Origin of the sequence: Frateuria hangzhouensis, from assembly GCF_026410505.1 — a bacterium.
GTDB lineage: Bacteria > Pseudomonadota > Gammaproteobacteria > Xanthomonadales > Rhodanobacteraceae > Frateuria_A > Frateuria_A hangzhouensis.
Genome location: NZ_JAPMIU010000003.1, coordinates 115,344 through 340,856, shown reverse-complemented (window position 1 = coordinate 340,856; position 225,513 = coordinate 115,344). Strand labels below are relative to the sequence as shown.

Here is a 225,513-nt window from a genome sequence, read left to right as displayed (position 1 = left end):
GGTCGAACGGCTGCGCGCGCAGCATGGTGAGCGCGTTGTTGCCGTCATCCGCTTCCTGGATCAACGTGTTGGTGAAGCCCAGCTCCACCAACTGGTTCCTGACGATGCGCCGCATGGTGGAGAAATCGTCCACCACGAGGATTTTCATGTTCTTGTCCATGGGGCCTCTGGAGCTTGGGGATTCGGGATTCGGGATTCGGAAGGTCAGCGGGAAGCGGGGCGGCCGGGTGGCGAAGCGCGCCGGCCTTTGCCTTTGCGATGGCCCAGTCCGGGATCCGCATTTTCGCCGTCGCGCCAGTCGCCCAGCCGCGCGCGCAGGCGCACGACCGCCTGGCCGTGGATCTGGCAGACGCGCGATTCGGTCACGCCCAGCACGGCGCCGATTTCCTTCAGGTTCAATTCCTGCTCGTAGTACAGCGACATCACCAGTTGCTCGCGCTCGGGCAGGGTCGAGATGCCGTCGATCAGCGCCTGGCGCAGGCCGTCCTGTTCGATGCTCTCGGACGGGCCCAGGGTGGACTGGTCGGCCACGTCGAAGGCCGCCGCACCGTCGCCGTCGTCCGGCGCGGTCAGGCTGAGCAGGCGTGCGCTGGCGGCGTCGGCGAGGATCTGGTGATAATCCTCGGCGCTCACGCCCAGGCGCTTGATGACCTCGGCGTCCTCGGCGTCGGCGCCGGTCTCGATCTCGATCTGGCGTACCACCTCGGCCACCTCGCGCACCTTGCGGTGCACCGAGCGCGGGGTCCAGTCGGTCTTGCGCAGCTCGTCCAGCATGGCGCCGCGGATGCGGATGCCGGCGTAGGTCTCGAAGCTGGCGGCGCGGTCGGTGGCGTAGTGCCGCGCAGCCTCCAGCAGCCCGATCATGCCGGACTGGATCAGGTCGCCCACGTCCACGCTGGGCGGCAGCCGGCCCATCAGGTGATAGGCAATACGACGCACCAGTGGCGCGTGCTGGCGCACCAACTCGTCTGCACTTTGTCTTTGCAGTTGCAGATATTCCGATGCCACGCTCATCTCACCACCCCGCTGCCGTAACGGTCTGGCCGCCGAAGAAGGCGATCCGGTCCAGGCCCGTGCGTGCGGGTTCTTCCCATGTATCGACCGCACTGGCCAATTGCTTGAATGCCTGCGACGACCGCGCCGCCGGCCACAGGTCCACCACCGCGTTCTGGCGGCGGATCGCCTGCCGCAGGCGCTCGTCCTGCGGCACCATTCCGAAGAAATCGAGCACCACGTCGAGGAAGCGGTCGCAGACCTTGGCCAGCTTCAGGTGCAGCGCGCGGGCCTCGCCGGCGTTGCGCACCTGATTGGCGACCATGCGGAAGCGGCGCACGCCGAAATCGCGCGAGAGCACCTTGACCAGCGCGTAGGCGTCAGTGAGGGAGGCCGGCTCATCGCAGACCACCAGCACCACGTCGTCGGCCGCCGCGGCGAACATGGCCACGTTGTCCGAGAGCCCGGCGGCGGTGTCGACCAGCAGGTAGTCCGGTGGCCGGGGGAGTTCATCGAACGCGCGGATCACCGCCGCGTGCTCGCCGTTGCCCAGCTGCGCCAGGCGGCGCGCGCCGGAACCGCCGGGAATCACCTTCAGCCCGTGCGGAGCGTCCAGCAGCAGTTCCTCCAGCGTGGCCGAGCCGTCGAGCAGGTGGCCCAGGTGGCGCGAAGGCGCCAGGCCGAGCAGCACGTCGACGTTGGCCAGGCCCATGTCGGCATCCAGCAGCATCACCTCGCGGCCGGCCATCGCCAGACTCATCCCCAGGTTGACCGCCACGGTGGTCTTGCCGACGCCACCCTTGCCGCCGGCCACCGCGATCGCGCGGCAGCGGCGGCGCGGCGCGCCGAGGTGGGCCGCCTGGTGCGGCCGGTGCGGTGCGGGCGGAGCGTCGCTGCGCTCGCCCGTGATCGCGTTGAACATATCTTTCAAGCCCCACGCCTGGTTCATTGCAAGGATTCCGCTCATGCCTGGGCCACCATCGCGCCGAAGCGCTCGGCCAGCAGCACCTCGTCCGCCACCGGCGCGCTGCCCTTGAGGGCCTGCGCGGCACGGCACACCAGCAGCCGCGCATCGGCGGCGGCGATGTCCTCGGGCACGCGCTGGCCGTCGGTGGTGTAGTCCAGCGCCAGCCGGTGGCGGATCAGCACCGACAGCGCGCCGCCGAGGCTGGGCGCCTCATCGAGTTTGGTGAGGATGGCCGCGTGCGGCTTCAGCGGCAGGTAGGCGCGCACGGCGTCTTCCAGCGATTGCGCCTGCGCGTTGGCGGCCAGCACCAGGCAGGCGCGCAGGTCGCCGGCATCGCCCAGCACATCCAGTTGTTCCTTCAGCCGCGGGTCGTTGCCCGCCAGGCCGGCGGTGTCGACCAGCACGGTGTGGCAGCCCTTCAACAGCTCCAGCACCTGGCGCAGGCTCTGCGCGTCGTAGGCCGGGTACACGCGCACGCCGAGCAGCCGCGCGTAGTGCTCCAACTGCGCGGCGGCGCCAATGCGGTAATGGTCTGTGCTGACCAGCGCGACCTGCGAGGCGCCATGGCGCACCACCGCGCGGGCGGCGAGTTTTGCCAGCGTGGTGGTCTTGCCGACGCCGGTCGGGCCGACCAGCGCGGTGACGCCGCCTTCGTCCGAACGACCGCGGCCACTGACCGCCAGGCCGCGGCTCAACATGCCCAGCGGCAGGTAGCGCGCCTGCTCGGCGGTCATCTGCGCGGGCAGTTGGTCGGCCAGCGCGCGGGCGACGTCGGCGTCGATGCCCAGCCGGGTCAGCTCGCGCAGCACGCGGGCGTGCAGCGGCTGGCGGCGTTCCATGTCGTTCCAGGCCAGGCTGGAGAGCTGCATTTCCAGCATCTCGCGCAGGCTGGACAGTTCGGCGCGCATGCGCACGGTGTCCTGCGCGGCGCGTTCGATCAGCGGGTGGACGGGCGTCGGTTCGTCGACTTGAGGTGCGGGTGCGGCGGCGTCGGCGGTGACGTCCAGAGCATCGCCCACAAGTGGGCTCCTACGAAGAGCGGGCTGCCGGGGGCTCCTCTCTTCCGGCGCAGCCGGGGGGGAGGCCTTTGGCGTGTGCTCTATCGGCGTCGAACGATTGGCAGGCGTCAGCGTTTCGACGCGCACCTCGCGCAGCGGCGGGGGCGGCGGTGGCGGTGCGCTCGATCCGGCGGCTTGCACCGGCAACGGCGGCATCGCCGCCGGCGCGGGCGCCGCGCCGTGGCGCGCGGCCTCGCGCACCAGCGCCTCGTCGTAATCCACCGCGGCAATAATCTCGATGCCTTCGTCCACGCGGCGCGTCGACAGGATCACCGCATCGGGCCCCTGTTCCTCGCGCACCTCGCGCATCGCCTGGCGCATGTCCGGCGCCACGAAACGTTTGATTTTCACTTGTGGCTCCACACAGTCATCGATAGTCCCCGAACTTCAGGGGCGTCATTCCCGCGAAAGCGGGAAGCCACTTTGATCTTGCTCAACTGCAAGGTGGATTCCCGCTTTTGCGGAAATGACGCCAGCGTGGGGGTTGCTCGACCCTGTTTCATTGCTCGTCCTCGACCTACCGACCCAGCGCCTGCACCAGCCGCACCCGGCGGTTGTCAGGAACCTCGTTGTAGGCCAGTACGTGCAGGTTCTGTGCCACGTGGCGGGTGAAGCGCGCGAGCCACGGACGAAGCTGCGGCGGCACCAGCAGCACGGCCGGCTCCCCGCCCATTTCCTGGCGGCGCGCGGCGTCGGCGACGCTTTGCTGCAGGCGGTCGGCCAGGCCCGGCTCCACTGCCGCGCCGGCGACGCCGCCACCGGAGAGCGAATTCATCAGGATCTGCTCCAGCTCCGGTGCCAGCGTGATGACCGGCACCTCGGTGCCCAGTCCGGTGATCTCCTGCACGATCTGCCGGCCCAGCGCCACGCGCACGGCGGCGGTGAGCATGCCGGGATCCTGACTCTGCCCTGCGTTCTCCGCCAAGGATTCGACGATGCTCCGCATGTTGCGGATCGGCACCCGCTCGGCCAGCAGGTTCTGCAGCACCTTGACTACCACGCCCAGCGACAGCCGCTTGGGCACCAGGTCCTCGACCAGCTTGGGCGCCGTCTGCGCCAGGCGGTCGAGCAACTGCTGCACGTCCTGGTGGCTGATCAGCTCGTGCGCGTGGCTCTGCAGGATGTGCGACAGGTGCGTGGCCACCACGGTGGCCGGGTCGACCACGGTGTAGCCCAGGCTCTGCGCCATCTCGCGCTGGCCCTGTTCGATCCACACCGCTTCCAGGCCGAACGCCGGATCCTGCGTCTGGATGCCCTGCAGCGGCCCGTGCACACGGCCGGGGTTGATCGCCATCAGGCGCTCGTTGTGCACCTCGGCCTCGCCCATCGGCACGCCCATCAGCGTGATGCGGTAGGTGTTGGGGCCCAGGTCCAGGTTGTCGCGGATGTGCACCGCCGGCACCAGGAAGCCGAACTCCTGCGACAGCTTGCGGCGTACCGACTTGATCCGGCCCATCAGCTCGCCGCCCTGGTGGGTGTCCACCAGCGGGATCAGCCGGTAGCCCACTTCCAGGCCCAGCGGATCGACGCTGGCGACGTCGTCCCAACCGAGCTCCATGCGTTCGGGCGGTACCGCGGGCGCCGCGGAGGGCTCGGCCACCGCTTCGGCGAGCTTCTCGCGGGTTTCGCGCTCGCGCTTGATCATCAGGTAGGCCGCGCCGCCACAGCAGCCGCCCAGCAGCAGGAACGCCATGTTCGGCATGCCCGGGATGATGCCCATCACCCCCAGCACCGCGCCGGCCACCGCCAGCGCGCGCGGCTGGCCGAACACCTGGCCGATCACCTGCTTGCCCATGTCCTGCGACTTGGACACGCGGGTGACGATCACCGCCGTGGCGATCGACAGCATCAGCGCCGGCACCTGCGCAACCAGGCCGTCGCCGATGGTCAGCAGGGTGTAGGTGCGGGCCGATTCGCCGGCCGGCAGGCCGTGCTGGAACATGCCGACGAAGAAGCCGCCGATGACGTTGATGAACAGGATCAGGATGCCGGCGGTGGCATCGCCACGGACGAACTTGGAGGCACCGTCCATCGAGCCGTAGAAGTCCGCCTCCTCGCGCACTTCCTGGCGGCGCTCGCGCGCCTGCTCCTGGGTCAGCAGGCCGGCGTTGAGATCGGCGTCGATCGCCATCTGCTTGCCGGGCATCGCGTCCAGGGTGAAGCGGGCGGTCACTTCCGAGACGCGGGTGGCGCCCTTGGTAACCACCACGAAGTTGATGATGGTGAGGATGGCGAACACCACGAAGCCGACCGCGAAGTTGCCACCGATGACGAACTCGCCGAACGCCTCGATCACCTTGCCGGCGGCGCCGGGGCCGTCGTGGCCGTGCAGCAGCACCACGCGGGTCGAGGCGATGTTCAGGGCGAGACGTAAAAGCGTCGCCATCAGCACGACCGTCGGAAAAGCGGCGAATTCCAGTGGCCGCATGACGTAGATCACCGCCAACAAAATGACGAGCGACAGCGCGATGTTGAAGCTGAACAACATGTCCAGCAGGAACGGCGGCATCGGCAGCATGACCATCGCCAGCATGGCCAGCATGACCACCGGCGCGCCGACGCCGCGGCGCCCGAGCTGCTTGAGACTTTCCAGTGCGCCTGCGGCGGCCATGCATCGTTCCTTTTTAAAGCTTGTAAGGGCCCATCAGGTCCGCATCGACCTCGGGCTGCGGCGCCGGCGGCGGCTCGTCGCCGCGTGCCGTCGCCTGCTTCAACTGGTAGACGTAGGCCAGCACCTGCGCGACCGCCACGTACAGCGAGACCGGGATTTCCCGGCCCAGCGAGGTGGTTGCATACAAGGCGCGTGCCAGCGGCGGCGCTTCGACCGTGGGGATGCGGTGGCCGCTCGCCACCAGGCGGATCTGCTGGGCCAGCATGTCCACGCCCTTGGCGATCACGCGCGGTGCGCCGGCGCCGCTTTCGTCGTACTTGAGCGCCACGGCGAAGTGGGTCGGGTTGGTGACGATCACGTCCGCCTTGGGCAGCTCTTCCATCATCCGGCGACGCGACATCTCGAACTGCACCTGGCGGATGCGGCCCTTGAGTTCGGGGTTGCCCTCGGTCTCCTTGGCCTCGTCCTTCAGTTCCTGGCGGGTCATGCGCAGGCGCTTGGCGTGGTCGAACTTCTGGTAGAGGGCATCGGCGCCGCCGATGATCGCCAGCAACGCCCCGAACAGCAGCGCCGCACGTCCCAGTATCGACATCGCGCGCGCCACGCCGAGGGCCACGTCGGCGCGACCGAGCGCCTGCAGCTCGTCCGCCGACGCCCTCAGCAGCAGCGCCAGCGCGGAGCCGATGAACAACAGCTTGAGGAACGCCTTGCCCAGTTCGACCAGCCCGCGCATGGCGAAGATGCGGCCCAGGCCCTTGATCGGATCGAGCTTCTCGAATTTCGGTTGCAGCGCCTGCCCACTGAAGCTGATACCGCCCAGCAACATCGGGCCGGCGAAGGTCGCCAGCAGGGTCGCCAGCGCCACCGGCATGAACAGCATCAACGCTTCGTGCACCGCCATGCTCAGCACGCGCCCGGGCAAGGCGTCGGAGAACAACGCCTCGCGGCTGTAATCCAGCCCCAGGTGATAAATGGTGCGGGCGTGGCTCATCGCCCGCTCGCTGCCGGAAAGCAGTGCGGCCACGCCGGCCAGCACGACCAGCGCACCGGACAGATCGCGCGATCGCGGTATCTCGCCTTTCTCGCGCGCCTCTTTAAGGCGTTTTTCCGATGGTTGTTCGGTGCGTTCCTGGTCGTCGCCCTCCGCCATGGGACTAGCCTCCCACCAGCTCGTGCATCAGCGACCAGGCGCTGTCCTGCAGCGTCTCGAACGCGCCCGGCAGCGCGCGCAGGCCCAACCACACCGCGACCGAACCCAGGCACAGGGTGATCGGGAAGCCCACCGCGAACAGGTTCATCGACGGCGCCGCGCGGCTGATGGCGGCAAAGCCGATGTTCACCACCAGGAGCGCGGTGACCGCCGGCAGCGCCACGCGCACCGCGCCGGCGAACAGGTGCGCGCCGAACAGCACCACCGCGTGCAGGCCCTCGGCATCGATCGCCAGCGGACCGGGCGGCAATGTCTGGAAACTGTCGGCGAGCAACTGGATCAGCCGCAGATGCCCATTCAGCGCCAGGAACAGCAGTGTCACCAGCACCATGTAGAACTGGCTGAGCACCGGTGTGCTGCCGCCACCGCCGGGATTGACCACCTCCGCGAAGCCCAGGCTCATGCCCTGCCCCACCAGCTCGCCGCCGAACGCCACGGCCTCGAACACCAGCTTCAGCACGAAGCCGACCGAGGCACCGACCAGGATCTGGCTGACCATCGTCGCCACACCCGCGGCACTCAGTGGATCGACCGCGGCCGGTGCGAGCGGTGCCAGTACCAGCGTCAGCACCACCACCAGGCCCACGCGGATGCGCGCCGGCACCACCGAAGCGCCCAGCACCGGCGCGATCAGGCATAGCCCACCGACCCGGCCCAGCGCCCACAGCAGGCTGCCAAACCAGGTTTCCAGTTGGGCCAGGTCGACCGTGGTCACGCCCATGGCTTCAGGGGCCCGTTACTTGACCGCACCGGGCAAGCCTTCGATCAGTTGCCGCGTGAACTGCACCAGCGTGCGCAGCATCCACGGCCCGGTGATCAGCGCCACCACCGCCATCGCGATCAGCTTGGGGATGAACGAGAGAGTCATCTCGTTGATCTGCGTGGCCGCCTGGATCACGCCGATCAGCAGGCCCACGGCCAGCGCGGTGAGCAGCAGCGGGGCGGCGACGAGCATCGCCACGTAGAGCGCGTGCTGGCCGAAGGCGATGACGGATTCAGGAGTCATGGGAAAGCTCGAACGAAGCGCGCACCCGGCTCCCTCTCCCCGGAGGAGAAAGGGAGCAAGAGCGGGCCCGCTCATGTGTAGAAGCTTCCGGCCAGCGTCCCGATCAACAACGTCCACCCGTCCACCAGCACGAACAGCATGATCTTGAACGGCAGCGAGATGATCATCGGCGAGACCATCATCATGCCCATCGACATCAGCACGCTGGCCACTACCAGGTCGATGATCAGGAACGGGATGAACAGCAGGAAGCCCATCTGGAACGCGGTCTTGAGCTCGGAGGTGAGGAACGCCGGCATCGCCACGCGGAACGGCACGGCGTCCTTGCTGGCGTAGGGCTTCTCCTTGGCCAGCTGGGTGAACAGCTGCAGGTCGGCGTCGCGCGTCTGGTCGAGCATGAAGCGCTTGAACGGCGCACTGGCCGCGGGCAGCGCCTGTTCGGCGGTCATCTGGCCGTCCATGTACGGCTTGACGCCATCGCTGTAGGCCTTGTTGAACACCGGCCCCATCACGAACAACGTGAGGAACAGCGCCAGCCCCAGCAACACCTGGTTGGGCGGCGTCGACTGCGTGCCCAGCGCCTGGCGCAGGAAACCCAGCACGATGATGATCCGCGTGAACGAGGTCATCATCAGCAAGATCGCCGGCAGCAGCGTAAGCACCGTCATCAGTGCCAGCAGCTGCAGCGACAGCGTCCAGTTCTTCGCCCCGCCGGGCGCGTCGTGCACGGTCAGCACGGGGATGCCGCCTGCGCCGGGGCTGGCCGGGCTGGCCGGCATCGACATGGCGGGCGCCGCCGGCGCGGGGGCCGTTTGCGGGGCGGCGAGGGCGAACAACGGCAGCAGCATCAACACCAGCGCGAGCAGCCAGCGCGCGCCGTGGAACGAAAACAATTTCACGACTTGCCTTTCCAGCGCGACAGCAGTTGCGCGAAGTTGGGAGCGGCCGGCAGCGGTGCCGGCGGGTTGGCGTCGACCGGAGCCTCGCCCTCGTACACGTGCAGGGTGCGCAACCCGCCCTGCCCCACGCCGACCAGCAGGCGCTTGCCGTCGGCGTCGATCAGCAACACGCGCTCACGCGCGCCGACCGACATCGACTCCACGCACCGGAGGCGCCGCCCGCCCGGCAGGCTGCGCGCCTGCAGGCGACGGCTCATCCAGCCGGCCACGAAGATCAACGCGATCACCGCGGCCAGGCTGAGCAGCACGCGCAGCAGTTCGCCGCCGACGTTGATGTCGGCCGCAGGCGCCGGCGTGGCAAGGATCAAGGCGAGCATCGGGATCAACGCAACTTGCGCACGCGCTCGGCCGGGCTGACCACGTCGGTCAGGCGGATGCCGAACTTCTCGTTGATCACCACCACTTCGCCGTGGGCGACCAGGGTGCCGTTGACGAACACGTCCAGCGGTTCACCGGCGGCGCGGTCCAGCTCCACCACCGAACCCTGGTTCAACTGCAGCAGGTTGCGGATGCTCAGGCGCGTGCGGCCGACCTCCATGGACAGGGTCACCGGCACGTCCAGGATCATGTCCAGGTTGACGTCGCCACCCTCGATGGCAAAGCCGTTCAGGGTGTCGGGTTCGATGCGGTCGGCGACCGCGGCGTCGTTGGCAGTCATGCGCTTTTCTTCTCTGTGAACTCGCCGGGCGCGCGCATCTCGCGGCGACCGACATGGGCCTGGAACTGGATTGCGGTATGGCCGTTGGCCTGGCCGTAGCGGCCACGGAACACCGGCACGTCTTCGGCGAAAACGGTGCAAAGCTCGGGCAGCGTCACCGGAATCACGTCGCCGGGCCGCAGGCCCAGGAAGTCGCCGATGGACAACTGGGTTTCGATCAACAGCGAGCTCAGCTCCACGTCGGCGTCCAGCACTTCCTCGTGCAGGAGCTCGGTGAAGCGGTCGTCGCGATCGGCCAGGTCGCTTTGCACGCCGGCGTCGAGCAGCGTGCGGATCGGCTCGACCATGGCGTACGGCAAGGTCAGGTGGATCTCGCCGCCGCCGCCGTCGAGCTCGACGTGGAAGCGCGACACCACCACCGTCTCGGTCGGGCTGACGATGTTCGCGAACTGCGGATTGATCTCGGAGTTGATGTATTCGAACTCCAGCGGCAACAGCGGATTCCACGCCTCGGTCATGGCGCCGAACAGTTCGGTCAGCATGATCTGGATGACGCGGTTCTCGGTCGCGGTGAAATCGCGGCCCTCGATGCGTGCGTGGAAGCGACCGTCGCCGCCGAAGAAGTTGTCGATCACGGTGAACACCAGCCGCGGCTCGAAAACCGCCAGCGCGGTGCCGCGCAGCGGCTTGATCTTCACCAGGTTGAGGTTGCTCGGCACGGCCAGGCCGTGCACGTACTCGGCGAACTTGACCATCTTCACGCCGAGTACCGACACCTCGCAGCTCTTGCGCAGCACGTTGAACACGCCGAGCCGGAAGAACCGCGCGAAGCGGTCGTTGACCATCTCCAGCGTGGGCAGACGGCCGCGCACGATGCGGTCCTGCTGGGTGAAGTCGTAGGACTGCACCGCACCGGTGGGCAGCGGCTCGTCCTCGCCGGTGGCGACGGCACCGCCTTCGACGCCGTCCAGCAGCGCGTCGATTTCATCCTGGGAAAGCAGATCGCTCATGGGCGTGCACGCCTTACTGCATCACGAAACTGGTGAAGTACACCGCGTCCACGCCGGGCTTGCCGGTGCGCGCCGCGACGATCTTGCGCACGGCCTCGAGTGCCTGCGCCTGCAGCTTCTGCTTGCCGTTGGGGTCGGTCAGCATGGCGTAATCCTGGCGGCTGAACAGCATCACCAGCGCGTTGCGCACGACCGGGTCGACGCTCTTGACCGTATCCAGCGCGGCCTGCTCGTGCGACATCAGGGTCACCCCGATCTGCAGGTAGCGCATCGAGGCGTCGTCGCGGAAATTGACCACGAAGGCCGGGTCCAGCGGCAGGAAGAATTCCGGCTCGGCCTTGGCCGGCGCGGCCTCGTCGCCATCCTTGCCGGCGGCCGTCGTGGCCGTGTCGTGCCCGCGCAGCGCGTACAGCGTATAGGCGCACACGCCCGACACCGCCAGCAGCGCCACCACCAGGCCGATCACCAACGGCGAGCGGCCTTTCTTCGCCGGCGCCACCGCTTCCTGTTCCGTACTTGCCATGCCTTGATCCCGATCCGGTTGTCGTGTCGTGGCGCGTGGGCCACGTTCGCAGGACCTTTCTGCAATCCGCGTGCCATGGTGGAGGGGCGCGTCATGGCGCGGTTTGCGGGGGGCGTGGCGCTTTCTTGACGCGTGGCGGGGAACGGGTGCGTCGCGATCACGACGGGTGTCTGAAAGCCGGCGCGGTGCTGGGGCTGTTCGCTCCGCCCGAACCCTCACCCGCCTGTCGGCACCCTCTCCGGAGGGAGAGGGATTCGCGCGGGAGCGCTGCGGCAGGCGTTTCGACTTCCGCGCGGTGCGCCTTCGCTCCGTTCGCCCTGAGCGTAGGCCACAGGCCGAAGTCGAAGGGTTGCCTCAGGCGAACGTATCGAGGATGCCCAGAGCCGCTACCGGGGTGCTTGCCAGCACGCCCTGATCCGGCTCGATCTCGCCGATGGCTCCGGACGCCTGGCCATCCCGTCCACCGTCACCATGCTGCTGACGCTGCCCCACGTCCGCCTGGCCCAGCGCCAGGCCGTGCTGCGCCAGCAACGCGTCGAGTTGCGGCAAGGTCTGCTGCACGACATGGACGGCCGCCGGATGCTGCACGGCGAAGTTCACGTCGACGCGGTCGTGGTGGACGCTGACTTTCACGTCGAGGGTGCCCAGGTCTTCCGGATGCAATCGGATGCGCGCCTGTTTCACGTCCTGCTGGCCGAGCCAGGCGACGTGTTCGCCCAGCTCCTGGGCGAAGGCCGGGGTGCCGGCGGGGCTGGCGACGTTGAGCTGGTGTGCCGGCAGCGTGGCGCCGCCGGTGTTCTGCGCGGGCGGAGGCGTGTTGGCGATGCCGGCCAACTGCGTGGGATCCAGCAGCGCGTCTTTCTGCTCCGCAGGTTTGCCCAGCATCGGCGCGAGCGCGTTGGCGTCCAGGCCGATCGGTGACTTGCCGATCGATGCGGCGGCGGCGGTGTTGGCCAGCAGCACCAGCGCGGCGGGCGCGTTGGCGTTGGCACCGGCGGCAGCACCGACAGTCTTGGCGCCCGCCGGGGCCGCCGTACCGCCCTGGGCCAGCGGCTTGGCCGGCGCGGCCTGGCCGATCAGCGCGAGCATGGCGGCGGCCAGCGCGGCCGCGTCCGGGCTGCCCTCGTTCTTCGCCGGAGTTTCGGCGGGTCGACCGTGGCTGGCGCTGGCGGTCGACGAATCTTTCGCCGCCGGGTCGCGTGCGTCGTCTTCGTGTGCGGGTTTGTCCTGCGCCTGCCCGTGTTGCTGGCGCGCGGCGTCCAGATGGCGGTCGAAGCGGCTGTCGTCGTTGGCCGAGGCCGGGCCGGCGGCGGGCCGCGCGGGCGGGGGAGCCGGCTGGACCGGGTTCACGGCGGCGGTGGGCGCGCTCATGGGCACTTCCTCAGGTTGCGTCAGGATCCGGAGCCAGCAAGCTTCGCGCCAAGCGGCCTCATGGCTGCCGCGCCGGCCGGCGATGCTGCATGCGCTCGTCGATGTCGTTCTGCTCGCGGCGCTCCTCGGTCTTGCGATCCTGCTCGCGGTACCTGTCGATCACGTTGTCCAGCGCGGCTTCGCGGGCATGCGCGTCGCGCCAGAGCCCGCGTGCCTGGTCGAGCAGGCGGTGCTGGCGCTCGATCTCCAGCCCCTGCTGTTCGATCGCCCGATCGATGCGCTCGACGAACTGCTGACGGTTCATCAGCGCGGTGGCCGTCAAACCGCCGACGCCGGACGGCGCAGCGTATTCCTGGCGGTAGCCGCGCAGTTCGGCGAGCTGGCGTTCGGCCCTGGCCAGCCGCTGCTGCTGCTCGGCAAGCTTGAGCACGGCGTCTTCGCTGCGCTGTTTGGCCTGGTCGGCAGCCGGCTGCAGGCGGTCGGCACGCTTGCTCACTGGGCGACCTCGGCGGCAAGGGCGTTCAAGGCGGCGATGCCGTCGGCGAGCGTCATCGGCTCGTCCACTTCCTGCTGCAGGAACGCGCGCAGCTTCGGCCACATCACGATGGCTTGGTCGACCTGCGGGTCGGAGCCCTTCTGGTAGGCGCCCACCGCGATCAGGTCGCGCTGCTGGCGGTAGGACGAATAGACCTGGCGGAAGCGCTGCGCGGCGCGCTGGTGCTCGCGAGCGGTCACCGCCGGCATCACGCGGCTGATCGACGCCTCGATGTCGATCGCCGGGTAGTGGCCGGCCTCGGCCAGGTCGCGGGAAAGCACGATGTGACCGTCCAGGATCGCGCGCGCGGCGTCGGCGATCGGGTCGTGGCGGTAGTCGTCGCCCTCGGTGAGGACGGTATAAAAGGCGGTGATCGAGCCGACGCCCTCGGCGTCGTTGCCGGCGCGTTCGACCAGCGCAGGCAGCATCGCGAACACGGACGGCGGATAGCCCTTGGTCGCCGGCGGCTCGCCGATCGCCAGCGCGATTTCGCGCTGGGCCTGGGCGTAGCGGGTAAGCGAGTCCATCAGCAGCAGCACGCGCTGGCCGCGGTCGCGGAACCATTCGGCGATGGCGGTGGCGTACTGAGCGCCGCGCAGGCGCTTGAGCGGCGGCGCGTCGGCCGGCGCGGCGACGATCACCGCGCGGCGGCGGCCTTCCTCGCCCAGCGTGTGCTCGACGAACTCCTTCACCTCGCGGCCGCGCTCGCCGATCAGGCCCACCACCACCACGTCGGCGTCGGTGTACTTGGTCATCATGCCCAACAGCGTGGATTTGCCCACGCCGGAGCCGGCGAACAGGCCCAGTCGCTGGCCGCGGCCGACGGTGAGCAGCGCGTTGATCGCGCGCACGCCGGTGTCCAGCGGGGTGTCGATGGGCTTGCGCGCCATCGGGTTGATCGGTTCGGCCTTGAGCGAGGCGTGCTCGTCGCTGTCCAGTGGGCCGAGGCTGTCCAGCGGCACGCCGTCGGCCCCGATCACGCGGCCGAGCAGGCGCTCGCCCACCGGCAGGCCGCCGGCGTGGGCCAGCGGGCGCACGCGGGCGTTGGGCAGCACGCCGTGCATGTCGCCGACCGGCATCAACAGCAGGCGTTCGTCGGCGAAGCCGACCACTTCGGTGTCGAGCTGGCTGCCGTCGGCGGTGTCGACCAGACAACGCGCGCCGAGCGCGGCTTCGCAACCTTCGGCCTCAAGCGTGAGGCCGACGACGCGGCGCAGGCGACCTTCGGCGGTGAGCGTGCGGGTGGCCTCGGCGCGTTGGCGGCGGCGGGCGAGCTGATCGGGCCAGGCGGCGCGGGTCATGCGAACACCAAACCGTGCGGCGTCGCGGCTTTGCAGGCAAGGCCAAAGGCCTCCCCCTCTCCCCAACCCTCTCCTCCGGCGTGGCCGGGGGAGAGGGAGCTGATCGCGCGCACCCGCTCCCTCCCCTGCTTGCAGGGGAGGGTTGGGGAGGGGTTACCCACGCTGCGGCGAGGGTGGGTTACCCCCTCCCAGCCTCCCCCTGCACGCAGGGGGAGGAGCAGAGCCGGGCGGGGCTGGCGGTTCACGGCAGCAACTCGTCGCCGAGGACGGCGTCGATCAGCGTGGCCAGGCGGGTTTCCACGCGGGCATCCAGCCGCGAGCGCTCGCTCTCGAGCAGGCAATCCCCGCGCCTGAGCTCGGGATCGGCCAGCAGTTGCCAGTGCGGTTCGGTGGCATCGAGCTCGCGCAACAGCGCAACGTCGTCCGGGTGCAGCCGCACACGCAGTTCACGGGTGGCGGCGGGCAGTGCGGCGGCGGCCTGGCGCACCGCGTCGACGATGAGTTCCGGGCGGGTGGCCAGTTCGCGGGCGATCACGCGGCGGGCGATTGCCAACGCCAGTTGCGCGAGCTCCTTCTCGACGGCCGCGTCGAGCGCGGCAAGCGGGCGGGCCGCCTGCGTGCAGATCGATTCCAGCCGCGCCACGCGCTCGCGCCCCTGCGCCTGCGCTTCGGCCAGGCCTTGGGCCTGGCCGGCGGCGTAGCCTTCTTCATGCGCCTGGCGTTCGAGCGCTTCCAGGTCGCTGACGGTGGGATGCACAGGCGCCTCGACTGGCGCGGGCGCGGCGACCTCGCCCATCTGCGGCGGCTCCCAGCGCTGGTAGCCGGCAACGGCGTCGCGGTTCAGCACGGCACTCATCAGACCAGGTCATCCGAACCGCCGAGGTTGATCTGGCCGGCGTCGGCCAGACGGCGGGCGATGCCGAGGATCTCCTTCTGCGCGGCATCCACCTCGGACACGCGCACGGGACCGGCTACTTCCAGGTCGTCGCGCAGCATGTCGGCCGCGCGCTTGGACATGTTGGCGAACATCTTCTCGCGGATGCTCGGTTCGGCGCCCTTGAGCGCCACGATCAGGCGCGGCGAAGGCACTTCGCGCAGCAGCGCCTGCATCGAGCGGTCGTCCAGCTCGACCAGGTCGTCGAAGACGAACATCAGGTCCTCGATCTTGCTGCCCAGGCCCGGGTCGTGGCTGCGGATGGCGGCCATCAGCTCGGCCTCGCGGGTGGACTCCATCGCGTTGAGGATGTCGGCCGCGGCCTTCAGGCCGCCGACGCTGGCGGACTTGAGCTTGTTGGTATTGCCGGAGAACTGGCGCTCCATGATCTCGTCCAGCTCGTTGAGCGCGTGCGGCTGCACGCCATCGAGCGTGGCGATGCGCATGATCGCGTCCGAGCGCGAGCGCGCCGGCAGGTAGCCGAGCACTTCGGCGGCCTGGTCGTGCTCCAGGTGCGCCAGCACCAGCGCGATGATCTGCGGGTGTTCCTGGCCGACCATTTCGGCGATGGCGCGCCCTTCCATCCACTTGAGCGATTCGAGGCCCTTGCTGGAGCGGCCCAGCAGGATGCGGTCGATCAGGCTGCCGGCCTTGGTTTCGCCCAGCGCATTGGTGAGGATCTTGCGGATGTAGTCCTCGGTGCCGACGCCGAGCGCGGTCTGCGAGCCCATGTCCTCGTGCAGCCGGGTAAGCACCTGGTCGACCTGCTCGCGCGAGACGGAGGTGAGCACGGCCATGGCCTGGCCGACCGCCTGCACGTCGCGCGCGGACAGGTGCTTGAGCACTTCGGCGGCATCCTGCTCGCCCAGCGTGAGCAGCAGGATGGCGGCGCGCTGGGCGCCGGTGATCTTGGGTTCCTGTTTCATCGACGCTTAGCCGCCATCCTCACCGACCCAGTTCCTGACCACCTGGGCAACCTGCCTGGGGTCGTCGCTGACCATGCGACGGGCCAGGCCGACCTTCTGCTCGTAACCGATCACCTGGGCCGGTCCGCCCAGTCGATCGCGCTCGTCCTCGTCGTCATCGGCCACGCGCACGGAAACCGTAGGCACGTGGCCAACAGCGGCCAGTGCCGGCTCCGGTGCCCCGCGCAGCAGGCCCTTGAGCAGCGGACGCAGCAGGCCGAAGGCGACGATCAGCGCGATCAGCACGCCAAGGGCCTGCTTGATCAGGTCCAGTGCACCCGGGCGCTGCCATAGCGGCACCTGCTCGGGCGCATCGCCGGCCGGGGCAAGATGGAACGCCTGGTTGATCACGCTCACGCTGTCGCCGCGGGCGGCATCGAAGCCGACCGCGTTTTTCGCCAGCTCGGTGAGGTGGGTCAGTTCCTCGGCGGTGAAGGGCACGCTGGTCGGTCCCTTGGGACCGGTCCCGCTCTTGTTGTCGACCACCACCGCCACGGTCAGCCGCGCCAGCCGTCCGGCCGGGTCGCTGGTGTGGCTGATGGTGCGGTCCAGTTCGTAGTTGCGGGTGGCGCTGGAGGAGCTGTCGCCACTGTCGGCCTGCGCGGTGGCGGCCGTCGGCGCGGCCTTGCCGCCTGCGTCCGGATTGGCCGCGGTCGGCTGCGCCGCCATCACCGGCGGTTGGTTGCTGAGCGCGCCCGGCACGCCGCCCTCGGCCGCGCTGCCACTGCCGCGGTGCTCGCTGTTGGTCTGCTCGCTGCGCAGCGCGGGGTGTTCGTGGTCGAAGGTTTCGGTGGCTTTTTCGGTCTGGCTGAAATCGAGGTCCGCGAACACCTGCGCATGCACCTTGCCCGGCCCGACCAGCGGCGTGAGCAGTTGTTCGATGCGCTGCGCGTAGGTGTTTTCCATCCGCGTGGCCAGGCGCAGACGGCTGTCGCCCACGGCGGTGGCGCTGTCGGGGTCGGTGCCGGTGAGCAACCGGCCCTGCTGGTCGATCACCGATACCTGCTTGGCATCCAGGTCCGGCACCGAAGCGGCGACCAGGTGCACGATCGCGGCCACCTGGCTGGCATCGAGCTGTCGCCCCGGATAGAGCGTGACCAGCACCGAGGCGCTGCCCTGGCGGCTGTCGCGGATGAATGCCGACGGCTTGGCCATCGCCAGGTGCACGCGCGCGGCACGCACGCCCTGCAGGCTGCCGATGGTGTTGCCCAGGTCGGTCTCGAGCAGTTGCTGGTAGCGCGTGCGCTCGGCCAGGTCGCTCATGCCGAAGGGCGAATCGGCCTGCGGCAGGGTGTTGGTGGCGGTGCCCTGCGGCAACCCTTGCCCGGCCAGGCGCAGGCGCACGGCGGCGAGGTCCGAGGCGGGCACCATGATCGAGCTGCCGTCGGCGCCGAGCTTGTAGGCCGTGTTGGTCGACTGCAGCGCCTGCGTGATCGCCGAGGCGTCCTGCTGGCCCAGGCCCGCGTAGAGCAGGCCCCAGTTGGGGCCGCGCGACCACAGCACGACCGCCACGCCGAGGGCGACGGCCGCGGCCATGCCGACCAGCAGCAGCAACTGGCGCGTGGCGGGGCTGCGCGCGAGCTGCTTGAGGTCGTAGCGGTTGGCGGGGCTGTCGTTGCTGGTGGCGATGGCGTTGTCAGCCATGGGGGACGATCATCCGGAAAGCTAAGGGAAGGAACAGAAGCGCCGGCGGTCAGACCGGCATGTTCATGATTTCCTTGTACGCATCGACCAGCTTGTTGCGCACCTCGGTCATCGTGCGCAGCGACAGGTCGGCCTTCTGGATCGCCACCATGGTGCGGCCCAAATCCGCGCCCGGATCGCCGCGCTCGAAGCTCGCCGCCATCGCACCGGCCTGCTGCTGGGTCTGCCCCACGCTGGCGATCGACTCCTTCAGCAGCGAGCCGAAATCCGCCTTCGCCGCCGGCGCCGCCTTGAACGCGGTTTCCGCCGGGCGCACCTGCGCGGAAAGCTGGCGCATCTGGGAAAGCAGATTGTTGACGTCGATGGTGCTCATGTCGGATTTCCGGCGCGTAGCGGGTTTCGGGGATAGGAGCTGCACGAGGTGTGCCAGCGCGCCCACGTGGCGCGAAACCTGTAGGAGCCCGCTTGCGGGCGGTGCCCTTCGATGCGTGTCGAAGAGCATCGCCCGCAAGCGGACTCCTACAGTCGCGGGCGGTAATCAGGCGGCCAGGCTGTTCTGCAGGCCGTACTTGCGCAGCTTTTCCACCAGCGTGGTGCGCTGCATGTGCAGCAGCTTGGCGGCATGGGCGACGACGCCGCCGGTGACATCGAGAGCCTGGCGGATCAGGCCCACTTCGATGTCGGCCAGATGATCCTTCAGGTCCAGCCCGCCCTCGGGCAGCAGGGTCGCGTCATTCACCGCCGCCTCGGCGGAGGCTGCGGCGGGAGCCGCTTCCATCAGTGCCAGCAGCGAGGCGCCCTGCACTTCCTCCACGGCCTGGCGGCCGCGGTACTTCTCGGGCAGGTCGGCCGCGCGGATCTCGCCGTGTGGATAGAGGATGGCCAGCCGCTCGACCAGGTTGCACAGCTCGCGCACGTTGCCCGGCCAGGCGTACTGGTGCAGCGCGTTGAGCGCGCCGTTGGAGAAACGCACTGCGGACAGGCCGCGACGGGCCAGGCGCTGGTTGAACTCGCCGATCAGCACCGGCAGGTCGTCCAGGTGCTCGCGCAGCGCGGGCATCTCCAGCGGGAACACCGAGAGACGGTAGAACAGGTCTTCGCGGAACTGGCCGTTGGCGATCGCCTGCTCCAGGTTGCGGTGGGTGGCGGCGATGATGCGCACGTCGCAGCGCTGGGTCTTGTTGCCGCCGACGCGCTCGAACATGCGCTCCTGCAGCACGCGCAGCAGCTTGACCTGCATCGGCAGGCTCATGTCGCCGATCTCGTCGAGGAACAGCGTGCCGCCCTCGGCCATCTCGAAACGGCCCTTGCGCGTGCTGATCGCGCCAGTGAAGGCGCCCTTCTCATGACCGAAGAGCTCGCTTTCCAGCAGCTCGGCAGGAATCGCGCCGCAGTTGATCGCCACGAACGGCTTGTCGCGGCGCGGCGAGCACTCGTGGATGGTGCGGGCGACCATTTCCTTGCCGGTGCCGGACTCGCCCAGCACCAGCACGGACGAATCGAACGGCGCGACCTGGCGGATCAGCGCGTTGACGCGGCGCATCGGCGCCGATTCGCCGACGAATCGCAGGTCGCCACGACGGCCACCGAGCAGGCGCGCGTACAGGCTGCGCATGACCTCGGCCAGCTGCTCGTAGCGCAGCGGGAATTCGAGCCGGCCCACGCGCGCGGCGAACGGCGAGCTGGCGGCGCACAGGCGGGCGGCCCACTCCGAGTCGCTGGCCAGCAGCACCGGCACGTGGCTGGCGGCGTCGCCGAGCAGCGCGAACTGGCGCTCGGCTTCGGCGGTGTCGCCGATGGTGCCGACGTAGACGGCGCGCCAGGCATGGGTCGATTCGTCCGTTGCGGCGCAGTCCCCGCCGCGCTGCGGGTGGTAACCGAGGAAATGCAGCGCGGACACGATGGACTCGGCCCGCGCCTCGTCCGACTCGATCACCAGGAAATCGACCTTGCTCATTTAAAGTGCCTCCGCTTGCCGCTTGAACGACGAACCGCCGACCGTCCTGCAGTGTTCGTACTTCTTCGTGCCGGCTTTCCGTCACCGGGTTCGCGGAAGGGGGAGCAAGAAGAAGGCCAGCGCAGGAGCCGGTCCGGGCTGTCCGCGGACGCGCGAGTGGCCGCAATGCGTCACATGTGAAGGCTTCGTCGAGAAAATGTTACGTGAAATGCTGCAACGGCGACGGTTTGCCGGCGCCAGGCGATCGACGGCGGGTGACCTTGCGTGACACGTGGCGTCTGCTTGCCGTCAAACGGACGACGCGCGGCCTCGCAGAAGTGTGAAGTACTTCACGCGACTTTGACGGACTACTTCACGGGGCGTCGACGAAGGCTCAGCCGCCGGCCTGCCGCGCACCTGCCACTTTGCGTCGGTGGTGACGAAAGACGAACCTTTCGAGTGACGCAGCGACGCCATCGCCCAGCGCCTCGAAAGCGACGAAGATGCGTCCGTCATCGAACCGGCGCTCGATGCGCGCGGGCAACTCCAGCGGCATGCCCGGGCAGGCGTCGAAACGCAGGCGCAGCAGTAGCGCCTCGCCCGCCGGCGCCAGCGCGGCCGGCAACACCGCGCCGATCGCGTTGAACCGCAGCGACTGGCGCGGCGGCAACGCATCAGCCGGCAGCGCCATGCGGTTGATCATGTCGATCAGCGCATTCAGCTTGGCGTCCAGCCGCTGCAGCTCCTGCATCACCGGGCTGTCGTCGTCGGCGTTGTCGGCGCGGCGCTCCTCCAGCGCGGCGACGGAAGCGAGCGCGGCGGCATTGTGTTCGGCAAGGCGCTGGGTGAGCGCCTCGGGAAACGGCCAGGCGAGCGCCTGGCTGTCGGCGGGCCAGCTGTCCTCGCAGGCCAGCCGCTGCTCGAACTCGTTCCAGGTGTTTGCGGACATGACGCTTCTCCGACGCATGGCTTCATCGGGGTGAGTGTATGCAAGCGCCGGGCCTCACGGTTTGTCCTTGGAAAAGGTCGGGGCTTCGCCTGGAACTCTTCGCCAGCCTTGACCCCTCACCCCAGCCCTCTCCCCGGAGGGGAGAGGGAGCAGTGCGAGGAACAGCGGTGGTATCGGACTTGCCGGACGCGCCTTGGTCCCTCTTTCCTCCGGGAGAGGATTGGGGCGAGGGGCCGGGGCTCGCGGGGAACGCTTTGGAAAGGGCCTTGCCTTTCGCCCCGACGACGAGAAGCTCGACTGGCTTCGCCTGGAACTTCCCGCAAGCCTTGGCCCCTCACCCCAACCCTCTCCCCGCAGCGGAGAGGGGGCGGTGCTTCGCCCGAAATTCGCGCGAGCCTTGGCCCTGAGCGACCAGACCGGCAGCGGCGCCCTCAGGCGCCGTAAGCTGCGATGGCGCGGGCGCGGTCGTGGCCGGCCTGCCACTGGTCGCCGGCCTGGTCGCGGGCCTGGCTGATCAATGCGTACAGTTCGCGGTCGAGCGCCAGCAGCTCGCCGAGCTGGCGCACGCTGGCTTCGTCGTGGGCTACCGGCCGGATCACCAGCGGGTGGCGTTCGGCTTCCAGCGCGATCAACTGGTCCCAATCGCCGGCGCGGGCGGCCTCGAGCATGGCGCGGGTCAGGGCCATGGCCAGGGCGAGCGGGAGTTCGGTGCTCATGCGGCGGCACCGGCGGGGCGGCGGGCCTCCAGCGGGATCTGCACCCAGCTGGCGCGGACCTTCTGCAGCAGCGTGCTGACTTCGTCCAGCGCGGACACGTCGTTGCGCAGGTTGGCGTGCAGCAGGCGCCGGGCCATGTAGTCGTAGAGCGCGTCCAGCTGGCCGACCAGCGGCGTCTCGACCTTGGGGTCGAGCGCGTCGCGCAGGCCGCCGATGATTTCGATGCAACGGCCGATCAATTCGCCCTTGGGCGCGATCTCGCCGCGCTGCATGTGGCCGCGCGCGGTGACCAGGCGCTCCAGCGCGCCGTCCATGAGCAGGGTGATCAGGCCGTGCGGGTCGGCCGACTCCACGCCGCCGTGCGAGCGGACCTGCTGGTAGGCGCTGGCGCCCTGTCCGAATGCCATGGTGGGATTCCTCTTCTTACTTGTTCTTGTTCGCCGCCATCAGGGCGTCGAACTGCTGGGTGAGGTAGCTGCTGGTGCTGTTGAGCTTGGCCATCAGCGTGTCCAGCGCGGTGAACTGGGCCTGGTAGCGCGCCGTGAGGTCGGCCATGCGGGTGTCGAGCACCTGCTGCTGGTCGGACAGGTCCTTGAGTTTTTCGCTGAGGCTCTCGGTACGGTTGGCAATGACGCCGCTGTCGCCCATCCACTGGTCCAGCTGATTGGTGAACCTGGCGCTGAAGCCGTTCTCGCCGCCGAACAGATTGGCCACCTTGGCGCCGCCGTCGGACATCGCCTTCTTCAGCTTGTCGCTGTCGAGCTCGAGGGTGCCGTCCACCTGCAGCGATATGCCGATGGACGCCAGCGTGGATCCGTTGGCGGCGCTGCTGACGATGTTGGCCAGCTTGCTGCTGATGCTGTTGAGGGTGGAGTCGCCGATCATCGCGCCGGCTGTGCCGGTGGTCTGGTCGTAGCGCGTGAGCCCTTTGTAGATGCCCACGAAGCTGTTGTACGTGTTGACCAGGTTGGTCAGTGCGGAGGTCGCCTTGGAATCGTCGTCGGCCACGGTCACCTTGCTGCTGCCCTCCTTGACGAGGTTCAGCGTCAGGCCGTCGATGGCGCCGCTTACGGTGTTGCTGGCGCTGTGGCCGGCCAGCCCGTCGATGGTGTATTGGGCGTCCTGCGCCTCGGTGATCACGCTCAGCGCGTTGCCGCTGCTGGCGGCCGGGTCATAGCTGAGTGCGGCCAGGCCACCGTCGCCGCCGCTGCTGCTGACCGTGAATCCGTTGGCCGCGCCGGTGCGCGTGCCGCTCAGGACCAGGTGCGCGCCGTCGGTGCCGGTGACGATGGTGGCGGCAATGCCGGGGTTGTCGGGCGATTTGTTGATCGCGTCGCGGATCGCCGCCAGCGAATTGTTGTCCTCGCCCAGCTCCAGGCTCATCGACTGGCCGTCGACCGACAGCGTGAGCGTGCCGGTGCCCACGGCAGTGTTGGCCGTCTCGAATGCACCGGAGGACGCCTTGAGCGAGCTGGCCAGCTGGGTGACCTCGATCGCGTAGTTGCCGCTGACCGGGCCGCCGGCGGTGCCGCTGGCGGAGAGCACGTCCGTCTCGCTGCTGCTGATCGTGCGCGCGCTGAAGGCGCTGCCGTCGCTCAGCGGCGCCATGGCCGACTGCAAGGCCGAAAGGGCCGCGCTGATCTGGCCCAGACCGGACAGTTCGGTATTGGTCGCGGTTGCCAGATTGGTGATCTGGTCTTGCTGGGGTTTCTTCTTGGCCTCGACCAGCGTGGTGACCAGCTTGTCGACGTCGATGCCGGAACCCACGCCCATGGAAGTCAGCAAGCCCGTCGTCGGTGCGGTGGAACCTACGGTGAGTGCCATGAGCCTTGGTTTCCTTGAATAGGGGGAGCGGCCGCGTTGCCGCGGCCGCTCCGGGTTTCAACTGTTACTGCAGGAGCTTGAGCACGCTCTGCGTGGTGGAGTTGGCCTGCGCCAGCACCGAGACACCGGCCTGCTGCAGGATGTTCGCGCTGGACATGTTGGCCGTCTCGGCCGCGAAGTCCGCATCCTGGATCTGGCTGCGCGAGGCAGACAGATTCTGCGAGATGGTCTGCAGGTTGGCGATGGTGGAGCTGAAGCGGTTCTGCACCGCACCCAGGTCGCTGCGCATGGCGCTGACCGAGGACAGCGCGGCGTCGATGCGGCTGATGGTGTCGTTCGCGCCGGCGACGTCCTTGATGTTGACCGTGCTGAGCGAACCGGACACCGCGATCGTGCCCGCCGTGAGCTTGGTCGCCGTCTCACCTGCGGCGGTGCCGCCGATGGTCAGGGTCTCCTGCGAGGAGATCTGCAGCTTGTTGTCCCCATCCACGGACGCGTGCAGGCCGCTGATGCCCTTGGAGTTGATCGCGTCGGCCAGCTCCTGCACGCCATGGTAGGTGCCCGCGTCGATCTCCACGGCCGAGCCGTCGCCCACCTGCAGCGAGAGGTCGCCGTCATCCAGCACGATGTCGCCCACCGCGTCGGCCGAGCCGGCCACGGTGCCGACCGCCAGGGCAGCGGTGCCGATCTTGCCGGCAGCGGCCTGTGCGCCGGTGAAGGTCGTGGCGCCGCCGGTGGTGGCGGTGGCGAGAACCAGGTTGCCGGTGGCGGCATCGACGCTCGCCACGTCACCGGAACCGCCCGCCTTCACGGCAGCTTCGTTGATCGCGTCGGCCAGGGACTCCACCGAGGTGTAGGTGCCCTTGGCCACGGTGGCCGTGGTGGCCACACCGGCGCCGCCGCCATCGGCCAGGTTGATGGTGAGGTCGCCGTCGATCTTCACGCCGGTGGAGAACGCCGCGCTGCTGCTGGCCGTGGCGATCTGGCCGATCTGGCTGGTCTTGACGCCCTGGCCCAGGTCCACCGAGATGGTCTCGCCGACGTTGGCGCCGATCTGGAATGCGGCGCTGCCGAAGCTGCCGTCCAGTACGTGGCGACCGTTGAACGTGGTCTGCGTGGCGATGCGGGTGATCTCGGCCAGGCGCTGCTGCACTTCGGCATCGAGCGCGGCGCGGTCGGAGTCGGAGTTGGTGGCGTTGGCGGACTGCACGGCCAGCGTACGGATACGCTGCATGTTGTTGGTCACCTCGTTCAGCGCCGACTCGGTGGTCTGCGCCAGCGAGATGCCGTCGTTGGCATTGCTGACGGCCTGGTTCAGGCCGTTGATCTGCGTGGTGAAGCGGGTCGAGATGGCGAGGCCAGCGGCATCGTCCTTGGCGCTGTTGATGCGCATGCCCGAGGACAGGCGCTCGATCGCGGTGGCGAGCTTGCTCTGCGTGGCAGCCAGGTTCTTCTGGGCGTTCAGCGAGCTGATGTTGGTGTTGACGCTCATGACCATGGGATTTATCTCCGGATAGGGTCTTCAGTGCCGGTGGCCGGCGGTGGTAGCCAGCGGGGATTCCGTTGGGAACACCGCCGCCTCAGGCACTTTTTCGACCCCTTCCATGGAAACTTGAGCACGTGTTGACATTTGTTTTCGCTTGCGCTGACCGGACCGGCGGATCAGCGCAGGTAATCGAACAGCGACATGTTCTGCAGCTTGCTGAAGGTCATCTGCGCGGCCTGCAGGGCGGAGCTCTGCAGGCTCAGGCGGCTGACCGCGTCGTAGTAATCCAGGTCCTGCACGTCCGACAGCGCGGTCTTGTGCTGCAGGGCCAGGTCGTCGTTGAGCGAGGCCTGCTGGTCGAGCGCATTCATGCGCGCGCCGACCGCCGCGCGCGCCTGGATCACCGAGCCGACCGACTGGTCGATATTGGCCAGCTCGCCGTTGAGCGTGTTCTGCATGGCGGCGCCGCCGCCGTTGGGCATCTGCAGCGTGGCGATGATGCTGTCGAGCGTGGCGAACATGTCCTGGCTGGACGAGGGCGCCACGGCAAAGCTGTCGCCTGCCGCGGGCGTGCCGCTGAAGGCCACCTGCACGCCCTTGAAGGCGATCGCGCCGCCCTTCTGCGGATCGTAGCTGCCGCTGTCCACCAGCGCGCCGCCGCCGTCGCGGATCTCGTAGGCATCGGCGGCGGTGAAGGTGATCTGGTAATTGCCGCCATCCCAGGCGCCGGCGTCGGTGACGCTGTTGGCGCCGGCCACCGCGGTGCCGGTGTTGGCGCCGCCGGCGGCGAGGCTGAAACTGCCGTTGCCGTCGGGAATGTCCATGAAGATGGCGCTGCCCGGGTCGCCGGTGGCCACCTGCAGACCCGGACCGGCAGCGACCATGCGCTGGCCGGCATCGCCTACGTAGTTCACGCCGCCTTGCGACAGGAACGGCGCGGTGCCGGTGCGGTTGCCGGCGAAAATGTAATCGCCCTGCGAATCCTTGTTGTTGGCCATGCCCAGCAACTGCCCGCGCAACTGCACCATCTCGGCGGCGATGTCGCTGCGCGATTCATCGGTCTGAGTGGCGTTCATGCTTTGCAGCAGCAGCGTGCGCACGCGACCGAGCACGTCGTTGACCGAGGACAGGGTCTGGTCCTCCAGCCCCAGCCGCGCATTGGCCGAAGTGATGTTGCGCTGGTACTGCGCAGTGTCGGCGCCCAGGTGGGTCAGCTCCACGGCGCGCGCGGCGCCGACCGGATCGTCGGAGGGCTGGTTGATGCGCTTGCCGGTGCCCATCTGGGTCTGGATGCCGGACAGGTCCGACTGCCGCTCCATCATGGTGTTGACCGACTGCTGCTGCATCCAGTTGGTGGAGACTCGCATCGTTGCTTCCTCAGCCCCTGAACGCGCCAAGCAGCGCGTTGAAGACGGTGTTGGCGGCGGTGATGATCTGCGCCGAGGCCTGGTAGGCCTGCTGGAAGCGCACCAGGTTGGCCGCCTCCTCGTCGATGTTCACGCCGCTGACGCTCTGCTGCGCGGCCATGGCCTGGTTGAACACGGCGTTCTGGGTCTTGGCCGCCTCGTCGGCCAGCGCGCCGGCGCTGCCGACCTGGCCGACCAGCTGGCCGTAGGCGCGGCCGACGCTGGTGGCGCCGCCGTCGAGCACGCCCAGGTTGGCCACCGCACCGAGCTTGAGCGCGTTGGCGTTGTCGCCGCGCGCGTTGGCGTTGGCCTGCACGCCGAAACTGTCGCCGGCCGCAGGATCGCCGTCGAGCGTGAGGCTCCAGCCGTTGTGCTCGATCGGCGTGCCCGGGGTGAAGGTTTGTGCCGGACCGCCGTCGATGCTGTAGCTGGTCGGCGAGGCGAACACGATGCTGGAGCCGGCGAACAAGTTCGGATCGCTGCCGTCGGCGACCGTGAGCGCGCCCACGCCGGCGCTGCCGGTATTGGCGCTGGCCGCGCTGCCAACCAGCGGTGCGGCGGCGGCGAGCTGGTTCGGATCGGTGATCGCCACCGCCATGCTGCCGGCGGCGTTGCGGGTCGGCTGGATGCGGAAGCTGTCGCCCGCGCTGGCCGCGCCACCGCCGACCACGAAACTCAGGCCGCCGGCCTTGAACGGATCGGCGGCGGTACCGCTGCCGCTCATCGCCACCGTCGCGCCGCTGCCGTCGCGCAGGCCCCAGGCGCTGCCGTCGTAGGAAAGCACGTAGTCCTGGTTGCCCAGTGCACCGATGTCATCGATATCCGCCGCGAGCGTGGCGCTGCCGGCATTGCTACTGGCCGCCTGCACGGCCGGGCCGGCGACGGTGAAGAGATCGCCGCCGAGCTGGCCGTTCAGATCCACGCCCTGCGCATGCTGGGCGTTCATCGCATCGGCCATCGCCAGCGCGGCGCGGCCGAGCTGGTTCTGCGCCGGGTCGAGCACGTTGCTGCGGAAATCCAGCAGCGCGCCCAGCGTGCCGCCGCCGATGCGGCCGCTCAGCACCGCGCCGGTGCCCTTGTCGACCACTTCCAGCCGGGTGGCATCGTAGCTGTTCTGCGCAGTGCCCAGCTCGTAGGACTGGGTGCCGCTGACCAGCGCCTGGCCGTTGCCGACGAACACGCTGAGCGTGCCATCGCTCTGCGACGCCACGCTGATGCCGACTTCGCCGGAAAGCTTCTTGATCAGGGCGTCGCGCTGGTCCAGCAGGTCTGCCGGTTGCTCGCCGGTGGAGGCGCGGATGCGCTCGTTGAGCTTGGCGATGGCGGCGCTGTCGCTGTTGATCGAGGCGACCGTGTCGGTGAGCTGGCGCTGCACCTGGCCGTCGAGGCTGCCGAACTGGCCGGACAACGCGCGGAAGGTGCTCGCCAGCGCGCCGGCGCGGGCCAGCAGCACGCCGCGCGCGGAGGCATCCGCCGGCGCGTTGGCCATGTCCTGCACGGCGCCGAAGAACGTGTCCAGCGAGCTTTGCAGATTGCTGCTGCCGGAGAGCTGGTTGTTGAGCTGGTCGGTCAGGCCCTGGAAGGCATCGGCGCGGCCCTTGGAGGACGCCGCCGACCACAGCGCCGCATTGAGGTGCTGGCTGTAGGCGCGCTGCACGGCCACCGTATCCACGCCGGTGCCCACGTAGTAGCGGCCCTCGGCCTGCGGCGCGCGCGCGCCGAAGCTCACCTGCTGCCGGCTGTAGCCATCGGTGTTGACGTTGGAGACGTTGTGGCCCGTGGTGCTCAAGCCCACCTGCGCGGCGAGCAGGCCGGAGACGCCGGTGGAAAGCAGGTCAGCCATGGAGATTCCTTGGAGAGATGCAGCTCTTCTGTTCCCTCTCCCCGGCATCGCCGAGGGAGAGGGAGCGGGAGTTGGCGGAGGCGTGCGTCATGCCTGCTGTGACGGCCGGTTGACGCGTCACTTGAACGTCCCCTCGTCCAGCGCCGCCAGCGCCTCGCGCATCTGCGGACTGTTGGCGATCGAGGTGAGCTTGGCCGCATAGGCCGGGTCGGTGGCGTAACCGCCGCGGCTCAGCGCATGCGCGAAGCCGGCGATGTTCTCGCCCTGACCCAGCGCGCGGGCGTAACGGGGGTTGTCGGCGAGCAGGCGCGCGTAGTCGGAAAAGGCGTCGGTGGGACTGTCGTAGGCGCGGAAGTTGTCGCGCTTGCGCACCGCCACGCCACCTTCGTATTCCAGCGTGGGCACGCTGACCTTGTCGCCGTCCCAGCGGCTGCCGGCCTTGATGCCGAACAGGTTGAAGCTGCTGGACCCGTCATGCCGATGTGGCAGGTGCTTGCCCCAGCCGGTTTCCAGCGCCGCCTGTGCCAGCAGCGCGCGTACCGAGACGCCCAGCTTGTCGGCGGCGGCCTGCGCATGCGGCGCCATGGCGCGCACGAAGCCGGCCGGATCGCCCGGGACGAACTTGCTGACCACGTCCGCGGCGGTATGTGCCAGTTCGCCCAGCGTGGCGCGCCAGCCCTGTGCCGGATGGGCGTCGGCGGTGAGCGGAAGCAGGCCGCCGCCCTGCCCGTCCGCGGGCTCGCCCAGGTGCAGCAGGGCGCGGGTGCCGGCTTGGGCGCCGGCCGCGAGCGGTCCGAACAGGCTGGCGGCCGCGCCGGCCGGCAACGCGCCGGCGGCGACGCTCGCCAGCAAGGCCTTGTTGTCGGTCACCGGCGCAGGCTTGGGTTCGGCGTCCTTGCCGCCGAGCTGGCGTACCAGCAGGCGGGCGATCCCCAGGCCGTTGTTGCCCTGCGAGAGCGACAGCGACAGCTGCTGGTCGAACAGGTCGCGGTAGGCCTTGCCCTGCTGGCTGTCGCCCATCGCGTTGTCGCCGAAGCTGGCGTTCGCGTCGCGCATGGACTTGAGCATCATCTGGGTGAAGATCGCCTCGAACTGTTTGGCGACCTTTGGCAGCGCGGCCTTGCCGTTGTCCTTGGCCTGCGCGCGCAACTGGGCGAACCCGGACAGGTCGGTCCAGGTGTCGAGCGCAGGCAGGGAAGCGTTGGCAGGCGTCATGTTTCCGTCGCGGTACTCAGATCACGACGAGCTCTGCATGAAGCGCGCCAGCCTGCTTGAGCGCCTGCAGGATCGAGATCAAGTCGCTCGGCGCGGCGCCGACCTGGTTCACCGCGCGCACGATGGTGTCCAGGCTCACGCCGGGGCCGAACTTGAACATGTGCGCGCCCTCCTCGCTGACCTGCACGTCGGAGCTGGGCACCACCGCGGTCTGCCCGCGCGAGAACGGCGCCGGCTGGCTGACCTGCGGCTGTTCGCTGATGGTCACCTGGATGGCGCCGTGCGCCACGGCGGCGGCGGTCACGCGCACGTCCGAACCGATCACCACGGTGCCGGTGCGCGAGTTGATCACCACGCGGGCCGGCGCCTCGCCCGGGGTCACGTCCAGGTTCTGGATCATGCCCAGCCAGGCGACCTTCTGGCCCGGGTCCTGCGGGCCGCGCACGGACACCGTGCCACCGTCGACCGGCTGCGCTGTGCCCTGGCCGTAGGCGGCGTTGATGGCCTGCGCGATGCGCGCGGCGGTGGTGAAGTCGGGGGTGTTGAGGTTGAGCATCAGCTCGCCGCTGCTGCCGAACGAAGACGGCACGCTGCGTTCGACCGAGGCGCCGTTGGGGATGCGTCCGCTGGCGGAGATGTTGACCTGCACGCTGGAGCCGCTCTTGCCTTGGGCGCTGACGCCGCCGACCACCACGCTGCCCTGGGCGATCGCATAGACGTTGCCGTCGGCGCCGCGCAACGGCGACATCAGCAGCTGGCCGCCGCGCAGGCTCTTGGCGTTGCCGATCGAGGCGACGGTGACGTCGATGGTCTGCCCGGGCTTGGCGAACGGCGGCAAGTCGGCGGTGATGGTCACCGCCGCGGCGTTCTTCAGCTGCGGGCGCGCGTTCGGCGGCACGGTGATGCCGAACTGCTGGAGCATGTTCTCCAGGCTCTGGGTGGTGAACGGGGCCTGGGTGGTCTGGTCGCCGGAGCCGTCGAGGCCGACCACCAGGCCGTAGCCGATCAGCTGATTGGAGCGCACGCCGCCGACGGAGGCGAGGTCGCGAATCTTGTCGGCGTGCACCGGATCGATGAACAGGCAGAGCATGAGCCCCAGAACAAGCCTCGGCACAGCTCCCTCTCCCCTCCGGGGCGAGGGCTGGGGTGAGGGGCCACTCTTGTGGAAAAGGTTGGACAGGCGGTGCGTGAAAGAGCCAAAAGCAGAGCGCGCCAGACGGGCGCCGCTCGCGACAATCGACCCCTCACCCCAACCCTCTCCCCCATCCTTGATCGGGAAAGGGGGAGAGGGAGCGGATCGCGCGAGGTTGTGATTCGCGTTCATCAGAACGGCATCCACTTGGAATTGAAGAACCGCGACAACCACCCGCGCGTGTTCGCATCGGCCAGCGTGCCGCGGCCGGTGTAGCTGATGCGCGCGTCGGCCACGCGGGTCGACGGCACGGTGTTGTCGGGGCTGATGTCCTGCGGACGCACGATGCCGGCGATGCGCACCAGTTCCTGGCCCTGGTTGATGGTCAGCCACTTTTCGCCACGCACGATCAGGTTGCCGTTGGACAGGCGCTGGGCAACGGTGACGGTGATCTGGCCGGTGAGCTGGTTGGACTGGCTGGACGCGCCATTGCCGTCGAAGCTGCGCTCGCTGTTTATGCCGACGCTGAGCGGGTTGCCGTTGACCGACAGGCCGTGGCCCATGACGGTCGGCGCGCCGATGTCGGCGTTGTCTTTCTTGCTGGTGCTGGTGCTGGCCTTCTTGCTCGCCTGGGTGCTCTCCACCAGCAGCACGGTGAGGATGTCGCCCACGCGGTGCGCACGCGCATCGACGAACAGCTCCATGTTCTGGTTGTCGTGGTAGATCGAGCCATCGGCGGGCGCGGCGGCGATGGCCGGCTGCATCGGCGGCGTAGGCGCCCACTCGGCGTCGTCGCGCGCCGGCATGGCCATGCAGCCGGCGAGCAGCGCCAGTGCCAGCGCGGCGGTGGAAAGGCGGAACAGGGACATCTTGAAGGCGCTCAGGTCTTGTTGGTGAGGAACTGCAGCATCTGGTCGGCCGCGGAGATGGCCTTGGAGTTCATCTCGTAGGTGCGCTGGGTCTCGATCATGTTGACCATCTGCTCGACCACGTTGACGTTGGAGCTCTCCAGCGCGCCCTGCGCCAGCGTGCCCAGGCCGTTCAGGCCTGGCTGGCCGATCTGCGGCGTGCCGGAGGAAGCGGTTTCCAGGTACAGGTTGTCGCCGTTGGGCTGCAGGCCGGCCGGGTTGATGAAGTCGGCCAACTGCACGGTGCCGATCTGCTGCGGCGCGGCCTGGCCGGGCAGCGTGATGCTGACGGTGCCGTCGCTGCCGATCGTGATCGACTGCGCGTTGGCCGGGATGGTGATCGCCGGGTCAACTGCATAACCGTTGGCGGTGACCACCTGGCCGTTCTGGTCCATGTGCAGCGAGCCGTCGCGTGTATAGGCGATGGTGCCGTCCGGCTGGGTCACCTGCAGGAAGCCGCGGCCCTGGATGGCCACGTCCAGCGAATTGCCGGTCTGCTCGATGTTGCCCTGCGTGAACAGCTTCTCGTTGCCGACCACGCGCACGCCGGTGCCCAGCATCAGGCCGGACGGGGCGATGGTCTGCTCGGTGGTCTGCCCGCCCGGCTGGCGCAGGTTCTGGTAGATCAGGTCCTGGAACGAGGCGCGCGAGGTCTTGAAGCCGGTGGTGTTGGCGTTGGCCAGGTTGTGCGAGACCACGTCCATGCGCGTCTGCTGCGCATCGAGGCCGGTCTTGGCGACCCACAGGGAAGAGAACATGGATGTCTCCTTGGAATGCTTAAGTGAGTGACAGCAGGCGGGTCGCCGACTGCGCGTTGTCGTCGGCGTTCTTGATCGCCTTGACCTGGAGTTCGTACTGGCGCGACAGCTCGATCATCTGCACCAGCGTCTGCGACGGGTTGACGTTGCTGGACTCCAGCACGCCGGATTTGAGGCCCACCGCCGGATCGCCCTGCGCCACGCCGCCGCCGGCCAGGTGCATCAGGCCGTCGCTGCCCAGCGCCAGGTCATTGGCGGGCGGGTTGACCAGCTTGATGCGCCCGACCGTGGCGATGGTCTGCGGCCCCTGGCCGGTGGGTACCACCGAAATGGTGCCGTCGTTGCCGATCGCGACCTGGGAGGCGGGCGGCAGGCTGATCGGGCCACCGTCGCCCAGCACCAGGTTGCCGCGCGCGTCGGTGAGCAGGCCATCGGCGGTCAGTTGCAGATTGCCGGCGCGGGTATAAGCCTCGCTGCCGTCGGCCGCCTGCACCGCGATCCAGCCGTCGCCCTGCACCGCGACGTCCAGCTCGCGGCCGGTCTGGATCTCGGCGCCGGCGCTCAGATCCACGCCCTGCCCCTGCGCCACGCCGTTGATCCGCGTGGGCAGGCCAGGGCCCTGCACCGGCAGCGCCTGGAACGCGGACATCTGCGCCTTGAAGCCGACCGTGTCGGCGTTGGCCAGGTTGTGCGCCACTTCCGTCTGCGCCCGCATCATCTGCGTGGCGCCGGTCATGGCGACGTAAAGCGAACGATCCATGCGATGCCCCGGGCGTCAGCGTCAGTTGCGGATGTTGATGATGGTCTGGGTCAGCTTGTCGTCGGTGGAGATCACCTGCGCGTTCGCCTGGTAGTTGCGCTGCGCCTTGATCATGTTCACCAGCTGCGCGGTGAGGTCGGCGGTGTTGGAGGACTCCAGCGCCCCGGACTGAACCGAACCGAAGGTGCCCTGCCCGGCCCCGCCCATGATCGCGGCGCCCGAGTCGAACGAGGACGCCCAACTGGTGTTGTCCAACTGCCGCAGGCCCTGCAGGTTGCTGAAATCGGCCAGCGCGATCTGGCCAAGCGACACCGCCTCGCCGTTGGAGTACTTGGCCTGTACGACGCCCTCGTCGGATACGTCGATACTCGACAGCGTGCCGCTGGGATAGCCGTCGGGATAGACCGCGTTGAGGCTGTAGCTGTTGCCGAACTGGGTGGATTTGGCCAGGTCGATCGACAACGCCATCGGGTCGGCGCCCGGGTTCACCGAGAGCGCGCCGAAATTCAGCTTGCCGCCCGCCGGCGTCGCCAGCGCACCGCTGCTGGTGAAGGTGACTGCCTGTGGCGCGCCCGCCGACACGCCGTCGACATACAGGTGCGCGTTCCAGGTATTGGCGGCCGCGTCCTTGACGAAGTAGACGGTGCCGTTGTGGGTGGCGCCGAGCGAGTCGTAGGCGGTGAACGGCGCGACCTGGTTGTAGCTGAGCGGATCGGTGGGATCGAACGGCGTCGTGGTCGGGGGTGTCGCATCCGACGCCAGGTTCATCGTCAGTGCCACGTTCGTGGTGGCCTTGGCGGCACTCTGCGCGTCGGTTACCCGCAGGTCGCTCAGCTTGCTGGTATCGAAGCCATTGCCCGCCGGTGCGAATACCTGCAGATGTTGGCCGCTGGAGTTGGTCACGTAACCGTCGGAGTCCGGATGGAAGGCGCCGGCGCGGGTGTAGGAGTAGCCCTTGCCGTCGCGCATGGTGAAAAAGCCGGTGCCGTTGATCGCGAAGTCGAAGCTGTTGCCGGTGGTCTCCGGGTTACCGGCACCGAACTGCTGCGACACGTCGGCCAGCCTGACACCGGAGCCGATGGCGTTCGCCGCGAGGTTGCCTCCGACGGAGCTGAACAGCTCGGCGAACTCGGTGCGCGAGCCCTTGAAGCCGGTGGTACCGGTGTTGGCGATGTTGTTGGCGGTGACTTCGAGGTCCTTGGACGCCGCGTTCAGGCCGCTCAGCGCGATATTGAAAGCCATCGGTGTTTCCCCTGATGAATTAGTTGACGCGCGCGACCTGGCTCAGCAGCACGCCGCCGAAACCGTCCACGTCGAGATAGGCGCCGTCGGCGCCGGTCATGCCCACGCCGGCGACCTTGCCGGTGACATAGGTGGCCACCGCGGTGGTACCCACCTGGGCGGCCAGGCCGTAGCTACCCGGCGGCAGCGGCTCGCCGTTGTCGCCCATGCCGTCCCAGTGGAAGTCGGCCAGGCCGGCGACCTGCGTGCCCAGGTCGATCGTGCGCACCACATTGCCGGCGGTATCGGCGATCTGCACGAAAGTGCGACCGCCGCCGTCGGGCACGTTGACCGCGCCATCGAGCGCGCCCCCCTGCAACTTGCCGACCGCTGATGGCACCGTCACGTCGCGGCCGACCATGCTGGAGGCCTGCAGCAACTGGTTGCCCTGCATCGACTGGGCCAGCGCATCGAAAGATGACTGCAGCTCCTGCGTGGCCGAGACCTGGTTGATCTGCGCCAACTGGCTGACCATCTGCGACGAATCCATCGGCTGGGTCGGGTCCTGGTTGCGCATCTGCTGGATCAGCAGGCTCAGGAAATCGGCCTGGCTCAGCGTCTTGGTCTGCCCCAGCGCGCTGGCGGCGCCGCTGGCGGCGGTGTTCGAGTTGACTGCGATATCGCTCATGGCCGTCCTTTACTTGCCCAGGTCCAGCGTCTTCTGCATCAGCTGGCGCGCGGTGTTCATCACTTCGACGTTGTTCTGGTAGGAGCGCGAGGCGGAGATCATGTTGACCAGCTCGTCCACCGGGTTGACGTTGCTCTGGTAGACGTAGCCCTCGGCGTCGGCTAGCGGGTTGCCCGGCTCGTAGCGGCTGGTGACCGCGGCCTGGCTTTCGGTGACGCCGAGTACCTTGACGCCCTCGCTGCCGGCGGCCGCCGGCTTGCCGTCGATACCGGCCCGGATCGCGGCGAACAGCGGCTCCTTGGCGCGATAGGCGGCCTCGGGCGTGCTCGCCACGCTGTCGGCGTTGGCCAGGTTGCTGGCCACGGTGTTGAGCCGGGTGGACTGCGCCGCCATGCCGGAGCCGGCGACGTTGAAGATGTTGAACAGCGACATCAGCCCTGGCCTCCGGTGATGGCCGTGCGCAGCATGCGGATCTGCGCGGTGATGAAGGCCAGGCTCGCCTGGTAATGCACGCCGTTGGCGGCAAAGGCGGCCTGCTCCTGCTGGGCGTCGACGGTATTGCCGTCCATGCTCGGCTGGGTCGGCACGCGGTAGGCCAGCGTGTCGCGCGCCTGCGCGACCGGGTCGATCTGGCCGGGCGTGGGCGCGGCCAGCGACAGGTGACCGTCGCCGCTGCCGCCGGCGGCGGCCAGTGCCTTGCGGAAGTCGACGTCGCGGGCGAGGTAGCCGGGCGTATCGGCGTTGGCCAGGTTGCTGGCCAGCACTTCGGTACGGCGCTGCCACAGCGCCATGGCGCCGGTGTGCATGCCGAACAGGTTGTCGATGGGTTGGTTCATCGCTTGCCTCCGCGCGGGTCGATGTATCCGCACGGGGCTTGAGGCAAGTTGTGTGCCACGGGGACGCGAAGCCTTGCTGTAGCTGGCTTTGCGCGGGAAGCAGGATTTCCCTCCGGCCGCGGAGTCGGTTTTCTGACGGCGCGTTCCAGCCCCCTCCCCTGCTTGCTGGGGTGGGTTGGGGTGGGGTGCTCTTCCGCTCCGGGCGGGCTACCCCCTCCCAGCCTCCCCCTGCACGCAGGGGGAGGAGCGGTTACGGCGTGCCCGGCTCTTCGTCCGGCAGCAGCTCGATCACGGCCTGTGCCAGCAGGTCCGGCTGGAACTTGGCGATGAAACGGTCGGCGTTGACCTCGCGCACCATCGCCTCGTTGAACAGTCCGGACAGCGAACTGTGCAGCACCACCTTGAGCCGCCGCAGCGACGGCGTCTCGCGGATCGCGCGGGTGAGCGCGTAGCCGTCCAGTTGCGGCATCTCGATGTCGGACACCACCAGGTTGATGCGCTCCTCCGGCGGCAGTGCGGCCAGCTCGTGCAGGCGATCGAGCGCTTCGCGGCCATCCTGCGCCACTACGCACTCGATGTTCATCTGCTGGAACAGGTTGACCAGCCGGCGCCGTGCGACCACCGAGTCGTCCGCCACCAGCACGCGGCGCGGGCGCATGGGATGAGCCCCGGCGGCGCGCTGCATCTGGACGGAAAGCTCGCCCGGCGCGACATCGATGCTGGCCAGCACCTGCTCCACGTCGACCACCGCCACCAGTGCGCCATTGATGCGCGTCACCGCGTTGATCCACGAGCCGAAACCCAGCGCTGCGCTGGGCGCCACCATCGATTCGCCCTCGCAATGCACCATGTGCGAAAGATCCGACACCAGGAAGCCCTGCACCGAGCGGCTGAACTCGGTGACCATCAGGTGTGCCAAGGGCTCGTCGATCAACGGCGGATAGCCCAGCGCCGCGGCCAGGTCGATCACCGGGATGGTCTGCCCGCGGTAATCGCAGCTGCCGGCGATCAGCGCGTGCGCGCCGGGCATGCGCTCCAGCGGCGGCCGGCGCAGCACCTCGCGCACCTTGAATACGTTGATGCCGAACAACTGCGCGTCGCCCAGACGGAACAACAGCATCGCCACGCGGTTGTGCCCGGCAAGGCGGGTCTGGCGTTCGACGTTTTCCAGCAGCGCGCCGGCCATGCGGGTCTCCAGCAGAAAGAGCGTCCGGTTCTATCGGCCGCCCGCAGCACCACTTGAGCGCCCGACGCCCTTGTAGGAGCCCACTTGTGGGCGATGCTCCTGCTCTAAGTGCATCGAAGCCGAAAGCATCGCCCACAAGTGGGCTCATACAGGATCGCGCGTGGCTGGCACATGCATTGCTTGTTCAAGTTTCGACGCATCCAGACGATGTCCTGAACATTCCATCCGCAGGAACCGCACTTTCATGAGCCTGATCCGTAGCCAGTCCCTGGCCGCGCTGGTCCAAGCGGCCGCCGCTGGCGACGAGGCCCGCCTCGAACAGCTGTCGCGCCAGCATCCCGCGGCCGCCCGCGCACTGGCGCCTTTGCTGGCGCGCCTCGACGGCGGCCAGCCCTCGGCGCTGGCCCTGCAGACCCTGGAGCAACAGGGGCTGGTGCTCTCGGCCGCGCAGATGCTGGGGCGGGAGCAGTCCGCGCTGGACAAGGCCACCGAGGAGAGCCGCGACGGCGTCGGCCGCTTGACGGACGCCAGCGCCGGAATCTCGACGGCGCTGCAACAGGTCGCCACTGCCTTGACGCAGGCCGAACAGGCCCGCCAGACCGGCGGCGCCGGCGCGAGCGAGCTGGACGGGCAGTTGCGCCTGTTGCGCAGTGCGCTGTCGGCGATGAACCGCAACCAGTCGCGGCTGGCCGAACAGGTCGGACAGATCCGCAAGCTTACCGGCGTGGTGCAGGAGATCGCCCACCAGACCAACCTGGTCGCATTGAACGCAGCGATCGAGGCGGCGCGCGCGGGCGAGGCCGGGCGTGGTTTCGCCGTAGTCGCCGACGAGGTCAAGCAACTGGCCGAGAAGACCACCCAGGCCACCACCGAGATCGAAACGGTGACCGGCTCCATCGGCGAGTTTTCGCAACAGCTGGACGGCGACGTGCAGCAGGGCATGCAGCGGCTGGAACAGGCCCAGTCCGGCGTCAGCCAGACCAACGACGCCCTGGCCCGCAGCGGCGAAGTGCTGGCCGATGCCAGCGCAAAGATCGCCCAGTTGCGGCAGGGTCAGGACGTGCAGCAGGCGCGCGCCGCCGCGGCGCAGGCTGCGCTCGGCGCCCTGCAGCGCCGCGGCACCGAGGCGCGCCGGCAGAGCGAGGCGCTCAGCCGCGCCGCGTTGCTGGCGCACCGGCTGGCGCTGGGCTGGCTGGAACACGAGGCCGGCAACGACCCTGCCAGCCTCAGCCTGACCGTGCGCGAAGCGGCCCAGGGCATCCGCCAGGCGACCGAACTGGCACTGCTCGAGCCCAGCGCGCTGGACCGGCGCTGGTTCGACACCGACGCGCTGGACCGCACCGTGCGCCGGCTGGCCGCGCAACATCCCGATCACCCGGCCACCGGCGCGCTCAGCCAGGCCGGCGCGCGCTTGTCCGAACATGGCAACGCTTTCGTCGGCCTGCTCTGCGACGGCCAGCTCGAACAGGCCAGGCAGCTCAGCCAGCAACTGGAATCGGAGCGCGAAGCGCTGGTCACCCAGCTCGCCGCGTTGCTGGCGGACGCCTGATGGGTTGGGTGCGCCGCTGCCTGCTGCTGGCGCTGCTGGGGACGGCCCTGCCGACCCTGGCCGCGCCGCTGTCGGAGGCGGACCTGCGCGCCCAGGCCGAACGCTACGTGCAACAGCAATATGCCGCGCCGGGCAGCCGCGTCGAGGTGAAGTCCGAACCGCTCGATCCGCGCCTGCGCATCGCTGACTGCCCGGTGCCGCTGAGCGCCAGCCTGCCCGGCCGCCTGCGCATGACGCCGCGGCTGAGCGTGCTGGTGCGCTGCCCCGCCGCCGACGGCTGGACGCTGCGCGTGCCGGTCACGCTGCACGTCTGGCGCCAGGTGCTGGTGGCCAGCCGGCCGCTGATCCGCGGCGACGGCATCGTGGCGGCCGACGTGCACGCCGAAGAACGCGACGTCACCCACCTGCCCTACGGCTACATCGGCCGCATGGACCAGGTCGCCGAGCGCAGCCTGGCACGCCCGGTCGCCACCGGCAGCGTGCTCACGCCTGGCGCGCTGGGCGGGCGGCAGATGATCCGCGCCGGCGACCACGTGCAACTGCTGGCCGAACTGGGCGGCATCGCCGTGCGCGCCGACGGCGTCGCCCTGGGCAGCGGCGACGCGGGTTCCCGCCTGCGCGTGCGCAACGGCAGCTCCGGCCGCGTGGTGGACGCCATCGTGCGCGCCCCTGGCGTGGTGGTGGCGCTTCCCTGAACGAACGGCAAAAACGAACCCCCACGACCGATTAAAGTTTTCTCCGACCGGGCCGATTCCCCAAGGGACAGGGCCCAACCGACTCGAGAAGGACCGATGAATACGACCATTTCCAACAACGGCATGCCGCTTCTGCCCCAGGCTCCCGGCAACCAGGCCAACGGCCACGCCGCCGGCACCGGCAACGCCGCCAGCGATGCCCCCGCCAGCGTGACCGGCAAGGACGACAGCGTCCGCCTGACCGATTCGGCCCGCGCGCTGCAGGATGCGGCCAAGGTCGACGGCCAGAGCGCGATCGACGCCAAGCGGGTGGAAAAGATCCGCCAGGCGATCGCCGATGGCAGCTATCAGGTCAACCCGGCCGCCATCGCCGACAAGATGATCGCGCTCGACGCGCAGATCGCCGGCACCTCCAAGCCGTAACGGCCCAGCCATGAGCAAGCTGCTGCATCACGAGCTCGAAACCGCGCTGGCCGCGGTGGTGGAGGACCTGCACCGGTCCGTTACCGAGCTTGCCGCGACCCTGGCCGCCGAACGCGAAGCGCTGGTCGGCGCCGACGCCGTCGCGCTGGATCGCGAAGGCGCGCGCAAGCAGGCGCTGATGCAGCAGATGGAACAACTGGACGCCGAACGCGTGCAGATGCTCAAGCTCGAGCCGGCCGCCGCCGCGCAGGTCGAACCGCGCTGGCGCGAAGTACTCGAGCTGCTCCGTGGCTGCCATGAAATGAACCAGCGCAACGGCCACCTGGTCGGCCAGCGGTTGACCCAGGTGCGCGAGGCGCTGGCCGTGCTGACCGGCCAGGGCGGCGACGCCCGCGGCGTCTACGGACCGGGCGGCGAAGTGCGCACCGCGCTGCGCTCGCACCACCTGGCGTCCGCTTGAGCGGCGCCCGGAACCTTACGGACGCCGTGCTGCAAGGCCGGTGGCGATCCATCCCCAGCGCGACAGACCGCGAGTAGATCAAGACCATGAGCGATACCGCCGTTTCGACCCAGTCCCGCCTCGCCGGCAACCGCGATACCCCGCTGCCGGTGGTGCGGATACCGATGCTGGACCAGAAGCGCGAGCTGTTCGCCTACGAGGTCATCTTCCACCGCCACGCCGGCGACGAGCAGACGCTGATGCAGCGCGTGCTCTCGACCCTGGCCGACGGCGCGCTGACCCGCCTGGTGCGCGGCAACCGCACCTTCCTCACCCTTCCGCGCGAACTGCTTCTGCAGCCGACCGACGTGCTGCAGCACCAGCCGCGCTTCGGCCTGCTGCTGCAGCCGGAGATGGCCGGGGACGCTGAGCTGATGGCGCGCCTGCAGACGATGGCCCAGCGCGGCTGCCTGCTGATGCTCGACGCCGGCGCGGCGGACCTCGCCGGTTCGGCGGCGGTCGAGGCACTGCTCCAGATCGTGCAGTTCGTGCGGCTGGACGCCAGCGCGCTGAGTCCCGAACAACTGCGCGAGCGTGCCGGACAACTGCATGAGCGCGGCATCTGGGTCGTGGCCGGCCACGTCGACGACCACAGCACCTACCAGCGCTGCCTGGAGCTGCCGCTGCAGGCGATCCAGGGCCGCTACCTGCTGATTCCCGACCAGGTGGACGTGCCGGTGCTCTCGGCCAACCGCCTGTCGATCCTGCGCCTGATGCGCGAACTGCAGGAAAACAGCCCGGGTCCCGTCGAGCTGGGCGACATCATCCGCAACGACGCGATCCTTTCGTACAAGCTGTTGAGCTGCGTGAACTCGGCCTACTTCGGCCTGCCCAAGCAGCTCAAGTCGGTGCAGCAGGCGGCGATCTTCTTCGGCGTCACCCGCATGCGCAACTGGATCTTCACCATGTCGCTGGGCGGCATGGACGACCGCCCGCCGGAGCTGCTGCGCACCGCGTTGATCCGCGCGCACATGTGCGAGCAGCTGGCCGGCAACATGGCACGCGCGCAGAAGGAAATGGCCTTCACCGTCGGCCTGTTCTCGCTGCTGGACACGCTGATGAGCGCGCCGATGGAGTTCGTGCTGGCGCAACTGCCGCTGGTGCCCGAGATCCGCGAGGCGCTGGTCGGCAACCGCGGCCCGTTCGGCCCTCTGCTGGAACAGATCCACGCGTGGGAAGCCGGCCAGCTGAGTGGCCAGGCCCAGCCGCAACACATCCAGCGCATGGCCGGCATCTATCTGGAAGCCACCCAGTGGGCCGACCAGGTGTACGCCTTCGCCGACCACAAGGCGCCCGCGGTCGCGGCGTAACACCAGGGAAAGGGCTGAGGCGTCCTCGGAGCCGGCGCAAGCTCTCGCCATCTCCGAGCCGCTCGCGCTGAGCGATCTGTGCCTCCCCTGCTTGCGGGGGGAAGCCCGCGAGCGCGCCGCTCACGCGTGCTCGTGGCGGGCACATCGCGCCAAAGCCGAAGCGCCCGCCCCGAACCACCCGACCGAACCCTCTCCCGCTGCCCCGGAAACCGTATTCCTCTCCCGGGGGAGAGAGGCTTCAGGCCGCGGTACCCGGAACCGTTCGCGCTGAGCCTAGGCGCATCGCGCCGAAGTCGAAGCGCCCGCCTCGAACCATCCAACCGAGCCCTCTCCCTCCGGGAGAGGGTGCCGACAGGCGGGTGAGGGTTCGGGCGGAGCGCAGCGCATCGGCGTCACCGACGCCCTCTCCCGGCGGAGATGCCTCAAGCTCTCGCCATCAACAACGCAAAGGCCCGATCAGGCCCGCGCCATCCGCCGGTGCAGCACCGCCACGGCCAGCACGCCCACGGCGGTTACCGCCATCCAGTTGCGCGCCGGCGCCCATTCGCCGCCCAGCCACGAGGCGCACGACACCGCGCCGATCGCGGTGACGCCCACCGCCAGCGCCAACGCCACATCGCCCACGCGGCGCCGACGCTCCCACAACAGCAGGAAGGCGCCCAGGGCCGACAGCAGGATCGCCCCCGCGCGCCGGACCGTGGTCGATTCCGGCGGCTCCGGCACGTCCGGCAGTACGTCGCTGAGCGAGCGCTCGCCCACCTGCACCTGGTAGCCCTGGCCGTCGACCTTGCTGGCCCGCACCAGGCGATCACCATCGAGCCGGGCGAAGATCGTCACCGGTTGCAGCGTCACCGCCTGCCAGCTCACCCGCACGTCGCCCAGCCGCGGCGAGCCCGGATCGACGCTGGTGGTCAGGTAGTCGTGATACAGGCTGAAGCTGGCCGCCAGGTTGGCCGGCAAGCGCGACGGATCGGGCGCCACCGGCTCGGCGCCGGGCAGCGCGTGGATCAGCACCGGCCCCAGCGAGAAACCGCCCACCCGAACGCTGCCCGCGACGAAGCGCTCGCTGTGCAGCGGAAACGCCTTCGGGTTGGCATGGCCGCGCGGCTGCTCGAAGCGGGTACTGTCCTGCAGCCCGTCCACCCAGTCCAGCTCGTAGTGCACGTCGTTGCCGACATGCACCTCGCGCCACTGGAACATCTCCACGCGGCGATCCAGCACCGGCGTGTCGACGCTCAGGTTGAAATCGCCGTCGCGCGGTGCCTGGATCACCTCGGGCGTGCCCGACACCAGCACCATGCTTCCGTGCTGGCCCGGCTGCGGCCCGCGCGACCCTGCCTGGACCACGTCGCCGCCATGGCGCACGGCGGCCAGGTGATGCAACAGCAGGCCGCGCTCGGTGATCGCCGACAGGCCGAGTCCGGCGAGCAGCAGCACCGCGCCGCCGCCGCGCAGCAGCAGGGCCCGCGTGCCAGTCCGCCAGCGCCGCGTCACCCAGCCGCCCCGGCCTGGACCGTCTCGCCGCGCAGGCCGGCCTGTTCGGCGCTGGTGCCGAAGCGGCCACGCTCGTCGCGCGTCACCCGGGCCAGCGCGCAGGCGTGATCGTGGGTGAAAAACAGCCGCACGTCGCGGGCGAGCTTGTCCTCGAGGAATTCGCGCTTCTCGTCGATCAGCGTCTCCGGCGCGCGGTCGTAGCCCATCGTGATCGGCAGGTGCACCCATGAGCGGCCGGGGATCAGGTCGGCGCAGAACACCACCCCGCCCACCTCGGCCAGCATCAGGCCGGGCGTATGGCCGCTGGAGAAATGGAAGCGCACCGACTGGCCCAGCGTTTTCGAATACGGCCCCTCGACCAGCTCCAGCCGGCCGCTGGCCTCCAGCAGCCCGGCCAGTTCCGGAATGAACGAGGCGCGGTCGCGCTGATGCGGCGACTGTGCGCGGTGCCAGTGCTCGGCGCCGACCAGGAAGGTGGCGTTGGGAAACAGCAGCCGTGGCGGCTCGCCTTCGGCCCACGACGCCAGCAGGCCGCCGGCGTGGTCGAAGTGCAGGTGCGAGAGCACCACCACATCGACGTCCTCGTGCGAGAGGCCGGCCTCGGCCAGCGATTCCAGCAGCACGTGGCGGTCCTCCACCACGCCGTAGCGTTCGCGCAGCTTGGGTTCGAAGAAGGCGCCGATGCCGGTTTCGAACAGCACGTTGCGGCCGTCCAGGTCCTTCACCAGCAGGCAGCGGCAGGCCAGCGGGATGCGGTTCTGCGCGTCCGGCTCGATCCAGCGGGACCACATGGCGCGCGGCGCGTTGCCGAACATCGCGCCACCGTCGAGTTTCTGGGTGTTGCCCTCAAGGGACCACAGCTGCATGACATGTCGCCCCTGTCCAAGGAACCTTGGCAGATTCTACGCAGCGGGGCCGCCCCTGTCTGCCGGCCCCGCGTCGCCCTTTTGAGACGCAGGGTCAGTTGCGCTGAAGGCTCGCCTATTGCACTTTGCCCAGTCCCGACGGCCGGCGCGGGTCGCTGGCCGCATCCAGCGCGTTGCTGCGGTGGTCCCAGGTGACCACGTTCATGAACCCCCACGGCGAGCGCGGGTGCAGCGAATAGCCCATGCGCTCGAGCTCGCGCGTGGTGGCAGCATCGAACACGCCCTCTTCCACGTCCACGCGGTCGGGCAGGAACTGATGATGGAAACGCTTCTGCGCCACGATGGCGCTGGCGTCCTTGCCGTCGATGAAGGCGAGGATGCCTTCGAGCACCTGGGTGATGATGGTCGAGCCGCCCGGCGAGCCGATCACCGCGGTGCGGTCCCGGCCCAGTACCAGGCTGGGCGACATCGAGGAAAGCATGCGCTTGCCGCCCACCGGCGCATTGGCCTTGCTGCCGAGCAGGCCGTACACGTTGGGCTTGCCCGGCACCAGTGCGAAGTCGTCCATCTCGTCGTTGAGCAGCACGCCGGTGCCAGCCGCGACGAAAGTGGAACCGAGCGTGTAGTTCACCGTCGAGGTGACGGCGATCATGTTGCCGTCCTTGTCGATGATCGAAAAATGCGTGGTATGCGGGCCCGGGTCGTGCGCACCGCTGGTGGGCAGCATCGAGGACGGCGTGGCCTGGTCCGGCAGGATGCTCTGTCGCAGGCCGTCGGCGTAGAACGGCGACAGCAGCATGTCCAGCGGCATCTTCACGAAGTCCGGGTCGCCGAGGTAATCGTTGTGGTCGCGGAAGGCGCGCCGCATCGCCTCGATGACGTAATGCACGCGTTGGGCGTGGTCGAGCTTGTCCATCTCCACGCCGCGCAGGATGTTGAGGATCTCGGCGATCGCCACGCCGCCGGAGGACGGCGGCGGCGCGGTGACGACGCGGTAGCCACGGTAGTCGATGCTGATCGGCGCGCGTTCCTTGACCCGGTAGCCGGCCAGGTCGGCTTCGGTCCAGTTGCCGCCGGCCGCGCGCACGGCGGACACCAGCTTCTTCGCCACCTCGCCCTGGTAGAAACCCTCGTGGCCCTGCCGCGCCAGGATCTGGAGCGTGCGCGCCTGGTCCGGATCGCGCCACAGCGTGCCCTCCGCCGGCGCCTTGCCGCCGACCAGGTATTTGGCCGCCGAGGCGGGCCAGCGCCTGAGATCGTCGGCGCGCTCGGCGATGGCATGGCGCAGGCGGCTGTCCGGCTCGAAGCCGTCGCGCGCGGTGCGGATCGCCGGCGCCAGCGAGGTCGCCAGCGGCAGCTTGCCGTAGTGCTCCGACAGCCACGCCAGCCCCGCCGGCTCGCCGGGAATGCCGGCCGAGAGCGGGCCCACCAGCGCGGCGTCGCGGTTGGGCGAACCGTCGGGGTTGAGGTAATCCTTCGGGTCCACCGCGGCCGGAGCCACCTCGCGCGCGTCGATGAACACCTCGCGCCCGTCCGAGGCGCGCCGCAGCACCGCCATGAAGCCACCGCCGAGGCCCGAGCTCTCCGGCTCGACCACCGAAAGCGTGGAGGCCACCGCGACCGCCGCGTCGAACGCGTTGCCGCCCTTGGCCAGCACTTCCAGTCCTGCGTTGGTCGCCAGGAAATTGGCGCTGGCGATGGCCGCGTGGCCGGGCTTCTGTACCTTCGAGGCGACGGCGGGGGCCTGTGCGGGCCGGTCGGCGGCGAAGGCCGGACCCGCGGTCAGCAACAGGCTCAGCAGGACAACGCGCCAACGCGGGGACAGACTCATGCCGTGGTTTCCTTCGCCATCAACTGGCGGTATTTGAGTTCGAGCTGCTCGCGGCCCTCGGCCAGCGTGTCGTCGACGAGGATGCACTCGACCGGGCACACCACCATGCATTGCGGCTCGTCGTGATGGCCCACGCACTCGGTGCACAGGGCCGGGTCGATGACGTAGTAGTCCTCGCCCATCGAAATGGCCTTGTTCGGGCACGCGGGCTCGCAGACGTCGCAGTTGACGCAGGTATCGAGGATCTTCAGGGACATGGCCTCAATGGTACCGCGGAGCAGCAGGCGCCTGCGAAGAACCTTCACGAGCGCACTTGTGGGCGATCGGTGTTCGGGTGCCAGGAGCATCGCCCACGAGTGGGCTTCTACATAGCGCGCGCTCGTTTGTTTTCACCCGGCCAGACGAAAACGCCCGCAATGCCGTGGGGCATCGCGGGCGCCATCAGCGCGATCGCGCGAGGCTTACATCGCGACGAAGCGCACCGTCGCACCGGTCGGCTGCAGCGCGGCCATCACACGGTCCTTGTCGGCCTCGTCGCCGATGTAGAGCACGATCACGTCCTTGAACGAACCGGGCTTGGCGCCGGCGAAGGCGGCGGTGACGAAGTCGGCGGTGCGGGCCGAGTTCGGCCCGGCGAACGCCAGCAGGTTGCCCGGCAGCACGCCGCGGGCGACGGTGTCCTGCACGTTCTGCAGCTGGCGGTCGTACTTGGCCTGCGCATCGGGATCCGTGCCGGCCGGCACCAGGTAGGCGTACGGGCGCTCGGCGGTCATGCCCTGCATGTTGTTCTGCACGATCTGCCCGAGGTAGGCGTTCCAAGCCTGGGCATCGTTCGGGTCGGTCGGCTTGGTGGCGGCCGCCTGCTGGGTGGTCTGCTGGCTGTCGTCCTGCTTGTTGCAGGCGGACAGCGCCAGGGTGCCGGCCAGGGCGAAGGTCGCGGCGATCAGGAACTTACGCATGGGTGTCTCCCTCTGATTTGGATATGGTGGAACGCCAGCGCTGCCGCATGGCCTGTTGTACTGCCGGGTGCACGAAGCCGGAGATGTCGCCACCGAGCCGGCCGATCTCGCGCACCAGCGACGAAGAAATGAAGCTGTACTGCTCAGCCGGAGTCAGGAACAGCGTTTCGGCCTGCGGGATCAGGTGGCGGTTCATGCTCGCCAGCTGGAACTCGTACTCGAAATCGGACACCGCGCGCAGGCCGCGGATGATCACCCCCGCGCCCACCTCGGTGACGAAGTTCGCCAGCAGCGTATTGAAGCCGCGCACCTCGACGTTGGGCAGGTCCGCCAGCGCCAGCCGCGCCAGCGTGATCCGCTCGTCCAGGCTGAAGCCAGGACCCTTGCCGGAGCTTTCGGCCACCGCCACCACCACCCGTTCGAACAGCGGCGCGGCGCGCGACACCAGGTCGGCGTGGCCGTTGGTGATCGGGTCGAAGGTGCCTGGATAGACGGCCAGGCGCTTGTTGACCGGAGCTTTGTTCACGTGTCGGGGCTGCAGCGCGAAGTGGCGGTTAGCTTAACGGAAGCTCCGGGCAGCGGCGATAGAGCGCGTGGCGCACCTCGCCCGCGCGGCCTTCGCGGTGCAGGGTCCAGTTGGACGGCAACGCCGGCGCATGGTCGCGTGGCGACTCGACGTAGATCCATGCCTGCTCGGCGAGCCAGCCATGGGCCTCCAGTTTGCGCGCCAGCGCGGGCCACAGGTCGTCGGCGAAAGGCGGGTCCAGGAACACCAGCCCGAAGGGCGTGGGCGTGCCATCGAGAAAGGCCGCGGCGTCGGCGACCGTCACCGCGCCGTCGCCGGTTTTCAGCCGCGCCAGATTCGCGCGCAACGCCTGCGCCGCACGCGCGTCGCGCTCGACGAAACGTACCGTCCCGGCCCCGCGCGAGATCGCCTCGATGCCCAGCGCCCCGGTGCCGGCACAAAGATCCAGCGCCCGCACGCCGGCCAGCATCGGCGCCAGCCAGTTGAACAGCGTCTCGCGCACCCGTTCCGGCGTCGGCCGCAATCCGGGCAGATCGGGGACCTCCAACCGCGAATTGCGCAGGCTTCCGCCAATGATGCGGATGCGCCCATTCATCGCAGGCAGCCCATGCAGGGAGATCGCAGGCGCAAGCGCCCCTCAGCGGCCAGTCTGGTAGCGGGTGATAGCATCCGCGCATTGTCTTGGAAACGCTGCCGCAATGCTCAAGTTCTGGAAGAAAAAGCCCGCCGAAACGACTTCGGAGCAGCCGGCCGAGCAAGGCCAGACGCCGCCCGCCGACGGCCTTGCCGCCGACGCCGCCGCGCTCGACACCGCCAGCCCGGTGCTGGACGAGGCCCGCGCCGAGCTGGCGCCCGCCGAGCCGGCCGTGGTCGACGAGCCGCCGCCGCCCGCCGCTGCACCCGAACCGGCGCCGGCCAGGCGCAGCTGGCGCGAGCGCTTGTCCGGCAGCGGTTTCGCCAAAAGCCTCAACTCGCTGTTCGTACGCCATCCCAGGCTCGACGACGACCTGCTCGACGAACTCGAAACCCTGCTGATCACCGCCGACGTGGGCGTCGAAGCCAGCACCACGCTGGTCGAAGGCCTGCGCAAGCGCATGCACAAGCGTGAATTCACCGATGCCGATGCGCTGCTGGCGGCGTTGCGCGAGTCGCTGGTGGCGATGCTGCTGCCGGTGCAGCAACCGCTGGAAATCGGCGGCCATATGCCTTTCGTCGTGCTCACCGTGGGCATCAACGGCGTCGGCAAGACCACCACCATTGGAAAACTCGCCCGCCGGTGGCGCGACGAAGGCCGCCAGGTGATTCTGGCCGCCGGCGACACCTTCCGCGCCGCCGCGGTGGCGCAGCTGAAGACCTGGGGTGAGCGCAACGACGTGCCGGTCATCGCGCAGGGGCAGGACGCCGACTCGGCCAGCGTCATCTTCGACGCGCTGCAGGCGGCCCGTTCCCGCGGCGCCGAAATTCTGGTCGCCGACACCGCCGGCCGCCTGCACACCCAGGGCGGGTTGATGGACGAGCTGTCCAAGATCGCCCGCGTCATGAAGAAGCTCGACCCCGCGGCCCCGCACGAGGTGCTGATGGTGATCGACGGCACCACCGGCCAGAACGCGATCAGCCAGCTGCGCCAGTTCCAGCAGATCGTCGGCGTCACCGGCCTGGTGGTAACCAAGCTCGATGGCACGGCCAAGGGCGGCGTCGTGTTCGCGCTGGCCCGCGAGTTCGGCCTGCCGATCCGCTTCGTCGGACTGGGCGAGGGCGCCACCGACCTGCGCATCTTCGACGCGCGCGCGTTCGTCGACGGCCTGCTGCCGGCCACGCTGGCCCGGGGCTGAGTTGCGATGACGCGGCGGCTGCGCATCGCGCTGCTGGGCCTGACCGGGGTCCTGGTCGCCGGCCTGATCGCGCTGCTGGTGACCGTTTACCTGCTGCTGCAGCCGGCGCGCTTCACCGCCATGCTGCAGGACCAGGCGCGCCAGGTCGGACTGGAGCTCAGCCTGGCCAGCCCGGCCAGTCCCACCCTGTTCCCGCGTCCGGCGCTCGAGCTGCAGGGGCTGACGCTGACCGCGCAGGGCGCCAGCATGCCGATCCTGCTGGCCGCCAATGGCCGGCTGGCACTGCCCTGGAGCACGTTGTTCGGCGGCCCTACCGTGATCTCGCGACTGGAGATCGATGCGCCGCGGGTGGACCTGGACGCACTGCAGGCATGGCTGTCCCGGCTGCCTTCGGGCGCCGCCGGGGCGCCGAACATCCCGCGCATCGACACCGGCGTGCGCATCGCCCGCGGCACCCTGGTGCGCAGCAACCAGCTGCTGCTGCGCGACTTCGCGCTGGACGCCGGCAGCCTGCTCACCGGCGAGCCGTTCCCGCTAGTGATCTCGGCCAAGGACGCCGGTGGCACGCCGATGCAGCTGAGCCTTACCGCCACGCCGCGCATCCAGGGCAACGCGCTGCAGTTGAACAACATCGACCTCAACTTCACCCGCGACGCCTCCACCTCGATGCGGCTGACCGGCGAGGCGCACTGGCACGGTGCCGCCGACGCCGCGGCCACGCTGGCCGGCTCCATCGACCAGGCCGATGCCGGCCGCTACGACATTTCCCTGCACCTGACCCCCGCCAACCAGAGCGATCCACTGCTGCTGGCACTGAAACTCGACGGTCCCGGCAACCACGTCGACCTGCGCCTGCCGCCGCTGGGCGTGGCGCGCTGGTGGTCGCACGTCGGCAATGAGGAAGGGCCGCAGTTGAACGTGCCGCCGGGCAGCGGCCACGTGGAGGCGGCCACGCTGGACATGGCCGGCGTGCACGTCGAAGGCCTGCAACTGCAATTCGTCCCGGCGCCCGCGGCCAGCACCAGCGCACCCGCCACGCCGGCCACCAGCGACGCGCGATGAGTTCCACCCTCGCCACCCGACTGCTGCCGTGGTTCGATCGCCACGGGCGCCACGACCTTCCCTGGCAAGCTGCCGCGCCGGACGGCCTTCGCGACGCCTACCGCGTATGGCTGTCGGAGGTGATGCTGCAACAGACGCAGGTCGCCACGGTCGTTCCCTATTTCCTGCGTTTCACCGAGGCGTTGCCCACCCTGCCCGCGCTCGCCGCGGCGGAGGAAGACCGCGTGCTCGCGCTGTGGTCCGGGCTGGGCTACTACCGCCGCGCGCGCTTCCTGCACCGCGCGGCGCAGCTCTGCGTCGAGCGCCACGGCGGCGAGCTGCCGCGCGACTTCGAATCGCTGGCCGCGCTGCCCGGCATCGGCCGCTCGACCGCCGGCGCGATCCTGGCCCAGGCGCACGGCCTGCGCTTGCCGATCCTCGACGGCAACGTCAAGCGCGTGCTCACCCGCTACCACGGCATCGAGGGCCATCCCGGCCAAAGCGCCGTCGAGAAACTGCTGTGGCAACACGCCGAGGCGCACACGCCGCACCAGCGCGTGGCCGACTACACCCAGGCGATCATGGACCTGGGCGCCACCGTCTGTGTGCGCTCGCGCCCGCTGTGCCTGGCCTGCCCGCTCACCGACGCCTGCATCGCGCGCCGCGAAGGCCGCACCGCGCAACTGCCCACCCGCAAGCCGGGCAAGACCGTGCCCACCCGCGCCACCACCATGCTGGTGCTGCGCGATGCGCACGGCCGCGTGCTGCTTGAGCGGCGCGGTCCGAGCGGCGTCTGGTCCGGCCTGTGGAGCCTGCCCGAAGCGCCCGGCCACGAAGCCGCCTGGCGCCTGGCGCAAACCCACGCGCAACTCGACGACGCGCAAGCGCTCACGCCGTTCGTCCACGTCTTCAGTCACTACCGGCTCAACATCGAACCGCTGCTGTTCGACGGCGCGACAGCCCACCCCGCGATCGCCGATAATGCGGCGCTGCGCTGGTACGCCCGCGACGAATGGCCGGACCTCGGCCTGCCCGCCCCGGTACGTACCCTGCTCGAAACGTTGCATCCATCGCTCGCGCCACACACCAGCCGTTCGCGCTGAGCGTAGCCCGCGACAAGCGGGCGAAGTCGAAGCGCCGCCGCAGCGCGGTCCTTCGACTCCGGCCTGCGGCCTACGCTCGGTGCGAACGGTATCGAGGAATCTCCGCATGTCCCGCACCGTCCACTGCGCCAAACTCGACATCGATGCCGAAGGCCTCGACTTCGCCCCCTGGCCCGGCCCGCTCGGCCAGCGCGTCTACGAACACGTATCGAAACAGGCCTGGCAGCAGTGGCTCGCCCACCAGACCATGCTGATCAACGAATACCGACTGAACCCGCTGGAAGCGAAGACCCGGCAGTTCCTCGGCGAGCAGATGGAGAAGTACTTCTTCGGCGGCGACGTCGAGCAACCGGCCGGCTACGTCGCACCCGAGCAGCCTTGACGCCCGCGCCCGCATCCGCTTAAATGCGCGGCTCCGCAGCACGCGCCACGCGTCCTGCCCAGATCCCGGCCGGGTAGCTCAGTTGGTAGAGCAGGGGATTGAAAATCCCCGTGTCGGCGGTTCGATTCCGTCCCCGGCCACCATCCAGACGAAGCCCACCCATGTGGTGGGCTTTTGTTTGCGCGAAGCAGGGAAGCCGATGAGCTGGCCTTGCATTGGGCGGAAAGTGGCGGCCCGCTGGTCGAAGCCGAACCGGGGCGCCGGGTTCGGCACCACGCTGGTGATCAACACCGTGGCCCATCAGCTTGGCGGCACGCTCCACTACGATTGATGCCCCGGTGGCCTCGCGCTGCAGATCCGGGTGCAGTCATGACGCTGGCGGACTGACGCGCTTTCCCGTCATCGTCCCCTGCATCGCCGACCCCGACTCCGGCGACCGGATGCCTCCGCGATCCAGCCTCTTCACTTTGGGGCTCAGACGTTGCCGGACTGGTCGGGCGGGCCCTGCACAGGCGTCACGCGGTTGGCTTCGTCCTTGTAGTCCGCGTTGCTTTCGGCCGCCTCCAGCATGTCTTCGACCGGATCGGTCGACACGCTGCCGCGGCCGGGGTTGAGATGCTCCGTGCGGTTGTCCGCTTGCTCGATGGCATCGAGCCGGTCGTGTCTGCCCTGGCTGCCGGTAGCGTCGCGCGGGCCGGGCTTTGCTTGCGGGTGTTTGTTCACGGGTATGGCTCCTCCGGTTACACGCTGCGAGCGTCGCGCATTCCGTGTGGCCGGCGCGAGAACGGGCACCGGTTCCGCTCAGGCCGGCTCGCCGGCCTCGGTGGCGGGTGCCTCGGGTTCGGGCACCAGTTGCACGAACAACTCCGCCAGGTTCTCCCCGCTGAAGGGCTTACGCAGGAACGCATCCATGCCGGCTTCGTGGGCACGCGCCTCCTCGTCGCCGCCGGCGCGCGCGGTGATGGCGATGATTGGCACGCGATGGCCAGGCTCTTCGCGCTGGCGGATCAGGCGGGCGATCTGGAAGCCGTCGACCCCGGGCAGGTCCAGGTCCAGCAGCACGACGTCGAATGACGAGTGCTCCAGTTCGGCGAGCGCTCCCAGGCCGTTGGCGACATAGCAGACGCGGTGGCGCTGGCGTTCGAGCTGGCCGCGGATCACGGCGGCGACGATCGCGTCGTCCTCCACCAGCAGCACGTGCAGGATGCGGCCGATGGGCAGCTGCGTGATCGCGCCGGCGGCGGCGCCTTCGGCCACTTGCAACGGCAGGCGCACGTGGAAGGTGCTGCCATGGGCCAGTCGCGACTTCAGTTCGATGCTGCCGCCCATCATGCCGACCAGTTCGCGGCAGATCGCCAGCCCCAGGCCGCTGCCGGCGCGCCGTTGCGGACCGTCGATCTGCTCGAAGCGCTGGAACAGCCGCGCCTGCGCGGCTTCGGCAATGCCCGGACCGGTGTCGGCGATGCTGAAGAGCAGGCCTTCGCTGCCGTACTCCGCGCGCAGCTTCACGCTGCCGTACTCGGTGAACTTGAGTGCGTTGTGGGTCAGGTTGAGCAGCACCTGCTTGATGCGCACCGCGTCGCCGATGACCTTGGGCGGCAGGTCGTCGGCCAGTTCCACCGTGAAGCCCAGCCGCTTGGCCTGGGCGTGGCCGATCTGCAGTTGCGCGACGTCCCTGGCCAGTTGGCGCGGGTCGAACGGCGCGAGCTCCAGCTCCAGTCGGCCGGCCTCGATGCGGGCCAGGTCCAGCGCATCGTTGAGCAGCTTGAGCAACATGCCGCCGGAGCGTTGCATGGCCAGCGTGTAATCGCGCTGTTCGGGCCGCAGGGTCGTGGTGAGCAGCAGTTCGGCCATGCCCATCACGCCGGTCATCGGCGTGCGGATTTCATGGCTCAGGGTAGCCAGGAACTGCGTCTTGGCGGCGCTGGCCTCCTCGGCCAGGCAACGCTGCTGTTCGGCCAGCGCGATGCGATGGTGTTGCGCAATGCGCCGGCGCCACACCCACAGCGCCAGCCACACGCTCAGGCCCAGCGTGATGGCGTAGGTCAACCAGGCCCACCAGCGCGCCCACGGCGGCGCCTCGACGTGGATGTGCAGCGGCTTGGGCAGTTCCGCCCAGGCGCCGCCGGCGCCCACGCCCATCGCCCTCAGCGTGTAGTCGCCGACGCCCAGGCCGGCGAACTCGCGCTCGCCGCGGCTGTCGACGTCGACCCAGGTGCTGTCCAGGCCGGCAAGCCGGAAACGGTAGCGGTTGGCCGCCGGGTCGACGTAGGAGAACAACCGCGCCTCCACGCCCAGCTCGCGGTCGCGCCAGTCCACCTCGACCGGGCCCGGGCCCAGCGGCAGATCCACCAATTGGCCGTGGCGGCGCACGCGCACGCGGGTCAGCGCCAGTTGCGGCACGGTGGCCTGCTCGCAGACGCGGTCGGGGTTGAAGGCGACCACGCCGCCCAGGGTCGGCGCGTAGAGATTGCCGTCGGGCATCAGCGCGTAGCCGCGGGAGAATTCGGTGTTGCTCAGGCCGTCCTGCAGGCCGAACGAGCGGAAGCGGCCCGAATCCGGATCGAAGCGCCACAGGCCGTCGGTGCCGAAGATCCACACCCGCCCGCGCGCGTCCACGCGCATGTCCACCACGCCCACCGACGGCCAGCCGTGCGCCATGTCCACGTGGCGCACCAGCGCCAGTCCGTCGTCGTGGTACCGGTACTGCTCGAGCCCGTCGGGGGTGGCCAGCCACATGCCGTCGGGCGAGAAGCTGAAAGCCTCCACCGAGGCGCCGGTGGGACCGCCGGGCACCGGTTCGAAGAAGGTGTGCGTGGGGTCCAGCTGCATCAGCCCCCCTTCGCTGGCGTAGTAGAACGTGCCGCGATCGTTGAGCGTCATCTGCGCGCCCCACAGCATCTTGTCGTCGGCGTGGTGCATCGGCACCGGCGTCACCTCCAGCGTGTCCGGGTCGACCCGGAACAGGCCTTCGCCGAAGGTGCGCACGTACAGGCGATCGTCGGGGCCGGGCTCGACCTCCAGCGGATGCCGGATCATGCCGCCGTCCGGATCGACGCGATCGGCCCGGGCGCCGTGCGTCCGGTAGAGCCCGCCCTGCACCGCCACCCACAGGCGACCGCCGTCGCCCTCGGTCATGCCGACGACGTCGCCGCGCAAACCCGACAGCACGTGCTCCACCACGCCGGTGTAGGGGTCGAGCCGATCGACCCGGCCGTCGCGTTCGCCCACCCAGACATGCCGGCGATCGCGCCCGCGCGCCATGGTGGTGGCCACCGGATCGCGCAGGCTGGCGGGGTCGTCGGGGACGTGCGTGTAGCGGCTGAAGCTGTACCAGCCGGGCGCGAGGTAGGCCACGCCGCCGTCGAGCATGGTCACCCACAGGCCGCCTTCACGGTCGACGTAGAGCTGCCACACCCAGGTACCGGGCAGGTTGCCGTACAGCACCGGCTTGTCCATCACCGGGATCACCGGGTCGCCCGCGCGCACCTGCAGGAACAGGCCGCGCTGGGTGCCGATCCACAGCCGCCCGGCGTGGTCGCGGGTACTGACCATCACGTTGGTGTCGGGCAACTGGTCGCGGGCGAAGCGGTGGGCATGGCCATCGGCGCCGATCACCAGCAGACCCCGCGCGGTGGCGATGCGCACTTCATCGCCGTTGCCGTCGATGCGCCAGGCGTCCATCGGCTGGTCCGGCTCGGCCGGCAGCACGTGGTGCCAGCGGCCATCGGTGTCGCGCCGGAACACGCCGTTGGCGCCGCCGGTCCACAACTGCTGCCGGGAATCGACGTAGAGCGCGGACACCTCGCCGAAATCGGCCGGTTTCGGCCCGGCGAGCGGGTTGACGACGTGCTCGAAGCGGCCATCCGCGCGCATCCGGTCCAGCCCGTAGCGGGTACCCACCCACAGGCTGCCGTCGGCGGCCTGCGCCAGCGCCCAGACCTTCTCGCTGACCAGGCTGCCGGCATCGGCCGGGTCATGGCCCCAGTGCCGGAACGTGCCGTTGGCGGCATCCAGGCGGTTCAGGCCCGCGTCCAGGCCGCCGGCCCACAGCCGGCCCTGCCGATCGATCAGCAGCGAGGAAATGCCATTGCTGTAGAGCGACCCCGGGTCACCGGAGAGGTGGCGGTAATTGCGGAACTCGACTCCGTCGAAGCGGGCGATGCCGTTCTTGGTGCCGAACCACATGGTGCCGTCCGGCGCCTGCACGGCGGTGTAGACCAGGCTGCTGGGCAACCCGTCGACGCTGCCGTAGCGACGGAACTGCGGCGTCGGCAACGCGCCTTTCGAGGCCGCCCCGGCGGGAGCGGAGGCCGGCACGCCGGCGGTTGCCGCGGGCACACCCAGCAGCAAGCCAACGCCCAGCAGCAAAGCGGACACCATGTTTTCCCCCACACGCACTGAAACCCTTCGCGGACAGGTCGAAGTCCGCTGGGCCTTCACGCTTTCGGCAAACCGCCGGATTCCCCTTAACGAAATGATGCCAAAAGCCTCCCTCTGCCGCGACCTTTCCCGATGTACTAATATTAGTAACCATGACCCTTACCCCCACCCGCCAGGCACTGCTCGACTACCTGCGAGCGCACATCGCGGCCCACGGCTACCCGCCATCGCAGCTGCAGATCGCCGCCGCGCTGGGGCTGAAACAGAACCGTTCGGCGCGCCTGCACCTGGAGGTACTGGCACGTGAAGGCCATATCGAACTGGTGCCCGGCAAGGCGCGCGGCATTCGCCTGCGCGACGTCGCGCCGGCCACCGGAACCCTGCAGGTGCCGTTGCTCGGCCGCGTGGCGGCGGGCCGGCCGATCGGGTCGGATGCCGAAGTACGCCGCGAGGTCGCGCTGGATGTTTCGCTGTTCCGACTCAAGCCCGATTACCTGCTCGAAGTGGTGGGCGAGTCGATGCTGCTGGACGGCATCCTCCCCGGCGACCTGATCGGCGTGCACCGCACGCCCGAGGCGCGCCACGGCCAGACCGTGGTGGCGCGGCTGGAGGGCGAGTTCACCGTCAAGCGGTTCGAGCGCGAGAACGGCCACATCCGCCTGCTGCCACGCAACCCGGCCTACACACCGATCGAGGTGGACCCGCGCGCCACCGACTTCGCCATCGAAGGCCTGTTCGCGGGGCTGGTGAGGCCCGGCTGATGAACGCCCACGCAGGCCGGATCTGCCCCCTCTCCCCTCCGGGGAGAGGGCTGGGGTGAAGGGCCAAGGCTGGCCTCGCGCCCGGCTCGAAGCGACTCGCAATCCACATGAACACCATCATTGCCATCGACAGTTTCACAGGGCGGGCTTCGGCCCATCTTCCCGCGCCGCCATGGTGGGCTGAAGCCCGCCCCACGAGCGCGCGCGCATGAGCAACGTGGTCGCCCTCGATCATCTGTTCGACGCGCGCCGCCTCTGGCGCGGCCAGCCGCAGGCACGCGCGCCTTCGCGCCAGCCGACCGGCTTTGCGCTGCTGGACGCCGCACTGCCCGGCGGCGGCTGGCCCGAAGGCGCGCTGAGCGAAGTGCTGCTGCCGCTGGACGGCATCGGCGAACTGACCCTGCTGTGGCCGACGCTGGCGCGCCTGACCCGGGCCGGCGGCCTGGTCGCGCTGGTCGCCCCGCCCTACCTGCCCTTTCCCGCCGCCTGGGCCCATGCCGGTGTGCAACTGGACCGCCTGCAGGTGGTGCGCGCCGAACCGCGCGACGTGCCCTGGGCCACCGAGCAATGCCTGCGCTCGGCCGCCTGCGCCGCCGTGCTGTGCTGGCCGCAGCAGCCCGACGACCGCACGCTGCGCCGGCTGCAGCTGGCGGCGGAAACCGGTCAATGTCTGGGACTGGCGATGCGCCCGGCATCGGCCGCCGCCCACGCTTCGCCGGCGGCGTTGCGGCTGGCACTGGAAACGAACCCCGCGCGCCTGCGCGTGCTCAAGTGCCGCGGCGGCAATCCCCCGGCGCGGCCGTTGCCCTGGCCGCTGCCGGCAGGCATGTCCACCACATCGAGTCCCGGCAGTCTCTTCGCAGCTGTCCCGGATCGCGCCTGAGGTCCACGCCGATGTTGTGGGCCTGCATTCTGTTGCCGCAATTGGCACTCGACGGCGTCCTGCGCCGCCATGCCACGCCGGACGAGCCATTGGTGCTGGTCGACGGGCCGGTACAGCGGCGCGTGCTGCGCGCGGTCAACACTGCGGCAAAAACGGCCGGCCTGCGTGCCGGCATGCCGCTGGCCACCGCGCAGGCGATCTGTGCGCGCTTTGCCGCGGTCGAGCACGACCCGGCCGAAACCACGCGCTGGCACGACTTCCTCGCCGCATGGGCCTATCGCTACGGCGCGCAGGTCAGCCGACAGATGCCTGCAGCGCTGTTGATTGAAGTGGAGGCGAGTTTCCGCCTGTTCGGCCCGTGGCCGCGCATGGAAGCCATGCTGCGCGAAGACCTGGCCGCGCTCGGCTTCCGCCACCGCATCGCGCTGGCGCCCAACCCGTGGGCCGCGCGCGCGCTGGCCGGCGTGCACGACGGTCTGGCGATCACCCACGAGGCACCATTGAAGCAGGCACTGGGCCAGTTGCCAGTGGAACGCGCGGGCCTGCCGTCGGAGGCGGCCGGCAGCCTGCGCCGGATGGGCCTGCGCCGGCTCGCGCAGGTTTACGCGCTGCCGCGTGCGGCGCTGGGCCGGCGCGTGGGCACCGACACCCTCGACCAGCTCGACCGCCTCGACGGCACGCTGGCCACGCCGCTCACGCTCTACCAGCCGCCGGACCACTTCGAATCGCGCATCGAGTTCAACTACGAGGTCGGCGCTACCGGCCAACTGCTGTTCCCGCTGCGCCGCATGACCGGCGACCTGGCCGCGTACCTCGCCGGCCGCGACGGCGGCGTGCAGCGCTTCGTGCTCCGGCTCGAACACGACCGCGGCGCCGCCACCGACATACCGATCGGCCTGCTCGCGCCCGAGCGCGATGCGGCCATGCTGTTCGAGCTGGCCCGCGGCCGGCTGGACCTGGTGCAGCTGGCCGCCCCGGTGCGCGCACTGCAACTGATCGCCCGCGAGCTGCCGCCGTTCGTGCCCGCCGGCCGCGACCTGTTCGACGTGCGACCGCAACAGGCCGTGCCGTGGGAACAATTGCGCGAACGCCTGCGCGCGCGGCTGGGCGACGACGCCGTGCACGGCCTGGCGGTACACGCCGACCACCGTCCCGAGCGCGCCTGGCGCGACCACGGCGACAGCGTCGCGGCACCGCCGCTGTCCCGTCCCGGCTGGCTGCTGGCCCAACCGGTGCCGCTACGCGATCGCGAGATGCGCATCCTGGCCGGCCCCGAGCGCATCGAGAGCGGCTGGTGGGACGGCGACGTGCGCCGCGACTACTACGTGGTCGAAACCGCCGCCGGCCAGCGCGCCTGGGCGTTCTGTCCGGCTGGCGAGCGCGGTGGTTTCATGCTGCATGGGTGGTTCGCATGAGCCGCGCCGCAGAGTCCGCAGGATGGCTCCTCCCCCTGCTTGCAGGGGGAGGCTGGGAGGGGGTCGGCCGGTCCTGCCGCAGCGTGCGGAACCCCTCCCCGGCCCTCCCCTGCACGCAGGGAAGGGAGCGGCAGCACGCGCTGATCGGGCTTCTGTTACGCGAGGGGTTCGTCGCATGAGTCTTCCACCCTACGCCGAGCTCCACTGCCTTTCCGCCTTCAGTTTCCAGCGCGGCGCCTCGCTGGCGATCGAGCTGTTCGAGCGTGCGAAACAACAGGGCTACAGCGCACTCGCCATCACCGACGAGTGCACGCTCGCCGGCATCGTGCGCGCGCTGGAAGCTTCGCGCGAAACCGGCATCAAGCTGATCGTGGGCAGCGAGTTCCAGTTCACCGATGGCCCCAAATGCGTGCTTCTGGTGGAGAACAGCCAGGGCTACGCACGCCTGTGCCAGCTCATCACCACCGCGCGCCGCCGCGCCTCCAAAGGCAGCTACGACGCGCGGCGCGGAGACTTGGGCGACACCGAAGGCCTGCTCGCGCTGTGGCTGCCCGGCGCGGAACCCGACGAGGCCGAAGCCGCCTGGCTGAAAGAGCGCTTCCCCGAGCGCTGCTGGCTCGCGGTCGAGTTGCACCGCGGTCCCGACGACGATGCCCGCCTGGCCGCCCTGCGCACCCTGGGCGAACGACTGGCCCTGCCGCTGGTCGCCGCCGGCGATGCGCACATGCACGTACGCGCCCGCCGTGCGCTGCAGGACGTGATGAGCGCGATCCGTCACCACACCACCGTGGCGCAAGCCGGCCATCGGCTGTTTCCCAATGGCGAGCGCCACCTGCGCACCCGCCGCGCGCTTTCGGCCATATATACGCCCGAACTGCTGGCCGAGAGCGTGGCCATCGCACAGCGCTGCACTTTCAGGCTGGAAGAACTCGCCTACACCTATCCGCACGAGCTGGTGCCGGAAGGTCACAGCCCCGCCACCTGGCTGCGCCAGTTGGTCGAGGATGGCGTGCTCTGGCGCTGGCCGGACGGCATACCAGCGAAGGAGCGCAAGCAGATCGAGGGCGAACTGGCGTTGATCCGGGACAAGGATTACGAGTCCTACTTCCTCACCGTGCACGACATCGTGCGCTTCGCGCGCTCGAAGGGCATCCTCTGCCAGGGCCGCGGCTCGGCGGCCAACTCGCTGGTCTGCTACGCGCTCGGCATCACCGAGGCCGATCCTGCAACGAGCAACCTGCTCTTCGAACGCTTCATCTCGGCCGACCGCGACGAGCCGCCGGACATCGACGTCGACTTCGAACACGAGCGCCGCGAAGAAGTGCTGCAATATGTGTTCGACCGCTACGGCCGCGACCGCGCCGCACTCACCGCGGTGGCGACCGAATACCGCGGTCGCGGTGCGATCCGCGACGTGGCACGGGCGCTGGGCATGTCGCCGGAACTCGCCAGCGAGCTGTCCGCCACGCTCGACCGCTGGAGCGGCGAGGTGCCACCGTCCGACCGCCTGCGCGAGCGCGGCTTCGACCCGGACACACCGCTGCTGCAACAGGTGCTCGCCCTCACCGTGCAGCTGATCGGCTTCCCCCGCCACCTCTCCCAGCACCCCGGCGGCTTCGTCATTTCCGAACATCCGCTCTCCACCCTGGTGCCGGTGGAGAACACCGCCATGGACGGCCGCACGGTGATCCAGTGGAACAAGGACGACCTGGACACGCTGGGCATGCTCAAGGTCGACTGCCTGGCGCTGGGCATGCTCACGGCGCTGCGCAAGACCTTCGATCTGCTGCGCGACAACGACCGCGGCGAGTACACCATCGACGCCATCAACAAGCAGCACAAGGACGACAAGCCCACCTACGACATGATCAGCCGCGCCGACACCATCGGCGTGTTCCAGATCGAATCGCGCGCGCAGATGGCCATGCTGCCGCGCCTGAAGCCGAGGGAGTTCTACGACCTGGTGATCGAGGTGGCGATCGTGCGTCCCGGCCCGATCCAGGGCGACATGGTGCATCCCTACCTGCGCCGGCGAAACGGGGAAGAGCCCGTCGACTATCCCTCCGAAGCACTGAAAGCCGTTTTGAAACGCACGCTCGGCGTGCCGCTGTTCCAGGAGCAGGTAATGCAGATCGCCATGGTCGCGGCCGACTTCAACGGCAGCCAGGCCGATGCGTTGCGTCGCTCGATGGCGGCCTGGAAGCGCCACGGCGGCCTGGAACCACACCGCGAGAAACTGCTCGCCGGCATGTTGAAGAACGGCTACACCCGCGAGTTTGGCGAACACCTGTTCGAACAGATCAAGGGCTTCGGCAGCTACGGCTTCCCCGAATCGCACGCGGCCAGCTTCGCCCTGCTCGCCTACGTCAGCAGCTGGCTCAAATGCCACGAGCCGGCGGCATTCGCCTGCGCGCTGATCAACTCCGCGCCGATGGGCTTCTATTCGCCCGACCAGTTGTTGCAGGATGCGCGCCGCCACGGTATCCGCACGCTGCCCGTCGACGTGCGCCACAGCGATTGGGACTGCACGCTGGAGCCCGAGCGCGACGCGCGGTTGCAGCCGGCGATCCGCATGGGACTGCGGCTGATCCGCGGGTTTTCCGAAGCCGCCGCCAAGACCATCATGGCCGCCCGCGAACAGCGCCCGTTCGTCGACGTGGCCGATCTTTGCGCGCGCGGGCAACTCGACCGCCGCGCCCAGGCCTTGCTCGCCGACGCCAACGCCCTGCGCGCGCGGGCCGGCCATCGCCACCGTGCGCGCTGGGCGATCGCCGGCGTGGAGCCGCAACTGCCGCTGTTCCCCGGTTCCACGCCCGAAACCGAGACGATCGCGTTGCCCCTGCCCACTCGCGGCGAGGACCTGTGCGCCGACTACGCGCTCACCGGCACCACGCTGGGACCGCACCCGCTACGGATGCTGCGAGCGCGATTGCGCGCCCGGCACTTCCGCGCCTCCAACGAACTGGCTGGCCTGCCCAGCGGCCGCCCCGTGCGCGTGGCCGGCATCGTCACCCTGCGCCAGCAACCGCAGACCTCCAGCGGCGTGGTGTTCCTGACGATCGAGGACGAGCACGGACTGACCAACGTGGTGATCTGGCGACGGGTGGTGCTGCGCCAGCGCCGCGTGCTGCTTGCATCAAGGCTGCTGGCGGTGGAAGGGCATGTGGAAAGCCAGCATGGCGTGCAGCATCTGATCGCGCATTCGCTGGAGGATCTGACGCCGATGCTGGGGGAATTGGATGTGCGGTCGCGGGATTTTCACTAGGGCGAAGTAAGGGCCTCCCCTTACCCTTCCAGCGCCCCGACGACCGCCCGCAGATCCGCCACCAGTTCCTCGAATGCCTGGTGGCGCCGCGCCTCCTCCGGCATGCGCAACACCGCCGACGGATGCCACGTCGCCAGCCCCTGCGTGCCCTCGCCGAGCGGTCGCCACACCCCACGCTCGCGGGTGATGCGAAAGGCGTTGCCGAACATCGTCTGCGCCGCCATCGCCCCCAGCCCCACCACCAGCTTCGGCTTCACCCGCAGCAGCTCCGCCGCCAGCCACATGCGGCAGGCGGCCTGTTCGGCCGCGTTGGCGCGCTTGTGCAACTTGGCGGTGCCGCGCGTCTCGTACTTGAAATGCTTGACGGTGTTGGTCAGGTACAAGGTCGAGCGGTCCAGCCCCGCCTCCCCCAGCGCGCGGTCGAGCAGCTGTCCGGCGGGACCGACAAACGGCACGCCCTCGCGATCCTCGTTCAAGCCCGGCTGCTCGCCGATCAGCATCACCTGCGCGCTGACCGGCCCTTGCCCGAACACCGTCTGCGTGCCGTAACGCCACAGCGGGCAGGCCCGGCAGTCGCGCGCCTTGCGCCGCAGCGTGGCGAGCGCTCCGGCAGGCACTTCGTCGACCGGCTTGGCCAGCGGGACGCCGAAAGGGTTGTTGACGGGGCGCGGAGGCATGACCGGCGGACGCTAGCGTCGGCTGGGTGAACCTGCCGCCAAGGCATCGCGTGTTCGTAGGGTGGGCTTCAGCCCACCGCACCTCTGGTGCGAAAAGGCACGGTGGGCTGAAGCCCACCCTACGTGACGGTTTGCAGGAAGGCCTCCAGCAGCGCGCCCCGATATTTCTGTCTATGGAGCAGCAGCGAGAGCATCCGCCTGAGGTCCAGGAACGGTGTTTTCAGCGCCACCAGCCGCCCGGTCCCCAGCGCGTCGACCAACGCCACCTCCGGCAGGCAGGCGATGCCGAGGCCGGCGGCGACGGCCTGTTTGATCGCCTCGATCTGATCCAGTTCCAGCACCGTCTCGCCCGGGGGCAACTGCGCCAGCACGCGCTCGGTGGTCGCGCGGGTGGCCGAGCCCGGTTCGCGCAGCACCCAGCGGGCGCCGGCGAAGTGCGCCGGCTTGAGCGCGCGCTTGCGCGCCAGCGGATGCTCCGGCGCCGCGCACACGCGCAACCGGTCCGCGCGCCAGGGCTTGAGCTCCAGTTGGGGATGGGCCACCGGGCCCTCCACGCAGCCGACGTCCAGCGCGTGATCGAGCAACTGCGAAGCGATGGTGTCGGTATTGGCTACGCGCAGGCGGATCGCCACCTGCGGCTGCGCGCGCACGAAGCCGCCCAGCAGCTCGCCGACCAGGTAGTTGCCGACGGTATTGCTGGCGCCGACCCGCAACTCGCCCGCCAGCGCCTGCGCGTCGCCGTGGCCGAAGCGGGCCAGTTCGGCGTGACGTTCGAGCAGCTCCTGCGCGCGCGGCAGCATCTCGCGCCCGCGCGCGTTGAGGTGCAGCCGCCCGCGTTCGCGGTCGAACAGCGGCGCGCCGAGCTGCCGCTCCAGTTCGGCCAACGCCATGCTGGCGGCCGGCTGGGTCAGGTGCACGCGCTCGGCGGCGGCGCGCAGGCTGCCGTGCAGCGCGGTTTGCACGAACACGTCGAGTTGGCGGGGCGTGATGTTCAACATTCAATTGTCCTTATGGCACCCATCAGACATGCAAAGTTTTGCTGATGACAGGCCCCGCCCACAATGGCGGCACTCCACCACCCGGCTTCCCGATGACTGCCACCACCGCCACGCCCACCCTGTCCACCCGCTTGCCCGGCCTGGGCCTGGCGTTGGGCATCGCGCTGGTCGCGCTGTGGCTGGGGCGGATGGCACCGCTGATCGGAGGGCCGGTGATCGGCATCGTGCTCGGCATCGTCGTGCGCAACACGGTCTCGCCGGGCGTGCGCTTCAGCCCCGGCATCCAGTTCGCCGGCAAGCAGGTGCTGCAGTGGTCGATCATCGCGCTGGGTTTCGGGCTCAGCCTCGACCAGGTGGCGAAGACCGGGCTGGAGTCGCTGTCGGTCACGCTGATCACCATGAGCGCGGCATTCATCGCCGCGTGGGGACTGGGACGGCTACTGGGCGTGCACGATCAATTGAAGGTACTGATCGGCGTGGGCACGGCGATCTGCGGCGGCTCGGCGATCGCCGCGGTGACGCCGATCATCAAGCCGGACGAGCACGACACGGCGTTCGCGATCTCCACCATTTTCCTGTTCAACGTAGTGGCCGTGCTGCTGTTCCCGCTGCTGGGCCACCTGATGCAGCTATCGGACATGGGTTTCGGCCTGTGGGCAGGCACCGCGATCAACGACACCTCCTCGGTGGTCGCCGCCGGGTACAGCTACAGCCAGGCGGCGGGTGATTACGCCACCATCGTCAAGCTCACCCGCGCCACGCTGATCATCCCGGTGTGCATCACGCTGGCGGTGATGGTGGCGATGCGCGAGAAAAAGAAAGGCGCGGCCGATTTCAGCCTCAGGCGCATCTTTCCATGGTTCATCCTGTGGTTCCTGGTCGCCTCGGCGGTGCGCACGGCGGGGCTGGTACCCGGCGCAATGCAGCCGCTGATCCACGGCGCGGCCGAATTCCTGATCATCGTGGCGCTGACCGCAATCGGCCTGTCGGCCAACCTGCGCAGGATGATCTCCAGTGGTCCGCGGCCGATCCTGCTCGGGTTTGGCGTTTGGGTGGCGGTGGCAGTGAGCAGCCTGTTGGTGCAGTTGGCGATCGGGCAGCTTTGAAGGCAGCCCTTGGGGATGGCGGCCCTTCGACTTCGCTGCGCTACGCTCAGGGCGAACGGTCAAAGATTCCGTTTCGTCCTAAAGCGGCGTGCAGGCAAAACTGAAAGCCCCGCACCTCTCCTAACCGTTCGCGCTGAGCGTAGGCCCGCGGGACCGAAGTCGAAGAGTCCGGGGAGCTAGGGCGTGGCGCGCCCCTGCTCCGCCAGCGTCAACGCCACCTTGTCTCTGAGGTACACCGGCAAGGCCTGTTCCGGCGAAACGGCCCGACCCGCCTGGTATTCGCGCACGGCGAGTTCCGCCACATGGCGGGCCTGCGGGTAACGATCGCCTTCGGCCTGTCGCAGCTCGCCCGTCAGATGGCTGCGCAGCACGTCCGAGTAGGTCGCCCATCCGCTGCCGACGACGCTCCATGTCTGGGCCTGCGGCACCACGAGCGCATCGGGTGCGCAGACGCGTTCCTCGTCCAGCGCCACCAGGCCACCGTCGCCATCGCGCCGATAACAGGCGGCATAGATCTCGCCCATGCGCGCGTCGATCACGGCCAGGATGGCCGCCTCGTCTTCGGGCGCCTCCAGCGCCAGCGCGGCCAGCGAGGACACCGGCACCACCGGTCGGTCCAGCGCCAGCGCCATGCCCTGAGCGAGCGCCACACCCAGCCGCACACCGGTGAACGCACCGGGCCCGCGACCGACCGCGATCGCGTCCAGCGCGTGCCTTCCGAGCCCGGCCTCGGCGAGCAACGCATCGGCCATCGGCAGCGCCAGCTCGGCGTGCCGGCGCGGTGCCAGTTCGCTGCGGGCGATGACTTCCTGTCCGTGCACCAGGGCGACGGAGCAGGCTTCGGTACTGGTTTCGATGGCGAGCAGGTTCATGCGGGAATTCTCGCACGCCCCCGCCGGCGGGGGATGTCGATCCGCGTCCGGCCGGATCGTCGTCATGGCAGCTGATCGATCCTCCGCATCCCTGCCATGCTGCACGCCCGCCAAGGAGCTCCCGCTTGAACATGCCGACCCCGACCGCCTCTGCCCGCGACGGCCGCTGGCTCGCCCTCACCGTGCTGTGCCTGGGCGTGCTGATGATCGTGCTGGACACCACCATCGTGAACGTGGCGCTGCCCTCGATCCGTGCCGACCTGGGCTTCTCCGAAGCCACGCTGGCCTGGGTGGTGAACGCCTACGTGCTGACCTACGGCGGCTTCCTGCTGCTGGGCGGGCGGCTGGGCGACCTGTTCGGGCACCGCAAGTTGTTCCTGCTCGGGCTGGTGCTGTTCACCGCCGCCTCGCTCGCTTGCGGCATGGCCGGCTCGCGCGAATGGCTGGTGATCGCGCGCGGCATCCAGGGCTTGGGCGGCGCGGTGGTCACCGCGGTGGCGCTGTCGCTGATCATGGACCTGTTCACCGAACCGGCGGAGCGGGCGAAGGCGATGGGCGTGTACGGCTTCGTCTGCGCCGGCGGCGGCAGCGTGGGCGTGCTTCTCGGTGGCTTGCTGGTGAGCACGCTGAGCTGGCACTGGGTGTTCCTGGTCAACCTGCCCATCGGCCTGGCGGTGTTCGCCGCTTCGCTCAGGCTGCTGCCGGCGGTGCACGGCAGTAGCGACGTGCGCCATCTGGACGTCGGTGGTGCGCTCGCCGTCACCGCGGCGCTGATCCTGGCGGTCTACGCGATCGTCGACGGCAACCAGGCCGGCTGGCTGTCGGCGCGCACGCTGGGCATGCTCGCTATGGCGGTGGCGCTGTTCGTGCTGTTTCTTTTCATCGAGACGCGTGTACGCGCGCCGCTGGTGCCGCTGAAACTGTTCCGCCTGCGCAACCTGGCGATCGCCAACGTGGTCGGGGTGCTGTGGGCCGGCGCGATGTTCGCGTGGTTCTTCCTGTCCGCGCTATACCTGCAGCTGGTGCTGGGCTACGGGCCGATGGAAGTGGGCCTGGCCTTCCTGCCCGGCAACCTGGTGATGGCCGCCTGCTCGCTCGGTCTTTCCGCGCGCATCGTGATGCGCTTCGGCATCCGCCGGCCGCTGGCGGGCGGCCTGCTGGTGGCGGCAATCGGACTGGCATTGTTCGCGCGCGCGCCGGCCGACGGGCATTTCCTCGTCGACGTGCTGCCCGGCATGGTGCTGCTCGGCCTGGGTGCGGGCATCGCCTTCAACCCGGTGTTGCTGGCGGCGATGAACGATGTCGAGCCGCGCGATTCGGGCCTGGCCTCGGGCATCGTCAACACCGCCTTCATGATGGGCGGCGCGCTCGGCCTTGCGGTGCTGGCCAGCCTCGCGGCGGCGCGCACCGGTGCAGCGCTGGAAACCGGCATCGCGCAGGCGGCCGCGCTCAACGCGGGCTATCGCGCCGCGTTCCTGGCCGGGACCGGTTTCGCGGTAGTGGCGGCGCTGCTAGGTGGCTTGCTGCTGCGTCCGCGACAGTCGATGGCCGGAGCGGAAGCCTCGCCGGTGCATTAGGTGCCGTCGTCTCCGCTTTCGCTTTCGGGATCGAGCGTGGGCGTGGCCCGCCTCGCGAATTGAAGAAGCCGAAGCACCAGTTGCCGGGGCGGTTTGTCGAAGTGAGCTGTGCGACGCTGCGCGGGGACAGCGCGATGAGCACCCTCTTCAGCCACGTCCAGGGTGCCTCCACCGGCGCAACCAGCGACCGCGCGGGATTGCTGCGTTCGGCACACCAGGGGCTACTGTTCCTCGACGAGATCGGCGAACTGGGCCTGGGCGAGCAGACCACGCTGCTGCGTGCCCTGGAAGGGAAGCGCTTCTTCCCTGCAGGCGGCGATCGCGAAGTGGAAAGCGATTTCCACATACCTGGCGCGCTTCGGACTCGATTGGGCTCATCCTCAACGACTTCCGAACTGCGGAGGACATGCGGGCCGGATGTGACGAGCCCACCTCCGAATAGAAAGATACGATCAGGCATGTTTTGGAGAAAATTGAGCATTAACTGTCTCTTCCTGCGCGCCTAAAGTGACTCCCACGTTCCAACCACCCACAAGGAGTCCGCCATGTCACGTATCGCCACCCCGTCCGTCCAGTCGGCCACCGGTGCCACCGCCGAGGTCTATGCCCAGATCCGCAAGGCCGCCGGCAGCGTGCCCAACACCTTCGCCGCGATCGGCGCACACGGCCCGGCTGCGCTCAAGGCGGTGCTGCAGGCCGAAGCCGTACTGGCGTCCGGCGGCCTGACCCGCCAGGACCAGGAGACCATCAAACTGCTCGTCAGCGAAGTGACCGGTTGTGATTACTGCGTGGCCGCACACAGCATGTTGGGCAAGATGGCCGGCCTGAAGCCCGAAGCGCTGAAGCAGGTCCGCACCGGCCAGTCCACCGGCGATGCCAAGCGCGACGCGCTTGCCCGCTTCGTACGCACCCTGGTCGAAACCCGCGGCACCATCGCCGAATCGGAGTTCGCCTCGATCAAGGCCGCCGGCTATAGCGATGCGCAGCTGGTGGACATCAGCCTGGCGATCGCGCTGGTCATCTTCACCAACACGTTCAACCGCATCAACGATACCGAACTGGATTTCCCGGCGGTGGCGTGAAGCACGAAGGGCGAGTCGCCAGGCACATGCGCGCCTGGCGAGCCTCGCCCTTTTTCCGAAGGGTCGCGATCACGGCGCACTCAAGCGGGCGCCCGCGCACAGCCTACCGGACAGGTCAGGCCAGCGGCGCTTCCGGCAGGTAGCGACTGGCCCAGGCGGAAATCAGGGTGGCCGCGTAGTCGGCATCGGCACGGCGCGTCAGCAGGTGATCGGCATCGTCCAGCGAGAGGAAGCTTTTCGGGTGCTTCGCCGCCATGAAGATGCGGTTGGCGTTGTCGATACCGACGGTGGTGTCGCCCGGCGCATGCATCACCAGCAGCGGGCGGTGCAGGCTAGCGATGCATGCGCCCTGGTCGTGCCGGCCCAGGTCGTCGACGAAACTCCTGCGCACCCGGAACGGCCGCCCGGCGAGCATGACCTCGGCCTCGCCCTGCGTCTGGATGCGTTCCAGCGCGGCAGGGTCGATCTGACGCAGCACGTGCGCCACGTCGAAGGGCGCACCGATGGTGACCATCGCGCAAACGTCCGGCATCGCGCCCGCCGCCGCGAGTACCGCGGCGCCGCCCAGGCTGTGCCCGACCAGCAGCGACGGCGATTTATCGATGGCCTGCATGGCCTGGCCGGCTGCCACCAGGTCCTCCACATCGGCGGCGAACGTCGCGTCGGCGAAGCTTCCGCCGCTGGCGCCCAGTCCCGCGAAGTCGAATCGCAGCACGCCGACGCCCTGTACGCCCAACGTGCGCGCCATGCGCGCGGCGGCGAGGTTGTCCTTGCCGCAGGTGAAGCAGTGCGCAAGGATCGCCCAGCCGCGCACAGGGCCCTCCGGCTGTTCCATGCGGCCGGCGAGGCGATAGCCCCGCGGGCCTTCGAAATCGAACGGCTGTGACCCCATCAACCCCATCCTCTGCCTGTTGCGACTGCTGCTGCGCTCACACCGCCCCCGCCTCCCGAAGCCGGCCGTAGCTGCCTGTGCCGTGGGGATGTCGCGAACGAGGCATCGGCCAGGAATGTTCCGAGGCTCGACCTCGCGCCGCCCTGGCAGGCCAGCGGAGACACCGGCCACGTTCGCCCCGACAGCTCTTTTCAAGAGGCGAAGTCACAGATCCTTGGCGAGGCGGACCCCCGTGAATTGCCACCGTTGATGGGGGTAGAAGAAGTTCCTGTAGCTTGCCCTGACGTGACCGCGAGGCGTAGCGCAACTTCCACCACGAAGTACGAACTGTCCCGACATGAACTTGCCGTTGTACTCGCCAACGGCGCCTGCAGCCGGGCGAAAGCCCGGGTATGGCAAGTAAGCCGAGGCGGTCCACTGCCACAGCTCGCCATACATCTGTTGAAGGAATGCATACGGGGCATTGGCTTCCGGGATGCCCGGTTCCGAAGGGCCGGGGAAACCTCCTGTCAACGGATGAAGGTGCGAACCGGCGGTCTCCCATTCCGCTTCGGTCGGCAACCGTGCTCCGGCCCAGCGCGCAAATGCATCCGCTTCGTAATAGCTGACGTGCCGTACAGGCGCGTGTCCCACGAGCGCCGAAGTGCCCCGCGGCCCGAACTGCCCGCTCCAGTCCCCGTCGACACCACGTCGCCAATACAACGGGGCTTCGATGAGGTTCTCCTTCGCCCACGCCCAGCCATCGGATAACCACAGGTCCGCATTCTGGTAGCCGCCTGCGTCGATGAAGGCACGCCATTCGGCGTTGGTCACCAACCGGCTGGCCAGTGCATGCGGCGCCAGCCAGGTCGTGTGCCTGGGGGTTTCGCAATCGAAGGCGAAACCCGCGCCGTCATGCCCGATCTCCACCGCGCCACATCGCCCGGCTACCCATCGCAGCTCGCTGGGCTCGCTGCTGACCGACGCCCCCGGCTCCTCGGGATGCCAGGCCGGAAGCAGCGGGTTGCTGCCAAAAAGGTTGACGATGTCCGTTTGCAGCAATTCCTGATGCTGCTCCTCGTGGTGGCAACCCAGCTCGATCAGCTCGAGCAGATGTGACGGCAACCCGGTGAAGTGGGTCCTGATCGCCTCGGTCACGCAGGATCGGTATTCCATGACCTTTTCCAGCGAAGGCCGCGTCAGCAGCCCGCGCAGGTGCCGCGCCAGACGGGGCCCTTCCGCTTCGTAATAGCTGTTGAAGAGGTAGTGATACCGGCTGTCGAACGGCGCATACCCGGCCGCGCCCTCGCGTAGCACAAACGCCTCGAAGAACCAGGTCGTATGCGCAAGATGCCACTTGGTTGGCGAGGCGTCCGGCATCGCCTGTACGCTGGCATCGGCATCAGACAGGCCTTCGGCGAGCTGCTCCGTTCGCGCACGCACGCTGACGAACCGCGCAAGCAGCAACTTCCCCGTATCCAAATCAACCACGAACGAAACCTCTCTCAGGTCGAGGGCCAAGCCACCGAAGGCTCGCCTTGAAATCGCCGCCATCCCCCTGACTGATGGCGGATTCTCCAGGCTGGCGAGCACTCCGGAGACCGACCTGTTGCCGTTGGCCGGACTCGTGGCTCTGCCGCTGGCTGCGCATGTCGGCGCTAGTTGCCGGCAGACGCATCCCGCAACCTTGCTTCCAGCCGGGCGATCGCTCCGAGCAGACGTTCGCGTTCTTCCTCATGGAAAGTGGCCAGCATGGCGCGCGCGTGCGCGGTGGCCCGTATCCAGAGGGCCGCGGCAATCTGCTGGATCTCCGGCGGCGGGGTCCAGGGGTCGGACGACGGCGCGATGATGCGTCGTCCCAGGCCTTCCCACCAGACGTCCAGAAATCCGGCGATGACCTCGTGCGAGCCCGTGCCGATCAACGCTCGTACACGGTCGGGGCTCGGGCGTTCGCCAGCGACGAGCAGCGTGTCTGCCGCCTCGGCAACGGCAGCCTGGGTCACGCCGGAATGTTCATGTCGGCTGTTCACCTCTGGCGCGCTTTCGCATTGAGCTCGTCCACGGTGAAGATCGCCTCGGGGACGGCTTCCAGGTGCGCACGACCGATGGCTTCTCCATTGCCGTCGGACAGGCCGTACGTGTGCTGCCGTATTTTTTCCAGGGCGCGGTCGATGGCCGCGATCCGGTTCAGGTCATGCGTCAGTCGCGCCTCGTCGTTGCCCTGCTGCTCGAGGCGATTGCTGTCATCGACAGCATCCCGCGGCTCATCCCCGGCGGCCATCTGCAATGTGTCTTCGTCCGCGCCGGCTGCGTCTCCATCGGCAATGAGCTGAGCTCGCAACTCGAGCAACCGCTCGCGCTGGCGTGCGATGAAGGTTTGATCCAGGTTTTCGTGATTGGGCTGATTCATGGTCGCTTCCGATGGGTCTGGTGGTGGGAGCCCCAACTTGCCTCTTCCGTTGCAGGTGGGGCGGACAAGCTGGCGGGTGTTCCGCAACTTCTCGCAAGATTGGCGATGGCGGCGAGAAAATAGGAAGCCTTCAGATAGGCAGCACGTCGCTACCCGAAACGACGAGCCGATATCGCACAAGACGCTCCGCTTCCGGATTCACGGTGTGGACGTGTACGCGGTCGCCTTCGACGATCCGCAGAGTCGTTGCGCCGGACGCAAAATAAAATTGCCCCGTCCACTTGCGCTCCACAAGCAGGGTCAGGAGCGCCACCGCGTCGTCACGGGCCGACTTCTCCAGCAGCAGCCCAGGCGCCTGGTTCAGTGGGCGGGCTTCCTTCTGCGCCTCGCGATACGGCGCCGTCGGATCACCCTCGTATTCGTCGTCCCAGATCCAGTCGCTCAACAGCAATAGCCCACCCTCGAATCCGCCGAGGTCCTCCATCAGCGAGCCGACCAGGTCGGACAGCCTTACAGGAATCGGCTGCAGATCGAACTGGAAATGGCTGCTGCCAGGCTCGTCGGTCGCCGGCACTTCCTGCAGGCCGCGTCCCGCGAGCCATTCGATGCTTTCCGCCTGGGTCAGGAACCGGACCGGAATACCATCGCTGGACGAACCCATGCCCATGGACGCCAACACGGGCAGTGTGCCGAGATAGTCGCTCTTGCCCAGCCGGATGCCCTTGTGGCGCAAGATGGCATGTGCGACCGCAATGTGAAAGTAGAAGTTGGGCAGCAGCAAGGCGCGCAAATAGTCTTCCCCGGACATGGCCGAGCCCACGCGCCGATACGATTGATCGATCATCCGCGCCTGGCTGCCTTCGAACGCCTCGGGCGTCAACGTCCGCAAAAAAGCGCTCGTCTTCTCGATCCGATCGCGGTAGTCCCCTATCGTCCGTTCGTCGTCGGCGAACCACGGCGCTTCCTGGCCAGTCAACCGGGCCACGCCATTCTTGGCGTTGTCGCTGGCGATCTGGAACTGGCGGCCAAGGGGCAACATATCGTCTGCCAGGCGTGCCCGAAGCAGTTCTGCGCCGGTGGATTGGCCGGCGTGCACCGCTGCCTGCATCCTGTCCAGATACGACTGAAGGACGCCAAGCCCTCGCAACAATGCGGGAACGGTGTAGTCGTACATGTGGGCGGGCATCAGAAGGCTCCCGGTTGGGTGGCCAGCATGCTCGGTTGCCGGCCAAGGGTATGAAAGTGCCGTCCAGAAGAGAAGGAACGGCGGCGCCGGATCTTTCGATCATCCGCCGAGGGCATAGGGACCTCCTCGCCGGATCGCGGCCTGGTACCCCGGCCGGCACTGGAACCGGCCGACCCATGCTTCGAGGTTCGGGTACCGGCTCCTGTCGGTCCGAAGCGCCGCCAGTTCGCCGATGAAGCTCATCTGCACGTCCGCGGCGGAGAACGTGTTGCCCACGAGATAATCGCGTTCCCCCAGGCTCCGTTCGATGTAGCTCAAATGGGTGTCCAGCTCGATGTCGATGCGCTGTTTGAGCGGACGCCACTCCTCGCCCAGGTACGAGGCCAGCCCCTTCATGATCAAGGGCAGTGCTGCCGATCCTTCGGCGTAGTGGAGCCACTGCATGTACTGGTCATACAGCCAGCTGTCCGGCAGCGGCGCGAGCCGGCCTGCGCCGTGGCGACGAATGATGTAATCGACGATCGCGCCAGATTCGGCCACGGCGCGGCCGTCGTCGGTGATGACCGGGGACTTCCCCAGCGGATGGACCGACTTCAGTGCCTCCGGCGCCAGATGGCTTCCGGCTTCGCGCTCGTAGAAGCTGATCTCGTAGGGCACATCCAGTTCTTCCAGCAGCCAGAGGATGCGCTGGGATCGTGAATGGCTCAGATGATGGACAACGAGCATGTGTCAGCCGTCAGCGAGTTCGTCGCAGACCCTATCCATGGCGCGGATGTGGGTTTTGTCCTCGACGCGTCGAGCAGTGGCGATCGCAGTCTCGCTGCGAGTCGTCACGATGTCCGAGCCTGCGCTCAACGTCCGGCTCACCGGACAGCGATCCGCCGCGGCGAGCAGCAGTTTCATTTCCTCCCCGGTGACCGTGGCGTCGATGAAAATCGATCGTTCGAACACATCGCGACGCGATTCGGGATCGCGCTGGTGCGTGACCATGACCTGCACGTGCGACACGGCGATCGATTTACGCTGGGCGTAGAGCTTCACCGTCATGACCGTGCATGCGCCGAGTGCGGCGCCGAGCAGGTCGAATGGCCCCGGACCGGAGGCCAGACCGCCCGAAGAGATCGGTTCGTCGGAAAGAAACGACGCACCCTGCGCACGCACTTCCACCTGGAACAGCCCGAGCCCCGTGTCTTCGATGATCACTGGATGTTTAGTCATGCGGACGACCTCGTTGTGCGATCAGAATTGACCCGCTGAAGCCAGCGGGAGCGGAGTTGGCCGTGGGTGGCTTGCTGCGCGCCGCGAAGACCTTGTGCATGGCTTTCGCCCCTGCTCTCCCGAGCCCTCGCGACTTGCCGGATCACACGGCCGGGCGAGTCATGATGGACAGTCGACAGCGAGCGCTGCCGGATCGCCGCAGGAGGCAGGACCCGCCTCCTGCCGGGTTCGCTTGCGATACGCCGAGGGATCTTCGCCGTAGCGCTGGCGGAACCGCAGACTGAAATGGCTGCGGCTGGCGAAGCCCACGGCCATCGCGATCGATGCGATAGAGCGCCCGGTCGCCGCAATCAGGTCGCGCGCCTTGGCAAGGCGCGCGCGTGTCACGAATTCGATCGGTGTCGTGCCGGTGGTTTCCACGAATGCCTTCGCGAAAGCGGAACGGCTCATACAGGCGGCCCTCGCCAACGAGGCCACCGTGTGCACGGCCGACGGCTGCGAAAGGATGGCGATCACCGACCGGCCCACGCCGGGCTTCAGGAGGATCGACGGCGAACTGCCTGGTTGATGCAACTGGTCGAGATCATCGCGCAGCAATTCGACCAGACACGCCTTCATCAACGTGTTTGCCAGGGTCTGGGAGCCGGCCGTGCGGAACCTGCTCTCGTCGAGCATGGTTTCAAACGCGCTCCGGACAAACAGGTCGTTGTCCGGCCTGGCGCTTATGGGGCGGACCAGTCCATCGAACGCGTCGAAATCGTTGGCAAAGCCGATCTGGATCCGGCCACACAGCACGCGGACTTCGTAATCGTCCCCGGTGAAGGCATCGATATACATGAGGTTGTGGATCCCCATGTGGATGACGTCCTGGGCAGTGTACGTCCGGTTGACAGGTCCCTGGCCCGCCAGCGTGCGCGCGAGATTCTTCGGTAGCAGGACGATACTGCCCGCCGGCGACACCAGCGGTTCGTTGCCGTCAACGCACAGATGCAACGTGCCCTTGAGCACATACATGATCTTCAAGTCGGAGATCGACGGGACAACAAGGGCCGCATCCCGGGCGATCCGACATATTCCGAAGGCCTCGACACGGACATCCATGGAATCGAGGAGCCGTTCTGCCAGCGATATGGGCGGGTAGGGAGAAGCCGACGCGGCCGGATTCCGCCTGAACAATTTGTCGAAATCAGTGCTTCTCATGAGAGCGCAATCGTGCCGTGGGATTCATCGAGGTTCATGGGGCGGCCAACCTGGGCATGGCGCGAGAAGGGCGAACCAGACCGCGGATCGCACTGCCGTCCAGGCCATGTTTTGACAGGCTTGGCGCCTTTGATGGCTGAAAATCGAACAAGTCGGAACACATGAGGTTGGCCGGGCAGCCTCACGCCGCTGGGAAAGAGAATGCTCCCAAGCGAACAATCACATCAACGCGGACGTTTCCCCTGGCATGGCGCCGGGATTCTCACGCGCGAACACGGATGACCTTCTTCCCCTGGGTCCGCTCGGTCGCGTTGAAGGCGGCGACGGCGTTGTCGAGGGTGGCGACGGTGCCGATGTTCGTCCGCAGCCGTCCGTCCCGCACCCGCCGGACGATCTCACCCAGTTGGGCACGATCGGACTCGACGACGAAGTCGACCGCCAGGCCGTCGGTGGGGCGCGCCTCGGCCGGCCCGACGATGGACACCAGCGTTCCGCCGGCTCGAACCAGGCGCGCGGACCGCTTGCCGATGTCGCCGCCGATGAGATCGAACACCAGATCGACGCCGCCGACGTCTTCCAGGGCGTCGTTCTCCAGGTCGACGAACTCCTGCGCGCCGAAGTCGAGCGCCTTCTGACGGTCGGCCGCGCGTCCGGTGCCGATGACGTAGGCGCCCGCCTCGCGTGCGAGCTGCGTCACCATCGATCCGACTGCACCGGCCGCGCCGTGCGCGATGACGCTCTGCCCCGGCCGAAGGCGGCCGTGCTCGAACAGGCCCTGCCAGGCCGTCAGGCCCGAGATCGGCAGGCTTGCCCCGACAGTGAAGTCGACGTCGCCCGGCAGCGGCGCGAGGTTGCGTGCCTCCATGGCGACATACTCCGCCAGGGTGCCGTCGCGATGCCAGTCCGCCAGGCCGAACACCCGCTGTCCCACCGACAGGCCCGTCGTGCCGTAGCCGAGGGCGGTGACCACACCGGCCAGCTCGTGCCCGGGGATCGACGGTGTTCGGTCACGGTCGCAGCGATCGGTCCAGGTCGAGGGCCACGCCAGCTCGGTCGGAACGAATCCCGACGCATGAACCTCGACGATGACGTCGTTTATCGCTGCCTGGGGCTCGGGCCGCTCTGCGAGCTTCATCCCGACCGTTCCCGCCGTCGGGTCCGTCACCACGATCGCCTTCATGAGAATGCCTCCTCGACCCTGTCTTTCTTGGGTGTGTGTTGCTGAAAAGCCCTTCGAACATCCAATGCCAGGGCCGACGGTTAGCTTGCGGAAGTGAAGGCTCGCCAGTGTCGACGCGACCTCGCTTCCCGAACCGTCCGGTGCAGGGAAAGCACCGTGCGACAAGGGTGACCAAGCCTCGCTCGCACCCCGGTCGAGGCCATTCGACAGGCTGACGCGATGGATGGTCGAAACAGAACAGATCGGTACACATGAGGCTGGCCGATCTGCCTTCCGCCACCCTCGGCAAAGAGCATCAAAGGGCAACCGTGGTATTCGCGACGCACGAACGGAAGGTTACGCGCTCGACGCGGAGTGCAGCCTGTTTGGCGCACGTCTGAAGTCATCGAGCAGGCCGCGCAGCTATTCGACAGGGGTAGTCTCTCGTGGCGCCGGCCGCCAGGCAATCCGACTTGATCGCATGCGCGTGCGGCTTCGTCCAGTCGCCGTGCGTCATCGTCCAGAATTGCGCGCACGGCACCGAATGCCGCTGGTAACCGGCCATCGGGCCGACCACACTGTCGATGTACTTCATGAGCAAGCAAGCGCTTCGATGAGCGCCACGCGTGCATGTTCAATGTCAAAGACGCCATGAGGAGACGTCCATGAATGAGCCAAAGGGCGATCGGCGGAAGTTCCTCGCCAGGGCGGGCATTGCAACACTCGGTGTCGGTACGGCGAGCCTGTTCGCCGGCACAGCGATGTCGGCCACCACGGTTCGTCCGAGCGACGTCGGCGTTATCCAGACCGCGCTTGCCCTCGAACACGAAGGCATCGCCGCCTACCGCATCGCGGGCAAGAGCGGACTGCTTTCGCCCGGGACGCTCAAGCTTGCGCTCGTCTTCATGGGCCACCACCAGGCACACCGCGATTCGTTGGCGAAACTTGTCGCAACGGCCGGTGGCAAGCCCGCCGAGCCCAAGACGGATTCCCAGTACATCGCCGAGCTCAAGCTTGGCTCCCTCAAGTCCGAGGCCGACGTCGTTGCGCTGGCAACCATGCTCGAGCGCGGTGCGGCCAGTGCCTACTTCGGCCAGATCACGGCACTCAAGGATCCGGGGCTGGCGAAGTTGTTCGCATCGATTTCAGCCGACGAGGCCATCCATTGGACCACGCTCAACAATGCAGCAGGCACGCCCATTCCCACTGCGGCTTACGTATTCGGCTGAGCAGGCGGGGCGTGAGGTCGTCGCCCTTCCGCACCTCGATGCGATGGGGCGGCCTGCTGTTTGCCGGTTTGCTTGCCGCGGCGGCTGGGGCGGGAACGGTGCCCGATGATGTTGCCGCGGGAAAGGCGCTGTACCTGAACACGTGTGGCGGTTGCCACTCGGTGGATACGAACCGCATTGGCCCGCGCCACCGCAACGTCGTCGGCAGGGCGGTGGCCAGCATCCCGGGATACGACTACTCGTCCGCCCTGAAGAAACTCGGTGGTGTCTGGACCCCTGCCAGGCTCGACCAGTGGCTGAGCGGCACGCAGAAGATGGCGCCCGGCAGCAAGATGTATCTCGAACTGGACGATCCCACCAAGCGCCGGTTGATCATCGCCTATCTGCGATCCGTTTCTGCGTCCGCCATGCCAGAGCATTCGCGCATGGCAAGCCAGCCGAGGCACTGAGAAAACCGTATTGAACCGCATCGATTTCCCCGCTACCGCGAACGAGGCGCCCGCGACGGTCCAGGGCGTGCTGGCTGGCCTGCAAAAAACGCTCGGCTTCGTTCCCAACCTGCACCGCCTGATGTCGGTCAGCCCTCATGTCCTGGCCGGATGGTTCGGGCTGATGAGCAACCTGGGCAAGACGCTCGACGTGAAGACGCGCGATAGCATTGCGCTGGCCACATCGCAGGCCAACGGCTGCGATTACTGCCTTGCTGCGCACGCTTACCTCGCGGGCACCTTCGCCAGGATGTCGGCGGCGGAGATCGCGCTCAACCGCGCCGGTCGCTCGGAAGATCCCCGGCGCGCGGCGGCCGCCGCCTTCGCCCAACGCGTGATCGAGACGCGGGGCCAGGTCACCGACGAGGACATTGCCAACGTACGCGCCGCCGGCTACAGCGACGCGAATATCGTCGAGATCGTTGCATCCACCGTACAGTTCCTGATGACCAACTTCCTCAACAATGTAGCCAAAACCATCGTCGATTTTCCCCTGATCGAGGCTCCGGCGACGGCTGTCTGAGTGGGTGCTTCGACTGCGCGGCCCGAGATGCAACGGACGGACACAATCACACTACCGGGGTTTCCCAATGCAGCGTTTCCCGCAAGCCGTTTTCGTTGCCGCCGGGCTCCGCACGCCATTCGGGCGTGGTGGCGGTGCGCTCGCCAACCATGACGCCATCAGCCTCTCGGTCCCGGTCGTCAAGGCCATGGCTGCGCGGGCCGAACCGAACCTGGTGGTATGGGGGGCGGTGATCCCGAACCTCGGCTGGAGCAATATCGCGCGGGAAATCTGGCTCGACGCGGGGCTCAACCCGAACGTCCCGGCCTTCTCCGTCGTATTGGCCTGCTCGACCAGCATGACCGCCGCGTTCGCCGCGGCCGGGATGCTCGGTGGCGGCATCGACCTGGCCATGGTCGGTGGTGGCGAAGTCATGAGCCGCCCGCCGATCGCACTGACGGCCGAGGCGTCGAAGCGGCTGACCGACCTGTTCGGCGCCGACCCCTCCGCGGCCCTGGCCGCCCTGCAGGCGCTGACGCCACGGGACTACGTACTGCCGACCAAGGGCTGGGCCAACCGCATTACCGGACGCACCATGGGCGACCACATGGAGGAGACCGCGAAGGCGTGGAACATCAGTCGCCGCGCTCAGGACGACTGGGCGCTGCAGAGCCACCAGCGCGCGGTGGCGGGTTGGAACAGCGGCTTCTTCGACGACCTGATCATCAAGCTCCCCGAGCTCGAGCGCGACGCCAATCCGCGCGCCGATACGTCGTCCGAAAAACTGGCGGCGCTCAAGCCCGCGTTCGACCGGACCAGCGGCCAGGGCAGCCTGACCGCCGGCAACTCCTCGCCGATCACCGACGGGGCCGCTGGCTGCTGGATCGCGAATGAAGCAGGACTTGCCCGGCTGCCGGGCGGCACGCCGCACTTGCGCCTGGTCGACTACGAGGTGGCGGCGGTCGACCACCATACGGAAGGCCTGCTCATGGCGCCTTCCTATGCGATCCCGCGGCTGCTTGCGCGCCATGGCCTCGGCTATGCGGACATCGACCTGTGGGAGATCCATGAGGCATTCGCGGCGCAGGTGCTGGCGAATGTCGCTGCCATCGAGCGGCCCGACTGGGTGCGAACCAAGACCGGTGTCCAGGCCGACCTCGGCGTGTTTCCGTGGGAGCGGGTCAATCCCCATGGCGGATCGGTCGCGATCGGTCATCCGTTCGCGGCGACCGGCGCACGCGACCTGAGCCAGGCGGTGAAGGAGCTTTGGTCGCATCCCGTGGGTTCGCGCGCCATCGTCAGCATCTGCGCCGACGGCGGACAAGGCACGGTGACGTTGCTCGAACGGGTCTGATACGCGAGCGATGGGCATGCCACCGGCGGCTGGCGCGACGTAACGAACGCCGATGATGGAGCGAACTACCTTGGAGACGCCGGATGCCCGTCCGGCGGCATATGAGCTCGATGACGATCCTGACCGGATCGAAGGAGGACCGATGGCCAACTATCACAAGAACCCCGAGGCGATCGCGAAGCTGTCGCCCGAGCAATTCCGTGTCACCCAGCAGAGCGCGACGGAGCGTCCGGGGACCGGCGCTTACCTCGACAACAAGGAAGCGGGCATCTACGTGGACATCGTGTCGGGTGAACCGTTGTTCGCGTCGTCCGACAAATTCGAGTCCGGCTGCGGCTGGCCGAGCTTCACCAAGCCGATCGAGCCGGCACACGTGAGCGAACTGCGCGATACCTCCTACGGCATGATCCGGACCGAGGTGCGCTCGGCGCATGGCGACAGCCACCTTGGCCATGTGTTCCCCGATGGTCCGCCGGACAAGGGTGGTTTGCGCTACTGCATCAATTCGGCCTCGCTCCGTTTCGTGCCCCGCGCCGAAATGGAAGCACAGGGCTACGGTGCCTATCTCGATCAAGTGGAGGACATCCAGTGACTACCGAACGCGCTGTTCTCGCAGGTGGCTGCTTCTGGGGCATGCAGGACCTGATCCGCAAGCTGCCCGGGGTCGTTTCGACCCGGGTCGGCTACACCGGCGGCGACGTGCCGCACGCCACCTATCGCAATCACGGCACCCACGCGGAGGCCATCGAGATCAACTTCGATCCTTCCCAGACCAGCTACCGTCGCCTGCTCGAGTTCTTTTTCCAGATCCACGACCCGACCACGCTCGACCGCCAGGGAAACGACCGTGGCGCCAGCTATCGTTCGGCCATCTTTTTCACGAACGATGAACAGAGGGCCACGGCCCTGGACACGATCGCCGACGTCGAGGCCTCGGGCCTGTGGCCGGGAAAAGTGGTAACCGAGGTCGCGCCGGCCGGCGATTTCTGGAAAGCCGAACCCGAGCACCAGGACTACCTCGAACGGATCCCGCACGGCTATACCTGCCATTTCGTGCGCCCGGGCTGGGTACTGCCGCGCCGTAGCGAGGCGAAGGCCTAGCCGGCGCTTCGGTCGCGGGGCCTGGTATCTCCCGTTCACCCTGATCGGGCTTTCGGACCCGTCCGGCAGGTCATCACGATCTGCCGGATGGAGATACCACGTCCGGTCAGTGGCCAGGGAAGGCATCCGCCGGATGACGTTGCGCAATGGCTGCAGCCCGCGAAGCGATGCCGGTATCGCCTGCGCGGTTCCACGTTTGCCTGGGGCGTCGGTGTTACGGGGCCGGCGCCGGCGCCTTGCGCGCACCGCCCATCGGCCGCATCCACCGCCTCCGGATGGCTGCCAGGCCTATCAGACAAGAAGAGGAACGTATCGATGGGAAAGACCGTTGCGGGCGTCCTGGTTGAAACACTGGAGCAGTTGGGCGTGCGCCAGATCTTCGGGTTGATCGGGGATTCCCTCAATCCGCTGGCGGATGTGGTGCGCCATAGCTCGATCGAATGGGTCGGCGTGCGCCACGAAGAGGGCGCTGCGCTGGCCGCCGCCGGGCAGGCCAAGCTGACCGGCCGGCTGGCCGTGTGCTGCGGTACCACCGGCCCGGGCAGTACCCACCTGGTCGCCGGCCTGTACGAGGCGGCTCGCGACCACGCCCCCGTCCTGGCGCTGTCGGGAGACATGCCACGGAAGTTGAAAGGCATGGACTACATCCAGTCGACGACGCCTGCCTTGCTCTTTCGCGACGTGGCGCTCTATACCGAGACCGTGTCGATTGGCGAGCAGGCGCCGGGGCTCATTCACCAGGCCATTGCGGCAGCGTATGCGGGTCCAGGGGTCGCCCACCTGACCTTGCCGCAGGACGTGCTGTCGGAGTCCGCCGGCCACGCGACGCCAAGCCTGGCGACGCTGCAGCCCCGCTTCGAGGTATCGCCGCAGGACTGGGACGTCGAAGAGGCGGTGCGCCGCATCGCGGCGGCGTCGAAAATCGTTTTCCTTTGCGGCGCGGGCTGCCGCGACAGCAGCGATCTGCTGGCGGCCTTGTCGGACCGGCTGGCTGCCCCGCTCATCCACACCGTGCGCGGCAAGGAGCTCATGCCGTTCGACGACCACCGGTGGATGGGCGGCCTGGGCATGATCGGGACCGGAGCCAGCTACGACGCCGTCCAGCAATGCGACCTTCTGGTCATGGTCGGTACCGACTACCCCTACGCCGACTATCTTCCCGCCCACGGAAGCGTCATCCAGATCGACCATCGTTCCGAGGCACTCGGCCGTCGTACGCCGACCGCGCTGGGCCTGCTGGGCTCGGTCAGGCCGAGCCTGAAGGCGATTCTGGAGCGCGTGCCGGAGAAGAAAGACACCGAATTCTTCGACAGCATCGCGCATGGCCGCGTGCGCTGGGACGAAGTGCTCGACAAGCAGGCAGACGTAGCCCGAAGCAAGGACCGCATCCATCCCCAGGCGGTTGCCCGCCTCGCCAGCGACCTGGCCGACAACGACGCGATCTTCGTCCTGGATACCGGACTCAATACGTTGTGGTCGGCCAACTGGATTCGCCAGCATGGACGCCAACGGATCATCGGCTCGTTCAACAACGCGGCCGTCGGAACCGCGCTGGGCCAGGGCAACGGCATCCAGGTGCTCGACCGGTCCAGGCAGGTGATCGTGCTGACCGGTGACGGCGGCTTCAACATGCTGATGAGCGAGTTCCTGACCGCGGTGCACCACGGGCTGCCGGTCAAGGTGGTCGTATACAACAACGGATCGCTGGGCCTGATTTCCCTCGAGGCCGAAAGCATCGGCATCCCCGCGTTCCACCAGGCCATCGAGTACCCCAATCCCGACTACGCCATGCTTGCCCGTGCCTGCGGCGGCGTCGGTTTCACCGTCCGCGACCCGGCTCGCCTCGAGTCGACGCTGCGCGAGGCGTTCGCTACCGAGGGGCCAGTCATCGTGGATGCCGTCGTGGCAGCCGACGAGATTCCCAATCTGCCCCACCTGGATTTCGAGCAGATCGACCACTACGCGGTCGCCAGGATCAAGGAGGCGTTGCTCTCCGTCATGGGGGTCTAGCTACATACGATCATCGGGCATCGCTGTCCCTGCAGGATTCCCTTTCCTTTTGGTTACGGAAAGGGGATCGGCAGGGAAATCGCCACAGCCCGCTGTTGCGCATCGGCTTGCGCTCCACCTCCAGGGCAGGTAAGACATCTGCCTCCATCGCTAAATACCGGCGGTCGACCAGCGCCGGTCTCGTGACCGACATGAATCTTGTTTGCAGCAAACGCGACCTGGAATTGAACACTGCCGCCAAGGCCGACCCGGCCTTTCTCGCAGACGTGCTGACCGGCCTGTCCGCCCGACAGAAGGTCGTACCGGCGAGATGGTTGTACGACCATCGCGGTTCCGAGCTATTCGAAGCCATCACGACGTTGCCGGAGTACTACCCGACGCGGACGGAACGTTCCATCCTGGAACGGCACGCGAAGGACATCGCTGAAAGGGTGGGCCGTGGCCGGGTGGTGATCGAATTCGGTTCGGGTTCTTCGACCAAGACGCCATTGCTGCTGTCGGCCATCGAACCGCAAGCCTATGTACCCATCGACGTCTCGGGGGAGTTTCTGCATGAATCCGTGCAGGTACTTTCGCGCGCGTTCCCGGCCTTGCCGGTGCATCCGGTCGTCGGCGACTTCACCAAGCCGATGCAGCTTCCCCGGTTGGGGCGCGCGCCACGGCTGGGATTCTTTCCCGGCTCGACGATCGGCAATTTCGTGGCTTCCGAGGCGGTGGATCTGCTGCGGGCGATGGCCAGGACGCTTGGAGATGCCGCACAGTTGCTGATCGGCGTGGACCGGATCAAGGACCCGCAGGTCCTCGTTCCCGCCTACGACGATGCCGCCGGCGTGACCGCGCAGTTCAACCTGAACCTGCTCGACCGGATCAACCGCGAGCTGGGTGGAACGATTCCCGTCGGCGCGTTTCGCCATCGCGCGATCTGGAATGACGACGAAGCGCGCATCGAGATGCACCTGCTGGCAACGCGCGACATGGCCTTCGAGGTCGCGGATCGCATGTTCCGCATGAGTACGGGAGAAACGATCCACACCGAGAACAGCATCAAGTACGGCACGCGCGATGCTCGCGTCCTGTTGCGTGCCGGCGGCTGGACACCGATCGCGGAGTGGACCGACGCGCAGCAACTCTTCAGCGTCGTGTTGGCGGAAGCCACCATTCGGCCTGCCGGGCCCTGAAGGGCGAACGAGCGTTTCGAGCGCCCGCCCGAGGGTGCGGGCGACTTGTTCCCGAGCGCATCCAGACCCAGAAGCAGGCTGGATGGCCCGGGCGGCGAGCCCCAACAATCGAACTTGCACCGTAGACTGCTGAAGATTTCATCAGCAGCCTGACGCCCAATCACCCATCGTTCGCGGGAGCGTCTTCGTGCAGGTGGCGGACCCGTCATGGGAACCCGCCTCCCTGTCGGGGGCGGGCCGGCGCCGGGAGCCATACGCCATGCCCGATCGCATCCTCGTCTTCTATGGTTCCTATCGTGCGGACCGTGCAGGCGTCCGCCTCGCCAATTACGTCACCCGCAGCCTGGCCGCGCGCGGCGCGGATGCGGAACTGGTCGATGCCAAGCGCATCGGCCTGCCGATGCTGGACCGGATGTACAAGGAATACCCGCCGGGCGAGGCGCCTGCGGCCATGGAATCGCTTGCACGGCAGATCCGCACGGCGGATGGCTTCGTCTTCGTCACCGGCGAATACAACTGGGGCGTACAGCCGGGCCTGAAAAACCTGACTGATCACTTCCTGGAAGAATGGTTCTGGCGCCCGGCCGGCATCGTCAGCTACTCGGCCGGCCGCATCGGCGGCGCCCGCTCCAACCTGCACTGGCACGACACGCTCTCGGAGATGGGCATGGTCGTCATCTCCAGCACGGTGACCGTCGGCCCGATCGCACAGGCACTCGACGCCGCCGGCGAGCCCGTGGGCGACGCCGGCAGGGCGCTGGAACGTTCCTTCTCCCGCTTCGCCGACGACCTTGCCTGGTGGACCGAGGCAGCAAAGGCACAGCGCCAACGCAAGGCACCGCCTTATTGATGGGGAAGCCGCCCCCCACGAAGCCAGGTTCCAGCACCACCCGCCGCCCGCCTCCTCCATCGCGCGGGCGTCGACCCTCGTGTGCTGCTTGAACGCCGACTGGAATGCCGCCCCCGATTGATAGCCCACCGACGCCACCGTCCCGGCGGAGAGTTGGCCTTGCGCAACTCGTTCGCGGCGAGCGTCATGCGGATGTCGGTGAGCAGGTCGCTGGCGGAGCGGCCGAGGCTGTCGTTGAACAGACGCACCAGGGTGGCGCGCGAGACGTTGCACAGGCGCGCGAGCGCGGCAGCTCGAACTCGCCCTTCGTCTCGCGGCGAACCCGGTTGGCCTCGTAACGCAGGCCGGCGGGCGGCGCACAAGTCTGGTGCGCCGCGTGGTCGCAGAAGACGCCGAGGGCGGCCACGGCAAGGAACAACCATGCCACACGCTCCAGCCGCGGGCCCGTCAGGGCCGTGAGCACGCCGGTGGATGCGCGGACCATGCCTGGCTCCCGTGCCCCGAATCAGGCCGCGCGGCTCTGCGCCGCCTGGCGCAGTACCGGCAGCATGTCCCCGGCCTCGGGGCGACGGGTGTAGTCCGGGTTGACCTCGGCGTAGAGGATGGTGCCGTCCTGCCCGATCACGAAACGGCCCGGCATCGGCAGCGTCCAGCTGGGGTCGTCGTTGAACGCGGACAGATCATTTTTCAGGCCTTTGTAGACCTCGACCAGGTGGTCCGGCAGTTTGAAGCGCAGGCCGAAGGCCGCGCCGATCTCGCCCTTCGTGTCGGACAGGATCGGGAAGGACAAGTGGTTCTGGCGCATCGACTTGCGGCTGTTCGCCGGAACCTGCGGCGAGATCGCGACCAGCCGCGCACCGAGCTTCTCGAACTCCGGCAAGGCCGCCTCGAGCGCCTGCAGCTCCATGTTGCAGTACGGGCACCACACGCCGCGGTAGAAGCTCACGATCAACGGCCCCTGCCGCAGCAACTCGACCGACTGCACCAGTCGGCCCTCGGGGTCTTTGAGCGCGAACGACGGCGCGCGGTCGCCGGCCTTGAGTGCGCGCCCGGCGGCGCCGGAGGCGATCAGTTCGGCGGTGGCGCGGTGCATCGCCTCGATGACCGAATGCGGCACGCTGTACGGTGGTTTGCCTGCTTCAAAGTCGGCCTTGAAGGCATCGAGCCTGGCTTGCAGTGACATGGGGGAACCTCTCGGAGAGAACAAGGAATGGAAGGCCGCGGCTAGCGCCGGCGACACCATGGCCGCCAGCGCATCGGGCAAAGGCTCAGGCAGCCTGTTCGGCGGCCGGCTTGGTCCACTCGCTGCCGTGCATGAAGGCGTCGAGCTGGGTATGGGCGATGTGGTTGGTGTAGTTGCTCATCACCTTGGTCGCCACGCCGAGGATCACTTCGAACACGTTGCGGCGGGTAAAGCCGGCGGCCAGGAAGGCGTCGGTGTCGGCGTCCGACACCAGCCACGCTGGCGCACCACCAGCCCGGTGTAGCGATGCAGCGCTTCCAGCCGCGCATCGGGCAGCGGCGTGCCGCTGCGCAGCGCGTCGATCACCGCCGGGTCCATCTTCTGCATCTTCGCCAGCACCGTATGGCCGGCCATGCAGTAGTGGCACTCGTTCTCGAAGCTGGAGGTCAGGAACACCACCTGTTGCTCATGGGGCGTCAGCGAGGTCTCGGCGAACAGGTCCCACAGCGTGGAATAGCCGGCCAGCAACTCCGGCGATTCGGCCATGGTCGCCTGCAGGTTCGGCACGAAGCCGAAGGCGGCCTTGGCGCCTTCGAGGCCGGCTTGGGAAGCGGCGGGGGCGTTTGCTGGGGCGTAAGTGGCGAACGTGGTCATGGCTGGACTCCTTGAGTGTCGTGTGGTCGAAGGAGTCGCGAAGCGACCGCCTCGAACTCCCGTGGCACACAAACTACGAGCGCACCCGAGGCCCGAGTAGACGCAACCGACGACTAAGAGCTATTCCGGTCGGGAATGCGCCCATCTCGACTAATAAGGAGCCACCCTTCCCTCCCCGCCGCCCTGTAGGAGCCCACTTGTGGGCGATGCTCTTACTCCACCGCACGCGCGCCCAAAACCGCATCGCCCACAAGTGGACTCCTACAACGGCAAAGCGGAACCTTGGCGCAGCAAAAAAACGCCCGGCGAGAGCCGGGCGTTTCCTTTGGCACACCGCAGTGCGCGACGCGAACAACTCACAGCGCAGCGTGATCCCGCACGGCCTCCTCCAGCACCGGCTTCAGCTCGGCAAACCGCGCATCGACCGCGGCCGGGTCGGTGCGATTGAGCGCCACCATCTGCAGCCGCTTCTCGTTGGCGCGCACCACCTCGAACGCCTCGTCCTCGATGCCCTGCACGATCGCGGCCGCCACATCCGCCGCCGACTCGCGGCCGAAGCCCTGCTCCGCGCCGGCGCGACTGGAGGCCATCAACGGCGTCTCGGTCGCGCCCGGGTAGGCGGTCAGCACGTGCACGCCCTCACCCTTCAGCTCGCGCCGCAACGCCTCGCCGAAGTGCGCAATGCCGGCCTTCGCCGCCGCGTAGGTGGCATAGAACGGCACGCCGACCAGGGCGATCGCCGAGGACACGTCCACCACCATGCCGTGGCCACTGCGGCGCAGCAGCGGCAGCGCCGCGCGCGTGAGCAGGATCGGCGCGACCAGGTTCACCTCGATCATCGCGCGGATCTCGCGTTCGCTGGTCGCCTCCAGCCGGCCGGCGCGCACGCCGCCGGCATTGTTGACGAGCACGTCCAAGCCGCCAAGCGTGCCCTCGACCGCCGCCATCGTGGCGGCCAGCCCGTCGGCGGTGGTGACGTCGGCCGCCACCGCATCCACGCGCCCGCCATCCGCGCGCAACCGCTGTGCCGCCGTCTCGACCACCTCGCGCCGCCGGCCGCTGATCAGCACGTGCGCGCCCTTCGCCGCCAGTATCCGCGCGATCGCCAGGCCGATGCCGCTCGAACCGCCGGTGACCAGCACCTTGCTGCCTTCCAGTTTCATGTCGTCGTGTCTCGTGATGGGGAGGGAACGCCACCTCGCCGCGCCGCCACGGCCGCGCGCGCTGGTAGCGGCCATGCCTGTATCGCCCGTTCCGCTCATCCGCGGTAGCCTTGCCCCGCTCATAGCCTTCATTCCAAGGGGGAATAACGATGGACCGCCTGGCCGCGATGGAAGCCTTCGTCCGCGTCGTCGACGCCGGCTCCTTCTCCGGCGCCGCCCGGCTGCTGCGCGTCGGCCAGCCGGCCGTCTCCAAGACCGTCGCCCAACTGGAAGAACGCCTCGGCGTGCGGCTGCTGCTGCGCTCCACCCACGGCCTCACCCCCACCGAAGCCGGCCGCAGCTTCTACGAACGCGCCCGGCGTGCCATCGAGGAAGCCGACGAAGCCGAACACGCCGCCCGCGGCGCCGGCGCCACCCTCACCGGCCGCCTGCGCATCTGCGCCGCCGTCACCTTCTCGCGCCTGCACGTACTGCCGCGCCTGCCGCTGTTCCTGGAACAGCACCCCCAGCTCGACGTCGACTTCGTGCTGGACGACCGCAACATCGACCTGATCGAGGAAGGCATCGACATCGCCCTGCGCATGGGCAAACTCGCCGACTCCAACCTGATCGCCCGCAAGATCGGCCAAAGCCCGCGCCGCGTCTTCGCCAGCCCCGCCTACCTCGAACGCATGGGCGTGCCGCACGTGCCCGCCGATCTCGCCGGACATCAGGCAGTGATCTACGAGCAGCGCGGCGGCGGCACCGAGTGGTCGTTCCGCCGCGACGGCACCACGGCGTCGGTCGCGATGCAGGGGCGCGTGCGCGTCACCGCTGCCGAGGGCGTGCGCGAAGCCGTGTTCGCCGGGTTGGGGCTGGCCGTTGCGTCGGAGTGGATGTTTGCACCAGAGCTTGCGTCGGGCGCCGTGCAATCTGTGCTCGATGACTGGAACTTGCCACCTGTCGACCTATGGGCCGTATTTCCAACGGGACGGCAGGCCAGTGCCAAGGCGAGAGCATTTGCCGGCTTCATCGAGGCGCAGCTGTCGGATTCCGCCTAATTTTCAGACGTCCGCTATCGACCCAAAGCGGACATCCCCATCGCTACCGACCTCTCATTAGACGAGCCCGGCGTTGCCAACATGGATTGGCCGGACGCACCAACCGCACATCGTTATGATATCCATGTGTTGCGGCGCCCTTGGCGTGGTCGGTTCGCCCATCTGTAACCGGATCCATCGGTTCCTTTCATTCAAGTTAGGCTCAACAAGGATGGCTGCATGATCGACGAGAAGATGCCGCTCAGTGAGTCGCTGGGAATGTTCAACACCCTCTCGGTTGAGATAAGGTCAAAGATCGACGGGCTTGTAAAACAGGTGCTATTCCTGAGCGGCGGGGTTCAAGCCATCACTATTGGCGCATTTCTCAGCGGCAAGCCACCTCAGTTCCCTGCCCCCGCAAGCGCGTTACTCCGATTCGGTTGGCTTTCGCTATCTGCTTGCATCGTCCTTTGTCTGGTCTTCATGCTAGGTCATGTGTTCGCCATGATCAGCGTTGGCCTCAAATCCAAGAACAAGCTTGAGCAAGGTCGTCCCGGCGCGGAGGTTCTAGTGGCTCCCAAGCCGCTGCGCGTGTTCAACTGGCTCGTGGGCCTCTCGGCCTTTCTATGCTGCGCCGCGGGCATGATTACAATTTCGCTGGCAGCTATGGCTCTAATTGGCGCCCCCGCAGGCGCCTAACATCTCGTTCAACCCGGGCGGCTTCGCCGTCGTTTAACTCAACGTTGGGCCGCACAGAGACACTCATGAGCCTCGAAGTCGAAAGCCAGGGCACGCAGAAGTCACTCGTCCTTGTGATCGGTGCCGGCGCAAGTTTCGAGGCAAAGCTTCCATTGGGCTCTGGCCTAAAGAAGCGAATATCCGATCTGCTAGATATCCGCTATAAGTTCCAACGAGAGAGTGGTGATGCACTTATTGATCAAGCATTTCGCGACCTCGTTCAACAGTCGGACGGGCGAGCCGGAGACATCAATCCATATTTGCACGCGTCATGGCGAATTCGCGACGCCATGCCGCAAGCAATTTCAATTGATAACTTCATTGACGCCCATCGGGGCGACTCTCTAATAGAGCGAGCAGGAAAGCTGGCCATAGTCCGCAGCATTCTCGAAGCGGAGGAAAAAAGCAGTCTTACCATCGACTCGGGCAATATCTACAACCGCCTAAACTTTGGGGTGCTCCAAGCGACCTGGTTCAATTCATTCTTTCAGTTACTAACGGAGAATTGCCAGTTCGAAAGCCTCGCGCAAAGATTTGCTCGCGTCGGTGTTGTCTGTTTCAACTACGACCGCTGCATTGAGCATTATTTGTTCAATGCCCTGCAAAACTACTATGGCGTAACGGCCGAAGCCGCAGCTCAGGCGCTCACGCACCTCGAGATACATCACCCCTACGGCACCGTCGGCCGCCTGCCGTGGATGGGCGGAGAACAGCAAATTGCCTTTGGTGTAGAGCCATCCGCGAATCAGCTTGTACAATTAGCGGAGCGGATACGAACCTTTACCGAAGGATCTGATATTGCAGAGAGCGATATCTCCGCAGTAAGGGCAGTCTTGAACGGTGCCGAGCGGATTGCCTTCCTCGGGTTCGCTTTTCATCGCCTCAACTTGGAACTTCTGTTTCCTCCGCAGGCTATGGGTGTTCCAACGCGCGTTTGTCCAGTGTTTGCCACAGGCGTCGGCATTTCTGAAGCGGACGCGGCGGTCGTTCGGCAAGAGCTGTTTCAGCTCGCCGGTTTGAATCCCAACAGCACGCACATAGCACTGGAAATGCCATGCTCCAAGCTGTTCGAAGACTACCGGCGAAGCCTTTCGTTACGGTGAGCAAGCATGCAACGGTGCGGGCCAGCAATTCTTCCAAGCCGACGCGGCTTCGCGGCGCGGCTTAACGCTGTACTCGATGTCCGCTTCTTGGCCGAAAGCGGACGCTTAGTTTTCAACACCTCCGCCCACCGCCGCCCTTCTCCACCGCGCCGGCGTCACTCCCATGTGCTGCTTGAACGCCCGCTGGAACGCCGCCTCCGATTGATAGCCGACCGCTTCCGCCACCGCCCCAGTGGACTGGTTCGCCTTGCGCAACTCGCTGGCGGCGAGCGTCATGCGGATGTCGGTGAGCAGTTCGCTGGCGGAGCGGCCGAGGCTGTCGTTGAACAGGCGTACCAGGGTGGCGCGTGAGACGTTGCACAGGCGCGCGAGCGCGGGCAGCGTCCAGGGATGGGCGGGGCGTTCGAACATGGCGGTGATGGCCGGGGCGAGGCGCGGGTTGCCGGCGAGGGCGAGCAGGCCGGCGGGGGCGTCGCCCGATTCGCTGGAAAGGCGCAGCGCGAGCGCGAACAGCGCGGTGGAGAGGGCGTTGAGCATCGCGTGGCCGCCGAGGTGTTCGGCGGCCGATTCGGTGCGCATCAGCGTGACCAGGCTGGCGACCTGCGCGGCGGTGGCGCCGGGTGCGCCCTGCCCTGCGCTTGCGCGCGCCACCAAACGTGAAGGCAGGTAGCTGCGCAGCAGGCGTTCGTGCGGGGCGGCGAGGACGAAGTGGCCGCACAGCATGTCCAGCCGTTCGCCGCTGCCGGCGTTCTCGCTGAAGGTGAGGTTGAGGCCGGCGCGCTCACGCGCGGGCACCGGCCTGGCGCCGCTGCCGTCGTGCAGGGTGTGCGCGCCGCCCTGGGCGATGAGCAGGATGTCGCCGGGGGCGAGGTGTTGCGGCGGGCCGCCGGTGGGGTCTTCGAGCACGGCCGAGCCGGCGAGTACGACGTGGTAGGGGATCTCGCCGGGCGCGGCCGACGCCTGGTCGATGCGCCACGGTGCGCCGTAGTAGCAGCGCAGGTCGAGCCGGCCGCGCACCGGCGTCATCTCCAGCAGGCGGCTGAGCCAATCCATCGGTGGGGACATGTTGCGGGCTCCGCTTGGAGACGAATGAGCATGAATGCGAGCGCTTGCGACATTAACAGGCTCACATCCGCTCCGTACAGTGGCTCCACGTCCAACCGACGAAGGAGCCCGCCATGTCACGCATTGCCATCCACCCGCTCGAATCCGCCGCCGGTGCCGCCGCGGCGGTGTATGCCCGGATCACGCAGGCCGTGGGTCGCGTGCCCAACTGTTTCGCTGCCATCGGCCAGCTTCGGCCCGCGGCGCTCAAGGCGATGCTGCAGCTCGACGGCGTACTGGCCGCCGGGTCGCTGAGCCGGCAGGACCAGGAGACGGTGAAGCTGGTGGCCAGCGAGGCCGCCGGCTGCGACTACTGCATCACGGCGCACAGCCTGCTCGGCGCGCTCACCGGCCTGGAGGCACCGACGCTGCGGCGGATCCGCAGCGGCCTGCGCACCGGCGATGCACGGCGCGACGCGCTGGTGCGTTTCGTGCGCCGGCTCGCGCACTCGCGCGGCACGCTGGCCGAGGCCGAGGTGGCCGCGGTCCGCGCCGCCGGCTTCAGTGACGCGCAGCTGGTGGAAATCAGCCTGGCGGTGGCCGTGGCGACCTTCACCAACACCTTCAACCGCATCAACGACACCGAGATCGACCTCCCATCGCCCGCCTCGGCGGCGGGCGCCCTCCCCTTTTCGACAATCGCTTGAGGAAACGACGATGAACGCACTGGTGAACGCACTGGCCCGCACCGGCCTGCTGAAGAACGACCTGGACTACCACGTGGTCCGCGCCTCGATGGTGGTGATGTTCTTTTTCTTCGGCTACCAGAAGTGGTGGGACTACGAGGCGCAGACGCTGATTCCCTTCATCAGCAATGGACCGCTGATCGCCTGGATGTACCCGGCCTTCGGCATTCGGGGCGCGAGCTGGTTCCTGGGCGTGGCCGAGTGGCTGTTTGGCGCGCTGCTGCTGGGCGGTTTCTGGAGCAAGCGGCTGGGCGTGCTGGGCGCGGCCGGCTCGGTGGTCACCTTCGTCATGACGGTCACCATCATTCCGTTCATGCCCGGCGGCTGGGCCGAGTCGGCGGGCGGCTTCCCGGCGATGGTGGGCAACGTGCCGTTCCTGATGAAGGACGTGGTGCTGCTGGCGGTGTCGGTATACCTGCTGCGGCAGGACGTGCTGCGGCTGCGCGCGAGCCAGGCGTAACCCACGGGAGCGGGGCCGGATGCGGCCCCGCTCCGCATGCACGCAGGCCTCAGGAAAACTTGCCGATCAGCTCGTGCAGCCGATCGCATCGTCAGCATCCTCGCCCGCGAGGCGACCGAACCGATTCACGGCACCGAAAGCGAACTGCTGTTGCGGCACCCGATGTGCGTCTATGCCTTGGGCGTGCTGTCCGGCCAGGGCAAGCAGCCTTCGGCGCAGTGCGGTTCTTCGTTCGACGCGATGTTCCACTGACAGGTCGCCGGCCAGCCACGGCCCGCTGCCAGCGCACATGTAACCGGCCGCGCGTGCGCGGCGAAAGGTCCCGCATGGAGACACTCATCAACCGTTGCCGGCACCTGCTGCCCGCCCTGCGCTACCACTGGTACGCCATTCCCCTGCGCCTGATCGTTGGCTTCGGCTTCATGGAGCATGGCTACGCCAAGCTCGCCCGGGGACCGGATTCGTTCACCGGCATCCTGCACGCGCTGGGCATGCCCGCGCCTTCGCTGCTTGCGTGGGCGACGGTGCTGATCGAGCTGATCGGGGGACTGGCTGTGCTGGTGGGCGCGTTCATTCCTCTGGTCAGCATCCCGATGGCGATCGTGCTGCTGGTCGCCATGTTCTCGGTACACCTGCCTTATGGCTTCAGCTCGATCAAGCTGCAGGCGGTGACGGCGGCCGGTGCGCATTTCGGCCAGCCCGGGTACGAGACGGATCTGCTTTACCTGGCCGGGCTTGCGGCGCTGGTGCTGGGTGGCAGCGGGCCGTGGGCGCTCGATCGGTGGCTCATGCGCCGACGCTGAAGCCGGATGCGGCAGCCGCGCAGCCCTTGTCGCACCCGCTCGGCGGAGCGTCCATCTCCCACCGGATTGCGGGCGCGGCTGTCTTGGACGCACGGCTGCCGAATTGCTTGCGCGGGCGCAACAACCGCCACCGGGGGTGATGCACGGCAACAGCCACAGCTGGCGAACAGTGGCGCTTGACACAGTGGCTCTCAGAGAGCATAACCGCTCAACGTTTGTTTAAACGGTTATTCATCGATCACACGAGGAGCGCCAGCCATGAGCATCCGTTATCGCACCGCCAAAGTAGACGGCCTTGATATCGCCTATCGCGAGGCCGGAAACGCGAACGCCCCCACGTTGTTGTTGCTGCATGGCTTTCCCAGCGCCGGCCATATGTTCCGCGACCTGATTTCGGCGCTGGCCGACACATACCACCTGGTCGCGCCGGACCTTCCCGGTTTCGGGCGGTCGTCGATGCCCGACCGCACCCGCTTCAAGTACACCTTCGACCGGCTGGCCGAGGTGATCGGCAAGTTCACCGAGGTCCTGGGGCTGGAGAAGTTCGCGATGTACGTGTTCGACTATGGCGCGCCGGTCGGCTTCCGCCTTGCCCTCCAGCATCCGGAACGCATCACGGCGATCATCAGCCAGAACGGCAACGCCTACGAGGAGGGGCTCAGCGAAGGCTGGGCTCCCATCCAGGCCTACTGGAAAGATCCGAGCGACAGCAACCGCCAGGCGTTGCGCAGTTTCCTGGAGCCGGGGACGACCCAGTGGCAATACACCCATGGCGTTGCCGACACGTCGGCGGTATCCCCGGACGGCTATTCGCTGGACAATTTCTACCTGGCGCGCCCCGGCGCCGACGAAGTCCAGTTGGACCTGCTGCTGGACTACGCGTCGAACGTGGCGATGTATCCGCAGTTCCACGCCTACTTCAAGGAACATCAGCCGCCGATTCTTGCTGTCTGGGGGAAAAACGACCCGTTCTTCCTTCCGCCGGGCGCGGAGGCGTTCAAGCGTGATGTGCCGGGCGCGGTCGTCGAATTCCTGGATACCGGCCATTTCGCCCTGGAAACCCACGCTGCCGAGATCGCGCAGGCCATCGCGAACTTCCTGCCGGCACATGCGTCGGCGACCAAGCGCGCGGCCGCGCAGGCTTGAATGCCGAGCCTGCCCATTGGCCGGGCGCGATGCCGACGGCCGCATGAGGCGGCATGGTTTCGCGGCGCCGGCGATCGGCGTCGCGGAACCATCCCTACCCCGCCCGCGGCCGCTTGCCGGCTCGCTCGCGGTGGGCGGCCTGTTTGGCACGGTTGCCGCATATCGCCATGGAGCACCAGCGGCGTGCGCGGCTGCGGGTCCGGTCGACGAACAGGAGCGTGCAGCTGTGGCCCTGGCAAGCCTTCACGTCAGCGAAATCGTCAGTGGTGACCAATTCGCCGATCGCTTCGGCGATGGGTAGCAAAAGGCTGTCGGGAGAGCGCCATCGCCGGCCGGGTTCCCACGCCAGTCCCGCGACCGGTTTTCCCGAGTCGGGATCGCGCCGGACGACCACCTGGCCGAACCCCTCGTCGCGCGCAAGGATCCGGTTCAACGGGGCGAGCTCGGCCACTGCCGCCTGCGTGAGCGTGCGCCCCATGTGCTTCAGCACGAAGCCGCGGAACCATTCGCGCAAAGCCCTGGCCTGGGTGGCCAGCGCATCCAGCTCACCCGGACCTGCGCTCGTGCGGAACGCTTCCAGGACGTCTGCAGGCACCAGGTCGACGTGCCGTAGCCAGGAGAGCAGGCCCTCGCCATCCGCCAGCCAGTCCACCGGCGTATCGACCGGTGTCGCCAGTGAGTTCAGGAAGTCCAGGCCAACGGAGTCGGCCAGCAGCATCGGCGGTTGCGCTGCGGTTGTCATTTCATTTCCGGAACCCGGTTGCCATGGCGCCCATTCTCGACCAGATAACCATATGAATACCACTGCACGAGTTATCGAGAAGGCATGCTTGCGCCCGTTGTCGCCGGTCGGACGGGCGCCTGGACTGAAGTCCACCCGGTCATGCGCGGATGGCGGAGGCGGTCGGCGCCCTCCACCGCCTCCGGTCAGGCCATCGCGGCCCGGGCCGCCTCGGTCAGCCACTGCATGGCGCCGCGCCAGGGACCCGGGCCGTGGCTGATGCGGGCGACGCCCAGTTCGGCCAGGCGCGCGCGGCCGGGGAGGCCGGGCATGACCATGACGTTTACCGGCAGCGGGGAGGCTTCGGCCAGGCGGGCGATCAGGGCTTCGGCGATCACGCCCGGCACAAACAGGCCGCTCGCGCCGGCATCGGCGTAGGCGCGGGCGCGCTGCAGGGCGTCGTCCACCATGGCCATGTCATGCGCTTCGGCCGGCTTCTGGAAGAACACGTCGGTGCGCGCATTGATGAACAGCGCCACGCCGGACTTGCCCGCCGCCTGGCGTGCGGCGGCGAGGCGCCCAGCCTGCCCGGCCGGGTCGCGCAGGCGACCGTTGGCGGGGAAACTGTCTTCCAGGTTGCAGCCGACGGCGCCAGTTTCCAGCGCGGCGGCGACGGTGGCCGCCACCTGTTCGGGTGCATCGCCGTAGCCGCTTTCCAGGTCCACGGTCACCGGTTGCGGCACGGCGGCGACGAGGCGTCGCAGGTTGTCCAGGGCGAGGGCGAAGGGCATCTGCTCGCCGTCGGCGAAGCCTTGGGCGCCGGCGACCGACCAGCTTCCGGTGCCGATCGCCGCGGCACCGGCTTCGGCGACGGCGCGCGCGCTGCCGGCGTCCCAGGCATTGAACAGCACCAGCGGCTGGCCGCGCACATGCAGGGCATGGAACTGTCGTGCTTTCTCGTTTTGCGTGGTCACTCGAATCTCCGGGGTGGGTGGGGAATCAATCGATCCGGACGGCCAGATGGCTGGCCAGTGCGGTGAGGAAGTCGCGTGCGTCGAATGCCGCGCCGGCGGGAAGCGCGCCCGTCCCACGGACCGCGCCCTGCAGGATGCGCTCGAGCGCCTCCACGACCAAGGGTGCACTGACCGCGTAGATGTCCTGGCCGCTGGCTTGCGCGCGGCGCCGTTCGCCGCCGCGGCGCACCCGCACGTCCATCGCGAAGCGTTGCGCCGAGCATCCCGAGGCATCGCTCGCCAGCGGAGGCGGCGTCGTCGGGTCGCGGATATCTTCAAGCGAGCCGCGGTTGATATAGGAGATCAGCTCTCGCGTCTTCAGGTGGCGGGCGATGGTGACCACCTCGGACAAGGTCATGGCCACCATGGCCTGGTCGCCGAACGGTGGCCCGAACGACCACTCGCGGGCCAGCGGCGCACCGGGCAGCAACGCGAGTTCTCCTTCCGACACGACGAGCCGCGGGTAATGGTTGCGCTGGCTGGTCAAACGCGTGCCCATGGTGAGGTGCCAGCTGTCCAGCGCCACGGCGACCTCGATCGCATCCACCTCGAGCCAGTCGCCGGCCGCCGCCGTCGCCAGCAGGTCGGCCAGGCCGCCGTAGAAAGCCATCGCCGGCAGCACGACCACGCCGGCACGGGCGGCATCCTGCGCGTGGCGCTCGAACACGTCCTGCACCGCTCGTTGTTCGGCGGTCAGGTCCAGATAATGGATGCCCGCGCGCAGGGCCGCCTCGATGACCGGCGCGCCGGTGTCGAGGAACGGGCTGGCGCAGTTGATCACCGCCACCGCGCCCGACAGCGCGCGATCCAGCGACGCCGCGTCGCCCACCGATGCCTGCCGACGCGGCAACGAGGAACAGGCCTGCGCCATCGCCGCCAGCTTGCCTTCGTCACGCCCGCAGAGGATCGGCCGGTAGCCGCGCCGGCACAGTTCATCCACCACGAAGCGGGCGGTGTGCCCGTAGGCGCCGAACACGGCGACAGCCGGCTTGTCGCCCATCACCGGACCTCCCCTGCCCTCCGCGGATGCACCGCAGGGCCAGTGCGATGTTCCAGATGGACGCCTCGGCCAACTTCATCGAACCGCGCCCTGGCAGGAACGCAATTGTGCGTGACCGCCCGCGCACCGTGCCGGGCCGTGCTCATGGCGATTCCGAGGACTTTCCTGCGTTGGATCATGTTGTCTGCTCCCGGCGCCGCCCTGTTTTTGCGACGCGTCTGCTTTACCGCCGTTCCGGAGAACGGCGATCCAATAGCCATGTTCGAACCCGATGGAGTGCGGCGGGATTCGCCGCCTGGGACCGCGCGGCCCGGCCGCAGCCGGACCGCCCGTCACGACTGGTCAGCGCTGCTGCGATGCCGTCGCGGAGGCATACGCCTCCTTCAGCTTCACGGCGCATTCGTCGCAGCACACCTCGACCACCTGCCCGCCAACCTTCACCTGGATCGCGTTGTCGTCCAGTTCGTAGTCGCAGGCCGCGCAGGTTCGCTTGCTCATGTCAGTTCTCCGGTGAGTCTCGAAACATCCGGACCTCATTCCCGAGGAAGCGGGAAATCGATCCTCCACGACTCCCTGGGCTTCACTCGCGGGATGCGAGCGCGAAGGCAAGTCGACCCCGGGCCGGGGTGGAGACAGTAGACCGCCAGCGGCGCCCGGCCGCTGTCGAAAACTTTAGCGATCAGCGATGCAGTGCGAGCTGCCGGAATTCGCTGGGCGTGCGGCCGTACATCTTCTGGAACGCCGCGGTGAAGTGGCTGTGGCTGGAGAAGCCCAGGTCCACGCCGAGCGCGGCGAGATCCTCGTAGTCGCGCAACAGGTCCAGCGCGCGCGCCAGCCGCAGCCGCAACTGGTAGCGGTACAGCGGCACGCCTTCTACCTGGTGGAAGCTCTGGGTGAGATAGACCGCCGACACGCCGACTTCCGCCGCCACCTCGGCCAGCGTCCAGCGACGCGCCAGGTCGCGCGCCAGCACCACCTTGGCGCGGTCGACCAGTCGCTGGCGGCCCTGGCTGGCGCCGGCCGCATGCGTGGTGCGCGGCGCCAGCGCGCGGTGCGCGAGGGTCAGCGCCAGGCTTTCGCCTTCCAGCGGCTCGGCAACGCCCTCGCGCAACGAGTGGCGCAACAGCGCGACCAGCACCTGCGCGCGCGGATCGATGCGCAGCCGCGTCTGCACGAAGCGCAGTGGCTCGCCCGGGCGCAGCAGCGCGTCGGGCGCGATCTCGCGCAGCAGGACCTCGTCCATCGTCATCGACAGGCTGGCATCGCCGCCCGGGTTCGGATGGCTGATCTGGTAATCCTCGCCGGCGTTGAAGAACAGCACCTGGCTGGCATCGGCCACCGCGTCATCCGTGCCGACGTGGCGCACGTAAGTGCCGCGGTAGGGAAATACCAGCTGCGTGCGGCTGGCGCGCTCGACCGCGCTCCGGTGCCGGCAACTGCCCGCGCAGACGACGTCGCGCAGCTCGACCAGTGGCGTAGTGAGCAGCGTATGGACCTGGAAATCCGGATGGGTCGCCGACATGCCGGCATTATGGCCGCCGGGCGGGGCTTGCGTTGATGTCGGAGCATCGCCCACGAGGGGGCTTCTACAAGGAGATGTCCAGGACGTTCAGGCCGCCTCTTCCAGCGCCAGCGCCGGCGGCAGTCCGAAGCCGAACGAATCCATCGACAGCACGCCGTAGGTCATGCCACCGGCAATCTTCCGCGTCGAGTCGTCAACCGCGCTGGCGCCCAGCGCCACCAGCAGCGGCAGGTAGTGCTCCTCGGTGGGATGGGCGCGCGAGGCGAACGGCGCGCGGCGGCGGTAATCGACCAGCGCCTCGACGTCGCGCCGCTGCATCGCATCCGCGACCCAATCGGCGAAGGCCTGCGCGTACTCCGGATCGGCGATGTGCTGGCGGAATTCGAAAAGGTTGTGGGTCAGGCTGCCCGAGCCGACCACCAGCACGCCGCGCTCGCGCAGCGGAGCCAGTGTCTGGCCCAGACGCAACGCGCCGGCCGCATCGATGCCGTGCGGCAACGACACCTGCAGCACTGGCACGTCGGCGTGCGGCTTGAGGTAACGCAGCGGCACCCAGGCGCCATGGTCCAGTCCGCGGGCCGGATCGATGCTGGCGTCAAAGCCGGCCCGGCGCAGCAGCCCGAGCGTTTCAGAGGCCAGTTCCGGGGCACCCTGCGCGGGGTACTGCAACGCATACAGCGGCGCGGGGAAACCCCCGAAATCGTGGATGGTTTCCAGCATCGCGGCACCGGTGATGCGCACGCCGCGGGTCTGCCAGTGTGGCGAGACCACCACGATCGCGTGCAACTGCGGCATGGCGGCGCCGACCTGCGCGAGGTTCGGGCCGAGCAGCCCCGGCTCGAGCGCGAACATCGGCGAACCATGGGAGACAAACAGGGAAGGGGCGCGGGACATGTCAGCTCCAGGCCGCGGGCACGATGCCCGCGGCAGATCGAAGGTGGAATCAATAGGCCGGCGTGCGGCGGCGGTCGGCCAGGCGAGCTTCGATGCTCAGCGCGCCCGGCCCATGGGCAGCCAGCATCAGGAAGCCGCCGGCGATGGCGAAGTTCTTCAGGAACATGATCTGCTGCACCTGGTCGCCCAGGTTGGCGTGGAACACCAGCGCCGCGACGATCGAAAAGCCGGCCAGCGCGAACGCCACCCAGCGCGTGAACACGCCAGCCAGGATCGCCAGGCCGCCGCCGAGCTCCAGCAAAATCACCAGCGGCAGCAGCATCCCGGGCACGCCCATGGCCTCCATGTAACCCTGCGTGGCCGAGTAGCCTGCCATCTTGCCCCAGCCGGAAAGAATGAAGATCGACGCCAGGCCCAGGCGGCCGAGCAGCGGGAGAAGTGCGTTCATGGGAAAGCTCCTGTCGGATGTCGGAATGAGGCGCTGGCGCCGGACCGGATCGTTGTCCGCCCTGCCCCACGCCATGCCGACACTCTATTAATTCGACAGGAGCGGATAAACACGCCATAGAATGACTAACTGTCTACAAAATCGAGACAATCCATGCTCGACCTGCAGCAGCTCAACAGCTTCCTGGCCGTGGTACGCGCCGGCAGCTTCGTCGGCGCGGCGGAGGCCATCGGCCTGTCCAAGGCCGCCGTCTCCCGCCACGTGGCCGAGCTGGAGGAACGCCTGGGCGTGCGGCTGCTGCACCGGACCACCCGCAGGCTATCGCTGACCGACGATGGCCAGCGCTTCCACGCCCGCGCCGGCGAACTGGTCGCGGCGCTGGACGAACTGGAAACCGAAACCGCCTCCCGCGGCGGCGAGGCCACCGGTCTGCTGCGCGTCAACGCCCCGCTGACCTTCGGCAACCTGCACCTGGCGCCGCTGTGGCCCCGCTTTACCGCCGCCCACCCCAAGGTCTCGCTCGACATCACGCTCAACGACCGCGTGGTCGACCTGGTCGAAGAGGGCTACGACCTGGCCGTGCGCATCACCAACCTGCCCAACTCGCAACTGGTCAGCCGCCGCCTGGCCACCACCCGCATCGTGCTGTGCGCTTCGCCCGGCTACCTCGCCACCCACGGCACCCCGGCCCACCCGCGCGAACTGGCCCACCACCAGGTGCTGGCCTACAGCTACTGGACCGGTGGCGACGACTGGCGCTTCCACGGCCCCGAGGGCGAAGTCAGCGTGCGCGTGAACCCGCGCATCCGCACCAACAGCGGCGACACCTGCCGCGCCGCGGCGCTGGAGGACCAGGGCATCGTGCTGCAGCCGGATTTCCTGATCGGCCCCGACCTCGAACAAGGCAACCTGGTCGAAGTGCTGCCGGACTACCGCTCGATCGAGCTGGGCATCCACGTGGTGTACGCCACACGCAAGCACCTGCCGATGAAGACGCGCAGGCTGGTGGATTTTCTGGTCGAGGCATTCAGGCGGCCGGGTTGGTGAGTGTGGCCAGGGGCATCGTTGGTCGCACTCGCCCCGCCGTCTGCTTTCGACCCTGGGGAGTCGTCCGGCGTCTCGATCCGGCTGCCGCAAAGCCGTCGGCAGGAACTCTTCCCACGTTCGGCATGCGCGGTTTCGGTTCGCAGCGGCATAGGGCCCACGTGCGATTTGTGCCCGTGGGGTCACCCTCTTGCAACTCACCTGTGCGCGTCCTACAGTGAACCATATGGTTCACTATCAAGCCCGCCTGGACACAACGTTCGCCGCGCTCTCCGATATCACCCGCCGCGGCGTACTGGAGCGGCTCGGAGATTCAGACGCCTCGATCACCGACCTCGCCCAACGATTCCGCATGACCCTCACGGGCATGAAGAAGCACGTCAGCGTCCTGGAGCAGGCGGGGCTCGTGACCACGGAGAAGGTCGGGCGTGTACGGACCTGCAAGCTCGGACCGCGCCGGCTGGAAGAAGAGGCCGCCTGGATCGAGCGGCACCGCCAGCTCTGGAGCGCACGCTTTGACGCGTTGGACGAGCTTGTCGAACACCTGAAAAGCAAGGAGAAGGCAGATGCCCAGCGCAAAAGACGGTAGTCCCACCGCCATGAGCCGCACGGCCGTGGAACGCAAGTCCGACCGCGAACTCGTCGTGACCCGAACATTCAATGCCCCGGCGCACATCGTGTTCGAGGCGTGGAGCAAACCGGAGTTGTTCAAGCTCTGGTGGGTTCCGAAGTCGGCTGGCCTGTCGTTGCTGTCGTGCGACATGGATGTGCGCACCGGTGGCGCGTATCGCCTCGTGTTCCGCCATCCGATTTCCGATCAACCGATGGCGTTCTTCGGCACGTACAGGGAAGTAACGCCGCCCAAGCTGATCGTGTGGACGAACGAAGAAAGCGATCAGGGCGCCGTGACCACGGTGACGTTCGAAGAGGATGTCGGCAGGACGCGGGTCACCCTGCACGAGCTCTACCCCACGAAAGCGGCCCTCGACGAAGCCCTCGCCGGCTCGGCCGAAGCCCTGCCCGAACAGTTCGCGCAGCTGGATGAGTTGCTCGCCGACAGATCGTGACCACGCCGCGGCGGCTCGTGCTCGTGTCCGCGGCGATGGCGCAGGACGGGTTCTATCCGGAGGGGGTAGAGGCCTTCAAGCAGTTGGAGGGCAACGCAGCCACGTTCGGCCCTGGCGTCAAGGCATCGCCGTTGGGGCAGGCCTATCCCGATGTCGATCGGACCAACCTCTTCAGCAAGGTCGGTGACCTGACCAAACGCCCCTTCGACTGGAGCGCCGACGTCGCCAGGCCTCAGCCACGCACACTCGTCGAACGCTTCCTCGTATCCGCGTTGAAGGCAGTAGGTTAGGGTCCGCGAGCGCTCGCAAGAGCCACCAGAGCACGTCGGCCGCTACCGGACCCGAAGCGGCAGCCCTGGGCGAGCCTCGCAACAAACTCTTCCAGGCGTTGTCGATTTTCGGCCCTCAAGTTCGTCGTCAGTGCATTCCCCCACCTGAAGGATTTCCGTGAAATACCTCGGCCTTGCCTACTTCACCCCTGAAAAGTTCGCCGCGATCGCGCCAGAGGACGTCAAGGCATTGGTGAGCCAGTGCCCGGCGCTGGACGAGAAGATGCGCGCCACCGGCAAGCTTCTGGTCTCCGCGTCGCTTGGCGATCTGGATCGCTGGAAAACGCTTCGCCCGCGCAACGGCAAGACGCATGTCAGCGACGGGCCTTACACCGAGTCGAAGGAAGTGGTCGGCGGCCTGTTCATCATCGAGGCGGACAGCCACGACGAGGCACTGCACATCGCATCCATGCACCCGGCCGCCACGCTGGGCGAAGAAGGTGGATGGGCCGTCGAACTCATCCCCATGGACTTCTACCTGTCCCAGTAAAAGTTTGGCGCCCGCCTCTTGAGGTAGCCGACATCACCGATGGCACCCTCGCCCGGCAATGGTCCAGCGCAGACGGGTGTGCACCGGTCGGCGCTCCTTCGTCGTTGCGCTGGACTCCTTTGCACGCACTCGCCCGAGCATCGCGAGCGGATCGGCGTAGCCGGTGTGCCTGCTGATGGTTCGCAAGAAGTTTCGCAGAGCGGGCTGGGCGGTGTTATGCGGAGCCGTGACAAATGCAGACCTAGCATCCGCGCGCAGGGGATCAGGGAGAATTCATCATGAAATTCTTGCGGCTCGCGCGTCGCATCGTCGCCGCGTCGTTGCTTGTCCCCGCCCTTGCCGCGTTCGCATCCCAGGGAAGCCGGACACCCGCACAGCCGCTGCAAATTGGCACAACGGGCGTGGCCACCGTGACGCCTGGCCTGCCTGTTCCGGCAGGCGCGCCCTGCGTGGTGAACCTGTTCCAGAACCTGGGCGTGGCGGAGATGAGCCCCTCCAGCTATGTCTATGCCCCGCCTTCGGGCTGCCTGGGGCCGTGGTCGAAAGTCATCCTGCAGGTTGGCGTCACCGAGTCGCCGGACGGCTCATATGAGGACGCGACCAACGCCTACATCCGTCTGGGAAACATCCCACTCTTCGAAGGCGGCCTGGCCATGGCCAGGCAGCCCACGCCGGCAAGCTGGCAGGTCGAGCGCGACGTCACCGATCTCGCCCCGCTCCTGATCCGCGCGCACAAGGGCCAGGCCGGCCTGGTCCCGGAACAGACCTATTGGTACAACGAGATGAGTGTGGATGCCACGCTGAGCGCGCGGCTGCTCTTTTATCCGGCCTCTTCCCGCACGCCCGCGTCGAAGACGCCCGACAGCGTGTATCCGGTGACCCGGAACTCGCTGATCACGCTTCCACACAACATCGTTCGCGCCTATCTGGACGTCTATAACGCGCGGCCCTGGTGGTTCACCTGCGCTTCCGACCAGGAAGCCTACAACTCGGAATTGCCCTTCTTTTCGTCGCTGGCGCCGGGCGGTGCGCAGCAGCTCGGCATCTTCGCGCCGGGCCAGGGATGCGCCGGCAGCAGCTTCGAGGAAATACTGGTTCGCGTCGATGGCGTGGCCGCCGGCATCGCCCCGGTCTTTCCGGCCCTGTCCGCCGACCTCAACAATTATTTCCCGAGGACGCTCAACGCCCCGGTGCAGCCGCCCCAGATGCTCAACCACGTTCCCTATCGCGTGGACCTGACCCCGTTCGCCCCGTATCTCAACCGGACAGGCAAGCACCGGATTGAACTCAGCCTGCCCGCGAACGCCTATCTGCTGGTCTACCTCGACAAGGGATCAACGATGGTCAACGGCTTCGTGACGGTCAATACGTTGAATGGAGAGAGGACGCTCCCGCTCATCAACGACACCGTCCGGAAGAATGGCGACTCGGGCACGGTACGCGCATCGACACGCCTCGATCACGATTTCGACATCGAGGGCTACATGATGACTTCCCGCGGCCGGGTCGATACCAGCGTCCACCAGATCAGCCATTTCCTCAACACGCAGGTGTTCTATTTCGACGGCCTGCAGTTTCCCGAGTACCGGCACTACCAGGAGCACTTGTGGCTGGCCAGCCAGACGCAGCAGCACAGCCGCCGCACCCGCGCGGGCGTCGTACTGCAGGATGACGTAGTCACCGCTTCCTACCCGCTGCAATGGTTCTACGACATGGACGGGTACGTCTTCGTTTCCGACGAGCCCGAAGCGGTGCCTTCGAAGGGAAGCATCAGCGTCGAGCAGCACCGCAACCTGGATGCGTCGTACCTCAAAGGCGGCTTCGGCACCTACACCAGCCGCGTGCGCGACAACTTCGTCTCCAGCCACACGCGCGACCTTCGGGTGAACCAGGACCGCAGCTGGAAGAGCCAGGCCGCGTACCGCTTCGGCGACAGCCAGGGAAGCTGCTACCAGTCCGCGCTGACCGCACTCAACGGCGCGGTGTCCACCGAAGCCCAGGGCGTCGGATGCACGGACGGGCAGAACCGCCTGCGCTGGCACGACCATCCGGACGGTTCCCCTGACAGCCTCGGCTGGGTCCACTGAACCGTTTCCCGAGGCGCCCGAAAGGCGCCTCCTTTTTTCAGGCGTCGAGAGCTCCCATGGTGGCTCCTGGCCGGAAGCGGACGTTCGACCGCGCGATCAACCGCGCCATCGAAAGGGACTTTGACAAGCGCACACTTCGCCGCTTCAGCTCGCTCTGTCAGTAATGCGCACGTGAGCATCTGCGACGTGGAATCCGTGGACAGCGATGTCGTCGGCGCATGCCTTTGAATCGAGATCGGGGAAGGCTCGGCCGCGATCCCGCTCAGCGGATCTGAAATAGGACGGACCACGGTGCAAATCGTGCTGGCAGATTCGCCCCCGTTCCACTTTTCGTAACGCCAAACACGCGTGCCGGACCTCGAAAAATATGTAGCGGCACTCGTCTACCCCAACCGTGGCGAAGGGGCATTCGCTTGAAAGCGACAGCGGACTGCCGGCCTCATCTTTTCTCTACCGAGGCCTGGCCTGAACGCACTGGCGGGCTGGTCGGCTAGAGCGATGGGAGCTGTGCCCGGACCGTCCTAAATGCCGCGTTCGTGCGACTCGACCACTAACCCAGGCCATCTGAGGCCGGCATCCCCGCATGTGGCTTGCCTCAGTCCAACGCCCGTTAGCAGCTCCCGCTGGCACAACAAGGGCTGCGCGGTCGAACGGCGTCATTGGCCGGTTGGGCCAAGGGACGCGAGGCGTGGACTGCGGCTGGCTCGGTGACCGCTGCTGCCGCGGACACCGCCCGCGCCTGGACGGCCCCTTTTCGCTCGCTGTAGCGGTCAACCAGGTAGTCGCTGCGGTCGCGCACCAGCAAGGTGAACTTGAACAGCTCTTCCATCACGTCCACCACCCGGTCGTAGAACGCTGAGGATTTCATCCGGCCGTGTTCGTCGAACTCCTGCCAGGCCTTGGCCACCGACGACTGGTTCGGGATGGTCACCATGCGCATCCACCGGCCCAGCACGCGCAGAGCGTTGACCACATTGAATGACTGAGAGCCGCCGCACACCTGCATGACCGCCAGGGTGCGCCCCTGGGTCGGCCGCACGCTGCCGTCCTCGAGCGGCAACCAGTCGATCTGATTCTTGAATACTCCGGTGATCGTGCCGTGCCGCTCCGGACTCACCCACACCTGTCCTTCGGACCACAGCGACAGTGCCCGCAGTTCCTGCACCTTCGGGTGGGTCGCCGGCACGCTATCGAGTATCGGCAAGTCGTGCGGATCAAACACCCGGGTGTCGGCGCCGAACCGCCGAAGGATGCGTTCGGCTTCCAGCGCGAGCTTGCGGCTGAAGGATTGGGGTCGCAGCGAGCCGTACAGGATCAAGATGCGCGGGGGATGGTCAGCCCCCGTCGAAAGGGACAGTTTCGCCAGGCTCGGCGTATCCAACAGCCTGGAATCGATGTGCGGCAGCTCTTCTGTCATGGCGGATTCTGGCCTTGCACTGGTCATATAATTCGATGAATATAGAAATATAGAAACAAAACCGCAACCGCAGGGTGCCGACCTGCCACCCACGTCCGGTTGCCCTCCCAGCTGCACCAACCGCTCACCGAAAACCGCCATGAATCCGTGCCGTGTCCTTTTCATCTGTACTGGCAACTCGGCCCGCAGCATCCTGTCCGAAGCCACACTCAACCATCTGGGCAAGAGCCGCTTCGAGGCCTACAGCGCGGGCAGCCAGCCTGCCGGCCAGGTCAACCCTTATGCGCTGGAGGAGCTTCAGTCCGCGGGCATTCCGACCGAAGGCCTCCTCAGCAAGTCGTGGGACCGCTTCAGCGAGGAAGGCGCCCCGCCGCTGGATATCGTCATCACGGTCTGCGACAACGCGGCCAACGAGGCCTGTCCGGTGCTCTTCGGCGACTTCATCAAAAGCCATTGGGGCTTGCCCGATCCAGCTGCAGCGCCGGCCCGCGGGGCCGCATTGGAAGCGTTTCGGCGAGCGCACACGCTCATCCTCTACCGCGTGGCGGCGTTGATTGAACTTCCGGTGGAAACCCTAAATCGGGAGGAGCTCAAGCAGGCGCTGGACCGTATCGGCACGATCACCGATGAAGACGAGGACAAGGCATGAGTCAGGTGTCCCTGCCGGCAGGCGAGGCCTGTGCCAGCTCCCCAGTCGGCAACCGTATCGGCACCTTCGAGCGCTACCTGACCGCTTGGGTGTTGCTATGCATCGTGGCCGGCACTCTGCTGGGACACCTGCTTCCCGGCACCTTCGCGGCGCTGGGGGGCATGGAAGTGGCGCATGTCAACGTGCCGGTGGCGGTACTTATCTGGCTGATGATCGTCCCCATGCTGCTGAAGATCGACTTTGGCGCCCTTGGCGGCGTGCGCCGGCAATGGAAAGGCATCGGCGTCACGCTCTTCATCAACTGGGCGGTGAAGCCCTTCTCGATGGCGTTGCTGGGCTGGATCTTCATCCGCCACGTCTTTGCCGCCTGGTTGCCAGCCGACCAACTGGATTCGTACGTGGCCGGACTCATCCTGCTGGCGGCAGCGCCGTGCACGGCGATGGTGTTCGTGTGGAGCAACCTGTGCAACGGCGAGCCCAACTTCACGCTAAGCCAGGTCGCGTTGAACGACGCGATCATGGTGGTGGCCTTCGCGCCGATCGTGGGTCTACTGCTGGGCATTTCGGCGATCACCGTGCCGTGGAACACCCTCATCCTGTCAGTAGTGCTCTATATCCTTGTGCCAGTCTTGTTCGGCGCCGTGGCGCGTCGAGCAGTACTGGCACGCGGCGGCCCCCAGGCGTTGGAGCGCTTGTTGGCGCGGCTGGGGCCGCTGTCCCTGGGCGCCTTGCTACTGACCCTGGTGCTGCTGTTCGGCTTTCAGGGGCAGCAGATCGTCGCCCAGCCGCTGGTCATTGCGATGCTGGCGGTGCCGATCCTCATCCAGGTCTACGGCAACTCCGCATTGGCGTATCTCCTCAATCGCGCCCTCCGCGTGCCGCACTGCGTCGCCGCACCTTCGGCTCTGATTGGTGCGAGCAACTTCTTCGAACTGGCCGTGGCCACGGCCGTAGGACTCTTCGGCGTGCACTCGGGCGCCGCGCTGGCGACCGTCGTGGGGGTGCTGATCGAAGTCCCGGTGATGCTCTCGGTGGTTCGGATCGTGAGCACCAGCAAGCGCTGGTACGAAGCCCAAACGGTCTGACGGCAGCGCTTCACGCAAGGATCAGGCGTCTCTTGCAGTCGAATACAGGATCCGGCGTTTCCGTACACTGTCTCAGCCCAGCAGTTCCGAGCATCGCATGCAGACCAAACAAGCCATCACGGTACTGTCCGCCCTCGCGCAGGAATCGCGCCTGGCCGTCTATCGGCTGCTCGTTGAGCATGCCCCCGATGGCTTGGCGGCCAGCGCCATCGCGGAGCGGCTCGGGGTCGCCAATGCAACGTTGTCCTTCCACCTGAAGGAGCTGGTGCACGCTGGTCTGCTCACCAGCCGTCAGGAAGGTCGCTTCATCTTCTACGCAGTCTCCATGGACACGATGAACCGGCTGATGGGATTCCTCACCGAGAACTGTTGTGCCGCAACGGGTCGCGCCTGTGCGTCAACGACTCGAGCTGACACCGCGGCTTCCGCGACTCACTCCCGCAAGCGGATGGTTTCGTCGAGGTGAGGTAGGCGGCTGCCGAGGTTACTGAGGATGTCTGTTTTTTGGCCGGAAGCGGACGCCGGCCAAGGCATCAAAAGCGCTTTCCATGGATAGCAGGAGGACCCGCGTAATTGACGCGCAGCCCGCCCCATCGCAGCGCTCGCCGGACGTTCCAGACAGCGGGACTACAGACGTGCGCGTAGCGGTGCAGTTCGTGGCTTGATTGCCTCGGCCACCTTCGCCGCAACACGCGGATTCAGGCTTTTACGCCTTGCCGGACGGAGCTCCAGCCGGCGCTTCCTGTAACGGGCTGGGGTTGCCAAGAAGCTCGACCAACCGCGACTCGCAGGGCGAGAGCTCGTGGCCCCGGCGCTGTGAGATCACGAACGTGAGCGAGCGGATGTGCCAGGCACGACGCTCGAGTTCGATGAGCTGTCCGCTGGCCAGATCCTCGGCGACGAGATGGCGTGGCAGGTGGCCCCAGCCGAGGCCGGCCTTGAGCAGGTCGCGTTTGGCGCCGAGTTCGTTGACCAGCCATTGGCGCTTGCCGGCAACGCCTTGTTGGGTCTTTTCGGCGCCGGGCTGGTTGTCCGTGACGATGATCTGGATGTGCCGGCCAAACTCGTCCACGGGGATGGGGTTGGGTGTCGAAGCGAGCGGATAGGATGGCGCGCATACCGTCACCATCTCCGCTTCGCACAGCCAGTGGCGTTCGATGACTTGCGGGTTCACCTCCGGCACGTTCTCGATGGTGACGGCCAGGGCGCAAACTTTTTCGAGCACCAGGTTCTCTCCGCCCTGCATCGTGGTGATGCGCAGGTTGATCGCGGCGGTCGGGAATTCTTCCTGCAGCGTGCGCAAGCAATCAATCAGGTGGGTGCGCGGGAAGTAGGCATCGACTGCCACCGAAACCTGCGGCACGCCGGCCCTGGCGATCGCGCCGGCGCGATTCTTCATTTCCTCCGTGCGCGATATCACCGCCCGTGCGTCGGGCAAAAGGCTGCGCCCTGCCGCGGTGAGCTGCGCCTTGCGCGTGTTGCGCTCGAACAGCTCGACATCGAATGCACTTTCCAGTGCCTTGATCGCGTGGCTGATGGCCGACTGCGCCCGTGCGAGCTTGCGCGCCGCACCCGAGAAGCTGCCCTGATCGCACACCGCAACGAACGCACGCAGCTGGTTGATGGTGACGTTGTCGAGCACGGGCTATCCAGAAACTAGATCGTATTAAGCGATGTTTCGTCAATTGTGTGGATGCGTCAAGCGACCCAGATTGGTTGGGCAACCGGCCCGCATGGGCCAGATCACTCCACTGAAAAGGACCATCTCCATGAGCTACGCCATCATCGGTTTCGGCGCGATAGGCCAGGCCCTCGCCCGCGCTTTCGCCCGCAACAACATCGAAGTCACGGTCGCCAGTCGGCGGCCGCCCGAAACACTGTTGCCGCAGGCGCAGGCGATCGGGCCCACCGTCATCCCCAGGACACTGCAGGAAGCCGTCAAGGCGGACGTGATCATCCTGGCGGTGCTGTTCGAGGGGCATCGCGAGGTCGCCAAGGCTCTTCCGGATTGGCAAGGCAAAACGATCATCGACGCGATGAATACGAACGACCCCGTCGAAACTCTCGACGGTCTGCCGTCATCGGCCTTCGCCGCCAAGGCGTTCCCCGGCGCCAGCTTCGTCAAGGGCTTCAATCACCTGCTGGCGCGCACCCTGGCCACCGATCCCATTGTCCAGGGCGGCCACCGCGTGGTGTTCCTGTCGAGCGACGACGAAGCTGGCACGGCGGAAGTGGCGGACCTTGCCAAGCGACTCGGCTTCGCCCCCGTCAACCTCGGCAGATTCGATGAGGGTGGCACGTTGGTGCAGGCGCGCGGCCGCGTCTGGGGCCCGCTGATTTTCCAGGACCTGTTCAAGCAGGAGCCGTGAGCGCGTACGGCCATCGCGGCAGGATCGCGACCGGCTCGCGCCCCCATCACTGCTTCGGCAACAACAACCCCTCCACCCCAGGATTCATGACATGAGCAAGTTGAATGGAAAGACCGCCGTGATCACCGGCGGTGCGACCGGCATCGGCCGCGCGGCGGCGAAGCGCTTCATCGAGGAAGGCGCCTTCGTCTTCATCTACGGCCGCCGGCAGGAAGCGCTCGACGCCGCCGTGGCCGAGCTCGGACCCAACGCCCGCTCGGTGCAGGGGTCGGTCTCCGACCTGGCCGACCTCGACCGGCTTTACGCGGCGGTGAAGGCGGAGCGCGGCACCCTCGACATCGTGTTCGCCAACGCCGGCACCGGCGGCGTGCTTCCGCTGGGCGAGATCACCGCCGAGCAGATCGACGAAACCTTCGACACCAATGTGAAAGGCACGATCTTCACGGTCCAGAAGGCACTGCCGCTGATGGGCCAGGGCGGCTCGATTATCCTGACCGGATCGAGCGCCGGCACCACGGGCGCCCCGGCATTCAGCGTCTACAGCGCGAGCAAGGCAGCGGTACGCAATCTCGCGCGGAGCTGGGCGGAGGACCTGAAGGGCACCGGCATCCGGGTCAACGTGCTGTCGCCCGGGCCGACGGCGACCGAACTGGCGAAGGCCGCGGTGGGCGAGGAGGGCCTGAAGGTATTCGCCTTGATGAATCCGCTGCAGCGCATGGCCGAACCGGCGGAGATCGCGGCGGGGGCGGCCTTTCTCGCCTCATCCGACAGCAGCTTCATGACCGCCAGCGAGCTCGCCGTCGACGGCGGCCTGGCGCAGATCTGACGCGCTGCGCCAGGCCGGCCCCTCCACAGGATCGTTCGCAGCACCGCAGCGCGTCAGGGCTGCAGAGCGGCATACGCCACCCATCCCTTGAACGTGAAAGCGGCATAGAACAGGTCGTGTCGGTCGAAGCCTGCCTGCTCCAGCAAGCCGGCTTCGGCTTCGGGAGAAAGCAGTGTCAAGCGACTGGCCATCGCTTCGATCGACCTGGCGGCGTCGGCCACCGGCATGCCGTTTGAAGCCATGAAGGCCACGTGCCTCTGCAGCCAGCGCATCCTCTCGCCAGGGGCGTCGGGCACGCTGTGGTGGGCCATCACGAGCGGGGCGCGGGGCTTGAGTCGACGCCTCAGCTCGCGCAGCGTATGCAGGCGTTCCTCGATGGACAGGAAGTGCATGGTGAGCAGGCAAGCCGCCCCATCGAACCCGGTTGCCGGGGCCGCGTCGATGTAACCCTCCAGCAACTCCACCCTCGACGCCAGCGGCCCAAGTGTGTCGGCGGCCAAGTCCAGCATCGGCGCCGAAGGGTCGACGCCCAGCAGGCGCCACTGCGGGTAGGCCTCGGCAAAGGCCTTCAGTTCCATCCCTCCGCCGGCGCCGAGTACCAGGACGCGCCCATCGGATGGAACGTGCTCGCGCAGAAGCAGGCCGGCCATCCGGTGCAGGGCATGCAGCCCGGGCACCTGCCGCAACGGCCCGTCCGTGTACCGCGCCACCGCTTGTGGATCATTGAAAGAAGACATGGGTGCACTCGCCGCTTGACATGGGTCCACTAACGTAACATCGTTTGTTACATGAGACGAGACAGCCGGCTTTCCGCCGTACTCCATGCCCTGCTGCACATGGCCGAGCGCGACGCCCCGATGACGTCCGACGCCCTGGCGCAGTGCCTGGGCACGCACCCGGTGGTGGTCCGGCGCACCATGGGCCTGCTGCGGGATGCGGGGCTGGTTACGGCGGACCGTGGACACGCCGGCGGCTGGCGCATCTCCGCGGACCTGGCCAAGGTCACGTTGCGCCAGTTGCACGAAGCACTTGGCGAGCCCGCGCTGTTCGCCGTGGGCAACCGCAACGAGCACCCCGAATGCCTCGTCGAGCAGGCGATCAATGCGGCGCTCGACACGGCTTTTGCCGATGCCGAAGCGCTGCTGCTGCAGCGGTTCGAGTCGGTCACCCTGGCGGCGCTCGCCGCGGATTTCGCGCGCCGCCACGGCGCCCATCGATCGGAACATCCCCATTCGGAGCATCCCCATGAAGCATGACGTGATCGTCGTCGGCGGCAGCTACTCGGGCATGGCCGCGGCCCTGCAACTGCTCAGGGCCCGCCGCAGCGTGCTCATCATCGACGGCGGCAAGCGGCGCAACCGCAGCGCCAGCCATTCCCACGGATTCCTCGGCCAGGACGGCGTGGATCCCGCCGAGCTGGCCCGCGTCGCCCGGGCGCAGTTGGCCGCGTATCCCACGCTGACCTGGCTGGACGGCGAAGCCGATCAGGCAACGGGCACGATGGACGACTTCCGGATCACCTGCGGAGAGGCGATCTACCCGGCCAGGCGCCTGCTGCTGGCGATCGGCGTACTGGACCGGCTGCCCGACATTCCGGGCCTGTCCGAGCGCTGGGGCAGGAACATCTTCCATTGCCCGTACTGCCACGGCTACGAGCTGGACCAGGGCCGCATCGGCGTCATCGCCACGGGTCCGATGTCGACCCATCAGGCACAGCTCCTGCCCGAATGGGGAGAGACCACGTTCTTCCCCAACGGCACGTTCGAACTCGACCAGGCGTCCGCGGATGAGCTGGCGCGCCGCGGCGTGACCGTCGAGACGGCCCGCATCGGTCGGATCGACGGAAACGCCGATATCGTGCTCGCCGATGGCAGACGGATGAGCTTCGCCGGCCTGTTCACCGCGCCGCGGAACGAGCCTTCAACACCGCTCGCAGCGCAGCTGGGCTGCGAACTCGTCGAGACGCCGATGGGCCTGCAGATCGGAACCGGCGATACCAAGGAGACCAGCGTGCCTGGCGTGTTTGCCTGCGGTGATGCCGCCCGGGTGCCGCACTCGGTTTCGCTCGCGGTGGGCGACGGCGCATGGGCCGGCGCCCAGCTGCATCGGTCGCTGGTGTGGCCTGTGTCGTAGGCGGAAAAATCTTGGTCGCGGCACAGATATCGGATCTTGCCGAACCCGACATCACGACCTCGTCCGTGAAGAAGGATCACCCCGCGGATGCTTCCTTTCGCAACCACCGACAGAAGGCGCCGATGGCCGGGTTGTCGTCGGCGCCATGCCGGCGGACGATCCAGAACGCGTAGGCGTTATCGAGCGCGCGGTCGAACGGCTTGACCAGTCGCCCGCCGTGCAGATCCTCCGCCACCAGCGGCGCGACGCCCAGCGCGACGCCATGTCCGGCGACAGCCGCCTCCTGGGCCAGATAGATGCTCGCGAAAACCGGACCGCGCGTCGCATCGACACGCTTTGCGCCAGCCGCCTCCAGCCAGGCGGACCAGTCAGGGACGCCGGGGCGGCCGGCGGCGGTTTCGTCGTGGATCAACGTGTGGTGCCGCAGGTCGTCGAGCGTCCTCAGTGGCGCTCGCCCGCCTTCCGTCAGCGACGGCGCGCAGACCGGAAACACGGGTGCATCCATGAGCCGCTCGGCGCGGACGCCGGTGTAGTCGCCGGGTCCGTAACGGATGGCGACGTCGATGCCGCTGCGGGCGACATCGGCCTGTTCGTCGCCCGTCTCGATGTGCAGCTTCAGGTCGGGACAGTCGCGATGGAATCGATGCAGCCTGGGCGCAAGCCACTTCGCGGCGAAGGATTCCATGGTGCTGACGCGCAGGTGCGCCGTCGCCGTCGCGGTGGCGCGGTCCAGCGCCAGCTCGAGCAGCCCGAATACCTCGCCCAACGAGGCGGCCAGCGCTTCGCCCTCGGCGGTCAGCGCGACCGAGCGATGGCCACGTTGGAACAGCTCCACCTCCAGGTAAGCCTCCAGCCGCTTCACCTGGTGGCTGACAGCCGCCGGGGTGACATGCAACTGCGCGGCGGCGGCCTGGAAACTCAGGCAGCGCGCGGCCGCCTCGAAGGCTCGAAGAGCGTTGAGCGGAGCGGCGGGGCGGGGCGGGGTTTCACGATGGCGTCGAACCTGGGGCGTCGTCGCATCCTATCAAGTTAGTTTTTCTAACACGGGCCGGAAAACATCTCGTTTGACGCGTGCCGTGCCGGTGGCAACGCTGGGACGGACGAAACCGCAAGGCAATCATCGTGAGATTCGAACAGCTTGGTTCCAACGTACTGATGTTCGTCGGTAACGACTATGAGTCGGTCGCCACCGCATTCCTGGACGGCGACGACGTGCTGCTGGTCGACTCGCTCGGCAGCCTGGACGATGCGCGCTGGCTGCGCCGCGTGCTGTGCGACGACATGGGCAAGACGGTGCGGATCGTCGCGGCAACGCATTTCATGAGTGACCACATCGCCGGCATGTCGCTCTTTCCCGACGCGCTGACGATCGCACACCGGCACCACCGGCACAGCTTTCTTTCGCAGAACCGGCGGGCCGACGAGCTCTACCGGGAACCGCGGGTGGTGTTCGACAGCGCGATGACGATCCGCTGGGGATCACTGGACCTGCACCTGCTGCACAACCCCGGCAAGACCATGGACCACCTCAGCGTGGACGTGCCCGCGGCCGACCTGGTGTGCGCGGGCGACAACATCGTCGGCAACACCGTCTACCTGTCCAGGGCCGACCCCGCGTCGATCCGCGGCGCGATCGGCCGGATGCGGCAGTGGGGCCGGGGCACGGTCATTGGCGGACACATGGGCCGATTTCCGGTCGCCGTCCTGGACAACGCGATCCACTATCTGGATCGGCTGCAGGAAGCCGTGGTCGATATCCGCGCCAACGGACGAGCCCGCGAGGTCGATCGGCACATCGGCGCGATTCCGATCGAGGCCTGCATCGCGCCCGGCGTCGAACCGGCGCCCTTCGAGCGCGAATGGCACCGGCGCAATCTGGACGCCGTCATCGAGCAATCCATCTTTGCGTTCGACGCTGCGCGGGTGGCCAGCACCTCGGAAGCCCGCTGATCCGGCGCCATTTTTGGTCGTCAACCGAGCTGGGTGAGTCACCGGCCATGGCGCGATGGCCAAGCCAAGCCGCCCCGCTCCCCGTAGGAGCCCGGCAAGGTGCCTCAGGAGCGTAGGGTGGGCTTCAGCCCACCAGCCGTTCTTGCGGAGAAGCCGGTGGGCTGAAGCCCATCCTACGGGTCAGAGGCTGGAGAGGTAGGTGGCAAGGGCCTGCACGTCGGCGTCGTCCAGCGTGCTGGCCACCCCTTCCATGATCCGTGTATTGCTGGTGCCGGGGCGGATGCCGTGGCGGAAGTCGGTCAGCCGCTTGGTGAGGTAGATCGCCGATTGCCCTCGCAGGCGCGGAAAGGTGGACCACGGCGGGTGGGCCGCCCTGCCCGGCTGCACGCGGGGGCCTTGCGCATCGCTGCCGTGGCAGCCCTGGCAGGGCGGGATGCCGCGGGCCGGGTCGCCGGCCAGGTAGAGCTGTGCGCCACGCGAGCCGGCGTCGGCGATGCCAGCGGGCTTGGGTGCGAGCGCGGCGTAGTGGCTCGCCAGGTCGCGCATGTCGGCGTCGCTGAGCGGCGCGGCCTGGCCGTTCATCACCGGATCGCTGCGCTGGCCCTGGTGATAAGCCTTCAGCTGCACGTACAGGTAGGTGGCCGACTGCCCGGCCAGGTTGGGAAAGTTCGGTGCGATCGCGATGCCTTGCGGGCCATGGCAGGCGGCACAGACGGTCGCCTTGGCCTCGCCTGCGCCAGCATCGCCACGGATCGGCGCCTGCGCGCGCAGGTCGAGGAAGGCCGCCTGAGGAGTATCGACCGGCACGGCGTCGGCCTGTGCCCTGGCACGCGCCGGGAGCGCCAGCCAGGCGAAGGCCAGCACGGGCAGCAGTGGGAGCAGTAGGCGGTTCATGCAGTACCTCTCACAGCCGGATGCTGAGCATGGCGCCGACCAGCGCGGCGCGGTAATGCATCTGCGGGCCGCGGTCGGTGTAGATGCGGTGGTCGTAGACCAGCGTGTCGTCGAAGCCCAGGTAATGCCAGTCGAGGAAACTGCCGCTCTGGTAGCGGCCGAACAGCCGCACGCCGACGCTGGCGGTGATCGGGAAGCTCAGGCTGGCGTCGAAGGTGCTCGAGCGGTAGTGGTTGTCGGGAAAACTGCCATCGAGTAGCGGCGCCGCTTCCGGATGGGTCAGTGCGCCGGGCGAGGCATAGTCGTAGTCCAGTTGCGAGAGCGACTGGGTGTAATTCCACGCCAGGTCCAGCTTCACCCGCCCGAAGTCGTGCGCGAAGGTGATGCCGGCGTTGTAGTCGCGCTCGCGGTCCAGGTCGTGCCAGTAGTTTTCGAACGGGTAAAGCGGGCCGCCGAAGGACGGATCTTCACTGCCGGGGGCGCCGACGATGGCTTCGTTGTCGGCGACGTTGGCCAGCTTGAGCCGGGTGGTCTCGGCGCCGATGTAGACGCTGGCGTTGGTGTGCGGCGCGGGCTGCCAGTCCCACTCGCCGGTGAAGCCGGTGCTGCGCGTGTCCTGGCGGCCGATGCGTGCGTCGTAGCGGTCGCGGCTGCCGTAGAAGGTGGCCGAGACGGTACTGCTGTCGGCCAGCGGGTAGATCAGGATCACGCGCGCCTTGGTTTCCTTGCGGTCGCTCATGTCGTACTTGCGCATGGCATCGACGGTGAACGCGGTCGGCGCGATGCCGTCGGCGGGGGTGTAGCCGGGCAGCGAGGCCGAGTAGTAGGCCTCGTACGGATCGTGGTTGTAGGCACCGCCATCGCGGTCGCCGTACTCGAAGCTGGCGCGCACGGTGGCATCGCCGAGCGAACGGCTGACCCAGCTCAGTTTGATGCGCTGCTCGTCCAGCCGGGTGCGCTCGCGGTGGCGCGGCTGGTTGTGGTCGAAGGTGTAGACCAGGCTGAGCGCATCGGACGTGCCGACGTTCCAGTCCGCGCCCAGTTCCAGCAGCGTATCGCGGTAGCCGAACGGCACGTTGGCGACCTGCACGTTGGAGGTGGCGTAGTAGCCGTTGTCGAAGATGCCCACCTCGCCCGGCACCACGCTGCCCTGCGAGCCGTTCTCGGAGATGTAGCCGTATTGCCCGGTGAGCGGGTTGTAGGCGAGGTAATCGGTCTTGTTGTCCTCGTTGTAGTAGCGCAGGTCCGCGTGCCAGCCGAAGTTGCGGCCGGGGTGGAAGGTGATCTTGGCGTCGAACAACTGGGTGTCGATGCGCGCATTGGCATGGGTGCGCGAAAGAGCCGCCGGCGTGTTCCACAGCTCGCAGGGGATCAGCTGCTGGAACGGCCCGGCCGCGAAGCCGAGCGTGCCGGTGCAGTTGACCGGCGGCAGCAGGGCGTCGTCCTGGCGCATGGTGCCGTAGGCCGCCGCCAGCGAGAGCTCGCCGCGCCACTTGAGCTGGCGCGACAGTTCCAGGCGCAGGTTGTGATAGTCGTTGTCCGGCTCCAGCGAGTATTCGCCGTCAACTACCGGACCGGCGTTGGGCACGCCGATCACGTTGGTGATCAGGAACGGGTTCTGGTAGTCCAGCGTGCTCTTGTGGTCGCGGAAGAACGAGCCGTTGTAGAGCGCGTTGAAATGCCAGACCTTGCCGACCCGCCGCAGCCCCAGGTTGACGTCGGTGGTGGTGAAGTCGATCGGGCGCACCGTCTCCAGCACGCCGCCGTTGCCGCCGAACGGCGAGCCGGTGCCGGGAAAGGCGAAATTGAAGAACATCGGCCCACCCCACAGGCGGGTGCCGTCGCGCTCCTCGTTGGTGATCGAAGCGAAGCCGATCCAGTCGCGGTAGAGCTGGCCTTCCAGGCTCAGGCCGCTACGCGTGCGGGTCAGGGCGATGGTGCGCCGGGGCGCGGCGTCGGAGGCCTGCTGCACGGCCGCGATCGTGCTGCCGCCCGGGGTGAGCCCGGCCGGCAGGGTGAGGTCGCCGCCGCCGATGCCCTGCCAGATCGGGAACGCGTTGGTGGACACCGTGTGCGGAATGTCGCGGTAGAAGGCTTGGAACTTGTAGTGCCCGTAACGGCCGGCGCGCACGCGGTAGTACTGGTCGTCGCCGCTGATGCGGCTGCCGCGGAACTCCACGTAGCCGCCGGTCGCTCGGTTGTCGAAGCCCATCGCCCACAGGCCCAGCACCGCGCCGTTCTTCCAGTCGGTGTATTGGCGGAAGAATTCCGCGTCGCTGTCGCCACCCAGGTGGATGTAGCCCAGTTGCAGCAGGCCCCAGTAGGTCCAGTCGCCGCCCTGCCCCAACGGCTTGCCGGCGAGCGTGTACGGGTAGGGGTAGAGCGCGCCGCTGGGCGTGCGCAACATGCCCGGATGCAGCCACGACATGCCGTCGGCATCGGGCGTCATCAACGGCGACCAGCCGCGCGGATCCAGCCCGTTGCCGTACTGCATGTCGCCCACGCGCATGGTGTCGCTGCCGTCGCTGGCGTGCGCCAGCGGGGCTCCGGCCAGCAAGGCCAGCACGATGGCGCAGGACATGGGTCGGATGGTGCGCATGGTTGGCTCCTCCCCCCGGTTGGTTCTATTTGTGGAAGCGCGAGCCCGATGGGTTGTTCGAGCCGTGGATGTTGGTGTGGCAGGTCAGGCAGGCGCGGCCCATCAGGCGCTCGTCCGGGTTCGGCCCGCGGCCGAGGTTGGTCGGCACCTGCAGGTCGTTCGGGTGGCGGGTCATGGTGTGGCACTGCTGGCAGAGCATCGGCAGCGGTGCCACCAGCAGGGTCTGCTGGTTGGAGCCGTGCGGGTCGTGGCAGTTGAGGCAGCTCTCGCGCACGGGCGCGTGCTCGAACAGGAATGGCCCGCGCTTCTCGGCGTGGCAGGTGTAGCAGGTCTCGTTGACCGTGTCGGTTTTCAGCAGCGGGCGGGTGAGCGTGCCGTGCGGGTTGTGGCAGTCGGTGCAGGCCATCTGCCCTTCCGGCAGCGGCATGTGCGAGCGCCGGTGGAACTTGACCATGATGTCCTTGTGGCAGGTGGCGCAGACCTCGTTGATCGAGGGTTTGGCCAGCACGCCCTCGGGCGACAACCGCGCCATCGGGTTGTGGCAGTCGCTGCACGACAGCCCGCGTGCCTCGTGCACCGAGCCGAGCCAGTGCTGGCGCGCGCCGCCGGCATGGCAGCCCAGGCACACCGCGGTCTGGGTGTGCACGTCGGCCGCGGCGCCGTGGGTGAAGGCGATGATCGAGCCGGCCAGGGCCGGGTTTTTCGCATGTTCCGAGCCCGGCCCGTGGCAGCTTTCGCAGGCCGCCTGCGGACCGCTGTTGGCAGCGCCGGCCCGGAACGACTGTACGTGCAGCGAGTGCGAGGCGCGCACGTTCTCCAGCGAATGGCAGGCGATGCAGGTTCTCGCGCCCACCGGATCGGCCTGTGGCGCCAACGGGTTGTGCGGGATCGGCGCGGCATCGAACGGGGTAGCGGGGCCTTCGTCGGCCTGGTGCAGGTGCGGGTTGTCCTTGCGAAAATCGCCCGCCCCCATGTCGGTGGCCGGGAGCATGCGCGCGATGTCGGACTGGCTCAGCCGGCCCGACGACTGGCTCGTCGCCGGCGCCGGCGTGTCACCCTGCGTGGACTGCGCGCGCGCCGCGGACCACAGCACACCGCCAAGCCCCACTGCGACGGACAGCACGGCCGCGAACGAAAGCGGTATGGCACGCATGGCTGACATCCCCGATGGCTAGCGTGAACCTGCAACGTGGGACCCCTGCCCCCAGGCCGGCGGTCGACGCGCCCGCCTGCACCCGCCGAGGGCAATAGACCCTGCGGCGTGAAGACGGCATGCACGGCTTGGGGCCAGCTGGCTTCAGGTATCTGGTGTCGCCTGCGGAATCGCACCGTGTGTGTGGGCTGACGCCGGCATCGAAGGCACGCGCGTCCCGCCTTTGCAGGAGCCCGCGCTTGTGGGCGATGCTCTCGGGCTCTGGATGGTCGACCAGAGCACGAGCATCGCCCACAAGTGGGCTCCTACAAGGTGTCCGCGGTGCGGGACAGAGTGACCAGTTCGGCGACGTGGCGGAACAGGTGGTCCGGTTGCAGGTCCTGCAGCGACTGCGGCGTGGCATAACCCCAGGCTACGGCGCCGAAGGCCACGCCCGCGGCGCGGGCCGCCTCGGCGTCGGTGGGCTGGTCGCCCACGTAGAGCGCCCGCCGTGGCGGCGTGCCGGTGGCGTTCAGCACGCGGGCGATGCGCCGTTGCTTGCCGAAGATCGACGCGCCGCATTCGGCATGGGCCAAGCGCTGCCAATGGGCGTCGCCGAGGATGCGGCGGCAGTTGCCGGCGGCATTGGAGGAAACCAGCGCGAGCGTCGTACCGCTCCCATGCAACTGCACCAGCGCGTCGTCGACGCCTTCGAACAGGCGCACGTCCGCCTCGCGCATGAGCCGCACGAAGCTGCGCGCGACCAAGGGAAGTTTCCATCGCGGCAGCCCGACGTGGCGCATCACCTCGCGCGCCGAGCGTCCGCGCAGATCCTCGATCTCGCCGCTTTCGATGCGCCGGAAGCGGTGGCGGTCGGCCAGCCGGTTGTGGACGCTCACGAAGAAGCCGAACGAATCGGCCAGCGTGCCGTCCAGATCGAAAATGATCAGCTCGTAAGCCATGGGATGCGCCTTATCGGCGGCGTGCGTGGCGCACGCCGCCGCAGGAGGGTTCAGGCGGCGTCGCCGCAGCGGCACGGCAGCATGGCGCTGCAACCGCAACCGCAGCCCGGCTGGTCGGCGCGCGCGCCCTGGCAACCACAGGTGCAGATGGCGCCCACGCAGTCGGGGCACTGGCAAGCGAAGGTGTTGTCGGAGTTGTTCACGGGATTTTTCCTCGATGGATAGGGATACGGACCTCGATCCGTGGAGCCATTGTCCGGACCACCCCTGGCACGCGCTTGAACCAAACGGCTAACCTTCGCATGCCCTGCCCGCCGCGGAGACCCGACATGTCCCCAGCCACGCCCGCCACCGGCAACGAACCGCGCCGCGGCGTTATCGGCGTCGGCCGGGTGGCGATGTGGAAAGGCGGCAGCGTCTGGATCGGGCGCGACGCCGGCCCCGCGCAGCCGCACAGCCATCACGCCATCCAGATCACCCTCGCCCCGGCGCGGCGGATCCGCATTCGCGGCGCCGCGGAAGACGCCTGGCGCGAAACCTCGGCGGCCATCGTCATGCCGGATCGGCCGCACATGTTCGACGGCTGCGGCCACGCGGTGGCGATGGTGTTCGTCGAGCCCGAGACGACGGCCGGCCGCGCCCTGCTGGCGCGCCACGGCCAGGCCGACGTGAGCGTGCTGGACGATGGCACCGTGGCGCCGCTCGCCGCCGCGCTGCACGCCGTGTTCGACGCCCGCGGCACGGATGCCGCGCTGGTCGAGGCTGCCCAACGCGTGGTCGGGCACATGGCCGCGACCTCCATCGACCACGACGTGGTCGACCCGCGCATCACGGCCGTGCTGGAACGCATCCGCGTGCGTCCCGATGCGACGCTGACCCTGGCCCAGGCGGCCGCCCTCGCGCACCTGTCGCCGAGCCGTTTCCGGCACCTGTTCGTCGCGCAGACCGGCATTTCCTTCCGCGCTTACTTGCTGTGGGCGCGCGTGGGCTACGCGGTGGTCCGCGGCATGGCCGGCGGCTCCTGGACCGATGCGGCCCAGCAGGCCGGCTTCGCCGATTCGGCGCACCTGAGCCGGACCTGCCGGCGCATGTTCGGCATCGCGCCGACCATGCTGGTGCCGGAGGACAAGACGGTCGCGCCGGCAACCGCCATGGCGGCGCGCGACCCGCACGCCGGCGCGGCGGCAGCCGCCTCCTAGGCCGGCGGCTGCCAGAGTTCGACGCGGTTGCCGTCGGGATCGGTGATCCAGCCGAACGCACCGTACTCGCTCTGTTCCGTGCGCTCGTCGACCGCCACGCCTTCGGCGCGCAGGCGGTCCAGCAGGCCGGCGAGGTCGTCGACGCGGAAGTTGATCATGTAGGACTGCTGGCCCGCGCCGAAATACGTCGTGTCGCCGGGAAAAGGCGTCCACAGGGTGTAGCCAGGGCGCGCGGCGTCCTCCTGGAAGCGCACCCCGCCCCACTCTTCCGGCTCCAGCCCAAGGTGTCGCGCGTACCAGGCCGCCAGCGCGCCCGGATCCGGCGACCTGAAGAAGATGCCGCCCACCCCGATGACCTTGGCCATGCCCGCTCTCCTGTCCGCCATGACCGCATACGCGGCCTTCGATGATCAAACCCCCGGGGAATAATGCGCCGCCAGCGGCACGTCGGCCACCCTGGCTGGTCGCCTGAATAAATGCGCGCACGTCCGCGCTGTCGCCGTTCCCGATTCGGAAACAGTGAATTGCCCGTTCGCGTTCTAGATGCCGTCCGACCGAGGTTCTAATTTTCCCGGCCTCGCACCTTCGCTGGTGCCTCTCTGGTGACGTTCGATGACCAAAGCTATTCCCACGGCTGTCGGCCGGCTTTGCCGTCGGCATGGCGCCGGTGCCGCTGGGCGCGGAGGCGGTGTCGTCCGCCGGCTACCTCGTGATCGCGCTGTCGGCGGCGGCCATGGGATCGCGCAATGCCACCGCGCGCCAGCTCAAGATGCCCGACCTCACCACGACGGTGCTGACCCTGACCATCACCGGCCTGGCCTCCGATTCCGCCCTGGGCGGAGGTGCCAATCCGAACATCGCGCGCCGCCTCGGCGCTGTCGTGGCGATCCTTCTGGGCGCAATGCTGGGGCGATCTTGCTGATGACGTGGGGGCTGGTGCCGCCGCTGCTGCTGGCCGTAGCCTGCGTGTTGGCGGCAACGCTGTGGCTTGCGCACGATGAGGATGATTCTCCCGCGAGCAAATGAGGCACTGCGCGTTGTTGCCGGCGCCCTCGGCATGATCCGAAGGATGCCTCCGTTCAGTTGCGCCGCTACCACCATCGCCCGCCCTACTGACAACGCCAGGCTCTGCAAGACCTAGACCCTGGCGATGAACTTGATCTCGATGAGCTGCGCGGCAAGCGCCAGTCGCGGCGTCACCAGGACCGTGCTTGCGACCTCCGGACGGCCCGAGCCGTACGCCTGCTTTCTCACCGTCCCAGCCACGGCGAACGCCGCGTCCATATCGGTCACGTACAGGACTTCCTCGACGACGTTGTCGAGGGAGGCGCCGAAGCGGGCGAGCAGTTTGCTGGCGTTCTCGTAGGTCTGCCTCATCTGGATCTCCATGTTCGAGTGATCCAGGATGCGGCCCTGGGCATCCAGCGGTGGCGCCCCGACGATGTTGCCGTCGGCGTCGTGGCTGAGCTGCCCCGAGACGTAGATCGTGTCGCCCACCCTCACCGCCTGGGCGTAGCCATACGCTTCTTCCCAGGGCATGCCCATGCCCTTTGCATCTTTGTCGATCCCCATGTGCCTTCTCCTGCCGCGCGCCACCTTTGGCGTGGGCAGGTTCTAAACAAGGAAGCCGCGCGGGAGTAGATCCTCCGACGGCAACACGCTGTTGAGGGAAGCGCACCCTCGCGCGCGACGCCTGGCGCGTGCGCCCCGGGAAACGCGTTGTTTACAGGCCGATGGCTACTGCCGGCGATCGCGCGGTTCCAGCATCGAGGCTGCGGTTCCATGCGATCCGCGGGCCCTGCACGAACCCGACCCATCCATGCAGGACATGCACTCATCCGAGAACTCGAGGCGCCACCATGACTCCTGCCGATACCTTCGCGAGAAAACCCTCCGCCCGGTTGCCGGAAGCCGACGGCGACTTCTACCTTTTTTCCCGGGTGCTGTCCGAAGAGGAGAACCGGATCCGCCTGAAAGTGCGGGCATTCATGGAACAGGAGGTGCAACCGATCATCGATGCGTACTGGGAACGGGACGAGTTTCCTTTCCAGCTGTTGCCCAAGCTGAAAGCACTGAACATCGCGGGGCTGCTTTTCCACGGATACGGCTGCCCGGGAGGAAGCGCCGCCCTGCTCGGATTCGTCACCCTGGAAATGGCGCGTGTGGACGCGTCGATCTCGACTTTTTTCGGTGTCCACACGGGGCTGGCGATGGGCTCGATCTATCTGTGCGGCTCCGAGGAGCAGAAGCAGAAGTGGCTTCCCCGGATGGCCGCGATGGAGAAGATCGGCTCGTTCGCCCTGACCGAGCCCGACGTCGGATCCGGTGTCGCGGGCGGACTGACCACCACGGCAAAGCGCGAAGGCAACACCTGGGTCCTCAATGGCCAGAAGAAGTGGATCGGCAACGCCACGTGGGGCGACCTGACCATCGTCTGGGCCCGTGATGTCGACGACGGCCAGGTCAAGGGTTTCATCGTCGAGAACAACACCTCCGGCTTCCATGTGGAAAAGATTCGCCACAAGATGGCGCTGCGGGTGGTCCAGAACGGCCTGATCACGCTCACCGACTGCCGCGTCGACGAAGCCGACCGCCTCCAGGGCGCCCACTCCTTCAAGGACACCGCACGCGTGCTGGTCATGAGCCGCGGCGGCGTGGCGTGGGAGTCGGTGGGCTGCGCCAGGGGAGCCTACGAACATGCCCTGAGATACGCGCAGACGCGAATGCAGTTCGGCCGGCCCATCGCCAGTTTCCAGCTGGTGCAGGACCTGCTCTTCCGCATGCTCTGCAACATCACCTCGTCCCAGTCACTCTGCCTGCGCCTTTCCCAGTTGCAGGATCAGGGCCTGATGCGCGACGAGCACGCTTCCCTGGCCAAGGGGGTGTGCACGGTCCGGATGCGCGAAACGGTAGGCTGGGCCAGGGAGCTGCTGGGCGCCAACGGCATCCTGCTCGACCAGCATGTGGGCCGCTTCTTCGCGGACGCCGAAGCGCTCTATTCCTACGAAGGAACCCGCGAGATGAACGCGCTGATCGTTGGCCGGTCGATTACCGGCTTCAGCGCCTTCGTCTAGGGCGTGCGCCTGCCGGCGACGGCTCAGCCGGTCGCGGACATCGCAGCAGCGTTGAAAAAGGCATTCACGTCCGCCAGCTCGCGCGTGCGCGGCATCGGCGGCAGGCTGGCGAGGAACAGGCGGCCGTAGCCTTTGGTGGTCAGCCGCGGGTCGCACAGCATCAGCACGCCGCGGTCATGGACGTCGCGAATCAGGCGGCCGGCGCCCTGTTTCAATGCGATGGCGGCGGCGGGGACCTGCCAGCCCATGAAAGGATTGATGCCGGCGTGTTCGAGCGCGTCCAGGCGCGCCTGCAGCACCGGGTCGTCGGGCGCGGCGAAGGGGAGCTTGTCGATCACCACGACGCTGAGCGCTTCGCCGGCCACGTCGACGCCTTCCCAGAAACTGGCGGCGCCGAGCAACACGCCGTGGCCGCTGGCGCGGAAATCCTCCAGCAACTGGTGGCGCGGGGCGCTGCCCTGCACGAACAGTGGCCAGGGCACGCGGTCGGCGAGCAGCTCGGCGGCACGGCGCAGTGCGCGGTGCGAGGTGAACAGCAGGAACGCGCGGCCGTGGGAGGCTTCGAGCACGGGCAGCGCCGCGTCGATCACGCGTTCGGTGTGGTCGCGCGCGTTGGGATCGGGCAGGCCGGCGGGGAGGTAGCACAGCGCCTGGCTGGCGTAGTCGAACGGACTGTCCAGGTGCAGGGTCTGCGGGTCGTCCAGGCCAAGCTGGCGGGCGAAGTGATCGAAGCTGCCGGCGACCGAGAGCGTGGCGGAGGTATGGATCCATGCCGCGCCGGTGCGCTCGCGCATGGCGCGCAGCGGCGCGGCGAGGTCCAGCGGCGTGGCATGCAGGGAAAAGCCGCGCGGGAACAATTCGTACCAGCGCACGTCCTGTTCGCCACCGCCGTCGACGATGCGGTCCAGCCGCTCGGTCATGGCGGCGGCTCGCTCGTGCAGGTTGGCCAGGCCACGCGAGCGCTCGGCCTGCGAGGCCAGCAGGTCGGTAAAGTCGCCGAGCAGTTCGCCGAGGTCGCGCAGGCCCTCGTGCACGGTGGCGAGGCTGTCCAGTTGCTGGAACGCCCCGCGCGTGGGCAACGCGTCCATGCCCAGGCGCAGCCGCCGCAGCGCGCCCTGCAATGCTTCGGCCGGCTCCAGCAGCAGGCCGATGGCGCCGGTGACGCCGTTGCATTCGCGCAGCGCATCGGCGGCGAGATCGGCGAGCTGGCGCGCGCTGACGCTCTGCGAGAAGAATTGGCCGGCCAGCTCCGGCACCTGGTGCGCCTCGTCCAGGATGAAGGCGCCGGCGCCGGGCAGGATCTCGCCGAAGCCCTCCTGCTTGAGCGCGAGGTCGGCGAACAGCAGATGGTGGTTGACCACCACCAGGTCGGCCTCCAGCGCGTCGCGGCGGGCCTTGACCACGTGGCAGTCGTCGAAGAACGGGCACTCGACACCCAGGCAGTTTTCCGGTGTCGACGTGACGCGCGGCCACAGCGGCGACTCCTCCGGCACCTCGGCCAGTTCCATGCGGTCGCCGGCGCGGGTGCGCGCCGACCAGGCGCGGATCGCGGCCAGTTGCGAGGCCTCGGCGCGTTCGAAGCTGCCGCCATCGCGCACGGTCTGGTCCAGTCGATAGAGACATAGATAGTTGGCGCGGCCCTTGAGCAGCGCGGTCTTGCCGCGCGTGCCCAGCACCGCGCGCACCTTTGGCAGGTCGCGGAAGTAGAGCTGGTCCTGCAGCGCCTTGGTGCCGGTGGAGACGATCACCCGCTCGCCGGAGAGCAGCGCCGGCACCAGGTAGGCGTAGGTCTTGCCGGTGCCGGTGCCGGCCTCGGCGACCAGCGTGTCGCGGTTGGCGATGGCGTCCGCGACCGAGCGGGCCATCGCCTGCTGGGCCAGGCGTGGGGCGAAGTTGGGCAGCTCGCGGGCGAACGGGCCGTCGGCGCCGAGCAGCGCGCCGATGTCGTCGGGATCGGTCATCCACCAAGTATCGCCGAGCCGCCGCGCGGGCGCACTGGCGAGCGCCACGATGCCGGCGCACGATGGCCGCACCTCAACCCGGGAGCCGCCGATGGGAACCGAACTGCAGATGCTGGTGTGGAGCGTGATCCTGGGCCTGGCGCAGATTCTTGCCGCCGCCGTGGCCGGCATGGGTCAGCGCGGCTCGGCCTGGGCCGCCAGTTCCCGCGATGAACCAGCCGCTCCGTTGATCGGGGTCGCCGGACGACTGGATCGGGCGCGCGCCAATTTTCTGGAAACGTTCGCGTTCTTCGCGGCGCTGGTGCTCACGGTGGTGGCGCTGGGGCGACAGGACGCGACGAGCGCGTTGGGTGCGCAGCTGTATTTCTGGGGGCGGCTGGTCTACGTGCCGGTGTATGCGGCGGGCGTCCCGTACCTGCGCACGCTGGTGTGGGCAGTGAGCATCACGGGACTCGTGTTGCTGCTGGTGGCGGCGCTCTGAACCCGATCGGCCGATCGCCATTTCGCAGGGTGGGCTTCAGCCCACCGCTTCCATCCGCGGTGCCGGCGATGGTGGGCTGAAGCCCACCCTACGGAAGGCGACGCCATGACGCTACTCAGTAGCGCGGTACGCCTGGCTTGTGGCAATCCTGCACGCCCTTGCGGGCGGTGGCGGCGCCGGGCTGGTCGCCGGCCAGCAGGCGCATTTCGACGATGGTCTGCCAGTTGCGGGCGCACAACGGGCCCAGTTGCGGGCCGAGTGACCAGGACTGGCGCGCGAGGCGTTCGGCGGTGGCGTAGTCGTGCAGGCGCACGGCGACTTCGGCGCGCTCCTGCAGCAGGTCGGGCGAGCCGGCGCTGAGCTTGAGCGCCTGGTCGAGCCTGGCGGCGGCGTCGGCATAGCGGCCGGCGCGTTCGTCGGCCTGGGCGGCCTCGCGCAACGCGGCGACGCTGGGATCCTGCAGCGGTGCCACGTCGATCACCGATTGCTCGCGCGCGCCGGCGGCGCGGATGGCCGCGACCATGTCGTGGTCGGGCGCCGGCAGACGCTGCTCCTGTGGCGGCACGCTGAAGCAGCCGGCAAGCAGCAGCGCGGCGAGTGCGGGAGTGGCGAGGCGAACGCGTACGGCGACGGACATCATCAGGTCTCAGGGGAACGTGGAAGTGGCTGGGGCGGGCGCATCACCGCCATTGCCGAACATGTCACCGATGTGCTGCCAGAAGCAGCCTTCGGTGTCGGGAGGGAGCGAACCGGCGACCACCGGGAACTGCCGCGCCCCCTCGCATTCGGGCTGCGTGGGCTTGCCGTCGACCGGGTTGATCCAGGCCATTTCCAGGCCTTCGCCGGGCTGCGGCGAGAGCGGGCGCGTGGGCAAGTGGCGGAACAGGTCCTGCCAGGCGCGCAGGCCGCCGGTGGCGCCGAACAGGCCGGCCGGCTTGTTGTCGTCGCGGCCCATCCAGAACACCGCCAGGCGGTCGGCGGTGAAGCCGGCGAACCAGCTGTCGCGCAGGTCGTTGCTGGTGCCGGTCTTGCCGGCGGCGTTGAGCCAGGCCAGCGAGGAATCGCCCAGGCTGTGCGCGGTGCCGTAGTCGGCCACCTGCTGCATGGCCCAGGTGATCAGCCGCACGGCCTGCTGGTATTCGCCCTTGCCGGCCTCGACTTCGTAGCGCTTGACCGTGTGGCCGCTGCCGTCGACCACCCCGCGCACCGCCAGCAGCGGCAACGCATGGCCGTCGGCGGCCAGGTACTGGTAGAGCTGGGCGACCTGGAATGGCGACAGGTCCACGGCGCCGATCAGCATCGAGGGGTTGGCGTTGATGTCGCTGAAGCCGAACGACTGCAGGAACGCCTTGACGCGATCCACGCCCACGGCGAGGCCCAGGTGAATGGTGGCCAGGTTCCACGAATGCGCCAGCGCGTCGACCATCGGCACGACGCCGTGCGACTGGTTGTCGTCGTTCTGCGGCATCCAGGTCTTGCCGTTGGGCTGGCGCAGCATGATCGGCGAGTCGTCCAGCGGCGAACCCAGGTTCCAGCGCGCCGGATCGGTCAATGCCACCAGGTAGACGAACGGCTTGACCAGCGAGCCGATCGACCGGCGCGCATCCAGCGCGCGGTTGAAGCCGGTGTCGCCGGGGACCTTGCTGCCGACCACGGCCAGCACGCTGCCGGTATCGGCGTCGGTAACCACGCCTGCCGCCTGCACTTTCGCACCGCGCTTGCCCATGCCCTTGATCGCGGCGGTGACCGCCTGCTCGGCGTAGAGCTGCGCGGCGGGATCGAGCGTGGTGAAGATCGACAGCTTGCCCGAGCGCAGCGTCTCGTCGTCGAAGTCGTTGGTGATCTGCGCGCGCACCAGGTCCATGAAGGCCGGGAAGCGGTTGTGCGGCAACTGCGCGCTGCGCGCGATGTCCAGCGTCGCCGCCTGCGCCGCATTGGCCTGGCCGGCGTCGAGCAGACCGGTGTCGTAGAACTCTTTCAGTACCAGGTTGCGCCGTTCCAGCGCGCGCTTGGGGTAGCGGCGCGGGTCGTAGTAGCTGGGGCCTTTGACCATGCCGACCAGCAGCGCGATCTCCTGCGGCCGCAGGTCCTCCAGCCGGCGGCCGAAGTAGAACTCCGCGCCCGCGGCGAAGCCGTGCACCGCCTGGTTGCCTTTCTGGCCGAGGAAGACCTCGTTGATGTAGGCCTCCAGGATGCGGTCCTTCGAGTAATGCGCCTCGATCAGCAGCGACAGCAGTGCCTCGTTGAACTTGCGCACCAGATTCTGGCTGCGGTCCAGGAACAGGTTCCGCACCAGCTGCTGGGTAAGCGTGGAGCCGCCCTGCACGGTGTGCCCGGCGCGCAGGTTGGCGAAGGCGGCGCGCGCAATGGCGGAGAAATCCAGTCCGATGTGGTGCTTGAAGTCGCGGTCCTCGACCGCCTGCAGCCCGGTGACCAGCAACGGCGGCACGTCGGCCAGGCGCACGATGCGACGCTCTTCCTGCTGCGCGCCGTAGACGGTGGCGATGCGTGCGGGATCGAGATGGGCGAGCTTGAGCCGGGTGCCGTCGCCGGCGTCGCTCAGCGCCTCGACCTGGCCATGGCCCAGCGTGACCCGGATGCGCTTGGGCAGCTCGCCGCCGTCCGGGCCGGCATAGCCGCGCGAGGAGATCACGTAGCGGCTGCCGTTGCGCGTCCAGGTACCCGGCACCTTGCCGCTGGCATCGTGGGTGTAGCCGGAGAAGGTCAGCTCCAGCTCCAGTGCCGAGGGCGACATCGGCACGCCCTGCGCCAGTTCCAGCGGTCGCGCGTAGATGCGCGTGGGCACGGCGAACACCAGGTCGTTGAAGCGGTCCTGCACGCGCTTGTTGAGGATCAGCGTGTACGGCAGCAGAAAGCCCAGCCCCAGGCCCAGCGCGACCCAGAACGGGATGCGCAGCCAACGCCAGCTGCGACGCGCGAACGCGCCGATGCGAGAGATCAATGCCAAAGTGGGAGACCCGGATCCAAAGTAGGCCCGATGATAGGGCGTGTGACCCCGCGCGCATCTGAACGCGGGCGGCGCGAAATGGCGCCGGCCGGGCAGCTTCGTGGCATTCCCCGGGCAACCGGTCCTTTGCGGACGCGCGCAGGTGGGCGATGGGGCTTTCCGCGGGTGGGCCCTATAGAAGGTCGGCAATGGCGGCCGTTCTTCATTCTTCTGGCCGTTGAAGAGCATCGCCCACAAGTGGGCTCCTACAAGAGCGCCGATACCCTGTAAGAGCCCACTTGTGGGCGATGCTCTTCGCTAACGCGGGCTCCCGCCAACGGACGGCCAGCACGAGGCGTCGGGCTGGAAGACGCGTGGGTGTACGTCCAGCAGTTGCTGCAGTTCGCTGTTGTCGGCGATCAGATCCGACTCCAGCCGTGTCAACGGCCCGCGCAGCCGCGGCAGCGCGTGGCGACCCAGGCGCAGCAGCCAGGCCGGGATCGGCAGCGCCAGCGTGGCGACCGGCAGGCTGCGCTGGACGCGGGCGAACATTTCGCCGGCAGGCAGCCGTTCGCCGCCGCCGAGCATCAGCACGCGGTTGGCCGGGCGATCGATCGCGGCCAGCGCGGCCAGGGCGATGTCGTCGGCGTGCACCGGCTGGCGCAGGCCGCGACCGGCGGGACGGAAGAAGACCCGCGTACGCATCGCGCGCTGCGCCAGCGGCGTGAGGCTCTTGTCCCGGCCAGCGCCGTAGATCAGGGTCGGGCGCAGCACCGTCCAGCCACAGCCCAGCGCCGCGCAGGTGGCGGCCAGTTCGTCTTCCCCCTGCAGCAGCAGGCGCGCGATCTCGCGCTCGGCGGGCACCCGCGAAGCAGCCTTGCTCTGCGCGCTCATCGAGCTGGTCGCCACGATGCGCGGTGCGTTGGCCGGTGCGGTCGCCGCCAGCCAGCGCGCGAACGGCAGCAGCGGGCCGAAGCTGACGATGGCCGACGCCGGCGGCAGCGCGGGCACCGCGTCGGGCAAGCCGCCGCGCATCCATTGCACACCCGGTTCGCCGGCCGGAGGATCGCGGCTGACGCCGAGCACCGGCACGCCGCGCGCGCGCAGGCGCGGCAGCAGGAAATGGCCGATCTGGCCGCTGGCCCCGAACACCACGACAGTCATGCGGATCGACTCAGCGACCGGACTGCAGGCGCAGCGAAAGCTCGGTCACGCGCGACTGGTACGGCGCAAGCTTGCGCGCCTGCTCGATCGATTGCGCCGCGTTGGCGCGATCGCCGCGGTCGAGCTGCTGTTCGGCCAGGTCGAGCCAGGCATCGACCAACCGTCCACGCAGCACGCTGGCGTTCGCATCGCCGGGCGAGAGATCGCCCAGTGCACCGAGCAGCTCACCGGCCTTGCCCAGGTTGCCGCCGGACAGCGCCTGGTTGAACAGTTGCACCACCAGGTTGGGCAGGTCTTCCAGGCCCTGCAGCGCGGCCCGGTTGTTGCCGTCGATGGCCAGTGCGTTGCGGTACAGGTCGTAGGCGCTATCGCCCGGCGGCAGCATGATCTGCCCCTGCGAGGCGGCCGTGCGGGCGCGGCGTACCAGTTCGGCGACCTGCTCGATCTGGTCAACGGTAAGCGCCGGCGGTGGGGGCGGCGGCGGTTCGACTTCTTGCGCGGGCTGGGCCGGGGTTGGTGCGGGCTGCGCAGGGGTCTGCGGGGCCGCCTTGGCGATGGCGCTGGCCAACCGTGCGCGTGTGGCGGCGAGATCGGCCGACTTGGGCGCCAATGCCGCGGCCTGGTCCAGCAGGTTGGAGGCCTGCGCCGTGTCGTCGGCATCGAGCGCCGCATTGGCCTGCACCACCAGCGCCCGGGCGACCTGGCCCAGGCCCGCGCGCGCCTGCGGATCGGTCGGGTCCAGTTCCAGCGCGTGCTGGAAATGGGCCAGCGCCGTGTTGTTGCCGGCACCGCTGATGCGGCCGTCGCGCAGCGCCTGCTGGCCCTGCGAGATGGCCTCCAGCAGCGCCCCCTGGTCCTGTTGCTGCGCCTGCGCGAGCGCGGCGCGCAGCGAGGGCAGTTCGCCATAGCTGGGCAACATCGCGGCGAGCTGGTCGATGCGCGCCGAGGCGGTGTTCGGGTCGTCGTGGGCGAGCGCGGCGCGTGCCTGGTTGGCCAGGCCGGCGCCGACCTGGTCCAGGCCGTGCCTGGCCACGGCATTGTCCGGATCGCCGGCCAACACGTGCTGGTACAGCGCGCCGGCACCGTCGTCGCCGGTCAACTTGCCGGCGGCGAGCGCCTGCTGCGCCCGTTCCACCAGGCCGTCGGCCGGTTCGGCGGCGCCACGGGCCTGCTTGATCTTGCTGTCCAGGCGGTCGACGTCGTTGCCGCCGCCGAGCAGTTCGCGGGCGACGGTCAGTTCCCGCCGTGCCTCGTCCAGCCGGCCGGCGCGATAGGCGGTATCGGCGCGCGAGAGCTCGGCCATGCCGACCTGGTGCAGGCCGTCGCGGGCGCGGTCGTTGTCCGGCTCCAGTCCGCGCGCGGACTGATACAGCTCGCGCGCGCTGCTGCCGTCGGTACCGTCCAGGTGGCCATCACGCAGGGCGGCGTCGGCGCGGCTCAGCACGTCATTGAGCTCGGTGCGCGGGACCATGTCGCGCAGGCTGTTCTGGTACTCGCGCAGCGCCCATACGCCGCCGCCGACGACCAGCACGACCACCAGCAGCACCACATGCCAGCTGCGCACGCGCACGCGCCGATGGCGCGCCGGCGGCGGGCGCTGCGGCGTTTCGAACGAGATCGGCGGCAGGCGGTCGTCCGGATCGTGCACGTGGGTATGCGGCGTGTCCAGCCCGCCCAGATCGCCCAGCGTGGGTTCGGCGCGGCCGTTGCGCCGGTCGTGGTGGTCTTTGCGTCCGCTCATGGGTCAAGGCTGTCCTGGCAACGCATTGGAGCTTAGCATCGCGTACTCTGCACGCCGGCCCGGTGATGCTTGTGTATTCAGCTTGCGCTGACGCGCCGCGCCTCCACCACGTTGGGCAGCGCGACCAGCTTGCCGAGCAGCGCGGACAGCTGCTCGAAGTCGCGCACGCGCAGGGTGAAGCGCATCTCGACCTCGCCGGTGCTCACCTCCAGCCGGCTCGAGGACGCCACGATGGGCGTTCCCATGTTGCTGATCAGGTTGGTGACGTCCTTCTGCAGGCCCTTGCGGTCGAACCCGCGCAGTTCGATGTCGACCTGGTAGGACTGCGTGGCAGCGCGGCCCCATTCGACCTCGATCACGCGATCCGGATCGCGCCGTGCCAGCCGCGCCAGGCTGGCGCAGTCGGCGCGGTGCACGGAGACGCCGCGCCCCTTGGTGATGAAGCCGCGTACCGGGTCGCCCGGCAGCGGCTGGCAGCAGCGCGCCAGCACCGAAAGCAGGTTGCCGACGCCCTCGATGCGCAACGCGGCGTGGTCGGGCGCGACGTGGCGCACCGGCGGCGCCGGTGCCGGCGTGGGCTCGACCGGCTGCGCCGCCTCCTGCAGCACCCGGGCGATCTGGCCGCCGCTGACCTCGCCCAGCGCCAGCGCCACCAGCATCTCGTCGTGGGTCTTCAGGTGGAAGTGCGCCGGCAGCTTCGACAGGTCCACCCCGGGCAGGGCCAGCCGCTTGAGCTCGCGTTCGAGCAACGTGCGGCCAGCGGCGAGGTTGGCGTCGAAGGCGATGCGGCGGAACCAGCTGCGCGCCTTCTCCCGCGCGCGGCTGGTGTTGAGATAACCATGGTGCGGCGAAAGCCAGTCGCGACTGGGTTCGGCATTCTTGGCGGTGACGATTTCCACGCGATCGCCGCTGCGGGGCTGGTGGGTGAGCGGCACGATGCGGCCGTTGACCTTGGCGCCGCGGCAGCGGTGACCGACCTCGGTATGCACGTGGTAGGCGAAATCCAGCACGGTGGCGCCGCGCGGCAGGTCGAACACCTCGCCCTTGGGCGTGAGCAGGTAGACGCGGTCTTCCAGCAGTTCGGTGCGCAGCCCTGCGGCCAACTCCTCTTCGGCGCGCGGTTCAAGCAGCTTGCGCATCCAGGCGATCTTGGCCTCGAACTCGGCATCGGCGCCGCCTCCTTCCTTGTAGCGCCAGTGCGCGGCCACGCCGAGTTCGTTGTCGCGGTGCATGGCGTGGGTGCGGATCTGCACCTCCAGCGTCCGGCCGGCCGGACCGATCACCGCGGTGTGCAGCGAGCGGTAGCCGTTGCCCTTGGGCCGCGCCAGGTAATCGTCGAACTCGCGCGGCAGGTGCTGCCACTGGGCATGCACTACCCCAAGCGCGGCGTAGCAGTCGGCGACGCTGTCGACCAGGATGCGCACGGCGCGGATGTCGTGGAGATCGTCGAAGGCCAGCCCCTTGCGCTGCATCTTTTTCCAGATGGAATAGATGTGCTTGGGGCGACCGGCCAGGTCGGCCCGGATGCCGGCCGCCTCGAGTGCGGTGCCGAGTTCGGCCAGCACCTGGGCGATGAAGGTTTCGCGGTCCGCGCGGCGCTCGTCCAGCAGGCGCGCGATGCGTTTGTAGGTATCCGGCTGCAGATGGCGGAAGGCCAGGTCTTCCAGCTCCCACTTCAACTGCCAGATGCCCAGCCGGTTGGCCAGCGGCGCGTGGATGTCGCGGGTGAGCCGGGCCAGCGCCACGCGTTCGGCCTCGGGCAACACTGCTGCGCCGCGCATCTTCGCGAGCTGGCGCGCCAGCAGGACGAACACCACGCGCAGGTCGCGGATGATCGCCAGCAACAGCCGACGCAGGCCTTCGGAGGTGCCGGTTTCGCGCTGGGCGTGCAAGGCCCAGACCTTCTGCGCGGCGAGCTGGCCTTCGACCAGCCGTTGCAGCTCCAGCGGCAGCGATGGCGCGCGCGCCTGCCACGCGTCCGGGTGGCGGTCGGCCACTTCGAACCACACGGCCGCGGCCTGGGTCTGCACGTCGCAGCCGAGCATGGCGAGCAGGTCCAGCACGTCGGCGCACTCGGCTTCGTTCGCCGGCGTGCTGGCCACGAGCGCGTCCGCCAGCAACGGCGAGGCAGTCGCACGCGCCTGCCAGGCGGCGAGGCGGGTCGATGCGGGGTGGGCGGGCTCGGACATGGGGGACAACATGCTAGGACAAATGGGTTCCGGCAACCGTGGGGCGGGTTTCAGGCCACAGACCAACTTCTGGATGCGGCGGATGGTGGGCTGAAGCCCACCCTACGGGTCACGGCAGGGTTTCGAGCGCGCGTGCCAGGCGTTTGGCGGAGACCGGTTCGGCGGTTTTCAGTTCCTGCGCGAACAGCGAGACGCGCCATTCCTCGACCAGCCAGCGCAGTTCGTCGAGGTTCCCGCTGCCGGCGGCCTGGTGTTTGAGGTACTCGCGCCAGTAGGGCATCACCTGCAGCATGCGCTGCTGGTCCCTGGCCGGGTCCTGGCGCAGGCGTTCGGCGCGCAGGCGCATGGCCTTGAGGTAGCGCGGGTAGTGCGCCAGGCGCGCGGTGGGCAGCTCGCGCGCGAAGCCGGGGGCGAGCAAGGCGTCGAGCTGTTCACGCAGGTCGTCGTAGCTGGCGCGGGCGAATCCGATCAGCGGCGGCTCCAGCCACGGCTTGAGATCGGCCTGCGCTTCGATGATCGGCTCGACCAGCTTCAGCCGCCCGACCGCCGCGGCAAACAGCTCGCGCGCGAGCGCGGTGCGCAGCGCCTCGAAGTCGCCGGCCGTGCGTGCGTCGAGGTCGTGGGCCGCCAGCAGGTCGGCAAAGCCGCCCTCGACCAGGTCCTCGCGCAGCGAGTCGACGCTGCCCAGCGGCGCGTACTTGAGCGACAGCGGATTGGCGATCGGCAGGCGCCGGCGGGCCTGCTTCATGTCGCTCGCCACCGCGTTGCGCAGCAACCGCTCCACGCCCTGCAGGTGCGCATCGCGCGCTTCGTCGCGGCGCTCGAACACACGCAACGCCACCGCCTCGCCGAGGTCGACCAGCGCCGGGAAGGCGGTGAGGCCGCCCTCCGAACGCACCTGCGCGGGGATCTCCTCGAAATCCCAGCGGGTGACGTCTTCGCGGGTCAGCTCCACGTCGGTCTTGCGCGAAAACGCCTCGCGCGCCTGGTCTTCCCACTGCGCGCGCAGCGCGGCCAGGTCGCGGCCGGTTCCCAAGGTCTTGCCGCGCTCGTCGTGCAGGCGGAAGCGCATCTTCAGATGGGGCGGCAGGTCGGCCGCGGCGAATTCGGCCGGCGGAGCGTCGACGCCGGTCGTGCGCTTGAGGAAGGCGGCCAGCGATTCGACCAGCGGCTGGTCGCGCGGGACTTCGGCCTCGACGAAGGCGCGGGCAAAATCGGGCGCGGGCACGAAGTTGCGCCGAAGCGCCTTGGGCAGGCCACGGATCAGCTCGGCCACCTTGTCGGCAAGCAGCCCCGGCACCAGCCATTCGCACCGCGCCGCCGGCAGCGCGTTGAGCATCGCCAGCGGCAACTGCAGGGTGACGCCGTCGGCCTCGTCGCCGGGGACGAAGCGGTATTCGAGTCTGTAACGCTGCTGCGGAAGGTCCAGCGTGGCGGGAAAGGCCTTCGGGTCCAGCCCGGCCCCGCCGGCCATCACGTCATCGAGCGACCAGCGCAAAGCGGCCTGCTCGTTGGGACGCGCGCGGCTGTACCAGGCGTCGAGCGCGCGCGTGCCGGCGATATCTGCAGGCAGCTTGCCCTCGAAGAACGCGGCCAGTTCGTCCTCGCTGCGCAGCAGGCCCTCGCGGCGCTGCTTGGCCTCGATCTCGTGCGCCTGCGCCAGCACCCGCTGGTTGGCGCGCACGAAGTCGGCCCGCGCGTCCAGGTCGCCACGCGCCAGCGCCTCGCGCAGGAAGATCGCGTGGGCGAGCGCCGGGTCCTGCTTCTGGAAGGTGACTGCGCGGCGCTCGACCAAGGTGAGGCCGAACAGGCTGACCTGTTCGTAGGCGACCACGGTGCCGCGCTTGCGCGACCAGTGCGCATCGCGACAGCTCGCCTTCACCAGGTGGCCGGCCTGCTGCTCGATCCAGAGCGGTTCGACGCGCGCGCAGGCCATGCCCCATACCCGGCCACCGACGTCGAGGATCTGCGCGGCGAAGAGCCACGCCGGCGGGGTCTTGGCCAGTGCCGAACCGGGGAAAACCTGGAACTTGCGCTCGCGGGTGGAGCGGTAGATGCCCTTCTCGTCCTTGTGGCCGACCTGGGTGGGCAGGCCGGCGAGGAGCGAGCGGTGAATCGCTTCGTACTGTTCGGGGCTTGCCGCGACCTCGCTCCCTCTACCCCCGGGGGTGTGGGCTGGGGTGTGGGGCCGGGCCTCGCCGGAAACCTTCCTGGAGCGGCGAGGCATTGGCGCTTCACTGCGTGAAGCGCGCCCTCTCTCCCCAACCCTCTCCCCCGGTGGGGCCGGGGGAGAGGGAGCTTTACCCGCTCCGACCGGAGTCTTCCGCGAGCGTGCGCCCTCGCCCCGGCTTTCTCCCCCCTCCTTGCTGGCAGCAGGGGGGGCGGGAGAAGCCGGATCCAACTTCCACCCCAATTGCCCCACCACCAGCAGCAACTGACGGTGCAGCTCGCGCCACTCGCGCATGCGCAGGAACGACAGGAAATGCCGACCGCACCAGTCGCGCAGCTTCGACTGCGTCAGCTCCTCGTGCGCCTTCGTGTACTCACGCCACAGATTGAGCACGCTAACGAAATCGGACCTGGGATCGACGAACACCGCATGCGCCGTATCCGCCTGTTGCCGCGCGTCGGCCGGCCGCTCGCGCGGGTCCTGGATGGACAGGAAGGCCACGATCACCAGCAGCTCGCGCAAGGCATGGTGCTCATGCGCCTCCACCAGCATGCGCGCCAGTTGCACGTCGATCGGCAGCCGCGCGAGCTGGCGGCCGATGGCGGTCAGGTGGCGGCGCTCGTCGATGGCGGAGATTTCAGCAAGGCGCCGGTAGCCGTCGGCCACGATGCGGGGATCGGGGGCTTCGAGGAACGGAAAATCCTCCACCTCGCCGAGCTTCAGCGACAACATGCGCAGGATCACGTTGGCCAGCGACGAGCGCAGCAGCTCCGGATCGGTGTAGCGCGCGCGGGCCTCGAAATCCGCCTCGTCGTAGAGCCGGTAGCAGATGCCCGGGCCGATGCGGCCGCAACGTCCCTTGCGCTGATCGGCGGCGGCCTGCGAGATCGGTTCCACGTGCAGGCGCTCGAGCTGGCTGCGCTGACTGTAGCGCATCATCCGCGCGCTGCCGGTGTCGACCACGTAGCGGATGCGCGGCACGGTGAGCGAGGTTTCGGCCACGTTGGTGGCCAGTACGATGCGGCGCTTCGGGCCGGGCTTGAACACGCGGTCCTGGTCGGCGGCCGACAGGCGCGCGTACAGCGGCAGCACCTCGGTTTCGCGGTACTGACGGCGCGAGAGCAGCAGGTGCGCGTCGCGGATCTCGCGCTCGCCGGGAAGGAACACCAGCACGTCGGCGGGGCCACCGCCGAGGCTGCGGTCAGTCATGATCTCGTCGATGGCCAGGGCGAGGTGTTCGGCACTGCCCTGCTGCAGGCGGTCGCCGCGGACTTGTGGTCCACGGTCGCGTACAGGGTGCGCTCCTACAGACTCCGCGGGGCGCCAGCGCACCTCGACCGGATAGGCGCGACCTTCCACCGACACCACCGGCGCGTCGCCGAAGTGTTCGGCAAAGCGGGCCGTATCGATCGTCGCCGAGGTGACGATGATCTTCAGTTCCGGCCGCTTCGCCGCCAGGCGCTTGAGGTAGCCGAGCAGGAAGTCGATGTTGAGGCTGCGCTCGTGCGCCTCGTCGATGATCAGCGTGTCATAGGACGACAGCCACGGATCGCCCTGAGTCTCGGCCAGCAGGATGCCGTCGGTCATGAACTTGACCAGCGTGCGCTCGGAGACCTGGTCGTTGAAGCGCACCTGGAAGCCGACCTGCTCGCCCAGCGGCGTGGCCAGTTCTTCGGCCACGCGGCGCGCGACCGAGCGCGCGGCCAGCCGGCGCGGCTGGGTGCAGCCGATCATGCCGGCTTCGCCGCGGCCGGCCGCCAGGCACAGCTTGGGCAGCTGGGTGGTCTTGCCCGAACCGGTTTCGCCGGCGATCACCACCACCTGATGCTTGCGGATCAGCTCGACGATCTCGTCGGCGCGGGCGGTGATCGGCAGCGATTCGTCCAGCCGGATCGCCGGCTTGGCCGCCACGCGCGCCTGGCGCCGGGCCGTCGAGGTGGCGATGTCCGCGGCCAGCGCATCGAGCTTGCGCGCGTCCGGCTGGCGCGACAGTCCGCGCCACCGTCCCAGCAGGCGGCCAAAGTCGCGGCTGGAAACGGCGTCGAGCGCGCGGCGCAGCGCGGGCAGGCGACTATCGGCGGATGCGCTTGCGGGTGGGGTCGGCGGGGTACTCATGGAACGGCACATGATAGCTGTAGGCCCGTGTGCTGGCCGAGCCAGCCACACGGCAAGGCCACCTGATGGCGGCTACGCCCAGCCCCGTACGAAGCCCACTTGTGGGCGATGCTCTTTTGGCCGACATCAGAGCAAGGGCATCGCCCGCGAGTGGGCTCCTACAGGGAAGCGTGGAAGCAGCGCCCCGGGCGGCTTCTAGTGCCCGGCCAAAGCCGCCGCACCGGCAGGCGGCTCGGTCGCGAGGGTTTGCGAGGCTGCGTGCTGCAGCTCCGCCGGCGGCAATGTGTAGCGCTGGTGGAAATACGCCCAGCTCGGCCACAGCGCGTGCGCCAGGGCCTTTTCCGCCAGCGCCGGGTCGACCGCCGCCGGGGTCAGCGTGCGGGTCTCGACCTGGTAGTGGAACTGCCGGGGCGGCTGGTGTGGCAACAGCACCAGCAACTGGTCGTGCTGCAAATAACCGAAATGGTCGCCGTATTGCATGATCGCCCGGCCCGGATAGCGCACGGTCAAATCGGCACCCAGCATCGGCTGCGCGCTGCTGATGCCGATCAGCGACAACAGCGTCGGTGCCAGGTCGATCTGGCTGACGATGTGTTCATCGCGCTGCACCGGCACGCCGGCGCCCAGGATCAGCGCCGGTATATGGAAATGGTTCACCGGCACCAGGCTGGCGCCGAACACGCGCGCGTCGTGGTCGGCCACCACCAGGAACACGGTGTGGTCCCAGTACGGCGATTGCCGCGCGCGCTCGAAGAACCGGCCCAGCGACCAGTCCGCGTAGCGCACGGTGTTCTGCACGCTGGCGGCCGGCGCGCTGGCCTGGATGCGCCCGGCCGGATACTCCCACGGCGTGTGGTTGGAGACGCTGAAGGCCAGCGTGAAATCGGGCGTGCCGTCGTCCTGCATCAGCCGGTGGTGCAGCTCGTTGAACATGTCCTCGTCGGACGCGCCCCAGGAGCCGACGAAGCCGGGCTTCGTGGCGAACTTCGGCTGGTCGATCACCTCGTCGAAGCCGTTGCCGAGGAAAAACGACTTCATGTTGTCGAAGTGCGCCTCGCCGCCATAGATGAAGCGCGAGTGATAGCCGAACTGGCCCAGCAGCCCCGCCAGCGTGAAAAAGCCATGCTGGCTGCGCGGCAGTTTCAGCACCGCCTCGGCCGGGGTCGGCAGGAAACCGGTGGTGATCGCCTCCAGCCCGCGCACCGAGCGCGTGCCGGTGGCGTAGGTGCGCGCCAGCAGCCAGCCCTGCTGCGCCAGCGCATCGAACTGCGGCGAGAGCTTCTGCCCGCCCAGCGTGCCGATGAACTGCGCGCCCAGGCTTTCCTCCACGATGATCACCAGGTTCAGCGGCCGCGCCGATGCCCGGGTGGCGTACTGGCGATGCAGGCTCGGATGGGCCGGATCGAGCATCGGGCCGTCGAAGCCGGCGGTCTCGCGGACGATGTGCTGCATCCGCGCCTCCGGCATCGCGCCGTACACCGCGGCGGCCGAACGCTCGTCCTGCATGCCGCGGATGGCATTGATCACGCTGTAGAGCGAGTTCAGCGGCAGGGCGTTGACCATGCTGTCGTTGCTGAAGGCCACCATCGAGGCGTTCAGCGGGCGATGTTCCAGCGTGCCGCGCGCGGCCAGGAACAACACGACGAAGGCCGCCGCCGTAGCCAGCGGCCGCAGCCACATGCGCATGCGCGGGTCGGGCCGGTCGGTGCGCAGCCAGCGGAAACCGGCCCAGCCCAGCAGCACCAGCCCCACCAGTGCCGCCAGCAGCACGCCCTTGTAGCCATGCCAGAGCATGGCCGAGACCTCGCGCGGGCTGTCCAGGTATTCGACATAGAGTCGGTTGGGGCGGGTGTCGTACTCGCGGATGAACTGCGGAGTGGACACCTCCAGCAACACGAACGCCAGCCACCAGATCCGGTACCACCAGGCGGTGATGCGGGTGGGCCAGGCCAGGTGGCCGAGCCAGGGGGACAGCAGCGCCGGCAACGCGACCACCATCGCGAGCAGGCTCAGGTCGATCCGCCAGCCGCCCAACAGCACCGGCCAGAGCCCGCCGGCCGGCTGCACGCGCGCCCACAGCCACAGAGCCAGGCCAAGCCGGCTGAGCGTCAAAAAGACCAACGTGGCGGCAAAAAAGCGCCAGGACAGACGTCGCATGCATTCCCCCGCGGGCCGCGCGGATGCCGCGGCGTACATCCAAGTCTAACCGCCGCGGGAAGATTCTTGCCGGACACGGCACCGCACTTCGTTCATCCGATAGCCCCGAGCTATGGCCATCATCGGAAGATTTCATTTCACTACCGGGCGCGCGCGGGCTACGGTAACCGCTGGACCCATCGCAAGGAGTCAAACCATGGCCCTGAACATCGGCATCGCGCCCAAGGACCGCCAGACCATTGCCGACCAGCTCTCCAAGCTGCTCGCCGATACCTACTCGCTTTACTTGAAGACGCACAGCTTCCACTGGAACGTCACCGGGCCCCAGTTCAACAGCCTGCATGCCATGTTCGAGACCCAGTACAACGAGCTGTGGCTGGCCGCCGACGAGATCGCCGAACGCATCCGGACGCTGGACGTGCCCGCCCCCGGCTCCTACAGCCAGTTCGCCAAGCTCACCTCGATCAAGGAAGAGCCGGGCGTACCGGAGTGGAAGGACATGGTCGGCCAACTGGTCGAGGGTCACGAAATCGCTGCCCACACCGCCCGCGGCGCGATCAAGGTGGCCCAGGACGGCGGCGACGAAGGCACCGCCGACATGTTGACCGGCCGGCTGAAGGAGCACGAGAAGACCGCCTGGATGTTGCGCTCGCTGCTGAAGTAGTCCGCGCGGCGCGACGCGTGGGTCTCGGCCCATCGGCTCTTCGGCAGACGGGCTGGTGGGCTGAAACCGATCCTGCGGTGCAATTCCTTTCTGCAGGATCCTGCCAGGATGAAGCCTGGCATCTTTTGCCGACCTTGCCGGCTGACCTCGCGCTGACCACCCCGCAACGTCTTTATTGAGCCATCTCATTCGCCTCGTTAAGCTCCGCGGGCTTGATTGGCCTCACATGGAGGCGTCCGACGGGGAAGGTGTTTGAGCGCCACAGAAGCCAGACAGGACAGCCGGTATCCGTGGCTTGCGGCCATCCTGCTCGCGTTGCTCGTGGCGGCCCTGAACATCGGGCTGTGGTGGGTGGGTAACCGCCCGCACGGTCCGGACGATTTCCACGGGCCGATCAGCGGCTATTCGGTATCGGTGTTCCAGCGCTACCAGAACCCGCTCAAGCAGGATTTCCCGTCCGACGAGGAAATCGACGCGGACCTGAAACTCCTGCGTCGCTACACCCCGCGCATCCGCACCTATTCCACGCTGGAAAACCCGCAGGTCTACCGCCTGGCCGAGAAAGAAGGCCTGAAAGTGATGGCCGGCGCCAACATCGACACGCGCCTGATCAACAACGAGAAGGAGCTCGAGGCGCTGATCGCGCTGGCTCGACGCTATCCGGAAACCATCCAGCGGGTGATCGTGGGCAACGAAGTGCTGTTCCGCGGCGACCTGACCGTGGGACAGATGATCCAATACCTGGACCGCGCCCGCGCCGCGATCCGCCAGCCGGTATCGATCGCCGAACCGGACTACATCTGGATCAAGTACCCGGAACTGGTCCAGCACGTCGACTTCATCACCATCCACCTGTTCCCGTTCTGGAACGGCATCGCGCGCAAGGACGCGGTGGATGCCGCGGCGGGCGCCTACGACAACATCCGCCGGATGTACCCGGACAAGCCGGTGGTGGTGGGCGAGATCGGCTGGCCGTCCAACGGCGACCGCCACGAAAGGGCAGACCCGTCGGTCTCCAACGAGGCCATCTTCATCCGCGAGTGGCTGCTGCGGGCGAAGGCCAGGAACATCGACTACTTCCTGCTGGAAGCCTTCGACCAGCCGTGGAAGGAGAACCTGGGTGAAGGCCGCACCGGTGCCTACTGGGGCACCTTCAACGCCAACCGGCAGCTGAAGTTCCCGTTCACCGGCCCGGTCACCGAGGACACCGCCTGGCCGTGGAAGGCGCTGGCGGCAAGCCTGCTGGCGCTGATCCCGATGATCTGGTTCGCGCGCAAGTTCAGGCGCTTCAAGCTGACCGGCAAGCTGTTCTTCTGCCTGCTGATCCAGCTGGCCTGCGGGCTGATCGTGTGGTCGGCCACCCTGCCCTTCAATTTCTACCTGAGCTGGATCGACTGGACCATGCTGGTGCTGTTGTTCCCGGCGCAGATCGCGATCCTGGCGATCCTGCTGATCAACGGTTTCGAGTTCACCGAAGTGCTGTGGCGACGGCGCTGGCAGCGCCATGCCGGCATGTTGAAGCCGGACCGGCCCGAAAAGCAGCCGTTCGTCTCCATCCACCTGGCCTGCTACAACGAGCCGCCGGAGATGGTCATCGTCACGCTCGACTCGCTCGCCGCACTCGACTACGACAACTTCGAAGTGCTGGTGATCGACAACAACACCAAAAACCCGGACGTGTGGAAGCCGGTGCAGGCGTACTGCGAGCGACTGGGCAAGCGCTTCCGCTTCTTCCACCTCGAGCCGTGGCCCGGCTTCAAGGCCGGCGCGCTCAACTTCGGCCTGAAGGAAACCGACCCGCGCGCCGAGGTGGTGGCGGTGATCGACGCCGACTACGAAGTGCGCCAGGACTGGCTGTCCACCCTCACCGGCTACTTCCACGACCCGAAGGTGGCCGTGGTGCAGTGCCCGCAGGCGCACCGCGAGTTCGAGCACAACCGCTTCCGCCGCATGACCGCGTGGGAGTACGACGGTTTCTTCCGCATCGGCATGCACCACAGGAACGAGCGCAACGCGATCATCCAGCACGGCACCATGACCATGGTTCGCCGCAGTGCGCTGGAAGGCACCGGCGGCTGGTCGGAATGGACCATTTGCGAGGACGCCGAACTCGGCCTGCGCCTGATGCACGCCGGCTACGAGCTGGTCTACGTCGACGAGCTGATGGGCAAGGGCCTGACCCCCGCCGACTTCAAGGCCTACAAGAGCCAGCGCTACCGCTGGGCGTTCGGCGCCATGCAGATCCTCAAGGGCCGCTGGGAGTGGATGACCAGCAAGGGGCCGCTGTCGCTGGGTCAGCGCTTCCATTTCCTCACCGGCTGGTTCAGCTGGTTCGCCGATGCGCTGCATCTGGTCTTTACCCTGATGGCGATCTACTGGACCGCCGGCATGGTGGCCTACCCGCAGTACTTCGCCCTGCCGATGCAGTTGTTCCTGATCCCGGTGATCGGCTTCTTCTTCGCCAAGGCGATCTTCGGCATCGTGCTCTACCGCGCGCGCGTGCCCTGCGGCTGGTACGACACGCTGATGGCTTCGGTGGCCAGCATGGGCCTTTCCCATGCGATCGCCCGCGGCATCCTGCACGGCCTGACGCGCGAGAAGACCGCTTTCGTGGTCACCGCCAAGAGCCGCCGACTGGGCGAATCGGGCTTCGCCGCCTTTGCGCCGGTGCGCGAGGAGCTGCTGATGGCCTGCGCGCTGGTGATGTGCATCGTGGGCATGGCCGTTTCGTTCGGCACGCGCTACATCGAAGGCACGTTGTGGATGTTCATCCTGGCGGCGCAATCGATTCCGTACTTCTCCGCCGTGGCCGGCGCCTGGATCGCGCACAAGGCCGGTGACAAGGCGGGCTGACCGGCGCCCGCCGGGTCGCGCCGTTTATGCGGCGGCAACATCCACGTCGCTAAGCTCAGGTGCCCCGCACGCACCCGCACAGGGACGTCCCCACCGCATGCGCCGCCTTCGATGCCTGATCGCACTCTTCCTGCTGCTGCCGCTGGCGGCGCAGGCGGGTGTGCGACTGGAGGTCAAGGGCGTGGACGACCCGTTGAAGGCCGCCGTGCGCAACGGCGTGGAACTGTCGCAGTACACCAACCGGGCGGTCAGCGAGGCGCAGATTCGCCGCCTGTACGAGGACGCGCCGGACGAGGTGCGCGCGGCGCTGGAGCCCTACGGTTATTACGAGGCCAGCGTGCAGGGAGCGCTCAAGCGCACGGGAGCCAGCGACTGGCAGGTCACGTTGACGGTCAAGCGGGGCGAGCCGGTGCGCATCACCGCCGTCCACGTGACGCTGGACGAGGCGGCGCTGAAGATCGCGCCGATCCGCCGTGCCGAGCGCGCGATCGAGCGGCTCAAGGGCGACGTGCTGGACCACGGCGCCTACGAGAAGGCCCGCGACGACCTCAGCGGTGCACTGACCGCCAACGGTTTCCTCGGCGCCCGCCTGGTCACGCACAAGGTGCGGGTGACCCGCGCCGATCGCAGTGCCGTGGTGGAGCTGGCCTGGCAGGCCGGCCCGCGCTACCGCTTCGGCAAGGTCGCGTTCGAAGGCTCGCAGTTCGAACCCGGTTTTCTCGACCGCTACCTGCCGTTCGACCGCGGCGAGTACTTCGACCAGGCCGACCTGCTGCGCCTGCAGCAGGCGCTCAACGGCGCAGACTACTTCTCGGTGGTCAACGTGCTGCCGGACGTGGACGACGCCACCCGCACCGTGGACGTGCAGGTGCAACTGCAGCCGGCCAAGCGCAGCGTCTACACCGGCGGACCGTTCTTCGGCACCGACACCGGCCTGGGCGTGCGCCTGGGCCTGGAGCGGCGCTGGGTCAACAGCCGCGGCCACAAGTGGAAAAACGAGCTGGTCCTGGCGCAGCGGCTGAAGACGCTGTCCTCGCTGTACACGATCCCGCTGCCCGGTGGCGACCAGCGCAGCCTCAACTTCGGCGTCAACTTCCGCGATGCCGATACGGCCACGTCGCAGTCGCGCACGCTGGAACTGGTCGGCAACCATACCGACCTGTGGCACGGCTGGACGCGCACCGTGGGCGCACACGCGCTGATCGGCACCTTCACCGTCGGCAAGCGCGGCAGCGAGCCGGACAACGCGCCCGGCATCGAACACGGCCGCAGCAAGCTGGTGTTCGGCGAGGCCTCGCTGTCCAGGAAGCACGGCGACAACCCGACCTTCGTGCGGCATGGCTGGTCGCTCAGCGTGTACGCGCGCAGCACCGCCGGCTCGCTGCTGTCGGACACCCGCTTCAGCCAGCTGGCCGCCGATGCCAAGTGGATCAACGCCTTCACCCGGCGCGACCGGCTGATCCTGCGCGCCAGCGCCGGCATCACCTCCACCGGCGACTTCAGCGCGCTGCCACCGCAACTACGCTTCTTCGCCGGTGGCGCCCGCTCGGTGCGTGGCTACGACTACCAGGCGATCGGCCCGCGCAACAGCTTCGACCGCGTGATCGGCGGCCGCAACCTGCTGGTGGCCAGCACCGAGGTGGAGCACTACTTCAACCGCCACTGGGGCATGGCCGCCTTCGTCGATGCCGGCAACGCCTTCAACGGCACCGACTACCGGCCGCAGGTGGGCGCCGGCCTGGGCCTGCGCTGGCTCTCGCCGGTGGGAATGATCCGCGTGGACGTGGGCACGCCGATCCGCAACGACCGCGCGCATGGGATCCAGTTGCACGTGGTGATCGGGCCGGATCTGTGATGTCGAAGAGCCTTCCCCTCTTCCCGACCCTCTCCCCCGGCGTGGCCGGGGCAGAGGGAGCGGTTGCGGCGAGCCGGGAGTTACATGCCCCCTCTCACCCGGCGCAGTCGGGGGAGAGGGTTGGGGAGAGGGGGAGGCCTTTGGCCTCGCCAGGAGCTCACCCATGAAGTGGCTCAAGCGCCTCGGCCTCTCCCTGCTCGCCCTGCTCCTGCTACTGGCGCTGGTCCTGTGGTGGCTGCTCGGCACCAACGCCGGCCTGCATTTCGCCCTGGCCCGCGCCAGCGGCTTCACCGACGGCGCGCTCAGCGTGCGGCAGTCCAGCGGCACTCTCGCCGGCCCGCTGCAGCTCCGGGATCTGCGCTACGCCGACGGCAAGGGCCTGGAGGTGCGCATCGCCAGCGCGAAGCTGGACCTGCGTCTGTGGCCGCTGCTGGGCAAGCAACTGCACGTCGACATGCTCGACGTGCGTGGCGTCGACGTCGCGCTGCCGCCGCCCACACCGGGCGAACCGGACAGCGGCCCGCCGTCGCTCCATCCGCCGCTGGCGATCCAGCTCGACCAGGCGCACGTGACCGACGTGGCGATCCACCAGGGCAAGCAACCCGTATTCACCGCCGACAGCCTGGACCTCGCCGGGCAGTGGAACGCACAGGGCATCGCCATCCGCACCCTGCGCCTGCGCTCGCCGCAGGGGCGCGCCGACCTGCACGGCACCCTGGCCCTGGATGAGACCTGGCAGGGCGAGGGCCAGGCCAGCGTCGCATGGACGCTGGGCGACACCACCTACGCCGGCCAGCTCCAGGCGCACAGCGATGGCGCCAACGCGCGGGTCGACGTGGCGCTCGCCCAACCGATGGCCGCGCACCTGCACGCCACCCTGCAACAGGGCGGCGCCTGGCCGTGGACGGCCTCGCTCGACGCGCCGCGCTTCGATCCTGCACCGCTGCTCGGCGAAGGCTCGCTGCAAAGCCTGGCGCTGGACCTCGACGGCAAGGGCGACCGCCACGGCGGCACGCTGACCGGCCACGTCGACCTCAATGAATGGCGGCTTCAACTGGCGCCGCTGCGCGCGCAGCTCAACGACGACCGTTCCCTGCTCACGCTGGAAACGCTCGCCCTCACCTCGCCGCAGATCGAGGGCCGGCTCGAAGCGCACGGACAGGTCCGGCTCGATGCCGAACCGACCTCCGGCACGCTGCAACTGGCCTGGCGGGATCTCGAACTGCCTGCGGAACTGGCCGGCCAGCCACTTGCCAGCCACGGCCAGCTGGATGTGCGCGGCAGCACCGCGCAGTTCCACGCCGAAGGCAGCGTCGCCATCGGCCCGCCGGGCAAACTCGCGCAACTGGCGGTGAACCTGGACGGCACGCCGCAGCAGCTGGCGCTGCGTACGTTCGACATCAGGCAGCCGCAGGGCCACCTGCATGCGCAGGGCACGCTCACCCTGCAACCGGTGTTCGGCTGGGAGCTGGCGGCCGAAGCGGAGGATTTCGACCCGGGCCAGCTGTTCGCCGGCTGGAATGGCGCCCTGGATGCGCAACTGCACACGGCCGGCACCCTGCCCGCCGGCCAGCCCGACGCCACCCTCGACCTGGCCCGCCTCGAGGGCCGCCTGCGCGGTCGGCCGGTGCGCGGCCACGGCAAGCTGCACCTGGCGCCGAACCAGGTGGTCGACGGCACGTTGTCGCTTGCCTCCGGCAACAGCACGGTCGCCATCGACGGCAAGCCGGGCGCGCGCAACGACGTGCAGGTGCAGCTGACCATCGCCAGCCTGGCCGACTGGCTGCCCGATGCCGGCGGCCAGCTCGAAGCGAACGCCCACGTCACCGGCCTGCCGCCGGCGCTGGGCGTCGAGGGGCAAGCACACGGCAGCACGCTCGCCTACGGCACCCAGCGCATCGGCCGGCTCGACCTGAAGGCCCGCCTGCCGGACATCAGCCGGCCCAGCGGCAACGTCGATGTCGATGCGCGCGACGCCTGGCTCGGTGGCCTGGCCTTCGACACGCTCGCGCTACATGCCGAGGGCACCGAAGCGGCGCACCGGCTCACGCTGGATGCCGACGGCCGCCAGCTCTCCGCCAACCTGGCGTTGCATGGCAGCCTCAAGAACGGCCACTGGAAGGGCATCCTCGGCACGCTCGATCTGGAGCCGCAGGGCCTGCCGCGCTGGCGGCTGCAGGAGCCGGCGACGCTGGACTACAACGGCGGCGCGCTGGCGCTGTCACAGCTTTGCCTCACCGCCGGCGATCCGCTGCTGTGCGTCGAGGGCCGCCAGGACAAGGGCGGCAATCTCGATGCCAGCTACCGCCTGCGCGCGCTGCCGCTGGCGCTGCTGCTCAACGCCGCCGGCTACGCCGACCTGCCCATGCGCGCCGACGGCACGCTGCATGGCCAGGGCACGCTCAAGCGCAGCGCGCGCGGTGCGCTGAGCGGCAAGGCCACGCTGGCCTCCGACCAGGGATCGATCACCTACACCGAGCAGGCGCAGCGGCCGCTGCTGGCCTGGCGGGATTTCACCCTCGACGCCGACCTGGCGCCCGGCCACCAACAGATCGAAGCGCATGCCGCACTCAACGGCAACGGCCGGCTGGACGGCCGCGTGACCATCGACGGCGACGCGCAGGCGCTCGGCGGCGAACTCACCCTGCGGCTGGACGACCTCGCCCCGATCGAGTTGCTCACGGCCGAAGTGGCCAACGTGCACGGGCGGCTCGACGGCCGCTTCGGCTTCGCCGGCACGCTGGCGCAGCCGGCGGTGACCGGCCAGGCGAACCTGGACGGCTTCGCCGCCGAAGTCCCCGCATTGGGCCTCAAGCTCGCCGATGGCGTGCTGGTGTTGCGCGCCCCCGATGCGCAACACCTGGAGCTGGACGGCCACGTGCGCTCGGGTAAGGGCACGCTGGCGATCGGCGGCGCCTACGGCCTCACCGCACAGGCACCCACGGCGATCACCCTTAGCGGGCAGGACGTCACCGCGGCGGACATCCCCGCCGCCCGCGTGGTGCTCACGCCGGACCTGCGCGTGGAGCGTGACGCCCAGGGCGTGCGCATCACCGGCGCGGTCGCGCTGGACAGCGCCGACGTCGATCTCGACCGGCTGCCTGGCGGCGGCGCCACCAAGGCCTCGCCGGACGTGGTGGTGGTCGACGAACGCGAGCAGGAACAGGCCGCCGCGCAACTGCCGATCTACGCGCAAGTCAAAGTCGACCTCGGCCGCCGCACGCATCTGACCGGCAAGGGCCTGGACGGCCGCCTCACCGGCTCGCTGACGGTGATCGAGCAACCGGGCCGCGCCACCCGCGGCCAGGGCCAGATCGGTGTGTCCGGCACCTACCAGGCCTACGGCCAGGATCTGCACATCGAAAAGGGCAAGCTGCTGTTCGCCGGCACGCCGGTCGACAACCCCGGCCTGGACCTGCGCGCGGTGCGCAAGCTCAATCCCAACGCCACCATCGACGAAGGCCAGGAGGTCGGCCTGCTGATCACCGGCACCGCGCAGCGGCCGATCCTTACGGTGTTCTCCAACCCGCCGATGGAACAGTCCGACGCACTGTCCTACCTGATCACCGGCAAGCCGCTGTCGCAGGTCAACGGCGGCGAAGGCGACATGGTCGGCGCCGCCGCCCAGGCGCTGGGCTCAGCCGCGGGCGACCTGCTCGCCAAGAGCATCGGCAGTCGGCTGGGCATCGACGAGATCGGCGTGTCCAGCAACGAGGCGCTGGGCGGGGAATCGGCCTTCACCGTGGGCAAATACCTCTCGCCACGGCTGTACCTGAGCTACGGCGTGGGCCTGTTCGAACCCGGCCAGGTGATCACCCTGCGCTACCGCCTCAGCCACCGCTGGAACCTCGAGATGCAGAACGCCACCGATTTCAGCCGCGCGAGCATCAATTACCGGCTGGAACGCTGACGCGCGTCCGCCCTTGACGGGCCCGCCCGGAAGGAACGGGACAGCCTCCCCGCCGGGCACACAGCCACCCGCCTGGATGGGCGTGTAGTTCTTTCCCGGCACTCGCAAATTTTCTGCGCACGCTGCGTGGCGAACCGCGCGGGCGCGCGGTGCCTTCTCTGGCACCCCTGATGCAGGCCCTTGGCTGCCCGGCAGCCAGGACCGGGTATCCAACCACGGAGATGACCATGACCAGGCAACCGTTCTCCTCTCCTGACCAGGACACCCGCAAGCACGCCGGCGACGCCGCCCCGCGCACGAACGACGGTGGCGGCACCACCGTGCGCGAGGCCGGCCGCAAGGGTGGGCAGCGCGTGCGCGAGCTGGTCCAGAAAGGTCGTGAGGCCGAACGTGGCGAGCGCCGTCACTGATCCGTACGCGCAACCCCACCGCAACGACTTTCTTCCCCCCGGAAGTGAGGAGAGATCCCCATGAAGAACCAGGACAGCGACAAGGGCGGCATGAGCGTCCGCGAGGCCGGTCGCAAGGGCGGCCAGATCCGCAAGCAACAGCTCGGTCCCGAAGGGTACTCGGCGATCGGGCGCAAGGGCGGGCAGGCCCGCCGGGAGGAGCTCGGCTCCGAAGGCTATTCCGCGCTGGGCACCAAGGGCGGCCAGCGCGTGCGCGACCTGATCGCCAAGGGCAGGCAGAGCGAAGGCGACTGACAGCCAGCCAGGCGACCCACGCACGCAGGCGAGGGTGGCAGTTCTTTCCACGGATCGGCGCAAATTACAGGCGGCTACCGGTATCCCGCCCTGAAATGGCCCGGCGTGGCGCGCTCGCCACTGGCACACCGGTTGCAACCCGAACCTTGCCCGCCAGGCGGGCGTCCCTTGAACACCGTCCCCGCACACCCCGGAGAATCGCATGGCACACAACGAGCACAACAACCGGACACCGTCCAGCCACGCCCGAGGCAGGGGCGACATGAGCGTGCGCGAAGCCGGTCAACGGGGTGGCGAGGCACGCAAGGAACAGCTCGGTCCCGAAGGCTATTCGCATCTCGGGCACCAGGGCGTCGAAGCGCTGCGCGAGCAGCGCGGCCCCAACGCGATGAGCGACATCGGCCGCGAAGGCGGCGAGACCCGCAGGGAACAGCTCGGTTCGGAAGGCTATTCCGAGCTGGGCACCAAGGGCGGGCACCGCGTGCGCGACCTGATCAACAAGGGCAAGGAATCCGAAGGCAACGAATAACCACCGCGGAGAGAACACCATGACACGAGGCGTAGGAGGCCATTCGCCGGCCAACGTGCAGCAATACCTGAGCGGCGTCGACTACCCGGCCGACAAACAGGACCTGATCGAGTGCGCCCGCCGCAACAGCGCGCCGGACGAGGTGATGCAGGAGATCCGCAACTTGCCCGACGAGAAGTACGGCGGTCCGCAGGAAGTGATGAAGGGCTACGGCAACGAGCGATAGCCCCCGCGACCACCAAGAAAAGCAGCGCCCTTCCACACCATTGCTGATGACGAGGTACCACCATGGCAAGCAACAAGAACTCCGGCGACATGAGCGTTCGCGAAGCCGGCCAGCGCGGCGGCGAGGTCCGCAAGAGCCAGCTCGGTCCCGAGGGCTACTCGGCGATGGGCAAGAAGGGCGGCGAGGCCCGCAAGGAACAGCTCGGACCGGAGGGCTATTCGGCGCTCGGCAAGAAGGGCGGCGAAGCGCGCAAGGAGGAACTGGGGCCTCAGGGCTACTCGGAACTGGGCACCAAGGGTGGCCATCGCGTGCGCGATCTGGTGAACAAGGGGCGTGAGTCGGAAGGGTAGCCTCGTCGCGACTGCGGGTGGCCGCCGGGGCTGGTCGATGCCCTTGCAGGTGACCTCGAGTAGACCCGCTGAATCGAACCTTGTAGGAGCCCACTTGTGGGCGATGCTCTCAGCTCGGATGCCGGCCAAAAGGCATCGCCCACAAGTGGGCTCCTACATGCATACATGGCCCGATGCGTTGGCGGACGGAGCGCCGTTCTCGGGCTGACCCGCGAAGAGCCAGGCAACGAACCTGGCTAGCTCACGCCCAGGCCTTCGATCCCGCTGATCGCCTGCCCGTCGAAGCCGGCCAGTTCGGCAAAGCGGCGGCCGCGCTCGGCGTAGTCGCGGAACTGGTCGAAGCTGGGCGCGCCGGGCGACAGCAGCACCACGCCGCCGGTCGGTGTCAGTGCGCGTGCCCGCTCGACCGCGTCGGCCAGCGTGGCGACCAGTGCGAGCTCGCCGATCGCCTGCGCCTCGCCCAGCGCCGCGGCGATACGTGGTCCACTGGCACCCTGCGCCACGATCGCCAGGCTGGGCTGATCGCTCACCGCATCGACGAAATCCGTCCAGTCCAGGCCGCGGTCGTGGCCGCCGACGATCACCGTCACCGCACGCCCGGCCAGGCTCGCCAGCGCCGCCAGCGTGGCCTGCGGCGTGGTGCTGATGGAGTCGTTGATCCACTGCCGGCCGTCGCGTTCGCCCAGGGGTTGCAGCCGGTGCGGCAGTGCGTGGAAATGCGCCAGCGCCGGCGCGGCAGTCCGCGCGTCGTGGCCCATCGCCTCCAGCGCGGCAAGTGCGGCGCACGCGTTGAGCGCGTTGTGATCGCCCGGCACCGGCAACTGGTCCACGGCAAACAGGCGCTCGGCCGACCGGCAGATGAAACCCTCGTGCACGTGCCAGCCTTGCGGTACGCCGAACAGCACGCGATCGGGATGCGCGGCCGTGCGCTCGAGCAGGGCCTCTTGCGTGCCGTTGACCAGCAACGTGCGCGCGACGCCGGCCAGCTTGAGCTTGTCGGCCAGGTAGCGCTCGCGCGAGCCGTGCCAGTCCAGGTGTTCCTCGTACAGGCTGGTGAACACGCCCAGCGGCACCGGCCCGGCCTCGCCGGTCTGGAAGCTGGACAGTTCCACCGCCCACAGCCCGGCCTGCGCATCGAGCAGTTCCAGCAGCGGCAGCCCGATGTTGCCGGCCAGCGCCGTGCGCACGTCCAGGGAACGCGCCAGGTGGGCGATCAAAGCCGTGGTAGTGCTCTTGCCCTTGGTACCGGTGACCGCGACCACCGGCGCCTGCGGGCGCTCGGCGAACCACAACGCGGTGCCGGAGGTGAAATGCGTGCCACCCGATTGCGCCGCCAGCAGCGCCGGCTTGTAGGCCGAGATGCCGGGCGACTTCACCACGACGTCGAAGTGGCCCAGCGCGGCGGCATCGGGCTCCTCGCCACGCACCTGCAGCGCGGGATCGAACGCCTGCGCGGCGGCGACTTCGGCACTGCCGCAGAACAAGGTGAGCGGCAACTGCGGCAGCCGCCCGCGCAGGGCGGCGATCGCCGCCCTGCCCTCGCGCCCGAAGCCCCAGATGGCCACGCGTTGGCCGGCCAGCTCGGCGATGCGCATCAGCCGAGCGCCTCCAGCGCGGATCGCAACCGGGCGGGCACGCGATGTTCGGCGGACGGCTCCAGCCACGGTTCCAGCGCCAGTTGCGCCGGATCGAGCTGCGGCAGGATCTCGCGGATGAAGCGCGCGACCAGCGCGTCCTCCTGCCATTCCGGCCGCTGGCTCAGTGCATGCATCGCCGCACGCGCCTCGGCCCCCTCGCCCACGCACTCGAACGGCTTGTGATCCTGGTATTCCAGCAGCGCGTCGAAACCCGCCGCCTGGCTTTCGTCGTCCAGCAGGTTGCGGCCGAAGATGGACAGCAGCCGCGGCTTGGGCAGGAACGGCGCCAGCGCCAGGAACACGAAATGGCACTTCGGGCATTGCCCGCACCAGCGGTCGACCGGCCGGGGGCCGAGAATGCGGAAGTTGCGGTTGCAGCTGGAAAACGCATCGAAGTACGGGGTGAGCCGGGCGAACGCGCGGGTGATCGCCAGCTCCGAATACGGCCGCAGCAGCGAGCAGTAGTCCAGATCCGCGGCCACGTGCGAATGGAGCCATTCCGACAGCATCGCCTCGAAGGCGAAGCCCTTGCTCCACTGGTGGTTCACCTGCTGGCCTTCGTATTCCAGCGTGGCGGCCGAGGCCGAGCGCTCGTTGGCGAACGCGATCGAGTCGTAGCCGTAGAGGATCGCGGCCACGGCCAGGATGGCCGAGTTCACCGCGGTCACCGGGATGTGGCCGTTCCACGCGCCCAGGCGGTTGAGCTCGAACAGCACGGGCGAGAGTTCGCGCTGGATGTTGAGCGTGGGCAATCCGGTGCGCTCGGCACAGGCGGCGATCAGCGGCGAGTTGCCGATCCACACCGCGGTCGCCTCGCCGCCGATGGCCTTGATCGCCTCGACGGCGACCAGCGAATCCTTGCCGCCGCCAATGGGGATGAGGGTGCGTTCGGGGAGATCCAGCACGGGAGCCTTCCGCACGAGCGGCGCCTCACTCCGGAGGGGAGCAGATCGCGGGAAGGCGATGCGGCCGCGCAGGTCCAGGCCGTTGCGGTAGGCGAACTCGGCCAGGCCGTGCAGGTACAGCGCTTCGCACAGGTCGGCGGTCTGCCCGTCCAGCGGCTCGACCTCGATCCGCGGCGGCACGCCGGCCTTGTAGTAGCTCACGCCGGCGACCAGGTGCAGCAGCTTGAGCGCCGCATCGAAGGCCTGCCGGCGTTCGGCCGGCAGCGGGGGCGCGTCCGGGAAGCGGATGCGCTCGACCATTTCCTCGCCCTGGTCGAAGGCGTAGGCCAGTTCGGCCATTCCGTCGGCGTAGTTGCAGCGAACGAAACGGAAGACCTGGGTAAGGCGGGGCTGAATGGTGGTCATTCGTCAATCTCTCCGGCAAGCCGTGCTCCCTCTCCCCTCCGGGGAAAGGGCTGGGGTGAGGGGCCGGGGCTCGCCAGAACCTCCATCATCACCTCAAGCACGCTCTCGATGTTCGTCAATACGTCATTGTTCCAGAAACGCAGCACGCGGTAGCCCTTGGCCTGGAGGTAGCGCGTGCGTGCATTGTCGTAGTCCTGTTGTTCCTGGTGCTGGCCGCCGTCGAGTTCCACCACCAGCATCCGCTCGGTGCAGGCGAAGTCCACGACATAGCGGTCGATCTCGTGCTGTCGGCGGAATTTGCAGCCATCCAGTTGGCGGTTGCGCAGGCGGTACCAGAGCGCCTGCTCCGCATCGGTCATACCAAGGCGCAGTCCGCGCGCCCGGTCCACGTTCATGCGTTTCATCCTTGAAACTCAGCTTTGGGTAAGTCTTTCGCTAAAGCGACCCCTCACCCCAACCCTCTCCCCGCAGGGAGAGGGAGCAGGAGCGGTGTCGCTTGATGTGAGTCTTTCGCTAGGGCGGCCCCTCACCCCAGCCCTCTCCCCGTCGGGGAGAGGGAGCAGCTGCGGTGTCGCTTGATGTGGGTCCTTCACTAGAGCGGCCCCTCAACCCAGCCCTCTCCCCGCAGGGGAGAGGGAGCAGGTGCGGTGTCGCTTGATGTGGGTCCTCTCCCCGGGGGAGAGGGCGCTAAAAACGGAGCCTCGGCCGAACGTCTCTACCTCGCGAGAGCGGCTCCCTCTCCCCTCCGGGGAGGGGGCTGGGGTGAGGGGCCGCTCTTGCCTCAGTCCACCAGAATCACCTCGTCCGCCTCTTCGCGCAGGTTGTAGCGCGACGCCATCACCTTGCCGTACGCCCCGGCCTGCGCGATCAGCATCACGTCACCCTCCTGCGCTTCGGGCAGGCGGCGGTCCGTGCCCAGCACGTCGCCCGACTCGCAGATCGGCCCGACCACCTGGTACAGCGCCTCCGCCGGCGCCTCCAGTTGCGAGAGGTTCACGATCTCGTGCCAGGCGTCGTACAGGGCGGGACGGATCAGGCTGTCCATGCCCGCATCCACGCCCAGGTAGCGCAAGTTGCCCTTGCCCTTGGTCTGCGTCACCCGCGCCAGCAGCACGCCGGCATCGGCCACCAGGTAGCGGCCCGGCTCCATCCAGAGCTGGTAATGCGGGTACGCCGCCTTGACCTCGCGCAGCAGGCGGTCGAGTTCCGCCATGTCCAGCGGCGCCTCGCCGGGATGCGAGGGCACGCCCAGGCCGCCGCCGATGTTGAGGTAGGCCACGCTGCCGATCCGCTCGGCCAGGCTCGCCAGTTGCGCATGGACCTCGCCCCAGTGCTTCGGATCGAGTACGCCCGAGCCCAGGTGCGCGTGCAGGCCGCGCACGGTCGCCTGGTGCGCGTCGGCCAGGCGCAAGAAGGCGTCCAGTTGTTCCACCGGCAGGCCGAACTTGCTGCCGTTGCCGCCGGTGCGCACCTTCTCGTGATGGCCCAGCCCACGGCCCAGGTCCACCCGCAGCACGATCTCGCGGCCGCGGAACAGCTCGCCCCAATGCTCCAGCGGAAACAGCGCATCCAGGGTGATGGTCGCGCGGGTCGCCAGCGCTCTCGCGTAATCGCCGCGGCGCGCGAAGTTGGGCGTGAACAGCAACGGCGCGGCGGCCGGAACGATGCCGGCCACCGTTTCCAGCTCGCCCGGCGAGACGCATTCGAAGGCGAAGCCTTCGGCGGCCAGTACGCGCAGGATCGCCGGATGGGTGTTGGCCTTCACCGCGTAATGCAGGCGGTCGACCGCGCCCAGCGAGCGCATCGCCTGCGCCTGCGCGCGCACCGTGGGCAGGTGGTAGACGTAGCGCGGGGTGGCTTCCTGCGCCAGCGCCAGCAGCTGTTCGCGTTCGGCCGGGCCGCGCCACCAGGCGGCAGGCGCCGTCGCCGCCTCGCCACTGCCGTACAGCGCCTGCCAGCTCGGTCCGAACAACGCGCTGTCGTCGGTGCGCAAGGCGCCGGCGGCAATCAGCAGGTCGTGCAGGTGCGGCAGCAGCTCGTCCACCACCGTCTCGTCGACCACGAAGGTGAGGTTCAAATTGTTCGACGACTGCGAGATCAGGTGCACGCGCAATTGCCCGAACTCCGCCAGGACATTGGACAGCGTGTGCAGCATCGAGCGCATGCCACGGCCGACCAGGGTGATCGCCGCGCAGGGCGCGATCACCTTGACCCGGCAGACCTTGGCCAGGTCGGTGGCCAGCGCCGCCACCGCATCCGAATCGAGCAGGTTCTCGGTCGGATCCAGCGACACGGTCACGTTGGTCTCGGCCGAGCCGATCAGGTCGACCGACAGGCCGTGCTTCTTGAACTGCGCGAACACGTCGGCGAGGAAGCCGACCTGCTGCCACATGCCGACCGACTCCATCGAGACCAGCGTCAGCCCCTTGCGCGCGCTGATCGCCTTGACGCTGGGCGCGTGCTCGCGCACCTCCGGGCCGATCACCGTGCCGTCGAGCTCGGGCCGATTGGTGTCCTTGATCAGCAGCGGCACGCGCGGCTCGCGCAGCGGCGACAGGCAGCGCGGATGCAGCACCTTGGCGCCGGTGGTGGCGATCTCCTGGGCTTCCTCGTAATCGAGCCGCGACAGCAGCCGCGCGCCAGGCACCTGGCGCGGGTTGGCGGTGAACATGCCGGCGACATCGGTCCAGATTTCGACGCGCCGGGCCTTGAGCAGCGCACCGAAATACGCCGCGGAGGTGTCCGAGCCGCCGCGGCCGAGCAGCACCGTGCGGCTCTGTTCGTCCCGCGCGATGAAACCCTGGGTAATGAACACCTCGCCCAGTGCGGCCAACCGGGCCGCGAACGCGGCATCGGGCCGCGCCTCGACCGTGGCCGACAGCACCCGCGTGCGCTCGTTCTGGTTCGGCAGCGCGACGGCGGAGAGGCATTGGCGCGCATCCAGCCATTGCGTGGGCAGGCCGCTGGCGGTTAGGTAAGCCGCGCCCAGCGTGCTGGACATCAGCTCGCCATGGCACTGCACCTGCGCGGCCCAGGCCAGCTCGCCCGCCGTCGCCGGACCGGCGACGGCGAGCCGCGCCAGCTCATCCAGATGCGCGGCGAGCGCGTCCGGCAGCGGCAGCTGCATGTGGCCGAGCAGGTCGTGGTGGCGTTGCGCGATGGCGCCGGCCGCCGCCCCGCGTTTGTCCCCGTTGCCCTCGACGCAAAGCTGTTTGAGCGCGTCGGTGATGCCGGTGAGCGCGGACACCACCACCAGCACGCGGGCGCCCTCGGCGCGGCGGGCGGCGATCAGCTCACGGATGTTCTGCCAGCGCGGCAGCGTCGCGACGGACGTGCCGCCGAACTTCATCACGATCCAGGGCTTGTCTGGAACGGGCGCGTCCGCCGGCGGCGGCGCGGGGTTTTGCGGGGTCACGGGGGCTCCATTGCAGGGGTGGCGAGAAAGGCGATCGCGCCAGTGTTGCGCTGCGGTACGGCGAATGCAATGGCTTTTTGAGGGCAATATATGGACGTTTAGACATCCAATTGCCACAAGCGCACCGGATCAGCCCCCTCTCCCCCCGGGGAGAGGGTTGGGGTGTGGGGGCGCTCTTGCCTCGGCCTTGCTACAGGCGTCGCTCCGATCTGGCTCCCCGCAAGCCTTGGCCCCTCACCTCGGTCCTCTCCCCGGAGGGGAGAGGAAGCAGAGCGGCTTCTCGCGAGTCTTGGCTCTTCACCTCGGGTCTCCCCGGAGGAGAGAGGAAGCAAAGCGGTTTATGGCAAGCCTTGTCCCCCTCACCTCAATCCTCTCCCCGGAGGGGAGAGGAGGCGATGGGGTGCGCTTCGCGCACGGCTTTATTCGATAAGGACGGGGATCTTGCCGATCCGCGCCTGCCATTCCTTCGGCCCGGTCTGGTGCACCGAGCTGCCCGAGGAATCGACCGCCACCGTCACCGGCATGTCCTTGACCTCGAACTCGTAGATCGCCTCCATCCCGAGATCGGCAAAGCCGACCACGCGCGAAGCCCTGATCGCCTTGGACACGAGATAAGCGGCACCGCCCACGGCCATCAGGTAGACCGAACGGTGCTTCTTGATGGCCTCGATCGCCGCCGGACCGCGCTCGGCCTTGCCGACCATGCCCAGCAGGCCGGTCTGTTCGAGCACCTGGTCGGTGAACTTGTCCATGCGCGTGGCGGTGGTGGGGCCAGCCGGGCCAACCACTTCGTCGCGCACCGGATCGACCGGGCCGACGTAGTAGATGAAGCGCCCCTTGAAGTCGACCGGCAGCGGCTCGCCCTTGTTCAACATGTCCACGATGCGTTTGTGCGCGGCGTCGCGACCGGTCAGCAGCTTGCCGTTGAGCAGCAGCACCTCGCCAGGCTTCCAGCTCGCCACCTCCTCACGGGTGATGGCGTCCAGGTTCACCCGCCGGCCCTTGGAGGCGTCGTAGGTGAGCTTGGGCCAGTGTTCCAGCGACGGCGGATCGAGCATCACCGGGCCGGAGCCGTCGAGCACGAAGTGCGCGTGGCGGGTGGCGGCGCAGTTGGGGATCATCGCCACCGGCAGGTTGGCCGCATGGGTCGGGTAGTCCTTGATCTTGACGTCCAGCACGGTGGTCAGGCCGCCCAGGCCCTGCGCGCCTATCCCTAATGCATTGACCCTTTCGTACAGCTCGATGCGCAGCTCCTCGACACGGCTGGACGGCCCGCGCGCGATCAGCTCCTGGATGTCGATGTGCTCCATCAGCGATTCCTTCGCCAGCAGCATCGCCTTCTCGGCGGTGCCGCCGATGCCGATGCCGAGCATGCCTGGCGGACACCAGCCGGCGCCCATGGTCGGCACGGTCTTGAGCACCCAGTCGACGATCGAGTCGGACGGGTTGAGCATGACGAACTTGCTCTTGGCTTCCGAGCCGCCGCCCTTGGCCGCCACGATCACGTCCACCGTGTCACCGGGCACGATCGACATGTTGATCACCGCCGGGGTGTTGTCGCGGGTGTTGCTGCGCTTGCCGGCCGGGTCGGCCAGCACGCTGGCACGCAGCTTGTTGTCCGGATGCAGGTAGGCGCGGCGCACGCCCTCGTTGACCATGTCTTCCAGGCTCAGGGTCGCGTCCCAGCGCACGTTCATGCCCACCTTCAGGAACACGGTGACGATGCCGGTGTCCTGGCACAGCGGGCGATGGCCCTCGGCGGCCATGCGGGAATTGATCAGGATCTGCGCCATCGCATCGCGCGCGGCGGGCGACTCCTCGCGCTCATACGCGGCGGCGAGGCTCTGGATGTAGTCGACCGGATGGTAGTAGCTGATGTACTGCAGCGCGTCGGCAACGGACTGGATCAGGTCGTCTTGCTTGATGGTGGTCATGGGCGGCTTGTCTGGCTTCGAAAGCGCCGCCTTGCGCGGCACACAAGCCGGCTATTGTGCCGCAGCCGACCGGACCGGACAAAAAGCAACGGCCGCGCTGGGCGGCCGTTGCAGGGAAACCCGGATGCGCCTGTCCTGAAAAAGCATGAGGCGCTGAGCATCCAGGTGTCGACGTGGGTGGGGCGACGGGCCGGCCGTCGCCCCGGTCGATCAGAAGCGGAATTCCGCGCTGAGCGAGAACACGCCCACACTACCTTCGTCGGTCACGCCGTCGGTCTCGGCCTTGGCGTGGTAGTTGTCGTAGTTCAGGCCCATGCTGAAGTTCGGCGCGAAGTCGTAGCCCACGCCCACGCCGCCGTACCAGCCGTCGCCATCGGCGTCGGCGCTGCCGTAGCCCAGCGTTTCGCCGCTTTCGACGTCGACGACGAACGCCCGGGCCTTCTGCTCGGCGTGGTACCAGCCGGCGCGCGCGGACAGATACCAGTTCTTCTCGAAGTGATACTTGCCGTTGCCGCCCAGCAGCCAGCCCTTGGTGCTCAGGTCGGACTTGGCGAACGTGACGCCGTCGTTGGCCTTGGCCACCAGCTTGCCCAGGTCGGCGTAGCCGCCCTCGACACCCAGGTCGAAGCCGTTGCCGAGCTTCCAGGCGTAGCCGAAGCGCGCCGCCACGGCGGTGTCCTTGTCTTCGAGCTTGTAGCCCAGGCCGTCGGTGTGGCCGACGTGGTACTGCGACTGGCCCACGCCGGCGTTGACGAAGAACGCGCCGTTGGAACCGGCGGCGGCAGCCGAAGCGGAGGCAGCGGCCAACGCCGCGCCGAGGGCGACGGTCAGAATCTTGTTCATGCGATGAATCCCTGTTTTTTGTCTTGTGTGTGAACCCGGCGGGGCGTGCCGGGCGGCGCGCATTCTAAAGCTGCGGGACGGGTTCGTGCTGTAGGGGATCACCTACACTCACGCACTGCCCTCCACGAGCCTGCGACCGATGCCTACCTTCGACTTCCTGCAACTGGACGTATTCGCCGCGCGCCTGCTCGAGGGCAACCCGCTGGCCGTGGTGATCGGCGCCGACGCGCTGGACGGGCCGGCGATGCAGCGCATCGCGCGCTGGACCAACCTCTCCGAAACCACCTTTCTGCTGCGCCCCACGCGCCCGGATGCCGACTACCGCGTGCGCATCTTCACCCCACGCCAGGAATTGCCGTTTGCCGGGCATCCCAGCGTCGGCAGCGCCTATGCGGCGATCGAGGCCGGCCGCGTGCCGCTCAAAGGCGAACTGGTGCAGGAGTGCGCCGCCGGGCTGCTGCCGGTGACCGTGCAGGGCGAAGGGGCCACGCGCGCCATCCACGTCCAGGCACCGCCCGCGCGCATCGAAACCGTGGACGAGGCGCTGGCCGCCGCGCTGGGCCGCGCGCTGAAGCTCGACCTGCGCCCCGGCGCCGTGCACGCCATCGACAACGGACCGCGGTGGATCGTCTGCGACCTCGCCGCCGCGCCCGCGGTGCGCACGCTGGCGCCCGATCTTTCCGCCATCGCCGCGCTGTGTGAGGCGCACGCCGCGGTCGGCGTGAGCGTGTTCGGCACCGAAGCCGGCGGTGACGCGGCGATGGCGGTGCGCGCCTTCTGCCCGGCCGACGGCATCCCGGAAGACCCGGTCACCGGCAGCGCCAACGCGGCGATCGGCGCGCTGCTGCGCCACACCGGCAACCTGGCGCATTACGGCAGCCGCTATATCGCCAACCAGGGCCGCGAAGTGGGCCGGGACGGTCGCGTGGAGGTCAACGTGGACCAGGGCTCCGGCACGGTCACCATCGGCGGCCACTGCGCCATCGGCGTGCGCGGCACACTCAGGCTCGACGATATCGCCGGCGCGTAGGGTGGGCTTCAGCCCACCGCTCTGGCGCAGCGGTTCCGCCATGGTGGGCTGAAGCCCACCCTACGGGGAACCCACTGCAGGAGTGGGCTCCTACAAAAGCGTCGCACGATGAGGGAGCTCTTCGAGATAACCTACGGTGATGCCGGCGGCGCTTGCCCAACCCGCGCGCAACAGGGATGCTCCCGCCCTCTTCCAGGGGACCGGCAACGCATGAGCAACCAGACAGACGGCTACCGGCGCAGCCTGGGCCCTTGGGACGCCGCGCTGATCGTGGTCGGCGGCGTCATCGGCGGCGGCATTTTCCTCAACCCCGGCATCGCCGCGCAGCGCACCGGGTCGGGCCTGGCGCTGCTGCTGGTGTGGATCGGCGCGGGCCTGCTCACGCTCATCGGCGCGCTGTGCTACGCCGAACTCGGCGCGCGACGGCCGCAAGCCGGCGGCATCTACGTCTACCTGCGCGAAGCGTTCGGGCCGCTGGCCGGCTTCCTGTTCGGCTGGACCATGCTGCTGGTGATCTACTCCGGCTCGACCGCGGCGGTGGCCACGATCTTCGCCAGCTATACGGTGGCGGCCTTCGCGCTGCCCGCGACCGCGGCGCTGCCGCTGACCGTCGGCGCGCTGGTGTTCGTGGCGCTGATCAATCTGTTCGGGCTCAGGCTCGGCGCGCAGGTGCAGAACCTGTTCGCGCTGCTCAAGCTGCTGGCCGTGTCGGTGCTGGTGGCGTGCGGGCTGTACCTGGCCGGGGCGCATGCGCCGGCGGCGCTGGCGGCCGATCCGGCGCGCGCCGGCGTGGGCTTCATGGGCGCGGCGCTGCCGGTGCTGTTCGCCTATTCGGGCTTTACCTACCTCAACAACCTGGCCGGCGAAGTCGATGCGCCGCAACGCAACCTGCCGCGCGCGCTGGTGATCGGCATGCTGCTGGTGATCGGTGCCTACGCGCTGGTGAACCTGGCCTACCTGGCCGTGCTCGGCCACGACGGGCTGGCCGCCAGCACGGCGCCGGCGGCCGAGGTGATGGACCGCATGTTCGGCCCGGTGGGTGCGCGGCTGATGGCACTGGGCATTGCCATTTCCACGCTGGGCTTCTGCAACATCACGCTGGTGGCCGGCGCGCGCGTGCTGCAGGTGATGGGCGCCGATGGCCTGTTCTTCCGCGCCGTGGCGCACCTGCACCCGCGCTACCGCACGCCCAACGTGGCGCTGGCCGCATTGGCCGGCTGGGCGATCGTGCTGGCGCTGTCGGGCAGCTACGGCGCGCTGCTGGACTACGCCACCTTCGGCGACTGGCTGGCCTGCGCGGTGGGCGTGGCGACGCTGTTCTGGTATCGCCGCCACGATGCCGGCACGGTGGTCTTCCGCGTACCCGGCTACCCGCTGCTGCCGCTGCTGTTCGTCGCCGCCACCGCCGCGGTGGTGGTGGCTACCATGCGCGACAACCCGCGCAACGCCGGCATCGGCGTGCTGATCATGCTGGCCGGCGTGCCGGTCTATTACGCCTGGCGGCGGCTGTCGGTTCGAAATCCCCTGTAGGGAACCTCGAATAACTCCCTTCGTGCGACGTTTTTTGCAGGAGCCCGCTTGTGGGCGATGCCCTTGCGCCTGATGGCACCGCAAAAAGCATCGCCCACAACGGGACTCCTGCAGGTGCACGCCGCACCGCTGCCCTCGGCTGAATACCGCGCCTGCCGACGGCTGCCTCATCACCTGGGCGATGCCACAATAGGCGTCCCACGCATGGAGACGCCCCGATGCCGCAAGCGCAAGCCCAGGGCCTGCCCGCCGCCACCACCGGCGACATCACGCCGGAACCGGTGCGCGAGGGCATCGACCTGATCGTCAACGGCGAGCGTTTCAAGCACACCGGCGATCCCCTGATGCCGCTGCTGTGGTACCTGCGCGACGTGCTGCGGCTGACCGGCACCAAGGTCGGCGACGCCCAGGGCAAGGACGGCTACGATCTGGTGCTGGTGAACGGCAAGGCCGTGCCGGCCATCACATGGCCGATGGCCAAGCTGGTCGATGCGCGCGTCACCACGGTCGAAGGCCTGGCCCGCGCCGACGGCGGCCTGCACCCGCTGCAGCAGGCCTTTATCGACGAGGACGCGATCGGCTGCGGCTACTGCACCGCCGGCTGGCTGATCGCCGGCATCGACCTGCTCACGCGCAAGCCCAAGGCCTCCGACGAGGACATCGACAAGCTGCCCAACCGCTGCCGCTGCGGCTGCCAGACGCGCGTGCGCCGCGCCATCAAGCGGGCCGCCGGAGCGCAGGCATGAGCGGGCGCGTGCAGCTGTCGCGCCGGCGCTTCCTGCAGGTGCTGGCCGGCACCGCCGGTGCGCTGGTGGTGGGTATCGGCCATGCCGATGCCGAGGTGCCGATTCCGCCGGCCATGCTCGGCGATGATTTCGGCCAGCTCGGCGCCTACGTGCGCATCGACCGCGAGGGCAACGTGCTGATCGGCGCGCGCGACCCGGATACCGGCACCGGCACCGCCACCTCGCTGCCCCGCATCATCGCCGAAGAGCTGGACGCCGACTGGACCCGTGTCACCGTGATGCCGCTGGGCCTGGGCGTGGAAGCCAAAGACGGCAAGCCGGTGTGGATCTACGGCCACCAGCGCAGCGGCACCGGCGATTCGATTCCCGCCGCGTGGGCCGACCTGCGCCAGGCCGGCGCGCTGGCGCGCTGGCTGATCACCCAGGCCGCCGCGCGGCGCCTGGGTTTTGCCGCCGACCGGCTGCGCTGCGAGTCCGGCGTGGTGGTGACGCCCGACGGCCGCCGCTTTCCGTATGGCAGCCTGGTCGAGGCGGCCAGCAAGATCGACCCGCCCGCCGCGCCGCTGCCGCTGAAGCCGCCGCAACGCTACACGCTGATCGGCCATCCCGCCGGCGATGTCGATGCACGCCACATCGTCACCGGCCGCACCCGCTATGCCATCGACACCCATTACGCGGATGCGCTGGTCGCCGTGCTGGCGCAGTGCCCCTGGCCGGATGGCAGCCTGGCCAGCATCGAGACCGCGCCCGCGCTGGCCATCAAGGGCGTGGTCAAGGTGATGCCGATCAACCCCGAGGCCGACGTGCCGCCCGGCCAGACCGCGATTGCACCGGCCGTGGCCGTGCTCGCGGAGAACACCTGGGCGGCGCTGCGCGGCCTTGCCGAACTCAAGCTCGAATGGAAGCCGGGCGCGCACAGCGCCGACGAGGACAGCGCCAAGCTCGAAGCCAGGGCGATCGCCCTGCTCGACACCGACAGCGCGCCGACCACGCGCGTGCGCGACGAAGGCGACCTCGCCGCCGCCGGCCGCAAGGCTGCGCGCCGCGTGGAAGCCACCTACGTGCAGCCCTGGCTGGCCCATGCCACGCCCGAGCCGATGAATTGCCTGGTGCGCCTGGACAAGGACCAGGCCAGCCTGGTGGTGCCGACCCAAGCGCCGCAGCAGGCCTGGGCGGTGGTGCAGCGCCTGACCGGCCTGGCCGCCGACCGGATCGCCATCGAAGTGCCGCGGGTGGGCGGCGGCTACGGTCGCCGGCTGGACCACGACTACGTCGCCGAGGCGGTGATGCTGGCCAAGGCCGTCGACAAGCCCGTGCGCCTGATGTGGACGCGCGAGCAGGGCCTTGCCCACGACTACTACCGCTCCGGCACGGTGCACAAGATCAAGGCGATCATCGGGCGCAAGCGCCAGGTCATCGCGTGGGACCAGCGCCTGGCCAGCGCCTCGGCGCTCAGCGGCCGCGGCACCGCCGCCGACCGCCTGTGGACGTCCGAGATCAGCGCCGAGCAGCTTCCCGCCGGGCTCGTCCCCAACTATCGCAGCGACTGGTACAGCCTGGCCTCGGCGATGCCACGCGGGCCCTTCCGCGGCGAGCCGCACGTTACCAATGCGTTCGCGGTGGAAAGCTTCATCGACGAGATCGCCCACACCCTGCGCGAAGACCCACTGGTCACGCGGCTGCGGTTGCTCGGCGAAGCACGGCAGATTCCGCTCGGCGGCCGCCGCATGCTCGACGTCGGCCGGCTGCTCAACGTGCTCAAGCTGGTCACCGACCGCGTCGAGTGGAAAAACTGGCTGCACAACGTCAACGGCATGGGCGTGGCCTGCTGGCACATCGACGGCGCCTACGTCGCCCACGCCATCGAGGCGGCCGTGCACGGCGAAAAGCTGGAGATCGTGCGCGTGGTCTGCGCCGTCGACGTCGGCCGCGTGATCAACCCACTGGGCCTGCAGGGCCAGGTCGCCGGCGCTACCCTCGACGCCCTCTCCAATGCGTTGAATCCGGCGATTACCTACAAGAACGGCCAAGTCCGGCAACAGAGCCTCCAGGACTACCCCTTGGCCAGCATGGCCCAGCTCCCCAACGACGTCGAAGTCATCACCGTTCCCAACGACCGCGCCCCCACCGGCGCCAGCTTCCTGGCCATGCCCACCGCCGCCCCCGCCCTGGCCAACGCCGTCTTCCGCGCCAGCGCCGTCCGCGTGCGGCGGCTGCCGCTGATGAAGGAGCTGCTGCGCCTGCTCTGAGCCAGCCCCGGCGGCGGCAAGAAACCGCTTCCGCCCACCATACGGTTTATTCCTGCACTTACAGGCGCATAAAACTTAGCGCCTCGTTTTGCGCAATATGCACCGGACCCGCGGATGAGCCGAGGACCTACCGACCAGCGCCGCAACCTTGGACTCATAAGGAAATTCGGCGGCTTGACCTCGGGTCAGCCGCAGCCAACCATCGGGTGCATATGCCCCGATTTGGGGGGTGAATTAACACTCAAGGTGCAACGCCCCCGAGTGATTCCTGTAGATGGGCCAAGCTGCGGCGCTTGGGTACGTATTGGCGCAGGCGACCGTTAAAGTTTTCGTTGCTCCCGTGCTGCCAGGACCGGTGCGGTAGGCGCGCGTCCGGCCGGGTGTCGATCATCGGTTGCCTTGCAGGCGCCCACGCTTTTCCGGCCCGAAGGTACGTTTGCTCCGACGTTTGCCTCCTTGCGGCAGTGAGAGCCAGAGCACACCGCCGTACCTGGCATCCTCGCGCACATGTAGCTGATCCGGGCCGCACCGGTGAACCTCAACCAGTTGGCGATCCGTTCGGGGCTGCACTGTTTGTCCTGCAGCAAGCCTTCGATCGCTTCGTAGATGGCCTGGTCGTGTTGGCGCACGCTGCGTGAGCGCCTGTCGCCTGCCGCCGGTCCCTTCCTGCGCCTTGCTTGGCCGATATGCATCATCGTTGGCGTGGCAGGCGTTGCGGTGCATCCCACGGCTGATCGTGCTCGAATGCCTCTCCAGGATCTGGCAATGATGCGCAGCGACGAGCCTTGTCGTCGTAGAACGCCCACGCGTGTATCGTTCCTGCTCGGTGAGCTGGTGGCACATGAGGGATCGTCTCTTGCCGGAGTGATCCCCTCCAGTCTGCCAGCTCACCCCTTCTCTTTCGGGCGCCACGGGTGTTGCACCTGGTTCGTCGACCTGCGGCGCCCAACAGTTCGTCCAAGGTGACGCCGCTTCGCGGCGCGGTTTACCCCAGGTGCTAGGTGATGGAAGGTTCCGAGATGACTGAAGATCAAAGCATCACGACGGGAGGTTGCCTTTGCGGGGCAGTTCGCTATGAGGTCAAAGGTCCTTTGCGTGACGTGGTCAACTGTCACTGCAGCATGTGTCAGCGCCTGCACGGCAACTTTGGCCCCCACTCCAAGGCGCGAAAGGTCAACATCACAATCACTTGCGACAGTGGCCTGGCCTGGTACAAAACGTCGGAGATCGCCCAGCGCGGCTTCTGCCGCGTGTGTGGATCCAGTCTGTTCTGGGAGCCTTTTGATCTGGATGCCACGGGGATCATTGCGGGATCGCTGGATGGACCAACAGGACTCCGCACCATCGGGCACATCTTCGTAGGCGAGAAATGCGACTTCTACGAGATCACGGACAGCCTCCCGCAGTACCAGGCCTCCTCTGACGGAGCCCTCGTCAATGACTACAAGTGACTGACGGGGCCCTCCCAGGCGGTCGGGCTTGCCGCATCTTGAGCGCAGCGTCTGGCTGCCGGGCCGCATGAGCAAGCACGTCCCACGTCTCATGCCATTTCCACGCATCCTGAGCGGCATCGCTTTTTTACTGCTGTCGTTCTGCGCACGCGCGGACTGGGGCATCGTGGGAGCCGCGACCCGGTGTGACGGAACTCGGGGCACCTTTGTCATAGCCCCTGTGGTTGAGCTGAGCTCCGAAGACAAGGGGGCCGTACCGCGCGAGGATGGGTTTTCCAAGGTACCCCACGGTACCCACGAGCTGACCTGCCCGCTCGAATCGACTACCGTAGTTGCGAAACTCAGGGTCTATCCGTCGGATGCAGGCGCATGCATGGGCTCGGGTTACGTGTCCATTGACAGCCTCGAGGTTGGCGGCCGCAGGTTGATCACGACCCCCACTGCATTCAATTGGCAATGCCGCGATGAAGAGATCCTCATCCGGCTGGAGGTCGCGGTTTCCGGCTCCGGGCCATCACTGATCCGATGCACCGCGGCGAACTGGGCCTGGGGCATCGGCTTTTCCGGCGTCCATTGCAGTACGACGAAGGTGTCGCCAACGCCTCGCCCGGGTCCCGCGGCTTCGCAGCACGGCCACGCCGGCGCCGTGCAGGAGACTGCGCCAGACCCGGACCCTTCTGCCTGAGAGGACCTCGCATGGATCAATTGACCGGCGGCTGCATGTGCGGTGAGGTGCGGATCGTGGCTTCGGGGCCACCTTTCCGGGTCGGTCTCTGCCATTGCCTGGATTGCCGCAAGCACCACGGCGCGCTCTTTTACGCCGCGGCAGTGTTCCACCAGGACGCGGTAACGATCGAAGGGGAGACGCGCGATTACGCCGGTCGGTTCTTCTGTCCCCGCTGCGGCTCCTCCGTTTTTGCGCGTAGCGCAGACGAGATCGAGGTGCATCTGGGATCGCTGGATGCCCCGAACCAACTGATACCCACCTACGAAAGCTGGACCATTCGTCGCGAAGCCTGGTTGCCGCCGTTTCCGCTCGAACGACGATATGAGCGTGATCGTCACGCGGATGATCACTTTGTGGGGTAGATCAGCCCGACAAGCCAAGGCGGCCGACCGTCCATCCTCCTGCGCGGCTACCTTCGGCTGAACCCAAGCAGCTGGAGGTATGCTGCCTGACACCAAGGTCAAGGCGGACGGTGTCGCTGCCGCCTGGCCGCAACGTTTGACCCAACTGGAAGGGAGTCCGGAATGACCCGAGCAACGACTGCGAGAATCGCCGGCTTTACCTTTCTGGCCTACATCGCGGCGACGATGGCCAGCATGGTCATCTTTGAACGCGTTGCCGGCACCGGGAGCACGGCGATGAGGCTGGCGGCGATCTCGGCGCATGCCGGCGGCATGCACCTGGTGATCCTGCTTGCGCTTGTTCAAGCCTTCGCGGCGTTGATACTGGCGGTAACGCTCCATGCCATCACGCGCGAGCAGGATCCTGATGTGGCGATGCTCGCCATGGCCTGTCGCCTGACCGAAGGCGCGTTGTGTGGCGTTTCCGTGTCAGCGAACCTGGCTCTTCTGTGGGTCGCGACCGCCAGCGGCCCCGAGCGGCCGGCAGCAGGCGCCGCGCAAGCGTTGGCCGGGTATCTGCTTCGGGATGACAGCGCCATACCCGCGCTGTTCTTCGCGGTAGGCAGCGCGCTCTTTGCCTATCTCTTCCTACGCGGGCGCATGATTCCAGCCGTGCTCGCCTGGCTGGGGGTGGTTGCCTCCGTCCTTCTCGTCGCTGGCCTCCCGGCGCAGCTTGCGGGCCTCGTTTCTGCCCGGTTCGCATCGCTTATGTGGCTGCCGATGCTCGCGTTTGAAATCGCGCTCGGCCTGTGGCTGCTCATCAAGGGCATCGGTGCGCCGCGGCCGGTGGAGCCCGGGCGCACCGATATGGCCTCGGCCAATGTCTGAGCGGTGATCCGGCCGGACGTTCCACCGCCCACCGCGAACGGATCGGCCTGATTCATGCGTCGATTGCCCGAAAATCCACTGCACGCTGCCAAGGTCAACGTCATGCCGTCACGAGAAATCCCGGCACATCCGCCGGAAGGGCTGCCGGTTTATCGCATCCTCACCGGTCCGGATGACGCGCGGTTCTGTCACAGGGTGAGCGAAGCGTTGGCGCTGGGTTACCGGCTTCATGGCTCGCCCGCGGCAACCTTCGACGGCGAGCAGGTTATCGTTGCGCAGGCCATCGTCTGGCCATCCGCATATGGCCCTGGTGGCGAGGAAAGCGATCGGCGCACGCGCTGACCAACTGCAGGTGCGGCAGCGCCCGCAGGTCGAGTGCGCTTTCCCCGCCTCGACCCCGCGCCGGGACGAATGCGTTATCGCGATAACATTCCGCGTTCCACTGAGGAACCAGGAAAGCGAATGACCAAGCGTGATACGGCCTACCGGGCCATTGTTCTGTTCTTCTCGGCCGCCGCGCTCGGCTTGGCGCCGCAGACCCACGCGCAAGCTGCCCCCGGCGCTACCGGCTCGTCCCAGTCCATCGTGCTGCCGCTGGAACCCTACGCGGATACGCCGCTGAAAACGGTGGCCGTGACGATGGGCGGAAAGACGGTTCCGTTCCTGTTCGATACCGGCGGCGGCCTCACCGTGGTGACTCCCGAGGCGGCCGATACGCTGGGGTGCACGCCGTTCGGCCAGGTGACCGGCTTTCGTGCGGATGGCGAGAAGATCACCGAGAAGCGCTGCGGCCCGGTGGCGCTGCGGATCGGCGCCTACGAGACGACCGACGAGGTCGGCGTGTTCGATCTGATGGGCCTGATCAGGAAGCAGGTGGAACACGCGCGCAAGGCCGGGCGTGACGTGCCCATGCCGCCGACGATCGGCGGCCTGGTCGGGCTGTCGTCGTTCAAGGGGCGGATCGTCACGCTCGATTACGCGCACGACCGCATCGTCGTGGAGACACCCGCGAGTGCGCGTGCCCGCACGCGCTCGATGCAGCCTGTCACGGCCCGGGTCGTGACCGAGGCGAGCGGCAGCATGAATGTGCTGTTGCAGGCGCGCGCGCAGACCGGCACGTTGTGGCTGCAGGTCGACTCGGGCAACAACGGGCCGACGTTCCTTTCGCCGCACGCGGCCGGCCAGCTCGGCATCAAGCTGCCGAAAGACAAGCAGGAGTCGCTGGATATCGATCTGATCGGGCTCGGCAAGGTCGCGGCCAGCGTCCAGCTGCGGCCGATGATCTACGACGGCCAACTGGGCATCGGCACGATACGCAAGCTCGTCCTGACGATCGACCTTGCCGACGGGCGCGCGTGGGCCGAACTGTCGAAGTAGCCCGATCGGCCACCGGGAGGTACCGGTGGCCGACCCCACGACCACTGGCACTGCTTCCGGGCTTGCTGAGGCAGTAGCCTCAGGCGCGGGGACCACGCCGGTGGTCAGCAAGGAGCGTTTCCCATGGCAAGGATTGTCAAACGATCGCTGTTCGTTCTCGCCGCGTTGGCGCTCGTCGTGGGCCTGGCCGCGCTGGCGCTGGTGTCGTGCGCCACGGTGGAAACCACCGCGCGCGGCGCGCCGACCCGCCTGCGCGTGCCGTTGCTGGTGGGCGATGCGGCGTTCCCCGTGTTCGTGGGCGATCGCGACGGGGTGGTGCTACCCGGCTTTCTCGATGGGCCAATCGTGCGCCGGGATGGCGATGGCGCGTGGTCGGCCACGTGGTTCTGCGAGGACCGCGTCCACCGCGCCCGCGGTACGGCGCCGGTATTGCGGATCGAGTGTGCCGGCCGCCGCCACGACTTCGAGCTGGCGGACCCGGCGGTGCCCGCGGCGATCGGCCCGATGCCCGCACGGCTGGTGGTGCTGAGTGACCTGGAGGGCAACCTGGCGTTCCTCGAGCGGGCGCTGGTGCGGCTCGGCGTGGTCGGTGCGGCCGGCGACTGGGTTTATGGCGCCGGGCAGCTGGTAGTGCTGGGCGATTCGGTCGATCGCGGCCGCAACGTGTTCGGCGTGCTCTGGCGCCTGCATGATCTCGCGGCGCAAGCGCAGCGGGCCGGCGGCGCGGTGCACGTGGTGCTGGGCAATCACGAGCAGTACATGCTGCGCACCAATCCGTCACGCGCGCACGCCGAACACATCTACGCGCTCAACCGCATGGGCGGCTATGCACGGGCGTTCGCGCAGGACACCGTGATCGGCCACTGGCTGCGCCAGCAGCCGGTGGCGTTGAAGCTCGGGCCGGTGCTGTTCGTGCACGGCGGCATCGGCCCGCAGGTGGCCGGCACCGGCCTGTCGATCGAACAGCTCAATGCAGCGATGCGCGGCTACTGGACGCGACCGGTCGGCACCCGGGCGCGCTCGGCGCCGCTGGACGCGGTGCTCGCGCCGACCGGGGTTACCCAGTACCGCGGCTACTTCCGCGCGATGGAGGGCCGGTATCCGCAGGCCACCGATGCGGAAGTGGCGCGGGTGCTGCGGCATTTCCAGGCCGGCACGATCGTGGTTGCGCATACCCTGGTCGAAAAGATCCGGCGCCTGCATGGCGGCCGCGTGATCGCGGTCGACGTCAACAGTGACGAAGCGCGGGCCGAAGTGCTGACCTTCGTCGATGGCCATGCTCGGATCGTCGACCTCGGCATTCCACGCGACCTGCGGCACGACGACGGGCGCGCGCTGCGCGAGTTCAGCCTGGGCGATGCCGCGGACCGGCGTCTGTTGACCAGGGCCTACCGCGACACCCGCCGCCTGGTCACGCTGCCGTACCCGTACTGAGGCAGCGCGCTCGATCCGCCGGCGGAACCGGCCCTGCCCCACGACGCGGGCCAGCTGTGGTGTGATGCCGGACATCCACACGCTACTGAATCAGGAGGACGAGGATGCTTGCCGGATTTGTTTTTGCAGCATTGCTGGCGGCGCCGCAGCTGGATTTTGCCCAGGCCAAGGCGCTGGCGGACCGCAACGAGGCCAACCTGGGCCGCCTCGAGCTGTCGCAGCTTCTGGATGCGCAGCGCCACGCACTGGACGAGGCGGTCAAGGCCTGCGCCAACCCCTCCGCCGAACTGTCCCGCTTCACGGTGGTGCTGTCGCTCAATCCCGATGGCTCGACGGCAGGCAGCTGGCTGAAGGGCCAGACGACGTTCGCCAAATGCGTGCGCGAGCGGCTGGCCGACACCGGACTGGCGGGCCATTGGCCGACGCCCTTCTACACGTCGTTCGAGCTGTCGTTCGATGGGGATTGACGCTCCGCGCGTGCGACCACCGGCCATGACGCTGCCGCTCCCGCGCAAGGGATCGGCCGGCTTGGTCGTCCAGGCTGGCTGTTTAAAGGCTAGCGGGTCGGCGGATAGGGGCTTTCCTGCAGCAGTTTCGCCAGGTGCGCGGCGTTGCAGGCCTGCGTCTGGATCGCGCCGGCCAATGCCTTGGGCGTCTGCTCCAGGTCGATGTAGTTCTTCTTGTGCATGGCCTCGCCCACCCAGTAGCTGGAGCTGCCGCCGGGGATGGTGAAGCCCACGTCGGCCAGCGCCTGGTAGAGCTCGGCGGTGACGTGATGGGCGCCGTCCTCGTTGCCGACCACGTTGACGATGGCGACCTTGCCGAAGGTCGGGTAGATGCCGTGTTCGTCGATCTCGCCGAACACGGCGTCCAGCCGTTCGAGTACGCGCTTGGCGACGCTGCAGGGCTGCCCCATCCAGATCGGCGTGGCCAGTACGAAGATATTGGCTTGGTCGATGCGCTTGCGGATCGCCGGCCAGGCATCGCCCGGACCTTCGTCGGTCGACACCCCGGGCTTGATGTCGTGGTCGACCGCGCGCTCGTAGGCGGTGCCGACGCCGTAACTGTCGAGCGCGCGCAGCACCTGGTCGAGCAGCTTCTGTGTCGAGGACGGCTGGTCGCCGCGCTTGAGCGTGCAGTTGAGGCCGAAGGCGGAAAGCATGATGGCTCCAGAGGCCGGACGGATTTCCAAGCCTGCGCCCCGGGCCGTCGAGAAGTGGTCTGCGGGGCGGGCGCAGCCCTTCACGGCAGGCTGAAGGCCGGCTCATCGCGATAAGCCATGGCGGCCACGGCGGGGTGCCTTGCAGGCAAGCCCGAATGCCCTCGAACCCTTGTAGGAGCCCACTGGTGGGCGATGCTTTTCGGCCGGCATCGGAACAAGAGCATCGCCCACCAGTGGGCTCCTACAACGGCCGCGTTGGGCAACCGCTCCGGCCTGCGGCCGGTCAGCGCGCCGGGTACGCCACGTCGACCGGGATCGTCGCGGGCCGCAGCCAGCGGTCGCGCAGCCAGCGCTCGCACGGCATCGACCAGCAGCGCATGACCAGTGCGCCCAGCGCCCAGCACAGCACGAATGCGGGCAGGTACCAGAGGAAACCCGTGCGCGCATCGGCGCCGCTCCAGCGATACATCCGCGTGATGGCGAACACCACGAACATGTGGCTGAGGTAGATCTCGTAGCTGAGCCGGCCCCAGCTGCACAACCAGCGCAGCGGGGCCGGCACCCGTGGCGGCTCGATGCGGAAGGCGGCCAGCAGGGCCAGCGTCGAGCCGGTGAGCAACAGCATCACGCCCTCGTGCAGCAGTGGCCATAGCCAGTGGCCGCCCAGCGTGGCGCCGGCCAGGCCCAGCGCGCCGGCCCAGCGCAGGACGCGGCAGCTGCGCGGCGACAGCCGGCTGCCGGCCAGCCACAGCGCGCCCAGCACGCCGGTGGCGATCGCGGCCATGCCGGGAAGGTAGGCCTTCTCCTGCCAGATCCCGTTGCCCTCCAGCGCCGCGCGCGTCCACGGCAGCGACAACGCGAGCGCGAGCAACAGCGGCACCAGCACCCGGGTGCGCCGCACCAGCAGGCACGCCAGCGGAAAGCCCAGGTAGAACACCTCCTCGATCGACAGCGACCACAGCACGTCCCAACTGCCCGGCAGGTAGCCGGTGCGGCCTTCGTACCAGTTCAGGTGCAGGCCCAGCGCGGCCAGCACGGCGCCGCCCAGCGACTGGCCGGATCGATGGATGGCGTAGTCCTGCGTGCCCAGGCCATGCAGCACGGCGAGCACCGCCAGCAGCGCGAGCAGGCACGGCACGATGCGGGCGAAGCGGCGCGCGTAGAACGCCTTCAACTCGATGCGCGCCAGGCTGCCCCAGCGCTGCAGCGCGTTGCCGGCAATCAGGAAGCCGGAGATCACGAAGAACACGAACACCGCTTCGTAGCCGTTGTAGTTGAGCGCCTGCAGCAGACGCACCGGCAGCATGTCGGCCAGCGCGGAAGCCTTGAGCGGGATCCGCATCGGCAGGCCGAGATGGTTGAGCAGCACGAACACGATCGCCAGCCCGCGCAGCAGGTCGATGCCGGCGTTGCGGTGAACGCCGGATGCGATTGGCCCCGTCGCGGGCACCTGCTCGGCCGCCGGCTCAGGCATGGGAAGCCGACGCATCCTCCAGGGCGACCACGCGATTGCGGCCATCAGCCTTGGCCTGGTACAGACAACGGTCGACCGCTTCGAGGAAAGCCACCAGGTCGTCGCCGGGTTCGGGCACCAGCGTGGCGACGCCGAGGCTGACCGTCAGTACCGCGCCGGCACTCGAGCGCTCGTGGGGAATCCGTGCCTCGGCCAGCCTGGCCAGGCAGCGTTCGGCGCGTTCGCGCGCGGCCGCCGCATCGGTATCGGGCAGCACCAGCAGGAACTCCTCGCCGCCGAAGCGGCCCAGCAGGCCGCGCCCGCGTACCGCCGTGGCGTCCATCAGCCCGGCCACGCGCTTGAGACAGGCGTCGCCGGCCAGATGCCCGTAGCAGTCGTTGTATTCCTTGAAGCAGTCGATGTCGGCCAGCACCAGCGACAGCGGCTTGCGCTCGCGGCAGGCGGTGGTCCACTCGGCATCGAGGAAGGCGTCCAGGCGGCGGCGATTGGCCACGCCGGTCAGGCCGTCGCGAAAGGACAGCTCGGTCAGCTCGCGCTGCAGCTTGAGCAGTTGTTCCTCGGCGCGCTTGCGCTCGCTGATGTCGAACATGAAACCGACCAGCGCATCGACCGTGCCGTCGTCCTTGCGCACCACGTGCACGACGTCGCGGATCCACACGTAGTCGCCCTCGCAGGTCAGCGCGCGGTAGTCCGCCTCGTGGTCCACGCCGGCCTGCGATTGGGCGATGCAGAACTGCACCACGCGGTCGCGGTCGTCCGGGTGGATGCGCTCGGCCCAGTCCTGCACGGTGGCCCAGCTGTCCTGCGACCAGCCCAGCAGGCCCTCGATCTGCGGTCCGATGTAGGCGAAGCGCGTGCTCGCCCAGTCGATCTTCCAGGGAATGGCGCGCGTCGATTCGAGCAGCGTCTTGTAGACGGCGCTGTCCAGCTCGACCTGGTCTTCAGTGGTGTTCATGATCCGGCCCCCTCCGGATGGCGCGCGACGGCCCGGCTGGCCTTCACGCATTGAATCGGGATTCTAGACCTGCTTCGCCCGCGCCATAAGTGCCAGGAGTTCATCGGGGCGGTCGTAGTCGGTGCGGTGTCCGGCGCGCAGATCCCGGCGCATCAGCCGGATCATGCGTTCGGTCAGGTCAGGTTCGAAGCGTTCGGCCGGCTCACCGGTGACTTCGGCCAGGCGCCCGGCGATGACCGGACCGTCGCTGACCAGCGGGCAGATGCGGTAGCCATAGTGCCCGCCGATCGCTTCCGGGGGCAGGTCCATGAAGCGGTCGGCGCGCTGGCGGAAGAAGCTCAGCGTCAGGCGGTAGGCGTTGCTGCCCAGGATCGGCAGGTCCTCGGGCACCGGACCGCCCTCATCCATCTGCTGCAGATCGGTGGCCAGCGGCAGCAGGCGATCGAGCCGGTAGGCGTTCATGTGCGGATTGCCAATGCGCACCAGGTTGGCGATCAGCTCGCCGAGCGAGGCGTGGCCGATGATCGCCGCGCGCTTGGGCAATCCGCCCCACACGCCGTCGGCGCCGTTGAGCAGCGCCTCGATCACCGACGCGTTCTCGAAACCGCCGCCCGCGTGCACGTGCACCAGCAGCTTCAGCGGCGGCGGCAGGAAGGCGCGCGCCGCGGCGACCACGGCGCCGACCTGGAACGGCAGGTAGGTGCCGCGGTCGTCCTCGATGGAAACGCCGGTGATCGGCTGATCGGCAAGCAGCGTGAGGATCTCGGCGACCACCTCGGGCGATTCCATCAGGGCGTCGCAGCCGTCGACGATATTGATGTAGATGTCCGGCGCGCCGCCGTGGTCGCCGCGGACGTGCTCGTGCAACCAGCGGATGCTGGCCGGCAGGCTGCGGCGCAGGGTCGGCAGGTCGTAGTTGCCCTGCATGCCGAGCGGGCTTAGGTAGATCTCGTGCAGCGTGTTGGGTACACCGTAGTTGCGCAGTTTCAGCTGCGAGGGATCCGGGGTGAAGCTGCCGTCCTCGCCAGCCAGGCCGATCGCGGTGAACGCCGAGCAGCCGGTCATGTCGATGCCGTGGTCGCGCAGGTAGGCCATCAGGTCGTCGTCGACCTCCGGCTCGTCCGGCAGGGCGTAGTCGAGCGTGCCGAGCTGGATGCGCTGGAACCCGAACTCGCGCAGCAGCGGCAGAATGCGCAGCTTCTGCTCCAGCGTCTGCCCGAGGCAGGAACCGACCGGGTTCTCGCGCAGGGACAGATCGATGAAGTACGGATCGATGTTGCGCAACTTGTCGAGCTTTTCCCGCGCGCCCGCCAGGGCGGCCCGCGCCTGTTGCAGCGCCTGTTCGTCCACCATGTCATTCCCCCTGGTTCGTGTGGTCAGTGCCCAGGCGCGCGCAGCACGCCTTCGTCCTTCAGGCTGAAAGGAGTGAAGTGGGTGTGCTCGTCGTAGGTGTCCACGCCTTCGCGGGATTTCAGGAAATTCACCACCGCGTAGGTCAGTGGCGTGAACACCACCTCCACCGCCACCTTCATCGCCCAGTTGAAGGCGATCACCTTGAGGATGGTCTGGCCCTCCCAGATGCCGGTGAAGGCGATCGGGTAGAAGGTCAGACTGTCCACGCCCTGCCCCACCAGGGTCGAACCGATGGTGCGTGTCCACAGCAGGCGCCCGCGCGTCCATACCTTCATGCGTGCCAGTACGAAGGAGTTGGTGAAGTCGCCCAGCCAGTAGGCGACGATCGAGGCCAGCGCGATGCGCCAGGTGCCTCCGAAGACGACCTCCAGCGCCGGCTGCAGTTGCGCGTTGAACGGCTCGGTCGGGCTTGGCGGCATGTGGATGATCGCCTGCGACATGGCGGTGGCGAAGACCATGGCGCCGAAACCGGCCCAGATCGCGCGCCGCGCGCGGGCGTAGCCGTACACCTCGGTGAGCACGTCGCCGAAGATGTAGCTGGCGGGAAAGAACAGGTTGCCGGCGCCGAAGGACAGCGCGCCCAGCACCGGCAGCGTAATGGTGCAGACCTTGGCCGGGCCGATCAGGTTGGAACACAGCAGCACGGCGACCATGCCGCCGACCAGCAGGTCGTAATAGCGGAAGCCGCGCATTGGCGCGGCGGGTGCGGATGGTTGCATGGGGCCCCCTTGGCGTGGAGACAGAGGATAACCGGAGCGGGAAGAGGCAAGCCTTTGGCTCCCTCTTCCTTCGGGGAGAAAATTGGGGAGAGGGAATGCGCTGGCGGGAATGGCGCTTTGGCTTTTCGCACTAGGGGCATCTTCGCGAGCCCCGGCCCCTCACCCCGGCCCTCTCCCCGGCGGGGAGAGGGCGCAAAGCGCGGGGTCAGTCGCCAGCGGGAAGATCACGCCTTTGGCTTTTCGCACGAGGGGCATCTTCGCGAGCCCCGCCCCCTCACCCGGCCCTCTCACCGGAGGGGAGCGGGAACAAGGCGTCGCGGTTAGTCGCCGGCGGGATCCATGTCCGGAAACAGCACGTCGGTAAAGCCGAACCTGGAGAAATCGGTGATGCGCGAGGGGTACAGGCGCCCGATCAGGTGGTCGCATTCGTGCTGCACCACGCGCGCATGGAAGCCTTCGGCGGTGCGGTCGATCGGCTCGCCCTTCGGATCGATGCCCTGGTAGCGGATCAGGGTGAAACGGCTCACCACTCCGCGCAGGCCGGGCACGGAGAGGCAGCCTTCCCAGCCTTCTTCCATGTCCTGCGACGCCGGCGTCACGAGCGGGTTGAGCAGGATCGTGCGCGGCACCGCCGGGGCGTCCGGATAGCGGTCAGACCGATCGAAGCCGAAGATCACCAGTTGCAGGTCCACGCCGATCTGCGGCGCGGCCAGGCCGACGCCGCCGGCGGCTTCCATGGTGTCGAACATGTCCTGGATCAGTTCGTGCAACTCGGCGCTGCCGATCATCCCGGCGGGCACGGCGGGGGCGATGCGGAGCAGGCGTGGGTCGCCCATCTTGAGGATGTCGCGGATCATCGGGGCCTCGCGGTTTGGTGGCTCGTATCAGGACTGCGGGCGGGACAGCCAATTGCAAGCAGGGTGGGCTTCAGCCCGCCACCGGACCGCCGCCACGAAACCCTAGCGGCTACCGAAAACCTTCTTCAGCAGTTCGGTGGTGCGGGCGGCGGGGTTCTTGCGGATGGCCTGCTCCTGTTCGCCGATCATGGTGAACAACCCATCGAGCGTCTGCGCGGTGACGTAGTCGTCCAGGTCCAGCGGGTTGTGCTTGTCCTCGCTGCCGCCGAGCGCGCCGAGCACGCCGCCCAGCCCGTTGCCTTCAGCCGCGGTGAGCGCCTTGTACTTGCGCGTGACGCCGACGTTTTGCGTCGCCTGGGCAACGATCGGATGGATGCGCGCGGCCAGCGTGTCGCCGGCGACGCGGCGAAAGAAGTCGGTCGCCGCGTGGTCGCCGCCGGTGAGGATGCCGCGGGCATCCTGCAGCGTCATCTTGCGGATGGCGTCAACGAAGATGTCGGCCACCTGCGGCACGGCCTTCTCCGCGGCGCGGTTCATGCTGAGCTCGAAGGCATCGACCCTGGCGCCCTGGCCGAATTGGCGCGCCAGGTCGCCCAGCTGCTGCAGCTTGCCGGGCAACGGAATACGCACCTTGGCGTTGCTCCAGAAACCGTCCTTGCGGCCCAGCGCATTGATCGCATGCGTGGTGCCCTTGGCGAGCGCCTCTTTCAGGCCGGCGGCGATGTCGCTGCTGGGCAGGTTGGCAGCGCGGTCCGCATCCTGGGCATGGCGGCCCTGCTTGAGCTGCTTGAGCAGATCCTCGAACTGGCCGCTGGCGGCGCCGACCGGAGCCACGGCGGCGGCCAGCGCCAGGGCGCACAGGCCGTGGCGAAAACGCAGGGGCATGATCGGTCTCCGCGGAAGTGGTGCCGGCAGTGTACGTGGCCTTGCCGCGGGCGGCATGCGGCGGATTCACTCCTTGCGCATTGACCCCCGCGGCGGCCGGGGCGACTCTTGCGCCATCCGCCAGGAGACGCCTATGCGTAGCGCCGCCGTTCCGCCCAGTCCCGCGGGCAAGCTGCTGTGGATTGCCATCGCCGTCGTCGGCGCCTGGTGCCTGGGCGTGGTGGCATTGCGACGAGGCGAGCCGATCAACGCGATCTGGCTGGTTGCCGCGGCAATTGCCGTGTTCGTGATCGGTTACCGCTTCTACGGCAAATTCATCGAGCACCGCGTGCTCGAACTCGATCCCACGCGCGCCACGCCGGCGATGCGCCACCCGGACGGGCTGGACTACGTGCCGACCGACAAGTGGGTGGTGTTCGGCCACCATTTCGCTGCCATCGCCGGCGCCGGGCCGCTGGTGGGGCCGGTGCTGGCGGCGCAGATGGGCTATCTGCCGGGCACGCTGTGGATCCTGTTCGGCGTGGTGTTCGCCGGGGCGGTGCAGGATTTCATGATCCTGGCGCTGTCGCTGCGCCGCGACGGGCGCTCGCTGGGGCACATGCTGCGCGAGGAACTGGGCCACGTGCCCGGCATCATCGCCATGCTGGGCGTGCTGGTGCTGATGATGATCGTGCTGGCGGTGCTCGCGCTGGTGGTGGTCAAGGCGCTCACGCACAGCCCGTGGGGCACCTTCACCGTGGCCGCCACGATCCCGATCGCGCTGCTGATGGGCGTCTACCTGCGCTGGCTGCGGCCGGGACGGATTCTGGAGGTGTCGATCATCGGGCTGGTGCTGTTGCTGGCGTCGATCTGGTTCGGCCGTCACGTGGCCGAGTCGGCCACGCTGGCGCCGCTGTTCGACTTCGACGCCAAGGCGTTGGCATGGCTGCTGATCGCCTACGGCTTCTGCGCCTCGGTGCTGCCGGTGTGGCTGCTGCTGGCGCCGCGCGATTACCTGTCGACCTTCCTCAAGATCGGCACGATCGGGCTGCTGGCGCTGGCGATCTTTCTAGCCGCGCCGATGCTGCAGATGGCCGCGGTGACGCGCTTCATCGACGGCACCGGACCGGTGTTCGCCGGCAACCTGTTCCCCTTCCTGTTCATCACCATCGCCTGCGGCGCGGTGTCGGGATGGCATTCGATCATCGCCTCGGGCACCACCCCGAAGCTGCTCGCCAGCGAGGGCGAGGCGCGCATGATCGGCTACGGCGGCATGCTGATGGAGGCCTTCGTAGCCATCATGGCGCTCGTTGCGGCCGCCTCGCTGCATCCGGGCGTGTACTTCGCGATGAACTCGCCGGCGGCGCTGATCGGCACCACTGCCGAACAGGCGGCGCAGACGATCAGCCAGTGGGGCTTCGTGGTCACGCCGGACCAGCTCACGCAAACGGCGAAAGACATCGGCGAGGCCAGCGTGCTCTCGCGCGCCGGCGGTGCGCCGACGCTGGCGGTGGGCATGGCGCGGCTGCTGCACGAGATCATTCCCGGCGGCGGCATGATGGCGTTCTGGTACCACTACGCGATCCTGTTCGAGGCGCTGTTCATCCTCACCACGGTGGACGCCGGCACGCGCGTGGGGCGGTTCATGATCCAGGAGATCGCGGGGCTCATCCACAAGCCGCTGCAGCAGACCGAGTCGTGGACGGGCAACCTGCTGGCCACGGCGATCTGCGTCGGGCTGTGGGGCTATTTCCTCTACCAGGGCGCGGTCGATCCGCTGGGCGGCATCAACACGTTGTGGCCGCTGTTCGGCATCGCCAACCAGATGCTGGCGGCGATCGCATTGATGCTGGCGACCGTGGTGGTGGTGAAGCTCAAGCGCGAGCGGTACGTGTGGGTGCCGGGCGTGCCGGCGATCTGGCTGATCGTGTGCACGCTGGCGGCCGGGTACGACAAGCTGGTCGGGCCGATCAGCTTTACCGCCGCCGCGCAGAAGTACGCTGCCGCGGCTGCCGAGGGCAAGCTGCTGGCGCCGGCGAAGGACGTGGCCGAGATGCAGCGCATCGTCACCAACAACTACGTGGACGCGGGACTCACCGCGCTGTTCATGCTGCTGGTGCTGACCATGGTGGCGTTCGGCCTGCGCACGATCGTGCGCGCCTGGCGCATCAACCATCCCACCGCGCACGAGGAGCCGTACGTGCCGCTGGATGCGGTCAGCGGGAGTGCGCCATGAAGCGCTGGCTGCGGGCTGCCTGGGCGCGCGCCGTGCAGACGGCGCGGCTGTGCTGCGGCGTGCCCGACTACGACACCTACGTCCGGCACCTGCACGAGCATCATCCGGAGCGGCCGGTGCCGAGCTACGCGGCGTTCTTCCGCGAGCGGCAGGAAGCGCGCTACAAGGGCACCGGCGGGCGTTGCTGCTGACGCGCGGGGCTTTGTGTAGGAGCGCCCTGTGCGCGACCACGGGCCGCATGGCCGCCCGTGCGGTCATGCACAGGGTGCGTTCTGCAAGATCCTTCGTAGGTCGGCTTTCAGCCCACCGCACGCCGCCGGGATGGTGGGCTGAAGCCCACCCTACGTTCCCACTGGCGACCCGCGCCCGGGCGTGGCCGGATGGTTGACGGTCGCGCACAGAGGCGCTCCTGCGAGGGGCCGCTAGACTTCGTGATGCAGCCCTTCGGCCGGTAACGCCACGGCGCGCTTGGGCGCCAGCTCCACCAGATACATCGCCCCCAGCACCAGCGCACCGCCGGCCAGCATGCGCCAGTTCAAGGCATCCACGCCCAGCGCGACGGCGAAGCCGGCGGCGAACACCGGCTCGGTGGTCATCACGATCGCCGCGCGCGCGGGCGGCAGGTGCGCCTGGGCCCAGGTCTGCATCAGCATGGCGCCGGCGCCGGCGACCAGCGCCATGTAGAGCACCGCCAGCCAGGCCGCACCGTCCGGCGGCAGCGACGGCCCCCGCGGCACAGTGGCCAGCAGGCAGACCACCGCGATCGCCACCACCTGCACCACCGACATGCCGAGGGCGTCCGCCTCGCGCGACCAGCGCCCGAGGCCCACGATGTGCAGCGCGTACATCGCGGCGGAGGCCAGCGTCAGCCACACGCCCGCATCGACCGACACGCCACGCAACGACAGCAGCGCGAGCCCGCCGGTGGCCAGCGCCACCGCCAGCCAGACCACGCCGGCGATCCGTTCGCGCAGCAGCAACCAGGCGAGGATCGGCGTGAATACCACATACATGCCGGTGGCGAAGCCGCTGACGCTCGGCGAAATCAGCTTCAGGCCCCAGGTCTGCAGCAGTTGGCCGGCGCCATAGACCACGCCCAGCAAGAGCGCGCGCCGCAGTTGCCGGCGCTCCAGCCGCCACACCGGGCGTGCCAGGAACACCAGCATCACCACGGCCGCGACGCTGAATCGCACGGCGAGGAAGTCGACCACGCGCATGCGTTCGACCACGTCCTTGATCAGCACGAATGTCGAGCCCCACACCGCGGTGAGCAGGACCAGGCCAGCGGTGGCGGCAAGCGTGCGTGGGCGATGCGCGTCGATCATGGGCGAAGGACGCGTTACGCGGCGCGGCGCAACGCCCGGGCCAGGCGCCACCACTGGCCGGGCACCTGCATCACGAAATGCGCCCAGATGCCCACCCACACGGCGCCGGCGACCAGCGGGTTGCGCGCGGCCGGGTCGAACTTGCGGAACCAGCGCCACATGCCGCGGTGCTTGTGGCGGCTGACAAACACCGGCCGGTGCCGGCTCGATCCGCCCTTGCCGTGCAGCACGCGCACGTCGCCGGCGAGCAGCACCGCATGGCCGGCATCGCGCGCGCGGCGACACAGGTCCAGGTCCTCGCAATGCAGGAAGTAGGCTTCGTCGAAGCCGCCGAGGCGTTCGAACACCTTGCGCGGCAGCAGCATCAGCGCACCGGACACCGCCTCGGCATCCACCACCTGCGCCGGGATCGCGCCGTCGATGTTCATGCCTCCGCGCGCGCCCAGCAGTGTCGCCAGCGCGTGGCGCAGCAGCGGGTCGCGCCGGTAGGAGGCAGGGTCCGGCGTGCCGTCGGCAGCGCAGACCACGGCGCCGACGATGCCCGCCTCGGGGTGTTCGTCGAGCGTGTCCAGCATGCGGGTCAGCGTGTCCGGCTCGAGCAGGCAATCGGGATTGAGCACCAGCAGGTGTTCGCCGGTCGCCACGGCGGCGGCACGGTTCACCGCCGGACCGAAGCCGAGGTTGGCGTGATTGTAGATCACCTTCAGCCGCGGATCGTGCGCGTGCGCCTGCTCGATCGACGACGGCACCGCGTCGGTCGAGCCGTTGTCGATCAGGATCAGCTCCAGCGGCACCGTGCTGTCGAGCACCCGCTGCACACAGTCGCGCAGGGAAGGCCCGCTGTCGGCACAGACCACGATCACGCTGACGGGCAGGTGGTTTGCGAGGGGGATGGGAGTGGACACCTGACAAGTATGCGGGAGGGGCGAGGTTGGGAGAACCGGCAGGGCTTGCCAGTGCCTGTCACCCACGTTCGGACGGGATCCTGCGCCGCCGGTCAGTGTTGACCGAGGACTTCACGCCAGGCCATCGCCGGTCCAGACCCGCTGACGAACCAGGGCCCCTCGTGCCAACCGCACAGTTCCCAGCCGCGCAGGCGATGGCTGCGACGGTGATCGCGGTCGACCAGCACGACGCCGCGCGAGGTACGCGCGACGAACCAGCGGCCGTCGGGACTGAACGCCGCGCGCGGCTGCACGCGCTCGACCGTGGCGCCGTCGGGCAGCACGAAACAGCCGGCCTGCCAGTGCGCTTCGCCGCCAAGCGGATCCGGGCACACGCCCTCCGACCACTCGGGGGGTCGCAGTTCGACCACCGCCACCGCTGGGCCGATCGGGGCCAATGCCAGGCTGGGCCAGTCACGCAGTTCCGGCTGGGCCACCTTCTCGCGCCGCCCGCGATCGAGCCAGGCCTCCAGTCCGGCCAGCAGGGTAAAGCCGGCCAGGGCTCCCAACAGGGCCATCGCCCAGGCGAAGGCATCGCCGCCCAGCCCCCGCTGCAGCGCGAGCAGCACGCCCGGCAACCCCCAGCGCAGGGCCAGCCGCAACACGGGCGCATGGCGTTCCAGCCGCTCGGCGGCGAACAGCAGCGCCGCCGCGATCGCCAGCAACAGCGGCAGGCCGAGCCACCACGGCAGCACGACCAGCGCCAGCAGCCAGGCCAGCGCGTAGAACCAACGCCTGCGCGACAGCGTCATGGCACGCCTGTTCCCGCTCTCCCGGCCGCGTCGGGAAAGCGACCCGTCCGCAGCGCGTCGACGGGGACTGGTGGCAGGCAGAGGCTCTTGGCACGCGACATGCGCCGACCTTACCGCGTGCGCCGGTGCGGGATGTCAGCAACCGGTTGCGTCACCGTGTGCCAGGTCAAGCCCTCAGCCGCACCACGCCCGCGCGTTGCGGAACATGCGCATCCACGGCGAATCCTCGCCCCAGGTATCCGGGTGCCAGCTCAGCTGCACGCTGCGAAACACGCGCTCTGGATGCGGCATCAGGATGGTCACGCGGCCGTCGGCGGCTGTGAAGCCGGCCAGGCCGCCGGGCGAGCCGTTCGGGTTGAGCGGGTAGTTCTCGGTGGGCTTGCCGCGGTTGTCGACGAAACGCACCGCCGCCTGCGCCTTGGACGGGCTGCACGCGTAGGGGAAGCTGACCCGGCCTTCGCCGTGCGCCACCGCCACCGGGATGCGCGAGCCGTTCATGCCCTTGAAGAACAGGCTGGGCGAGTCGAGCACCTCGAGCGTGGCAAGGCGCGCCTCGTACTGTTCGGAGGCGTTGCGCACGAACTTCGGCCAGTGCCTGGCACCGGGGATGATGTCCTTGAGCTGCGAGAGCATCTGGCAACCGTTGCAGGCACCCAGGGCGAACTTCGACGGGTCGTTGAAGAACGCCTCGAATTGCTCACGCATCGCCTCGTTGTAGAGGATCGAGGTGGCCCAGCCGCGGCCGGCGCCGAGCACGTCGCCGTAGGAGAAACCGCCGCAGGCGGCGAAACCGCGGAAGTCGGCCAGCTTGTGGCGACCGGCAGCGAGGTCGGACATGTGCACGTCGACCGCCTCGAAGCCGGCGCGGGTGAACGCCGCGGCCATCTCGACCTGGCCGTTGACGCCCTGCTCGCGCAGGATCGCCACGCGCGGGCGCGCTCCCTTGGCGATGTACGGTGCGGCGATGTCCTCGGCCGGATCGAAGCACAGCTTGGGGCTGACGCCCGGATCGGCGTCGTCCAGGCGCCACTCCTGCTCGGCATCGGCGCTGGCGGGGTTGTCGCGCAGGCGCTGCATGGCGTGGCTGGCGTGGTTCCAGGCGCCGAACAACTGCGTCCAGTTCCACTTGAACACGCTTTCGTTGCCCAGGTAGAGCTTGATGCCGAGCTTTTCCCTGGGCCGACCGATGCGGTGGCTCATGCCGGCCAGGCTGTGCTTGACCAGCAGCGCCTCGAACGCCTCGCGGTTGGCGCTGGCCACCTGCAGCACGGCGCCGAGCTCCTCGTTGAAGAGCGCGCGCAGGGTCGCGTCCGCCCAGCCATCGAGATGGAGCTCCAGGCCACAGTGGCCGGCGAACGCCATCTCCAGCAGGGTCACCAGCACGCCGCCGTCGGAGCGGTCGTGGTAGGCCAGCACCAGTCCGGCGCGGTTGGCTTCCTGCACCAGTTCGAACAGCGCGCGCAGGCGCCTGGGATCGTCCAGGTCCGGCGGCACGCCACCGGAGCGGTTGAACACCTGAGTCAGCGCGGAGCCGCCCAGGCGGTCGCGGCCGGCGCCCAGGTCGAGCAGCCACAGGTCCGAATCACCCCGGTCGAGCTTGAGCTGCGGCGTGAGCGTGCGGCGCACGTCATCGACGCGGACGAAACCGGTGATGACCAGCGATACCGGCGCCACCGTGCGCTGCGGCTGCTCACCGTCCTGCCACACGGTCTGCATCGAGAGCGAGTCCTTGCCGACCGGGATGGCGATGTCCAGCGCGGGGCACAGCTCCATGCCAACGGCCTTGACCGCGTCGAACAGGGCGGCGTCCTCGCCCGGATGGTTGACCGCGGCCATCCAGTTGGCCGACAGGCGGATCTCGCCCAGGTTTTCGATCGGCGCGGCGGCCAGGTTGGTGATCGCCTCGCCCACCGCCAGGCGCGCGGCATCGGCGCTGGAGAGCAGCGCCACCGGCGCGCGCTCGGCCATCGCCATCGCCTCGCCCTGGTAGCCGTCGAAGTCGGTCAGCGTCACGGCGCAGTCGGCCACCGGCACCTGCCACGGGCCGACCATCGGGTCGCGATGGTTCAGGCCGCCGACAGTGCGGTCGCCGATAGTGATCAGGAAGCTCTTGCTGCCCACCGTGGGCAGGCGCAGCACGCGCTGCACCGCCTCGTCCATGCCGATGCCGGAGAGGTCCGGCAGCAGGTCCACGCGCGGCTTGATGCGCTGCGCGTCGCGGTGCATGCGCGGCGGCTTGCCGAACAGCACGTCCATCGGCAGGTCGATGACGGTCAGGTCGCGGCGTGGATCGCGCACGCGCAATATGCGCTCGGCGGTCGCGGTGCCGACGACGGCGTAGGGGCAGCGCTCGCGCTGGCAGTAGGCCTCGAATTCGGCGAGGTCTTCCTGCGCGATGCCGAGCACGTAGCGCTCCTGCGATTCGTTGCTCCACACCTGCATCGGCGAGAGCGAGGGATCGTCGCAGGGGATCTTGGAGAGGTCGATCTCGCCGCCGACGCCGGCGTCGTTGAGGATCTCCGGAATCGCGTTGGACAGGCCGCCGGCGCCGACGTCGTGGATGCTGACGATCGGATTGTGCTCGCCGCGCATCCAGCAACTGTCGATCACCTGCTGGCAGCGCCGCTCCATCTCGGCGTTGTCGCGCTGCACCGAGGCGAAGTCGAGTTCCGCGCTGGACGCACCGGAGGCCACCGAGGAGGCCGCGCCGCCGCCCAGGCCGATCAGCATCGCCGGGCCGCCCAGCACGATCACCGCGTGGCCGGCCTCCAGCTCGCGCTTCTGGACATGGTCCCGGCGGATATTGGCCAGGCCGCCGGCGATCATGATCGGCTTGTCGTAGCCGCGGCGCACGCCCGCTTCGCCGGTTTCATGTTCGTAGGTACGGAAATAGCCGCCCAGGCAGGGGCGGCCGAACTCGTTATTGAACGCGGCCGCGCCGAGCGGGCCGTCGCGCATGATCTCGAAGGCGCTGGCCATGCGCGGCGGCAGCGGACGGTCCACTTCCCACGGCTCGGCCGCGCCGGGGATGCGCAGGTCGGACACCGAGAACCCGCTCAGGCCGGCCTTGGGCCGCGCGCCGCGGCCGGTGGCGCCCTCGTCGCGGATCTCGCCGCCGGCGCCGGTGGCCGCGCCCGGCCAGGGTGCGATGGCGGTCGGGTGGTTGTGCGTCTCGACCTTGATCGCGTAATCGACCTGCTCGTCGTGCTGGCGCCAGATGCCCTGGCCGTCGGTGAAGAAGCGCTGGCCAGGGTGGCCCTCGATCACCGCCGCGTTGTCCTTGTAGGCCGACAGCGTGTGCGCCGGCGAGCACTGGTGGGTGTGCTTGATCATGGCGAACAGGCTCTTGTCCTGTGCCTCGCCGTCGATTGTCCAGCTGGCGTTGAACACCTTGTGGCGGCAATGCTCGGAGTTGGCCTGCGCAAACATGAACAGCTCGGCGTCGCTCGGGTCGCGGCCGAGTTCGGCGTAGCACTCGGCGAGGTAGTCGATCTCGTCCTCGGCCAGCGCCAGGCCCAGGCGGGCGTTGGCGGCGGCGAGCGCGGCGCGCGGATCGCCGCCCAGTTCGATGTGCACGAGCTCACCCGGCGAGCCGGCCAGGAACAGCCCCTGCGCCTGGGCCAGGTCGGCCAGCACCGATTCGGTCATCGGATCGTGCAGGACCGCCGTCACCGCGGCGTACCCGGGCGTACCGGCATCCGGCAGGCCGGCCACCTGCCAGGCGACGCCGCGCTCGACGCGGCGCGCGTCGAAGCCGGCGCCATGCAGGATGTCGGTGGCCTTGCTCGACCACGGCGAGATCGTGCCCAGCCGCGGCACCGTCCACAGCGTGGCGGGTTCGGGCGCGGCATCCCTGGCCTCCAGCACCTCGAGCAGGCGCTTGCGCTCGGCGCCTTCCGGGGTGTGGTCGGCATCCAGCACGTAGACGAACCAGGAAGCCTGTACCCGCGCACCGCGGTATACCGCGTCGAGACGGGCGTTCAGGCGATCCAGGCGAAACGGCGAAAGGGCGCTCTGCCCGTCGAAAGCGATCATGCGGGGGGATTCGGCGCGAAGCGGGAAACGCCCATTCTACCCGATGCCGCCAGGCGGCCCATCCACGCCGCCCTCACCCTTCCGGACCCTGTAGGAGTCCGCTTGCGGGCGATGCCCTTCTGGACGGATGCGGAAGAGCATGCCCGCAAGCGGGCCCCTGCAAAAAGCGGATCAGCCGCCCTTTTGGAGCATTTTCAGCAGCTTGTCCGGCGGCACGTAGCCGCCCAGCACCATGCCGTTGGGGCCGACGATCATCGGCGTGCCGGTGACGCCCAGCTTCACGCCCAGGTCGAATTCGTCCTTGACCGGGTTCGGGCAGGTGGCCGGCTCGGGGGCCTTGCCCTGCTTGGCGGCCGTGAAGGCGGCCTTGCGGTCGGGCGCGCACCAGACCGAAACCATTTCCTTGTAGGTCTCGGTGGGGTCGCCAGCGGTGGTGGCCAGGCCCTCGCGCGGCCAGGCCAGGTACTCCACGGCGATGCCTTCGGCGTTCAGCTGGTCGATGTGCGAATGAAACATGCGGCAGTAACCGCAGTTGACGTCGGAGAACACGGTGACGGTGTACCTGGGGTTCGGCGGCGCGAACACGATGCGCTGGGATGCTGGCACCTTGGCCAGCTGGTTCTTGCGGAACGCGGCCCAGGCGCGCTCGCTGAGGTTCTCTTTCACGCCCAGGTCGACCAGGTCGCCATTGAGCATGTACTTGCCGTCGGTGCTGACGTAGACGAGCTGGCCCGAGGCGATCACCTGATAGAAGCCCGGCAGCGGCGCGGGCGAGATTTCGTCCAGTTGCACGCCGGGGGCGAGCTTCTGCAGTGCGCTGCGCACGACCTGTTCGGCGGCCGGGTCGGCCGCGCCAGCGGCGGCAACGGCGTCCTGGCGATCGGCGGCGCAGGCGGCGAGCGCGAAGGCGCTGGCGAGCAGCGCGGCGGAAAGCTTCTTGAACATCGGGAAACCTCGTGGCCGCGTGGGGGAAAGCGGCGATCAGGCCGATTCTGGCACAGCGGGGCTGGCGCGGTTGTCACTTCCGCACACCCCGTAGGGTGGCCTTCAGCCCAGCAGCCCGCCGCGGTGGGCTGAAGCCCACCCTACGCCGATGCTCATCAGCCGCGGGGATGATGCTTGGCGTGCAGGCGCTTCAGGCCGTCCTTCGCCACCAGCGTGTAGATCTGCGTAGTGCTGAGCGAGGCGTGGCCCAGCAGCAGTTGCAGTACGCGCAGGTCGGCACCGTGGTTGAGCAAGTGGGTGGCGAAGGAATGGCGCAACACGTGCGGGGAGATGCGCTTGCCCTCGATGCCGACCGCCAGCGCGTGGCGCTTGACCAGGGTCCAGAACATCTGGCGGGTCATCCCTTCGCCGCGCTGGCTGAGGAACAACGCTACCGGCTGGCGGCCCTTGGCCAGTCGCGGCCGCGCGTCGGCGAGGTAGGCCTCGATGCGCTCCAGCGCCACCTCGCCCACCGGCACCAGCCGGTCCTTGCCGCCCTTGCCGGTGATCCGCAGCACGCCCTGGCGGGTGTTGAGCGCGGCCAGCGGCAAGTCGACCAGCTCGGAGACGCGCAGGCCCGAGGCGTACATCAGCTCCAGCATGGCGCGGTCGCGCAGGCCCAGGGTGGAGGTGAGATCGGGCGCGGCCAGCAGCGCCTCGATCTCGCGCTCGGCCAGCGCCTTGGGCAGGCTGCGCGGCATCCGCGGGCGCTCGATCAGCAGGGTCGGATCTTCGAACCCGGGGGTGTCGCGGGCCAGGTGGCCGTAATAGCGGCGGAAGGTCGACTGGCGCCGGGCCATCGAGCGCACCGCGGCCGGCTGGCTGCCGTGGAAGGCCGACAGATCCTCGCGCCGCGCCGTGGACAGGCTGCGTCCGCGCGTGGCGAGCCAGCGCGCCAGTCCTTCCAGGTCCTGCCGATACGCTTCCAGGGTGCGGTCGGCCAATCCGTCCTCCGACCAGACCCGCTCGAGGAAGGCCGCGATGCTGCGCTGGTCGGCTTCGGCGATACTTGCGCTCTTTTCCTGCATGTACAGATGCTCGCCGCGGTTGCCGGCGGGCGCAAGCGAAACGCCGATGACCCCACCAGCCCACGCCGCTTCCCTGCCCTGCCCGCTATGGCGACGCCTCACCGCACTGGTCTACGACCTGCTCGCGGTGGTGGCGATCGTGATGGTGGTGGGGCTGCTGTGCCAGCTGGCCACCGGCGGCCGGCTGATCGCCACCGGCGCGCACACGGCGATCGCATGGTGGTACCAGCCGCTGCAGGGTCTGGTGGTGGCCGCTTACTTCGTCGCCTCGTGGATGCGTGGCGGGCAGACGCTGGGCATGCGGCCGTGGCGCATCCGCGTGGTTGCTGGCGACGGTGGCATGTTGGTGTTCGGCCAGGCGTTGCGGCGGGTGATCGCCGCGGCGTTGCCGCTACTGCTGCTCGGACTGGCGCCGTGGCTGGGATTGCGTGGCGCGATCTGGGCAGTGCTGGTCGGCTGGGCGCTGTGGTTCGCGCCGGCGCTGTTCGATCGTCGGCGGCGGGCGGTGCATGACCTGCTCGCAGGCACCGAGGTGCGCCGGATCTGACCGGCCCTTGTAGGAGCCCACTTGTGAGCGATGCCTTTCCTCGCCAGCTGCCCGAAGAGCATCGCCCACAAGTGGGCTCCTGCGAAGGGCGGCGGGTTCACACCCGGGGCGGCCGCGCTTGCTGTAAAAGGTGTGCATGGCCACCTCCGCACCCACCCGCAGCGATGCCGAACTGCTCCGCGTCAACCGCGGGTTCTACGAGGCGCTGTGGGCGCAAGCGCGGCTGGTCGATCCGGAGCGCTTCAACACCTGGCCCCTGCTGCGTGAACTGGCCGCCGCCGCCCCGCGCCGGCTCGAGGTGGCGCCCGGCCTGCGCCCGCGCCTGCCGCTGGAGGGCACCTGCTTCGTCGATCTGAGCCATGCCGCGCTGTCCAAGCTGCGCGCCAGAGGGGCCAATGCCACGCACGGCATGATCGGCGCCCTGCCCTGCGCCGATGCGCAGTTCGACCTGGTCTGCGCGTTCGACATCCTCGAACACGTGGCCGATGACGACGGTGCGCTGAGGGAGCTGGCACGGGTCGCCGCGCCAGGCGCGACGCTGTTGCTGTCAGTGCCGTTGCACGCGCACGCGTGGACCGCCTTCGACGAGTTCGTCGGCCATTGCCGCCGCTACGAGCCGGACGCGATCGAGGCCAGGCTCGCCGCGCACGGATTCGCGCTGGAGCGCAGCGCGGTCTATGGCATGCAGCCGAAATCCTCGCGCCTGCTGGATTTGGGGCAATGGTTCCTCACCCATCGACGCGAGCGCGCGATGTGGTGGTACAACCGGGTCTTCATGCCGCTGGGGCTCAGGTTCCAGAAGCCGCTGCAGTGGCGCGAGGGTCTGCCGGAGGTGGAAGGAGTGGACGAGGTGTTGCTGGTCTGCCGGCGCATGGCCGGCGCGAGCTCCCCTGGCGCCTGAGGCCGGCGTTTCGACTTCGCCCTTCGGGCTACGCTCAACGCGAACGGTTTTCCCTCACACGCGAGCGGCTTCCTTTCACCGTTCATCCCGAGCGTAGGCACGCAGCGGCGAAGTCGATGGGCCGCCTTGCCGCACCGCAACATTTGCGGCACAAAGCCACTAGAATGGCGCTTTGCCCACGCATCCTCCCGCCATGCTCTATCAACTCCACGAGTGGCAACGCGCCTTCCTGGGCCCGATGAGCTACTTCGCGCAAGCCAGCGCGAAGATGTTCAGCGAGCCGGGAAGCGCGTTGGCGCAATGGCCCGGCGCGGCACGCTGGGCGGCCGGCTGCGAGTTGATGTACCGGCTCGGCAAGGACTACGAGAAGCCCGCCTTCGGCATCCACGAGATCCAGGCCGGCGGGCGCTCGGTGGCGGTGGTGGAACAGGTCGCGCTCGAACTGCCGTTCTGCCAGCTGCGGCGCTTCAAGCGCTACAGCGACGACCCGGCGGCGATCGAGGCGATGCAGCGCCAGCCGGCGGTGCTGCTGGTGGCGCCGCTTTCGGGACACCACGCCACGCTGCTGCGCGATACCGTGCGCACATTGCTGCGCGACCACGAGGTCTACGTCACCGACTGGGTCGACGCGCGCATGGTGCCGGCCGAAGCGGGCATGTTCGGGCTGGACGACTACGTCGGCTACATCGAGCGGTTCATCCGCCACCTCGGTGCGCGCGATCTGCATGTGGTGTCGGTGTGCCAGCCGACCGTGCCGGTGCTGGCGGCGGTGTCGCTGATGGCCGCGCGCGGCGAGGAAACGCCGCGCAGCCTGGTGATGATGGGCGGGCCGATCGACCCGCGCCGCAGCCCCACCAGCGTCAACGACCTGGCGACCACCCAGCCGTTGTCCTGGTTCGAGGCCAACCTGATCCACACGGTGCCGGCCAACTATCCGGGCCGCGGCCGAAAGGTCTATCCGGGCTTTCTGCAGCACGCGGGCTTCGTCGCGATGAACCCCGGCCGGCACCTGTCCTCGCACTGGGATTTCTACCTGGACCTGCTGCGCGGCGACCTGGACGACGCCGACGCACATCGCCGCTTCTATGACGAATACAACGCCGTGCTGGACATGCCGGCGGGTTATTACCTGGACACGATCAGCACCGTCTTCCAGCAATGCCTGCTGCCGCGCGGGCTGTGGGACGTGGCGGGCGAACGGGTCGATCCCGGCGCCATCTCGCGCAGCGCGCTGCTGACCATCGAGGGCGAGCTGGACGACATCTCCGGCCTGGGCCAGACCGAGGCGGCGCACGCGCTGTGCAGCGGCATCCCGGTGAAGCGACGCGCGCACAAGATGATCGAGGGCGCTGGGCATTACGGCATTTTCAGCGGCCGGCGCTGGCGCGAGACGGTCTATCCGCAGGTGCGCGACTTCATCCGCGCGGCCGCGTGACGTAGTCACGTCGGGTTGGGCTTCAGCCCACCTTGGGCCTCGTCGCAACTGGCATGGTGGGCTGAAGCCCACCCTACGCGGAAAAGGCGCCGTTTGTCGGCCGTGCAGGTCCGGGATGATCCTCAGAGCTTGCAGGCCACGCCGCTGCAGGCAAGCGTGTTGAAGTCGTACAGCGTCGAGTGGCCGAGCACGCCCCGCGGCCGCGGCACGCCCCTGGGCACGAAGAAGGTCGCCGAATTCGCCCCGTACAGGCCCGGCGGCAGCGTGTAATCCTTCAGCACCACGTAGCCGCGGATCATGCTGATATGCCGCCGCGGCGCGCCACCGGCGATCGGCGGCACGTCGTCGTGCCGCGGGCTCGCCTGCAACGCGACGAACCAGGCGTCGACGTCGGCCCGGGTGGCCGGACGCAGGTAACCGTCGCGCACCGCCTGCTCCAGGCCCGCCGGACCGGCCAGTTGCGAGTCCGGCCGGCGGAACGATTCGGGCGCGCGGGCCTTGCGGTCCGTCACCAGCGCCACGCCCGGGGGCAGCGGATCGCCGATCACCACCCTGCCCTCGTGTGCCAGGTAGAGCATGTCCACCGCCTGCCCGAACACCTGGCGCGCGATGGGGTTGAGCCGCTTGGCCCGTTCGCCCGAGACGTAGAAGTAGCCGCACGGCCCCTTGTTGTCGTAGCTGCTGACGAGCACCGGCACGCTGGCCGGCAGGCCGGTGATCACCTGGCGGTGGTAGCCACTGAGCAGCACCGCCAGGATGCGCGTCCCCGGCGTCCAGCCGACATTCCAGACGGTCGGCTCGTAACTGCCCAGCATCAGCACCACCGGCGCCTGCGGCTGGTTGGCGACCACATCCATCCGCGTGGCTTCGTGGCCGCTGTCGTCGATCTGCCACGCCTGCCGGCTGCCGCCGTACGCGCCCGCGGCGAAGACCTTCGCCTGGGCCGGCAGCGTGAGTCCGGGAAAGGCGCAGACCGCCGGCGTGGAGTCCTGCGCGGCGGATCGATCGAAGGCGAACGGTTTGGTGTCGGCCGGCGGTGTCTGCGCCATGGCGGCGGGCAGTGGCCCGAATCCGAGCGTGAGGATGAGGGCCAGCATGCAGGTCGGTTTCATCAGGAACGTCCTTTTCCTTCGGGTAAGCGAAGTCTAGCGTTGCGCGTGGAAGAAGGCGGCGAATGCCTGCACGGTGCGCTCGATGCCGGCATCGTCCACGTCCAGATGCGTGACCAGCCGCAGCGTGGGCAGGTAGCCGATGCTGATGCGGATGCGGGCTTCGCGCAGGTGCGCGTCCAGCTCGCGCAGGCGTTCGGCCGGCACTTCGACGAAGACCATGTTGGTGTGCTGGCCGAGCAGGCGCAGGCCCGGCATGGCTTCGAGTTGCCCGGCCAGCGTGGCGGCGCGGGCGTGGTCGTCGGCCAGCCGCGCGACGTGATGGTCCAGCGCATGCAGGCCCGCCGCCGCCAGCAGGCCGGCCTGGCGCCAGCCGCCGCCGGTGACCTTGCGCCAGCGCCGTGCCTTGTCGACCAACGCCTCTGAGCCGACCAGCACCGAACCAACCGGCGCGCCCAGCCCCTTGGACAGGCATACCGAGACGCTGTCGAACCGCCGCGCGATCTCGCGCGCGGGCATGCCGGAGGCCACCGCCGCGTTGTACAGGCGGGCACCGTCCAGATGCAGCGCCAGGCCATGCTTTCGCGCGAAGTCGCTCGCCTCGCGCAGGTAGCCGGTGGGCAGCACGCGGCCGTGCCAGGTGTTTTCCAGCGCCAGCAGGCGCGTGCGCGCGAAGTGCGGGTCGACTGGCTTGATCGCCGCAGCCACGCGCTCCAGCGGCAGCGAGCCGTCGGCGTCCTGCACGATCGGCTGCGGCTGGATCGAACCGAGCACCGCCGCCCCGCCGCCCTCGAACTTGTAGGTGTGCGCATCCATGCCGACGATGTACTCGTCGCCGCGCTCGCAGTGCGACATCAGCGCCAGCAGGTTGGATTGCGTGCCGCTGGGCACGAACAGCCCGGCCTCGAAACCCAGCTCGTCGGCCAGCCGCTGCTGAAGCGCGTTGACGGTCGGGTCCTCGCCGTAGACGTCGTCGCCCACGGGCGCGTCCAGCATCGCGGCGCGCATGGCGGGCGTGGGCCGGGTCACGGTATCGCTGCGCAGGTCCACCCAGTCCACATTTCACCTCGAGAGCTCAAAATCGCAGCTTGGCGCCCGACCGCGCTGTCGGCAAGCCGCTCGCCTCCAATGCACATGCGGTATTTCGCCATGCGGGGGCCGGGCAAGCCGTCTTTCACGGTTGCTTCACGTAGTTTCAGGGTTGCCCTACAGGCATTTGGAGCCTTGGAACACATTGGAAAGGGCGTGCGCAAGCGGAACATGGAGCCGCTCCAATTGAGGAGCATCAGGGAGACGTACCATGAATCTGCGACTTACCTGTTCGGCCATCGCGTTGGCCGTTGCCGGTTCCTTCTTCTCGGCCTCGCCCGCCGTGGCTCAGCCCAACTGCAGTAGCTGTGTTCCGGCCTACGAAGGTTGTGTGGCTTCGGGTGCCACCGACTGCGACACCAGGTATCGGGTGTGTCTGCGGTTCTGCCCGTTGGCATCGGTATCGGCACCGGACAAGCCGATCAAGCAGTATTCGCCCCACGAAGGGGCGATCGAAACGGAGGACAAAGTTGCGGGAATGGCTCGCTGAAGAAACCGGGCCACGCGAAGCCTTCGCGTGGCCTCCCCCGGCCGGCGGAGCTTCCAGACAGGAGCCTTGCCGACGCCATGCAACGAAAAGGGCCTGCATCGCTGCAAGCCCTTGATGTCACTGGTGGGTCGTCCGGGACTCGAACCCGGGACCAATAGATTAAAAGTCTACTGCTCTACCAACTGAGCTAACGACCCATCAAGCGAACGGACGATTTTAGTGTTTGCCTGCGGGCCGCACAATCCCGCGCTTTTGTAGGAGCCCGCTTGTGGGCGATGCTTTTTCCAGGCGCGACAAGAGCATCGCTCACAAGTAGGCTCCTACAGGCGCTCCGGCGTCAGACGTAGTGGGTGGGATCGGCAATCCCTGCGGCGCGGAAGCCTTCGGCGCGCAGGTGGCAGGCGTCGCAGTGGCCGCAGGCGCTGCCCTGGGCGTCGGCCTGGTAACAGCTCACCGTCTGCCCGAAATCCACTTCCAGCCGCTGGCCTTCGCGGGCGATGTCGGCCTTGCTCATGCGCATCAGCGGCGCATGGATGCGCAGGCCGGCGCCCTCCACGCCGGCCTTGGTGGCCACGTTGGCCAGTTGTTCGAAGGCGTCGATGAAGGCCGGGCGGCAATCGGGATAGCCCGAATAATCCACCGCGTTGACGCCGCAGAAGATGTCGTTCGCGCCCAGCACCTCGGCCCAGCCCAGCGCAATCGACAGCATGATGGTGTTGCGCGCCGGCACGTAGGTGACGGGGATGCCGTCGCCGCCCTGCTCCGGCACCTCGATGTCGGCGGTGAGCGCGGAGCCGCCGATGCTGCGCAGGTCGACCTGCACGGTCTTGTGTTCGATCGCGCCTTGCTTATCGGCGACGCGTTTGGCGGCCTCCAGCTCCGAGCTGTGGCGCTGGCCATAGGCAACGCTCAGCGCGTGCACCCCGAAGCCCTGTTCGCGGGCGATGGCGAGGACGACGGCCGAGTCCATGCCGCCGGAGACGAGCACGACGGCCTTGCGGGAGATGGGTTGGGACATGGGAGGGTTTCCTTGGTACGGCCGGTCACCGGCCGGAAAGCACACGCGGCGTCACAGGCCACGGTGCATGAGCACCCTCCCCTGCTTGCAGGGAGGATGGGGAGGGCTGCCTCGTCAACCGGCGGCGGCCCGCCCTCCCTTGAGAGCCCACTTGTGGGCGATGCTTCTGGCGCGCTCGCCCACCGTGAGTGCCGGTAATCGTCACGAAAGGCGTCACCCGCGTCCCGACCGCCTGCAAGCAGGGTGGCGAAGAGCTTCAATGCCCCGGCGCGTCGTTCCACAGCAGCTTGTGCAACTGCATCTGGAAACGCACCGGAAGGCGGTCTTCGATGATCCATTCGGCCAGCTCGCGCGGCTGCACCGCGCCGTGCACGGGCGAGAACAGCACCATGCAGCGGCGATCCAGCCCGTGCTCGGCGACCACGCCGCGCGCCCATTCGTAGTCGGCGCGGCTGGCGATGACGATCTTGATCTGGTCGTGCGGCAACAGGTGCTCGAGGTTGCTCCACAGGTTGCGCGCGCTCTCGCCGGAGTCGGGCGCTTTCAAGTCCATCACCTTGCGCACGCGCGGATCGACGACCGAAACGTCCAGCGCGCCGGAGGTTTCCAGCGACACCTCGTAGCCGGCGTCGCACAGCTTGCGCAGCAGGATCGGGCAGCGCTTCTGCGCCAACGGTTCGCCGCCGGTGACGCAGACGTGGTGCGCGCCATGGGAAGCCACCTCGGCCACGATCTCCTCGATCGCGCGCCAGCCGCCGCCGTAGAACGAATATTCGGTATCGCACCAGGTACAGCGCAGTGGACAGCCGGTCAGGCGCACGAACACGGTGCGCCAGCCGATCGCGTCGGCCTCGCCCTGGATCGAGTGGAAGATCTCGGTGATGCGCAGGCGCTCGGCCGGCACCGTCACGGCGGGCGTCGCGCCCGCGTCACTACTCATCACCACGAACTTCAGCGAATCGCCGATTGCAGCTGCAGTCGGCGCAGGCGTTCCTGCGCCAGGCTGGCGGCGCGGGAATCGGGATACTTGCTGGCGACCTGTTGCAGCGTGGCCTTGCCGGCATCGGTCTGCTTGAGCTCGAGCTGGCTGTAGCCGACCTTGAGCAGCGCGTCGGGCGCCTTCTCGCTCTGCGGGAACTGCGCCAGCAACCGCTGGAAGGCTTCCAGCGCCACCGGGTAGTTCATCGTCACGTAATAGGACTCGCCCAACCAGTACCAGGCGTTGGGTGTGAGCGTGTTGTCCGGGTGCTGCTGGATGAAGCTGCGGAAGCCACGCGAGGCCTGCGCATAATCGCCACCGCGCAACGCCTGAAAGGCCGAGTCGTAGGCCGCCTGGGCGTTCGCATCGGGGGCCGCGGCGGGCGCGCTGGCGGCGCTGGCCGGAGCGGCGGCGGTGCCCGCGCTGGCCGGTGTCGGCGCACTCGCGGCCGAAGCCGAAGAAGCCGGGGTGCTGCCACCCGCGGCCGGGGTATTCATGCCGGCGCCGTTGCCCTCGAGGCGGCCCAGCCGCGAATCGAGGTCGATGTACTGCGCCTTGCCCTTATCCTGCAACTGCTGCAGCTCGTGGCGCAACTCTTCGACCTGGCCCTGCAGTTGCTGCACCTGCGCTTGCAGTTGCTGCACCTGGTTGACCATGCCGACGCCGCCCTGGTTCTGCGCCTGCGCCTGCGCCTGCTGCTCCAGTCGTGCCACGCGATCGGCGAGGCTCAGGCGGGAGTTCTGTGCCAAAGCCGGAACGGCAACGAGCATGGCGGACGCAATCGCGCCCGCCATGCCGAGCCTGGCCGTGAAACGCTTAGCCAGTGCGGTCTTCATCACTTCGCCGTGTAAACGATCTCGACGCGGCGGTTCTTGCTCCAGCAGTCCTCGTTGTGCTCACGGCACACCGGCTTTTCCTTGCCGTAGGAGATCACTTCGAGCTGGCTGGCCGAGCCGCCGTTGGCCTGCAGCGCGTCGGAGACGGCGTTGCCGCGGCGCTCGCCGAGGCCCAGGTTGTACTCGCGGGTGCCACGCTCGTCGGTGTTGCCTTCCAGGCGCAGGTGGGCTTCCGGGCGGTCCTGCAGGTACTTGGCGTGGCAAGCCATGATTTCCTGGAACTCGGGCTTGATCTCGGTCTTGTCGAAATCGAAGTACACGACGCGCTGGCGCAGGCAGGCGTCGGTGTCGAGATCGGCCGGGGTGTACTTGTTGCTTTCCTGCACCGGCTGGGTCTGCGGCTGCGGCTCCGGCTGGGGCGGCTGCGGCTTGACTTCCTGCTTCTTGGAGCAAGCGGCTGCGCCGATGCAGAGCAGGGCGACCAGGGCGACGCGTGCGGTCTTATTCATGGGTGACGTTCCTTCAAAACGGGGTTTGAGTTCCGACAGTCAATAACGATTGCGGTTACGGGACGGTGTTCGCCGGTGGGCCGGCTTGTTGTATGACGCTTGGTGTAACCCGGGCCAGATGCTCATCGCGCCTGGCAACCGATTGGCTGGACGCCTTGGCGGCGCCCACCAGAAGCGAAATGACGCCGAAGCGCCGTTTCGGCCCGCTCCATGGGCATTCCGCCGGAACGCTTTCGCGCCCAACGGAATTAAAAAACTCAACGCTGCCGGTACGGCCCCCAGGCCGGTTCGCGTACATCCCCGTCGGACAGCACGAGGCGCTGGCGGACCTGGCCATCGGCCGAAACGGCATACAGCACGCCACGGCGCCCTTCGGTAGCCGCGTACAACAACATGCTGGCGTTCGGTGCGAAGCTCGGGGAGTCGTCAATCGGACCGGGCGAGATGAAGCGCACCTGCCCACCCAGACTGCGATCCATAATGGCAATACGATACACGTTCCCATTGCCCTGCACCATCGCGATCAGCTTGCCGTCGTAGCTGATGTCGGCATTGGCGTTGTTCTGGCCGTCGAAGCTGATGCGGGTAGGCGAGCCGCCGCCGGCAGGCATCTGGTAGACCTGCGGCCGGCCGGAACGGTCGGACGTGAAGTAGATGGTCTGGCCATCGGCCGCCCACGTCGGCTCGGTGTCGATCGACAGGCTGTTGGTCATGCGCGTTTCCTTGCGCGTGGCCATGTCGATCACGAACAGCTCCGGGTTGCCCACGTAGGACAGCGACACGGCCAGCTTGCTGCCGTCCGGCGACCAGGCCGGCGCGCCGTTGATGCCCTTCTTGTGCGCGGCGACCAGCTGGCGCGAGCCGGTGGTGATGTCCTGCACGTAGACCTGCGAATTGCCGCTCTCGAAGGAGACATAGGCGATCTTGGTACCGTCCGGCGACCAGGACGGCGACAGCAGGGACTCGCGCGAGCGGGCCACGACCTGCGGGTTGTAGCCGTCCGAATCGGCCACGATCAGCGAATAGGTGGTGTTGTTGCCCAGGCCCACGGCGGTGATGTACGCGATGCGGGTCCAGAAGGCGCCGCGCACGCCGGTGATCTTCTCGTAGATCTGATCGGCGATCTGGTGGGCCACGCCGCGCAGGTCGCCGGCTGGCGCGGTAAACGCCTGCGAGAGCAGGCTTTGCTGCTTGTTGACGTCCCACAGCTCGTATTCGATCCGCAGCAGCCCGCCACCGGCGTCGCTGATGCGGCCGACGGTGATGTAGTCCTGCTTGAGCAACCGCCAGGTGGCGAACTTGATGTCGGCCCCGCGCGAGGGCGACTCGACGATCTCGCTCCTGGCCAGCGCGCGGAACTTCCCCGAGCGGTTGAAGTCGTTGCGGATGACGTCAGCCACGTCGGTGGGCAGAGGCGCGCCACCCTGCTGGGCGAACGGCACCACCACGATCGGCGTGGCCGTCTTGACGCCACCGACGATGTCCACGTTGAGCGCCTGCGCACCCGCGGGGCCAGCCACCAGCGCGGCCAGGCACAGCACGGCAAGGGCGAAGAGCGATTTCAATCTGGGCATGAAGGTCTCACTGCGGCCTGAAGGTAAGGGTCAGTTCGCGACTGAATACGCTCTCGAACCCCTTGTACGGCAAAGTCTTGGTTCTGAGCACGGCATTTTCGATCGAGCGCCTGCCGGCCTCGTCGTACGGACAGCTGGGATCGACCTTCGCACTCATCACATCGCCCCCGATGATCTGGACGATATGCACCGTGCATGGAACATCCGGCATGTTATCCGGACGTAACCAATTGGGCGTGACCGCATTCTGAATGGCCGCTTGATACTGGTCCGTGAGCGAGCTGTTCTGGGCGTTGTTGCCGGTCTGGCGTTGCGCGGCGCGCGGCAGGTCCGCCTCACCCTCGTCCTTGGCGTCCTTCAGGTCCTCCAACTGCTGCCTGGCCTGTTTGGCGCGGTTTTCCGCTTTCTGGCGCGCGGCGGCGGCCGCATCCATCTTGGCGAACAGGGCGTCGAGCTGCTTTTTCTGCTCTTCCTTCTTCCTGGCTGCCTGGGCATCCAGTTCGGCCTGGCGCTGGCGCTGCTTCTCTTCCTGCTCCTTCTTGGCCTGCTCGGCCTTTTCCAGCGCCTCGGCCACGATCTTCTCCTGATCGACGACGTCCGGATGCTCCGGCGGCGGCGGCAGGGTCTTGATCTCCGGCGGGGGCGTCTTGATGTCCGGCGGCGTAACGGTCGGCGGCGGCGGGATGGTCGGCACCGGCTTGGCTTTCTTGATCGCCTTCGGCGGCGGCGTGCCGGTGGCGCCAATCAACGTGGCCTCGATCACCGGGCCTTGCAGCTGCAACGGCTTGGAACAGGTGATCGGGTTCCAGCTCGCCGGCAGGTGCAGCGCGCTGAACATGCTCTCGTAGAACGAGCACGGCACGATCGCCAGCGCGAGGAAGCCGACGATGCCAAGGTGCAATACGGCGGAGAGCAGGACCGCCGTGGAGGTGCCCTTATTTTCCTGCATTGCCCGCGCCCGCGCCCTGCGGCTGGCTCATCAGGCCGACCTTGCTGACGCCGGCCTGCTGCAGGTCGGCCAGTACCTGGTAGACGCCCTCATACTTGCCGTCGCGATCCCCGGCCACCAGCACGCTGACCTCCGGGTTGGCCTTGACGAATGCGCCGACCTTGGCCTGCAGGGTGGCGACGTCGACGGGCTCCTTCTTGGCCCCTTCCAGGGTCAGGTACAGGCTGCCGTCGGCGTCGACCGAGACGATCACCGGATTTTTCTTGTCGGCCATCGACCGGGCGTTGGCTTGCGGCAGATTGACGTCGACGTTGGCGTTCATCATCGGCGCGGTGACCATGAAGATGATCAGCAGCACCAGCATCACGTCGATGTAGGGCACGACGTTGATCTCGGACTTGAGCTTCATGCGCTTGTGGCGCGCGGCGTTTCGCATGGCCATGGGCTTGCCCTCGTCAGATCGCTTCGTCGGTCTGGATCTGCCGCTGCAGCACGGAGGAGAACTCCTCCTGGAAGACCTCGTAGCGCGAAGCCACGCGCTCGACCTTGTTGGCGTAGCGGTTGTAGGCCCACACCGCCGGGATCGCGGCGAACAGGCCCATGGCGGTGGCGATCAGCGCCTCGGAGATGTGCGGGGCGACCACGGCAATGGTGACGTCCTTGACCTCGCCCAGGCCCTGGAAGGCACCCATGATGCCCCACACGGTGCCGAACAGGCCGATGTACGGGCTGATCGAACCGACGTTGGCGAGGAATTCCAGGTTGCGTTCGAGCCCGCCGATCTCGCGGGTTCCTGCCACGCGCATCGCGCGCTCGGTGCCTTCCATCACCACGCGCATGTCGTGCGTCTTGCGCTGGCGCTGGCGGGCGAACTCGCGGAAGCCCGATTCGAAGATGGTTTCCATGCCGCCGTTGTCGGCGCCGCGGCCGCTGACCTCACGGAACAGGCCGGCCAGGTCGCCGCCGGACCAGAACCGCTCCTCGAACGCCTCGGCGTTCTCCATCGCCGCCTTCATCTGCGTGTACTTGCGAAGGATGATGACCCACGACAGGAAGGAGAACACCAGCAGCAGCAGCATCACCAGTTGTACGGGCAGGCTGGCCTCGGCCACCAGCTTGAAAATGTTCAATCCACCGTTCATGGCTTGGGGCTCTCCAGAAAGCTCAGGTCTTGGGGGCGAGGCCGGGAGTGAGATCGGCCGGGATCGGCGCCGGGCGCATGCGGTTCAGATCCACGCAGGCGACCCGCACCTGGGCGCGGACCAGCTCCGTGCCGTCCGCCCGGCCGATCGCTTGATCGAACAGGATACTGGCTGAACGCCATGCTTTGACGGCGACCGTCACCGACAATTCATCATCCAGCAGGGCCGGCCGCAGGAAGTCCAGCTCCATCGCGCGGACCATGAAGGCCAGCCCGGTGGCCTCGCGGAAGGCCGACTGGTCCACGCCCTGCGCACGCAGCCATTCGGTACGGGCGCGCTCCAGGAAGCGCAGGTAGCTGGCGTGGTAGACCACGCCGCCGGCATCGGTGTCTTCCCAGTAAACGCGGACGGGCCAGGCGAAGGGGGCGGTCGGGGACATGGAGGCTCGCGGTTTGGCGGTGAACCGGGAGAGCATGCTGGTTGGCGGCCCCAGGTTCAAATCGTCGCGGCTCTTGTAGGAGCCCGCTTGCGGACGATGCTCTTCGTCGATCGATCGCAAAAGCATCGCCCGCAGGCGGGCCCCTGCAAGGGAGCGCCGATCAGCCTTCGCCGCCTTCGAACATGTCCCCCACCATCGCCTGCCGCGGCGGCGGATTGCGGCCCAGGTGCCGCCAGGCCTTGGCGCTGGCCATGCGCCCGCGCGCGGTGCGGATCAGAAATCCCTGCTGGATCAGGTAGGGCTCGACCACGTCCTCCAGCGTGCCGCGGTCCTCGGACAACGCCGCGGCCAGCGACTCGACGCCAACCGGACCGCCGTCGAAACTCTCGATGATGGTGGCGAGCATGCGCCGGTCCAGTTCGTCGAAGCCTTCGGCATCGACCTTCAGCATGGTCATCGCCGCCTGCGCCGCTTCCAGCGTGATCCGGCCGCCGGCGCGCACCTCGGCGTAGTCGCGCACGCGCCGCAACAGGCGGTTGGCGATGCGCGGAGTGCCGCGCGAGCGGCGCGCGATCTCGGCCGCACCCTCGACTTCGCAGTCGATCGCCATGATCCGCGCCGAGCGCCGCACGATCGAGGTCAGCTCCTGGGCCGAATAGAACTCCAGCCGCTGCACGATGCCGAAGCGGTCGCGCAGCGGAGCGGTAAGCAAACCCGCACGCGTGGTCGCGCCGATCAGCGTGAACGGCGGCAGGTCCAGCTTGATCGAGCGCGCGGCAGGGCCTTCGCCGATCATGATGTCGATCTGGAAGTCCTCCATCGCCGGATAGAGCACCTCTTCCACCACCGGCGAGAGTCGGTGGATCTCGTCGACGAACAGCACGTCGTTCTTCTCGAGATTGGTCAGCAGCGCGGCCAGGTCGCCGGCGCGCTCCAGCACCGGACCGGAGGTCGATCGGATATTGACGCCCAGTTCGTTGGCAATGACGTGGCTGAGCGTGGTCTTGCCCAGGCCCGGCGGGCCGAAGATCAGCACATGGTCCAGTGCACCGCCGCGCCTGCGGGCCGCTTCGATGTAGATCGACAGCTGCTCGCGCACCGCCTGCTGGCCCAGGTACTCGGCCAGGCGCTGCGGCCGGATCGAGGCCTCCAGCGCCTCGTCGTCGAGTTGGGCGGCGGGGGTGATGATGCGCGCTTCGGTCATGCGGCCATTATGGCAGGCCGGCAAAAGACCCGTAGGGTGGGCTTCAGCCCACCGGACCTCCTCGCGAGAACGACGGTGGGCCCAAGCCCACCCTACGACGCCATGCCAGCGCGGGAGAAACAAGCCTGGAAACCAGAGCAAAGGCCTCCCGCTCTCCCCAACCCTCTCCCCCGGCTGCGCCGGGGTGGCGGCGCCAAGGGCCTAGATCTCCACCTGCGCGCCCAGCTCGATCAACCGGTTGCCGGGGATCTGGAAGAACGCCGTGGCCGGCAACGCGTTGCGCGACAGGAAAACGAACAGCTTGTCGCGCCACAGCGCCATGCCGGGGCGGCGCACGTCGGCGACGATGGTTTCGCGCGACAGGAAGAAGGTGGTGTCCATCAGGTCGAACGCCAGCCCCTCGCGGCCGCACAGCGACAGCGCCTGCGGGATGTTGGGGTCCTCGGCGAAGCCGAAGCGCAGCTCCAGCCCGTAGAAGCCCCCGTCCATCGGCGTGATCTCGATGCGCTCCTCGGCCTCGGCCACCGGCGTTTCCAGCACCTGCACGGTCAGCATCACGTTGCGCTCGTGCAACACCTTGTTGTGCTTGAGGTTGTGCAACAGCGCGTGCGGCACCGCGGACTGGTTGCCGGCCAGGAACACCGCCGTGCCGGGCACGCGCAGCGGCGGGTGCTCGGCCATGTTCTCGATGAACGGCGCCAGCGCCAGCCCGCCCTGCTTGATCTCGCGCACCACCAGCTCGCGGCCGCGGCGCCAGGTGGTCATGGTGGCGAACAGGAACAGGCCCAGTACCAGCGGGAACCAGCCGCCGTCGGGGATCTTCAGCGTGTTGGCGCCGAAGAAGGCCAGGTCCACGCACAGCAGCGCCAGCGTAAGCGGGATCACCGCCGCCAGGCTCCACTTCCACATGCGCCAGGCCACCAGCATCACCAGCAGCGTATCGATGGCCATGGTGCCGGTCACCGCGATGCCGTAGGCGCCACCGAGCGCCTTGGACGAACCGAAGCCGACCACGGTCAGGATCACCATCACCATCAGCGCGCGGTTCACCCACGGCAGGAAGATGTGGCCGATCGCCTCGCGCGAGGTATGCACCACCTGCATGCGCGGCACGAAGCCCAGCTGGATTGCCTGGCGGGTGACCGAGAACGCACCGGAAATCACCGCCTGCGAAGCGATCACCGCGGCCGCCGTGGCCAACACGATCATCGGGTAGCCGGCCCACTCGGGTACCGCGTGGAAGAACGGGTTTTCCGCCGCTTCCGGCTCGTGCAGCAGCAGCCCGCCCTGGCCGTAGTAATTGAGCAACAGCGAGGGCAGCACGAAGAAGAACCAGGCCGCGCGGATCGGGAAGCGACCGAAGTGGCCCATGTCGGTGTACAGCGCCTCGGCGCCGGTCACGCACAGCACCACCGCGCCCAGCGCCACGAACGAGATCGACCCGTGCGAGGCGAAGAAGCGCACCGCGTACCAGGGCGACAGCGCCTTGAGCACCTCCGGCGCCTGGATGATGTTCCACACGCCGATCACCGCCAGAGTAAGGAACCAGATCGCCATCACCGGCCCGAACAGCGCGCCGACCTTGGCCGTGCCGTGCCGCTGCAGCCAGAACAGGAACAGCAGTACGACCACCGCCAGCGGCACCACCCAGTGCTCCAGCGATGGGGCCATCACTTCCAGGCCCTCCACCGCCGAGAGCACCGAGATCGACGGCGTGATCACGCCATCGCCGAAGAACAGCGCCGCGCCCAGCAGCGCCATCAGCATCACCACGCGCCGAGCCGCCGGCGAGCCGCCGACCGCGCGCTGGGCCAGGGTCATCAGCGCCATGATGCCGCCCTCGCCACGGTTGTCCGCGCGCATCACCAGCGTGACGTACTTGATCGCCACCACCGAGATCAGCGACCAGGTGACCAGCGAGAGCACGCCCAGCACGGTGCTTTCGGACGGATGCAGCCCGTACTCGGGGCGGAACACTTCGGCCAGCGTGTACAGCGGGCTGGTGCCGATGTCGCCGAACACCACGCCGATGGCGCCCAGGATCAGCGCGCCCTTGGCGCCGTGCAGCTGCTCGCCGCTGTCGGCGGGCGGCGGCGCGTCGCGGTTGGTGTCGTTCATGTCCACTCGTTCCTGCATCCGGCTCACGCACCCAGCGCGGCGCGCAGCGCCTTGCGGATGATGCTTTCGGCGTCATCGCCCTCGGCGGCGACCTTCTGCACCAGCCGGGTGACTTCGGCGGGCTTGTAGCCCAATTGCTGCAGGGCAACGGTGGCCTCGCCCGCCGGATCGAGCGGCGCGCCGGCGGCCGCACCGGAAGCGCCCGGCAGGCGCACACCCAGACCTTCGACGCGGTCACGCAATTCGACGACGATACGCTCGGCGGTCTTCTTGCCGATGCCGGGGATCTTGGTCAGCGCGACCACGTCGCCGGCCTGCACCAGCCGCGCGAAATCGGCGGTGGAGACACCCGAGAGCACCGCCAGCGCGATCTTGGCGCCGATACCGGAAACCTTCTGCAGGTTGCGGAACAGCGCGCGCTCGTCCTCGCGCCCGAAGCCGTACAGCGCGACGCTGTCCTCCTTGACCGCGTAGTGGGTGAGCAGGGTCACTTCCTTGCCCGTCTGCGGCAGGTCGTAGATGGTCGACATCGGCGCCTCCAGCTCGTAGCCGACGCCACCGACGTCGACCAGCAGCCAGGGCGGCTGCTTGGAAACCAGAATGCCGCGCAGTCGTCCGATCATCGCCGTCTCCAGGCCGTACGGGGAATGCCCACGCGCGCCAGGCTGGCACGCGTGTGCGCATGGGTGACCGCGATCGCCAGCGCATCGGCTGCGTCCGGCTGCAACGGTCCCTTGAGGCCCAGCAGCACGCCCACCATGTGCTGCACCTGCGTCTTGTCGCCGCGGCCGCTGCCGACCACCGCCTGCTTGATTTCGGTGGGCGCGTACTCATGCACCGCCAGGCCCCGGGCCGCCGCCGCGCAGATCGCCGCGCCGCGCGCCTGGCCGAGCTTCAGCGCCGAATCCGGATTGCGCGCCATGAACACCCGCTCGATGCCGCACTCGGCCGGCTGATGTTCGCTGATGATGGCCACCAGCCCGTCAAAGATGCGTTTCAGGCGCAACGGGAACGTCGCTTCGCCGGCCACCGCCAACGCACCGTGGAACACGTGCGTGAGCTTGCCCGCCGCGTCCACGTCGATGATGCCCACGCCGGTGCGCTGGCTGCCCGGGTCGATGCCAAGGATGCGCGTGGATGCGGGACGGGGAACGGGAAGCGGCGCGCGATCCTGCCGTTCCCCGTCCCCCGTTCCCTGGTCCCCGGCGCCCCTGCTACCCATCAGCCGGCAGCAGGGCGTTGTGATAGACCTCGCTCACGTCGTCCAGCGCATCGAGGCGATCGAGCAGGTCATTGAGCGGCTCCAGCACGTCGTCGGGCACCGCCACGCGATTGTTCGCGCGCATGCCGACACCGGCGTGCAGCGATTCCAGACCGGCGTCGGCCAATGCCTGCTGCACCGCTTCGAAGTTTTCCGGCGCGCAGATCACCGTGCTTTCGCCGTGCTCGTTGACGACGTCGTCGGCACCGGCTTCCAGTGCCGCTTCCAGCACCTTTTCCTCGGCCGCCTCGTCGCCTCCGGTTGCGAAGGTGAGCTCGCCGCAACGATTGAACTGGAACGCCACCGAGCCGGAGGTGCCCAGGTTGCCGCCGTGCCGGGTCAGCGCGTGGCGCACGTCGGCCACGGTGCGGGTCGGGTTGTCGGTGAAGCACTCGATGATCATCGCCACGCCGCCCGGGCCGTAGCCCTCGTAGCGCAGCTCCTCGCCACTACCTTCGGCGCCCGAGCCGCGCTTGATCGCGCGCTCGATGGTGTCCTTGGTCATGTTGGCCGACAGCGCCTTGTCCACCGCCGCGCGCAAGCGCGGGTTGGCGGCCGGGTCGGCAACGCCGGCGCGGGTGGCGACGGTGATTTCGCGGATCAGCTTGGTGAACACCTTGGCGCGCTTGGCGTCTTCGGCATTCTTGCGACCTTCGATGGACGGGCCTCTACCCATGGGGGAAAACCTGAACAATGGACAAGCGGGCGATTTTACTCCAACCGGGCAGTCCGCCCACAACGCACGACCGAGTCCTTGTGGGAGCCCACTTGTGGGCGATGCTCTTGCTCTGGTGCCGCAGGAAAAGCATCGCCCACAAGTGGGCTCCTACAAGGCCGGGGCGAAATGGCCGTGCTGGAGGAAATGCACCGTCTGGCGGGCCACGTCGGCCGATAGCACCAGCCCGGTATGGCTGGTTTCCACCACGCAATGGTCAGCAAGGCCGGGCAGTTGCGTCTCGGCAACCGCCACGGTGCCATCGTGTTCTCCTTCCATGTGCGCCAGCATGGCGCCCAGGCCGATCGGCACGCGGCCGGCGATCATGCCCACCTCGCGTGCACCCTCCCAACACTCCATGCCGTGTTCGAGCAGCGCGCGGTTGTGTCCCAGCAGGGCCTCGCCACCCTGGCCGAAACCGGCGAAGCCGCGCGCCGCGGCGCTGCCCTTGACCGGCGAGCCGAGGCAGACGATCCGCCCCGGCGGCAGGTCGGCCGCCTCGCGGCAGGCCTGCAACGCCAGCAGGCCGCCGAGGCTGTGGCCGACCAGGTGCACGGGACCGGGCGCATGGCGCTGCATGCGCGAATGCAGGCGTTCGACGATGCGCTCCTGCGAGGACACCACGCTCATGTAGTCGAAGCGGTCGACCGCGAAGCCCGCCTCGGCCATCCGCTTGTGCAGCAGGCCCAGCGCGAAGCCGCGCATCCACAGGCCGTGCAGCAGGATGATCTGGTCGGGCATGGCGCTGCCTGTCGTAGGGTGGACTTCAGCCCACCTTGGGGTGTGCGGCGGGGGCGCAAGGTGGGCTGAAGCCCACCTTACGGATTCCGGTCAGCCGGCCACCTTGACGTGCAGCTCCTTCAGCTGCGCCTCGGCTACCGGCGAGGGCGCGTCGGTCATCAGATCCTGCGCGCTGGTGGTCTTGGGGAAGGCGATCACGTCGCGGATCGACTCGGTGCCCGCCATAAGAGCGGCGATGCGGTCGATGCCGAAGGCCAGCCCGCCATGCGGCGGCGCGCCGAACTTGAGCGCCTTGAGCAGGAAGCCGAACTTGGCCTCGGCTTCGTCCGCTCCGATGCCGAGCAGTTCGAACACCGCGCTCTGCATTTCCGGCCGATGGATACGGATCGAACCGCCGCCGATCTCGTTGCCGTTCATGACCATGTCGTAGCCGCGGCTGACCGCCGTGGCGACGTTGGCTTTGAGGTCGGCGATGTCGTCGACCTTGGGCGCGGTGAACGGATGATGCAGGGCGACGTAGCGCTGTTCCTCGTCGTCGTACTCGAACATCGGGAAGTCGGTGACCCACAGCGGCTTCCAGCCGGCTTCGACCAGGCCGCGATCCTTGCCGACCTTCAGGCGCAGCGCACCCATGAAGTCGGTGACGGTCTTCCATTTGCCGGCGCCGACGAACACGATGTCGCCGGTCTGCGCGCCGGTGGCGGACAGCACCGCTTCCAGCGCCGCATCGTCGAGGAACTTGGCGACCGGCGAGCTGATGCCCTCGCGGCCTTTGGCACGATCCTCGACCTTGATCCAGGCCAGTCCCTTCGCGCCATATCGGCCGACGTACTCGGTCAGCCCGTCGATGTCCTTGCGCGAGAGCGCCGCACCGCCGGGCACGCGCAGCGCGGCCACGCGGCCGGCCGGATCGTTGGCCGGTTCGGCGAACACCTTGAACTCGACGCCCTTGAGCGCGTCGGCCACGTCGGCCAGTTCCAGCGCGATGCGCAGGTCCGGCTTGTCGGAGCCGAAGCGGCGCATCGCCTCGGCGTAGGTCATGCGCGGGAAGCTGGCATCAAGCTCCACATCCACCACTTCCTTGAACACGTGGCGGATCAACCCCTCGACGAAGTCCTGCACGTCCTGCTCTTCGACGAAGGCGAACTCGATGTCGAGCTGGGTGAATTCCGGCTGGCGGTCGGCGCGCAGGTCCTCGTCGCGGAAGCAGCGGGCGATCTGGTAGTAGCGGTCGAAGCCGGCCATCATCAGGATCTGCTTGAACAGCTGCGGCGACTGCGGCAACGCGTAGAACTGGCCCGGATGCACGCGGCTGGGCACCAGGTAGTCGCGCGCGCCCTCGGGCGTGGCCTTGGTCAGGATCGGCGTCTCGATGTCCTGGAAGCCACGCGTATCCAGGTAGCGGCGCAGCGCCTGCACCAGCGCGATGCGCCGACGCATCATCGCCTGCATTTCCGGGCGGCGCAGGTCGAGGTAGCGGTAGGTCATCCGCAGGTCTTCGTTGGGGTTCTCGTGCATGGCGAAAGGCAGGTCCTTCGCCGCGTTGAGCACCTCGACGCTGTCGGCCACGAGCTCCACCGTGCCGGTCTTGAGCTTGTCGTTGACCGAAAGGCGCTTGCGGATGGTGCCGGTGACCTTCAGGCAATACTCGTTGCCGACCTCGCCCGCCACCGCGAAGGCGTCCGCGTTCTCGCGCTCGACGACTACCTGGGCGAGGCCTTCGTGGTCGCGCAGGTCGATGAAGGCGACGTGGCTCTGCAGGCGGATCGTGTTGAGCCAGCCGCACAGGGTGACGGTCTGGCCGACCAGCGACTCGTCGATGAGGCCGCAGTAGTGCGTGCGCATAGGAAGCGAAACTCCGGGGGATGGTGCCGATTGAGGCGTGCGAACGGGCGATTTTAGCATCCGCGCTCGCCGCAGATGGCTCGCGCCGGCCGGTGCCGGCCGGATCCTTCGACTCCGGCCGGCGGCCTGCGCTCAGGGCTCACGGTTTCAACGGGTTTCAGAAAGATCGGTTCGCGCTGAGCGTAGCTTGCGCAAGCATGCGAAGTGGAAGCGCTGCGCGATCAGTCACTACTTGCCGCGGGCTTGCTCTCGCTGGCCGGCGCCGGGGCGGCCGCGGGCGCCGGCGCGGCGGCCTTGGCCTCGCCGTCGCCAGCCAGGTTGCGCTTCTTGTCCCCGTCCTTCTTGAAGTCGGTCTCGTACCAGCCACTACCGGCCAGGCGGAACGAGGGCGCGCTCAACTTGCGCTGCACCCGTGGCGCATCACAGGACGGGCAGGCGGCCGGGTCCGGGTCGGACAGCTTCTGCAGGCGGTCGAAACGGTGCCCGCACTGGGCACATTCGAATTCATAGATGGGCATGGGCGAAAACTCCGGGCGCGAAGCCCTGTAATCCACTGGTGCGCATTATCGAGTCAGCCGTCCCGATTTCAATGGCGCGCGCCTTGGCAGCGCCCGATCGCCGGGAGTAGCCTGCGCCGGAGGCGCGCATGGACCCCACGCGACACCCACGCCTGTGCGCGCGCCCTGGACGTCGATACGTCCCTTCGCCCCGATGCCAACCCCGCATCGCCCGCATCGTTACAGGAGTTCCCGTGATCCATTCCCGCCCCCTTCCCCGCCTCGCCCTGATTCCCGCGGCGGTGCTGCTCGCCTGCGCCCCAGCCGCCCAGGCCCAGGACACCACGCCCGCCGCGCAGAAGGCGAAGAACCTCGGCACTGTGATCGTCACGGGCACCCGCGCCGACAACCGTACCGAGAGCAGCTCGCTCACCCCGGTGGACGTGGTTTCGGCCGATCTGCTCAAGCAGACCGGCACCACCGAACTGGCCACCGCGCTGGCGCGGGTGATTCCCTCGCTCACGTTCCCGCGGCCCTCCGCCGCGGACACCGCCGATTCGCAGCGTCCCGCGCAGTTGCGCGGCCTCTCGCCCGACCAGGTGCTGGTGCTGGTCGACGGCAAGCGCTGGCACCCGGGCGCGATCATCCTGACCAATGGCGTGCTCGGCCGCGGCTCGCAGGCGGTGGATCTCAACACCATCCCGATCGGTGCGATCGACCATATCGAAGTGCTGCGCGACGGTGCGTCGGCGCAGTACGGTTCCGACGCCATCGCCGGCGTCATCAACATCGTGTTGAAGAAGGGCGCCGCAGGCGGCGACGTGAGCCTGAGTGGCGGCCAGTACGCCGCTGGCGACGGGCGCAAGTGGGAGGGCTCGGCCAACGCGGGCATCCCGCTGTCCGATGCCGGCTGGATCCGCTTCACCGCGCAGGCCGGCCACCAGGACTACACCAACCGCGCCGGTCCCAACCGCACGCGCCCGCAGGAGGGCGTCACGCAGCGCTACGGCGATCCGGAGGTCACCGACCGCAACCTGATGATCAACGCGCAGTATGACTTCGGCGGCGCTCAGCTCTACGCGTTCGGCCACTACGGCAAGCGCGACTCGGTCTCGCCGGCGTTCTTCCGCAACCTGGAGAACGCCAACGCGGTACCGTCGATCTACCCCAACGGGTTCCTGCCGCTGGAGAACGCCAACTCGACCGATCGCTCGCTGGTGGTCGGCATCCGCGGCAGGACTGCCGGCGGCTGGCGCTGGGACGTCAGCGGCAACTACGGCGGCAACCGGGTCTCCTACGCCACCTTCAACACGCTCAACCGCGCCTACCTGGAGGACTTCGGCAGCACACCCACGCGCTTCCACGACGGCATCCTGGATGCCGCGCAGCAGTCGTTCGACGTGGACATCGCCAGGGAGCTGTCGGTTGGCTGGCTGCCCAACGCGGTGACCCTGGCCTTCGGCGCCGAATACCTGCGCCAGAGCTATGGCATCCAGGCCGGCGACCTGCCCTCGTACTACACCGGCACCTCGGGCTTCTCCGGCGGCGCGCAGGGCTTCGGCGGTTACCAGCCGGCCAACGCCGGTTCTCACAGTCGCCACGACGTGGCCGAGTACCTGAGCCTGGAGACCAATCTCACCGACCGCCTGGGCACGTCGCTGGCGGTGCGTCACGAGGACTACTCGGACTTCGGCACCACCACCTCCGGCGCGCTGGCCGCGCGGTTTGACTTCACCAACCGCTTTGCCTTGCGCGGCAGCGCCTCGACCGGTTTCCGCGCGCCGTCGCTGGCACAACAGTTCTATTCGTACACGTCCTCGCTGTACTTCGGCGCGGGCAATTCGCTGGGGCTGCCCGCGGGCATCTACAGCACCGGCCTGGTGTCTTCGACCAGCGGCATCGCCACCCTGCTCGGCGGTGAACCCCTGAAGCCGGAGAAGTCGCGCAACTTCACCTTCGGCGCGGTATGGAGTCCGGTCGACGGGCTGGATCTGAGCGCGGACCTCTACCAGATCAAGATCCGCGACCGCGTCACGCTGTCCAGCACGATCTCGACCACCTCGCCGGCGGTGCGCGACTACCTGGCCGCCAACGGCATCGCCGACACCAATTTCAGTGGCATCTCCTACTTCACCAACGCGGTGGACACGCGCACGCGCGGCATCGACCTGGTGGCCAGTTACCTGTTCGACGTGGGCGACGGCGCCTCGCTGCACACCACCATCAGCTACAACTACAACAAGAACGAAGTCACCGACGTGCGCCCCAACCCGGCAGTACTCGACGCCCTCGGCGTGAGCTTCCGGCGCATCGACCGGCGCGACCAGTACGGCCTGCTGGCCGACACCACGCCGCGCAGCAAGCTGATCTTCAACTGGCTCTACACCAACGGGCGCTGGAGCCTGGACAGCACGTTGACCCGCTATGGCAGCTTCACCTCGTACAACTCGACCGATCCGACGCTCGACCAGGTGTTCGACTCGAAGTGGCTGTTCGACCTGGCGCTCAACTACTCGCTGGACAAGTGGATGTTCACGGTGGGCGCGGACAACGTCTTCGACAGCTACCCGGACCGCGTGATCGAGGCCAGCGACAACAATGGCGCGATGCCCTACAGCGTGTTCTCGCCGTTCGGATTCAACGGCGCATACGTGTACGGGAAGGTGCGCTACAGCTGGTAGGCGCGCCGGGAACGGACCCGCCCCAAAGCAAAAGGCCACGCGGATGCGTGGCCTTTTGCCGTGCGCAGGACTCGCGCGCTTACTTCATCAGCTTCGCCAGCGTCTTGCCAAGGTCGGCCGGCGACTTGACCGTGGTCACGCCCGCCTTCTCCAGCGCCGCGAACTTGGCCGCCGCGGTGCCCTTGCCGCCGGAGATGATCGCGCCGGCATGGCCCATGCGCTTGCCCGGAGGGGCCGACGCACCGGCGATGAAGGACACCACCGGCTTGGTCACGTACTCGCCGATGAACTCGGCCGCGTCTTCCTCGGCGCTGCCGCCGATCTCGCCGACCATGATGATGCCTTCGGTGCCCGGATCGTCCTGGAACAGCTTCAGGCAGTCGATGAAGTTCAGGCCGTTGATCGGGTCGCCGCCGATGCCGATGCAGGTGGACTGGCCCAGGCCCTCGTTGGTGGTCTGGAACACGGCCTCATAGGTCAGCGTGCCGGAGCGCGACACGATGCCGACCTTGCCCGGCTGGTGGATGTGGCCGGGCATGATGCCGATCTTGCACTCGCCCGGGGTGATGACGCCGGGGCAGTTCGGCCCGATCAGCACGGTTTCCGGATGCTGCGCCAGCACGTTCTTCACACGCAGCATGTCCAGCACCGGGATGCCTTCGGTGATCGCCACGATCACGCGGATGCCCGCGTCGATCGCCTCGAGGATCGAGTCGGCCGCGAACGGCGGCGGCACGAAGATGACCGAGGCGTCGGCGCCGGTCTCGGCGACGGCTTCGTCCATCGAATTGAAGACCGGCAGGCCGATGTGCTGGCTGCCGCCCTTGCCCGGGGTCACGCCGCCGACGATCTTGGTGCCGTAATCGATCGCCTGCTCGGCGTGGAAGGTGCCCTGCTGGCCGGTAAAGCCCTGCACCAGCACCTTGGTGTTCTTGTTGACGAGAACGCTCATGGGAATGTCCTGTGTTCATGTCCCTGTAGGAGCGCCCTTGGGCGCGACCGCCATCCGGTCGCGCCCAAGGGCGCTCCTACAAGAGAATCATTTGGCGGCGGCGACGGCTTTCTGGGCCGCGTCGTTGAGATCGTCGGCCGGCGTGATCGCCAGGCCGGAGTTGGCCAGCAGTTCGCGGCCCTTCTCCACGTTGGTGCCCTGCAGGCGCACCACCACCGGGATCTTCAGGCCCACTTCCTTGACCGCGGCGATGATGCCCTCGGCGATGAGGTCGCAGCGCACGATGCCGCCGAAGATGTTGACGAGGATGCAGCGCACCTTGTCCGAGGACAGGATCAGCTTGAACGCCTCGGTCACGCGCTCCTTGGTGGCGCCGCCGCCGACGTCGAGGAAGTTGGCCGGCTCGCCGCCCGCCAGCTTGATCACGTCCATGGTGGCCATGGCCAGGCCCGCGCCGTTGACCATGCAGCCGATGGTGCCGTCCATGGTCACGTAGTTGAGGTTGTGCTGCACGGCGGCCGCTTCGGCCGCGTCTTCCTGGCTCAGGTCGCGCATGGCGACCAGCTCGGGATGGCGGAAGTCGGCGTTGTCGTCGGAATTGACCTTGCCGTCGAGCGCGGCCAGGTTGCCGTCCTCGAGGATCGCCAGCGGGTTCAACTCCACCAGCGACAGGTCCTTCTCGTTGAACAGCTTGTACAGGCCCAGCATGATTTTGGTCAGCTGGTTGGCCTGCTTGGCGTTGAGGTCCATCGCGAAGCCGAGGTTGCGGCACTGGTAGGGCTGCAGGCCTTCGACGAAGTCGACCACGATGGTGTGGATGTCTTCGGGCGTGTCCTTGGCGACCTGCTCGATGTCGACGCCGCCGTGCTTGGAGGCGATGAAGGAAACCGCCTTGGAGTCGCGGTCCACGAGCACGGACAGGTAAAGCTCTTTCGCGATATTCGTGGCGTCGGTCACCAGCACCAGGTTGACCGGCAGCGCGCGGCCGGCGGACTGGTAGGTCGCCATGTTGGTGCCCAGCATGCCCTTGGCGGCATCGCGCACGTCGTCGAGGCTCTTGCAGAACTTGACGCCGCCGGCCTTGCCGCGGCCGCCTGCGTGGATCTGCGCCTTGACCATCCACTGCGAGCCGCCCAGCGCCTTGGCGGCGTCGACGGCGGCATCGGGGGAGTTGGCAACTTTGCCCGGCGGGACGGCGATGCCGTACTGCGCGAACAGCTCTTTGGCCTGGTACTCGTGGAAATTCATTCCTATACCTCGAGCGAACGGGGAAACGTATCGGCCGCACGCGCGCTTGGGGCGCGTGGGCGCGGGAGAGGTCGGACGGCGGGTTCACGACGCGCTGCCGGCGTGCAGTGCGCGCGCTGCCGGGGTCACCGGGCAGGAATCACGCAATACGGCCGCGCATTTTCGCGCAAAGCCGGTCGTTATGGAAAGTGCCGCCCCCGGCGGCCCGTCCGCGGCGCCAGCGCTGGCGATGCGCGCCGGCCTGTCTATACTCGGACGAACGCCGCGCGGAAGCCGTCAACGTGACCCCCACGATACCCACCGCCGAACCGCCCGTGTTCCAGGCCGCCCGTCCCGCCGGCCAGGCGATCCGCCACGAACTGTTCTTCCTGAACTACTTCCGGCTGGCGCAGGCACTGGTTTACGCGGGCCTGGCACTGAGCTCGCCGCGGCTGACCTGGCCGACGGTCGACCAGCCGGTGCTGGCCTACGTGGTGATCGGGGTCTACCTGCTGTTCGCCGTGGGCATGCTGGCGCAGACGCGCCACGCGATGGCGAACGCACGGGTGGTGGTGTCCGGCGCGCTGGTGGTGGACATCATGGTGGCGGTGCTGGCTGCCTGGCTGATCCACGAGGCGCGCATCGGCATCGCCATGATGCTGGCGGTCAACCTGTGTACCGGCGCGCTGGTGTTGCCGCTGCGGCTATCGAGCTTCTTCGCCGCGCTGGCCACGCTGGGCATGCTCGGCCACACGCTGATCGTCGAGGCACACGGCGACGGCGACCTGCTCGAGTCGGGCCTGCTCGGCCTGGCCTACTTCGCCAGCACCACGCTGTGCCACGTGCTGGGCCGGCAGCTTCGCGCCACCGAGGCGCTGGCCGAACAGCGCAGCCTCGACCTGGCCAACCTTTCCCAGGTCAATGAGCTGATCATCCGGCGCATGAAGACCGGCGTGCTGCTGGTGGACGACGCCAACCGCATCCACCAGTTGAACGAATCGGCCTGGATGCTGTTGGGCAACCCGCCCGCCGACCAGCGCGACCTGGGCAAGCTGGCGCCGGAGCTGTCGCGCCGGCTGTACCACTGGATGACCTCCGGCAAGCTGGACGAAACGGCCACCCAGCTCGCCGATGGCGTCCCGGAGGTGGTGCCCCGCTTCACCCGCCTGGCGCCCAACGACGACTCGCATGTGCTGATCTTCCTGGACGACACCTCGCTGCTCTCGCGCCGTGCCGAGGAGCTCACCCTCAGCTCGCTGGGCCGCCTGTCCGCCTCGATCGCGCACGAGATCCGCAACCCGCTGGCGGCGATCCGCTATTCCGCCCAGTTGCTGGCCGAGTCGAAGGAACTCAACAGCGGTGATGCGCGCATGGTCGAGATCATCAACAACCATTGCGTACGCCTGAACGAGATCATCGAAAACATCCTGCAGCTCTCGCGGCGCGAGCGCTCGCGCCCGGAGACGCTGGACCTGGGCCGCTGGTGCAACGGCTTCGTCGACGAGTACAAGCAGGGCAACGACATCGGTGAGGATTCGCTCAGGGTCATCACCGGCAACGCGGCCGTGGCGGCAGTGGCCGATCCGCAGCAGTTGCAGCAGGTGGTGTGGAACCTGGTACAGAACGCACTGCGCTACGGCCGCATGCCCGGCGAGCCGGCGCGGGTGATGGTGGTGGTGCGCCAGGGCGAACATGGCGTGCCGATCATGGAGGTGATCGACCGTGGCCCGGGCATCGCGCCCAAGGTCGCGGCGCAGATCTTCGAGCCGTTCTACACCACGCACGAATACGGCACCGGCCTGGGCCTGTACCTGGCGCGGCAGATGAGCGAAGCCAACCAGGCCTCGCTGGAGTACGTGCGGGTGGCCGGCGGCGGCAGTTGCTTCCGGCTGACCCTCACGCCGCCGGCGCGGCATCCGGCCGAGGGCGGCGACGCGAACTGAAGCCGTCTTGCTCCCTCCCGGGGGGATCTCCGCAGCGCAATGCACGTGGCTGCAGGACGCCTGCAACGGTCCGCGCCTTTCGCCGGAGCCCACTTGTGGGCGATGCGCCAAGGCCTGGGCGCCAGAAACGGCATCGCCCACAAGTGGGCTCCTACAGAGGGCTTGTGCGGATCAGCGGACATGGCTAAACGCGAATCCGGCCTGTCACCCGCCGCTCGCCCGGGGGAGAGGAAGCAGCGCGTGAAGGCCGCGCTCACGCCATTTCCTGCCCAGGATCAGAGCACAGGACGGCCAAACTGCTATACCCTTCGAACGTTAACCGCTGACGAAGAGAACCATGTCCGCACAGACCGTCCTGGTCATCGACGACGAACGCGACATCCGCGAGCTGCTCACTATCACGCTGGGTCGCATGGACCTGCAGGTGGAGGCGGTAGGCACCGTGACCGAGGCCCGGCGGGCGCTGGGCGAACGCAGCTACGACCTGTGCTTCACCGACATGCGCCTGCCCGACGGCACCGGCCACGAGGTGATCGAGCTGATCGCCGCGACCCATCCGGACATGCCGGTGGCGATGATCACCGCCTACGGCAACGTCGACGCGGCGGTGAACGCGCTCAAGGCGGGCGCCTTCGATTTCGTCTCCAAGCCAGTGGACATCCAGATGCTGCGGCGGCTGGTGCGCACCGCGCTGCAGCTGGCCGAGGAGCGCAAGAGCGGTGCCGCGGCGGCGACCGGCGCGGCCGGCCGGCTGGTGGGCGATTCGCAGGCGATGCAGCAGGTCCGCGCCACCATCACCAAGCTCGCGCGCAACCAGGCGCCGGTGTACATCGCCGGCGAGTCAGGCGTGGGCAAGGAGCTGGTGGCGCGGCTGATCCACGAACAGGGCCCGCGCGCCAGCGGGCCGTTCGTGCCGGTCAATTGCGGCGCGATCCCGTCCGAACTGATGGAGAGCGAGTTCTTCGGCCACAAAAAAGGTAGCTTCACCGGCGCCAGCTCCGACAAGGAGGGCCTGTTCCAGGCCGCGCATGGCGGCACGCTGTTCCTCGACGAGGTCGCCGAGTTGCCGCTGCACATGCAGGTGAAACTGCTGCGCGCGATCCAGGAAAAAGCGGTGCGCCCGATCGGCGCGCGCGAGGAGGTGCCGGTGGACGTACGCATCCTCTCGGCCACGCACAAGGACCTGGCACGGCTGGTCGAGCAGGGCCAGTTCCGTCAGGATCTGTTCTACCGCATCAACGTGATCGAGCTGCGCGTGCCGCCGCTGCGCGAGCGTCGCGGCGACGTGCCGCAACTGGCCGCCTTCATCCTGCGCTCGCTGGCCGCCAAGAGCGGCGGCGCGCCCGGCCGGTTGCGGCCGGACGCGCAACAGGCGCTGGAGGATTACGACTTTCCCGGCAACGTGCGCGAGCTGGAGAACATCCTCGAGCGCGCCATGGCGATGTGCGAGGGCGACACCATCGACGCCGTCGACCTGATGCTGCCGCAACGCCCGCTGCGCCAGCAGGAGCCGCTCGATCCCGCGCACGGTGGCATGCATGCGCCCCAGACCGGCAGCCCGGCCGCCGCGCAACCGCCGGCGGCGCACGTCGGCCCCGGCAGCGGCGTGCCGCTGGACGATTACATCAGCAACCTCGAGCGCACGGCGATCATCAAGGCGCTGGAGGAGTCGCGCTACAACAAGACCGCGGCGGCGAAGAAGCTGGGGATCACCTTCCGGGCGCTGCGGTACAAGCTGAAGAAGCTCGGGATCGACTAAAGATCCCGCCTCGCGCGCCTTTGCTCCCTCTCCCCTTCGGGGAGAGGGCTGGGGTGAGGGGCCGGGCTTGCGGGGAACCCTCTCTGCACTTTTTGACGCAACAGCCTCCCCCTCTCCCTCCCCAACCCTCTCCCCCGGCTGCGCCGGGGAGAGGGAGCTGAAGTTATTCGCCCGCCCCCGCTTCCTGCCCACCCAACGCCTGCCGCATCGTGCGCAGCAGCTGTTGCGTATTGATCGGCTTGTCCACCAGGTAAAGCTGCTCCAGTGCCGGCAACTCCTCCAGATCCGGTGGCGCCTCGGGCCGGGCCAGCAGCAACACCGCCCGCCGATAGCCGTGCTCGATCAACGCGGCCAGCGTGCGCACGCCGGTGAACAGGTTCATGTCCGCATCCATCACCACCAGGTCCGGCACGCCGTGCGCCTCGATCCACTGCAGCGCCGCGGTGCCGCTCTGGCTGGCGTGCGGCTGGTAGCCGTAGCCGTCCAGGATGTCGACCAGCAGGGACAGCGGGCCGGCCTCCTCCACCACCACCAGCACGCGCTCGGCTTCGCCGAGCAAACTTTCTTTCTCTTCTTCTTCCGGCGCGACCGCTTCGGCCGGCGGCTCGTCCAGCGGGATGTAAAGATGGAACGCGGTGCCCTGGCCCGGCTCGCTATCCAGCCGCATCACGCCGCCATGGCTGGCGACGATGCGCTTGCAGGACAGCAGGCCCAGCCCGGTGCCGCCCTCCTTGGTGGTGAAGAACGGCTCGAACAGGTGCTCGCGCACGTGCGGCGGCATGCCCTCGCCGGTATCGGCGACGGTCAGGCACAGGTAGCGCCCCGGATGGGGCTGTTCGCCGGGCTGGAAGAAATCCTCCGCCAGTTCGTGCTCGACCGCGGCGATGCGCAATTCGCCCCCCTCGGGCATGGCCTGGATGGCGTTGAGGCTGAGGTTGAGCAGGGCCTGCTGCAGCTCGGTGTGGTTGCCTTCGAAGGTGAGCTCGCGGTCGCCGACTTCCACGTCCATCGTCACCGCGCGCGGCACGCTGCCGCGCAGCAGCAGGCCGAGCGCGTCCAGCAGCGCGCCCACCCGCACCTGCTCGGCGCGCCTCGCGCCGCGGGCGAAGGAGAGCATCGACTGCACCATCTGCAGGCCGCGCCGGCCGCAATCGCGCACCAGCGCGCCCAGCCGCGCCAGGCGCGGGTCGTCCTGGTAGTCCTGCAGGCTGTCACCGGCCAGGAGCAAAGGTTGCAGCAGGTTACGCAGGTCGTGACTGAGGCCGCCGGCAAGCATCGCCAGGCTCTCGAAGCGCTGGGCGCGGATCAGCTCGGCCTCGGCGCGGCGCTTGGCGCGCACCGACTCGGCCTCGGCCAGTGCACGGCGCACGGCGCTGGCCAGCCGGGTGGGATTCTGCTTGAGGATGTAGTCGGTGGCGCCGTTGCGCAGCGCCTCCACCGCGGCCTCTTCGCCCAGCGTGGCCGACACGTAGATGAAAGGAAGGTCCTCGTCGTGCTGGCGCAACAGCTCCAGCGCGCGCTGGCCGGAGAAGCCGGGAAGGCTCAGGTCCGACAGCACGATGTCCGGCGCGAACTCCTGCAGGCAGGCGGTGTAGCTGGCTTCGTCGTCGACCAGACGCACGTCGTATGCGATGCCGTCGGCGTCCAGCTCGGCCTGGATCAATTCGGCATCGAGCGGGTCGTCCTCGACCTGCAGGATGCGGATGGTGGGCAACACGCGCGTATTCGAGTTCGGCATGCAGTCTATTGCGCTCCTGTTTCGTTCCGTCGTCCAGCGCTCGTGGATTACTCGTGTTCGGGCAGCTGGTTGAGTACCGCCCAGAAGCGGCCCAGCGTACGCACCGCCTCGAAGAACTGGTCCACGTCCACCGGCTTGATCACGTAGGCGTTCACACCCAAATCCCAGCTGCGCGCCAGGTCGCTCTCCTCGCGCGAGGAGGACAGGATCACCACCGGGACCGTCCGCATGCGCTCGTCCTCGCGCATGCGGGTGAGCACTTCCAGGCCGTTCATGCGCGGC

213 protein-coding genes, 2 tRNA genes and 1 pseudogene (2 of these 216 running past the window's edge) are annotated in these 225,513 nt (G+C 68.3%); 83 read left to right on the top strand and 133 right to left on the bottom strand.

Annotated features, from left to right (window positions below):
• The 38 genes from OSC30_RS05235 to OSC30_RS05050 all read right to left on the bottom strand — a co-directional run.
• A protein-coding gene (locus OSC30_RS05235) for a chemotaxis response regulator CheY (RefSeq protein ID WP_267170773.1) crosses the window boundary here: on the bottom strand, positions 1–160 show its start. It extends 248 nt beyond the left edge of the window; the window shows 160 of its 408 coding nt (coding positions 1–160); the start codon lies at positions 158–160; the stop codon falls past the left edge of the window.
• 44 nt (positions 161–204) lie between these two features.
• On the bottom strand, positions 205–1,014 hold the full coding sequence (locus OSC30_RS05230; RefSeq protein ID WP_267170772.1) for an RNA polymerase sigma factor FliA: 810 nt from the start codon (positions 1,012–1,014) through the stop codon (positions 205–207).
• Position 1,015: 1 nt separating this feature from the next.
• Positions 1,016–1,960 (bottom strand): MinD/ParA family protein, encoded by a 945-nt coding sequence (locus OSC30_RS05225; RefSeq protein ID WP_425474731.1) that lies wholly within the window; start codon positions 1,958–1,960, stop codon positions 1,016–1,018.
• Complete coding sequence (gene flhF, locus OSC30_RS05220) at positions 1,957–3,369, bottom strand: flagellar biosynthesis GTPase FlhF (RefSeq protein WP_267170771.1); 1,413 nt, start codon at positions 3,367–3,369, stop codon at positions 1,957–1,959. Before flhF ends, OSC30_RS05225 begins: the two co-directional genes overlap by 4 nt.
• Positions 3,370–3,535: 166 nt before the next feature.
• On the bottom strand, positions 3,536–5,629 hold the full coding sequence (flhA, locus tag OSC30_RS05215; protein ID WP_267170770.1) for a flagellar biosynthesis protein FlhA: 2,094 nt from the start codon (positions 5,627–5,629) through the stop codon (positions 3,536–3,538).
• Positions 5,630–5,642: 13 nt separating this feature from the next.
• Positions 5,643–6,779, bottom strand: a complete 1,137-nt coding sequence (gene flhB / locus OSC30_RS05210) for a flagellar biosynthesis protein FlhB (protein ID WP_267170769.1) — start codon at positions 6,777–6,779, stop codon at positions 5,643–5,645.
• Between the two features lie 4 nt (positions 6,780–6,783).
• A complete protein-coding gene (fliR, locus tag OSC30_RS05205; RefSeq protein ID WP_267170768.1) occupies positions 6,784–7,560 on the bottom strand; it encodes a flagellar biosynthetic protein FliR in 777 nt (258 codons plus the stop codon).
• A gap of 15 nt (positions 7,561–7,575) precedes the next feature.
• Complete coding sequence (fliQ, locus tag OSC30_RS05200) at positions 7,576–7,845, bottom strand: flagellar biosynthesis protein FliQ (protein WP_267170767.1); 270 nt, start codon at positions 7,843–7,845, stop codon at positions 7,576–7,578.
• Positions 7,846–7,916: 71 nt separating this feature from the next.
• Entirely contained in the window at positions 7,917–8,693 is a 777-nt protein-coding gene (gene fliP / locus OSC30_RS05195; RefSeq protein WP_267170808.1) for a flagellar type III secretion system pore protein FliP, read from the bottom strand.
• A gap of 47 nt (positions 8,694–8,740) precedes the next feature.
• Positions 8,741–9,121: a flagellar biosynthetic protein FliO gene (gene fliO, locus OSC30_RS05190; RefSeq protein ID WP_267170766.1), complete on the bottom strand. Its 381-nt coding sequence runs from the start codon at positions 9,119–9,121 to the stop codon at positions 8,741–8,743.
• Positions 9,122–9,126: 5 nt separating this feature from the next.
• Complete coding sequence (gene fliN, locus OSC30_RS05185) at positions 9,127–9,462, bottom strand: flagellar motor switch protein FliN (RefSeq protein WP_267170765.1); 336 nt, start codon at positions 9,460–9,462, stop codon at positions 9,127–9,129.
• Positions 9,459–10,472 (bottom strand): flagellar motor switch protein FliM, encoded by a 1,014-nt coding sequence (fliM, locus tag OSC30_RS05180; protein ID WP_267170764.1) that lies wholly within the window; start codon positions 10,470–10,472, stop codon positions 9,459–9,461. The genes fliN and fliM overlap by 4 nt, the downstream gene beginning before the upstream one ends.
• A 13-nt stretch (positions 10,473–10,485) precedes the next feature.
• Positions 10,486–10,995 (bottom strand): flagellar basal body-associated FliL family protein, encoded by a 510-nt coding sequence (locus OSC30_RS05175; protein WP_267170763.1) that lies wholly within the window; start codon positions 10,993–10,995, stop codon positions 10,486–10,488.
• Positions 10,996–11,349: 354 nt separating this feature from the next.
• Positions 11,350–12,366 (bottom strand): flagellar hook-length control protein FliK, encoded by a 1,017-nt coding sequence (locus OSC30_RS05170; RefSeq protein WP_267170762.1) that lies wholly within the window; start codon positions 12,364–12,366, stop codon positions 11,350–11,352.
• A gap of 58 nt (positions 12,367–12,424) precedes the next feature.
• Positions 12,425–12,862 carry a flagellar export protein FliJ gene (fliJ, locus tag OSC30_RS05165; protein ID WP_267170761.1) on the bottom strand — a complete coding sequence of 146 codons (438 nt, stop codon included), beginning with the start codon at positions 12,860–12,862 and terminating at the stop codon, positions 12,425–12,427.
• Positions 12,859–14,202 carry a flagellar protein export ATPase FliI gene (gene fliI, locus OSC30_RS05160; protein ID WP_267170760.1) on the bottom strand — a complete coding sequence of 448 codons (1,344 nt, stop codon included), beginning with the start codon at positions 14,200–14,202 and terminating at the stop codon, positions 12,859–12,861. Before fliI ends, fliJ begins: the two co-directional genes overlap by 4 nt.
• Positions 14,203–14,443: 241 nt before the next feature.
• Entirely contained in the window at positions 14,444–15,058 is a 615-nt protein-coding gene (locus tag OSC30_RS05155; RefSeq protein ID WP_267170759.1) for a flagellar assembly protein FliH, read from the bottom strand.
• Positions 15,058–16,062: a flagellar motor switch protein FliG gene (gene fliG / locus OSC30_RS05150; protein WP_267170758.1), complete on the bottom strand. Its 1,005-nt coding sequence runs from the start codon at positions 16,060–16,062 to the stop codon at positions 15,058–15,060. Before fliG ends, OSC30_RS05155 begins: the two co-directional genes overlap by 1 nt.
• Before the next feature lie 6 nt (positions 16,063–16,068).
• The gene (fliF, locus tag OSC30_RS05145) at positions 16,069–17,745 is read right to left on the bottom strand and encodes a flagellar basal-body MS-ring/collar protein FliF (RefSeq protein WP_267170757.1); all 1,677 of its coding nucleotides are present in this window, start codon (positions 17,743–17,745) and stop codon (positions 16,069–16,071) included.
• 49 nt (positions 17,746–17,794) lie between these two features.
• On the bottom strand, positions 17,795–18,118 hold the full coding sequence (fliE, locus tag OSC30_RS05140) for a flagellar hook-basal body complex protein FliE (protein ID WP_267170756.1): 324 nt from the start codon (positions 18,116–18,118) through the stop codon (positions 17,795–17,797).
• Positions 18,119–18,283: 165 nt separating this feature from the next.
• Positions 18,284–19,702, bottom strand: a complete 1,419-nt coding sequence (locus tag OSC30_RS05135; protein WP_267170755.1) for a sigma-54 dependent transcriptional regulator — start codon at positions 19,700–19,702, stop codon at positions 18,284–18,286.
• 373 nt (positions 19,703–20,075) lie between these two features.
• Positions 20,076–20,630 (bottom strand): PilZ domain-containing protein, encoded by a 555-nt coding sequence (locus OSC30_RS05130; RefSeq protein ID WP_267170754.1) that lies wholly within the window; start codon positions 20,628–20,630, stop codon positions 20,076–20,078.
• Positions 20,631–21,061: 431 nt separating this feature from the next.
• Entirely contained in the window at positions 21,062–21,346 is a 285-nt protein-coding gene (locus OSC30_RS05125) for a flagellar protein FliT (protein ID WP_267170753.1), read from the bottom strand.
• Positions 21,343–21,753, bottom strand: a complete 411-nt coding sequence (fliS, locus tag OSC30_RS05120) for a flagellar export chaperone FliS (RefSeq protein WP_267170752.1) — start codon at positions 21,751–21,753, stop codon at positions 21,343–21,345. Before fliS ends, OSC30_RS05125 begins: the two co-directional genes overlap by 4 nt.
• Positions 21,754–21,769: 16 nt before the next feature.
• Positions 21,770–23,170 (bottom strand): flagellar filament capping protein FliD, encoded by a 1,401-nt coding sequence (fliD, locus tag OSC30_RS05115; protein WP_267170751.1) that lies wholly within the window; start codon positions 23,168–23,170, stop codon positions 21,770–21,772.
• Between the two features lie 64 nt (positions 23,171–23,234).
• Positions 23,235–24,662, bottom strand: coding sequence for a flagellin N-terminal helical domain-containing protein (locus OSC30_RS05110; RefSeq protein WP_425474730.1), 1,428 nt, complete (start codon positions 24,660–24,662; stop codon positions 23,235–23,237).
• Between the two features lie 170 nt (positions 24,663–24,832).
• Positions 24,833–26,023: a flagellar hook-associated protein FlgL gene (gene flgL, locus OSC30_RS05105; protein WP_267170749.1), complete on the bottom strand. Its 1,191-nt coding sequence runs from the start codon at positions 26,021–26,023 to the stop codon at positions 24,833–24,835.
• A 10-nt stretch (positions 26,024–26,033) separates the two neighbouring features.
• Complete coding sequence (gene flgK / locus OSC30_RS05100) at positions 26,034–27,905, bottom strand: flagellar hook-associated protein FlgK (protein WP_267170748.1); 1,872 nt, start codon at positions 27,903–27,905, stop codon at positions 26,034–26,036.
• Positions 27,906–28,022: 117 nt separating this feature from the next.
• Positions 28,023–29,120 carry a flagellar assembly peptidoglycan hydrolase FlgJ gene (gene flgJ / locus OSC30_RS05095; RefSeq protein ID WP_267170747.1) on the bottom strand — a complete coding sequence of 366 codons (1,098 nt, stop codon included), beginning with the start codon at positions 29,118–29,120 and terminating at the stop codon, positions 28,023–28,025.
• A 16-nt stretch (positions 29,121–29,136) separates the two neighbouring features.
• Positions 29,137–30,210 carry a flagellar basal body P-ring protein FlgI gene (locus tag OSC30_RS05090; protein WP_267170746.1) on the bottom strand — a complete coding sequence of 358 codons (1,074 nt, stop codon included), beginning with the start codon at positions 30,208–30,210 and terminating at the stop codon, positions 29,137–29,139.
• Between the two features lie 233 nt (positions 30,211–30,443).
• A complete protein-coding gene (flgH, locus tag OSC30_RS05085; protein WP_267170745.1) occupies positions 30,444–31,121 on the bottom strand; it encodes a flagellar basal body L-ring protein FlgH in 678 nt (225 codons plus the stop codon).
• 11 nt (positions 31,122–31,132) lie between these two features.
• Positions 31,133–31,918 (bottom strand): flagellar basal-body rod protein FlgG, encoded by a 786-nt coding sequence (gene flgG / locus OSC30_RS05080; protein WP_267170744.1) that lies wholly within the window; start codon positions 31,916–31,918, stop codon positions 31,133–31,135.
• Positions 31,919–31,937: 19 nt separating this feature from the next.
• Positions 31,938–32,678: a flagellar basal-body rod protein FlgF gene (gene flgF, locus OSC30_RS05075; protein ID WP_267170743.1), complete on the bottom strand. Its 741-nt coding sequence runs from the start codon at positions 32,676–32,678 to the stop codon at positions 31,938–31,940.
• 21 nt (positions 32,679–32,699) lie between these two features.
• A complete protein-coding gene (gene flgE, locus OSC30_RS05070) occupies positions 32,700–33,920 on the bottom strand; it encodes a flagellar hook protein FlgE (RefSeq protein WP_267170742.1) in 1,221 nt (406 codons plus the stop codon).
• A gap of 19 nt (positions 33,921–33,939) precedes the next feature.
• Positions 33,940–34,587 carry a flagellar hook assembly protein FlgD gene (locus OSC30_RS05065; protein WP_267170741.1) on the bottom strand — a complete coding sequence of 216 codons (648 nt, stop codon included), beginning with the start codon at positions 34,585–34,587 and terminating at the stop codon, positions 33,940–33,942.
• A 9-nt stretch (positions 34,588–34,596) separates the two neighbouring features.
• On the bottom strand, positions 34,597–35,019 hold the full coding sequence (gene flgC, locus OSC30_RS05060) for a flagellar basal body rod protein FlgC (protein ID WP_267170740.1): 423 nt from the start codon (positions 35,017–35,019) through the stop codon (positions 34,597–34,599).
• Complete coding sequence (gene flgB / locus OSC30_RS05055) at positions 35,019–35,423, bottom strand: flagellar basal body rod protein FlgB (RefSeq protein ID WP_267170739.1); 405 nt, start codon at positions 35,421–35,423, stop codon at positions 35,019–35,021. The genes flgC and flgB overlap by 1 nt, the downstream gene beginning before the upstream one ends.
• A gap of 250 nt (positions 35,424–35,673) precedes the next feature.
• On the bottom strand, positions 35,674–36,609 hold the full coding sequence (locus OSC30_RS05050; protein ID WP_267170738.1) for a chemotaxis protein: 936 nt from the start codon (positions 36,607–36,609) through the stop codon (positions 35,674–35,676).
• A gap of 244 nt (positions 36,610–36,853) precedes the next feature.
• On the opposite strand from OSC30_RS05050, the gene OSC30_RS05045 reads away from it, so the two are divergent.
• The 5 genes from OSC30_RS05045 (at position 36,854) to OSC30_RS05025 (ending at position 41,085) form a co-directional block, all read left to right on the top strand.
• Positions 36,854–38,158, top strand: a complete 1,305-nt coding sequence (locus tag OSC30_RS05045; RefSeq protein ID WP_267170737.1) for a methyl-accepting chemotaxis protein — start codon at positions 36,854–36,856, stop codon at positions 38,156–38,158.
• Positions 38,158–38,853, top strand: coding sequence for a flagellar basal body P-ring formation chaperone FlgA (gene flgA / locus OSC30_RS05040; protein ID WP_267170736.1), 696 nt, complete (start codon positions 38,158–38,160; stop codon positions 38,851–38,853). Before OSC30_RS05045 ends, flgA begins: the two co-directional genes overlap by 1 nt.
• Before the next feature lie 96 nt (positions 38,854–38,949).
• Positions 38,950–39,276, top strand: a complete 327-nt coding sequence (flgM, locus tag OSC30_RS05035) for a flagellar biosynthesis anti-sigma factor FlgM (RefSeq protein ID WP_267170735.1) — start codon at positions 38,950–38,952, stop codon at positions 39,274–39,276.
• A 10-nt stretch (positions 39,277–39,286) separates the two neighbouring features.
• On the top strand, positions 39,287–39,736 hold the full coding sequence (locus OSC30_RS05030) for a flagella synthesis protein FlgN (RefSeq protein WP_267170734.1): 450 nt from the start codon (positions 39,287–39,289) through the stop codon (positions 39,734–39,736).
• A gap of 86 nt (positions 39,737–39,822) precedes the next feature.
• A complete protein-coding gene (locus OSC30_RS05025) occupies positions 39,823–41,085 on the top strand; it encodes an EAL and HDOD domain-containing protein (RefSeq protein WP_267170733.1) in 1,263 nt (420 codons plus the stop codon).
• A gap of 456 nt (positions 41,086–41,541) precedes the next feature.
• Here the strand turns inward: OSC30_RS05025 and OSC30_RS05020 are convergent, their stop codons facing one another.
• From OSC30_RS05020 to rsmD, 7 genes are all read right to left on the bottom strand, one after another.
• Positions 41,542–42,579, bottom strand: a complete 1,038-nt coding sequence (locus tag OSC30_RS05020; protein WP_267170732.1) for a TMEM43 family protein — start codon at positions 42,577–42,579, stop codon at positions 41,542–41,544.
• A complete protein-coding gene (locus OSC30_RS05015) occupies positions 42,576–43,445 on the bottom strand; it encodes an MBL fold metallo-hydrolase (protein WP_267170731.1) in 870 nt (289 codons plus the stop codon). The genes OSC30_RS05020 and OSC30_RS05015 overlap by 4 nt, the downstream gene beginning before the upstream one ends.
• A gap of 115 nt (positions 43,446–43,560) precedes the next feature.
• The gene (ggt, locus tag OSC30_RS05010; protein ID WP_267170730.1) at positions 43,561–45,276 is read right to left on the bottom strand and encodes a gamma-glutamyltransferase; all 1,716 of its coding nucleotides are present in this window, start codon (positions 45,274–45,276) and stop codon (positions 43,561–43,563) included.
• Positions 45,273–45,533 (bottom strand): YfhL family 4Fe-4S dicluster ferredoxin, encoded by a 261-nt coding sequence (locus OSC30_RS05005; RefSeq protein WP_267170729.1) that lies wholly within the window; start codon positions 45,531–45,533, stop codon positions 45,273–45,275. The genes ggt and OSC30_RS05005 overlap by 4 nt, the downstream gene beginning before the upstream one ends.
• A 204-nt stretch (positions 45,534–45,737) precedes the next feature.
• The gene (locus OSC30_RS05000; protein WP_267170728.1) at positions 45,738–46,235 is read right to left on the bottom strand and encodes a hypothetical protein; all 498 of its coding nucleotides are present in this window, start codon (positions 46,233–46,235) and stop codon (positions 45,738–45,740) included.
• On the bottom strand, positions 46,228–46,761 hold the full coding sequence (gene coaD / locus OSC30_RS04995) for a pantetheine-phosphate adenylyltransferase (protein ID WP_267170727.1): 534 nt from the start codon (positions 46,759–46,761) through the stop codon (positions 46,228–46,230). The genes OSC30_RS05000 and coaD overlap by 8 nt, the downstream gene beginning before the upstream one ends.
• Before the next feature lie 28 nt (positions 46,762–46,789).
• Positions 46,790–47,356, bottom strand: a complete 567-nt coding sequence (rsmD, locus tag OSC30_RS04990; protein WP_267170726.1) for a 16S rRNA (guanine(966)-N(2))-methyltransferase RsmD — start codon at positions 47,354–47,356, stop codon at positions 46,790–46,792.
• 103 nt (positions 47,357–47,459) lie between these two features.
• Between rsmD and ftsY the strand changes: the two genes are divergently transcribed.
• The 5 genes from ftsY to OSC30_RS04965 all read left to right on the top strand — a co-directional run bounded on the left by ftsY (position 47,460) and on the right by OSC30_RS04965 (position 51,262).
• On the top strand, positions 47,460–48,593 hold the full coding sequence (gene ftsY, locus OSC30_RS04985) for a signal recognition particle-docking protein FtsY (protein ID WP_267170725.1): 1,134 nt from the start codon (positions 47,460–47,462) through the stop codon (positions 48,591–48,593).
• 6 nt (positions 48,594–48,599) lie between these two features.
• Positions 48,600–49,655, top strand: coding sequence for an AsmA family protein (locus OSC30_RS04980; RefSeq protein ID WP_267170724.1), 1,056 nt, complete (start codon positions 48,600–48,602; stop codon positions 49,653–49,655).
• Entirely contained in the window at positions 49,652–50,737 is a 1,086-nt protein-coding gene (gene mutY / locus OSC30_RS04975; RefSeq protein ID WP_267170723.1) for an A/G-specific adenine glycosylase, read from the top strand. Before OSC30_RS04980 ends, mutY begins: the two co-directional genes overlap by 4 nt.
• 106 nt (positions 50,738–50,843) lie before the next feature.
• Positions 50,844–51,119, top strand: coding sequence for an oxidative damage protection protein (locus OSC30_RS04970; protein ID WP_267170722.1), 276 nt, complete (start codon positions 50,844–50,846; stop codon positions 51,117–51,119).
• 67 nt (positions 51,120–51,186) lie between these two features.
• A tRNA-Phe gene (locus tag OSC30_RS04965) sits at positions 51,187–51,262 on the top strand.
• 331 nt (positions 51,263–51,593) lie between these two features.
• On the opposite strand, the gene OSC30_RS04960 is transcribed toward OSC30_RS04965, so the two are convergent.
• A complete protein-coding gene (locus tag OSC30_RS04960) occupies positions 51,594–51,842 on the bottom strand; it encodes a hypothetical protein (protein WP_267170721.1) in 249 nt (82 codons plus the stop codon).
• 78 nt (positions 51,843–51,920) lie between these two features.
• Positions 51,921–55,502 (bottom strand): hybrid sensor histidine kinase/response regulator, encoded by a 3,582-nt coding sequence (locus OSC30_RS04955; protein ID WP_267170720.1) that lies wholly within the window; start codon positions 55,500–55,502, stop codon positions 51,921–51,923.
• A 152-nt stretch (positions 55,503–55,654) separates the two neighbouring features.
• On the opposite strand from OSC30_RS04955, the gene lexA reads away from it, so the two are divergent.
• The 4 genes from lexA to OSC30_RS04935 all read left to right on the top strand — a co-directional run bounded on the left by lexA (position 55,655) and on the right by OSC30_RS04935 (position 61,826).
• Positions 55,655–56,263, top strand: a complete 609-nt coding sequence (gene lexA, locus OSC30_RS04950; protein WP_267170719.1) for a transcriptional repressor LexA — start codon at positions 55,655–55,657, stop codon at positions 56,261–56,263.
• Positions 56,264–56,471: 208 nt separating this feature from the next.
• On the top strand, positions 56,472–57,146 hold the full coding sequence (gene imuA / locus OSC30_RS04945; RefSeq protein ID WP_267170718.1) for a translesion DNA synthesis-associated protein ImuA: 675 nt from the start codon (positions 56,472–56,474) through the stop codon (positions 57,144–57,146).
• An 11-nt stretch (positions 57,147–57,157) separates the two neighbouring features.
• Positions 57,158–58,561 carry a Y-family DNA polymerase gene (locus OSC30_RS04940; RefSeq protein WP_267170717.1) on the top strand — a complete coding sequence of 468 codons (1,404 nt, stop codon included), beginning with the start codon at positions 57,158–57,160 and terminating at the stop codon, positions 58,559–58,561.
• A gap of 175 nt (positions 58,562–58,736) precedes the next feature.
• Positions 58,737–61,826, top strand: a complete 3,090-nt coding sequence (locus OSC30_RS04935) for an error-prone DNA polymerase (RefSeq protein ID WP_267170716.1) — start codon at positions 58,737–58,739, stop codon at positions 61,824–61,826.
• Positions 61,827–61,846: 20 nt separating this feature from the next.
• Here OSC30_RS04935 and OSC30_RS04930 read toward each other — a convergent pair whose 3' ends face one another.
• Complete coding sequence (locus OSC30_RS04930) at positions 61,847–62,503, bottom strand: UdgX family uracil-DNA binding protein (protein WP_267170715.1); 657 nt, start codon at positions 62,501–62,503, stop codon at positions 61,847–61,849.
• 119 nt (positions 62,504–62,622) lie between these two features.
• Complete coding sequence (locus OSC30_RS04925) at positions 62,623–63,501, bottom strand: LysR substrate-binding domain-containing protein (RefSeq protein ID WP_267170714.1); 879 nt, start codon at positions 63,499–63,501, stop codon at positions 62,623–62,625.
• A 92-nt stretch (positions 63,502–63,593) separates the two neighbouring features.
• Here OSC30_RS04925 and OSC30_RS04920 point away from each other — a divergent pair, with 92 nt between their 5' ends.
• Positions 63,594–64,607 (top strand): YeiH family protein, encoded by a 1,014-nt coding sequence (locus OSC30_RS04920; RefSeq protein WP_267170713.1) that lies wholly within the window; start codon positions 63,594–63,596, stop codon positions 64,605–64,607.
• A gap of 176 nt (positions 64,608–64,783) precedes the next feature.
• Here the strand turns inward: OSC30_RS04920 and tsaB are convergent, their stop codons facing one another.
• A complete protein-coding gene (gene tsaB / locus OSC30_RS04915) occupies positions 64,784–65,479 on the bottom strand; it encodes a tRNA (adenosine(37)-N6)-threonylcarbamoyltransferase complex dimerization subunit type 1 TsaB (protein ID WP_267170712.1) in 696 nt (231 codons plus the stop codon).
• A gap of 131 nt (positions 65,480–65,610) precedes the next feature.
• Between tsaB and OSC30_RS04910 the strand changes: the two genes are divergently transcribed.
• From OSC30_RS04910 to OSC30_RS04900, 3 genes are read left to right on the top strand one after another with little or no spacing between them, the layout of a single operon-like run.
• Positions 65,611–67,056 carry a DHA2 family efflux MFS transporter permease subunit gene (locus OSC30_RS04910; protein WP_267170807.1) on the top strand — a complete coding sequence of 482 codons (1,446 nt, stop codon included), beginning with the start codon at positions 65,611–65,613 and terminating at the stop codon, positions 67,054–67,056.
• A 59-nt stretch (positions 67,057–67,115) separates the two neighbouring features.
• On the top strand, positions 67,116–67,562 hold the full coding sequence (locus OSC30_RS04905; RefSeq protein WP_323374195.1) for a sigma 54-interacting transcriptional regulator: 447 nt from the start codon (positions 67,116–67,118) through the stop codon (positions 67,560–67,562).
• A gap of 39 nt (positions 67,563–67,601) precedes the next feature.
• On the top strand, positions 67,602–68,138 hold the full coding sequence (locus OSC30_RS04900) for a carboxymuconolactone decarboxylase family protein (protein WP_267170711.1): 537 nt from the start codon (positions 67,602–67,604) through the stop codon (positions 68,136–68,138).
• 115 nt (positions 68,139–68,253) lie between these two features.
• On the opposite strand, the gene OSC30_RS04895 is transcribed toward OSC30_RS04900, so the two are convergent.
• From OSC30_RS04895 to OSC30_RS04855, 9 genes are all read right to left on the bottom strand, one after another.
• Complete coding sequence (locus OSC30_RS04895) at positions 68,254–69,030, bottom strand: alpha/beta hydrolase family protein (RefSeq protein WP_267170710.1); 777 nt, start codon at positions 69,028–69,030, stop codon at positions 68,254–68,256.
• Between the two features lie 204 nt (positions 69,031–69,234).
• Entirely contained in the window at positions 69,235–70,530 is a 1,296-nt protein-coding gene (egtB, locus tag OSC30_RS04890) for an ergothioneine biosynthesis protein EgtB (RefSeq protein ID WP_267170709.1), read from the bottom strand.
• A gap of 137 nt (positions 70,531–70,667) precedes the next feature.
• Positions 70,668–71,012: a DNA-binding protein gene (locus OSC30_RS04885; protein WP_267170708.1), complete on the bottom strand. Its 345-nt coding sequence runs from the start codon at positions 71,010–71,012 to the stop codon at positions 70,668–70,670.
• A 23-nt stretch (positions 71,013–71,035) separates the two neighbouring features.
• Entirely contained in the window at positions 71,036–71,419 is a 384-nt protein-coding gene (locus OSC30_RS04880) for a TraR/DksA family transcriptional regulator (RefSeq protein WP_267170707.1), read from the bottom strand.
• 130 nt (positions 71,420–71,549) lie between these two features.
• Positions 71,550–72,605, bottom strand: coding sequence for a DUF1993 domain-containing protein (locus tag OSC30_RS04875; RefSeq protein ID WP_267170706.1), 1,056 nt, complete (start codon positions 72,603–72,605; stop codon positions 71,550–71,552).
• A gap of 99 nt (positions 72,606–72,704) precedes the next feature.
• A complete protein-coding gene (locus OSC30_RS04870) occupies positions 72,705–73,331 on the bottom strand; it encodes a glutathione S-transferase family protein (protein ID WP_267170705.1) in 627 nt (208 codons plus the stop codon).
• 3 nt (positions 73,332–73,334) lie between these two features.
• A complete protein-coding gene (locus tag OSC30_RS04865) occupies positions 73,335–73,823 on the bottom strand; it encodes an OsmC family protein (RefSeq protein WP_267170704.1) in 489 nt (162 codons plus the stop codon).
• A 159-nt stretch (positions 73,824–73,982) separates the two neighbouring features.
• On the bottom strand, positions 73,983–75,023 hold the full coding sequence (locus OSC30_RS04860; protein WP_267170703.1) for an AraC family transcriptional regulator: 1,041 nt from the start codon (positions 75,021–75,023) through the stop codon (positions 73,983–73,985).
• A gap of 262 nt (positions 75,024–75,285) precedes the next feature.
• Entirely contained in the window at positions 75,286–76,203 is a 918-nt protein-coding gene (locus tag OSC30_RS04855; RefSeq protein WP_267170702.1) for an NADP-dependent oxidoreductase, read from the bottom strand.
• Between the two features lie 644 nt (positions 76,204–76,847).
• Between OSC30_RS04855 and OSC30_RS04850 the strand changes: the two genes are divergently transcribed.
• The 9 genes from OSC30_RS04850 to OSC30_RS04810 all read left to right on the top strand — a co-directional run bounded on the left by OSC30_RS04850 (position 76,848) and on the right by OSC30_RS04810 (position 84,894).
• Entirely contained in the window at positions 76,848–77,411 is a 564-nt protein-coding gene (locus tag OSC30_RS04850; protein ID WP_267170701.1) for a ferritin-like domain-containing protein, read from the top strand.
• 11 nt (positions 77,412–77,422) lie between these two features.
• Positions 77,423–77,860 carry a c-type cytochrome gene (locus OSC30_RS04845; protein WP_267170700.1) on the top strand — a complete coding sequence of 146 codons (438 nt, stop codon included), beginning with the start codon at positions 77,423–77,425 and terminating at the stop codon, positions 77,858–77,860.
• Positions 77,861–77,870: 10 nt separating this feature from the next.
• Positions 77,871–78,422, top strand: a complete 552-nt coding sequence (locus OSC30_RS04840) for a carboxymuconolactone decarboxylase family protein (protein ID WP_267170699.1) — start codon at positions 77,871–77,873, stop codon at positions 78,420–78,422.
• 67 nt (positions 78,423–78,489) lie between these two features.
• Positions 78,490–79,755: a thiolase family protein gene (locus OSC30_RS04835; protein WP_267170698.1), complete on the top strand. Its 1,266-nt coding sequence runs from the start codon at positions 78,490–78,492 to the stop codon at positions 79,753–79,755.
• A 142-nt stretch (positions 79,756–79,897) separates the two neighbouring features.
• Positions 79,898–80,347: a peptide-methionine (R)-S-oxide reductase MsrB gene (msrB, locus tag OSC30_RS04830; protein WP_267170806.1), complete on the top strand. Its 450-nt coding sequence runs from the start codon at positions 79,898–79,900 to the stop codon at positions 80,345–80,347.
• A complete protein-coding gene (msrA, locus tag OSC30_RS04825; RefSeq protein ID WP_267170697.1) occupies positions 80,344–80,856 on the top strand; it encodes a peptide-methionine (S)-S-oxide reductase MsrA in 513 nt (170 codons plus the stop codon). Before msrB ends, msrA begins: the two co-directional genes overlap by 4 nt.
• Positions 80,857–81,171: 315 nt before the next feature.
• Positions 81,172–82,866, top strand: coding sequence for a thiamine pyrophosphate-dependent enzyme (locus tag OSC30_RS04820; RefSeq protein ID WP_267170696.1), 1,695 nt, complete (start codon positions 81,172–81,174; stop codon positions 82,864–82,866).
• 191 nt (positions 82,867–83,057) lie between these two features.
• On the top strand, positions 83,058–84,044 hold the full coding sequence (gene egtD / locus OSC30_RS04815; RefSeq protein WP_267170805.1) for an L-histidine N(alpha)-methyltransferase: 987 nt from the start codon (positions 83,058–83,060) through the stop codon (positions 84,042–84,044).
• 259 nt (positions 84,045–84,303) lie between these two features.
• Complete coding sequence (locus OSC30_RS04810) at positions 84,304–84,894, top strand: NADPH-dependent FMN reductase (protein ID WP_267170695.1); 591 nt, start codon at positions 84,304–84,306, stop codon at positions 84,892–84,894.
• Positions 84,895–85,399: 505 nt separating this feature from the next.
• On the opposite strand, the gene OSC30_RS04805 is transcribed toward OSC30_RS04810, so the two are convergent.
• The 4 genes from OSC30_RS04805 to OSC30_RS04790 all read right to left on the bottom strand — a co-directional run bounded on the left by OSC30_RS04805 (position 85,400) and on the right by OSC30_RS04790 (position 87,894).
• Positions 85,400–86,077: a peroxiredoxin-like family protein gene (locus OSC30_RS04805; RefSeq protein ID WP_267170694.1), complete on the bottom strand. Its 678-nt coding sequence runs from the start codon at positions 86,075–86,077 to the stop codon at positions 85,400–85,402.
• An 85-nt stretch (positions 86,078–86,162) separates the two neighbouring features.
• Positions 86,163–86,294, bottom strand: a complete 132-nt coding sequence (locus tag OSC30_RS04800; protein WP_267170693.1) for a carboxymuconolactone decarboxylase family protein — start codon at positions 86,292–86,294, stop codon at positions 86,163–86,165.
• Positions 86,282–86,731: a carboxymuconolactone decarboxylase family protein gene (locus OSC30_RS04795; protein WP_267170692.1), complete on the bottom strand. Its 450-nt coding sequence runs from the start codon at positions 86,729–86,731 to the stop codon at positions 86,282–86,284. The genes OSC30_RS04800 and OSC30_RS04795 overlap by 13 nt, the downstream gene beginning before the upstream one ends.
• 356 nt (positions 86,732–87,087) lie before the next feature.
• Positions 87,088–87,894 carry an SDR family NAD(P)-dependent oxidoreductase gene (locus OSC30_RS04790; RefSeq protein ID WP_267170691.1) on the bottom strand — a complete coding sequence of 269 codons (807 nt, stop codon included), beginning with the start codon at positions 87,892–87,894 and terminating at the stop codon, positions 87,088–87,090.
• A 149-nt stretch (positions 87,895–88,043) separates the two neighbouring features.
• Between OSC30_RS04790 and OSC30_RS04785 the strand changes: the two genes are divergently transcribed.
• The 3 genes from OSC30_RS04785 (at position 88,044) to OSC30_RS04775 (ending at position 90,754) form a co-directional block, all read left to right on the top strand.
• On the top strand, positions 88,044–88,934 hold the full coding sequence (locus OSC30_RS04785; RefSeq protein WP_267170690.1) for a LysR family transcriptional regulator: 891 nt from the start codon (positions 88,044–88,046) through the stop codon (positions 88,932–88,934).
• A 219-nt stretch (positions 88,935–89,153) separates the two neighbouring features.
• Positions 89,154–89,612 (top strand): hypothetical protein, encoded by a 459-nt coding sequence (locus tag OSC30_RS04780; RefSeq protein ID WP_267170689.1) that lies wholly within the window; start codon positions 89,154–89,156, stop codon positions 89,610–89,612.
• 65 nt (positions 89,613–89,677) lie between these two features.
• Positions 89,678–90,754, top strand: coding sequence for a hypothetical protein (locus tag OSC30_RS04775; RefSeq protein ID WP_267170688.1), 1,077 nt, complete (start codon positions 89,678–89,680; stop codon positions 90,752–90,754).
• Between the two features lie 105 nt (positions 90,755–90,859).
• On the opposite strand, the gene OSC30_RS04770 is transcribed toward OSC30_RS04775, so the two are convergent.
• Positions 90,860–91,819: an AraC family transcriptional regulator gene (locus tag OSC30_RS04770; RefSeq protein WP_267170687.1), complete on the bottom strand. Its 960-nt coding sequence runs from the start codon at positions 91,817–91,819 to the stop codon at positions 90,860–90,862.
• Between the two features lie 113 nt (positions 91,820–91,932).
• On the opposite strand from OSC30_RS04770, the gene OSC30_RS04765 reads away from it, so the two are divergent.
• The 5 genes from OSC30_RS04765 to OSC30_RS04745 all read left to right on the top strand — a co-directional run bounded on the left by OSC30_RS04765 (position 91,933) and on the right by OSC30_RS04745 (position 94,953).
• Positions 91,933–92,505 carry a carboxymuconolactone decarboxylase family protein gene (locus OSC30_RS04765; RefSeq protein WP_267170686.1) on the top strand — a complete coding sequence of 191 codons (573 nt, stop codon included), beginning with the start codon at positions 91,933–91,935 and terminating at the stop codon, positions 92,503–92,505.
• Between the two features lie 10 nt (positions 92,506–92,515).
• A complete protein-coding gene (locus OSC30_RS04760) occupies positions 92,516–93,004 on the top strand; it encodes a YkgB family protein (protein ID WP_267170685.1) in 489 nt (162 codons plus the stop codon).
• Between the two features lie 36 nt (positions 93,005–93,040).
• Positions 93,041–93,256: a hypothetical protein gene (locus tag OSC30_RS04755; protein WP_267170684.1), complete on the top strand. Its 216-nt coding sequence runs from the start codon at positions 93,041–93,043 to the stop codon at positions 93,254–93,256.
• Positions 93,257–93,330: 74 nt separating this feature from the next.
• On the top strand, positions 93,331–93,807 hold the full coding sequence (locus OSC30_RS04750; RefSeq protein WP_267170683.1) for a DoxX family protein: 477 nt from the start codon (positions 93,331–93,333) through the stop codon (positions 93,805–93,807).
• Between the two features lie 258 nt (positions 93,808–94,065).
• The gene (locus tag OSC30_RS04745; RefSeq protein ID WP_267170682.1) at positions 94,066–94,953 is read left to right on the top strand and encodes an alpha/beta fold hydrolase; all 888 of its coding nucleotides are present in this window, start codon (positions 94,066–94,068) and stop codon (positions 94,951–94,953) included.
• 94 nt (positions 94,954–95,047) lie between these two features.
• Here OSC30_RS04745 and OSC30_RS04740 read toward each other — a convergent pair whose 3' ends face one another.
• The 7 genes from OSC30_RS04740 to OSC30_RS04710 all read right to left on the bottom strand — a co-directional run bounded on the left by OSC30_RS04740 (position 95,048) and on the right by OSC30_RS04710 (position 100,551).
• The gene (locus tag OSC30_RS04740; protein ID WP_267170681.1) at positions 95,048–95,695 is read right to left on the bottom strand and encodes a CGNR zinc finger domain-containing protein; all 648 of its coding nucleotides are present in this window, start codon (positions 95,693–95,695) and stop codon (positions 95,048–95,050) included.
• Between the two features lie 185 nt (positions 95,696–95,880).
• Positions 95,881–96,648, bottom strand: a complete 768-nt coding sequence (locus OSC30_RS04735) for an isocitrate lyase/PEP mutase family protein (RefSeq protein WP_267170680.1) — start codon at positions 96,646–96,648, stop codon at positions 95,881–95,883.
• Positions 96,649–96,673: 25 nt separating this feature from the next.
• On the bottom strand, positions 96,674–97,687 hold the full coding sequence (locus tag OSC30_RS04730) for a saccharopine dehydrogenase NADP-binding domain-containing protein (RefSeq protein WP_267170679.1): 1,014 nt from the start codon (positions 97,685–97,687) through the stop codon (positions 96,674–96,676).
• A gap of 342 nt (positions 97,688–98,029) precedes the next feature.
• Positions 98,030–98,185, bottom strand: a complete 156-nt coding sequence (locus OSC30_RS04725; RefSeq protein ID WP_267170678.1) for a hypothetical protein — start codon at positions 98,183–98,185, stop codon at positions 98,030–98,032.
• 181 nt (positions 98,186–98,366) lie between these two features.
• Positions 98,367–99,209 (bottom strand): helix-turn-helix transcriptional regulator, encoded by an 843-nt coding sequence (locus OSC30_RS04720; RefSeq protein ID WP_267170677.1) that lies wholly within the window; start codon positions 99,207–99,209, stop codon positions 98,367–98,369.
• Between the two features lie 87 nt (positions 99,210–99,296).
• Entirely contained in the window at positions 99,297–100,103 is an 807-nt protein-coding gene (locus tag OSC30_RS04715; protein ID WP_267170676.1) for a dioxygenase family protein, read from the bottom strand.
• 49 nt (positions 100,104–100,152) lie between these two features.
• A complete protein-coding gene (locus tag OSC30_RS04710; protein ID WP_267170675.1) occupies positions 100,153–100,551 on the bottom strand; it encodes a DoxX family protein in 399 nt (132 codons plus the stop codon).
• A gap of 153 nt (positions 100,552–100,704) precedes the next feature.
• On the opposite strand from OSC30_RS04710, the gene OSC30_RS04705 reads away from it, so the two are divergent.
• The 6 genes from OSC30_RS04705 to OSC30_RS04680 all read left to right on the top strand — a co-directional run bounded on the left by OSC30_RS04705 (position 100,705) and on the right by OSC30_RS04680 (position 105,568).
• Positions 100,705–101,598 (top strand): LysR family transcriptional regulator, encoded by an 894-nt coding sequence (locus tag OSC30_RS04705; RefSeq protein ID WP_267170674.1) that lies wholly within the window; start codon positions 100,705–100,707, stop codon positions 101,596–101,598.
• 223 nt (positions 101,599–101,821) lie between these two features.
• Positions 101,822–102,184 (top strand): ArsR/SmtB family transcription factor, encoded by a 363-nt coding sequence (locus OSC30_RS04700; RefSeq protein WP_267170673.1) that lies wholly within the window; start codon positions 101,822–101,824, stop codon positions 102,182–102,184.
• Positions 102,162–102,662, top strand: a complete 501-nt coding sequence (locus OSC30_RS04695) for an SRPBCC family protein (protein WP_267170672.1) — start codon at positions 102,162–102,164, stop codon at positions 102,660–102,662. The genes OSC30_RS04700 and OSC30_RS04695 overlap by 23 nt, the downstream gene beginning before the upstream one ends.
• Positions 102,659–102,952 (top strand): hypothetical protein, encoded by a 294-nt coding sequence (locus OSC30_RS04690; RefSeq protein WP_267170671.1) that lies wholly within the window; start codon positions 102,659–102,661, stop codon positions 102,950–102,952. Before OSC30_RS04695 ends, OSC30_RS04690 begins: the two co-directional genes overlap by 4 nt.
• A gap of 157 nt (positions 102,953–103,109) precedes the next feature.
• On the top strand, positions 103,110–103,481 hold the full coding sequence (locus tag OSC30_RS04685) for a YciI family protein (protein ID WP_267170670.1): 372 nt from the start codon (positions 103,110–103,112) through the stop codon (positions 103,479–103,481).
• 287 nt (positions 103,482–103,768) lie between these two features.
• Positions 103,769–105,568: a hypothetical protein gene (locus OSC30_RS04680; protein ID WP_267170669.1), complete on the top strand. Its 1,800-nt coding sequence runs from the start codon at positions 103,769–103,771 to the stop codon at positions 105,566–105,568.
• A gap of 610 nt (positions 105,569–106,178) precedes the next feature.
• Here OSC30_RS04680 and arsH read toward each other — a convergent pair.
• Positions 106,179–106,985: an arsenical resistance protein ArsH gene (gene arsH, locus OSC30_RS04675; protein WP_267170668.1), complete on the bottom strand. Its 807-nt coding sequence runs from the start codon at positions 106,983–106,985 to the stop codon at positions 106,179–106,181.
• A 139-nt stretch (positions 106,986–107,124) separates the two neighbouring features.
• Between arsH and OSC30_RS04670 the strand changes: the two genes are divergently transcribed.
• The 3 genes from OSC30_RS04670 (at position 107,125) to OSC30_RS04660 (ending at position 109,185) form a co-directional block, all read left to right on the top strand.
• Positions 107,125–107,634: an arsenate reductase ArsC gene (locus OSC30_RS04670; RefSeq protein WP_267170667.1), complete on the top strand. Its 510-nt coding sequence runs from the start codon at positions 107,125–107,127 to the stop codon at positions 107,632–107,634.
• Positions 107,631–108,719, top strand: coding sequence for an ACR3 family arsenite efflux transporter (arsB, locus tag OSC30_RS04665; RefSeq protein WP_267170666.1), 1,089 nt, complete (start codon positions 107,631–107,633; stop codon positions 108,717–108,719). The genes OSC30_RS04670 and arsB overlap by 4 nt, the downstream gene beginning before the upstream one ends.
• A 97-nt stretch (positions 108,720–108,816) precedes the next feature.
• Positions 108,817–109,185 carry an ArsR/SmtB family transcription factor gene (locus OSC30_RS04660; RefSeq protein WP_267170665.1) on the top strand — a complete coding sequence of 123 codons (369 nt, stop codon included), beginning with the start codon at positions 108,817–108,819 and terminating at the stop codon, positions 109,183–109,185.
• A 240-nt stretch (positions 109,186–109,425) separates the two neighbouring features.
• On the opposite strand, the gene OSC30_RS04655 is transcribed toward OSC30_RS04660, so the two are convergent.
• Positions 109,426–110,361 carry a LysR family transcriptional regulator gene (locus tag OSC30_RS04655; protein ID WP_267170664.1) on the bottom strand — a complete coding sequence of 312 codons (936 nt, stop codon included), beginning with the start codon at positions 110,359–110,361 and terminating at the stop codon, positions 109,426–109,428.
• A gap of 127 nt (positions 110,362–110,488) precedes the next feature.
• Between OSC30_RS04655 and OSC30_RS04650 the strand changes: the two genes are divergently transcribed.
• Complete coding sequence (locus tag OSC30_RS04650) at positions 110,489–111,088, top strand: NADPH-dependent F420 reductase (RefSeq protein WP_267170663.1); 600 nt, start codon at positions 110,489–110,491, stop codon at positions 111,086–111,088.
• Between the two features lie 91 nt (positions 111,089–111,179).
• Positions 111,180–111,914 carry an SDR family NAD(P)-dependent oxidoreductase gene (locus tag OSC30_RS04645; protein WP_267170662.1) on the top strand — a complete coding sequence of 245 codons (735 nt, stop codon included), beginning with the start codon at positions 111,180–111,182 and terminating at the stop codon, positions 111,912–111,914.
• 53 nt (positions 111,915–111,967) lie between these two features.
• Here OSC30_RS04645 and OSC30_RS04640 read toward each other — a convergent pair whose 3' ends face one another.
• Complete coding sequence (locus OSC30_RS04640) at positions 111,968–112,651, bottom strand: class I SAM-dependent methyltransferase (protein ID WP_267170661.1); 684 nt, start codon at positions 112,649–112,651, stop codon at positions 111,968–111,970.
• A 51-nt stretch (positions 112,652–112,702) separates the two neighbouring features.
• On the opposite strand from OSC30_RS04640, the gene OSC30_RS04635 reads away from it, so the two are divergent.
• Both OSC30_RS04635 and OSC30_RS04630 read left to right on the top strand, forming a co-directional pair.
• A complete protein-coding gene (locus tag OSC30_RS04635; protein ID WP_267170660.1) occupies positions 112,703–113,170 on the top strand; it encodes an Rrf2 family transcriptional regulator in 468 nt (155 codons plus the stop codon).
• Positions 113,160–114,047 carry an NAD(P)/FAD-dependent oxidoreductase gene (locus OSC30_RS04630; RefSeq protein ID WP_267170659.1) on the top strand — a complete coding sequence of 296 codons (888 nt, stop codon included), beginning with the start codon at positions 113,160–113,162 and terminating at the stop codon, positions 114,045–114,047. The genes OSC30_RS04635 and OSC30_RS04630 overlap by 11 nt, the downstream gene beginning before the upstream one ends.
• Before the next feature lie 76 nt (positions 114,048–114,123).
• On the opposite strand, the pseudogene gcvA reads toward OSC30_RS04630, so the two are convergent.
• A pseudogene (gene gcvA, locus OSC30_RS04625) lies at positions 114,124–114,999 on the bottom strand (transcriptional regulator GcvA); the annotation flags it as partial.
• Between the two features lie 170 nt (positions 115,000–115,169).
• On the opposite strand from gcvA, the gene OSC30_RS04620 reads away from it, so the two are divergent.
• Complete coding sequence (locus tag OSC30_RS04620) at positions 115,170–115,997, top strand: MBL fold metallo-hydrolase (RefSeq protein WP_267170658.1); 828 nt, start codon at positions 115,170–115,172, stop codon at positions 115,995–115,997.
• Positions 115,998–116,177: 180 nt separating this feature from the next.
• Here the strand turns inward: OSC30_RS04620 and OSC30_RS04615 are convergent, their stop codons facing one another.
• The 5 genes from OSC30_RS04615 to OSC30_RS04595 form a co-directional block, all read right to left on the bottom strand.
• Positions 116,178–116,891, bottom strand: a complete 714-nt coding sequence (locus tag OSC30_RS04615; protein ID WP_267170657.1) for a c-type cytochrome — start codon at positions 116,889–116,891, stop codon at positions 116,178–116,180.
• Between the two features lie 10 nt (positions 116,892–116,901).
• Entirely contained in the window at positions 116,902–119,490 is a 2,589-nt protein-coding gene (locus OSC30_RS04610) for an MtrB/PioB family outer membrane beta-barrel protein (protein WP_267170656.1), read from the bottom strand.
• A 25-nt stretch (positions 119,491–119,515) separates the two neighbouring features.
• Positions 119,516–120,643, bottom strand: a complete 1,128-nt coding sequence (locus OSC30_RS04605; protein ID WP_267170655.1) for a DmsE family decaheme c-type cytochrome — start codon at positions 120,641–120,643, stop codon at positions 119,516–119,518.
• A gap of 305 nt (positions 120,644–120,948) precedes the next feature.
• Positions 120,949–121,584 (bottom strand): HAD hydrolase-like protein, encoded by a 636-nt coding sequence (locus OSC30_RS04600; protein WP_267170654.1) that lies wholly within the window; start codon positions 121,582–121,584, stop codon positions 120,949–120,951.
• Between the two features lie 50 nt (positions 121,585–121,634).
• Positions 121,635–121,787 (bottom strand): hypothetical protein, encoded by a 153-nt coding sequence (locus OSC30_RS04595; RefSeq protein ID WP_267170653.1) that lies wholly within the window; start codon positions 121,785–121,787, stop codon positions 121,635–121,637.
• A gap of 126 nt (positions 121,788–121,913) precedes the next feature.
• Here OSC30_RS04595 and OSC30_RS04590 point away from each other — a divergent pair, with 126 nt between their 5' ends.
• Positions 121,914–122,783: a helix-turn-helix domain-containing protein gene (locus tag OSC30_RS04590; protein WP_267170652.1), complete on the top strand. Its 870-nt coding sequence runs from the start codon at positions 121,914–121,916 to the stop codon at positions 122,781–122,783.
• Here OSC30_RS04590 and OSC30_RS04585 read toward each other — a convergent pair.
• Positions 122,780–123,148: a VOC family protein gene (locus tag OSC30_RS04585; RefSeq protein ID WP_267170651.1), complete on the bottom strand. Its 369-nt coding sequence runs from the start codon at positions 123,146–123,148 to the stop codon at positions 122,780–122,782. The two genes, OSC30_RS04590 and OSC30_RS04585, sit on opposite strands and share 4 nt — an antisense overlap.
• Before the next feature lie 293 nt (positions 123,149–123,441).
• Between OSC30_RS04585 and OSC30_RS04580 the strand changes: the two genes are divergently transcribed.
• A complete protein-coding gene (locus OSC30_RS04580) occupies positions 123,442–123,705 on the top strand; it encodes a DUF1275 family protein (protein ID WP_267170650.1) in 264 nt (87 codons plus the stop codon).
• A gap of 215 nt (positions 123,706–123,920) precedes the next feature.
• On the opposite strand, the gene OSC30_RS04575 is transcribed toward OSC30_RS04580, so the two are convergent.
• Positions 123,921–124,355, bottom strand: coding sequence for a RidA family protein (locus OSC30_RS04575; protein WP_267170649.1), 435 nt, complete (start codon positions 124,353–124,355; stop codon positions 123,921–123,923).
• A gap of 287 nt (positions 124,356–124,642) precedes the next feature.
• On the opposite strand from OSC30_RS04575, the gene OSC30_RS04570 reads away from it, so the two are divergent.
• Entirely contained in the window at positions 124,643–125,857 is a 1,215-nt protein-coding gene (locus OSC30_RS04570) for an acyl-CoA dehydrogenase family protein (RefSeq protein ID WP_267170648.1), read from the top strand.
• 23 nt (positions 125,858–125,880) lie between these two features.
• Here OSC30_RS04570 and yoaA read toward each other — a convergent pair whose 3' ends face one another.
• Positions 125,881–127,818: a DNA repair helicase YoaA gene (gene yoaA, locus OSC30_RS04565; protein ID WP_267170647.1), complete on the bottom strand. Its 1,938-nt coding sequence runs from the start codon at positions 127,816–127,818 to the stop codon at positions 125,881–125,883.
• 91 nt (positions 127,819–127,909) lie between these two features.
• On the opposite strand from yoaA, the gene OSC30_RS04560 reads away from it, so the two are divergent.
• Positions 127,910–128,299 (top strand): MAPEG family protein, encoded by a 390-nt coding sequence (locus OSC30_RS04560; protein WP_267170646.1) that lies wholly within the window; start codon positions 127,910–127,912, stop codon positions 128,297–128,299.
• A gap of 115 nt (positions 128,300–128,414) precedes the next feature.
• Here the strand turns inward: OSC30_RS04560 and OSC30_RS04555 are convergent, their stop codons facing one another.
• The 7 genes from OSC30_RS04555 to OSC30_RS04525 form a co-directional block, all read right to left on the bottom strand.
• Complete coding sequence (locus tag OSC30_RS04555) at positions 128,415–128,936, bottom strand: tetratricopeptide repeat protein (RefSeq protein WP_267170804.1); 522 nt, start codon at positions 128,934–128,936, stop codon at positions 128,415–128,417.
• Positions 128,937–128,945: 9 nt separating this feature from the next.
• Complete coding sequence (gene mrcB, locus OSC30_RS04550; RefSeq protein ID WP_267170645.1) at positions 128,946–131,267, bottom strand: penicillin-binding protein 1B; 2,322 nt, start codon at positions 131,265–131,267, stop codon at positions 128,946–128,948.
• Between the two features lie 297 nt (positions 131,268–131,564).
• Complete coding sequence (locus OSC30_RS04545; RefSeq protein WP_267170644.1) at positions 131,565–132,410, bottom strand: SDR family oxidoreductase; 846 nt, start codon at positions 132,408–132,410, stop codon at positions 131,565–131,567.
• Positions 132,411–132,420: 10 nt separating this feature from the next.
• Complete coding sequence (locus OSC30_RS04540) at positions 132,421–134,151, bottom strand: tetratricopeptide repeat protein (RefSeq protein WP_267170643.1); 1,731 nt, start codon at positions 134,149–134,151, stop codon at positions 132,421–132,423.
• A gap of 77 nt (positions 134,152–134,228) precedes the next feature.
• Positions 134,229–136,340, bottom strand: a complete 2,112-nt coding sequence (locus OSC30_RS04535; protein ID WP_267170642.1) for a bifunctional (p)ppGpp synthetase/guanosine-3',5'-bis(diphosphate) 3'-pyrophosphohydrolase — start codon at positions 136,338–136,340, stop codon at positions 134,229–134,231.
• Between the two features lie 109 nt (positions 136,341–136,449).
• The gene (gene hrpA, locus OSC30_RS04530; protein WP_267170641.1) at positions 136,450–140,625 is read right to left on the bottom strand and encodes an ATP-dependent RNA helicase HrpA; all 4,176 of its coding nucleotides are present in this window, start codon (positions 140,623–140,625) and stop codon (positions 136,450–136,452) included.
• Positions 140,626–140,820: 195 nt separating this feature from the next.
• Positions 140,821–142,782, bottom strand: a complete 1,962-nt coding sequence (locus tag OSC30_RS04525) for an LTA synthase family protein (protein ID WP_267170640.1) — start codon at positions 142,780–142,782, stop codon at positions 140,821–140,823.
• 196 nt (positions 142,783–142,978) lie between these two features.
• Between OSC30_RS04525 and OSC30_RS04520 the strand changes: the two genes are divergently transcribed.
• The 9 genes from OSC30_RS04520 (at position 142,979) to OSC30_RS04480 (ending at position 153,873) form a co-directional block, all read left to right on the top strand.
• Positions 142,979–143,446, top strand: a complete 468-nt coding sequence (locus OSC30_RS04520; protein ID WP_267170639.1) for a Dps family protein — start codon at positions 142,979–142,981, stop codon at positions 143,444–143,446.
• 252 nt (positions 143,447–143,698) lie between these two features.
• Positions 143,699–146,299, top strand: coding sequence for a glycosyltransferase (locus tag OSC30_RS04515; RefSeq protein ID WP_267170638.1), 2,601 nt, complete (start codon positions 143,699–143,701; stop codon positions 146,297–146,299).
• A gap of 97 nt (positions 146,300–146,396) precedes the next feature.
• The gene (locus OSC30_RS04510) at positions 146,397–148,154 is read left to right on the top strand and encodes an autotransporter assembly complex protein TamA (protein ID WP_267170637.1); all 1,758 of its coding nucleotides are present in this window, start codon (positions 146,397–146,399) and stop codon (positions 148,152–148,154) included.
• A 163-nt stretch (positions 148,155–148,317) separates the two neighbouring features.
• Complete coding sequence (locus OSC30_RS04505; RefSeq protein WP_267170636.1) at positions 148,318–152,064, top strand: translocation/assembly module TamB domain-containing protein; 3,747 nt, start codon at positions 148,318–148,320, stop codon at positions 152,062–152,064.
• A gap of 227 nt (positions 152,065–152,291) precedes the next feature.
• Positions 152,292–152,474 (top strand): hypothetical protein, encoded by a 183-nt coding sequence (locus tag OSC30_RS04500; protein WP_267170635.1) that lies wholly within the window; start codon positions 152,292–152,294, stop codon positions 152,472–152,474.
• Between the two features lie 60 nt (positions 152,475–152,534).
• Positions 152,535–152,768: a KGG domain-containing protein gene (locus tag OSC30_RS04495; RefSeq protein ID WP_267170634.1), complete on the top strand. Its 234-nt coding sequence runs from the start codon at positions 152,535–152,537 to the stop codon at positions 152,766–152,768.
• Between the two features lie 202 nt (positions 152,769–152,970).
• Positions 152,971–153,297: a hypothetical protein gene (locus OSC30_RS04490; RefSeq protein ID WP_267170633.1), complete on the top strand. Its 327-nt coding sequence runs from the start codon at positions 152,971–152,973 to the stop codon at positions 153,295–153,297.
• A gap of 19 nt (positions 153,298–153,316) precedes the next feature.
• Positions 153,317–153,523, top strand: coding sequence for a DUF2795 domain-containing protein (locus tag OSC30_RS04485; RefSeq protein WP_267170632.1), 207 nt, complete (start codon positions 153,317–153,319; stop codon positions 153,521–153,523).
• 62 nt (positions 153,524–153,585) lie between these two features.
• Complete coding sequence (locus OSC30_RS04480) at positions 153,586–153,873, top strand: KGG domain-containing protein (protein WP_267170631.1); 288 nt, start codon at positions 153,586–153,588, stop codon at positions 153,871–153,873.
• A gap of 236 nt (positions 153,874–154,109) precedes the next feature.
• Here the strand turns inward: OSC30_RS04480 and murD are convergent, their stop codons facing one another.
• The 6 genes from murD to OSC30_RS04450 form a co-directional block, all read right to left on the bottom strand.
• Positions 154,110–155,468, bottom strand: a complete 1,359-nt coding sequence (gene murD / locus OSC30_RS04475; protein ID WP_267170630.1) for a UDP-N-acetylmuramoyl-L-alanine--D-glutamate ligase — start codon at positions 155,466–155,468, stop codon at positions 154,110–154,112.
• Positions 155,468–156,820, bottom strand: coding sequence for a UDP-N-acetyl-alpha-D-muramoyl-L-alanyl-L-glutamate epimerase (gene murL / locus OSC30_RS04470; RefSeq protein WP_267170629.1), 1,353 nt, complete (start codon positions 156,818–156,820; stop codon positions 155,468–155,470). The genes murD and murL overlap by 1 nt, the downstream gene beginning before the upstream one ends.
• Positions 156,817–157,215 (bottom strand): endonuclease domain-containing protein, encoded by a 399-nt coding sequence (locus OSC30_RS04465; protein ID WP_267170628.1) that lies wholly within the window; start codon positions 157,213–157,215, stop codon positions 156,817–156,819. Before OSC30_RS04465 ends, murL begins: the two co-directional genes overlap by 4 nt.
• A gap of 386 nt (positions 157,216–157,601) precedes the next feature.
• The gene (locus OSC30_RS04460; RefSeq protein ID WP_267170803.1) at positions 157,602–160,172 is read right to left on the bottom strand and encodes a bifunctional aspartate kinase/diaminopimelate decarboxylase; all 2,571 of its coding nucleotides are present in this window, start codon (positions 160,170–160,172) and stop codon (positions 157,602–157,604) included.
• A gap of 482 nt (positions 160,173–160,654) precedes the next feature.
• Entirely contained in the window at positions 160,655–162,169 is a 1,515-nt protein-coding gene (locus tag OSC30_RS04455; RefSeq protein WP_267170627.1) for a fumarate hydratase, read from the bottom strand.
• A gap of 210 nt (positions 162,170–162,379) precedes the next feature.
• Positions 162,380–163,012, bottom strand: coding sequence for an outer membrane beta-barrel protein (locus tag OSC30_RS04450; RefSeq protein WP_267170626.1), 633 nt, complete (start codon positions 163,010–163,012; stop codon positions 162,380–162,382).
• Between the two features lie 139 nt (positions 163,013–163,151).
• Between OSC30_RS04450 and OSC30_RS04445 the strand changes: the two genes are divergently transcribed.
• The 12 genes from OSC30_RS04445 to OSC30_RS04390 all read left to right on the top strand — a co-directional run bounded on the left by OSC30_RS04445 (position 163,152) and on the right by OSC30_RS04390 (position 175,252).
• The gene (locus OSC30_RS04445; RefSeq protein ID WP_267170625.1) at positions 163,152–164,042 is read left to right on the top strand and encodes a PhzF family phenazine biosynthesis protein; all 891 of its coding nucleotides are present in this window, start codon (positions 163,152–163,154) and stop codon (positions 164,040–164,042) included.
• A gap of 210 nt (positions 164,043–164,252) precedes the next feature.
• On the top strand, positions 164,253–165,572 hold the full coding sequence (locus OSC30_RS04440) for an APC family permease (protein WP_267170624.1): 1,320 nt from the start codon (positions 164,253–164,255) through the stop codon (positions 165,570–165,572).
• A 218-nt stretch (positions 165,573–165,790) separates the two neighbouring features.
• Complete coding sequence (locus tag OSC30_RS04435) at positions 165,791–166,318, top strand: (2Fe-2S)-binding protein (protein ID WP_267170623.1); 528 nt, start codon at positions 165,791–165,793, stop codon at positions 166,316–166,318.
• A complete protein-coding gene (locus tag OSC30_RS04430) occupies positions 166,315–168,567 on the top strand; it encodes a xanthine dehydrogenase family protein molybdopterin-binding subunit (protein WP_267170622.1) in 2,253 nt (750 codons plus the stop codon). Before OSC30_RS04435 ends, OSC30_RS04430 begins: the two co-directional genes overlap by 4 nt.
• A 1,019-nt stretch (positions 168,568–169,586) precedes the next feature.
• Entirely contained in the window at positions 169,587–170,018 is a 432-nt protein-coding gene (locus tag OSC30_RS04425) for a GFA family protein (RefSeq protein ID WP_267170621.1), read from the top strand.
• Positions 170,019–170,046: 28 nt separating this feature from the next.
• Positions 170,047–170,703 carry a hypothetical protein gene (locus tag OSC30_RS04420; RefSeq protein ID WP_267170620.1) on the top strand — a complete coding sequence of 219 codons (657 nt, stop codon included), beginning with the start codon at positions 170,047–170,049 and terminating at the stop codon, positions 170,701–170,703.
• Between the two features lie 11 nt (positions 170,704–170,714).
• Positions 170,715–171,107, top strand: a complete 393-nt coding sequence (locus OSC30_RS04415; RefSeq protein WP_267170619.1) for a GFA family protein — start codon at positions 170,715–170,717, stop codon at positions 171,105–171,107.
• Between the two features lie 162 nt (positions 171,108–171,269).
• On the top strand, positions 171,270–171,974 hold the full coding sequence (locus OSC30_RS04410) for a DUF4386 domain-containing protein (protein WP_267170618.1): 705 nt from the start codon (positions 171,270–171,272) through the stop codon (positions 171,972–171,974).
• 54 nt (positions 171,975–172,028) lie between these two features.
• Positions 172,029–172,316 carry a DUF1737 domain-containing protein gene (locus OSC30_RS04405; protein WP_267170617.1) on the top strand — a complete coding sequence of 96 codons (288 nt, stop codon included), beginning with the start codon at positions 172,029–172,031 and terminating at the stop codon, positions 172,314–172,316.
• Between the two features lie 120 nt (positions 172,317–172,436).
• A complete protein-coding gene (locus tag OSC30_RS04400; RefSeq protein WP_267170616.1) occupies positions 172,437–173,351 on the top strand; it encodes an aspartyl protease family protein in 915 nt (304 codons plus the stop codon).
• 123 nt (positions 173,352–173,474) lie between these two features.
• A complete protein-coding gene (locus OSC30_RS04395; RefSeq protein ID WP_267170615.1) occupies positions 173,475–174,785 on the top strand; it encodes a metallophosphoesterase in 1,311 nt (436 codons plus the stop codon).
• Positions 174,786–174,889: 104 nt separating this feature from the next.
• Entirely contained in the window at positions 174,890–175,252 is a 363-nt protein-coding gene (locus OSC30_RS04390) for a hypothetical protein (protein ID WP_267170614.1), read from the top strand.
• Between the two features lie 89 nt (positions 175,253–175,341).
• Here OSC30_RS04390 and OSC30_RS04385 read toward each other — a convergent pair whose 3' ends face one another.
• The 7 genes from OSC30_RS04385 to OSC30_RS04355 all read right to left on the bottom strand — a co-directional run bounded on the left by OSC30_RS04385 (position 175,342) and on the right by OSC30_RS04355 (position 182,250).
• Entirely contained in the window at positions 175,342–175,947 is a 606-nt protein-coding gene (locus OSC30_RS04385; protein ID WP_267170613.1) for a flavodoxin family protein, read from the bottom strand.
• Between the two features lie 283 nt (positions 175,948–176,230).
• Complete coding sequence (locus OSC30_RS04380; RefSeq protein ID WP_267170612.1) at positions 176,231–177,421, bottom strand: acyltransferase family protein; 1,191 nt, start codon at positions 177,419–177,421, stop codon at positions 176,231–176,233.
• Positions 177,414–178,376 carry a GGDEF domain-containing protein gene (locus OSC30_RS04375; RefSeq protein ID WP_267170611.1) on the bottom strand — a complete coding sequence of 321 codons (963 nt, stop codon included), beginning with the start codon at positions 178,374–178,376 and terminating at the stop codon, positions 177,414–177,416. The genes OSC30_RS04380 and OSC30_RS04375 overlap by 8 nt, the downstream gene beginning before the upstream one ends.
• Positions 178,377–178,439: 63 nt before the next feature.
• Positions 178,440–179,729: a beta/alpha barrel domain-containing protein gene (locus OSC30_RS04370; RefSeq protein WP_267170610.1), complete on the bottom strand. Its 1,290-nt coding sequence runs from the start codon at positions 179,727–179,729 to the stop codon at positions 178,440–178,442.
• 23 nt (positions 179,730–179,752) lie between these two features.
• Positions 179,753–180,508, bottom strand: a complete 756-nt coding sequence (locus tag OSC30_RS04365) for a queuosine precursor transporter (protein ID WP_267170609.1) — start codon at positions 180,506–180,508, stop codon at positions 179,753–179,755.
• Between the two features lie 320 nt (positions 180,509–180,828).
• Positions 180,829–181,365 carry a peptide deformylase gene (gene def, locus OSC30_RS04360; protein ID WP_267170608.1) on the bottom strand — a complete coding sequence of 179 codons (537 nt, stop codon included), beginning with the start codon at positions 181,363–181,365 and terminating at the stop codon, positions 180,829–180,831.
• Between the two features lie 102 nt (positions 181,366–181,467).
• Positions 181,468–182,250: a DUF4197 domain-containing protein gene (locus OSC30_RS04355; protein ID WP_267170607.1), complete on the bottom strand. Its 783-nt coding sequence runs from the start codon at positions 182,248–182,250 to the stop codon at positions 181,468–181,470.
• A gap of 133 nt (positions 182,251–182,383) precedes the next feature.
• On the opposite strand from OSC30_RS04355, the gene OSC30_RS04350 reads away from it, so the two are divergent.
• Both OSC30_RS04350 and OSC30_RS04345 read left to right on the top strand, forming a co-directional pair.
• Positions 182,384–184,465: a carbon starvation CstA family protein gene (locus OSC30_RS04350; protein WP_267170606.1), complete on the top strand. Its 2,082-nt coding sequence runs from the start codon at positions 182,384–182,386 to the stop codon at positions 184,463–184,465.
• Positions 184,462–184,656, top strand: coding sequence for a YbdD/YjiX family protein (locus tag OSC30_RS04345; RefSeq protein ID WP_267170605.1), 195 nt, complete (start codon positions 184,462–184,464; stop codon positions 184,654–184,656). Before OSC30_RS04350 ends, OSC30_RS04345 begins: the two co-directional genes overlap by 4 nt.
• Before the next feature lie 231 nt (positions 184,657–184,887).
• Here OSC30_RS04345 and OSC30_RS04340 read toward each other — a convergent pair whose 3' ends face one another.
• From OSC30_RS04340 to xerD, 6 genes are all read right to left on the bottom strand, one after another.
• On the bottom strand, positions 184,888–185,790 hold the full coding sequence (locus OSC30_RS04340; protein WP_267170604.1) for a DMT family transporter: 903 nt from the start codon (positions 185,788–185,790) through the stop codon (positions 184,888–184,890).
• Between the two features lie 14 nt (positions 185,791–185,804).
• The gene (locus OSC30_RS04335) at positions 185,805–186,695 is read right to left on the bottom strand and encodes a glycosyltransferase family 2 protein (protein ID WP_267170603.1); all 891 of its coding nucleotides are present in this window, start codon (positions 186,693–186,695) and stop codon (positions 185,805–185,807) included.
• A gap of 92 nt (positions 186,696–186,787) precedes the next feature.
• Complete coding sequence (locus tag OSC30_RS04330) at positions 186,788–187,486, bottom strand: hypothetical protein (protein WP_267170602.1); 699 nt, start codon at positions 187,484–187,486, stop codon at positions 186,788–186,790.
• Between the two features lie 174 nt (positions 187,487–187,660).
• Positions 187,661–191,521 carry a phosphoribosylformylglycinamidine synthase gene (purL, locus tag OSC30_RS04325; RefSeq protein ID WP_267170601.1) on the bottom strand — a complete coding sequence of 1,287 codons (3,861 nt, stop codon included), beginning with the start codon at positions 191,519–191,521 and terminating at the stop codon, positions 187,661–187,663.
• Between the two features lie 171 nt (positions 191,522–191,692).
• Positions 191,693–192,466, bottom strand: a complete 774-nt coding sequence (locus OSC30_RS04320; RefSeq protein ID WP_267170600.1) for a DsbC family protein — start codon at positions 192,464–192,466, stop codon at positions 191,693–191,695.
• 155 nt (positions 192,467–192,621) lie between these two features.
• Complete coding sequence (gene xerD / locus OSC30_RS04315; RefSeq protein ID WP_267170599.1) at positions 192,622–193,533, bottom strand: site-specific tyrosine recombinase XerD; 912 nt, start codon at positions 193,531–193,533, stop codon at positions 192,622–192,624.
• Between the two features lie 46 nt (positions 193,534–193,579).
• On the opposite strand from xerD, the gene OSC30_RS04310 reads away from it, so the two are divergent.
• From OSC30_RS04310 to OSC30_RS04300, 3 genes are all read left to right on the top strand, one after another.
• Entirely contained in the window at positions 193,580–194,080 is a 501-nt protein-coding gene (locus tag OSC30_RS04310) for an RDD family protein (protein ID WP_267170598.1), read from the top strand.
• Positions 194,081–194,216: 136 nt separating this feature from the next.
• Entirely contained in the window at positions 194,217–194,981 is a 765-nt protein-coding gene (locus tag OSC30_RS04305; RefSeq protein ID WP_267170597.1) for a class I SAM-dependent methyltransferase, read from the top strand.
• A 193-nt stretch (positions 194,982–195,174) separates the two neighbouring features.
• Positions 195,175–196,416 carry a polyhydroxyalkanoate depolymerase gene (locus tag OSC30_RS04300; protein ID WP_267170596.1) on the top strand — a complete coding sequence of 414 codons (1,242 nt, stop codon included), beginning with the start codon at positions 195,175–195,177 and terminating at the stop codon, positions 196,414–196,416.
• Positions 196,417–196,538: 122 nt separating this feature from the next.
• Here the strand turns inward: OSC30_RS04300 and OSC30_RS04295 are convergent, their stop codons facing one another.
• Both OSC30_RS04295 and ltaE read right to left on the bottom strand, forming a co-directional pair.
• Positions 196,539–197,528 carry a hypothetical protein gene (locus tag OSC30_RS04295; RefSeq protein ID WP_267170595.1) on the bottom strand — a complete coding sequence of 330 codons (990 nt, stop codon included), beginning with the start codon at positions 197,526–197,528 and terminating at the stop codon, positions 196,539–196,541.
• Positions 197,529–197,561: 33 nt separating this feature from the next.
• Positions 197,562–198,584 carry a low-specificity L-threonine aldolase gene (gene ltaE / locus OSC30_RS04290; RefSeq protein WP_267170594.1) on the bottom strand — a complete coding sequence of 341 codons (1,023 nt, stop codon included), beginning with the start codon at positions 198,582–198,584 and terminating at the stop codon, positions 197,562–197,564.
• 241 nt (positions 198,585–198,825) lie between these two features.
• Here ltaE and OSC30_RS04285 point away from each other — a divergent pair, with 241 nt between their 5' ends.
• On the top strand, positions 198,826–199,104 hold the full coding sequence (locus OSC30_RS04285; protein ID WP_267170593.1) for a hypothetical protein: 279 nt from the start codon (positions 198,826–198,828) through the stop codon (positions 199,102–199,104).
• Positions 199,105–199,225: 121 nt separating this feature from the next.
• Here the strand turns inward: OSC30_RS04285 and OSC30_RS04280 are convergent.
• From OSC30_RS04280 to OSC30_RS04195, 18 genes are all read right to left on the bottom strand, one after another.
• Positions 199,226–199,301 (bottom strand) — tRNA-Lys (locus OSC30_RS04280).
• 140 nt (positions 199,302–199,441) lie between these two features.
• Positions 199,442–200,122: a 7-cyano-7-deazaguanine synthase QueC gene (queC, locus tag OSC30_RS04275; RefSeq protein ID WP_267170592.1), complete on the bottom strand. Its 681-nt coding sequence runs from the start codon at positions 200,120–200,122 to the stop codon at positions 199,442–199,444.
• 256 nt (positions 200,123–200,378) lie between these two features.
• Positions 200,379–201,062, bottom strand: a complete 684-nt coding sequence (queE, locus tag OSC30_RS04270; protein ID WP_267170591.1) for a 7-carboxy-7-deazaguanine synthase QueE — start codon at positions 201,060–201,062, stop codon at positions 200,379–200,381.
• A gap of 11 nt (positions 201,063–201,073) precedes the next feature.
• The gene (gene ybgF, locus OSC30_RS04265) at positions 201,074–201,937 is read right to left on the bottom strand and encodes a tol-pal system protein YbgF (RefSeq protein WP_267170590.1); all 864 of its coding nucleotides are present in this window, start codon (positions 201,935–201,937) and stop codon (positions 201,074–201,076) included.
• Positions 201,937–202,446 (bottom strand): peptidoglycan-associated lipoprotein Pal, encoded by a 510-nt coding sequence (gene pal / locus OSC30_RS04260; RefSeq protein WP_267170589.1) that lies wholly within the window; start codon positions 202,444–202,446, stop codon positions 201,937–201,939. Before pal ends, ybgF begins: the two co-directional genes overlap by 1 nt.
• 257 nt (positions 202,447–202,703) lie before the next feature.
• A complete protein-coding gene (gene tolB, locus OSC30_RS04255) occupies positions 202,704–204,020 on the bottom strand; it encodes a Tol-Pal system beta propeller repeat protein TolB (protein WP_267170588.1) in 1,317 nt (438 codons plus the stop codon).
• Between the two features lie 7 nt (positions 204,021–204,027).
• Positions 204,028–204,969, bottom strand: coding sequence for a cell envelope integrity protein TolA (gene tolA / locus OSC30_RS04250; RefSeq protein ID WP_267170587.1), 942 nt, complete (start codon positions 204,967–204,969; stop codon positions 204,028–204,030).
• Positions 204,956–205,405, bottom strand: a complete 450-nt coding sequence (gene tolR / locus OSC30_RS04245) for a protein TolR (RefSeq protein WP_267170802.1) — start codon at positions 205,403–205,405, stop codon at positions 204,956–204,958. Before tolR ends, tolA begins: the two co-directional genes overlap by 14 nt.
• Before the next feature lie 19 nt (positions 205,406–205,424).
• Positions 205,425–206,111, bottom strand: coding sequence for a protein TolQ (tolQ, locus tag OSC30_RS04240; RefSeq protein ID WP_267170586.1), 687 nt, complete (start codon positions 206,109–206,111; stop codon positions 205,425–205,427).
• Between the two features lie 22 nt (positions 206,112–206,133).
• Positions 206,134–206,550, bottom strand: coding sequence for a tol-pal system-associated acyl-CoA thioesterase (gene ybgC / locus OSC30_RS04235; protein WP_267170801.1), 417 nt, complete (start codon positions 206,548–206,550; stop codon positions 206,134–206,136).
• A 160-nt stretch (positions 206,551–206,710) separates the two neighbouring features.
• Positions 206,711–207,754: a Holliday junction branch migration DNA helicase RuvB gene (gene ruvB / locus OSC30_RS04230; RefSeq protein WP_267170585.1), complete on the bottom strand. Its 1,044-nt coding sequence runs from the start codon at positions 207,752–207,754 to the stop codon at positions 206,711–206,713.
• Positions 207,755–207,955: 201 nt separating this feature from the next.
• Positions 207,956–209,872: a potassium transporter Kup gene (locus tag OSC30_RS04225; protein ID WP_267170584.1), complete on the bottom strand. Its 1,917-nt coding sequence runs from the start codon at positions 209,870–209,872 to the stop codon at positions 207,956–207,958.
• A gap of 23 nt (positions 209,873–209,895) precedes the next feature.
• Positions 209,896–210,495, bottom strand: a complete 600-nt coding sequence (gene ruvA / locus OSC30_RS04220) for a Holliday junction branch migration protein RuvA (RefSeq protein ID WP_267170583.1) — start codon at positions 210,493–210,495, stop codon at positions 209,896–209,898.
• The gene (ruvC, locus tag OSC30_RS04215) at positions 210,492–211,094 is read right to left on the bottom strand and encodes a crossover junction endodeoxyribonuclease RuvC (protein WP_267170582.1); all 603 of its coding nucleotides are present in this window, start codon (positions 211,092–211,094) and stop codon (positions 210,492–210,494) included. Before ruvC ends, ruvA begins: the two co-directional genes overlap by 4 nt.
• The gene (locus tag OSC30_RS04210; protein WP_267170581.1) at positions 211,087–211,809 is read right to left on the bottom strand and encodes a YebC/PmpR family DNA-binding transcriptional regulator; all 723 of its coding nucleotides are present in this window, start codon (positions 211,807–211,809) and stop codon (positions 211,087–211,089) included. The genes ruvC and OSC30_RS04210 overlap by 8 nt, the downstream gene beginning before the upstream one ends.
• Before the next feature lie 150 nt (positions 211,810–211,959).
• A complete protein-coding gene (locus OSC30_RS04205; protein ID WP_267170580.1) occupies positions 211,960–212,589 on the bottom strand; it encodes an esterase/lipase family protein in 630 nt (209 codons plus the stop codon).
• A 90-nt stretch (positions 212,590–212,679) separates the two neighbouring features.
• Positions 212,680–214,434 carry an aspartate--tRNA ligase gene (gene aspS / locus OSC30_RS04200; RefSeq protein ID WP_267170579.1) on the bottom strand — a complete coding sequence of 585 codons (1,755 nt, stop codon included), beginning with the start codon at positions 214,432–214,434 and terminating at the stop codon, positions 212,680–212,682.
• A 221-nt stretch (positions 214,435–214,655) separates the two neighbouring features.
• Positions 214,656–214,952 (bottom strand): FmdB family zinc ribbon protein, encoded by a 297-nt coding sequence (locus OSC30_RS04195; RefSeq protein ID WP_267170578.1) that lies wholly within the window; start codon positions 214,950–214,952, stop codon positions 214,656–214,658.
• A 233-nt stretch (positions 214,953–215,185) separates the two neighbouring features.
• Here OSC30_RS04195 and OSC30_RS04190 point away from each other — a divergent pair, with 233 nt between their 5' ends.
• A complete protein-coding gene (locus tag OSC30_RS04190) occupies positions 215,186–217,612 on the top strand; it encodes a TonB-dependent receptor plug domain-containing protein (RefSeq protein WP_267170577.1) in 2,427 nt (808 codons plus the stop codon).
• Positions 217,613–217,691: 79 nt separating this feature from the next.
• On the opposite strand, the gene sucD is transcribed toward OSC30_RS04190, so the two are convergent.
• Together sucD and sucC are read right to left on the bottom strand one after the other, a co-directional pair.
• Positions 217,692–218,564 carry a succinate--CoA ligase subunit alpha gene (gene sucD, locus OSC30_RS04185; RefSeq protein ID WP_267170576.1) on the bottom strand — a complete coding sequence of 291 codons (873 nt, stop codon included), beginning with the start codon at positions 218,562–218,564 and terminating at the stop codon, positions 217,692–217,694.
• Between the two features lie 87 nt (positions 218,565–218,651).
• Entirely contained in the window at positions 218,652–219,812 is a 1,161-nt protein-coding gene (sucC, locus tag OSC30_RS04180; protein ID WP_267170575.1) for an ADP-forming succinate--CoA ligase subunit beta, read from the bottom strand.
• A 314-nt stretch (positions 219,813–220,126) separates the two neighbouring features.
• Here sucC and OSC30_RS04175 point away from each other — a divergent pair, with 314 nt between their 5' ends.
• Positions 220,127–221,734, top strand: a complete 1,608-nt coding sequence (locus tag OSC30_RS04175) for a sensor histidine kinase (protein ID WP_267170800.1) — start codon at positions 220,127–220,129, stop codon at positions 221,732–221,734.
• 337 nt (positions 221,735–222,071) lie between these two features.
• Positions 222,072–223,493 carry a sigma-54-dependent transcriptional regulator gene (locus OSC30_RS04170; RefSeq protein WP_267170574.1) on the top strand — a complete coding sequence of 474 codons (1,422 nt, stop codon included), beginning with the start codon at positions 222,072–222,074 and terminating at the stop codon, positions 223,491–223,493.
• Positions 223,494–223,656: 163 nt separating this feature from the next.
• Here OSC30_RS04170 and OSC30_RS04165 read toward each other — a convergent pair whose 3' ends face one another.
• Both OSC30_RS04165 and OSC30_RS04160 read right to left on the bottom strand, forming a co-directional pair.
• Complete coding sequence (locus OSC30_RS04165; RefSeq protein WP_267170573.1) at positions 223,657–225,231, bottom strand: hybrid sensor histidine kinase/response regulator; 1,575 nt, start codon at positions 225,229–225,231, stop codon at positions 223,657–223,659.
• Positions 225,232–225,278: 47 nt separating this feature from the next.
• Positions 225,279–225,513 carry the 3' portion of a response regulator gene (locus OSC30_RS04160; RefSeq protein WP_267170572.1) on the bottom strand. It continues 212 nt past the right edge of the window, so only the last 235 of its 447 coding nucleotides appear in the window; its start codon lies off the right edge, out of view; its stop codon occupies positions 225,279–225,281.

Excerpts from the sequence above, each read along its gene's own strand:
- OSC30_RS04980 (WP_267170724.1), top strand. The coding sequence starts at position 48,600 with ATGACGCGGCGGCTGCGCATCGCGCTGCTGGGCCTGACCGGGGTCCTG.
- OSC30_RS04920 (WP_267170713.1), top strand. The coding sequence starts at position 63,594 with ATGACTGCCACCACCGCCACGCCCACCCTGTCCACCCGCTTGCCCGGC.
- OSC30_RS04670 (WP_267170667.1), top strand. The coding sequence starts at position 107,125 with ATGAATCCGTGCCGTGTCCTTTTCATCTGTACTGGCAACTCGGCCCGC.
- OSC30_RS04320 (WP_267170600.1), bottom strand. The coding sequence starts at position 192,466 with ATGTTCAAGAAGCTTTCCGCCGCGCTGCTCGCCAGCGCCTTCGCGCTC.
- OSC30_RS04645 (WP_267170662.1), top strand. The coding sequence starts at position 111,180 with ATGAGCAAGTTGAATGGAAAGACCGCCGTGATCACCGGCGGTGCGACC.
- OSC30_RS04750 (WP_267170683.1), top strand. The coding sequence starts at position 93,331 with ATGGAGACACTCATCAACCGTTGCCGGCACCTGCTGCCCGCCCTGCGC.
- rsmD (WP_267170726.1), bottom strand. The coding sequence starts at position 47,356 with ATGAATGGGCGCATCCGCATCATTGGCGGAAGCCTGCGCAATTCGCGG.
- mutY (WP_267170723.1), top strand. The coding sequence starts at position 49,652 with ATGAGTTCCACCCTCGCCACCCGACTGCTGCCGTGGTTCGATCGCCAC.
- OSC30_RS04430 (WP_267170622.1), top strand. The coding sequence starts at position 166,315 with ATGAGCGGGCGCGTGCAGCTGTCGCGCCGGCGCTTCCTGCAGGTGCTG.
- OSC30_RS04380 (WP_267170612.1), bottom strand. The coding sequence starts at position 177,421 with ATGCCTGAGCCGGCGGCCGAGCAGGTGCCCGCGACGGGGCCAATCGCA.
- OSC30_RS04605 (WP_267170655.1), bottom strand. The coding sequence starts at position 120,643 with ATGCGTGCCATACCGCTTTCGTTCGCGGCCGTGCTGTCCGTCGCAGTG.
- OSC30_RS04745 (WP_267170682.1), top strand. The coding sequence starts at position 94,066 with ATGAGCATCCGTTATCGCACCGCCAAAGTAGACGGCCTTGATATCGCC.
- flgF (WP_267170743.1), bottom strand. The coding sequence starts at position 32,678 with ATGGATCGTTCGCTTTACGTCGCCATGACCGGCGCCACGCAGATGATG.
- OSC30_RS04795 (WP_267170692.1), bottom strand. The coding sequence starts at position 86,731 with ATGACCACGTTCGCCACTTACGCCCCAGCAAACGCCCCCGCCGCTTCC.
- OSC30_RS04900 (WP_267170711.1), top strand. The coding sequence starts at position 67,602 with ATGTCACGTATCGCCACCCCGTCCGTCCAGTCGGCCACCGGTGCCACC.
- OSC30_RS04775 (WP_267170688.1), top strand. The coding sequence starts at position 89,678 with ATGAGCCTCGAAGTCGAAAGCCAGGGCACGCAGAAGTCACTCGTCCTT.
- OSC30_RS04610 (WP_267170656.1), bottom strand. The coding sequence starts at position 119,490 with ATGCGCACCATCCGACCCATGTCCTGCGCCATCGTGCTGGCCTTGCTG.
- OSC30_RS04365 (WP_267170609.1), bottom strand. The coding sequence starts at position 180,508 with ATGCAACCATCCGCACCCGCCGCGCCAATGCGCGGCTTCCGCTATTAC.
- OSC30_RS04465 (WP_267170628.1), bottom strand. The coding sequence starts at position 157,215 with ATGAACGTGGACCGGGCGCGCGGACTGCGCCTTGGTATGACCGATGCG.
- OSC30_RS04790 (WP_267170691.1), bottom strand. The coding sequence starts at position 87,894 with ATGAAACTGGAAGGCAGCAAGGTGCTGGTCACCGGCGGTTCGAGCGGC.
- sucC (WP_267170575.1), bottom strand. The coding sequence starts at position 219,812 with ATGAATTTCCACGAGTACCAGGCCAAAGAGCTGTTCGCGCAGTACGGC.
- ybgF (WP_267170590.1), bottom strand. The coding sequence starts at position 201,937 with ATGAAGACCGCACTGGCTAAGCGTTTCACGGCCAGGCTCGGCATGGCG.
- flgE (WP_267170742.1), bottom strand. The coding sequence starts at position 33,920 with ATGGCTTTCAATATCGCGCTGAGCGGCCTGAACGCGGCGTCCAAGGAC.
- OSC30_RS05045 (WP_267170737.1), top strand. The coding sequence starts at position 36,854 with ATGAGCCTGATCCGTAGCCAGTCCCTGGCCGCGCTGGTCCAAGCGGCC.
- OSC30_RS04820 (WP_267170696.1), top strand. The coding sequence starts at position 81,172 with ATGGGAAAGACCGTTGCGGGCGTCCTGGTTGAAACACTGGAGCAGTTG.
- OSC30_RS04425 (WP_267170621.1), top strand. The coding sequence starts at position 169,587 with ATGACTGAAGATCAAAGCATCACGACGGGAGGTTGCCTTTGCGGGGCA.
- OSC30_RS04715 (WP_267170676.1), bottom strand. The coding sequence starts at position 100,103 with ATGTCCCGCGCCCCTTCCCTGTTTGTCTCCCATGGTTCGCCGATGTTC.
- OSC30_RS04780 (WP_267170689.1), top strand. The coding sequence starts at position 89,154 with ATGATCGACGAGAAGATGCCGCTCAGTGAGTCGCTGGGAATGTTCAAC.
- OSC30_RS04410 (WP_267170618.1), top strand. The coding sequence starts at position 171,270 with ATGACCCGAGCAACGACTGCGAGAATCGCCGGCTTTACCTTTCTGGCC.
- ggt (WP_267170730.1), bottom strand. The coding sequence starts at position 45,276 with ATGAGTCTGTCCCCGCGTTGGCGCGTTGTCCTGCTGAGCCTGTTGCTG.
- OSC30_RS04785 (WP_267170690.1), top strand. The coding sequence starts at position 88,044 with ATGGACCGCCTGGCCGCGATGGAAGCCTTCGTCCGCGTCGTCGACGCC.
- OSC30_RS05170 (WP_267170762.1), bottom strand. The coding sequence starts at position 12,366 with ATGAGCGCGCCCACCGCCGCCGTGAACCCGGTCCAGCCGGCTCCCCCG.
- tolQ (WP_267170586.1), bottom strand. The coding sequence starts at position 206,111 with ATGAACGGTGGATTGAACATTTTCAAGCTGGTGGCCGAGGCCAGCCTG.
- OSC30_RS04560 (WP_267170646.1), top strand. The coding sequence starts at position 127,910 with ATGGGAACCGAACTGCAGATGCTGGTGTGGAGCGTGATCCTGGGCCTG.
- OSC30_RS04510 (WP_267170637.1), top strand. The coding sequence starts at position 146,397 with ATGCGCCGCCTTCGATGCCTGATCGCACTCTTCCTGCTGCTGCCGCTG.
- ruvA (WP_267170583.1), bottom strand. The coding sequence starts at position 210,495 with ATGATCGGACGACTGCGCGGCATTCTGGTTTCCAAGCAGCCGCCCTGG.
- OSC30_RS05230 (WP_267170772.1), bottom strand. The coding sequence starts at position 1,014 with ATGAGCGTGGCATCGGAATATCTGCAACTGCAAAGACAAAGTGCAGAC.
- OSC30_RS05130 (WP_267170754.1), bottom strand. The coding sequence starts at position 20,630 with ATGTCCGCAAACACCTGGAACGAGTTCGAGCAGCGGCTGGCCTGCGAG.
- OSC30_RS04485 (WP_267170632.1), top strand. The coding sequence starts at position 153,317 with ATGACACGAGGCGTAGGAGGCCATTCGCCGGCCAACGTGCAGCAATAC.
- OSC30_RS04700 (WP_267170673.1), top strand. The coding sequence starts at position 101,822 with ATGGTTCACTATCAAGCCCGCCTGGACACAACGTTCGCCGCGCTCTCC.
- OSC30_RS05065 (WP_267170741.1), bottom strand. The coding sequence starts at position 34,587 with ATGAGCGATATCGCAGTCAACTCGAACACCGCCGCCAGCGGCGCCGCC.
- fliN (WP_267170765.1), bottom strand. The coding sequence starts at position 9,462 with ATGACTGCCAACGACGCCGCGGTCGCCGACCGCATCGAACCCGACACC.
- arsH (WP_267170668.1), bottom strand. The coding sequence starts at position 106,985 with ATGACAGAAGAGCTGCCGCACATCGATTCCAGGCTGTTGGATACGCCG.
- OSC30_RS04540 (WP_267170643.1), bottom strand. The coding sequence starts at position 134,151 with ATGAGCGGACGCAAAGACCACCACGACCGGCGCAACGGCCGCGCCGAA.
- egtD (WP_267170805.1), top strand. The coding sequence starts at position 83,058 with ATGAATCTTGTTTGCAGCAAACGCGACCTGGAATTGAACACTGCCGCC.
- OSC30_RS04490 (WP_267170633.1), top strand. The coding sequence starts at position 152,971 with ATGGCACACAACGAGCACAACAACCGGACACCGTCCAGCCACGCCCGA.
- OSC30_RS04170 (WP_267170574.1), top strand. The coding sequence starts at position 222,072 with ATGTCCGCACAGACCGTCCTGGTCATCGACGACGAACGCGACATCCGC.
- OSC30_RS04590 (WP_267170652.1), top strand. The coding sequence starts at position 121,914 with ATGTCCCCAGCCACGCCCGCCACCGGCAACGAACCGCGCCGCGGCGTT.
- OSC30_RS04730 (WP_267170679.1), bottom strand. The coding sequence starts at position 97,687 with ATGGGCGACAAGCCGGCTGTCGCCGTGTTCGGCGCCTACGGGCACACC.
- OSC30_RS05000 (WP_267170728.1), bottom strand. The coding sequence starts at position 46,235 with ATGCGTAAGTTCCTGATCGCCGCGACCTTCGCCCTGGCCGGCACCCTG.
- OSC30_RS04755 (WP_267170684.1), top strand. The coding sequence starts at position 93,041 with ATGCACGCAGGCCTCAGGAAAACTTGCCGATCAGCTCGTGCAGCCGAT.
- flgJ (WP_267170747.1), bottom strand. The coding sequence starts at position 29,120 with ATGACGCCTGCCAACGCTTCCCTGCCTGCGCTCGACACCTGGACCGAC.
- OSC30_RS05135 (WP_267170755.1), bottom strand. The coding sequence starts at position 19,702 with ATGAGCAAGGTCGATTTCCTGGTGATCGAGTCGGACGAGGCGCGGGCC.
- def (WP_267170608.1), bottom strand. The coding sequence starts at position 181,365 with ATGATCCGCGACATCCTCAAGATGGGCGACCCACGCCTGCTCCGCATC.
- OSC30_RS04555 (WP_267170804.1), bottom strand. The coding sequence starts at position 128,936 with ATGTCCGTCGCCGTACGCGTTCGCCTCGCCACTCCCGCACTCGCCGCG.
- sucD (WP_267170576.1), bottom strand. The coding sequence starts at position 218,564 with ATGAGCGTTCTCGTCAACAAGAACACCAAGGTGCTGGTGCAGGGCTTT.
- OSC30_RS04330 (WP_267170602.1), bottom strand. The coding sequence starts at position 187,486 with ATGACGCTGTCGCGCAGGCGTTGGTTCTACGCGCTGGCCTGGCTGCTG.
- OSC30_RS04345 (WP_267170605.1), top strand. The coding sequence starts at position 184,462 with ATGAAGCGCTGGCTGCGGGCTGCCTGGGCGCGCGCCGTGCAGACGGCG.
- OSC30_RS04195 (WP_267170578.1), bottom strand. The coding sequence starts at position 214,952 with ATGCCCATCTATGAATTCGAATGTGCCCAGTGCGGGCACCGTTTCGAC.
- OSC30_RS04165 (WP_267170573.1), bottom strand. The coding sequence starts at position 225,231 with ATGCCGAACTCGAATACGCGCGTGTTGCCCACCATCCGCATCCTGCAG.
- OSC30_RS04285 (WP_267170593.1), top strand. The coding sequence starts at position 198,826 with ATGAATCTGCGACTTACCTGTTCGGCCATCGCGTTGGCCGTTGCCGGT.
- fliI (WP_267170760.1), bottom strand. The coding sequence starts at position 14,202 with ATGACCCGCGCCGCCTGGCCCGATCAGCTCGCCCGCCGCCGCCAACGC.
- OSC30_RS05090 (WP_267170746.1), bottom strand. The coding sequence starts at position 30,210 with ATGCTCTGCCTGTTCATCGATCCGGTGCACGCCGACAAGATTCGCGAC.
- OSC30_RS04930 (WP_267170715.1), bottom strand. The coding sequence starts at position 62,503 with ATGCCTCCGCGCCCCGTCAACAACCCTTTCGGCGTCCCGCTGGCCAAG.
- OSC30_RS04440 (WP_267170624.1), top strand. The coding sequence starts at position 164,253 with ATGAGCAACCAGACAGACGGCTACCGGCGCAGCCTGGGCCCTTGGGAC.
- OSC30_RS04355 (WP_267170607.1), bottom strand. The coding sequence starts at position 182,250 with ATGCCCCTGCGTTTTCGCCACGGCCTGTGCGCCCTGGCGCTGGCCGCC.
- flhB (WP_267170769.1), bottom strand. The coding sequence starts at position 6,779 with ATGGCGGAGGGCGACGACCAGGAACGCACCGAACAACCATCGGAAAAA.
- OSC30_RS04695 (WP_267170672.1), top strand. The coding sequence starts at position 102,162 with ATGCCCAGCGCAAAAGACGGTAGTCCCACCGCCATGAGCCGCACGGCC.
- OSC30_RS04860 (WP_267170703.1), bottom strand. The coding sequence starts at position 75,023 with ATGAGAAGCACTGATTTCGACAAATTGTTCAGGCGGAATCCGGCCGCG.
- OSC30_RS04395 (WP_267170615.1), top strand. The coding sequence starts at position 173,475 with ATGGCAAGGATTGTCAAACGATCGCTGTTCGTTCTCGCCGCGTTGGCG.
- OSC30_RS04855 (WP_267170702.1), bottom strand. The coding sequence starts at position 76,203 with ATGAAGGCGATCGTGGTGACGGACCCGACGGCGGGAACGGTCGGGATG.
- OSC30_RS04660 (WP_267170665.1), top strand. The coding sequence starts at position 108,817 with ATGCAGACCAAACAAGCCATCACGGTACTGTCCGCCCTCGCGCAGGAA.
- OSC30_RS04865 (WP_267170704.1), bottom strand. The coding sequence starts at position 73,823 with ATGACTAAACATCCAGTGATCATCGAAGACACGGGGCTCGGGCTGTTC.
- OSC30_RS04385 (WP_267170613.1), bottom strand. The coding sequence starts at position 175,947 with ATGCTTTCCGCCTTCGGCCTCAACTGCACGCTCAAGCGCGGCGACCAG.
- OSC30_RS04810 (WP_267170695.1), top strand. The coding sequence starts at position 84,304 with ATGCCCGATCGCATCCTCGTCTTCTATGGTTCCTATCGTGCGGACCGT.
- OSC30_RS04480 (WP_267170631.1), top strand. The coding sequence starts at position 153,586 with ATGGCAAGCAACAAGAACTCCGGCGACATGAGCGTTCGCGAAGCCGGC.
- murL (WP_267170629.1), bottom strand. The coding sequence starts at position 156,820 with ATGACCACCATTCAGCCCCGCCTTACCCAGGTCTTCCGTTTCGTTCGC.
- OSC30_RS04300 (WP_267170596.1), top strand. The coding sequence starts at position 195,175 with ATGCTCTATCAACTCCACGAGTGGCAACGCGCCTTCCTGGGCCCGATG.
- OSC30_RS04575 (WP_267170649.1), bottom strand. The coding sequence starts at position 124,355 with ATGGGGATCGACAAAGATGCAAAGGGCATGGGCATGCCCTGGGAAGAA.
- OSC30_RS04835 (WP_267170698.1), top strand. The coding sequence starts at position 78,490 with ATGCAGCGTTTCCCGCAAGCCGTTTTCGTTGCCGCCGGGCTCCGCACG.
- OSC30_RS05125 (WP_267170753.1), bottom strand. The coding sequence starts at position 21,346 with ATGAGCACCGAACTCCCGCTCGCCCTGGCCATGGCCCTGACCCGCGCC.
- ybgC (WP_267170801.1), bottom strand. The coding sequence starts at position 206,550 with ATGTCCCCGACCGCCCCCTTCGCCTGGCCCGTCCGCGTTTACTGGGAA.
- flgA (WP_267170736.1), top strand. The coding sequence starts at position 38,158 with ATGGGTTGGGTGCGCCGCTGCCTGCTGCTGGCGCTGCTGGGGACGGCC.
- OSC30_RS04760 (WP_267170685.1), top strand. The coding sequence starts at position 92,516 with ATGAACGCACTGGTGAACGCACTGGCCCGCACCGGCCTGCTGAAGAAC.
- pal (WP_267170589.1), bottom strand. The coding sequence starts at position 202,446 with ATGAATAAGACCGCACGCGTCGCCCTGGTCGCCCTGCTCTGCATCGGC.
- fliF (WP_267170757.1), bottom strand. The coding sequence starts at position 17,745 with ATGGCTGACAACGCCATCGCCACCAGCAACGACAGCCCCGCCAACCGC.
- OSC30_RS04940 (WP_267170717.1), top strand. The coding sequence starts at position 57,158 with ATGTTGTGGGCCTGCATTCTGTTGCCGCAATTGGCACTCGACGGCGTC.
- OSC30_RS04970 (WP_267170722.1), top strand. The coding sequence starts at position 50,844 with ATGTCCCGCACCGTCCACTGCGCCAAACTCGACATCGATGCCGAAGGC.
- hrpA (WP_267170641.1), bottom strand. The coding sequence starts at position 140,625 with ATGAGTACCCCGCCGACCCCACCCGCAAGCGCATCCGCCGATAGTCGC.
- OSC30_RS04935 (WP_267170716.1), top strand. The coding sequence starts at position 58,737 with ATGAGTCTTCCACCCTACGCCGAGCTCCACTGCCTTTCCGCCTTCAGT.
- fliQ (WP_267170767.1), bottom strand. The coding sequence starts at position 7,845 with ATGACTCCTGAATCCGTCATCGCCTTCGGCCAGCACGCGCTCTACGTG.
- OSC30_RS04870 (WP_267170705.1), bottom strand. The coding sequence starts at position 73,331 with ATGCTCGTTGTCCATCATCTGAGCCATTCACGATCCCAGCGCATCCTC.
- OSC30_RS04580 (WP_267170650.1), top strand. The coding sequence starts at position 123,442 with ATGGCGCCGGTGCCGCTGGGCGCGGAGGCGGTGTCGTCCGCCGGCTAC.
- OSC30_RS05015 (WP_267170731.1), bottom strand. The coding sequence starts at position 43,445 with ATGCAGCTGTGGTCCCTTGAGGGCAACACCCAGAAACTCGACGGTGGC.
- OSC30_RS04225 (WP_267170584.1), bottom strand. The coding sequence starts at position 209,872 with ATGAACGACACCAACCGCGACGCGCCGCCGCCCGCCGACAGCGGCGAG.
- OSC30_RS04505 (WP_267170636.1), top strand. The coding sequence starts at position 148,318 with ATGAAGTGGCTCAAGCGCCTCGGCCTCTCCCTGCTCGCCCTGCTCCTG.
- OSC30_RS04635 (WP_267170660.1), top strand. The coding sequence starts at position 112,703 with ATGAGACGAGACAGCCGGCTTTCCGCCGTACTCCATGCCCTGCTGCAC.
- OSC30_RS04450 (WP_267170626.1), bottom strand. The coding sequence starts at position 163,012 with ATGAACAAGATTCTGACCGTCGCCCTCGGCGCGGCGTTGGCCGCTGCC.
- fliM (WP_267170764.1), bottom strand. The coding sequence starts at position 10,472 with ATGAGCGATCTGCTTTCCCAGGATGAAATCGACGCGCTGCTGGACGGC.
- OSC30_RS04585 (WP_267170651.1), bottom strand. The coding sequence starts at position 123,148 with ATGGCCAAGGTCATCGGGGTGGGCGGCATCTTCTTCAGGTCGCCGGAT.
- OSC30_RS04350 (WP_267170606.1), top strand. The coding sequence starts at position 182,384 with ATGCGTAGCGCCGCCGTTCCGCCCAGTCCCGCGGGCAAGCTGCTGTGG.
- flgB (WP_267170739.1), bottom strand. The coding sequence starts at position 35,423 with ATGAACCAACCCATCGACAACCTGTTCGGCATGCACACCGGCGCCATG.
- OSC30_RS04600 (WP_267170654.1), bottom strand. The coding sequence starts at position 121,584 with ATGGCTTACGAGCTGATCATTTTCGATCTGGACGGCACGCTGGCCGAT.
- OSC30_RS05225 (WP_425474731.1), bottom strand. The coding sequence starts at position 1,960 with ATGAGCGGAATCCTTGCAATGAACCAGGCGTGGGGCTTGAAAGATATG.
- msrB (WP_267170806.1), top strand. The coding sequence starts at position 79,898 with ATGGCCAACTATCACAAGAACCCCGAGGCGATCGCGAAGCTGTCGCCC.
- OSC30_RS04770 (WP_267170687.1), bottom strand. The coding sequence starts at position 91,819 with ATGTCCCCACCGATGGATTGGCTCAGCCGCCTGCTGGAGATGACGCCG.
- fliR (WP_267170768.1), bottom strand. The coding sequence starts at position 7,560 with ATGGGCGTGACCACGGTCGACCTGGCCCAACTGGAAACCTGGTTTGGC.
- ftsY (WP_267170725.1), top strand. The coding sequence starts at position 47,460 with ATGCTCAAGTTCTGGAAGAAAAAGCCCGCCGAAACGACTTCGGAGCAG.
- OSC30_RS04445 (WP_267170625.1), top strand. The coding sequence starts at position 163,152 with ATGCCTACCTTCGACTTCCTGCAACTGGACGTATTCGCCGCGCGCCTG.
- fliG (WP_267170758.1), bottom strand. The coding sequence starts at position 16,062 with ATGAAACAGGAACCCAAGATCACCGGCGCCCAGCGCGCCGCCATCCTG.
- flhA (WP_267170770.1), bottom strand. The coding sequence starts at position 5,629 with ATGGCCGCCGCAGGCGCACTGGAAAGTCTCAAGCAGCTCGGGCGCCGC.
- OSC30_RS04630 (WP_267170659.1), top strand. The coding sequence starts at position 113,160 with ATGAAGCATGACGTGATCGTCGTCGGCGGCAGCTACTCGGGCATGGCC.
- OSC30_RS04765 (WP_267170686.1), top strand. The coding sequence starts at position 91,933 with ATGTCACGCATTGCCATCCACCCGCTCGAATCCGCCGCCGGTGCCGCC.
- flgK (WP_267170748.1), bottom strand. The coding sequence starts at position 27,905 with ATGGCTGACCTGCTTTCCACCGGCGTCTCCGGCCTGCTCGCCGCGCAG.
- OSC30_RS04570 (WP_267170648.1), top strand. The coding sequence starts at position 124,643 with ATGACTCCTGCCGATACCTTCGCGAGAAAACCCTCCGCCCGGTTGCCG.
- ruvB (WP_267170585.1), bottom strand. The coding sequence starts at position 207,754 with ATGACCGAAGCGCGCATCATCACCCCCGCCGCCCAACTCGACGACGAG.
- OSC30_RS04400 (WP_267170616.1), top strand. The coding sequence starts at position 172,437 with ATGACCAAGCGTGATACGGCCTACCGGGCCATTGTTCTGTTCTTCTCG.
- OSC30_RS04405 (WP_267170617.1), top strand. The coding sequence starts at position 172,029 with ATGCGTCGATTGCCCGAAAATCCACTGCACGCTGCCAAGGTCAACGTC.
- OSC30_RS05155 (WP_267170759.1), bottom strand. The coding sequence starts at position 15,058 with ATGAGTGCCGTGCTGAACCGCGACGCCGTTGCCGGCTACCAGCGCTGG.
- purL (WP_267170601.1), bottom strand. The coding sequence starts at position 191,521 with ATGATCGCTTTCGACGGGCAGAGCGCCCTTTCGCCGTTTCGCCTGGAT.
- OSC30_RS04805 (WP_267170694.1), bottom strand. The coding sequence starts at position 86,077 with ATGTCACTGCAAGCCAGGCTCGATGCCTTCAAGGCCGACTTTGAAGCA.
- OSC30_RS04435 (WP_267170623.1), top strand. The coding sequence starts at position 165,791 with ATGCCGCAAGCGCAAGCCCAGGGCCTGCCCGCCGCCACCACCGGCGAC.
- OSC30_RS04725 (WP_267170678.1), bottom strand. The coding sequence starts at position 98,185 with ATGAGCAAGCGAACCTGCGCGGCCTGCGACTACGAACTGGACGACAAC.
- tolR (WP_267170802.1), bottom strand. The coding sequence starts at position 205,405 with ATGCGAAACGCCGCGCGCCACAAGCGCATGAAGCTCAAGTCCGAGATC.
- OSC30_RS04875 (WP_267170706.1), bottom strand. The coding sequence starts at position 72,605 with ATGCCCGCCCACATGTACGACTACACCGTTCCCGCATTGTTGCGAGGG.
- imuA (WP_267170718.1), top strand. The coding sequence starts at position 56,472 with ATGAGCAACGTGGTCGCCCTCGATCATCTGTTCGACGCGCGCCGCCTC.
- OSC30_RS04370 (WP_267170610.1), bottom strand. The coding sequence starts at position 179,729 with ATGGTGGACGAACAGGCGCTGCAACAGGCGCGGGCCGCCCTGGCGGGC.
- arsB (WP_267170666.1), top strand. The coding sequence starts at position 107,631 with ATGAGTCAGGTGTCCCTGCCGGCAGGCGAGGCCTGTGCCAGCTCCCCA.
- OSC30_RS04520 (WP_267170639.1), top strand. The coding sequence starts at position 142,979 with ATGGCCCTGAACATCGGCATCGCGCCCAAGGACCGCCAGACCATTGCC.
- fliS (WP_267170752.1), bottom strand. The coding sequence starts at position 21,753 with ATGGCATTCGGACAGGGCGCCAGCGCCTACCAGCAGGTCCGCTCGCAC.
- OSC30_RS04295 (WP_267170595.1), bottom strand. The coding sequence starts at position 197,528 with ATGAAACCGACCTGCATGCTGGCCCTCATCCTCACGCTCGGATTCGGG.
- OSC30_RS04910 (WP_267170807.1), top strand. The coding sequence starts at position 65,611 with ATGCCGACCCCGACCGCCTCTGCCCGCGACGGCCGCTGGCTCGCCCTC.
- fliO (WP_267170766.1), bottom strand. The coding sequence starts at position 9,121 with ATGCTCGCCTTGATCCTTGCCACGCCGGCGCCTGCGGCCGACATCAAC.
- OSC30_RS05030 (WP_267170734.1), top strand. The coding sequence starts at position 39,287 with ATGAGCAAGCTGCTGCATCACGAGCTCGAAACCGCGCTGGCCGCGGTG.
- queE (WP_267170591.1), bottom strand. The coding sequence starts at position 201,062 with ATGAGTAGTGACGCGGGCGCGACGCCCGCCGTGACGGTGCCGGCCGAG.
- OSC30_RS04340 (WP_267170604.1), bottom strand. The coding sequence starts at position 185,790 with ATGATCGACGCGCATCGCCCACGCACGCTTGCCGCCACCGCTGGCCTG.
- OSC30_RS04210 (WP_267170581.1), bottom strand. The coding sequence starts at position 211,809 with ATGGGTAGAGGCCCGTCCATCGAAGGTCGCAAGAATGCCGAAGACGCC.
- fliD (WP_267170751.1), bottom strand. The coding sequence starts at position 23,170 with ATGGCACTCACCGTAGGTTCCACCGCACCGACGACGGGCTTGCTGACT.
- flgG (WP_267170744.1), bottom strand. The coding sequence starts at position 31,918 with ATGTTCTCTTCCCTGTGGGTCGCCAAGACCGGCCTCGATGCGCAGCAG.
- OSC30_RS04650 (WP_267170663.1), top strand. The coding sequence starts at position 110,489 with ATGAGCTACGCCATCATCGGTTTCGGCGCGATAGGCCAGGCCCTCGCC.
- OSC30_RS04390 (WP_267170614.1), top strand. The coding sequence starts at position 174,890 with ATGCTTGCCGGATTTGTTTTTGCAGCATTGCTGGCGGCGCCGCAGCTG.
- tolA (WP_267170587.1), bottom strand. The coding sequence starts at position 204,969 with ATGCAGGAAAATAAGGGCACCTCCACGGCGGTCCTGCTCTCCGCCGTA.
- OSC30_RS05005 (WP_267170729.1), bottom strand. The coding sequence starts at position 45,533 with ATGTCCCTGAAGATCCTCGATACCTGCGTCAACTGCGACGTCTGCGAG.
- OSC30_RS04925 (WP_267170714.1), bottom strand. The coding sequence starts at position 63,501 with ATGTTGAACATCACGCCCCGCCAACTCGACGTGTTCGTGCAAACCGCG.
- OSC30_RS04495 (WP_267170634.1), top strand. The coding sequence starts at position 152,535 with ATGAAGAACCAGGACAGCGACAAGGGCGGCATGAGCGTCCGCGAGGCC.
- flgM (WP_267170735.1), top strand. The coding sequence starts at position 38,950 with ATGAATACGACCATTTCCAACAACGGCATGCCGCTTCTGCCCCAGGCT.
- OSC30_RS05175 (WP_267170763.1), bottom strand. The coding sequence starts at position 10,995 with ATGGCAAGTACGGAACAGGAAGCGGTGGCGCCGGCGAAGAAAGGCCGC.
- OSC30_RS04415 (WP_267170619.1), top strand. The coding sequence starts at position 170,715 with ATGGATCAATTGACCGGCGGCTGCATGTGCGGTGAGGTGCGGATCGTG.
- queC (WP_267170592.1), bottom strand. The coding sequence starts at position 200,122 with ATGTCCCAACCCATCTCCCGCAAGGCCGTCGTGCTCGTCTCCGGCGGC.
- OSC30_RS04955 (WP_267170720.1), bottom strand. The coding sequence starts at position 55,502 with ATGGTGTCCGCTTTGCTGCTGGGCGTTGGCTTGCTGCTGGGTGTGCCC.
- OSC30_RS04740 (WP_267170681.1), bottom strand. The coding sequence starts at position 95,695 with ATGACAACCGCAGCGCAACCGCCGATGCTGCTGGCCGACTCCGTTGGC.
- OSC30_RS05050 (WP_267170738.1), bottom strand. The coding sequence starts at position 36,609 with ATGGCCGGCGCGCTGCTGGAAAACGTCGAACGCCAGACCCGCCTTGCC.
- lexA (WP_267170719.1), top strand. The coding sequence starts at position 55,655 with ATGACCCTTACCCCCACCCGCCAGGCACTGCTCGACTACCTGCGAGCG.
- fliE (WP_267170756.1), bottom strand. The coding sequence starts at position 18,118 with ATGAGCACCATCGACGTCAACAATCTGCTTTCCCAGATGCGCCAGCTT.
- fliP (WP_267170808.1), bottom strand. The coding sequence starts at position 8,693 with ATGCTGCTGCCGTTGTTCGCCCTCGCCGCCCCGCAAACGGCCCCCGCG.
- aspS (WP_267170579.1), bottom strand. The coding sequence starts at position 214,434 with ATGCGCACGCACTACTGCGGCCTCATCGACGAGTCGCTGGTCGGCCAG.
- OSC30_RS04310 (WP_267170598.1), top strand. The coding sequence starts at position 193,580 with ATGACCCCACCAGCCCACGCCGCTTCCCTGCCCTGCCCGCTATGGCGA.
- OSC30_RS04705 (WP_267170674.1), top strand. The coding sequence starts at position 100,705 with ATGCTCGACCTGCAGCAGCTCAACAGCTTCCTGGCCGTGGTACGCGCC.
- murD (WP_267170630.1), bottom strand. The coding sequence starts at position 155,468 with ATGCGCATCGCCGAGCTGGCCGGCCAACGCGTGGCCATCTGGGGCTTC.
- tsaB (WP_267170712.1), bottom strand. The coding sequence starts at position 65,479 with ATGAACCTGCTCGCCATCGAAACCAGTACCGAAGCCTGCTCCGTCGCC.
- OSC30_RS04850 (WP_267170701.1), top strand. The coding sequence starts at position 76,848 with ATGAATGAGCCAAAGGGCGATCGGCGGAAGTTCCTCGCCAGGGCGGGC.
- OSC30_RS04640 (WP_267170661.1), bottom strand. The coding sequence starts at position 112,651 with ATGTCTTCTTTCAATGATCCACAAGCGGTGGCGCGGTACACGGACGGG.
- OSC30_RS04455 (WP_267170627.1), bottom strand. The coding sequence starts at position 162,169 with ATGACCACCATCAAGCAAGACGACCTGATCCAGTCCGTTGCCGACGCG.
- OSC30_RS04535 (WP_267170642.1), bottom strand. The coding sequence starts at position 136,340 with ATGTCCGAGCCCGCCCACCCCGCATCGACCCGCCTCGCCGCCTGGCAG.
- OSC30_RS04305 (WP_267170597.1), top strand. The coding sequence starts at position 194,217 with ATGGCCACCTCCGCACCCACCCGCAGCGATGCCGAACTGCTCCGCGTC.
- ruvC (WP_267170582.1), bottom strand. The coding sequence starts at position 211,094 with ATGGGTAGCAGGGGCGCCGGGGACCAGGGAACGGGGGACGGGGAACGG.
- OSC30_RS04545 (WP_267170644.1), bottom strand. The coding sequence starts at position 132,410 with ATGACTGTCGTGGTGTTCGGGGCCAGCGGCCAGATCGGCCATTTCCTG.
- OSC30_RS04525 (WP_267170640.1), bottom strand. The coding sequence starts at position 142,782 with ATGCGACGTCTGTCCTGGCGCTTTTTTGCCGCCACGTTGGTCTTTTTG.
- flgL (WP_267170749.1), bottom strand. The coding sequence starts at position 26,023 with ATGCGAGTCTCCACCAACTGGATGCAGCAGCAGTCGGTCAACACCATG.
- OSC30_RS04720 (WP_267170677.1), bottom strand. The coding sequence starts at position 99,209 with ATGTCGGCGACCCATCCGGATTTCCAGGTCCATACGCTGCTCACTACG.
- flgC (WP_267170740.1), bottom strand. The coding sequence starts at position 35,019 with ATGTCGCTGTTCAACATCTTCAACGTCGCCGGCTCCGGCATGGCGGCG.
- OSC30_RS04880 (WP_267170707.1), bottom strand. The coding sequence starts at position 71,419 with ATGAATCAGCCCAATCACGAAAACCTGGATCAAACCTTCATCGCACGC.
- tolB (WP_267170588.1), bottom strand. The coding sequence starts at position 204,020 with ATGCCCAGATTGAAATCGCTCTTCGCCCTTGCCGTGCTGTGCCTGGCC.
- OSC30_RS04375 (WP_267170611.1), bottom strand. The coding sequence starts at position 178,376 with ATGAACACCACTGAAGACCAGGTCGAGCTGGACAGCGCCGTCTACAAG.
- OSC30_RS04205 (WP_267170580.1), bottom strand. The coding sequence starts at position 212,589 with ATGCCCGACCAGATCATCCTGCTGCACGGCCTGTGGATGCGCGGCTTC.
- OSC30_RS04500 (WP_267170635.1), top strand. The coding sequence starts at position 152,292 with ATGACCAGGCAACCGTTCTCCTCTCCTGACCAGGACACCCGCAAGCAC.
- OSC30_RS04615 (WP_267170657.1), bottom strand. The coding sequence starts at position 116,891 with ATGAACCGCCTACTGCTCCCACTGCTGCCCGTGCTGGCCTTCGCCTGG.
- OSC30_RS04895 (WP_267170710.1), bottom strand. The coding sequence starts at position 69,030 with ATGGGGTCACAGCCGTTCGATTTCGAAGGCCCGCGGGGCTATCGCCTC.
- OSC30_RS04710 (WP_267170675.1), bottom strand. The coding sequence starts at position 100,551 with ATGAACGCACTTCTCCCGCTGCTCGGCCGCCTGGGCCTGGCGTCGATC.
- xerD (WP_267170599.1), bottom strand. The coding sequence starts at position 193,533 with ATGCAGGAAAAGAGCGCAAGTATCGCCGAAGCCGACCAGCGCAGCATC.
- OSC30_RS05110 (WP_425474730.1), bottom strand. The coding sequence starts at position 24,662 with ATGAGCGTCAACACCAACATCAGCTCGCTGAACGCCCAGAAGAACCTG.
- yoaA (WP_267170647.1), bottom strand. The coding sequence starts at position 127,818 with ATGACCGATCCCGACGACATCGGCGCGCTGCTCGGCGCCGACGGCCCG.
- flgH (WP_267170745.1), bottom strand. The coding sequence starts at position 31,121 with ATGTCCCTGTTCCGCCTTTCCACCGCCGCGCTGGCACTGGCGCTGCTC.
- OSC30_RS05025 (WP_267170733.1), top strand. The coding sequence starts at position 39,823 with ATGAGCGATACCGCCGTTTCGACCCAGTCCCGCCTCGCCGGCAACCGC.